This is a genomic window from Rhizobium sp. Leaf306 (assembly GCF_001423425.1).
In the GTDB taxonomy this organism is placed as follows: Bacteria; Pseudomonadota; Alphaproteobacteria; order Rhizobiales; family Rhizobiaceae; genus Neorhizobium; species Neorhizobium soli.
The window spans coordinates 1-230,686 of the sequence record NZ_LMNX01000005.1 but is presented as its reverse complement, the minus strand read 5'-3'; the positions used below and the strand labels follow the sequence as shown (position 1 = coordinate 230,686).

At 60.8% G+C, this 230,686-nt stretch carries 207 protein-coding genes, 1 tRNA gene, 1 pseudogene and 2 riboswitches (1 of these 211 cut by a window edge); of the genes and pseudogenes, 88 read left to right on the top strand and 121 right to left on the bottom strand.

Going from position 1 to position 230,686, the window contains the following annotated elements; translation table 11 throughout:
- From ASG19_RS21625 to ASG19_RS21610, 4 genes are all read left to right on the top strand, one after another.
- Positions 1-749, top strand: the 3' portion of a protein-coding gene (locus ASG19_RS21625) for an autotransporter assembly complex family protein (RefSeq protein WP_062462573.1). 1,147 nt of this gene lie to the left of the window's left edge; only the last 749 of its 1,896 coding nucleotides appear in the window; the start codon falls outside the window, past its left edge; it ends in the stop codon at positions 747-749.
- A gap of 17 nt (positions 750-766) precedes the next feature.
- On the top strand, positions 767-5,257 hold the full coding sequence (locus ASG19_RS21620; protein WP_062462570.1) for a translocation/assembly module TamB domain-containing protein: 4,491 nt from the start codon (positions 767-769) through the stop codon (positions 5,255-5,257).
- Positions 5,258-5,552: 295 nt separating this feature from the next.
- A complete protein-coding gene (locus ASG19_RS21615; RefSeq protein WP_062462566.1) occupies positions 5,553-6,032 on the top strand; it encodes a chemotaxis protein CheW in 480 nt (159 codons plus the stop codon).
- A 213-nt stretch (positions 6,033-6,245) separates the two neighbouring features.
- Complete coding sequence (locus ASG19_RS21610) at positions 6,246-8,003, top strand: PAS domain-containing methyl-accepting chemotaxis protein (RefSeq protein WP_062462559.1); 1,758 nt, start codon at positions 6,246-6,248, stop codon at positions 8,001-8,003.
- A gap of 29 nt (positions 8,004-8,032) precedes the next feature.
- On the opposite strand, the gene fdhD is transcribed toward ASG19_RS21610, so the two are convergent.
- From fdhD to ASG19_RS21585, 5 genes are all read right to left on the bottom strand, one after another.
- Positions 8,033-8,881 (bottom strand): formate dehydrogenase accessory sulfurtransferase FdhD, encoded by an 849-nt coding sequence (gene fdhD, locus ASG19_RS21605; protein ID WP_062462557.1) that lies wholly within the window; start codon positions 8,879-8,881, stop codon positions 8,033-8,035.
- Entirely contained in the window at positions 8,881-9,765 is an 885-nt protein-coding gene (locus tag ASG19_RS21600) for a LysR family transcriptional regulator (RefSeq protein ID WP_062462554.1), read from the bottom strand. Before ASG19_RS21600 ends, fdhD begins: the two co-directional genes overlap by 1 nt.
- Before the next feature lie 195 nt (positions 9,766-9,960).
- Positions 9,961-11,085, bottom strand: coding sequence for a mandelate racemase/muconate lactonizing enzyme family protein (locus ASG19_RS21595; protein ID WP_062462552.1), 1,125 nt, complete (start codon positions 11,083-11,085; stop codon positions 9,961-9,963).
- 170 nt (positions 11,086-11,255) lie between these two features.
- A complete protein-coding gene (locus tag ASG19_RS21590; protein ID WP_062462549.1) occupies positions 11,256-12,755 on the bottom strand; it encodes an aldehyde dehydrogenase family protein in 1,500 nt (499 codons plus the stop codon).
- 16 nt (positions 12,756-12,771) lie between these two features.
- On the bottom strand, positions 12,772-13,917 hold the full coding sequence (locus ASG19_RS21585) for an iron-containing alcohol dehydrogenase (RefSeq protein ID WP_062462657.1): 1,146 nt from the start codon (positions 13,915-13,917) through the stop codon (positions 12,772-12,774).
- A 111-nt stretch (positions 13,918-14,028) separates the two neighbouring features.
- Between ASG19_RS21585 and ASG19_RS21580 the strand changes: the two genes are divergently transcribed.
- The gene (locus ASG19_RS21580; protein ID WP_062462655.1) at positions 14,029-14,925 is read left to right on the top strand and encodes a LysR substrate-binding domain-containing protein; all 897 of its coding nucleotides are present in this window, start codon (positions 14,029-14,031) and stop codon (positions 14,923-14,925) included.
- Between the two features lie 73 nt (positions 14,926-14,998).
- Here the strand turns inward: ASG19_RS21580 and ASG19_RS21575 are convergent, their stop codons facing one another.
- The 7 genes from ASG19_RS21575 to ASG19_RS21545 all read right to left on the bottom strand — a co-directional run bounded on the left by ASG19_RS21575 (position 14,999) and on the right by ASG19_RS21545 (position 22,878).
- On the bottom strand, positions 14,999-15,406 hold the full coding sequence (locus ASG19_RS21575) for a F0F1 ATP synthase subunit epsilon (protein ID WP_062462547.1): 408 nt from the start codon (positions 15,404-15,406) through the stop codon (positions 14,999-15,001).
- 74 nt (positions 15,407-15,480) lie between these two features.
- Positions 15,481-16,911 (bottom strand): F0F1 ATP synthase subunit beta, encoded by a 1,431-nt coding sequence (gene atpD, locus ASG19_RS21570; RefSeq protein ID WP_062462544.1) that lies wholly within the window; start codon positions 16,909-16,911, stop codon positions 15,481-15,483.
- Positions 16,912-16,934: 23 nt separating this feature from the next.
- Positions 16,935-17,822, bottom strand: a complete 888-nt coding sequence (locus ASG19_RS21565) for a F0F1 ATP synthase subunit gamma (RefSeq protein ID WP_062462540.1) — start codon at positions 17,820-17,822, stop codon at positions 16,935-16,937.
- 29 nt (positions 17,823-17,851) lie between these two features.
- Positions 17,852-19,381, bottom strand: a complete 1,530-nt coding sequence (gene atpA, locus ASG19_RS21560; protein WP_062462534.1) for a F0F1 ATP synthase subunit alpha — start codon at positions 19,379-19,381, stop codon at positions 17,852-17,854.
- Positions 19,381-19,947 (bottom strand): F0F1 ATP synthase subunit delta, encoded by a 567-nt coding sequence (locus ASG19_RS21555; RefSeq protein ID WP_082476485.1) that lies wholly within the window; start codon positions 19,945-19,947, stop codon positions 19,381-19,383. Before ASG19_RS21555 ends, atpA begins: the two co-directional genes overlap by 1 nt.
- A gap of 261 nt (positions 19,948-20,208) precedes the next feature.
- On the bottom strand, positions 20,209-20,592 hold the full coding sequence (locus tag ASG19_RS21550) for a hypothetical protein (RefSeq protein WP_062462528.1): 384 nt from the start codon (positions 20,590-20,592) through the stop codon (positions 20,209-20,211).
- A 66-nt stretch (positions 20,593-20,658) separates the two neighbouring features.
- A complete protein-coding gene (locus ASG19_RS21545; RefSeq protein ID WP_062462525.1) occupies positions 20,659-22,878 on the bottom strand; it encodes a primosomal protein N' in 2,220 nt (739 codons plus the stop codon).
- Between the two features lie 148 nt (positions 22,879-23,026).
- Between ASG19_RS21545 and ASG19_RS21540 the strand changes: the two genes are divergently transcribed.
- Positions 23,027-24,025 (top strand): hypothetical protein, encoded by a 999-nt coding sequence (locus tag ASG19_RS21540; protein WP_062462522.1) that lies wholly within the window; start codon positions 23,027-23,029, stop codon positions 24,023-24,025.
- On the opposite strand, the gene ASG19_RS21535 is transcribed toward ASG19_RS21540, so the two are convergent.
- Positions 23,981-24,925: a 1-acyl-sn-glycerol-3-phosphate acyltransferase gene (locus ASG19_RS21535; RefSeq protein WP_062462519.1), complete on the bottom strand. Its 945-nt coding sequence runs from the start codon at positions 24,923-24,925 to the stop codon at positions 23,981-23,983. The genes ASG19_RS21540 and ASG19_RS21535 overlap by 45 nt on opposite strands.
- A gap of 138 nt (positions 24,926-25,063) precedes the next feature.
- Between ASG19_RS21535 and ASG19_RS21530 the strand changes: the two genes are divergently transcribed.
- Positions 25,064-25,999: a tyrosine recombinase XerC gene (locus ASG19_RS21530; RefSeq protein ID WP_062462516.1), complete on the top strand. Its 936-nt coding sequence runs from the start codon at positions 25,064-25,066 to the stop codon at positions 25,997-25,999.
- A 78-nt stretch (positions 26,000-26,077) separates the two neighbouring features.
- Positions 26,078-27,148 carry a TraB/GumN family protein gene (locus ASG19_RS21525; protein ID WP_062462513.1) on the top strand — a complete coding sequence of 357 codons (1,071 nt, stop codon included), beginning with the start codon at positions 26,078-26,080 and terminating at the stop codon, positions 27,146-27,148.
- Between the two features lie 91 nt (positions 27,149-27,239).
- Here the strand turns inward: ASG19_RS21525 and lpdA are convergent, their stop codons facing one another.
- From lpdA to sdhC, 13 genes are all read right to left on the bottom strand, one after another.
- Positions 27,240-28,646: a dihydrolipoyl dehydrogenase gene (gene lpdA / locus ASG19_RS21520; protein WP_062462509.1), complete on the bottom strand. Its 1,407-nt coding sequence runs from the start codon at positions 28,644-28,646 to the stop codon at positions 27,240-27,242.
- Between the two features lie 31 nt (positions 28,647-28,677).
- Positions 28,678-29,091: an MAPEG family protein gene (locus ASG19_RS21515; protein ID WP_062462506.1), complete on the bottom strand. Its 414-nt coding sequence runs from the start codon at positions 29,089-29,091 to the stop codon at positions 28,678-28,680.
- Positions 29,092-29,106: 15 nt separating this feature from the next.
- Positions 29,107-30,363 carry a 2-oxoglutarate dehydrogenase complex dihydrolipoyllysine-residue succinyltransferase gene (gene odhB / locus ASG19_RS21510; RefSeq protein ID WP_062462503.1) on the bottom strand — a complete coding sequence of 419 codons (1,257 nt, stop codon included), beginning with the start codon at positions 30,361-30,363 and terminating at the stop codon, positions 29,107-29,109.
- A gap of 61 nt (positions 30,364-30,424) precedes the next feature.
- Entirely contained in the window at positions 30,425-33,424 is a 3,000-nt protein-coding gene (locus ASG19_RS21505; protein ID WP_062462501.1) for a 2-oxoglutarate dehydrogenase E1 component, read from the bottom strand.
- Between the two features lie 243 nt (positions 33,425-33,667).
- Positions 33,668-34,570 (bottom strand): succinate--CoA ligase subunit alpha, encoded by a 903-nt coding sequence (sucD, locus tag ASG19_RS21500; protein WP_062462498.1) that lies wholly within the window; start codon positions 34,568-34,570, stop codon positions 33,668-33,670.
- A gap of 15 nt (positions 34,571-34,585) precedes the next feature.
- Positions 34,586-35,779 (bottom strand): ADP-forming succinate--CoA ligase subunit beta, encoded by a 1,194-nt coding sequence (gene sucC / locus ASG19_RS21495; RefSeq protein WP_062462495.1) that lies wholly within the window; start codon positions 35,777-35,779, stop codon positions 34,586-34,588.
- Between the two features lie 34 nt (positions 35,780-35,813).
- A complete protein-coding gene (mdh, locus tag ASG19_RS21490) occupies positions 35,814-36,776 on the bottom strand; it encodes a malate dehydrogenase (RefSeq protein ID WP_062462492.1) in 963 nt (320 codons plus the stop codon).
- Positions 36,777-36,949: 173 nt separating this feature from the next.
- Entirely contained in the window at positions 36,950-38,113 is a 1,164-nt protein-coding gene (gene zapE, locus ASG19_RS21485; RefSeq protein WP_062462489.1) for a cell division protein ZapE, read from the bottom strand.
- Between the two features lie 21 nt (positions 38,114-38,134).
- Entirely contained in the window at positions 38,135-38,674 is a 540-nt protein-coding gene (locus ASG19_RS21480) for a protease inhibitor Inh/omp19 family protein (protein WP_062462486.1), read from the bottom strand.
- 201 nt (positions 38,675-38,875) lie between these two features.
- The gene (locus ASG19_RS21475) at positions 38,876-39,655 is read right to left on the bottom strand and encodes a succinate dehydrogenase iron-sulfur subunit (protein WP_062462483.1); all 780 of its coding nucleotides are present in this window, start codon (positions 39,653-39,655) and stop codon (positions 38,876-38,878) included.
- Positions 39,656-39,672: 17 nt separating this feature from the next.
- Positions 39,673-41,526 (bottom strand): succinate dehydrogenase flavoprotein subunit, encoded by a 1,854-nt coding sequence (gene sdhA, locus ASG19_RS21470; protein ID WP_062462480.1) that lies wholly within the window; start codon positions 41,524-41,526, stop codon positions 39,673-39,675.
- Positions 41,527-41,532: 6 nt separating this feature from the next.
- The gene (gene sdhD, locus ASG19_RS21465; RefSeq protein WP_062462477.1) at positions 41,533-41,913 is read right to left on the bottom strand and encodes a succinate dehydrogenase, hydrophobic membrane anchor protein; all 381 of its coding nucleotides are present in this window, start codon (positions 41,911-41,913) and stop codon (positions 41,533-41,535) included.
- A gap of 12 nt (positions 41,914-41,925) precedes the next feature.
- Positions 41,926-42,318 (bottom strand): succinate dehydrogenase, cytochrome b556 subunit, encoded by a 393-nt coding sequence (gene sdhC / locus ASG19_RS21460; protein WP_062462475.1) that lies wholly within the window; start codon positions 42,316-42,318, stop codon positions 41,926-41,928.
- Between the two features lie 285 nt (positions 42,319-42,603).
- Here sdhC and ASG19_RS21455 point away from each other — a divergent pair, with 285 nt between their 5' ends.
- A complete protein-coding gene (locus ASG19_RS21455) occupies positions 42,604-43,098 on the top strand; it encodes a hypothetical protein (RefSeq protein WP_062462473.1) in 495 nt (164 codons plus the stop codon).
- A gap of 5 nt (positions 43,099-43,103) precedes the next feature.
- On the opposite strand, the gene ASG19_RS21450 is transcribed toward ASG19_RS21455, so the two are convergent.
- From ASG19_RS21450 to tsaD, 5 genes are read right to left on the bottom strand one after another with little or no spacing between them, the layout of a single operon-like run.
- Positions 43,104-43,748, bottom strand: a complete 645-nt coding sequence (locus tag ASG19_RS21450; protein ID WP_062462470.1) for a methyltransferase — start codon at positions 43,746-43,748, stop codon at positions 43,104-43,106.
- Between the two features lie 7 nt (positions 43,749-43,755).
- Positions 43,756-44,196 (bottom strand): EVE domain-containing protein, encoded by a 441-nt coding sequence (locus ASG19_RS21445; protein ID WP_062462467.1) that lies wholly within the window; start codon positions 44,194-44,196, stop codon positions 43,756-43,758.
- Between the two features lie 7 nt (positions 44,197-44,203).
- Positions 44,204-44,497, bottom strand: coding sequence for a YciI-like protein (locus ASG19_RS21440; RefSeq protein WP_062462464.1), 294 nt, complete (start codon positions 44,495-44,497; stop codon positions 44,204-44,206).
- 20 nt (positions 44,498-44,517) lie between these two features.
- Positions 44,518-45,519 carry an NAD(P)H-dependent glycerol-3-phosphate dehydrogenase gene (locus ASG19_RS21435; RefSeq protein WP_062462461.1) on the bottom strand — a complete coding sequence of 334 codons (1,002 nt, stop codon included), beginning with the start codon at positions 45,517-45,519 and terminating at the stop codon, positions 44,518-44,520.
- Entirely contained in the window at positions 45,516-46,613 is a 1,098-nt protein-coding gene (gene tsaD, locus ASG19_RS21430; RefSeq protein ID WP_062462459.1) for a tRNA (adenosine(37)-N6)-threonylcarbamoyltransferase complex transferase subunit TsaD, read from the bottom strand. Before tsaD ends, ASG19_RS21435 begins: the two co-directional genes overlap by 4 nt.
- 66 nt (positions 46,614-46,679) lie before the next feature.
- On the opposite strand from tsaD, the gene hemC reads away from it, so the two are divergent.
- From hemC to ASG19_RS21400, 6 genes are all read left to right on the top strand, one after another.
- Positions 46,680-47,609 (top strand): hydroxymethylbilane synthase, encoded by a 930-nt coding sequence (hemC, locus tag ASG19_RS21425; RefSeq protein ID WP_062462652.1) that lies wholly within the window; start codon positions 46,680-46,682, stop codon positions 47,607-47,609.
- A 4-nt stretch (positions 47,610-47,613) separates the two neighbouring features.
- Positions 47,614-48,327: a uroporphyrinogen-III synthase gene (locus ASG19_RS21420; protein ID WP_062462456.1), complete on the top strand. Its 714-nt coding sequence runs from the start codon at positions 47,614-47,616 to the stop codon at positions 48,325-48,327.
- Between the two features lie 83 nt (positions 48,328-48,410).
- On the top strand, positions 48,411-49,778 hold the full coding sequence (locus ASG19_RS21415; protein WP_244476250.1) for a mitofilin family membrane protein: 1,368 nt from the start codon (positions 48,411-48,413) through the stop codon (positions 49,776-49,778).
- A 21-nt stretch (positions 49,779-49,799) separates the two neighbouring features.
- Positions 49,800-51,425 (top strand): heme biosynthesis protein HemY, encoded by a 1,626-nt coding sequence (locus tag ASG19_RS21410; RefSeq protein ID WP_082476480.1) that lies wholly within the window; start codon positions 49,800-49,802, stop codon positions 51,423-51,425.
- Positions 51,426-51,452: 27 nt separating this feature from the next.
- Positions 51,453-51,947, top strand: a complete 495-nt coding sequence (locus ASG19_RS21405; protein ID WP_062462449.1) for a TerB family tellurite resistance protein — start codon at positions 51,453-51,455, stop codon at positions 51,945-51,947.
- A gap of 26 nt (positions 51,948-51,973) precedes the next feature.
- Positions 51,974-52,741, top strand: coding sequence for a glutamine amidotransferase (locus ASG19_RS21400; RefSeq protein ID WP_062462446.1), 768 nt, complete (start codon positions 51,974-51,976; stop codon positions 52,739-52,741).
- 1 nt (position 52,742) lies between these two features.
- Here ASG19_RS21400 and ASG19_RS21395 read toward each other — a convergent pair whose 3' ends face one another.
- Complete coding sequence (locus ASG19_RS21395; RefSeq protein ID WP_062462443.1) at positions 52,743-53,978, bottom strand: MFS transporter; 1,236 nt, start codon at positions 53,976-53,978, stop codon at positions 52,743-52,745.
- A 142-nt stretch (positions 53,979-54,120) separates the two neighbouring features.
- On the opposite strand from ASG19_RS21395, the gene ASG19_RS21390 reads away from it, so the two are divergent.
- Positions 54,121-54,414, top strand: coding sequence for a YggT family protein (locus tag ASG19_RS21390; RefSeq protein WP_062462428.1), 294 nt, complete (start codon positions 54,121-54,123; stop codon positions 54,412-54,414).
- A gap of 147 nt (positions 54,415-54,561) precedes the next feature.
- Here ASG19_RS21390 and ppa read toward each other — a convergent pair whose 3' ends face one another.
- The 4 genes from ppa to ASG19_RS21370 form a co-directional block, all read right to left on the bottom strand.
- Positions 54,562-55,095: an inorganic diphosphatase gene (gene ppa, locus ASG19_RS21385; protein WP_062462425.1), complete on the bottom strand. Its 534-nt coding sequence runs from the start codon at positions 55,093-55,095 to the stop codon at positions 54,562-54,564.
- 115 nt (positions 55,096-55,210) lie between these two features.
- Positions 55,211-55,717, bottom strand: coding sequence for a GNAT family N-acetyltransferase (locus ASG19_RS21380; protein WP_062462422.1), 507 nt, complete (start codon positions 55,715-55,717; stop codon positions 55,211-55,213).
- Between the two features lie 200 nt (positions 55,718-55,917).
- The gene (typA, locus tag ASG19_RS21375) at positions 55,918-57,741 is read right to left on the bottom strand and encodes a translational GTPase TypA (protein ID WP_062462419.1); all 1,824 of its coding nucleotides are present in this window, start codon (positions 57,739-57,741) and stop codon (positions 55,918-55,920) included.
- Between the two features lie 150 nt (positions 57,742-57,891).
- Positions 57,892-59,982, bottom strand: a complete 2,091-nt coding sequence (locus tag ASG19_RS21370; RefSeq protein WP_062462414.1) for a M3 family metallopeptidase — start codon at positions 59,980-59,982, stop codon at positions 57,892-57,894.
- A gap of 188 nt (positions 59,983-60,170) precedes the next feature.
- On the opposite strand from ASG19_RS21370, the gene ASG19_RS21365 reads away from it, so the two are divergent.
- Positions 60,171-60,674, top strand: coding sequence for a MarR family winged helix-turn-helix transcriptional regulator (locus tag ASG19_RS21365; RefSeq protein ID WP_062462411.1), 504 nt, complete (start codon positions 60,171-60,173; stop codon positions 60,672-60,674).
- A gap of 37 nt (positions 60,675-60,711) precedes the next feature.
- Positions 60,712-61,887, top strand: coding sequence for a multidrug effflux MFS transporter (locus tag ASG19_RS21360; RefSeq protein ID WP_062462408.1), 1,176 nt, complete (start codon positions 60,712-60,714; stop codon positions 61,885-61,887).
- A 56-nt stretch (positions 61,888-61,943) separates the two neighbouring features.
- Here ASG19_RS21360 and ASG19_RS21355 read toward each other — a convergent pair whose 3' ends face one another.
- The 3 genes from ASG19_RS21355 to ASG19_RS21345 form a co-directional block, all read right to left on the bottom strand.
- A complete protein-coding gene (locus ASG19_RS21355; protein ID WP_062462405.1) occupies positions 61,944-63,167 on the bottom strand; it encodes an argininosuccinate synthase in 1,224 nt (407 codons plus the stop codon).
- 111 nt (positions 63,168-63,278) lie between these two features.
- Complete coding sequence (locus tag ASG19_RS21350; RefSeq protein WP_062462402.1) at positions 63,279-63,569, bottom strand: type II toxin-antitoxin system RelE/ParE family toxin; 291 nt, start codon at positions 63,567-63,569, stop codon at positions 63,279-63,281.
- Positions 63,566-63,820: a type II toxin-antitoxin system ParD family antitoxin gene (locus tag ASG19_RS21345; protein WP_062462644.1), complete on the bottom strand. Its 255-nt coding sequence runs from the start codon at positions 63,818-63,820 to the stop codon at positions 63,566-63,568. The genes ASG19_RS21350 and ASG19_RS21345 overlap by 4 nt, the downstream gene beginning before the upstream one ends.
- A 132-nt stretch (positions 63,821-63,952) precedes the next feature.
- Between ASG19_RS21345 and ASG19_RS21340 the strand changes: the two genes are divergently transcribed.
- On the top strand, positions 63,953-64,810 hold the full coding sequence (locus ASG19_RS21340; RefSeq protein ID WP_062462399.1) for an SDR family NAD(P)-dependent oxidoreductase: 858 nt from the start codon (positions 63,953-63,955) through the stop codon (positions 64,808-64,810).
- A gap of 71 nt (positions 64,811-64,881) precedes the next feature.
- Entirely contained in the window at positions 64,882-65,523 is a 642-nt protein-coding gene (locus ASG19_RS21335; RefSeq protein ID WP_062462396.1) for a LysE family translocator, read from the top strand.
- A 55-nt stretch (positions 65,524-65,578) separates the two neighbouring features.
- Here ASG19_RS21335 and ASG19_RS21330 read toward each other — a convergent pair whose 3' ends face one another.
- The 3 genes from ASG19_RS21330 to ASG19_RS21320 all read right to left on the bottom strand — a co-directional run bounded on the left by ASG19_RS21330 (position 65,579) and on the right by ASG19_RS21320 (position 68,960).
- A complete protein-coding gene (locus tag ASG19_RS21330) occupies positions 65,579-66,649 on the bottom strand; it encodes a hypothetical protein (RefSeq protein ID WP_244476249.1) in 1,071 nt (356 codons plus the stop codon).
- Positions 66,650-66,956: 307 nt separating this feature from the next.
- Positions 66,957-68,195: a 23S rRNA (adenine(2503)-C(2))-methyltransferase RlmN gene (rlmN, locus tag ASG19_RS21325; protein WP_062462394.1), complete on the bottom strand. Its 1,239-nt coding sequence runs from the start codon at positions 68,193-68,195 to the stop codon at positions 66,957-66,959.
- Positions 68,196-68,432: 237 nt separating this feature from the next.
- On the bottom strand, positions 68,433-68,960 hold the full coding sequence (locus ASG19_RS21320) for an invasion associated locus B family protein (protein ID WP_062462391.1): 528 nt from the start codon (positions 68,958-68,960) through the stop codon (positions 68,433-68,435).
- 417 nt (positions 68,961-69,377) lie between these two features.
- On the opposite strand from ASG19_RS21320, the gene ASG19_RS21315 reads away from it, so the two are divergent.
- On the top strand, positions 69,378-69,941 hold the full coding sequence (locus ASG19_RS21315) for a sigma-70 family RNA polymerase sigma factor (protein WP_062462388.1): 564 nt from the start codon (positions 69,378-69,380) through the stop codon (positions 69,939-69,941).
- Between the two features lie 18 nt (positions 69,942-69,959).
- Here the strand turns inward: ASG19_RS21315 and ASG19_RS21310 are convergent, their stop codons facing one another.
- The 4 genes from ASG19_RS21310 to ASG19_RS21295 all read right to left on the bottom strand — a co-directional run bounded on the left by ASG19_RS21310 (position 69,960) and on the right by ASG19_RS21295 (position 72,068).
- Entirely contained in the window at positions 69,960-70,361 is a 402-nt protein-coding gene (locus ASG19_RS21310) for a YkvA family protein (RefSeq protein ID WP_062462639.1), read from the bottom strand.
- A 64-nt stretch (positions 70,362-70,425) separates the two neighbouring features.
- The gene (locus ASG19_RS21305; RefSeq protein WP_062462636.1) at positions 70,426-70,743 is read right to left on the bottom strand and encodes a 4a-hydroxytetrahydrobiopterin dehydratase; all 318 of its coding nucleotides are present in this window, start codon (positions 70,741-70,743) and stop codon (positions 70,426-70,428) included.
- A gap of 20 nt (positions 70,744-70,763) precedes the next feature.
- A complete protein-coding gene (gene thpR, locus ASG19_RS21300) occupies positions 70,764-71,351 on the bottom strand; it encodes an RNA 2',3'-cyclic phosphodiesterase (RefSeq protein ID WP_062462385.1) in 588 nt (195 codons plus the stop codon).
- 66 nt (positions 71,352-71,417) lie between these two features.
- The gene (locus ASG19_RS21295; RefSeq protein ID WP_062462382.1) at positions 71,418-72,068 is read right to left on the bottom strand and encodes an arylesterase; all 651 of its coding nucleotides are present in this window, start codon (positions 72,066-72,068) and stop codon (positions 71,418-71,420) included.
- 75 nt (positions 72,069-72,143) lie between these two features.
- Between ASG19_RS21295 and ASG19_RS21290 the strand changes: the two genes are divergently transcribed.
- From ASG19_RS21290 to ASG19_RS21275, 4 genes are all read left to right on the top strand, one after another.
- Complete coding sequence (locus ASG19_RS21290; protein WP_062462379.1) at positions 72,144-72,854, top strand: ABC transporter ATP-binding protein; 711 nt, start codon at positions 72,144-72,146, stop codon at positions 72,852-72,854.
- Positions 72,851-75,394 carry an ABC transporter permease gene (locus ASG19_RS21285; RefSeq protein ID WP_062462376.1) on the top strand — a complete coding sequence of 848 codons (2,544 nt, stop codon included), beginning with the start codon at positions 72,851-72,853 and terminating at the stop codon, positions 75,392-75,394. Before ASG19_RS21290 ends, ASG19_RS21285 begins: the two co-directional genes overlap by 4 nt.
- Before the next feature lie 156 nt (positions 75,395-75,550).
- Positions 75,551-76,297 (top strand): Bax inhibitor-1/YccA family protein, encoded by a 747-nt coding sequence (locus ASG19_RS21280; RefSeq protein WP_062462373.1) that lies wholly within the window; start codon positions 75,551-75,553, stop codon positions 76,295-76,297.
- Between the two features lie 123 nt (positions 76,298-76,420).
- Complete coding sequence (locus ASG19_RS21275; RefSeq protein ID WP_062462370.1) at positions 76,421-76,978, top strand: GNAT family N-acetyltransferase; 558 nt, start codon at positions 76,421-76,423, stop codon at positions 76,976-76,978.
- A 6-nt stretch (positions 76,979-76,984) separates the two neighbouring features.
- Here ASG19_RS21275 and ASG19_RS21270 read toward each other — a convergent pair whose 3' ends face one another.
- From ASG19_RS21270 to acnA, 4 genes are all read right to left on the bottom strand, one after another.
- The gene (locus ASG19_RS21270; RefSeq protein ID WP_062462366.1) at positions 76,985-77,374 is read right to left on the bottom strand and encodes a DUF2794 domain-containing protein; all 390 of its coding nucleotides are present in this window, start codon (positions 77,372-77,374) and stop codon (positions 76,985-76,987) included.
- A 326-nt stretch (positions 77,375-77,700) separates the two neighbouring features.
- Positions 77,701-78,468, bottom strand: a complete 768-nt coding sequence (locus tag ASG19_RS21265) for a thioredoxin family protein (RefSeq protein ID WP_062462362.1) — start codon at positions 78,466-78,468, stop codon at positions 77,701-77,703.
- Between the two features lie 177 nt (positions 78,469-78,645).
- Positions 78,646-79,383 (bottom strand): sulfite exporter TauE/SafE family protein, encoded by a 738-nt coding sequence (locus ASG19_RS21260; RefSeq protein WP_062462359.1) that lies wholly within the window; start codon positions 79,381-79,383, stop codon positions 78,646-78,648.
- 227 nt (positions 79,384-79,610) lie between these two features.
- On the bottom strand, positions 79,611-82,304 hold the full coding sequence (acnA, locus tag ASG19_RS21255; protein ID WP_062462356.1) for an aconitate hydratase AcnA: 2,694 nt from the start codon (positions 82,302-82,304) through the stop codon (positions 79,611-79,613).
- 281 nt (positions 82,305-82,585) lie between these two features.
- Here acnA and ccmA point away from each other — a divergent pair, with 281 nt between their 5' ends.
- From ccmA to ASG19_RS21230, 5 genes are read left to right on the top strand one after another with little or no spacing between them, the layout of a single operon-like run.
- Positions 82,586-83,230, top strand: a complete 645-nt coding sequence (gene ccmA / locus ASG19_RS21250) for a heme ABC exporter ATP-binding protein CcmA (protein ID WP_062462353.1) — start codon at positions 82,586-82,588, stop codon at positions 83,228-83,230.
- Positions 83,230-83,889, top strand: a complete 660-nt coding sequence (gene ccmB / locus ASG19_RS21245; protein WP_062462349.1) for a heme exporter protein CcmB — start codon at positions 83,230-83,232, stop codon at positions 83,887-83,889. Before ccmA ends, ccmB begins: the two co-directional genes overlap by 1 nt.
- A 41-nt stretch (positions 83,890-83,930) precedes the next feature.
- Entirely contained in the window at positions 83,931-84,713 is a 783-nt protein-coding gene (locus tag ASG19_RS21240; RefSeq protein ID WP_062462346.1) for a heme ABC transporter permease, read from the top strand.
- Position 84,714: 1 nt separating this feature from the next.
- A complete protein-coding gene (ccmD, locus tag ASG19_RS21235) occupies positions 84,715-84,894 on the top strand; it encodes a heme exporter protein CcmD (RefSeq protein ID WP_062462343.1) in 180 nt (59 codons plus the stop codon).
- On the top strand, positions 84,891-85,505 hold the full coding sequence (locus tag ASG19_RS21230) for a DsbE family thiol:disulfide interchange protein (RefSeq protein ID WP_062462340.1): 615 nt from the start codon (positions 84,891-84,893) through the stop codon (positions 85,503-85,505). Before ccmD ends, ASG19_RS21230 begins: the two co-directional genes overlap by 4 nt.
- A 36-nt stretch (positions 85,506-85,541) precedes the next feature.
- Here the strand turns inward: ASG19_RS21230 and ASG19_RS21225 are convergent, their stop codons facing one another.
- The 7 genes from ASG19_RS21225 to ASG19_RS21195 all read right to left on the bottom strand — a co-directional run bounded on the left by ASG19_RS21225 (position 85,542) and on the right by ASG19_RS21195 (position 92,265).
- Positions 85,542-86,129, bottom strand: coding sequence for a DUF2585 domain-containing protein (locus ASG19_RS21225; protein ID WP_062462337.1), 588 nt, complete (start codon positions 86,127-86,129; stop codon positions 85,542-85,544).
- Positions 86,126-86,776: a septation protein A gene (locus ASG19_RS21220; protein WP_062462334.1), complete on the bottom strand. Its 651-nt coding sequence runs from the start codon at positions 86,774-86,776 to the stop codon at positions 86,126-86,128. Before ASG19_RS21220 ends, ASG19_RS21225 begins: the two co-directional genes overlap by 4 nt.
- A gap of 55 nt (positions 86,777-86,831) precedes the next feature.
- Positions 86,832-88,208, bottom strand: a complete 1,377-nt coding sequence (ftsY, locus tag ASG19_RS21215) for a signal recognition particle-docking protein FtsY (protein WP_062462330.1) — start codon at positions 88,206-88,208, stop codon at positions 86,832-86,834.
- A 16-nt stretch (positions 88,209-88,224) separates the two neighbouring features.
- Positions 88,225-89,511 carry a tRNA (N(6)-L-threonylcarbamoyladenosine(37)-C(2))-methylthiotransferase MtaB gene (mtaB, locus tag ASG19_RS21210; protein WP_062462327.1) on the bottom strand — a complete coding sequence of 429 codons (1,287 nt, stop codon included), beginning with the start codon at positions 89,509-89,511 and terminating at the stop codon, positions 88,225-88,227.
- On the bottom strand, positions 89,508-90,428 hold the full coding sequence (dapF, locus tag ASG19_RS21205; RefSeq protein WP_062462324.1) for a diaminopimelate epimerase: 921 nt from the start codon (positions 90,426-90,428) through the stop codon (positions 89,508-89,510). Before dapF ends, mtaB begins: the two co-directional genes overlap by 4 nt.
- A gap of 112 nt (positions 90,429-90,540) precedes the next feature.
- Entirely contained in the window at positions 90,541-91,128 is a 588-nt protein-coding gene (locus tag ASG19_RS21200) for a biliverdin-producing heme oxygenase (RefSeq protein WP_062462321.1), read from the bottom strand.
- 63 nt (positions 91,129-91,191) lie between these two features.
- Positions 91,192-92,265, bottom strand: a complete 1,074-nt coding sequence (locus tag ASG19_RS21195) for an MBL fold metallo-hydrolase (RefSeq protein ID WP_062462318.1) — start codon at positions 92,263-92,265, stop codon at positions 91,192-91,194.
- Between the two features lie 406 nt (positions 92,266-92,671).
- Between ASG19_RS21195 and ffh the strand changes: the two genes are divergently transcribed.
- The 5 genes from ffh to trmD all read left to right on the top strand — a co-directional run bounded on the left by ffh (position 92,672) and on the right by trmD (position 96,383).
- Positions 92,672-94,249 (top strand): signal recognition particle protein, encoded by a 1,578-nt coding sequence (gene ffh / locus ASG19_RS21190; protein WP_062462314.1) that lies wholly within the window; start codon positions 92,672-92,674, stop codon positions 94,247-94,249.
- A 12-nt stretch (positions 94,250-94,261) separates the two neighbouring features.
- Complete coding sequence (locus ASG19_RS21185; RefSeq protein WP_062462309.1) at positions 94,262-94,576, top strand: chorismate mutase; 315 nt, start codon at positions 94,262-94,264, stop codon at positions 94,574-94,576.
- 57 nt (positions 94,577-94,633) lie between these two features.
- A complete protein-coding gene (gene rpsP / locus ASG19_RS21180; RefSeq protein WP_062462306.1) occupies positions 94,634-94,999 on the top strand; it encodes a 30S ribosomal protein S16 in 366 nt (121 codons plus the stop codon).
- A gap of 131 nt (positions 95,000-95,130) precedes the next feature.
- A complete protein-coding gene (rimM, locus tag ASG19_RS21175) occupies positions 95,131-95,697 on the top strand; it encodes a ribosome maturation factor RimM (protein WP_062462633.1) in 567 nt (188 codons plus the stop codon).
- Positions 95,698-95,702: 5 nt separating this feature from the next.
- On the top strand, positions 95,703-96,383 hold the full coding sequence (gene trmD / locus ASG19_RS21170; protein WP_062462630.1) for a tRNA (guanosine(37)-N1)-methyltransferase TrmD: 681 nt from the start codon (positions 95,703-95,705) through the stop codon (positions 96,381-96,383).
- Here trmD and ASG19_RS21165 read toward each other — a convergent pair.
- Positions 96,380-97,126, bottom strand: a complete 747-nt coding sequence (locus tag ASG19_RS21165) for a sulfite exporter TauE/SafE family protein (RefSeq protein WP_062462303.1) — start codon at positions 97,124-97,126, stop codon at positions 96,380-96,382. The two genes, trmD and ASG19_RS21165, sit on opposite strands and share 4 nt — an antisense overlap.
- A gap of 270 nt (positions 97,127-97,396) precedes the next feature.
- Between ASG19_RS21165 and rplS the strand changes: the two genes are divergently transcribed.
- The 3 genes from rplS to ASG19_RS21150 all read left to right on the top strand — a co-directional run bounded on the left by rplS (position 97,397) and on the right by ASG19_RS21150 (position 99,812).
- Entirely contained in the window at positions 97,397-97,933 is a 537-nt protein-coding gene (gene rplS, locus ASG19_RS21160) for a 50S ribosomal protein L19 (protein WP_062462300.1), read from the top strand.
- A gap of 204 nt (positions 97,934-98,137) precedes the next feature.
- Positions 98,138-98,935 carry a transporter substrate-binding domain-containing protein gene (locus ASG19_RS21155; RefSeq protein ID WP_062462297.1) on the top strand — a complete coding sequence of 266 codons (798 nt, stop codon included), beginning with the start codon at positions 98,138-98,140 and terminating at the stop codon, positions 98,933-98,935.
- A gap of 40 nt (positions 98,936-98,975) precedes the next feature.
- Positions 98,976-99,812, top strand: coding sequence for an amino acid ABC transporter permease (locus ASG19_RS21150; RefSeq protein ID WP_062462295.1), 837 nt, complete (start codon positions 98,976-98,978; stop codon positions 99,810-99,812).
- 25 nt (positions 99,813-99,837) lie between these two features.
- On the opposite strand, the gene ASG19_RS21145 is transcribed toward ASG19_RS21150, so the two are convergent.
- Entirely contained in the window at positions 99,838-100,866 is a 1,029-nt protein-coding gene (locus ASG19_RS21145) for a sensor domain-containing diguanylate cyclase (protein WP_062462292.1), read from the bottom strand.
- A 329-nt stretch (positions 100,867-101,195) separates the two neighbouring features.
- Between ASG19_RS21145 and leuC the strand changes: the two genes are divergently transcribed.
- Both leuC and ASG19_RS21135 read left to right on the top strand, forming a co-directional pair.
- The gene (gene leuC, locus ASG19_RS21140) at positions 101,196-102,605 is read left to right on the top strand and encodes a 3-isopropylmalate dehydratase large subunit (protein ID WP_062462289.1); all 1,410 of its coding nucleotides are present in this window, start codon (positions 101,196-101,198) and stop codon (positions 102,603-102,605) included.
- A gap of 211 nt (positions 102,606-102,816) precedes the next feature.
- Positions 102,817-103,647 (top strand): EamA family transporter, encoded by an 831-nt coding sequence (locus ASG19_RS21135; RefSeq protein ID WP_062462286.1) that lies wholly within the window; start codon positions 102,817-102,819, stop codon positions 103,645-103,647.
- Between the two features lie 15 nt (positions 103,648-103,662).
- Here ASG19_RS21135 and ASG19_RS21130 read toward each other — a convergent pair whose 3' ends face one another.
- The gene (locus ASG19_RS21130; RefSeq protein WP_062462284.1) at positions 103,663-104,184 is read right to left on the bottom strand and encodes a L,D-transpeptidase; all 522 of its coding nucleotides are present in this window, start codon (positions 104,182-104,184) and stop codon (positions 103,663-103,665) included.
- Positions 104,185-104,337: 153 nt separating this feature from the next.
- On the opposite strand from ASG19_RS21130, the gene ASG19_RS21125 reads away from it, so the two are divergent.
- Positions 104,338-105,018: a response regulator transcription factor gene (locus ASG19_RS21125; RefSeq protein ID WP_062462280.1), complete on the top strand. Its 681-nt coding sequence runs from the start codon at positions 104,338-104,340 to the stop codon at positions 105,016-105,018.
- A gap of 24 nt (positions 105,019-105,042) precedes the next feature.
- Positions 105,043-105,498, top strand: a complete 456-nt coding sequence (locus ASG19_RS21120; protein ID WP_062462277.1) for a cyclic nucleotide-binding domain-containing protein — start codon at positions 105,043-105,045, stop codon at positions 105,496-105,498.
- Between the two features lie 12 nt (positions 105,499-105,510).
- Here ASG19_RS21120 and ASG19_RS21115 read toward each other — a convergent pair whose 3' ends face one another.
- The 6 genes from ASG19_RS21115 to tesB all read right to left on the bottom strand — a co-directional run bounded on the left by ASG19_RS21115 (position 105,511) and on the right by tesB (position 112,923).
- On the bottom strand, positions 105,511-106,314 hold the full coding sequence (locus ASG19_RS21115) for an exodeoxyribonuclease III (RefSeq protein WP_062462274.1): 804 nt from the start codon (positions 106,312-106,314) through the stop codon (positions 105,511-105,513).
- A 111-nt stretch (positions 106,315-106,425) separates the two neighbouring features.
- The gene (locus ASG19_RS21110) at positions 106,426-107,085 is read right to left on the bottom strand and encodes an outer membrane lipoprotein carrier protein LolA (protein ID WP_062462271.1); all 660 of its coding nucleotides are present in this window, start codon (positions 107,083-107,085) and stop codon (positions 106,426-106,428) included.
- Between the two features lie 93 nt (positions 107,086-107,178).
- The gene (locus tag ASG19_RS21105; RefSeq protein WP_062462268.1) at positions 107,179-109,860 is read right to left on the bottom strand and encodes a DNA translocase FtsK; all 2,682 of its coding nucleotides are present in this window, start codon (positions 109,858-109,860) and stop codon (positions 107,179-107,181) included.
- A 224-nt stretch (positions 109,861-110,084) separates the two neighbouring features.
- On the bottom strand, positions 110,085-111,446 hold the full coding sequence (locus ASG19_RS21100; protein WP_062462266.1) for an ammonium transporter: 1,362 nt from the start codon (positions 111,444-111,446) through the stop codon (positions 110,085-110,087).
- Positions 111,447-111,474: 28 nt separating this feature from the next.
- The gene (locus ASG19_RS21095; protein WP_062462263.1) at positions 111,475-111,825 is read right to left on the bottom strand and encodes a P-II family nitrogen regulator; all 351 of its coding nucleotides are present in this window, start codon (positions 111,823-111,825) and stop codon (positions 111,475-111,477) included.
- A 210-nt stretch (positions 111,826-112,035) separates the two neighbouring features.
- Complete coding sequence (gene tesB, locus ASG19_RS21090; RefSeq protein WP_062462260.1) at positions 112,036-112,923, bottom strand: acyl-CoA thioesterase II; 888 nt, start codon at positions 112,921-112,923, stop codon at positions 112,036-112,038.
- Positions 112,924-113,037: 114 nt separating this feature from the next.
- On the opposite strand from tesB, the gene ASG19_RS21085 reads away from it, so the two are divergent.
- Positions 113,038-114,252, top strand: coding sequence for a ubiquinone biosynthesis hydroxylase (locus ASG19_RS21085; RefSeq protein ID WP_062462258.1), 1,215 nt, complete (start codon positions 113,038-113,040; stop codon positions 114,250-114,252).
- Positions 114,253-114,278: 26 nt separating this feature from the next.
- On the opposite strand, the gene ASG19_RS21080 is transcribed toward ASG19_RS21085, so the two are convergent.
- The 4 genes from ASG19_RS21080 to ASG19_RS21065 all read right to left on the bottom strand — a co-directional run bounded on the left by ASG19_RS21080 (position 114,279) and on the right by ASG19_RS21065 (position 116,911).
- Positions 114,279-114,467, bottom strand: a complete 189-nt coding sequence (locus tag ASG19_RS21080; protein ID WP_062462256.1) for a Trm112 family protein — start codon at positions 114,465-114,467, stop codon at positions 114,279-114,281.
- A gap of 14 nt (positions 114,468-114,481) precedes the next feature.
- On the bottom strand, positions 114,482-115,156 hold the full coding sequence (locus ASG19_RS21075) for an LON peptidase substrate-binding domain-containing protein (protein ID WP_062462253.1): 675 nt from the start codon (positions 115,154-115,156) through the stop codon (positions 114,482-114,484).
- A 162-nt stretch (positions 115,157-115,318) separates the two neighbouring features.
- The gene (gene trxA, locus ASG19_RS21070) at positions 115,319-116,332 is read right to left on the bottom strand and encodes a thioredoxin (RefSeq protein ID WP_062462250.1); all 1,014 of its coding nucleotides are present in this window, start codon (positions 116,330-116,332) and stop codon (positions 115,319-115,321) included.
- 81 nt (positions 116,333-116,413) lie between these two features.
- Positions 116,414-116,911: a prolyl-tRNA synthetase associated domain-containing protein gene (locus ASG19_RS21065; protein ID WP_062462247.1), complete on the bottom strand. Its 498-nt coding sequence runs from the start codon at positions 116,909-116,911 to the stop codon at positions 116,414-116,416.
- An 8-nt stretch (positions 116,912-116,919) separates the two neighbouring features.
- Here ASG19_RS21065 and ASG19_RS21060 point away from each other — a divergent pair, with 8 nt between their 5' ends.
- A complete protein-coding gene (locus tag ASG19_RS21060) occupies positions 116,920-117,174 on the top strand; it encodes a hypothetical protein (RefSeq protein WP_156466581.1) in 255 nt (84 codons plus the stop codon).
- A tRNA-Gly gene (locus ASG19_RS21055) sits at positions 117,175-117,249 on the top strand.
- 127 nt (positions 117,250-117,376) lie between these two features.
- Here ASG19_RS21055 and ASG19_RS21050 read toward each other — a convergent pair.
- Together ASG19_RS21050 and metA are read right to left on the bottom strand one after the other, a co-directional pair.
- Positions 117,377-118,399: an aldose epimerase family protein gene (locus ASG19_RS21050; protein ID WP_062462241.1), complete on the bottom strand. Its 1,023-nt coding sequence runs from the start codon at positions 118,397-118,399 to the stop codon at positions 117,377-117,379.
- Between the two features lie 121 nt (positions 118,400-118,520).
- The gene (metA, locus tag ASG19_RS21045; RefSeq protein WP_062462238.1) at positions 118,521-119,444 is read right to left on the bottom strand and encodes a homoserine O-succinyltransferase; all 924 of its coding nucleotides are present in this window, start codon (positions 119,442-119,444) and stop codon (positions 118,521-118,523) included.
- A gap of 62 nt (positions 119,445-119,506) precedes the next feature.
- Positions 119,507-119,584, bottom strand: a riboswitch (SAM riboswitch).
- A 118-nt stretch (positions 119,585-119,702) separates the two neighbouring features.
- Between metA and ASG19_RS21040 the strand changes: the two genes are divergently transcribed.
- From ASG19_RS21040 to ASG19_RS21010, 7 genes are all read left to right on the top strand, one after another.
- Positions 119,703-120,353 carry a thiamine diphosphokinase gene (locus tag ASG19_RS21040; RefSeq protein ID WP_062462235.1) on the top strand — a complete coding sequence of 217 codons (651 nt, stop codon included), beginning with the start codon at positions 119,703-119,705 and terminating at the stop codon, positions 120,351-120,353.
- 7 nt (positions 120,354-120,360) lie between these two features.
- A complete protein-coding gene (locus ASG19_RS21035; protein WP_062462232.1) occupies positions 120,361-122,175 on the top strand; it encodes an ABC-F family ATP-binding cassette domain-containing protein in 1,815 nt (604 codons plus the stop codon).
- Between the two features lie 168 nt (positions 122,176-122,343).
- Positions 122,344-122,817 (top strand): response regulator, encoded by a 474-nt coding sequence (locus ASG19_RS21030; protein ID WP_062462225.1) that lies wholly within the window; start codon positions 122,344-122,346, stop codon positions 122,815-122,817.
- Positions 122,818-122,984: 167 nt separating this feature from the next.
- A riboswitch (TPP riboswitch) is annotated at positions 122,985-123,092 on the top strand.
- A gap of 42 nt (positions 123,093-123,134) precedes the next feature.
- Positions 123,135-124,157, top strand: coding sequence for a thiamine ABC transporter substrate binding subunit (thiB, locus tag ASG19_RS21025; protein ID WP_062462222.1), 1,023 nt, complete (start codon positions 123,135-123,137; stop codon positions 124,155-124,157).
- A 15-nt stretch (positions 124,158-124,172) separates the two neighbouring features.
- On the top strand, positions 124,173-125,795 hold the full coding sequence (locus tag ASG19_RS21020; protein WP_062462219.1) for a thiamine/thiamine pyrophosphate ABC transporter permease ThiP: 1,623 nt from the start codon (positions 124,173-124,175) through the stop codon (positions 125,793-125,795).
- A complete protein-coding gene (locus ASG19_RS21015; RefSeq protein WP_062462216.1) occupies positions 125,788-126,462 on the top strand; it encodes an ATP-binding cassette domain-containing protein in 675 nt (224 codons plus the stop codon). Before ASG19_RS21020 ends, ASG19_RS21015 begins: the two co-directional genes overlap by 8 nt.
- Positions 126,463-126,753: 291 nt before the next feature.
- A complete protein-coding gene (locus ASG19_RS21010; protein WP_244476253.1) occupies positions 126,754-128,190 on the top strand; it encodes a M48 family metalloprotease in 1,437 nt (478 codons plus the stop codon).
- Between the two features lie 107 nt (positions 128,191-128,297).
- Here ASG19_RS21010 and ASG19_RS21005 read toward each other — a convergent pair whose 3' ends face one another.
- The 5 genes from ASG19_RS21005 to ASG19_RS20985 all read right to left on the bottom strand — a co-directional run bounded on the left by ASG19_RS21005 (position 128,298) and on the right by ASG19_RS20985 (position 134,552).
- Positions 128,298-129,161, bottom strand: coding sequence for an RNA polymerase factor sigma-32 (locus tag ASG19_RS21005; protein ID WP_062462213.1), 864 nt, complete (start codon positions 129,159-129,161; stop codon positions 128,298-128,300).
- A gap of 296 nt (positions 129,162-129,457) precedes the next feature.
- On the bottom strand, positions 129,458-130,033 hold the full coding sequence (locus tag ASG19_RS21000) for a CarD family transcriptional regulator (RefSeq protein ID WP_062462212.1): 576 nt from the start codon (positions 130,031-130,033) through the stop codon (positions 129,458-129,460).
- 385 nt (positions 130,034-130,418) lie between these two features.
- A complete protein-coding gene (gene fdxA, locus ASG19_RS20995; protein ID WP_062462209.1) occupies positions 130,419-130,757 on the bottom strand; it encodes a ferredoxin FdxA in 339 nt (112 codons plus the stop codon).
- 182 nt (positions 130,758-130,939) lie between these two features.
- Positions 130,940-131,347, bottom strand: coding sequence for an RNA-binding S4 domain-containing protein (locus tag ASG19_RS20990; protein WP_062462206.1), 408 nt, complete (start codon positions 131,345-131,347; stop codon positions 130,940-130,942).
- A gap of 4 nt (positions 131,348-131,351) precedes the next feature.
- Positions 131,352-134,552 (bottom strand): helicase-related protein, encoded by a 3,201-nt coding sequence (locus ASG19_RS20985; protein WP_062462202.1) that lies wholly within the window; start codon positions 134,550-134,552, stop codon positions 131,352-131,354.
- A 375-nt stretch (positions 134,553-134,927) separates the two neighbouring features.
- Here ASG19_RS20985 and ASG19_RS23675 point away from each other — a divergent pair, with 375 nt between their 5' ends.
- Positions 134,928-135,083, top strand: coding sequence for a DUF3309 family protein (locus ASG19_RS23675; protein WP_082471964.1), 156 nt, complete (start codon positions 134,928-134,930; stop codon positions 135,081-135,083).
- A 40-nt stretch (positions 135,084-135,123) separates the two neighbouring features.
- Positions 135,124-135,378, top strand: coding sequence for a YMGG-like glycine zipper-containing protein (locus tag ASG19_RS20980; RefSeq protein ID WP_062462199.1), 255 nt, complete (start codon positions 135,124-135,126; stop codon positions 135,376-135,378).
- Positions 135,379-135,441: 63 nt separating this feature from the next.
- On the opposite strand, the gene ASG19_RS20975 is transcribed toward ASG19_RS20980, so the two are convergent.
- Together ASG19_RS20975 and ASG19_RS20970 are read right to left on the bottom strand one after the other, a co-directional pair.
- Positions 135,442-136,170: a beta-ketoacyl-ACP reductase gene (locus ASG19_RS20975; protein ID WP_062462195.1), complete on the bottom strand. Its 729-nt coding sequence runs from the start codon at positions 136,168-136,170 to the stop codon at positions 135,442-135,444.
- Between the two features lie 81 nt (positions 136,171-136,251).
- Positions 136,252-137,433, bottom strand: a complete 1,182-nt coding sequence (locus ASG19_RS20970; RefSeq protein ID WP_062462192.1) for an acetyl-CoA C-acetyltransferase — start codon at positions 137,431-137,433, stop codon at positions 136,252-136,254.
- A gap of 230 nt (positions 137,434-137,663) precedes the next feature.
- On the opposite strand from ASG19_RS20970, the gene phaR reads away from it, so the two are divergent.
- A complete protein-coding gene (gene phaR / locus ASG19_RS20965) occupies positions 137,664-138,266 on the top strand; it encodes a polyhydroxyalkanoate synthesis repressor PhaR (protein ID WP_062462624.1) in 603 nt (200 codons plus the stop codon).
- A gap of 91 nt (positions 138,267-138,357) precedes the next feature.
- Here phaR and rpmF read toward each other — a convergent pair whose 3' ends face one another.
- The 4 genes and pseudogenes from rpmF to mtgA all read right to left on the bottom strand — a co-directional run.
- Positions 138,358-138,543 carry a 50S ribosomal protein L32 gene (gene rpmF / locus ASG19_RS20960; protein ID WP_062462189.1) on the bottom strand — a complete coding sequence of 62 codons (186 nt, stop codon included), beginning with the start codon at positions 138,541-138,543 and terminating at the stop codon, positions 138,358-138,360.
- 168 nt (positions 138,544-138,711) lie between these two features.
- A complete protein-coding gene (locus ASG19_RS20955) occupies positions 138,712-139,359 on the bottom strand; it encodes a glutathione S-transferase family protein (RefSeq protein ID WP_062462623.1) in 648 nt (215 codons plus the stop codon).
- A gap of 14 nt (positions 139,360-139,373) precedes the next feature.
- A complete protein-coding gene (locus ASG19_RS20950; RefSeq protein ID WP_062462186.1) occupies positions 139,374-140,096 on the bottom strand; it encodes a DUF1868 domain-containing protein in 723 nt (240 codons plus the stop codon).
- Positions 140,097-140,207: 111 nt separating this feature from the next.
- Positions 140,208-140,870, bottom strand: a pseudogene (gene mtgA, locus ASG19_RS20945) (monofunctional biosynthetic peptidoglycan transglycosylase); the annotation flags it as partial.
- A 215-nt stretch (positions 140,871-141,085) separates the two neighbouring features.
- Here mtgA and ASG19_RS20940 point away from each other — a divergent pair.
- Together ASG19_RS20940 and ASG19_RS20935 are read left to right on the top strand one after the other, a co-directional pair.
- A complete protein-coding gene (locus tag ASG19_RS20940) occupies positions 141,086-142,000 on the top strand; it encodes a polyprenyl synthetase family protein (RefSeq protein WP_062462182.1) in 915 nt (304 codons plus the stop codon).
- 49 nt (positions 142,001-142,049) lie between these two features.
- Positions 142,050-142,691 carry a LysE family translocator gene (locus tag ASG19_RS20935; protein ID WP_062462179.1) on the top strand — a complete coding sequence of 214 codons (642 nt, stop codon included), beginning with the start codon at positions 142,050-142,052 and terminating at the stop codon, positions 142,689-142,691.
- A 25-nt stretch (positions 142,692-142,716) separates the two neighbouring features.
- Here the strand turns inward: ASG19_RS20935 and ASG19_RS20930 are convergent, their stop codons facing one another.
- The 3 genes from ASG19_RS20930 to ASG19_RS20920 form a co-directional block, all read right to left on the bottom strand.
- Complete coding sequence (locus tag ASG19_RS20930; protein ID WP_062462176.1) at positions 142,717-143,376, bottom strand: OmpA family protein; 660 nt, start codon at positions 143,374-143,376, stop codon at positions 142,717-142,719.
- A 114-nt stretch (positions 143,377-143,490) separates the two neighbouring features.
- Positions 143,491-144,741, bottom strand: coding sequence for a flavodoxin-dependent (E)-4-hydroxy-3-methylbut-2-enyl-diphosphate synthase (gene ispG, locus ASG19_RS20925; RefSeq protein WP_062462173.1), 1,251 nt, complete (start codon positions 144,739-144,741; stop codon positions 143,491-143,493).
- Positions 144,742-144,846: 105 nt separating this feature from the next.
- Positions 144,847-146,040: an MFS transporter gene (locus ASG19_RS20920; RefSeq protein WP_062462170.1), complete on the bottom strand. Its 1,194-nt coding sequence runs from the start codon at positions 146,038-146,040 to the stop codon at positions 144,847-144,849.
- Between the two features lie 219 nt (positions 146,041-146,259).
- Here ASG19_RS20920 and ASG19_RS20915 point away from each other — a divergent pair, with 219 nt between their 5' ends.
- Positions 146,260-147,171, top strand: coding sequence for a DMT family transporter (locus tag ASG19_RS20915; protein ID WP_062462167.1), 912 nt, complete (start codon positions 146,260-146,262; stop codon positions 147,169-147,171).
- A gap of 20 nt (positions 147,172-147,191) precedes the next feature.
- Here the strand turns inward: ASG19_RS20915 and pyc are convergent, their stop codons facing one another.
- Both pyc and ASG19_RS20905 read right to left on the bottom strand, forming a co-directional pair.
- Entirely contained in the window at positions 147,192-150,653 is a 3,462-nt protein-coding gene (pyc, locus tag ASG19_RS20910) for a pyruvate carboxylase (protein WP_062462163.1), read from the bottom strand.
- A 100-nt stretch (positions 150,654-150,753) separates the two neighbouring features.
- Complete coding sequence (locus tag ASG19_RS20905) at positions 150,754-151,491, bottom strand: LuxR family transcriptional regulator (RefSeq protein ID WP_062462620.1); 738 nt, start codon at positions 151,489-151,491, stop codon at positions 150,754-150,756.
- Between the two features lie 315 nt (positions 151,492-151,806).
- On the opposite strand from ASG19_RS20905, the gene ASG19_RS20900 reads away from it, so the two are divergent.
- The gene (locus ASG19_RS20900) at positions 151,807-153,582 is read left to right on the top strand and encodes a glucan ABC transporter ATP-binding protein/ permease (protein WP_062462160.1); all 1,776 of its coding nucleotides are present in this window, start codon (positions 151,807-151,809) and stop codon (positions 153,580-153,582) included.
- A 367-nt stretch (positions 153,583-153,949) separates the two neighbouring features.
- On the opposite strand, the gene ASG19_RS20895 is transcribed toward ASG19_RS20900, so the two are convergent.
- Positions 153,950-162,445 carry a glucoamylase family protein gene (locus ASG19_RS20895; protein ID WP_062462157.1) on the bottom strand — a complete coding sequence of 2,832 codons (8,496 nt, stop codon included), beginning with the start codon at positions 162,443-162,445 and terminating at the stop codon, positions 153,950-153,952.
- A 261-nt stretch (positions 162,446-162,706) separates the two neighbouring features.
- On the opposite strand from ASG19_RS20895, the gene ASG19_RS20890 reads away from it, so the two are divergent.
- Complete coding sequence (locus tag ASG19_RS20890; RefSeq protein WP_244476248.1) at positions 162,707-163,876, top strand: M20 aminoacylase family protein; 1,170 nt, start codon at positions 162,707-162,709, stop codon at positions 163,874-163,876.
- A 74-nt stretch (positions 163,877-163,950) separates the two neighbouring features.
- On the opposite strand, the gene ASG19_RS24010 is transcribed toward ASG19_RS20890, so the two are convergent.
- From ASG19_RS24010 to ASG19_RS20865, 6 genes are all read right to left on the bottom strand, one after another.
- Positions 163,951-164,094, bottom strand: a complete 144-nt coding sequence (locus ASG19_RS24010) for a hypothetical protein (RefSeq protein ID WP_156466580.1) — start codon at positions 164,092-164,094, stop codon at positions 163,951-163,953.
- A 166-nt stretch (positions 164,095-164,260) separates the two neighbouring features.
- Positions 164,261-165,235 carry a threonine/serine dehydratase gene (locus ASG19_RS20885; protein WP_062462154.1) on the bottom strand — a complete coding sequence of 325 codons (975 nt, stop codon included), beginning with the start codon at positions 165,233-165,235 and terminating at the stop codon, positions 164,261-164,263.
- 88 nt (positions 165,236-165,323) lie between these two features.
- The gene (locus ASG19_RS20880) at positions 165,324-166,136 is read right to left on the bottom strand and encodes an endonuclease/exonuclease/phosphatase family protein (RefSeq protein ID WP_062462152.1); all 813 of its coding nucleotides are present in this window, start codon (positions 166,134-166,136) and stop codon (positions 165,324-165,326) included.
- Positions 166,137-166,161: 25 nt separating this feature from the next.
- Positions 166,162-167,622 (bottom strand): phosphatidylserine/phosphatidylglycerophosphate/cardiolipin synthase family protein, encoded by a 1,461-nt coding sequence (locus ASG19_RS20875; RefSeq protein WP_062462148.1) that lies wholly within the window; start codon positions 167,620-167,622, stop codon positions 166,162-166,164.
- Between the two features lie 72 nt (positions 167,623-167,694).
- Positions 167,695-169,050, bottom strand: a complete 1,356-nt coding sequence (locus ASG19_RS20870) for an aspartate aminotransferase family protein (protein ID WP_062462146.1) — start codon at positions 169,048-169,050, stop codon at positions 167,695-167,697.
- 126 nt (positions 169,051-169,176) lie between these two features.
- Entirely contained in the window at positions 169,177-170,610 is a 1,434-nt protein-coding gene (locus tag ASG19_RS20865; RefSeq protein WP_156466579.1) for a M20 family metallopeptidase, read from the bottom strand.
- Positions 170,611-171,107: 497 nt separating this feature from the next.
- Here ASG19_RS20865 and ASG19_RS20860 point away from each other — a divergent pair, with 497 nt between their 5' ends.
- The 6 genes from ASG19_RS20860 to ASG19_RS20835 all read left to right on the top strand — a co-directional run bounded on the left by ASG19_RS20860 (position 171,108) and on the right by ASG19_RS20835 (position 177,616).
- Complete coding sequence (locus ASG19_RS20860) at positions 171,108-172,703, top strand: ABC transporter substrate-binding protein (RefSeq protein WP_062462143.1); 1,596 nt, start codon at positions 171,108-171,110, stop codon at positions 172,701-172,703.
- Between the two features lie 156 nt (positions 172,704-172,859).
- Positions 172,860-173,864, top strand: a complete 1,005-nt coding sequence (locus ASG19_RS20855) for an ABC transporter permease subunit (RefSeq protein WP_062462141.1) — start codon at positions 172,860-172,862, stop codon at positions 173,862-173,864.
- Between the two features lie 29 nt (positions 173,865-173,893).
- On the top strand, positions 173,894-174,811 hold the full coding sequence (locus ASG19_RS20850) for an ABC transporter permease subunit (protein WP_062462138.1): 918 nt from the start codon (positions 173,894-173,896) through the stop codon (positions 174,809-174,811).
- A gap of 2 nt (positions 174,812-174,813) precedes the next feature.
- The gene (locus ASG19_RS20845; RefSeq protein WP_082476478.1) at positions 174,814-175,671 is read left to right on the top strand and encodes an ABC transporter ATP-binding protein; all 858 of its coding nucleotides are present in this window, start codon (positions 174,814-174,816) and stop codon (positions 175,669-175,671) included.
- 5 nt (positions 175,672-175,676) lie between these two features.
- Positions 175,677-176,522 (top strand): dipeptide ABC transporter ATP-binding protein, encoded by an 846-nt coding sequence (locus ASG19_RS20840; protein ID WP_062462611.1) that lies wholly within the window; start codon positions 175,677-175,679, stop codon positions 176,520-176,522.
- Between the two features lie 167 nt (positions 176,523-176,689).
- Positions 176,690-177,616: a hypothetical protein gene (locus ASG19_RS20835; RefSeq protein WP_062462134.1), complete on the top strand. Its 927-nt coding sequence runs from the start codon at positions 176,690-176,692 to the stop codon at positions 177,614-177,616.
- Here ASG19_RS20835 and ASG19_RS20830 read toward each other — a convergent pair.
- Entirely contained in the window at positions 177,583-178,395 is an 813-nt protein-coding gene (locus tag ASG19_RS20830) for an MBL fold metallo-hydrolase (protein ID WP_062462131.1), read from the bottom strand. The two genes, ASG19_RS20835 and ASG19_RS20830, sit on opposite strands and share 34 nt — an antisense overlap.
- Positions 178,396-178,567: 172 nt before the next feature.
- On the opposite strand from ASG19_RS20830, the gene ASG19_RS20825 reads away from it, so the two are divergent.
- On the top strand, positions 178,568-179,647 hold the full coding sequence (locus tag ASG19_RS20825; RefSeq protein WP_062462128.1) for an acyltransferase family protein: 1,080 nt from the start codon (positions 178,568-178,570) through the stop codon (positions 179,645-179,647).
- 41 nt (positions 179,648-179,688) lie between these two features.
- Here ASG19_RS20825 and ASG19_RS20820 read toward each other — a convergent pair whose 3' ends face one another.
- The 9 genes from ASG19_RS20820 to araD1 all read right to left on the bottom strand — a co-directional run bounded on the left by ASG19_RS20820 (position 179,689) and on the right by araD1 (position 192,534).
- Positions 179,689-180,342, bottom strand: a complete 654-nt coding sequence (locus ASG19_RS20820) for a TerC family protein (RefSeq protein WP_062462125.1) — start codon at positions 180,340-180,342, stop codon at positions 179,689-179,691.
- A 286-nt stretch (positions 180,343-180,628) separates the two neighbouring features.
- Complete coding sequence (locus tag ASG19_RS20815) at positions 180,629-182,017, bottom strand: AcvB/VirJ family lysyl-phosphatidylglycerol hydrolase (protein ID WP_280136961.1); 1,389 nt, start codon at positions 182,015-182,017, stop codon at positions 180,629-180,631.
- On the bottom strand, positions 182,014-184,590 hold the full coding sequence (mprF, locus tag ASG19_RS20810; RefSeq protein ID WP_062462607.1) for a bifunctional lysylphosphatidylglycerol flippase/synthetase MprF: 2,577 nt from the start codon (positions 184,588-184,590) through the stop codon (positions 182,014-182,016). Before mprF ends, ASG19_RS20815 begins: the two co-directional genes overlap by 4 nt.
- Positions 184,591-184,806: 216 nt before the next feature.
- Positions 184,807-185,997, bottom strand: coding sequence for a multiple monosaccharide ABC transporter permease (gene mmsB, locus ASG19_RS20805; protein WP_062462120.1), 1,191 nt, complete (start codon positions 185,995-185,997; stop codon positions 184,807-184,809).
- A gap of 2 nt (positions 185,998-185,999) precedes the next feature.
- Entirely contained in the window at positions 186,000-187,559 is a 1,560-nt protein-coding gene (gene mmsA / locus ASG19_RS20800; RefSeq protein WP_062462117.1) for a multiple monosaccharide ABC transporter ATP-binding protein, read from the bottom strand.
- 53 nt (positions 187,560-187,612) lie between these two features.
- Positions 187,613-188,656, bottom strand: a complete 1,044-nt coding sequence (gene chvE, locus ASG19_RS20795; RefSeq protein ID WP_244474109.1) for a multiple monosaccharide ABC transporter substrate-binding protein — start codon at positions 188,654-188,656, stop codon at positions 187,613-187,615.
- A 107-nt stretch (positions 188,657-188,763) separates the two neighbouring features.
- Complete coding sequence (locus tag ASG19_RS20790; RefSeq protein WP_062462110.1) at positions 188,764-190,608, bottom strand: IlvD/Edd family dehydratase; 1,845 nt, start codon at positions 190,606-190,608, stop codon at positions 188,764-188,766.
- 2 nt (positions 190,609-190,610) lie between these two features.
- Positions 190,611-191,543: a Gfo/Idh/MocA family oxidoreductase gene (locus tag ASG19_RS20785; protein WP_156466578.1), complete on the bottom strand. Its 933-nt coding sequence runs from the start codon at positions 191,541-191,543 to the stop codon at positions 190,611-190,613.
- A 1-nt stretch (position 191,544) separates the two neighbouring features.
- The gene (gene araD1, locus ASG19_RS20780; RefSeq protein WP_062462600.1) at positions 191,545-192,534 is read right to left on the bottom strand and encodes an AraD1 family protein; all 990 of its coding nucleotides are present in this window, start codon (positions 192,532-192,534) and stop codon (positions 191,545-191,547) included.
- 329 nt (positions 192,535-192,863) lie between these two features.
- Between araD1 and ytfQ the strand changes: the two genes are divergently transcribed.
- The 5 genes from ytfQ (at position 192,864) to ASG19_RS20755 (ending at position 198,320) form a co-directional block, all read left to right on the top strand.
- Positions 192,864-193,823 carry a galactofuranose ABC transporter, galactofuranose-binding protein YtfQ gene (ytfQ, locus tag ASG19_RS20775; protein WP_062462107.1) on the top strand — a complete coding sequence of 320 codons (960 nt, stop codon included), beginning with the start codon at positions 192,864-192,866 and terminating at the stop codon, positions 193,821-193,823.
- A gap of 172 nt (positions 193,824-193,995) precedes the next feature.
- The gene (locus ASG19_RS20770) at positions 193,996-195,501 is read left to right on the top strand and encodes a sugar ABC transporter ATP-binding protein (protein WP_244476252.1); all 1,506 of its coding nucleotides are present in this window, start codon (positions 193,996-193,998) and stop codon (positions 195,499-195,501) included.
- Entirely contained in the window at positions 195,501-196,535 is a 1,035-nt protein-coding gene (locus tag ASG19_RS20765; RefSeq protein WP_062462101.1) for an ABC transporter permease, read from the top strand. Before ASG19_RS20770 ends, ASG19_RS20765 begins: the two co-directional genes overlap by 1 nt.
- A complete protein-coding gene (gene yjfF, locus ASG19_RS20760) occupies positions 196,532-197,518 on the top strand; it encodes a galactofuranose ABC transporter, permease protein YjfF (RefSeq protein ID WP_082471961.1) in 987 nt (328 codons plus the stop codon). Before ASG19_RS20765 ends, yjfF begins: the two co-directional genes overlap by 4 nt.
- A gap of 1 nt (position 197,519) precedes the next feature.
- On the top strand, positions 197,520-198,320 hold the full coding sequence (locus ASG19_RS20755; RefSeq protein ID WP_082471960.1) for a FadR/GntR family transcriptional regulator: 801 nt from the start codon (positions 197,520-197,522) through the stop codon (positions 198,318-198,320).
- On the opposite strand, the gene ASG19_RS20750 is transcribed toward ASG19_RS20755, so the two are convergent.
- The 6 genes from ASG19_RS20750 to ASG19_RS20725 all read right to left on the bottom strand — a co-directional run bounded on the left by ASG19_RS20750 (position 198,298) and on the right by ASG19_RS20725 (position 204,202).
- The gene (locus tag ASG19_RS20750; RefSeq protein ID WP_062462098.1) at positions 198,298-199,134 is read right to left on the bottom strand and encodes a GNAT family N-acetyltransferase; all 837 of its coding nucleotides are present in this window, start codon (positions 199,132-199,134) and stop codon (positions 198,298-198,300) included. The genes ASG19_RS20755 and ASG19_RS20750 overlap by 23 nt on opposite strands.
- Positions 199,131-199,877, bottom strand: coding sequence for an aspartate/glutamate racemase family protein (locus ASG19_RS20745; protein WP_062462095.1), 747 nt, complete (start codon positions 199,875-199,877; stop codon positions 199,131-199,133). Before ASG19_RS20745 ends, ASG19_RS20750 begins: the two co-directional genes overlap by 4 nt.
- A gap of 9 nt (positions 199,878-199,886) precedes the next feature.
- Positions 199,887-200,705 carry an ABC transporter permease gene (locus ASG19_RS20740; RefSeq protein ID WP_062462092.1) on the bottom strand — a complete coding sequence of 273 codons (819 nt, stop codon included), beginning with the start codon at positions 200,703-200,705 and terminating at the stop codon, positions 199,887-199,889.
- An 18-nt stretch (positions 200,706-200,723) separates the two neighbouring features.
- On the bottom strand, positions 200,724-201,635 hold the full coding sequence (locus tag ASG19_RS20735) for an ABC transporter permease (RefSeq protein ID WP_062462089.1): 912 nt from the start codon (positions 201,633-201,635) through the stop codon (positions 200,724-200,726).
- Positions 201,636-201,786: 151 nt separating this feature from the next.
- Complete coding sequence (locus tag ASG19_RS20730; RefSeq protein ID WP_062462086.1) at positions 201,787-203,076, bottom strand: PotD/PotF family extracellular solute-binding protein; 1,290 nt, start codon at positions 203,074-203,076, stop codon at positions 201,787-201,789.
- A gap of 37 nt (positions 203,077-203,113) precedes the next feature.
- A complete protein-coding gene (locus ASG19_RS20725) occupies positions 203,114-204,202 on the bottom strand; it encodes an ABC transporter ATP-binding protein (RefSeq protein ID WP_062462084.1) in 1,089 nt (362 codons plus the stop codon).
- Positions 204,203-204,436: 234 nt separating this feature from the next.
- Here ASG19_RS20725 and ASG19_RS20720 point away from each other — a divergent pair, with 234 nt between their 5' ends.
- The 5 genes from ASG19_RS20720 to ASG19_RS20700 all read left to right on the top strand — a co-directional run bounded on the left by ASG19_RS20720 (position 204,437) and on the right by ASG19_RS20700 (position 208,346).
- Positions 204,437-205,150 (top strand): GntR family transcriptional regulator, encoded by a 714-nt coding sequence (locus tag ASG19_RS20720; protein ID WP_062462081.1) that lies wholly within the window; start codon positions 204,437-204,439, stop codon positions 205,148-205,150.
- 169 nt (positions 205,151-205,319) lie between these two features.
- Positions 205,320-206,150: a transporter substrate-binding domain-containing protein gene (locus tag ASG19_RS20715; RefSeq protein WP_062462078.1), complete on the top strand. Its 831-nt coding sequence runs from the start codon at positions 205,320-205,322 to the stop codon at positions 206,148-206,150.
- Between the two features lie 101 nt (positions 206,151-206,251).
- The gene (locus ASG19_RS20710; RefSeq protein WP_062462075.1) at positions 206,252-206,893 is read left to right on the top strand and encodes an amino acid ABC transporter permease; all 642 of its coding nucleotides are present in this window, start codon (positions 206,252-206,254) and stop codon (positions 206,891-206,893) included.
- Entirely contained in the window at positions 206,890-207,558 is a 669-nt protein-coding gene (locus ASG19_RS20705; protein ID WP_062462072.1) for an amino acid ABC transporter permease, read from the top strand. Before ASG19_RS20710 ends, ASG19_RS20705 begins: the two co-directional genes overlap by 4 nt.
- Positions 207,555-208,346: an amino acid ABC transporter ATP-binding protein gene (locus ASG19_RS20700; protein WP_062462069.1), complete on the top strand. Its 792-nt coding sequence runs from the start codon at positions 207,555-207,557 to the stop codon at positions 208,344-208,346. The genes ASG19_RS20705 and ASG19_RS20700 overlap by 4 nt, the downstream gene beginning before the upstream one ends.
- A 7-nt stretch (positions 208,347-208,353) precedes the next feature.
- On the opposite strand, the gene rocF is transcribed toward ASG19_RS20700, so the two are convergent.
- From rocF to ASG19_RS20685, 3 genes are all read right to left on the bottom strand, one after another.
- Positions 208,354-209,274 carry an arginase gene (rocF, locus tag ASG19_RS20695; RefSeq protein WP_062462066.1) on the bottom strand — a complete coding sequence of 307 codons (921 nt, stop codon included), beginning with the start codon at positions 209,272-209,274 and terminating at the stop codon, positions 208,354-208,356.
- A 138-nt stretch (positions 209,275-209,412) separates the two neighbouring features.
- Positions 209,413-210,339 carry a dihydrodipicolinate synthase family protein gene (locus ASG19_RS20690; protein ID WP_062462063.1) on the bottom strand — a complete coding sequence of 309 codons (927 nt, stop codon included), beginning with the start codon at positions 210,337-210,339 and terminating at the stop codon, positions 209,413-209,415.
- A gap of 187 nt (positions 210,340-210,526) precedes the next feature.
- The gene (locus tag ASG19_RS20685) at positions 210,527-211,723 is read right to left on the bottom strand and encodes an amidohydrolase family protein (protein WP_062462059.1); all 1,197 of its coding nucleotides are present in this window, start codon (positions 211,721-211,723) and stop codon (positions 210,527-210,529) included.
- A 301-nt stretch (positions 211,724-212,024) separates the two neighbouring features.
- On the opposite strand from ASG19_RS20685, the gene ASG19_RS20680 reads away from it, so the two are divergent.
- Positions 212,025-212,228, top strand: coding sequence for a cold-shock protein (locus ASG19_RS20680; RefSeq protein ID WP_012760580.1), 204 nt, complete (start codon positions 212,025-212,027; stop codon positions 212,226-212,228).
- Between the two features lie 104 nt (positions 212,229-212,332).
- On the opposite strand, the gene ASG19_RS20675 is transcribed toward ASG19_RS20680, so the two are convergent.
- The gene (locus ASG19_RS20675; RefSeq protein ID WP_062462056.1) at positions 212,333-212,818 is read right to left on the bottom strand and encodes an Lrp/AsnC family transcriptional regulator; all 486 of its coding nucleotides are present in this window, start codon (positions 212,816-212,818) and stop codon (positions 212,333-212,335) included.
- A gap of 96 nt (positions 212,819-212,914) precedes the next feature.
- Between ASG19_RS20675 and ASG19_RS20670 the strand changes: the two genes are divergently transcribed.
- From ASG19_RS20670 to ASG19_RS20645, 6 genes are all read left to right on the top strand, one after another.
- A complete protein-coding gene (locus ASG19_RS20670; RefSeq protein ID WP_156466577.1) occupies positions 212,915-214,408 on the top strand; it encodes an aminotransferase class V-fold PLP-dependent enzyme in 1,494 nt (497 codons plus the stop codon).
- 311 nt (positions 214,409-214,719) lie between these two features.
- Complete coding sequence (locus tag ASG19_RS20665; RefSeq protein ID WP_062462053.1) at positions 214,720-215,859, top strand: ROK family transcriptional regulator; 1,140 nt, start codon at positions 214,720-214,722, stop codon at positions 215,857-215,859.
- Entirely contained in the window at positions 215,856-216,626 is a 771-nt protein-coding gene (locus ASG19_RS20660) for an ATP-binding cassette domain-containing protein (RefSeq protein ID WP_062462050.1), read from the top strand. Before ASG19_RS20665 ends, ASG19_RS20660 begins: the two co-directional genes overlap by 4 nt.
- Before the next feature lie 34 nt (positions 216,627-216,660).
- Positions 216,661-217,701: a sugar ABC transporter substrate-binding protein gene (locus tag ASG19_RS20655; protein WP_062462047.1), complete on the top strand. Its 1,041-nt coding sequence runs from the start codon at positions 216,661-216,663 to the stop codon at positions 217,699-217,701.
- Positions 217,702-217,761: 60 nt separating this feature from the next.
- A complete protein-coding gene (locus tag ASG19_RS20650) occupies positions 217,762-218,757 on the top strand; it encodes an ABC transporter permease (protein WP_062462043.1) in 996 nt (331 codons plus the stop codon).
- A complete protein-coding gene (locus tag ASG19_RS20645; RefSeq protein WP_062462040.1) occupies positions 218,754-219,524 on the top strand; it encodes an SDR family oxidoreductase in 771 nt (256 codons plus the stop codon). The genes ASG19_RS20650 and ASG19_RS20645 overlap by 4 nt, the downstream gene beginning before the upstream one ends.
- A gap of 52 nt (positions 219,525-219,576) precedes the next feature.
- Here the strand turns inward: ASG19_RS20645 and ASG19_RS20640 are convergent, their stop codons facing one another.
- The 5 genes from ASG19_RS20640 to ASG19_RS20620 all read right to left on the bottom strand — a co-directional run bounded on the left by ASG19_RS20640 (position 219,577) and on the right by ASG19_RS20620 (position 225,257).
- Entirely contained in the window at positions 219,577-220,584 is a 1,008-nt protein-coding gene (locus ASG19_RS20640; protein WP_062462038.1) for an ABC transporter permease, read from the bottom strand.
- Between the two features lie 9 nt (positions 220,585-220,593).
- The gene (locus tag ASG19_RS20635; protein WP_062462036.1) at positions 220,594-222,093 is read right to left on the bottom strand and encodes a sugar ABC transporter ATP-binding protein; all 1,500 of its coding nucleotides are present in this window, start codon (positions 222,091-222,093) and stop codon (positions 220,594-220,596) included.
- Between the two features lie 75 nt (positions 222,094-222,168).
- Positions 222,169-223,116, bottom strand: coding sequence for a sugar-binding protein (locus ASG19_RS20630; protein ID WP_062462593.1), 948 nt, complete (start codon positions 223,114-223,116; stop codon positions 222,169-222,171).
- 126 nt (positions 223,117-223,242) lie between these two features.
- The gene (locus ASG19_RS20625; protein WP_092659140.1) at positions 223,243-224,235 is read right to left on the bottom strand and encodes a sugar-binding protein; all 993 of its coding nucleotides are present in this window, start codon (positions 224,233-224,235) and stop codon (positions 223,243-223,245) included.
- Between the two features lie 41 nt (positions 224,236-224,276).
- Positions 224,277-225,257: an NAD(P)-dependent oxidoreductase gene (locus ASG19_RS20620; protein WP_062462035.1), complete on the bottom strand. Its 981-nt coding sequence runs from the start codon at positions 225,255-225,257 to the stop codon at positions 224,277-224,279.
- Positions 225,258-225,509: 252 nt separating this feature from the next.
- Here ASG19_RS20620 and ASG19_RS20615 point away from each other — a divergent pair, with 252 nt between their 5' ends.
- From ASG19_RS20615 to ASG19_RS20605, 3 genes are read left to right on the top strand one after another with little or no spacing between them, the layout of a single operon-like run.
- Positions 225,510-226,148, top strand: a complete 639-nt coding sequence (locus ASG19_RS20615; RefSeq protein WP_244476247.1) for an ATP-binding cassette domain-containing protein — start codon at positions 225,510-225,512, stop codon at positions 226,146-226,148.
- Between the two features lie 12 nt (positions 226,149-226,160).
- A complete protein-coding gene (locus ASG19_RS20610; RefSeq protein WP_062462030.1) occupies positions 226,161-227,150 on the top strand; it encodes an ABC transporter permease in 990 nt (329 codons plus the stop codon).
- A 35-nt stretch (positions 227,151-227,185) separates the two neighbouring features.
- The gene (locus tag ASG19_RS20605; RefSeq protein ID WP_244476251.1) at positions 227,186-228,208 is read left to right on the top strand and encodes a LacI family DNA-binding transcriptional regulator; all 1,023 of its coding nucleotides are present in this window, start codon (positions 227,186-227,188) and stop codon (positions 228,206-228,208) included.
- A 70-nt stretch (positions 228,209-228,278) separates the two neighbouring features.
- Here ASG19_RS20605 and ASG19_RS20600 read toward each other — a convergent pair whose 3' ends face one another.
- Positions 228,279-229,190 (bottom strand): LysR substrate-binding domain-containing protein, encoded by a 912-nt coding sequence (locus ASG19_RS20600; protein ID WP_062462027.1) that lies wholly within the window; start codon positions 229,188-229,190, stop codon positions 228,279-228,281.
- A gap of 311 nt (positions 229,191-229,501) precedes the next feature.
- Here ASG19_RS20600 and ASG19_RS20595 point away from each other — a divergent pair, with 311 nt between their 5' ends.
- Positions 229,502-230,491, top strand: a complete 990-nt coding sequence (locus ASG19_RS20595) for a TerC family protein (RefSeq protein ID WP_062462025.1) — start codon at positions 229,502-229,504, stop codon at positions 230,489-230,491.
- The last annotated feature ends 195 nt before the right edge of the window (positions 230,492-230,686 follow it).

Genomic DNA, 230,686 nt, shown 5'->3' with positions numbered 1-230,686 from the left:
AGAGCGAAAATCCAGACGATATCTACGACGCGCAGTCGATCGCCTATTCGGCCGGCTTTTCCTACGAACTCAACGACACCGACAAGCTCACCGCCGGCGGTGAAGTCGCGTATATTCTCGCCGACGATGCCTTCGGGAAGAATGAGTACCTGACGTTCAGCGTGCCTGTCGGCTTCGAACGCGACGCGCGTGACAACAAACTGGACCCAACCGAAGGTTACCGCGCAACGCTTTCCGCCAAGCCTAGTTATGAGTTCTTCAATCAAAGCATTTTCTCGTCTTTCGAGGGCTCGATTTCCGGGTATCTCGGTTTGGGTGCAGAGGATCGGGTCGTGTTTGCAGGCAAGCTGAGTGCGGGGACGCTGGTCGGCGCCGACGAGCTGCAGGACATCCCAGCCACCAGGCGCTTTTATGCCGGCGGCGGCGGATCGGTGCGCGGCTATTCCTATCGCGAAATTTCGCCTTATAACGGCGATGACGAAGCGCTGGGCGGACGATCCTACACTGTGGCCTCTTTTGAAATGCGCGTAAAAGTGTCAGATAGCATCGGCATCGTACCGTTTCTCGACGTCGGTACGGTTTCGACCGAAATCGTGCCCGATTTTTCTGATATAAGAGCTGGAGCGGGGATCGGGTTGCGTTACGCCACTCCTTTCGGGCCGATCAGGCTGGACGTCGCGCTTCCGTTGCGACGCTATGACGACGGTAGCCAGTATGGAATTTATGCCGGCATTGGCCAGGCATTCTGAAAGGTAAAGTTGCCAGCATGACGCTTTTCGTTCGCCTGCTGAGATGGGTCTTCAAGGCCGCGATTGCCGCGGTCGGGGTCCTTTTCGTCATGGCGCTCGGCGTCGTCCTGTTCGTTGCATTGACGCCGTTCGGCGGAAACATTGCGGCAGAGCGGATCTCGGCGCTGGTGTCCACCCCGGACCGCAAGGTCAGTTTCTCTCGACCGGAAGGTCTGCTGTCGGGTGATCTGCGCATCGACAGCCTGACGCTGTCGGACAAGGACGGTGCCTATGCCGAAATCGGCGGCATCGAGGTCGACTGGTCGCCATCGGCACTGGTCTCCGGCGTCTTCCGCGCAGACCGGGTTTCCGCAACGACCGTGAACTTCATTCGTCCGCCGCAGCCGGATGCGACCATAACGACGCAGAGCACGACAAAGTCGTCCGGCTCGCCGCTGCCGGTCGGCATTCGGGTCGCGCAGATAGATCTGCCGGATATCAACCTGTCGCAGGCCCTCTCCGGACGCGATTTTGCGCTGTCGGTGAAGGGCTCGATCGATGCGACCGGCCCCAACATCTCGCTCAAGCTGGAAGCAACCCGCAAGGACGAGATGGATGCGAAGGCATCCGCAGATATCGTCTACGCACCGTCGGAAAACCGCCTGCAGCTGAAGGCCTCGGTCTCCGAACCGCAGGGCGGACTGCTCGCCCGCCTGTTGCGCCTTCCCGGCGCTCCTGCCGTCGCATTGGGGCTGGATGGCGAAGGACCTCTCTCGAACTGGGCCGGCCGTCTCGTCGGCAATGTCGATGGCGCACCTGTCATCTCCGTGGACGGCAAACATGTCCTGGTCGACAACGGCGCACACCGCGTGGAAATCATCGGTGGCGGCCAGCTTGCAACGCTGATGCCGCCAGCCTTCCGGTCGCTGGTCGAAGGTACAACGGACATCAATGTCGCCGCCATCTACGCGCCTTCGGGTCGCGTCGACATCCAGCGCGGCGACCTCACCTCCGGCGCCGTGAAGATTACCGCCAAGGGCGCATGGGACCCGAACGGCGACAACAGCCTGACGGCCGGCGTTTCCGGCACCAAGGGCCCGGTCTCGATCGCGTGGCCGATCAACGGCCAGGAGAGCCGCTTCTCCATTGATACGATCAATTTCACCCTGACCGGCGCCGCAGCCTCTGCTCGTTTCAATGCGACGGCAGCGCTGAATTCCGCAGAGCTTCCGCAAGGCCGGTTCGGCCAGGTGCGGCTACAGGCTGAAAGCGAGGATCTCGACCTCATCCAACGGGCCGGCAGCATCCGCAGCCGCCTCACGATTGGTCAGATGAGCTTCGTCAATCCCGACCTCAACCGTGTGATCCGCGGGCCGCTGACGCTCGACGCACCGCTTCGGCTGGCACCACCGGCGATCGGCCTGGATGCAGCGACGCTCGAAAGCGCCGGCATCAGCGGTACGGTCAGCGGCGCATTCGATACGTCGAAGCAGACAGTCACCGGCAATTTCCGCATTTCGACCAATGCCTCGGTCCTGCCGCCGTCGCTGGCACCGAAGTTTGAAGGCGCAATTGCCGCCGAAGGCTATGTCGACGCCTCCTCGGCAAACCGCATCAGCCTGGAAAACGTCACGCTGAAATCGAACGCACTCGAAGCCCGCGGCAACGTGCTCTATGAAAACGGCACGCTGGTCAGCCACCTTGCCGGACGCCTTCCGGACATCAAGCGCTGGCTGCCGGATGCCGAAGGCGCCGCAGGCTTTGACATCACCACCAGCGGCCCCACCACGGCACTGGCCGTCAAGGCCGTCGTCAACTCCGCCGAGGCAAGGCTCGTCGGCCGCAAGCTCGAAGATCTGAGCTTCACGATCAATGGCACCGCCAATCCACAGGCGCCGCAGGGCACGATCGTCGCCAAGGGCACTCTGGACAGCCAGCCGATCCGCATCAATGCCGATGTGCAGTCGGCGAACGGCCAGACGTCTGCCCCCAATATCGTCGCCGAAATCGGCCCGAACCGCCTGAACGGCGCACTGACCTTCTCGCCGGAATTCCTTCCCACCGGGGAAGTCACCTTCAACTTCCCCGATGTGGCACTTCTTGCCGCACTCGCAGCCCAGCAGGCGCAAGGCGACCTTCGCGGTTCGGCGACCTTTGCCAATGTCGACGGCAAGGCGAGCGCTGTCGTGAAGGCCGAAGGTTCCTTGCTGAAGCGAGGTGCTATCGAGATCGCCCAACCCAAGGTCGACCTGACGATACCGGACCTAAAGGCGATTGCGGCTGCCGGTTCGATCAGTGCGGCGCGCATCGGCAGCGGCACCAACGTCATCGATAACATGCAGTTGGGTATCACCCACGGTGGTACGACGACGGACTTCAAGCTGTCCGCGACCTACGACAATGCGCCACTCGAGGGTGCCGGCGCGATCCAGACCGCGGACGGGCTTGCTGTCGAGATCAACAGCTTCAATGCGACTCCGCGCAAGATCCCCGTACGCCTCGCTGCCCCAACCCGGATCGTTGTCGAGAACGGCAACGCGCGGTTTACCGACTTTACCATTGCCACAGGCAACGGCCGTCTGTCTCTGAACGGGACCGCCGGCACGGCGCTTGATCTTTCCGCCAAGATCACGTCCCTGCCGGCCAGCCTGATCAACACGTTCGTACCCTCGATCAATGCAGCCGGCGTCATTTCCGGCACGATCAATGCAACGGGCACGACCTCTGCCCCGGCGATCAAATATGATTTGGAATGGAGTGATGCACAGCTTCGCCAGATGCGCGACGCTGGCATCGCACCCTTTCGACTCCAGGCTGCCGGAAGCTTCGCCGACCGTACAGTCACACTAGACCGCACCCGTCTCACGGGATCCGATGGTCTGGAACTGACCGCCGACGGACGCGTGATCCTCAACGCCGACGGCGCGCCGGCGCTCGACATCAATGCCCGGGCCAGATCTGTCCCGGCCAGTCTCGCAAATGCCTTCGTACCGGGCCTCGGCGCAAAAGGCGCGATCTCCGGGACCGTGGTGGCAACCGGAAGTCCCCAGGCGCCGGCCGTTCGTTACGATCTGCGTTGGGCGAACGCCTCCGTCAGCCAGTCGACATCCGCAGGCGTTGCTTCGGTGGATGTGACTGCCAAGGGTACCTATGAGGGTACGCGCGTAACCGTCGACCTCGGTCTTACCGGCGGCGGCGGTATTTCGCTCACCGGTGGCGGCGCAGTCTCGCTCGAAGGCGACAAGGCGCTGAACCTCAAATTCGATGGGCGCTTTCCGTTTTCCATACTCGCGGGCCAACTTGCCGCCCAGGGCTTTCTCCTGACAGGCACCGGCAATGTCGATCTCGGCATTCGCGGAACGGCCAAGGCACCGCTTCTCTCAGGCAGCGTCACCTCCTCAGGGGCGAAGTTCGTCGATGCCAGGCGCAATCTCGCCATCAACAATCTCGCTCTCAACGTTCGGCTCGACGGCACCCGCGCCACGATCGAGCGGCTGGGCGGAACGCTTGCAAGCGGCGGCACCGTCGCCGTGACAGGCTCCGTAGAGACGACCGAGGGCTTTCCGGCCGATCTGCGCATCGTCCTCAACAAGGCGAGCTATGCGGACGGAAACCTGTTTGCGGTCACCGCTGACGGAGATCTCACGATCAACGGCACGCTGCTGTCGGGCCCGGCGCTGAAGGGCAAGGTGTCGCTGACCAAGGCTGCAATCACCGTGCCGGCCCGGCTTCCGTCATCACTGTCATCGATCGATATCCGCCACCGCAACGCCCCACGCGACGTTGTGCGCCAGATGGAGGAAATCCGGCCGAAAAGCGCAAAGGGTGCCAGCGAGCCGATTGCACTCGACCTGCAGATCCTGGCACCGAACGGTATCTTCGTGCGAGGCCGCGGTATCGACGCCGAGCTCGGCGGCGACCTGACGATCAGGGGCGACGCAGTCACCCCTGTCATTTCCGGTGGCTTCGACATGCGTAGAGGCCGTATTGTCATCCTGTCAAAGCGGCTGGACTTTACCGAAGGCAAGATCACCTTCGGCGGCGGTCTGGTACCGATCCTCGACATGGAAGCAAACACGAGCTCCGGCCAGACGACGATCACGGTGAACATTACCGGCGTTGCCAACGATCCGACGATTTCCTTCTCCTCCGCCCCTGCCCTGCCGCAGGACGAGGTTCTGGCACGACTGATCTTCAACCAGTCGATGTCGCGTCTGTCGCCGCTGCAGATTGCACAGCTGGCCGATGCCGTGACCCAGCTTGCCGGCGGGGGCTCGACGTCGCTGCTCGAAAAGCTGCGCAGCAACCTCGGCGTCGATGACCTCGACATCAGCACAGACGATACGGGCCAGACGACGGTATCGGTGGGGCGCTACATCAACAAGCGCACCTACTTCCAGGTCGAGCAGGGCGGCCAGAACGGCGCTCAGGCCACCATCAATCTGGATGTCGGGCGTGGCGTCAAGCTGAAGGCCGGCGCCGGCAGCGAAGGCGGCACCGCAGGCGTATTCTACGAAAAAGAATACTGACCAGGTGACGTAGAGCCACCCACAGCCCACCAGACGGGAAACATCCGACTGCCCTGAACGTGGCCGGCAACCGGGCGCAGCAAGAGCTGCCCTGCCTGCGGAGACATGCCAGAACATTAGCGAACTGGTGAGCAAGTTTAGAATTGCGAAATACTCTTCGCATACAGTTAGCGAATTGAAACTTGCCATACGGTTTGCAGCACCGTTGCGGAAAGGTCAGCAGCGCCAGCTGAAAGCCTTGAACCGGACCTGCCGCTGTCGCCGTAACGGCCTGCACGAACCGGGAAGAACTTTGATGTCCGCGACGATCAACTCGAAGACTTACAGTGGCGATACGCTTGAGATCATCGCCTTCCGCCTTCACGATCAGGAGTTCTGCGTGAAGACCACCACCATCCGCGAAATCCGCGGTTGGGCCCCGTCGACACCGCTCCCGCATGCACCGGCCGACGTCATCGGCGTCATGAACCTGCGCGGATCCGTCATCCCGATCATCGATCTGGCCTTCAAGCTGGGCATGAAGAGCACTGTCGCCAACGAGCGGAGCGCGATTGTGGTCGCCGAGGTGCATAACATGGTCATCGGCATGCTGGTCGATCGCGTGTCCGACATCCTGACCATTCCCGCAAACACGGTTCAGCCGGTTCCGGAAGTCTCCGCTTCGTTCGACAAGTCATTCTCGGAAGGCATCATCGCCAACGAAAACGGCATGATCTGCTTCCTCAACCTGTCAAAGATGTTCAAGGGCACCGAAGTCGAAGAACTCGCTGCCTAAACCATCCCCGCGATTTGAACAAAGGCCGCATGACTTAGTCATGCGGCCTTTGTCGTTTGCTTCGTAATACTTTCTCACAATCAGGTTTCATCCATCACTTTTTAATATTTATGCCTTCTAATATTACCCCGGGGCGACGACCATCCCGCTGTTGGGAAAAGGCGTCAAAAGTACGCAGCCAAGTGTCCGACGCGGCGCGGCAAGGGGATAATCATGCTGGGATTGGGTAAAGCCGGGGATGTGGCGCGGATCTTCGACGCCATATCGCGTTCGCAGGCCGTTATTGAATTTGATCTGACCGGCACCATCCTGGATGCCAACGAGAATTTCTGCCAGGCGCTGGGGTACACGCTCGCAGAAATAAAAGGCAAGCATCACCGCATGTTCTGCGAGCCCGCTTTCGTTGCGTCCGACGAATACCGCTCTTTCTGGAAAGACCTCGCTGCCGGCAAGTTCGAGGCGCGGGAGTACAAGCGTATCACCAAATCAGGCGGGGAAATCTGGATCCAGGCCTCCTACAACCCGGTCATGCGCAACGGCAAACCATACAAGGTCATCAAGTTCGCGACCGATATCACGGCCACGAAGCTGAAGGCAGCCGATGACGCGAGCAAGCTTTCGGCGATCAGCCGGTCGCAGGCCGTCATCGAATTCACACCACAGGGCGAAATCCTCGACGCCAACGAAAATCTCTGCAACGCTGTCGGCTACGATCTGGCCGAGATCAAGGGACGCCACCACCGGATGTTCTGCGAGCCTGGCTATGCGGCGTCACCTGCCTATGCGGAATTCTGGAAGAAGCTGTCGGAAGGCGAGTTCATTGCCGACGAGTTTGTCCGCTACGGAAGGGGTGGCCGCGAGATCTGGATCCAGGCCGCCTATAACCCGATCCGCGATCTCAACGGTAAGGTCACGAAGGTCGTCAAGTTTGCAACCGACGTGACGCCGCGCATGAACGCAATCGGCATGCTGAGCAAAGGCCTGCGCAATCTCGCGGACGGCAAGCTTGACCAGGCACTCGATACGCCCTTCGTGCCGAGCATGGAAACCACCCGAAGCGACTTCAACGAGGTCGCCGCCAAGCTGACCGATGCCATGCGTACCGTGGCGCAGAATGCGGCCGGTATTGCCGCGGCTTCAACCGAAGTCCGTGACGCATCTGGAGAGCTCGCAAAGCGCACCGAGCAGGCGGCAGCCGCGCTTGAGCAGGCCGCAGCAGCCCTTGAGGAAGTGACGCGCACCGTCACCGATTCCAGCAGCCGCGCCGACGAGGCCGGCAAGCAGGTCAGGGCCACCAAGGAAAATGCCGAACAATCCGGCCTTGTCGTCCGCAGTGCCATTTCGGCGATGGACGAAATCGCCGCCTCGTCGAACGAGATCAACAACATTATCGGTGTAATCGACGACATCGCCTTCCAGACCAACCTCCTGGCCCTGAACGCCGGTGTCGAGGCGGCGCGCGCGGGTGAAGCGGGCAAGGGATTTGCCGTGGTTGCTCAGGAAGTGCGCGAACTTGCTCAGCGTTCGGCCAAGGCCGCCAAGGAAATCAAGACTCTGATCAACACCTCGGCACATCAGGTCTCCAGCGGTGTCGAACTGGTCGGGCGCACCGGCAGATCATTGCAGGAAATCCTCGTGCAGGTGGCAAGCATCCATGAAAATGTCGGCGCGATCGTCGAGGCATCCCGCGAACAGGCAACCAGCCTGCGAGAGATCAGCAGCGCGGTCAATCACATGGACCAGGCGACCCAGAAGAACGCCGCGATGGTGGAGGAAACCACCGCTGCCAGCTATTCACTGGCCAACGAGGCCGATAGCCTGAAGGCTCTGCTCAGCCAATTCGATATCGGCTCCGTCACCTCACAGGTCCGCAGGCCGGAGTCGAACTATATGCCGGCAGCAGCCAACGTGGCGCCGCTGCGCATGGTTCAAGGCAATCTGAAAACCGCCGGTGGCTGGGAAGATTTCTGAGACACCCTCAAGAGCAGCCGGGGCGGCGTTCAGGCAACCTCGGCTGGCTCGAAACGGATCCGGTGCGGATGCGTGAAGATCTCGAAATCATCGCCGCGTGAGAGTGCGACAAGGGTCATGCCTGCGGCGTCCGCCGTGCGGATGGCCAGTGCGGTCGGCGCCGATATGGCGATCAAGACAGGGGCACCGAGAATGGCGGCCTTTTGCACCATTTCTACCGAGATGCGGCTGGTAACGACGACGACGCCTTCGGCGCCCGTGCGGCCTGCGCGCATCACGGCGCCCGCAAGCTTGTCGAGCGCATTGTGCCGACCGACATCCTCGCGCACCGCAACCAGTCCCTCGCCGAGGACGTAGAAACCGGCTCCGTGAACCGCGCGAGTCTGGGCATGCAACGGCTGGGCGGAATTGAGCGCGTTGCTGGCACGCGCAATGTCAGCGGCTGACAGAAGCATGTCGACACCGGAGACATCAGGCACCGGACGCATCGCCTGCTCGATCGATTCGATGCCGCAAAGGCCGCAGCCGACGGGTCCTGCCATATGGCGTCGTCTGGCGCGCAGAGCATCTTCCTTGTCTTCGGCAAGCGTGACCTGAACATCGAGACCGTCGCCCTCCTGGAGCACCTCGATCCCTTCAATCTCGGCGATGGAGGCAATGATGCCTTCCGTCAGTGTGAAACCGGCCGCGAAGTCCTCGAGATCGGCAGGCGTGCCCATCATCACCGCCTGGGTTGAGCCACCGTAGGAAAAGGCGATCGGCACCTCTTCGGGTACGAACCGGCTCGTTTCCTTGACGAGCCCATCGCGATAGGACGTTTCAGCCAGCGAAACGGTCGGCGCGATGCCGCCCTTGTGTTCATCATTCAACGTGGACATCAGGACTTTCCGAGCAGGCGCGCCTCGTGGAGCAGCGCTGAAACCAGTGGCGTATTGGGTTCGCGATGCGGAGCGACAAGACCAACCGTATGGCTGACATGCGGCTCCACGATCGGAATGGTGCGAATATTCTGCGAGAAACCGAAGGACTCGGCCACGTTCTGCGGCATGATGCTGGCCCAGCGACCGGTACCGACATGCGCCAGCAGCGTGACCATCGAATTGGATTCAAGCATCGGCCTCGCCGTCACGCCGGCTTCCGCGAGGTGCTGGCTTATAATCCGGCGGTTCTGCATATCCGGCGTCAAAAGGCAGAGCTGCAACCCGGCCATTTCGGTCCAGGTCACCTGTTTACGGTCGGAAAGAGGCGTGCCGTCGGCCGTGACAAGATTGTAGCTTTCTGAATAGAGCGGAATGCTGACGACACGACCGAGCGGCTCGTTGTCGAGATAGGTAATGCCCGCATCGATCTCGAAGTTGTCGAGCTGTGTCAGGATCTGCAGCGATGTGCGGGACACGACCGAAAACGTTACATCCGGATACCGGGTCTGGAAGGGTCCAGTCAGGCTGGGCACCATGGCAAGCGCCGTCGGGATGACGGCAAGACGGATGTGGCCCGCAAGACCCTTGCGGGCGGCGCGCATTTCCTCGCGCATCGTGCGGGCATCGCCCACAATGCGTTTTGCCCATTCCAGCACGCGCTGTCCCTCGGGCGTCAGGCCCTGATAGCGCGACCCGCGCACCACGAGCTGGACGCCGAGACTGTCTTCGAGGTGCCGGATCGCCGCCGACAGGGAAGGCTGGGCAATGCCGCATTCCTCGGCCGCGCGACCGAAATGGCCTTCCCGTGCCAGCGCAATGAAGAATTCCAGCTTGTCGATCAAAGCCCGCTCCCACACGATATGGCTCTGAATTGCCGGAACTTCCGGCGCCACATCCTATCAAATCACTCTGCCGGCAACTTATAGCGGCAAAAGAAATCGAATGCGCAGGAGATTTCGGCGTCGTCAATCACCTCTTCGTTGGTCGACGCTGGTAGACCGCAGGCTCTGCGAACTCAGGGTGTAGACGGCCTGCGATCAGGCAATCCGGGTTGACGCGAGACGATCCTCTTCCAGCACGATGCCGAGACCCGGCGCATCGCCCAGTTCCAGCCAGCCGTGACTGTGCTTCAGCGGCGAAGCCATTGGATAATCCCGCCGCGCCCCGCTCCATTCCGGATTGTCGTAAGGGTATTCGAGGAAAGGCGCGTCCCCCACGCCGGCAGTCAGATGCGCGTTGGCGAGCACGCCGATTCCGTTGGTCCAGCTGTGCGGCGTGAACGTCACGCCCGCCTCCCGCGCCTGATAGACGAGCCGCCGGCAACCGGTAATTCCACCCACCAGCGCCACATCCGGCTGGATCACGTCGAACGCACGTTCCTCGATGATATCGCGGAATTCCGAGAGCTCGCGGGTCATCTCGCCGCCCGCGATCCTCACCGACGTCGCCTCCTTCAACGCTCGCATGCCCTTGCGGTCGGACCGGAACAGCGGTTCTTCCATCCAGTAGATGTCGAGCCTTTCCAGTTCCTTCGCAACCGCAAGTGCATCCTTGAACGTCCATGGCAGTGTCGTATCCCAGGGCATGCGCCAGCCCTGATTGCAGTCGACCATCAGTTCCAAGCGATCGCCGACGCGGGCACGGATCGCTCCCAGCGCCTTGATGTCATCCCGCCAGCTCGACCGTCCGCCGGCAGAGGACGAGAAGCGCACCTTCATGGCCGGGAAGCCTTCCTCGACATAACGCTCCGCCTGATCCGCCATCGCCTGGGGATCGCGCAGCACGCCCGAGGATGCGTAGAGACGCACCTTGTCCGAGCGGCCTCCGAGCATGCGCCAGACGGGCTCTCCATTGATCTTGCCCGACAGATCCCAAAGCGCCAGATCCAGCGGCCAGCATCGGCCATAGTGAAAGTTGATATGTGAGAGCACCTCGTAGTGCCGCTCCAGATGACGTGGGTCCTGGCCGATGAACAGGTCCTCGTGACCCTCGAAACCCTTCATCAGGTCGCCCGACCCGATCCCCTCCCGGCCCTCGTCGTCCTTGACGCGCACGATGGTGGCGTCGAAATGCCGCCGCGGCCTGCCATCCCAGCTCGCCTTGAACGGCGGATCGAGCGGCAGCCGGTGGTGGGTGATCTCGATCGATACGATACGGCTCATGGCTTTCCTCCGCTTATGGTGCCGGACTGACGAAGACCCCTCCCCACCCTCCCCACGAGGGGGAGGGCTTTAACCCGCCGCAACGCCGGAGATCAATTCCAGACGAGCGACCGCCACGAGTCTTCTCCCCCCTTGTGGGGGAGATGGCCGGCAGGCCAGAGAGGGCCTTCCTACCCAAACTGCTGCCAGATGGTTTTGTAGTCGCAGTATTTGTCGATCGCATGCACCGAACGGTCGCGTCCGAAACCGGATTGCTTGAACCCGCCGAACGGTGTCGAGAAATTCGCCATGTCGTAGGTGTTGATCCACACGGTGCCCGCATGGATCGCTTCCGAAACGCGGTGAGCCCGATCCATGTCTTTGGTGAAGACCGCGCCGGCCAGACCGTAGATCGTATCGTTGGCAATCCGGAGAGCTTCTTCCTCCGTATCGAAGGGGATCACACCAAGGACGGGTCCGAATATCTCCTGCCGCGCCAGGCTCATGTCGTTGGTCATGTCGACAAAGACACCGGGCGAGATATAGAAGCCGCCCGTCTCGGAAAGCACGCGTTCGGCGCCGAAGACGCGTTTGGCACCCTCCGTCTCTCCGGCAGCGATCATGCCGAGTACTTTTTCCATATGCGCTTCATCGATCAGCGCGCCGATCTGGGACGAAGGCTCGAACGGATGGGCCAACGCGATGTCGCTTGCCGTCACCGCCTCGATCTTCGCGATCAGCCTCTCTTGAACCGAGCGCTGAACCAGAAGGCGGGTCGAGGCATGGCAGGTCTCGCCGGCATTGTAGAAGCATCCCCAGGCGGCGGCAGATGCTGCGGCATCAAGGTCTGCATCCTCGAACACGACGATGGGCGACTTGCCACCGAGCTCAAGCGCCACGCGCTTGACGTTGGATTGGGCTGCATACCCCATGATCAGCTTGCCGACTTCGGTCGAACCGGTGAACGCGATCATGTCCACATCCATATGCAGCGCCAGCGGCTTACCCGCCTCTTCGCCGTAGCCGGTGACGACATTGAACACGCCGGGGGGAAGACCGGCCTCCACCGCCAGTGCCGCAAGCCGGAGCGCCGAGAGAGACGACTGTTCGGCCGGTTTGAGGACGACGCTATTGCCGGCCGCGATCGCCGGGCCGAGTTTCCAGGCATCGATGATCATCGGGTAGTTCCAGGGCGTGATGACCCCGATCACGCCGAGCGGCACTTTTCGCACCAGGGCCCGGGCGTTCGGGCCGGTCGGTGCTATCTCGTCATACTGCTTGTCGATCATTTCGCCGTAATACTGGATGCCATCGGCGCAGAGGCGGACATCGACATTGAGCGAAGCCAGAACCGGCTTGCCGACATCGAGCGTTTCGAGCACCGCAAGCTCTTCCGCATGGGCGCGGATGAGTTCGGCCCATCGGAGCATGACCTTCTTTTTCTCGAGCGGCTCCTGTTTTCGCCAGACGCCGCTTTCGAAGGCGGCGCGGGCCGAACCGACCGCCGTATCGATATCGGCGCCGACGCCGCGCGCGAGCGGCGTCCCCGGCTTGCCGTCCATCGGGCGCGGACGGGTAAACGTCTCGCCTGATAGTGCCGGGCGACAGTCGCCCCCGATGAAGAGGCGGCCTTCAAGCTTGAGCGTGGAAAGCGCGCTTTCCCAGTAGTCGCGGGTATAGGTCGTGGTCATCGGAGTGTCCCTGTTCCTAAAGCGTCTTCGGCAGCGTCATGATCGTGTTCGCGAAGGCATGGATATCGGCGTCGGAAATTTCGCGGACCGTCGAGCGCCGCATCGGCTGGTTTTCCGCCGCCCGCATTTCGGCGGCGAGGTCTGACGCTGAAAAGGCGACGAATGCCTTCGGCAGCGCTCGCTCCACCCCGCAGCGATCCATGAGATCGGTAACGAACCCGGGCAGCGCCTGCGCATCGGCAAGACCCAGCACATGGGCCGCCTCGTTCAGGTCCGGTGTATCGGCATCGCACAGCCACGAGAGCGTCGCCTCGAAGCCGAGCGCCGTTGCAAGCCCGTGATGAACCGGCGCAAGCCCGGCCAGCGCATGGCTGATATTGTGGGCGACAGCCGTGCCGCAGTTGTCGATCGCGATACCGGCATAGCAGGAGCCGAGCAGCACCTTTCCGCGGGCATCGAGATTGCCTGGAGCCTTGACGGCTGTCTCGAGCGAACCTGCCACCAGTCGCATGGCCTCATGGGCATAGAGTTTCGCGCCGGCATGGGTGTTGCGGTTGGTCGCCGCCTCGAAGGCGTGAATAAAGGCATCCAGGCCGCACCACGCCGTCAGGTGCGGCGGAAGCGAAATGGTGAGCTCCGGGTCGAGGATGACGAGATCGGCCTTGGTCTCCGCCCCCCAGATCCACAGCTTCTTGCCTTCCGGCCCAGCGAAGATATTGGTCGCAGACGTTTCCGATCCGGTGCCCGCCGTCGTCGGCACCATGATCTTCTTCAGGGGGTTACGCGGAAGCGGATTGGCCGCCAGTGCATAATGCATCGGATCCTCGTCGGACGCGGCGCAGCAGGCAGCGATCTTGGCGATATCCAGCGCCGACCCGCCGCCAATACCGATGACGAGATCGGAACCGCGGGCGAGTTCACTTGCGGCGCGAAGATGCGCGAGTTTGGGTTCGCCCGAAAAATCCGAATAGAACCGCGCATCGATGCCCGCGGCGGCAAGCTCGGCCGCAAGCGCTGCGGCGAGACCGCTCGATGCCAGAAACCCATCCATGACCACGGTTGCGATCGCGACGTTCTCGAAGCCCTTGGCCGCGGATGCGAGATCGCCGAACAGGCCGGAGCCGAAGCGGATATCTGGAACTGATGACGTCTGGAACTGCATGACGGAAACACCCTGACAGGATCGCTTGCCGTGAGTGTGCATCACAATTTGAGATCTTCAAATCCATCGGTTTTTCAGGCTTACTGATGACTTGAGATCATGGAGCGTGAAATGCTGGACAGAATTCCGCTCGAAGCCTTCCGTGTCTTCGATGCCGCATGCCGGTTCATGAATTTCTCCCGCGCGGGCCGTGAGCTCCACATCACCCAGGCCGCCGTCAGCCGTCGTATCCAGGGGCTGGAAGAACAGCTCGGCGCTAAGCTTTTCACCCGCCGCGGCCGCAATCTCAGCCTGACGCCGGAGGGAGACCGTCTTGCCCAGAGGGTGCGCGCCACGCTGGAATATCTGGAGGAAAGTCTTGAGCCGTTCCGGGGTGGTGGCCGCGAAACCATCTCGATCGCCGCCAGCAGCTCGGTCTCGCATCTGTGGCTCGGCAAGCGCCTGAAGGATTTCGACAATGAAAGCCCTTCTGTTTCCGTGCGTTTGCTGACGACGGACGTGCCGTCGGAACTGGCATCGGAAGCCAACGACCTCGTTATCCTCTACGCCGCCGGCGAACACCCGCGGTGGAACCTCACTTTGCTGATCCGGGAAACCCTCGTCCCCGTCGCCTCCCCAGCCTATGTGGAAAGACGGGGGCTGGATGCAGCGTCGCTGACGGCAGACGCCATGACCCAGCTGGACCTGATCGATTACGAGCGGGCCAACGCGCACTGGATTTCGCTCAGGCAATGGTTCGCGCGGTTGCCGAAGCCACCGAAGGCTGCGATCAAGCCCCGCCTGTCCTTCTCGACCTATTCGCTGGCGATCGATGCCGCGCTGCGCGGCGAGGGCGTGACGCTTGGCAGCAGAGGATTGATTGCCGAGGAGCTCGCGTCCGGAACACTGGTGGAACTTGGAACCGCGCAGCTCGATACGGGCTACGGCTACTATCTCGGCATGCCGCGCTACCGCTCGCTCACACCGGGCGCCGCTCGCCTCCACCAGCACCTGCTCGGAAACCCATAGGCACCGAAAGCGCAAAAACACGAAAGGCGGCCCGATGGACCGCCCTTCGTAAATTTTATCGGACTCTGAAAATTCAGGCTGGAACGACGATGCCGTTCAGATGCGTCAGTTCGGACAAGAACTGTTCGAGCTTCGTCTTGTGCTCGTCGCTGTTGGCGTTGTCGATGGCAGCCTGGGTCGCATCGATGCGCTTCTGCAGCGTGTCCTGGTTCAGTTCGGTCACCGGCACAGCGGATTCCGCGAGCAGCGTGCAGCTGTCCTGAACGATATCGGCAAAACCACCGAAAACGACGTATTTGGTGACCTGACCCGAGGCAAGCTTCACGGACACGACGCCCGGCTTGATCGTCGTCATCGTCGGCGCATGGTTGGCAAGCACCGTCATTTCGCCAAGCGTTGCCGGAATCACCACTTCGGAGACATTCTCCGATACGAGCAGACGCTCGGGCGATACCAGTTCAAATTTGAAAGCGTCGGCCATCAAGGTCCACTTCCCTCGAGTGTTTCAAGCAGGAATGGCGCGCCGGATCATGTCCCGCGCGCCGTCTTATAGGATCAAGCAGCTTCGGAAAGCTTCTTGGCCTTTTCAATCGCTTCTTCGATCGAGCCGACCATGTAGAAGGCAGCTTCCGGCAGATGATCGTAATCGCCGGCAACGAGGCCCTTGAAGCCCTTGATCGTGTCTTCGAGAGCGACCAGCTTGCCCGGTGCACCGGTGAAGACTTCGGCGACGAAGAATGGCTGCGACAGGAAGCGCTCGATCTTGCGGGCGCGCTGAACGGTCATCTTGTCCTCTTCGGACAGTTCGTCCATGCCGAGGATGGCGATGATGTCCTGCAGAGCCTTGTAGCGCTGAAGTGTCGTCTGAACCTTACGAGCGATCTCGTAATGCTCTTCGCCGACAACCAGCGGGTCGAGCATGCGCGAAGTCGAGTCGAGCGGATCCACAGCCGGGTAGATACCCTTTTCAGCGATCGAGCGCGACAGAACCGTCGTTGCGTCCAAGTGGGCGAACGAGGTTGCAGGCGCCGGGTCGGTCAAGTCGTCGGCGGGAACGTAGATGGCCTGAACCGAGGTAATCGAACCCTTGGTCGTGGTGGTGATGCGTTCCTGCATCTGACCCATGTCGGTCGCGAGCGTCGGCTGATAACCAACGGCCGAAGGAATACGGCCGAGAAGAGCCGACACTTCGGAACCTGCCTGGGTAAAGCGGAAGATGTTATCCACAAAGAACAGAACGTCCTGGCCCTTGTCGCGGAAGTCTTCAGCGATGGTCAGACCCGTCAGAGCGACGCGAGCGCGGGCGCCCGGCGGTTCGTTCATCTGGCCGTAAACGAGGGCTGCCTTCGAGCCCTCGCCGCCGCCATGCTTGTTCACGCCGGATTCGATCATTTCGTGGTAAAGGTCGTTGCCTTCGCGGGTACGTTCACCCACGCCGGCAAATACCGAGTAACCACCGTGCGCCTTAGCGACGTTGTTGATCAGTTCCATGATGAGAACGGTCTTGCCAACGCCGGCGCCGCCGAACAGGCCAACCTTACCGCCCTTGGAATAGGGAGCCAACAGATCGACAACCTTGATGCCGGTTACCAGGATCTGGCCTTCAGTCGACTGTTCGACGTAGGACGGTGCTTCCTGGTGGATCGAGCGCTTGCCCGACGTGATCAGCGGACCAGCTTCGTCAACCGGCTCGCCGATGACGTTCATGATGCGGCCAAGCGTCTCAGGACCAACCGGAACGGTGATCGGAGCGCCGGTATCGGTAACGCGCTGACCGCGAACCAGACCTTCGGTCGAGTCCATGGCGATGGTGCGAACCTGGTTTTCACCAAGATGCTGCGCGACTTCGAGAACGAGGCGGTTGCCGTTGTTCTCTGTTTCAAGCGCGTTGAGGATCGCCGGCAGTTCGCCGTCGAACGCCACGTCGACGACAGCGCCGATAACCTGGGTCACTTTGCCGAGGGACGTGCCCGTTGCGGTAGCCATGATTATTACCCTCTTTCTTTACCTCAGAGCGCTTCCGCGCCCGAAATGATTTCGATGAGTTCCTTGGTGATCTGTGCCTGGCGCTGACGGTTGTAGGAGAGCGTCAGCTTGTTGATCATGTCACCGGCATTGCGCGTCGCGTTGTCCATTGCAGACATCTGCGCGCCATAGAAGGAAGCGTTGTTTTCAAGAAGTGCACGGAAGATCTGCACTGCGATGTTCTTCGGCAGCAGGTCTTCCAGGATTTCCTGTTCGCTCGGCTCGTATTCGTAAAGTGCGGCAGAACCGGCATCCGGCTGTGCTGCATCCCGAACGTCGAACTTTGCGGGGATGATCTGCTGGGCAGTTGCCACCTGTGCGATAACCGACTGGAAGCGCGCAAAGAACAGCGTCGCAATGTCGAATTCGCCGGCGTTGAACAGCTCGAGCACCTTGTGGGCCACTTCGTCGGCCTGGACGAAACCAAGCTGCTTGACTTCGCGGAAGGTCACGTAGTGGACGATGTTGTCCTTGAACGTACGGCGAAGCACGTCGTTGCCCTTGCGGCCGACGGTCAGGATCTTGACCGTCTTGCCCTGTGCAATCAGCTTCAGCGCATGCTCGCGTGCCAGACGGACGATCGAGGAGTTGAAGCCCCCCGCCAGACCACGCTCGCCGGTCGCAACGATCAGGAGATGAACCTGATCCTTGCCAGTCCCGGACAAGAGAAGCGGTGCTTCGGCATTGCCGGCATTGGCAGCCGTCAGGCTGGCCAATACCTTGGTCATACGCTCCGCATAAGGACGGGCAGCCTCGGCCGCCTCCTGTGCACGGCGCAGTTTCGCAGCGGCGACCATTTTCATCGCCCTGGTGATCTTCTGCGTCGCCTTGACGGAGGCGATCCGGTTTTTCAGATCCTTAAGTGAAGGCATCCGTTATCGGTCCTCGATCTAGATCCGTTTTAGGCGAAAGACTTGGCGAAGCTGTCGAGAGCTGCCTTGAGCTTTGCCTTCGTGTCGTCGGAAACCTGCTTCTCGCTGCGGATCGTTTCGAGAACCGCCTTGCCTTCGGAACGAAGGTAGGAAAGCAGACCCTGCTCGAACTTGCCGACATCGGAAACCGCGATCTTGTCGAGGTAGCCGTTGACGCCCGCAAAGATCACCGCAACCTGCTCTTCGGTCTTCAGCGGCGAGAACTGCGGCTGCTTGAGAAGTTCGGTCAGGCGTGCACCGCGGTTGAGAAGGCGCTGGGTCGAGGCGTCGAGGTCGGAACCGAACTGCGCGAACGCAGCCATTTCACGATACTGGGCAAGCTCGCCCTTGATCGAACCGGCAACCTGCTTCATCGCCTTGATCTGCGCGGCCGAGCCAACGCGGGACACCGACAGACCGACGTTAACGGCCGGACGGATACCCTGGTAGAACAGGTCGGTTTCAAGGAAGATCTGGCCATCGGTGATCGAGATCACGTTGGTCGGAATAAACGCCGAAACGTCGTTACCCTGGGTTTCGATGACAGGCAGAGCCGTCAGCGAACCGGAGCCACGCTCGTCGGAGAGCTTGGCAGCGCGCTCGAGAAGACGCGAATGCAGGTAGAAAACGTCGCCCGGGTAAGCTTCGCGGCCCGGAGGACGACGCAGCAGCAGGGACATCTGACGATAAGCGACGGCCTGCTTGGAAAGGTCGTCATAAGCGATCAGCGCGTGCTGACCGTTGTCGCGGAAGTACTCGCCCATCGCGCAACCGGCGAACGGAGCAAGATACTGCATCGGTGCAGCGTCGGATGCGGTCGCAGCGACGATGATCGAGTAAGGCAGAGCGCCGCGTTCTTCGAGAACCTTGACGAACTGGGCAACCGTCGAGCGCTTCTGGCCGATGGCCACGTACACGCAGAACAGCTTGTCATTTTCCGGGCCGGTCTCGTGGATCGCCTTCTGGTTCAGGAACGCGTCGAGAATGATCGCGGTCTTGCCGGTCTGACGGTCGCCGATGACGAGCTCGCGCTGGCCGCGGCCAACGGGGATCAGAGCATCGATGGCCTTGAGGCCGGTCGACATCGGTTCATGAACCGACTTGCGCGGGATGATGCCGGGAGCCTTGACGTCGACGCGCGAACGGCGGGTCGCGTTGATTGGGCCCTTGCCGTCGATCGGGTTGCCGAGCGCGTCAACGACGCGGCCAAGCAGTTCCGGACCAACAGGAACGTCAACGATGGCGCCGGTCCGCTTGACGGTGTCGCCTTCCTTGATGTTACGGTCGGAGCCGAAGATAACCACGCCGACATTGTCGGATTCGAGGTTCAGCGCCATACCGCGGACACCGCCCGGGAACTCGACCATTTCACCAGCCTGGACATTGTCGAGGCCGTAAACGCGAGCGATACCGTCACCGACGGAAAGAACCTGGCCGACTTCAGAGACTTCGGCTTCCTGGCCGAAGTTCTTGATCTGGTCCTTGAGAATTGCGGAAATTTCCGCTGCACGGATATCCATCAGCCGACCTCTTTCAATGCAAGCTTAAGGGTGGAAAGTTTGGTGCGAAGGGACGTATCGATCTGACGCGAACCGACCTTGACGATCAGTCCACCGAGGATCGACGGATCGATCGTAACGGCGATTGTCACATCCTTGCCGGTGACGCCCTTCAGCGCCGACTTAAGTTCAGTTTCCTGCGCTGCGGTGAGTTCGTGGGCAGACGTTACCTCTGCGGTAACCTCGCCACGATGCTCGGCAGCGATTTGGCGGAAGCTGCGGATCATGCCCGGAAGCGCAAACAGACGGCGATTTCCGGCAACGACCTTGATGAAGTTGAGAACGGCACCGGTGATGCCAGCCTTTTCGGCAACGGCTGTCACCGCGTTCTGCTGATCGTGGGCGGAAAACACCGGGCTTGCAACCAGACGCCGAAGGTCTTCGCTCTCATCCAGCAACGCCTGAAACCGATCGAGATCGGCGCTGACTTTATCGATGGAACCGGTTTCGAGCGCGAGCTCAAAAAGCGAAGAAGCGTAACGCTCTGCGACACCGGAAATAAGCGGGGACGTGTCAGCCACGGGCACAGTTTCCCTGAATTGCCATCCAAGCGCTGCGCCCTTTTTTAGAGGATCAGCAAGACCTTGAAAATATTTGATTTTTAATCAGAACCAGCGGGGCCTCCACCCCACCCTTTCCGACTTTCGCGGTCCGTCTAGCATAGGATGTAGGGACTCGCAACACGGGAGAGGCGGGAAAACGCCCCTGGGACTAGAGCTTGAGTCGTTTTTATGTCGGACACCGCTGGAATTGACCGCGTCTGAGATGAACGCTCTTGATTGGAAAGCTCAGAGATAGCCGAAGACATAGGCGAGCGGGCCGGCGGAAAGGACAACTTGTAGTAGGAAAATCAGCGTGTTTTTCACAGTTGCGCCACGATCGAAAGCAAACGAGACCAGCCTTCCGAATGCCCCCAGACCAAGCACGATGCCGAGCACCATATAGAACCAGTCCTGGGCAAAGATGATCGGCACGACGCCGAGGCCGACATACTGAGCGCCGGCGGCCCGCACGGAACCGTAACCCTCCGGCCGGACATCGCCGACACGGAACGCCGAAAGCCGCAGGCAGGGGCCGGGAAACAGGAGGATGAGGAGCCCGATGAGAGCCGTCGCGGCAGCGCAGACAAAAGCCAGCTGCTCGCCGGTCTCGGTGGGGAAATACAGTTCCATGGAATCCTCGAATCGTTCTTGTGCGGCGATTTTATCGGAAGCGGTAAACAACTCGCAAAGATAGGATCAGAGAAAACTCTGAGGATCGATATCGAGCTGGATCTGCACCGTACCACGGACCTTCGGGCCGGCAGACATCATCGCCTTCAGGAAAGCCTGCATGTCGGAATTGCGCCGTCCGTGCACCAAAAGCCGGAATCGATGGCGGCCGCGTACCAGCGCGAGCGGCGCTTCCGCCGGGCCGAGCACGGAAATCCCCGTCACCCTTGGTGCGGCCGCGCGCAATCCCCGTGCATGGGTTTCCGCATCGGCGCGCGTATCGGCCGAAACGATCAGCGACGCAAGCCGCCCGAACGGCGGCAGGATCGCCTTTTCGCGCTCTGCGATCTCACGCTCGTAGAAGGCGCCCGCGTCACCGGAGACGATCGCCTGCATGACGGGATGCTGCGGCTGGAAGGTCTGGATCAGGCCGTGGCTCTTCAACCCTGTTCGCCCGGCACGCCCCGTCACCTGGCTCAGCAGCTGGAACGTCCGCTCGGCGGCCCGCGGGTCTCCATTCGACAGACCGAGATCCGCGTCGACGATGCCGACCAGCGTCATCAGCGGAAAGTTATGGCCCTTCGCCACGAGCTGCGTGCCGATCACGATATCCACATCGCCCTTGGCGATCGCATCGAGCTCCATCCGCAGTCGCTTCACGCCGCCAAGCAGGTCCGACGACATCACGATCGTGCGCGCTTCCGGAAAATGCTTCTCCACCTCTTCCGCGATCCGCTCCACGCCCGGCCCGCAGGCGACGAGGTGGTCGAACGTCCCGCAGTCCGGGCAGGCTTCCGGCGTATGTTCGTGATAGCCGCACTGATGACACTGGATCTGATTCCGGAAGCGATGCTCTACCAGCCAGCTCGAACATTGCGGGCACTGGAAGCGATGGCCGCAGACACGGCAAAGCGTCAGCGGCGCATAGCCGCGACGGTTCAGAAACAGCAGCGACTGCTCGCCGCGCTCCAGCGCCTTCTTCATGCCGCGCAGGAGAATGGGCGAGAGGAACCCACCGCGTTCCGGCGGATGGCGGCGCATGTCGACGAGATGCAGGTCCGGCAGTGCTGCATCACCAAAGCGGGTCGGCAGGTGGACCGTCGTGTAGCGCCCGGAGAGCCCGTTGACCTGGCTTTCCACTGAAGGCGTCGCCGACACCAGCACGATCGGAAAATCGCCGATCCGGGCCCGCACCACCGCCATGTCGCGGGCATTGTAGAAGACGCGGTCCTCCTGCTTGTAGGCAGGGTCGTGTTCTTCGTCGATGACGATCAGCCCCAGATCCTCGAACGGCAGGAACAGAGCCGAACGGGCCCCGGCAACCACCCTCACCTCCCCCGTCACGACGCCGCGCCAGACTTTCTCACGGATACGGGGGGATAGATCCGAATGCCATTCGGCAGGCTTTGCCCCGAACCGCTGCTCGAACCGATCGAGAAAGCTCGACGTGAGTGCGATTTCCGGCAACAGGATCAGAACCTGCTTGTCTTGTCGGAGCGCCTGGGCAATCGCCTCGAAATAGACTTCCGTCTTGCCGGACCCGGTGACGCCATCGATCAGCGAGGCGGCAAACCCGCCGGCGCTAACCGAAGCGACGATCTCTTCGGCCGCTCCCTTTTGAGGTCCCTCGATGCGGGGCGCAGTATAATCCGGGTCAGGCCGTGCCACGACAGGCGGCGGCGGCAGGAAAATCGTGTCGAACACACCCTGCTTGATCAATCCGTCAACGACGCTCAGGGAAACGCCGGCCGCATGCGCAAGGCCGCTGCGGGTCCAGGGCGCTTCCTGCTCTTTCGCAAGGTCCAGCACCCGGGTTCTGGCCGGTGTCAATCGCGCCGGCTCGCCGCCCACAAAGCGCAGACCCTCCACCATTGGTTCCGGATCGAGCGCTGCCGGCGCCCGGATCGCCATGCGGGCCACGAAACCCGGCGGCGACAGCGTGTAGGCCGAGACCCAGTCGACGAAATCGCGCATCTCCTTGGAGAGCGGCGGGCAATCGAAAGCGAGCGTGATCGGTCGAAGCTTCTTCGGGTCGAGCGTGCTGTCGTCTGCGCCATCCCACACGACGCCGATCATCTGGCGTGGGCCGACCGGCACCTGCACGACCGAACCGGGCACAACAGTCAGTCCCTCGGGCACGGCATAGCTATACGGACCCGGCACCGGCAAAGGCACCAGGACCGGCACAACGGCCGCGACGGGCTTATCGAGGAGCGGACCGAACAGGTCGGACGAATCTGTGTCCATGGCGGGACCATGCCCAAAACCGGAACGAAAGGGAACCGCTGTTTGGCGCTCCCCGCCGTTGACGACACACATCGCGGCGTGAAATTTAGGTTGTATCGTAAATAAAAATTAACTATAGGTAGAGTCCTAACCGGAGTGGGGGCTACGGATGTTCTGCAAGTCGATGACGACGCTTGTCGTGCCTGCTATTCTGCTGGCCGGCTGCAATATTCATCCTCTGCCAGAGGATTTCTCCAAGCCGGATACGACCTACCAGATTGTCGCCAAGGTGCGCTGCGAGGCGCGCGATGCCATCCGCGAGATCGCCACGGGGCTACTGCGCGAATACGGATCCCCGGCGGAGAAGCAGCTCTCCGCAGAGCTTCTAGCCGGGACGGTAACCTATGCCGATGCTTTCACACGCCGCTACAGCCCGGACATCAGTCTCTATTTCGACCGCTATGCCAAGTCGTTCATCGCGTACGACTTTCAGCTCAACATGACGGAAATGGACAGCCACGGGTTTTCGTTGGGCCTGCTCAACCCGTTCTCGAACGGCACCCGCAGTCTCGGACTGGGCAGCAGCGTCGATCTGTCCCGCCAGAACAACCGCAGCTTTCGTGTCACCGATGAATTCGCGAAGCTGGCGACTGAGGTCAACGACCTATACTGTGCCCCGAAAGCGAGAAGCGGCAACCTCATCTACCCGATCGTCGGACGGATCGGCTTGAAGGAAACGCTCGAGACATTCGTATGGCTCAACGAGAAAGGCAATCTCAAAGCCCCGAGCGGCACCGACGTGATCACCATGGCCGATACGCTGGAATTCTCGACCACGCTGAAGGGAAATATCGATCCGAAGATCGAGCTCAACCCGGTGACCTCCGGTGTCACGATATCGAGCCTCGGCATGACGAATTCCGCGTCGCGCATCCACAAGCACCGGCTGCTGTTTGCACTCTCCATGCCGACGCTGACGGAAGAGAAAGAGAAACTGAGACAAAAACCGAAGCCGCAGAAGATGACGCCGACGGCGCCCGCGCGGCCGAGGCAACAGCCTGCGACATCGGCAGTGTCTGCGACCGAAGAGCGGGCGATCAAAGAGCTCGATCGCCAGCAGTATCTACGCCTGAACCGGGGCCTGGAGCGCTTCCTCGAGGACTACTGATTGTGGCACAAACTGCGCATCGCCGTCGGCTGCGAGACCGAAAACCGTATGCCGCTCCAGCGCCTTGGTGACCTCGACGACGTCACCCTCCAGCTGGTCCGGTTGGATCATGTGCCCGATGGTGAAATCGAACTGGTTGCCCTTCTTGTTGAGGAGCTCATGGAACACCGTCATGTCGCGCAGCTCGGTCGACCATTTGGCAAGCCAGTAGAACAGCCCGGAATTGCGCGCAGTCATATGGATCGGCAGGATCGGCAGATTGTATTTGCGGGCAAGTCCGACCGCAGACGTCTTCCACGGACGCTCGTTCAGCCGGCCATTCTCCCAATAGGCGATGCGGCCGGAGGGGAACAGGATCATCACCTTGCCCTCCCCGACCGCCTTGTTGGTGAGAACCAGCGTCTCGCGGGTCTTCAGTTTGCTCTTGTGATCGTCGCGCCATTCGACGGGAATGATCATTTCGGCAAAACGCGGATTGACCCGCACCGCATCGCGGTTGGCAAACACCATCAGGTCCGGACGGCGCGATTTCAACAGGTCGAACACGGCGACGCCGTCGGCAATGCCGGTCGGATGGTTGCTGACGAGGATGAAGCCGCCCTGGTCCGGGATCCGCTCCTCGTTTTTGACCGAAAGCTTCAGCTTCAGATGCTCGCTCAGATATTCGAAACACTGGTAGCCGGATTTCGGCGCGATATCGTCGGCGAACTCGATCGCCCGGCCGTAGCGCAGCAGCGTGTAGAGAAACGGACGCATGACCGGCCAGAAGGGACTGCCGACGATCCGCTTGCCCCGCTCGGCGATAAGGGTATCGACGATGTGGCCCGGACGCCCTTGAGATACGCGTGCGATGGCTTCGGCGAACTGGCCGAAGCTCGTCATGGAATCACGGCGGTCCATTAAAACTCCTTGAAGCGGGTCCCCACTGGAGCAGGCCCGCATGATATTACGATGGCAGGGTTACCGCGCCTTTAGGGATTCCGTAACGATGCTGGGAGCAATCTGGGGCGGCATGCCACGGAAATCAACGTCGCCCTCATGAACGAACTGCTCATTATCGCCGCCCCCGATCTCCTTGAGAGGCGCCGCGAATGGCTGGAAAGCCTGAGTGGAGAGCGCCGGCTGTCGCCCAACACGCTTGACGCCTATGAGCGCGACACCCGGCAATTCCTGACTTTTCTGACCACGCACCTCGCCGGACCGCCGACGATTTCGGATATTCATACCCTGCGTCCGGCAGACTTGAGAAGCTTTCTGGCAGCCCGGCGGCGCGAGGGCTCCGGTGCGCGTTCGCTCGGCCGTCATCTGGCAGGGCTGCGCTCGTTCCTGCGTTATCTGGAGCGCAAGGGACTGGTGAATGCCGCCGCAGCCGGTGCTATCCGTGCCCCGCGTCAGCCGAAATCACTGCCGAAGCCGCTGACCGACACCCAGGCGCTCAACATCGTCACCTCAGAGGCGCAACTGCACGAGGAGCCGTGGATCGCGGCGCGGGATGCCGCCATCCTGACGCTGCTTTATGGCTGCGGCCTGCGCATTTCGGAAGCGCTGGGCCTGACGCCCGCCGATGTCGATGCAGGCGCAACCTCGCTTCGCATTCTCGGCAAAGGTGGCAAGATGCGGATTGTGCCGCTTCTTCCGGTCATCCTCGAAGCTGTCGAAACCTATCGGAAACTCTGCCCCTACCATCTGGACGCCGATGCGCCGATGTTCCGCGGTGCGCGCGGCAAGACACTGCAGCCGGCGATCATCCAGCGCGAGATGCAGAAGCTCAGAAGCGCGTTCAATCTGCCCGACAGCGCGACGCCGCATGCACTGCGCCACTCGTTTGCGACCCATCTTCTCGCCGGTGGTGGCGATCTGCGCACGATCCAGGAACTGCTGGGACATGCCAGCCTTTCCACCACGCAGGTCTATACGGGCGTTGATACGTCGAGACTGCTCGAAGTCTACGACCGCGCCCACCCAAGGGCATGAACCCATCCTTAACCACATCGGTTAAGCCGCTGTTCGAGCAGTCCCGCTAGGGTGAGCCCAACAATTGGAACTGATGACATGATCCGCAGCATTTTCGCCGGCACAATCCTTCAACGCGCCCAGACGGCTGCGCTTTGGTTGCTTGCCGCCCTGCACGTTCTGCTGCTGGCCTCGGTCTGCCTCGTGATCACCTCGCTTGCCGCCCGCGCGGAGACGCCGGCCTGCACCGGGCGGGACCTGATCGCGGAGATGAAGGCCAACGATCCGGCCGCCTATCGGCAGGTTGTCGCAGAGGGCGAAAAAATCCCCAACGGCCGCGGCATCTTCTGGAAAATCGAGAAAGCCGGCCTCCCCCCGTCCTACCTTCTCGGCACCATGCATGTGACCGATCCACGCGTTCTGAAAATGCCTGAGGGCGCCGATGCCGCGCGCAAGGAAGCAAAGACCATCGTCGTCGAATCGGACGAAGTGCTCGACGAACAGAAGGCGATGGCGGGCATGCTGTCCAAGCCGGAGCTGACGATGTTTATCGATGGCAGCTCGATCGAGAGCCTGCTGACGAAGGATGACCTCGCACTTCTCAGCGATGCCCTGAAACAGCGCGGCGTGCCGCTGGCCGCCGTTTCGAGAATGAAGCCCTGGCTACTGATGGGCCTGGTCTCGATGCCCGCCTGCGAGATGGCCCGTAAGACCCAGAACACCCCTTTCCTCGACAAGCAGCTGGCGCTGGATGCAGCCAAGGCCGGCAAGTCTGTCAAGGGGCTCGAAACCTTTGCCGAGCAGCTTTCGACATTGGCTGCCATTCCGGTCGATATCCACATGAAGTCGCTGATCGAAGCGATCAAGCTCGGTCCCAAGCTGGACGACGTGTTCGAGACGATGACCGGGCTCTATCTCTCCGGCGACATGGGCATGACCATCCCCTTCCTGAAGACCGTCGTGCCTGAGGGCGAGGACGATGATAGCGGCTATGCCGAATTCGAGGAACTGGTGGTGCGCAAGCGCAACCTGCTGATGGCCGAACGCGCAGCACCCATCCTCAACGAAGGCAGCACCTTCATCGCCGTCGGCGCACTGCACCTGCCGGGCGATGACGGCCTGGTCGAGCTTTTGCGCAAACAGGGTTTCACAGTCACCGCTGTGAACTGAGCCCTCTGGCGAGGGACGTACACCCGTCAACCGGACACAAAAAAACCGGCCCTGTTACGGGGCCGGTTTTCCGATGCGATATTGTCGCCGATCACATATGGATCGGCTTGGCAAAGGTCGCGAGTGCGGCTTCCTTGACGGCTTCCGACAGGGTCGGGTGAGCGTGGCAGGTGCGGCCGAGATCTTCGGACGAACCGCTGAATTCCATCAGCACGGCAATCTCGTGGATCATGTCGCCGGCGCCGAAGCTGACGATATGGCCGCCGAGAACGCGATCGGTTTCCTTGTCGGCGAGGATCTTGACGAAGCCGTCGGTGGCGAGCATCGCGCGGGCGCGACCGTTCGCCGTGAACGGGAACTTGCCAACCTTGTAGGCGATGCCTGCAGCCTTCAGCTCTTCTTCCGTGCGGCCGACCGATGCCACTTCCGGCTGGGTGTAGACCACAGACGGAATGACGTCGTAGTTCACGTGTCCGTGCTGGCCGGAGAGGATCTCTGCGAGAGCGACGCCCTCGTCTTCGGCCTTGTGCGCCAGCATCGGGCCCTTCACCACGTCGCCGATCGCGTAGATGCCGGCAACATTGGTCTTGTAGCCGCCGTCGATTTCGACGCGGCCGCGATTGTCGAGCGCAACGCCTGCTTCTTCAAGGCCAAGGCCTGCGGTATACGGCTTGCGGCCCGTCGAGATCAGCACGACATCGGCTTCGAGGCTGACGGCTTCGCCACCCTTGACCGGCTCATAGGTAACCTTGGCGCCCGCTTCCGTCTTCTCGACGCCGGTAACCTTGGCTTCGGTGCGGATGTCCATGCCCTGCTTGGCCATCATGCGCTGGAACTGCTTGGAAGCATCCGCGTCCATCGAGCCGAGCAGCTTGTCGAGATATTCGATCACGGTGACCTTGGCGCCAAGACGCGACCAGACCGAACCGAGTTCCATGCCGATCACACCGCCGCCGACGACGATCATGTTGGCCGGGACCTTGTCGAGCGTGAGACCGCCCGTCGAGGAAACGATGACCTTCTCGTCGATCTCGACATTGACGCCCGGAATGCCGGCGATGTCGGAGCCGGTGGCGATGACGATGTTCTTCGTCTCGATTTCCTGGACCTTGCCGTCTTCGCCGGTGACCGAGACCTTGCCGGCCGAAACAATCTTGCCGGTGCCGATGAAACCGTCGATCTTGTTCTTCTTGAACAGGAAGGCGACGCCGTCGGTGTTCGACTTTACCGTCGCATCCTTATGGGCCATCATCTTCGAAAGGTTCAACGTCGGTGCCGGAACCTCGACGCCGAGTTCTTCGACGCCATGCGCCACATGCGCAAACATTTCCGAAGCATGCAGCAGCGCCTTGGACGGAATGCAGCCGATGTTGAGGCAGGTACCGCCATAGGTGGACCGCTTTTCGACGACAGCGACCTTGAGGCCGAGCTGGGCCGCCTTGATTGCGCAGACATAGCCGCCCGGGCCGGATCCGATTACGACAACATCATAAGCCATCAGACTATCCTTTTGATTGAGCAGGAGGCGGTCACACGAACAGTGCGATCATCATCAGCGCAAGGCCGACGAGGCTGACCAGCCATACAAGCGAGCGGACATAGGGAATGCCCTTGAGATAAAGTGGAATGTAGACGATACGCGCCACCAGCCAGACCGCGGCCCCGAACAGGCCAAAGCCCGACGAATCCCCTGTGAGGATCATCGCCAGCAGCAGGCCGATAAAGGCGGGATAGGTTTCCTGGTAGTTTCGCGAAGCGCGGGCCGCACGACCGGCCATCACGCTCTTGGGTTCGTTGTCGCCGTCCCGCGGACCGGCATTCCATGCCGTGCCGCGATCCTTGGTGGCGAAATTCCCCTGCAGTAGAATATGCACGAGAAGCAGGACGACACTCAGGCACAGAAGTACCAAGAGATAGGTCGCATTGGCTGAAGCGGCGTCCATTTTGCTCTCCGCAAATTACAGATCAAGAACCAGACGTTCCGGATCTTCCAGGCTTTCCTTGACGCGAACGAGGAAGGTGACCGCTTCCTTGCCATCGACGATGCGGTGATCGTAGGACAGTGCCAGATACATCATCGGACGGATCACGACCTGACCGCCGATCGCGACCGGACGCTCCTGGATCTTGTGCATGCCGAGGATACCCGACTGCGGCGCGTTGAGGATCGGCGACGACATCAGCGAACCGTAGACGCCACCATTGGTGATGGTGAACGTGCCGCCCTGCATGTCGGCCATCGACAGCGTACCGTCGCGGGCAGCCTTGGCGAGACGACCGAGTTCCTTTTCGACGCCGGCGATGGAGCGCTGGTCCGCATCGCGGATGACAGGAACGACGAGGCCCTTGTCGGTGCCGACAGCCATGCCGACGTGGCAGTAGTTCTTGTAGATGAGGTCCGTACCGTCGATCTCGGCGTTGACGGCCGGCAGTTCCTTGAGCGCATGCGTGACGGCCTTCGTGAAGAAGCCCATGAAGCCCAGCTTCACGCCGTGCTTCTTCTCGAACACGTCCTTGTAGCGGTTGCGAAGATCCATCACGGCCTTCATGTCCACCTCGTTATAGGTGGTGAGCATGGCGGCTGTGTTCTGGGCGTCCTTGAGGCGCTTGGCAATCGTCTGGCGCAAACGCGTCATCTTCACGCGCTCTTCGCGCGATGCATCGTCAGCCGACGAGACCGGGCGGGGAGCGGCCGGAACCGAAGCCGGTGCGGCAGGAGCCGCCGGGCCCTTGGAAATGGCGGCGATCACATCGCCCTTCAGAACCTGACCGCGCTTGCCGGAACCGTCGACATCCGAGGTGGAGATGTTGTTGTCGGCAGCAACCTTTGCGGCAGCAGGTGCTGGCGGCATGGACGAGCCACCGGCAGGCGCTGCGGCGGCGGCAGGTGCCGGAGCAGCAGCTGCGGGTTCGGCAGCCTTTGCCGAAGCAGCTTCGGCCGGCTGTGCAGCAGGAGCGGCAGTGCCGGCACCAGCGCCAGCGGCCGAGATCTGGCCGAGCAGCGCGTCGAGGCCGACAGTCTCGCCGTTCTGAGCGACGATCTCTGTCAGAACGCCGGATGCTGGGGCTGGAACTTCGACGGTAACCTTGTCGGTTTCCAGTTCGACCAGCGGCTCATCGGCCTTGACCGTGTCGCCGACCTTCTTGAACCAGGTGCCGACGGTTGCCTCGCTGACGGACTCGCCGAGGGTAGGGACGCGGATTTCGGTGGCCATGATCTATTTTCCGTGTTTGTCAGATATCGTTTCGGAGCAATTGGTGGAGACGGCTGAAAAATCAGCCGCCGAGAGCGTCTTCGAGGAAGGCTTCCAGCTGTGCCAGATGCTTGGACATCAGGCCGGTTGCAGGCGATGCTGCTGCCGGACGGCCCGTGTAACGGACGCGCTGATACTTGGCATCGATATGCGCCAGAACCCATTCCAGATACGGATCGATGAACGACCACGAACCCATGTTCTTCGGCTCTTCCTGGCACCAGACCATTTCCGCATTGCGGAAGCGGCTGAGCTCGTTGATGAGCGCCTTGGCAGGGAACGGATAGAGCTGTTCGATGCGCAGCAGGTAGATGTCGTCGATGCCGCGCTTTTCGCGCTCTTCCAGCAGATCATAATAGACCTTGCCCGAGCACATCACGACGCGACGGATCTTCGCATCCTTCTGCAGCTTGATCGGACCGTCCTTGATCATCTCCGCGTCGTCCCACAGCAGGCGGTGGAACGAGCTTTCGCCCGCCATTTCCGCCAGCGTCGAGGTCGCGCGCTTGTGGCGCAGCAGCGACTTCGGCGTCATCAGGATCAGCGGCTTGCGGAAGTCGCGCTTCACCTGACGGCGCAGGATGTGGAAGTAGTTGGATGGCGTCGTGACGTTTGCGACCTGCATGTTGTCTTCGGCGCACATCTGGAGCCAGCGTTCCAGGCGGGCGGAGGAGTGCTCCGGACCCTGCCCTTCGTAGCCGTGCGGCAGAAGGCAGACGAGACCGGACATGCGCAGCCACTTGCGTTCGCCCGACGAGATGAACTGGTCGAACACGACCTGCGCGCCGTTGGCGAAGTCGCCGAACTGGGCTTCCCAGAGCGTCAGCGCGTTTGGACGCGCCAGCGAGTAGCCGTATTCGAACCCGAGCACTGCCTCTTCCGACAGCATCGAGTTGATGACTTCGTACTTGCCCTGGCCAGCCTGAAGGTTGGACAGCGGGATGTAGCGCTCTTCGGTTTCCTGATCGTAGAGAACCGAGTGACGCTGCGAGAAGGTACCGCGTTCGCAATCCTGACCCGAAAGACGGATCTTGGTGCCTTCGACGGTGAGCGAACCGAACGCCAGCGCTTCCGCCATGGCCCAGTCGATCCCCTCACCGGTCTCGATCATCTGCGCACGGTTATCCATGAAACGCTTGATCGTGCGGTGGGCGTTAAAACCTTCCGGAATGGTCGAAAGCTTGCGACCGATCTCTCTCAGATCCTTGATCGGCATCGCGGTCTTGCCACGACGCTGCTCGTCGGCATTGTCGGCGGAACGCAGGCCGGACCACTGGCCGTCAAGCCAGTCGGCCTTGTTGGGCTTGTAGCTCTGGCCGGCCTCGAATTCGGTTTCGAGATTGGCTCGCCAGTCGGCCTTCATCTTCTCGAATTCGCCTTCGGTGATGACACCTTCGCCGATCAGACGTTCGGCATAGATCTCCGCCACGGCCTTGTGCGCGCGGATGACCTTGTACATCTTCGGCTGCGTGAACGCAGGCTCGTCGCCTTCGTTATGGCCGAAGCGGCGGTAGCAGAACATGTCGACCACGACCGGCTTGTGGAACTTCATCCGGTATTCGATGGCGATCTTGGCGGCGTAAACGACCGCTTCCGGATCGTCACCGTTGACGTGGAAGATCGGCGCCTCGATCATCTTGGCAACATCAGACGGATAAGGCGACGAACGCGAGAAGCCAGGATTGGTGGTGAAGCCGATCTGGTTGTTGATGATGACATGCATCGTGCCGGCCACGCGGTGGCCGCGCAGACCCGACAGGCCGAGAATTTCAGCCGTCACGCCCTGGCCGGCAAAGGCCGCATCGCCGTGCAGCAGCAGCGGCAGAACCTTGGCGCGCTCGGACAGCGGAATGATGTTGTCCTTGTCCCAGACCTTGGTCAACATGTCCTGCTTGGCGCGGGCCTTGCCCATGACGACAGGGTTGACGATTTCCAGGTGAGACGGGTTGGCGGTCAGCGACAGGTGAACCTTGTTGCCGTCAAATTCACGGTCCGACGAAGCACCCAGATGGTATTTCACGTCGCCCGAACCCTCGACTTCGTCGGGCTTGAACGAACCGCCCTTGAACTCGTGGAACACGGCGCGATGCGGCTTGCCGAGGACGTTGGTCAAGACGTTCAGACGACCGCGGTGGGCCATGCCGAGGATGACTTCCTCGAGGCCTTCCTGACCCCCGCGCTTGATGATCTGCTCCAGCGCCGGGATGAGCGATTCACCGCCATCCAGGCCGAAACGCTTGGTGCCCTTGAAGCGCACGTCGAGGAACTGCTCGTAGCCTTCGGCTTCGACCAGCTTCGAAAGGATTGCCTTCTTGCCTTCAGGCGTGAACGTGACGCCCTTGGCAGGACCTTCGATACGCTCCTGGATCCAGCCCTTTTCCTCGGGGTTGGACATGTGCATGAATTCGACGCCGATGGTCGAGCAATAGGTGCGCTCGAGGATCTCGATCATTTCGCGAACGGACGCGTATTCAAGGCCGAGAACGTTGTCGATAAAGATCTTGCGATCGTAATCGCTCTCTTCGAAGCCGTAGGACTTCGGCGACAGCTCGTTGTAATCGTCGACCGGGCTCGCGATCCCGAGCGGATCGAGCTTGGCGTGCAGATGGCCGCGCATGCGGTAGGCACGGATCATCATGATGGCGCGCACGCTGTCGCGGGTCGCCTGCAGAACGTCGGTCTGCTGCACCGGCTGGCCGGTCACTGCGGCGGATGCTTCCGCCTTCGCCTTGACCTTGGTCTCGATCGCCTTTTCGACGATCGGCCAGTTGCCGTCGAGTGCCGAGATCAGATCGCCATTGGCGGGGATCGGCCAGTTCGAACGTTTCCAGGAGGCGCCCTGCGCGGCCTTCTTTACATCTTCGGGGCTGTCTGCCAGCGCCTTGAAGAAGGCCTGCCATTCCTCGGAAAGCGACGTTGGATCACTTTCGTAGCGCCCATAGAGCTGCTCGATATAGGCAGCGTTCGCACCATCGAGGAAAGACGTGATGAGGAACTGTTCGTTGGCTTCTTGCCGTGCCATTGCTTCCCGCGGGCGCCGCGCCCGCCTCCTGACCTGATCGGCACCGGATGAATTGACCGGAAACCGCATTCTCTGACGTATGGCTCGATACCGCTGCGAGCGGCGCCGCTCTTTAGTAGACCTACCTCGGGTAGACCTAGCCTGGAGCGACTTACCCGCAGGTCGCATGCAGCAACCCGCGGGTCATTTGATGTCTGGTCCATCGCCGTCTATCTATCGGCGATGGGTGACCTTTATGTGGCGTTAGCCCTTGAGGACTTCAACCAGCGTCGTGCCGAGACGTGCCGGCGAAGGCGAAACCTTGATACCGGCTGCTTCCATGGCAGCGATCTTGGATTCCGCATCGCCCTTGCCGCCGGAAACGACAGCACCGGCATGGCCCATGGTGCGGCCCTTCGGAGCGGTCCGGCCAGCGATGAAGCCTGCCATCGGCTTCTTGCGGCCCTTCTTGGCTTCGTCGATGAGGAACTGTGCCGCTTCTTCTTCAGCTGAGCCGCCGATTTCGCCGATCATGATGATCGACTGGGTGGCTTCGTCTGCGAGGAACATTTCCAGGATGTCGATGAACTCGGTGCCCTTGACCGGGTCGCCGCCGATGCCGACAGCCGTCGTCTGGCCGAGGCCTTCGTTGGATGTCTGGAATACAGCTTCGTAAGTCAGCGTGCCGGAGCGCGACACGATACCGACCGAACCCTTGCGGAAGATCGAGCCCGGCATGATGCCGATCTTGCATTCTTCCGGCGTCAGCACGCCCGGGCAGTTCGGGCCGAGCAGGCGCGAGTTGGAACGGTCGAGGCGAGCCTTGACGCGAACCATGTCCATGACCGGAATGCCTTCGGTGATGCAGGTGATGAACGGGATCTCGGCTTCGATCGCCTCGATGATCGCATCAGCTGCGCCGGCCGGCGGAACGTAGATCACGGACGCATCGGCGCCGGTCTTTTCCTTGGCTTCGACAACGGTCGCATAGATCGGCAGGCTTTCGCCCTTCGAACCGGTCCAGGTTTCGCCACCCTTCTTCGGATGGATACCGCCGACCATCTGCGTGCCGTAGTAAGCAAGCGCCTGTTCGGTGTGGAATGTACCGGTCTTGCCGGTCAGGCCCTGAACCAGGACCTTGGTATTCTTGTTAACGAGAATAGACATTATCAGGTCCCCAAATTAGGCTTTGATCGCCGCGACGATCTTCTTGGCAGCATCGTCGAGATCGTCAGCAGCCGTGATCGCAAGACCCGATTCGTTGAGGATCTTCTTGCCCAGCTCGACATTGGTGCCTTCGAGGCGCACGACGAGCGGAACCTTGAGGCCGACTTCCTGAACCGCTGCGACAACGCCTTCGGCGATGACGTCGCACTTCATGATGCCGCCAAAGATGTTGACGAGGATGCCCTCGACCTTCGGGTCAGCCGTGATGATCTTGAAGGCAGCAGCGACCTTCTCCTTGCCGGCGCCACCGCCGACGTCGCAGAAGTTTGCAGGCTCTTTGCCGTACAGCTTGATGATGTCCATCGTCGCCATCGCGAGACCGGCGCCGTTGACCATGCAGCCGATGTTGCCGTCGAGCGCCACGTAAGCGAGGTCCCACTTGGAGGCTTCGATTTCCTTGGCGTCTTCTTCCGACTCGTCGCGCAGCGCCTTGACGTCGTCATGGCGGAAGATCGCGTTGCCGTCGAACGACATCTTGGCATCGAGAACGCGCAGGTGGTCGTCCTTCATGACGATCAGCGGGTTGATCTCGAGGAGCGCCATGTCCTTCTCGTTGAAGGCCTTGTAGAGCAGCGGGAACAGCGACTTCGCATCTTCCGCAGCAGCACCCGAAAGTTCGAGCGCCGAAGAGATCGCAGCGATGTCTGCTTCCGTCACGCCGGCTTCCGGATCGATCGCGATCGTGTGGATCTTCTCGGGCGTGTCGTGAGCGACAGCTTCGATATCCATGCCGCCTTCGGTCGAAACGACGAAGGCAACGCGACCAACCGAGCGGTCGACGAGCAGCGAGCAATAGAGTTCGCGGGCAATGTCTGCGCCATCTTCGATATAGAGGCGATTGACCTGCTTGCCGGCGTCGCCGGTCTGCGCGGTTACCAGCGTATTGCCGAACATTTCCTTGGCATGGCTCTTGGCTTCATCGATCGAGAAAGCCAGGCGAACGCCGCCCTTTGCTTCCGGTCCGAGTTCCTTGAACTTGCCCTTGCCGCGGCCACCAGCGTGGATCTGGCTCTTGACCACGTAAAGCGGACCCGGCAGCTGCTTTGCAGCAGCTTCGGCTTCTTCTGCGGAGAAGATTGCAACACCTTCCGCAACCGGTGCGCCGAAACCCTTCAGGAGGGCTTTGGCCTGATATTCATGAATGTTCATCGAGGTATCCTTAAATCCGTGCGCCCGAAGGCGATTACTTCAGCGCAGGCGCGATATTGATGCAGGCTTCGCAGAGAGCCGAAACAGCGCCGACCGACTTCTGGAAGGCAGCTTCTTCGTCCTTGTTGAATTCAACTTCGATGATCCGCTCGATACCACCGGCACCGATGATCGTGGGAACGCCGACATACATGTCCTTCACGCCGTACTGGCCGGACAGGTAAGCCGCGGCAGGCAGAACGCGCTTCTTGTCCTTGAGGAAGGATTCGGCCATCTCGATCGCCGAAGCAGCCGGAGCGTAGTAGGCAGAACCGGTCTTCAGCAGGCCGACGATTTCAGCGCCACCGTCACGGGTGCGCTGGATGATTTCTTCGAGACGCTCGGCAGTGACCCAGCCCATCTTGACGAGATCGGTCAGCGGAACGCCGCCAACGGTCGAGTAGCGGGCGAGCGGCACCATCGTGTCGCCGTGGCCGCCGAGAACGAAGGCCGTGACGTCCTGGACGGAAACGTTGAATTCTTCCGACAGGAACAGGCGGAAACGAGCCGAGTCGAGAACGCCGGCCATGCCGACGACCATGTTCTTCGGCAGGCCGGAGAACTTCTGCAGAGCCCAGACCATCGCATCGAGCGGGTTGGTGATGCAGATGACGAATGCGTTCGGGGCGTATTTCTTGATACCGGCGCCGACCTGTTCCATCACCTTCAGGTTGATGCCGAGCAGATCGTCGCGGCTCATGCCGGGCTTGCGGGCAACGCCGGCAGTGACGATGCAGACATCAGCGCCTTCGATGGCGGAATAGTCGCTGGCACCGGAAAGCTTGGCGTTGAAGCCTTCGACGGGACCGGACTGGGCAATATCGAGGCCCTTGCCCTGCGGGATGCCGTCAGCAATGTCGAAGAGGACGATGTCGCCCAGCTCCTTCAGGCTGGCAAGATGTGCCAGCGTGCCACCGATCATGCCCGAACCAATAAGTGCAATTTTCTTGCGCGCCATCGAAAAGCTTCCTCTCAAGACTTTACCTGCGTCAAGTCATAGCAGGTTCACGTGCGGCGCCACCGATAGCGCCATATCGGAAAAATCGCAATCGATTATTTCGGAGTGATATTTTTCAATCGGTTAGATATCAATTACCTTACGTAAACGTAAGAACTTCTGTCATGAAAGTGTCAGGCTTCTTGACGCTTTGCGTTGTGCAGAGCGAGGTAATCGGCGCTCCGCATCTCCCAGAGACGGGAGATTGTTCGATCGAACTCGAACCCCTCGGTGCCGCGCTTCTCCAACAAAAGCTGATCCGGTTCGCTCGCGGCGGAGACGTAGAGTCTGACCGAATGGTCGTAGAACGCATCGACGAGATTGATGAAGCGCTTGGTTGCGTTGCGCTTTTCGGGTCCGAGCTGCGGGACGTGCTCAATGAAGACAGCGTCAAAGCGATCGGCGATCGCCAGATAGTCCGACGCGCCTAGCGGTTTTTCACACAAGTCCGAGAAGCTGAACCGTGCAGCCCGGCCGGACGCCAGCGGCACCTTGATGGTGCGACCTTTCATCGGCAACTCGACAGGGCTCGCCTTCTCGCCGTCGATCACCTGATGCCAGGTGTTTTCGATCGCCAGATCGGCTTGGGGGCTTAGAGGCGTCACATAGACGGGCAGGCTCGCCAGCTTCTGCATCCGGTAATCGGTTGGCGAGTCCAGCGTGACGACATCCACGTAGCGGCCGAGCAGCGCGATGAACGGCGTGAACAGACCGCGGTTGAGGCCATCCCTGTAGAGATCGTCGGGGGCTACGTTCGATGTCGCGACGAGAACGCATCCAAGGCCGAACAATTCCGTGAACAGACGTGCAAGGATCATCGCATCGGTGATATCGGTCACCGAGAATTCGTCGAAGCAGAGAAGTTCCGCTTCTGCGAACAGGGCCGCAGCGATCGGCGGCACCGGATCTGCCTGTTTCGTCTCGCCGCGTTTCAGCTTTTGACGGTGCTCGTGGATACGTCCATGCACGTCGGCCATGAATTCGTGAAAGTGCAGACGCCGCTTTTTTGCGATGGATGCCTTCTTGAAGAACATGTCCATCAGCATGGTCTTGCCGCGACCGACGCTGCCATGCACATAAAGCCCGCGGATTTCCCGCGGCTTGCCGCCACCGCGGGCAAACAGCCAGCCGAGAGCACTCGTCTTCTTGGCTGGCTTCGTGTCTCTGAAGCATTTGAGAATGTGGTCGAGCTTGGCGGCCACCTGCATCTGCGCAGTGTCCGGCGTCAGCACCCCGGACGCCGCCAGTGCCTTCAGCTCTTCACCGACGCTCGATGTGTAGTCCGGGATCGGCTCCACCCTGCCGCCTCCGCAGACCGTTTACCGGCTGAGACCGAGAGGCTGGCCCGAATTGGTGGTGCCGTCGAAACGGGTATCGCCGCTCTTGTAGACGCGGCCGATGACGTCGCCGGCGCGGTTCTTGAACTGAACCATCTTGCCCGACACTTCCCACGAACCCATCGTCGTCAGTTCGCCGGAGCAGCCACGGGTGCCGCCGCGCGATCCGCTGCCGAGATTGGTGAGCGTCAGGAACATGTCGCAGGACGAGCCGCCATTGGCAACGCGCCAGTTGCCGACCATCTGCTGCTTGGTAATATCGAGAGCATTGGCAGGCGCCGCAGCATTCGGATCGACGGATGCCATCTGCTGGCCTCCCTGAGGCGCCGTCGGATATTGGGCTGCACCACCCGGAGGTGGAAGCTGGCCGCCCTGCACACCCTGAACAGGCTGTGCCTGAAGCGGCGCGGGCCGGGAGGGCTGTGCTGGCAGATCAGCATAAGGGGAGGTATTGGACGTCCTCTGGCAACCGGCAAGAGCCAGCGCAAGAACAACGCCTGTCGCCACATATCTGAACTGCATCACAAAACTCCTGCTTTCAGCCGCATCTCTGCATGGAACTGATCCATTCAATTGAGACGGAATTACCGTAAAAGGACTTAGTTAATCAAGTCATACCGGCGCTATTTGGCGAAGGCACGACAACTGTCACGATTACGCGAGCTGTTTTAATCGAAAAATCCCGACCGTGCGTCTGCAGGGTCGGGATACTGTAAGGTTTTACTAGACGCGGCGCTCGACCATCATCTTCTTGATTTCGGCAATCGCCTTGGCAGGGTTCAGACCCTTCGGGCAGGTCTGCGCGCAGTTCATGATCGTGTGGCAGCGATAGAGCCGGAACGGATCCTCGAGGTTGTCGAGGCGCTCGCCCTTGGCTTCGTCTCTGGAGTCGATCAGCCAGCGATAGGCCTGAAGCAGAACAGCCGGACCGAGATAGCGGTCGCCGTTCCACCAGTAGCTGGGACAGGATGCCGAGCAGCAGGCGCAGAGGATGCACTCGTAGAGACCGTCGAGTTTCTGGCGGTCGTCGTGGCTCTGCTTCCATTCCTTGGCAGGTGTCGGCGAGACGGTCTTCAGCCAGGGCTCGATCGAGCGGTGCTGGGCGTAGAAGTTCGTGAGATCCGGAACCAGGTCCTTGACCACAGGCATATGCGGCAGCGGATAGACTTTGACCGTTCCCTTCACGTCGTCCATGCCCTTGGTGCAGGCAAGCGTGTTGGTGCCGTCGATGTTCATGGCGCAGGAGCCGCAAATGCCTTCGCGGCACGAACGGCGCAGTGTCAGCGTCGGGTCGATATTGTTCTTGATGTAGAGAAGACCATCGAGAACCATCGGGCCGCAATCGTCGATATCGATGTAGAACGTATCGATCCGCGGGTTCTGGCCGTCGTCCGGGCTCCAGCGGTAGACGCGGTATTCCCGGACGTTCGTGGCACCATCCGGCTTCGGCCAGACCTTGCCTTCGGTCATCTGGGAATTCTTGGGCAGAGCGAGTTCAACCATGTTCCAGTTTCCTCAGATCAATACACGCGGGCTTTCGGCTCGATCTTGTAAGGGTCGATGCCGTCAGCGATCAGGTCCGTGTGGACCGGGCGATAGTCGAGCTTCACGTCGCCCGCGTCGTTGACCCAGGCAAGCGTGTGCTTGCGCCAGGTCACATCGTCGCGGCCGGAAAACGCGCCGTCCGTATAGTCCTCGCGTGCATGAGAGCCGCGGCTCTCCTTGCGCGCTTCGGCACCGTAGACCGTGGTGATCGCGTTCGCCATCAGGTTATGCAGTTCGAGCGTTTCGACGAGATCCGAGTTCCAGATCATCGAATGGTCGGTCACCTTCACGTCGCGCATTTCGCCCCAGATTGCCGACATGCGCTTGCAACCGGATTCCAGCGACTCCTGTGTGCGGAACACGGCGGCATCATCCTGCATGGTGCGCTGCATCTTGTCGCGCAGGATCGCCGTCGGCGTCGAGCCGCTGGCGTGGCGAAGGCTGTCGAAGCGGTCCATGATCTTGTCGCAGGCGGCCGTGTTCAGTGCCGGGATCGGTCCTTCGCGGTCGATCACCTGGCCGGCGCGGATGGCGGCGGCACGGCCAAACACGACGAGATCGATCAGCGAGTTGGAGCCGAGACGGTTGGCACCGTGCACCGAGGCGCAACCCGCTTCACCGACGGCCATAAGGCCAGGCAGGATGCGTTCCGGGTTGTTGGCGTCCGCATTCAGCACCTCGCCCCAGTAATTGGTGGGGATGCCGCCCATGTTGTAATGCACGGTCGGCAGAACCGGGATCGGTTCGCGCGTCACGTCGACGCCCGCAAAGATCTTGGCGCTTTCGGAAATGCCGGGAAGGCGTTCGTGCAGGACGGCCGGATCGAGATGGTCGAGATGCAGGAAGATGTGGTCCTTGTTCTTGCCGACGCCGCGGCCTTCGCGGATTTCCAGCGTCATGCAACGCGAGACCACGTCACGGGAGGCCAGATCCTTCGCGGATGGCGCATAGCGCTCCATGAAGCGCTCGCCCTCGGAATTCACGAGGTAGCCGCCTTCGCCGCGTGCACCCTCGGTGATGAGACAGCCCGAGCCATAGATGCCGGTCGGGTGGAACTGGACGAATTCCATGTCCTGAAGAGGCATGCCGGCACGTGCGACCATGCCGCCACCGTCGCCGGTGCAGGTATGGGCAGAGGTTGCCGAGAAATAGGCGCGGCCGTAACCGCCGGTCGCCAGAACCACCATCTTGGCGGTAAAGCGATGGATCGTGCCGTCGTCGAGGTTCCAGGCAACGACGCCGGTGCAACGACCGTCAACCGACATGATGAGGTCGAGCGCGAAATACTCGATGAAGAATTCCGCATTGTGCTTCAGCGACTGGCCGTAGAGCGTGTGGAGGATGGCGTGGCCGGTGCGGTCAGCGGCAGCGCAGGTGCGCTGCACCGGCGGGCCGGCACCGAAGTTCTGCATGTGGCCGCCGAACGGGCGCTGGTAGATCTTGCCTTCTTCGTTGCGCGAGAAAGGCACGCCGTAGTGCTCGAGTTCATAGACGGCCTTGGGCGCTTCCATGACCATGTACTGCATGGCGTCGACGTCGCCGAGCCAGTCGGAACCCTTGACGGTATCATAGAGATGCCACTGCCACGAATCGGGTGTCATGTTCTGCAGCGAGGCGGCAATGCCGCCCTGTGCGGCGACGGTGTGCGAACGGGTCGGGAAGACCTTGGTGATGCAGGCCGTCTTGAAGCCCTGTTCGGCCATGCCGAGCGTGGCGCGCAATCCTGCACCGCCGGCACCCACGACGATCACGTCGTAGGAATGGTCGACATAGGTATAGGCCTTGCCGGTCTGAGAGGCGCCTGAAGCGATGGGGGTGACGGATGCCATGACGGATTATCCTACGAAAGCGATCTTCAGAACGGCGAACAGACAGAGCCCGGCGATCAGGATCGAGAAGAATGTGTTGAGCATGACGAACAGGACCTTCGCGAACTCGCTGTGCACGTAGTCCTCGATGATGACCTGCATGCCGAGCTTCATGTGGATGATGCCCGAGATCACGACAAGGCCCATGACAACAGCGACGAACGGGTTCGACAGCGCCTCGACCACTTCGGCAAACGGCTTGCCGGCATAAATGATCATGAAGATCACGAAAAAGGTCATCAACGGCACGTTGGCGACGGCGGTCATCCGCTGGCGCCAGAAATGTTCGGTACCGTCTTTGGCGGAGCCCAGTCCGCGGACCTTACCGAGCGGGGTGCGCATATCCATGGAAGCTGTTCCTTAGCGAACGATGAAGCCGACCACCCAGACCAGCACGGTCAGACAGAGCGATGCGATGATGTTGGCGATGGCGAGCTTGGTCGAAAATTCCTTCTCGAAGCCACGGCCCAAGTCCCACATGAAGTGGCGGAAGCCGCCGAGCATGTGGTGGATCAGCGCCCATGTATAGCCGAGAAGAACCAGCTTGCCGGGAATGCTGCCGAGCGCCCAGTTGGCCCAGTCGTAGTAAGCCGGGCCGCTTGCTGCAGCGATCAGCCACCACGCGACAAGGATCGTGCCGAAATACAGAGCGCCACCGGTGATACGGTGAACGATCGACATGACCATTGTGGGGATTGGCTTGTAGATTGAGAGATGCGGCGACAGAGGCCGGTTGTTAGTCACATTCGCCATCAGAACCTCGCGGCGTCGTAATGCGTCAAAGAGCGGGAGCCCTTGGCAATGCACGCTGCCGAGAAAATGTGCATTGCATCATTCGCGTGGTTTAATCTTGGAATTCCCCAACGACAAGAACAATTCTAAACGATCGAGAATTTAATCGATTGTGTTTTTCTCAAGGTCTCGGGTTTGCCAGATCGCGGCACGATATCTGGCAAACCCGAACAATTGGTTTCTTGCCAGAAACCCGCTTTCGCTCCATGTTAATGTTTCGTTAACCTGTGTGTCGCGGAGTTCGTCATGATCAGTCACCGGATCAAGCCCCTTGTCATCGCCGCAGCAGTGCTTGCAGCCTTCGCATCAGTCGCTTCCGCGGCAGATCGCAGGCATCACCATCAGGGCTATGCCGACCGTGGATACGACAGAGGCCATCGCCACCAGTTCGTCGAAAACAATCGCTGGGATCGCCAGGGTGACGGACGACGCAACCGTCCTGCCGAGATCAACCGGATGACCCGTACTTATGCATCGGGTCGCTTTGATCGGGGCTCGTCATCCTTCACGCGCGGGATTGATACCTATGCAGGTTCGATCCAGGCCTACTCGGTCCCTGGCAATGGGACCTATTTTGTGCGCGACGATATCTACTGGCCGCAGCAGGAACGCCGCAGTCTGGCACTCGCCCCGAAAGCCAAGGTGATCGATGTAGCGCAGGAGATGGGCGGCAACGCGGTGGCCTCGAACAAATCCTGCTCGTTTGAAGCCGGCGTCTGCGTCATTCGAGGCGGCCGATAGTCGTCTCAGGCGAACCGCCACACGGTCGTCTTTTTGACCTCGCTGTCTTCAAGTGCCCGGGTGACGGGTACCTGGTAGACGGCCACCTCGGTAAGCCGATCCTTGGGGCAGTAGCTCCTGCCGGGATCGCCGACCAGAACGACCTTTCCCTCTCCCGATAACCGGGTAAACCACGGTATCAACAGATCGGCCATGCCGCGATCGTAGAACACGTCGCCGGCGAGCAGCACATCCGCCTCGATCTCTCGCCCGATCAGATCTTGCGACGTGAAGGATATCTCAACGTGGTTTTCTGCGGCGTTGAGCCTCACCGCAGCTTCCGTCCAGGGATCGATATCGGCGGCGAGCACGTGGGCTGCAGCAGCCTGTTTTGCCGCAATCGCCACCAGCCCGGATCCCGATGCGAAATCCAGCACCCGCTTGCTGGCAACTGTATCGGGATGGTCGAGAATATAGCGGGCGAGCCCCTGCCCGCCGGCCCAGGCAAAGGCCCAGAACGGCGGCGGCAGACCGACTGCCTGCAACTCTTCCTCGGTCTTCAGCCAGAGGTCATGCGCCTCGGTCGCCAGATGAAGCCGGATCTCCGGAACATGCGGCGGCGCGGTGACATCCGTGTTGGCGAGGATGAAGGTCGCAGGGTCGGTTTTCAAGGACGCGTCAGTCCGGCGAGCGGGGCGGGTTCTTGACACCACCCAAGCGGCAGATCTCGAGATATTCCTCTTCCGTCACCGGCTGTACGGAAAGCCGCATCGAGGTGACAAGTGCCATCTTCTCGAACTGCGGATTTGCCTTGATGTCCTTCAGCGTGATCGGCTTCGGCACATCCTCGACGGCGCGAATATCGACGCAGTCCCACTTCGGATCGCCCTTGGCCGAGGAATCCGGATGCGACAGCGCGCAGACCTCGACGATGCCGACGATCTCCAGCCCCTCGTTGGAGTGGTAGAAGAACCCCTTGTCGCCAATCTTCATGGCCCGCATGTTGTTGCGGGCCTGATAGTTGCGCACGCCGGTCCATTCCTCGCCAGCTTTTCCCTTGGCCTTCTGCTGCTCCCAAGACCAGACATCCGGTTCGGATTTATAGAGCCAATAGGCCATGGTTATCTCACTCCGCAGGCTTGTTGATCGTCCAGTTCCACGGCTTCACATCGACCGTCTCGAACAGGCCGGCGAGGTAATAGGGATCGGCCTCGGCAAGCGTGCGGGCAGCCGCCATATCGGCGGCTTCAACCACGACCAGGCTGCCATTCGGCTTGCCTTCATCGTCCAGGAAAGGACCGGCAAACTTCAGCGTGCCGTCGGCATTCAGCTTGTTGAGATGTTCGAGATGGACCGGACGGGTTTCCATCCGGACGTTGAGATGGCCGGGCTTGTCGGTGCAGAGGAAGGCAAACAGCATCGTTCTCTCCTTGGGTTGATCTATTCCGTCGTGATCGGGCGGGTCATCAGGCGTTCCATCGCGTCAGCCACGCCAAGCCGTCCGTCGATGATCGCGGCAACGGCCTCCGTCACCGGCAGATCGACGGAGTGGGTCTGCGCGAGCTGGGCAGCGACCGACGCGGCAAAGGCGCCTTCGACCAGCGGTCCGCCGGAGGCCGATGCCGGCTCCCCTCGCCCGAGCGAAATGCCGAAGCGCAGATTGCGGGACTGGTGGCTGGTTCCGGTCAGAACCAGATCGCCGAGACCGGACAGGCCCCGAACCGTATCCGCCTTGCCGCCCATCGCCTCGACCAGACGCGACATTTCCGCAAGTCCGCGCGAAATCAGTGCGGCACGGGCCGAATCACCAAGGCCTGCGCCCTCGACGATGCCGCAGGCAATCGCCAGCACGTTCTTCATCGCACCGCCGAGCTGCACGCCGATCCGGTCGGACGAGGCGTAAAGCCGGAAGGTCCGGCTGGACAGCACGGTCGCCAGACGCTCAGCGAGCAGTTGGTCCTCCGCCGCAAGCGCCATCGCCGTCGGAAGCCCGCGCGCAATGTCGAATGCAAAACCGGGGCCGGAGAGAACCGCGATCGCGTGGCTCGGAAGCGATGCCTCCAGAACGTCCGTCAGCAAACGCCCTGACACACGGTCTATGCCTTTGGCACAGGTAACGACCGCCGCATCCTTTGCGAGATATGGACCGTAATACCGCGCCGCATCGCTCTGCGCCTGCGAAGGCATGGCAAACAGCACGATGCTCGCATCCGAGATGGCGTCGGGTTCAGCGGAGAATTCGAGCGCATCCGGCAATGTCACGCCGGGAAGTGCTGCGTCATGGACGCGGTCGTTTCTGAGATCGGCCATCAGGCCGGTATTGCGACCGATCAGCGTAACCGGGTGACGACCTTCGAGCGCGATGACGGCAGCGAGTGCCGTGCCGAAGGCGCCGGCCCCGATCACGACGATCCGTTCCTGCGCCGTCCCTGCCCCGTTCATGCCTTGGCACCCCGTTTGCCGGAGCCAAGCAGCGTCTGCGCATTGGCATCCAGCGGCCAGCGCGAGCGCGGCGCGACATCCATCCCGTCGAACGGCATGTCTTCGGCGAGACGTTCAAGCCCTGCCCAGGCGATCATGGCCGCGTTGTCGGTGCAAAGCTTCATCGGCGGAGCGATAAAGCGAAATCCGTGTTCGATGCAGAGCGCCTGCAGCGTTCGGCGTATCTCCTGGTTGGCGGCAACGCCGCCGGCAACCACCAGCGCAGGACCGACATCCAGATGGCCGAATTCCTTGGCAAACCGCGCAAGTCCACGCCCGATCCGGTCGCGCAGCGTGCGCGAAATCGCCTTCTGGAACGAGGCGCAGATATCGGCGATATCCTGCTCGGACAGCGGCGCGATCTCGGTCGCGGCCTGACGCACGGCGGTCTTGAGACCGGAGAAGGAAAAGTCCAGCCGGGCTTCGCCGACCAGCGGCCGGGGCAATTGAAAACGATCGGGATTGCCCGTCAGCGCCGCCTTCTCGACGGCCGGACCCCCCGGGTATGGCAGGCCAAGCAGCTTTGCCGTCTTGTCGAAGGCTTCGCCCAGCGCATCGTCGATCGTGGTGCCCCAGCGCTCATAATCGCCGACGCCACGCACCAGAACCAGCTGCGTATGCCCGCCGGAAACCAGCAGCATCAGGTAAGGGAACGACAATCCATCCGTCAGCCGCGCCGTCAGCGCATGTCCCTCGAGATGATTGATCGCCATCAGCGGCTTGCCGGTGGCGCGCGCAATCGCCTTCGCCGTCATCAGCCCGACGATCAATCCGCCGATCAGGCCGGGACCGGAAGTCGCCGCCACCGCATCGATCTCATCAAGCGAGACGCCGGCGCGCGACAGTGCTTCCTCGATCAGGCCGTCCAGCGCCTCCACATGGGCGCGGGCCGCAATCTCGGGCACGACGCCGCCATAGGCGCTGTGCTCGTCGAGCTGCGAGAAGACGACATCGGACAGGATTTCGCCGCGACCGTCCTCGTGGCGCACGACGATTGCGGCCGCGGTTTCGTCGCAGCTTGTTTCAATGCCGAGGATGCGAAGAAATGCCGCCATGACCTATCGTTGATTGAAGAGGAAAACAGGTTTACGAGGGCTTCCGGTAACAATGGAATGACGCGGATGCAAACAAAACCTTTCCGGATAGGAACGCGGGGCAGCCCGCTGGCGCTCGCCCAGGCGGCCGAAACCCGTGCACGGTTGATGGCAGCCCATGACCTTCCGGAGGAAATGTTCGAAATTGTCGTCCTGTCCACGACCGGCGACCGCATCACCGACCGCGCCCTGAGCGAGATCGGCGGCAAGGGCATGTTTACGCTGGAGCTCGAAGAAAAGCTCTCCTCGGGAGATCTCGACTTCGCGGTGCATTCCTCCAAGGACATGCCGACCAAGCTTCCGGAAGACCTTTACATCTCCGCCTACTTGCCCCGCGAGGATATCCGCGATGCCGTCATCGGCCGCACGGCGCCGAGCCTCAAAGCTCTGCCCGACGGCGCGACGGTCGGAACCGCATCTCTGAGGCGTCAGGCGCTGGTGCGCCGTCTTCGTCCCGATATCCAGGTCGCGATTTTTCGCGGATCGGTCGGCACGCGCCTTCGCAAGCTCAATGAAGGCCATGTGGACGCGACGCTTTTGGCGTATGCCGGGCTGAAGCGGCTGGCCCGCGAGGAAGTTGCGACCGAACTGCTCGACCCCGTCGATTTTCCGCCAGCGCCTGCACAGGGCGCGATCTGCCTCGAGAGCCGCATCGGCGACACGGCCATCGATGACCTGCTGAAAGCCGTCAACGACTGTCCCACCTTTGACGCGGTCAGTTGCGAGCGCGCGTTTCTGGCAGCCCTCGATGGCTCATGCCGGACGCCGATTGGCGGCTACGCGATCTGCGACGGTGATCATCTGAAATTTTCAGGCCTGATCCTGACGCCGGACGGATCGACCGAACATGCGGTCGACATCAGCGGCCGACGGGCGGATGCGGAAACGCTTGGTCGCCAGGCCGGAGAAACCGTCCGCGCCGCTGCCGGACCGGGCTTCTTCGAAGGCTGGGTCTGACGCCATGCGGGTCATCGTTACCCGCCCTGACCATTCCGCCCGGCGAACCGCAGCACGGCTCGAAACCCTCGGCCATCAGCCGGTCTTCCTGCCGCTCACCCGCGCCGAGCATCACCTGGAGATCGCCCGAGAAGCGCTGTCCGAACCCCATTCCGCACTTGTCGTGACCAGCGCCGAAGCCGTTCGCGTGCTTGGCGAACTTGGACACGAACTCCGGCATCGCCTGTCCACGCAGATATACGCCGTCGGCGAAGCGACCGGCGAGGCAGCACGCACCCTCGGCTTTACCGATATCCGCTGCGGCGATGGCACCGGGCATGATCTGGTGGAGAGGATCGCCCAGGATGTCGGCGAAACATCCAGTCTCCTCTATCTTGCCGGCAATCCGCGTTCGCCGGATTTGGAGGACGGGTTACACGCCCGCGACATCGCCTGCAAAACGATCGAGATCTACCGGATGGTCAAGGTCGGCTACCGGACCGAGATCATCGAACCGCTTCTGACCCGCCCGGCGGCCGACGCAGTCCTTCTCTATTCGCGCCACAACGCCGCGCTGTTCTTCGAACTCGTGCAGCCGTTTGCAGCCTCGATCGAACATTTGCAGGTCATCTGCCTCAGCAAAAACGTCGCTACCGCGGTGCCTGAAAAATTTCATCCTGCTATCTTCGTCGCTGAAACACCCGACGAAGACGCACTTTTCGCGTTTCTTTCACCATAGTGCCAAGCCAAATTCTCTCGCTCCCCTTTCCTTACCCTGCCCCACCAACTACTTTCCCTGAGCAGATGCGAAAAGAGGTCGAGATGGTAACGGAAAAACCACCCCGCCGATCGATGGCGGAGAAAGAACCGGTCACGATCGACCTGACGGCCGATGGCGCTGGCGTGGTGGCCGAGCCCGTGCGCAGCAATGACAGCGACATCCCGGAAACCGCTTCGGAAAAAGTCGAAGCTTCTGAGACGACGGATGCCATCCCGCTGGCCGGCGAGCCGGTGACATCGACCGTGCCTGAAGAGACCGACACGTCCCACGTGATCGGCCAGCCGGATAGCTCCCATGGGCGAGACGAGCCAGGTGTGACGGGAACAGCCGATCCGGTTGTGACCGAGCCGGACGCGCCGATTGCGACAGACGCTGCTCGTGACGCTGCCCCCTCGCCGACCGAGGAATTCACCCCGTCGCCCACGCCCGGTTTTGACGAACCTGCCGCTAAGCATGAAACCTTTGACAAGGCATCGGACGCCCAGCCAGCCACCCGCTCCGGTGGGACCTCGGCGTCCACGCTGATTGCTGCCGGCATTTTCGGCGGCATCGTCGCGCTTCTGCTGGCGGGCAGCATGCAGTATGCCGGTTATCTTCCATCATCGACCCCCGCAGCATCCGGCTCGACCGAACTGTCGGACGAAATCGAAGCTCTTCGCCAGGATATCCAGACGCTGCGCAGCCAGCCGGCGTCTCCCGATACGGAACTCGCAAGCCGCGTTCAGGCGCTGGAAAGTTCTGTCGCGCAGAATTCCGGCGGTCCGACCGAAGAAAGCTTGAATGCCCTCCAGCAGCAGCTGGCAGATACCAAGGCTGCGGCAGCCACGCAGACGGCCGAGCTTTCCCGTCGGCTGGAAGCGGCCGAGGCCCAGATCAACGATCGCGGCCCGGAACAGCAGGTTGCCCGCGCCGTCGCTGCTGCCGGATTGAAGGCCGCCATCGATCGTGGCGGCTCGTTCGAGGCAGAGCTTCAGGCCTATACGAACATTGCCGGCGACGATCCCGCGATCGCCGAGCTCAAGACATTCGCCGCAGACGGCGCGCCGTCGCGTGAACAGCTGCAGAGCGAGTTTCCCGCCGTCGCGGATGCGATCATCCAGGCGTCTGTGCCTGCAGATCCCGACCAGGGCATTGCCGGCCGGCTTCTGTCCTCCGCCATGTCGGTGGTCAAGGTTCGCCGCGTCGGCGATGTCGAGGGTGACACGGTCGACGCGATCGTATCGCGCATCGAGGACCGGTTGCGCAACGGCGACCTGCAGGCTGCCGCCCAGCAGTGGGATACGCTGCCGGAAGCCGCGAAATCTGCGTCTACCGATTTCAAGCGCAAGCTGGATGCGCGGGTACAGGTTGAAAATCTCGTGAGCGGAACTCTTTCGCGCGCGCTTGCTGGCACGAAATCAGGCTCTTAAGGCTGAAGAAGAAAGAAACGGATGATCATCAGGCTCTTCATTTTTCTTCTCGTGGTTCTGGGCCTCGGCTGGGGCTTTTCCTGGATTGCGGATCGCCCCGGGCTGATTTCCATCACCTGGCAGGACCATCTGATCGAGACCAGCATCATGGTGGCCGCCACGATGGTCGTTGCGCTGATTGCGGCTGTCATGATCGTCTGGTGGGTCATCGGCGTCATCTGGACATCGCCGCTCTCGGTACGTCGCTATTTCCGTACCCGCAAGCGTGACCGCGGCTATCAGGCGCTCTCGACCGGCCTGATCGCAGCCGGTGCCGGCAATGCCGTTCTTGCCCGCAAGATGAGCATCCGCACCCGCGGCCTGCTCAGCGCCGATCAGGAACCGCTCATTCACCTTTTGGAAGCGCAGGCGGCCCTGATCGAAGGCCGCCATGCGGACGCACGGGCCAAGTTCGAACAGATGGCCGAAGACCCGGAAACCCGTGAACTCGGTCTTCGCGGCCTTTACATGGAAGCACGCCGTCTCGGCGCCAACGAAGCTGCTCGCCAGTATGCCGAAAAAGCCGTCGAACATGCGCCCTACCTGCCCTGGGCAGCCCAGGCGACGCTCGAATCGCGCAGCCAGTCCGGCCGTTGGGACGAGGCCATCCAGCTACTCGATCAACAGCGGGCGGCAAGTGTGCTCGAACGCGGCGAAGCCGAGCGCTTGAAAGCCGTTCTTCTGACCGCCAAGGCGAGCGAACGCCTGGAAGGCGACCCGAACGGTGCCCGCGAAGATGCAAAGGCCGCTCTGAAGCTCGCCAAGGGCCTCGTGCCGGCCGCGATCATTGCAGCCAAGGCCTATCTGCGCGAAGACAATATCCGCAAGGCAGCAAGCATCCTCGAAAGCGCCTGGAAGATCGAGCCGCATCCGGATCTCGGCCGCACCTATGTCCGCGCCCGCAGCGGCGATAGCACGCTTGACCGTCTGAAGCGTGCCGAAAAGCTCGAAGCACTGCGTCCCAACAACATCGAATCGCTGCTGGTCGTCGCGCAGGCAGCTCTCGATGCCCAGCAGTTCCCCAAGGCGCGCGCCAAGGCAGAAGCTGCAGCCCGCATGCAGTCGCGTGAGGCCGCCTATCTCCTGCTGGCCGATATCGAGGAAGCGGATACCGGCGATCAGGGCCGTGTCCGTCACTGGATGGCGCAAGCGCTGCGCGCCGGCCGTGATCCTGCCTGGGTTGCCGACGGTATCGTTTCGGACAAATGGTTGCCGCTCTCGCCGGTCACCGGACGTCTTGATGCCTTCGAATGGAAAGTCCCGTTCGGCCAGATCGAAGGACCCGTCGAAGACGGCACCCTGGCCGCAGACGAGGCGATCGCAACGCTTCCGGCAATCACGCTTCGCGAAGACGTCACGCCGACTGTCGAAACACCGGAAAACGAGAGCACCAATCAGGTTGCTGCCGACATGCAGCCCGTTGTAGTGCCTCAGGAAGACTTAGCTGTTGCAGCAAAAACACCTACGGCCACGAATGTGACACCGGAGCAGCCTCCGGAGGCAGAAAAGCAGGACGAGCCCGTTCCCTTTTTCGGTCGTCCGCCCGATGATCCCGGTGTCAAGGACGCAAGTGCCGAGAAGTCTCCCACGAGGCTGAGGCTTTATTAGAAAAACCGGAGAAGGCCTAGATTACATATGCTCGATCGCATCCAGGCCTTCCTCCACACGCTGACAGCCCCGCACCATACGGATGAATTTGCGCCCGACGACCCGCGCGTTGCTTTTGTGGCGCTCTGTTTTCAGGTCATGGAAGCCGATGGCAACATGTCCGAGGAAGAGCAGCAGAAGTTCCGCGACCTCATGCGCGATCGTTACGATCTGAGCCCGGAAGGGTTGCAGTCGCTGATAGAAGCGGGCCGGCAGGCTGGAAGCGAAGCTGTCGACTATTACCGGTTCACCTCGGATCTCAGAAAGCATCTGGTTGACGAAGAGGACCGGATCGAGCTTCTCGGTATCCTCTGGGATATCGTCTACGCGGATGGGCAGCGCAGCGAGATCGAGGACCACGTGATCTGGCGTATCGCCGATCTCCTGGGCGTTTCCGCCCGAGACCGGGTTCTACAGCGGCAGGAAGCGGCCGCGCGCACCTCGGCTCATCCGGTCGCAGGGGAAGAGGAAGAAAAGGTCTAGCCAGGAACGCTTCAGGACGTGACGTCATGAGAACCCCTTCCCGCCCATCCTCCAAACTCCCCATCCTCGCGATCCTGCATCAGGAAACCTCGTCCACCGGTCGCGTCGGCCAGATGCTGGTCGACAAGGGCTTTGCGCTGGATATCCGCAGGCCCGCTCTCGGCGATCCCCTCCCCGACTCGATGTCCGGCCACGCAGGCGCCGTCGTCTTCGGTGGTCCGATGAGCGCCAACGACCCGGACCCGTTCATCAAGACGGAAATCGACTGGATCGACGTGCCGTTGAAGGAGAACAAGCCCTATCTCGGGATTTGCCTCGGCGCCCAGATGCTGGTGCGCAATCTCGGCGGCCGCGTTGGGCCGCAGAAGGGCGAAGTGACCGAGATCGGCTGGTATCCGCTGCGCGCCACCGAACACGGCCGGCTTCTCATGCACTGGCCGAAAATGGTCTACCACTTCCACCGCGAAGGCTTCGACGTGCCGCGGGGCGCAAAGCTGCTCGCGGAAGGCGACGCCTATCCGCATCAGGCGATCCGTTACGGCGAGAATGCCTGGGGCGTCCAGTTCCATGCGGAACTGACCCGCGCCATGATGCATCGCTGGGTGGTGCACGGTGCCGAACGCTTTGGCATGCCGAATGCCCAGCAGGGAAACCAGCATCTGGAAGGACGGATGATCTTCGACCACGCATTGAAGGACTGGCTGTGGACCTTCCTCGACATCGTCTTCGATCGACCCGCCGCCGAGGCAAGCCGCCCGGCCCTGCCCACCTATCCCGCCCAGGGCAACGGATAACTCAGCGCTGCGGCGCTTCCAGATTATCGATCTTGCGAAGTTTTGGAAAGCCGATCGACCAGATCACGGCGACCGCGAGTGTGCCGATGCCGCCGATGACGACGGCAGGGACCGCGCCGATCGCGTGCGCCATGGTTCCGGCCCGGAACTCGCCCAGCTCGTTCGATGCGCCGACAAACACCATGTTGACGGCATTCACCCGGCCGCGCACCTCATCAGGCGTCCAGAGCGCGATCAGCGTCTCACGCACATAGACGGAGATCATGTCGGCCGCACCCATCAGCATCAAGGCCGCAATCGAGATCCACGGAGTGGCCGACAGGCCGAAGATCAGCGTGCCCAACCCGAACAGCGCTACGCCGATGAACATCGCCGTGCCCGCATGGTGGCGGATCGGATGGATGGCAAGCCAGACCGCAACGCCGATCGCGCCGATGCCGGGCGCTGCGCGCAACAGGCCGAGACCCCAGGGGCCAAGCTCCAGCACGTCGCGGGCAAAGATCGGCATCAGCGCCACGGCGCCACCGAGCAGCACAGCAAACAGATCGAGCGAGATCGCACCGAGCACGATCTTCTCGCCGGCGATGAAGCGGAAACCGGCCAGCATCTCATCCCAGCTGACTTTCGAGGCAGGCGTGCGCTGCGCCGGCTTGGGGATCATAAACACGAGGATGGCGGCAACCGTCATCAGAAAACAGGCGACCGAATAGGCCGCAATCGAGCTGGCGCCGTAGAGTAGCCCGCCGAACACCGGCCCGAGGATCGATGCCGTCTGCCAGGAGGACGAATTCCAGGCGATCGCATTGGGAAGGTCTTCTTCCGGCACGAGGTTCGGTCCGAGCGACTGCACCGCCGGCCCCATGAAGGCGCGCTCGATGCCGAACACGACGAGGATCGAAAATACGAGCCACGGCGTGAACGAGTCGGTGATGGTGAGCGCCAAAAGCGCCGCCGAACAAAGCCCGCCCACGACCATGCAGATCGCCATGATCATGCGTCGGTTGTAGCGATCGGCGACCGATCCCGTCACCAGGATCAAAAGCAGCGACGGCAGAAACTGGAAGAGCCCGATCAGACCGAGATAGAGAGGATTGCGCGTCTCGTCATACATCTGCCAGCCGACGGAGACGCTGACAATCTGGATCGCGAAGGCTGCGAAGAACCGGCTGAGAAAGAAACGCGTATAAGCTGCGTGACGAAAGGCGGCGAAGCGATCACCCGATGTGGGTATGGACATGGAACCTGTACTTTCAGCGAAGCCGGAAACCCACGATATGCACACGCCGCCGTTAAACATCCTGCGACGCGGGCCATAGACGGCACTTGCCCGTTAGTTCGCCAATGTCTACATGTCTGTCAACAAAGAAATGGAGACGTGAATGCTCGCCCTGTTTCAGACCATTGACTTGGCCTTGAACCTTTACACCTGGATCTTGATCGCCAGCGCCATCTTTTCATGGCTCTTCGCCTTCAACGTGATCAATTCGAGCAACCAGTTTGTCGATGCAATCGGCCGGTTTCTCTTCAATGTCACCGAGCCTGTCCTTGCGCCGATCCGCCGGGTCATGCCGAACCTCGGTGGTATCGACATTTCGCCCATCATCGTGCTTCTGATCATCTTCTTCATTCGCTCGCTGATGTGGACCTCGATCTATCCTGCTCTCGCAGGCTGAAGCCAAAGACTTTCAGCACGGACACGGTCGGCCCGCGGTGGGAAATTTCCCGCGCGGGCCGTTTTTGTTTTGGGCTTACGAGCGGAAACAAAAAATCCCCCGGCTCGAGACGAACCGGAGGATTTTGGAAGCGGTCAGCGGTAAAGATTACTTCTGAGCGTTGAAGCGTTCGATCGCCGCGACGATCATTTTCTTGGCGACGTCAACGTCCTTCCAGCCTTCGATCTTCACCCACTTGCCGGGCTCCAGATCCTTGTAATGCGTGAAGAAGTGCTCGATCTGCTTCAGCGTGATCTCTGGCATATCGGTGTAGTTCTTGATCTTGTCGTAGCGCTGGGTCAGCTTCGGAACCGGCACGGCAATGATCTTCTCGTCCTTGCCGCCGTCGTCTTCCATCACCATCACGCCGATCGGGCGGACATTGATGACGCAACCGGGAACCAGCGGGCGGGTGTTGCAGATCAGAACGTCGATCGGATCACCATCCTCGGACAGCGTATGCGGCACGAAGCCGTAATTGCCCGGATAGGTCATCGGTGTGTACAGGAAACGGTCGACGATCAGGGCGCCGGCTTCCTTGTCCATCTCGTACTTGATGGGCTGGCCGCCGACAGGTACTTCAACGATTACGTTGACGTCTTCAGGCGGATTCTTGCCAACAGAAATTGCATCGATGCGCATAGTCTTCCCCGATGAGGTTTACGAACTTGTGAACCGTCGATAGCGGGAATTGGCTGGCAAGGCAACACAGGTTTGCCGCCAAGGTTAAGTCGTGGCGCACCTTTCGGCCCCGAAGTCAGTGCCAGACGAAACCAATCTTCTTTAGGGACTTTCCGTCGAAGTCCTCCATGCCCTCTGCCAAATCCGCCCCGCCATGGGATCGCAAAAAGCGGACAGCATGCTCGCTGTCTTCCAGGCACCAGACGACCAAGCCCTTGCAGCCAAGCGATTTCAGCAGCCTGCGGCTTTCGCCGAACAGGCGGCGGCCAAGGCCGACGCCCTGATATTCCGGGCGCAGGTAGATCTCGTAGATCTCGCCGTCATAGGGAAGCGCACGGGCGCGGTTGAGGCCGATCGTCGCATAACCCGCGATAACGCCACCGATATCCAGAACCAGAAGCGTCGCCGGCCCGCGGACGGCCTTGCGCCACCACCCCTCGCCGCGGCGCTCCAGCATCTGGATCAGCGGCTTGTGCGGAATGAGGCCGGCATAGGCTTGCGACCATGCCTGGCGGTGCACCTCGGAGATAGCCGGGGCGTCTTGCGGCTCCGCACGCCTGACATCGATCGATAACGTTTTCATAACGCGATTCTAGGTCCTGCCATGGCCTTTCCGCCATTCCCGTGACCCGGGTAATGTGGATTGCCCACAAGCTTCTCATGTGGACGATGGCAAGGAGGTTAACGCATTTTTTACCTTCGCCACAAGCATGGCCCAGACCAAGCCACAAAAAAACCCCGGCATTTCTGCCGGGGTCTTGGATGGTCTCAAAAGCGCGCCTGTTAGAGAGCGGCCTTCGACTTGTCGAAGCGCTTGCGGTCGTTTGCGTCAAGATGGATCTTGCGCAGGCGGATCGACTTCGGCGTGACTTCCATCAGTTCGTCGTCCTGGATCCAGGACAGCGCGCGGTCGAGCGTCATGCGGATCGGCGGCGTCAGGCGAACAGCTTCGTCCTTGCCGGCCGAGCGGATGTTGGTCAGCTGCTTGCCCTTGAGAACGTTGACTTCGAGGTCGTTGTCGCGGGTATGGATGCCGATGATCATACCGGCATAAACCTTTTCGCCTGGCTCGATGATCATCGGGCCACGGTCTTCCAGGTTGAACATCGCGTAGGCGACGGCTTCACCGGACTGGTTCGACAGGAGAACGCCGTTGACGCGACCGACGATCGCACCCTTGTAAGGCTGATAGTCGTGGAACAGACGGTTCATGATCGCCGTGCCGCGCGTGTCGGTCAGAAGTTCCGACTGGTAGCCGATCAGGCCGCGGGTTGGCGCGTAGAATACCAGGCGAACGCGGCTGCCGCCGGACGGACGAAGCTCGACCATCTCGGCCTTGCGCTCGGACATCTTCTGCACGACGATACCGGAATGCTCTTCGTCAACGTCGATCACGACTTCTTCGATCGGCTCCAGCGTCTGGCCGGTTGCTTCATCCTTGTGCATGACGACGCGCGGACGCGAAACGGCAAGCTCGAAGCCTTCGCGACGCATGGTCTCGATCAGAACGGCAAGCTGCAATTCGCCGCGGCCGGACACGAAGAACGAATCCTTGCCGTCAGACTCTTCGATCTTCAGCGCAACGTTGCCTTCGGCTTCCTTGAACAGACGGTCACGAATGACGCGGCTGGTAACCTTGTCGCCTTCGGTGCCGGCAAGCGGGCTGTCGTTGACGAGGAAGGACATGGTAACGGTCGGCGGATCGATCGGCTGCGCCGTCATCGCTTCGGTAACCGAAGGATCGCAGAACGTGTCGGCAACCGTACCCTTGGAAAGGCCGGCGATGGCGACGATGTCACCTGCATGGGCTTCTTCGATGGCGGTGCGCTCGATACCGCGGAATGCGAGAATCTTTGAGATACGGCCGGTTTCAACCGTCTTGCCGTCCTGCGCCAGAACCTTGACGGCCTGGTTCGGCTTGATCGAGCCGGATGCGATGCGGCCCGTGATGAGACGACCGAGGAAGGGGTTGGCTTCGAGAAGCGTACCGATCATGCGGAACGGGCCTTCGCCGACATTCGGCTCCGGAACGTGCTTCAGGACCAGATCGAGCAGTGGTGCAAGACCTTCATCCTTCGGACCTTCTGGGTTGACGTTCATCCAGCCATCGCGACCCGAACCGTAGAGGATCGGGAAGTCGAGCTGCTCGTCGGTGGCGTCGAGGTTCGCGAACAGGTCGAAGACTTCGTTGATGACTTCTTCGTGGCGACCGTCCGGACGGTCGATCTTGTTGATCGCGACGATCGGGCGAAGACCGACCTTCAGCGCCTTACCGACCACGAACTTGGTCTGCGGCATCGGGCCTTCCGAGCTATCGACCAGAACGATGGCGCCATCCACCATCGACAGGATGCGCTCGACTTCGCCACCGAAGTCGGCGTGGCCGGGAGTGTCGACGATGTTGATGCGAACACCCTTCCACTCGACCGAAGTTGCCTTCGCGAGAATGGTGATGCCGCGTTCTTTTTCGAGGTCGTTCGAGTCCATCATGCGCTCAACGGTGCGCTGATTGTCGCGGAACGAGCCGGACTGCTTCAGAAGTTCATCGACAAGGGTCGTTTTGCCGTGGTCAACGTGCGCGATAATCGCGATATTCCGCATAGCCATTTTTAGATCTCGGATGTTTCGGGGCGCAGATCGACGGACCGCACCTATTTCGTTGGCGCGCTCATACCCTGTTTTTCGCAAATGCGAAAGGGGGCGAGCGCGATCTGCGATCAACGCCCGCTCTTCATCTTTCCGCGTGGATGGCTTTTGTCAGCCGTCTCCGCCCGAAAGCTCGGCCATGATGGAGAGCCCACGCTTCTTCAGCATCGCAGTCGGATCCGGCAGCTTGCCGCGGAAGGCTGCATAGGCTTCCTCCGGATCGATCGAGCCGCCGACCGAGTAGATATTGTTCTTGAGCTTGCGCGCCGTCACCGGATCGAACGGGTTGCCGACCTCCTCGAACGCGGCAAAGGCATCCGCATCAAGGACTTCCGACCACATGTAGGAATAGTAGCCGGCCGAATATCCGTCACCGGCAAACACGTGCTGGAAATGCGGCGTGGCATGGCGCATGACGATCGAAGCCGGCATGTCGAGCTCGGCCAGCACCTTGGCCTGCACCGCCATCGGGTCTTCGACCGTGCTTTCCTGTGTGTGGAAAGCCATATCCACCAGCGCCGACGAGGTGAATTCCACCGTCGAGAAACCGGCGTTGAAGGTCTGCGCGGCAAGAACCTTGTCGAGCAACTCCTTCGGCATCGGCTCGCCCGTCTTGTAATGGACCGCATATTTCTCGAAGATTTCCGGCACCGTCAGCCAGTGCTCGTAAAGCTGTGACGGCAACTCGACAAAATCGCGCGAGACCCCGGTTCCCGAAACCGAGGGATAGGTCACGTTCGACAGCATGCCGTGCAGCGCATGGCCGAATTCATGAAACAGCGTGCGCGCATCGTCGAGCGACAGAAGCGCCGGCTTGCCTTCGGCAGGCTTTGCGAAATTGCAGACATTGTAGATGATCGGCAGCTCACCCTCAGTGCCGTTCTTCAGCGTCAACTTGTGCTGCGACTGGAACGAACTCATCCAGGCGCCGGAGCGCTTCGAGGAGCGGGCAAAATAATCGCCGAGGAAAAGCGCTTTCAGATTGCCGTCCTCGTCATGGATCTCGAATACGCGGACATCCGGGTGATAGACGGGCAAACCCTTCACCTCGACAGCCTTGATGCCGAACAGGCGCTCGGCCACATCGAAGGACGCCTCGATAATCTTCTCGATCTGGAGATAGGGCTTCAGCTCACTCTCTGAGAAGGAGAACGTCCGCTCGCGCAGCTTTTCGGCGTAGTGGCGCCAGTCCCAGGGCATGACCGGATGATTGCCGCCCGCTTCCGAGATCAGACCTGAAAGGCTTGCCTCTTCCTCCAGCGCCTTGGTGCGGGCTTTTTGCCAGACTTGGCCGAGCAGACCGTTTACCGCCTTCGGTGTCTTCGCCATCGTGTTGTCGAGCTTTAGAGCCGCGTAATTCTCATAGCCGAGCAGCTTGGCCTTTTCGGCCCTCAGCGCCAGCGTTTCGCGAACGATCGCGACATTGTCCCGCTCGCCGCCATTTTCGCCGCGTGCCACCCAGGCCTTGAACGCCTGCTCGCGCAGATCCCGGCGGGTCGAGAAGGTCAGGAACGGTTCGATGATCGAGCGCGACAGCGTCACGAGATAGCCTGAGCCCTCGCCGCGCTCCTTGGCAGCCTCCGCCATCGCCTCTTTCACAAAAACCGGCAGGCCCTCAAGATCGGCTTCTTCGGTCAGCTTCAGCGACCAGCCCTTCTCGTCGCCGAGAACATTCTGGCCGAAGCTTGCCCCAAGACCGGCAAGCGTCTCGTTGATCGATGACAGCCGCTTCTGCTGGTCCTCAGGCAGATTGGCACCGGATTTGACGAACCCCTTCCAGTGACGCTCGAGAACGCGCTGCTGCTCGACGGTCAGATCGAGGTCGTCCCGCTTCTGCCAGAGTGCATCAATGCGTGCGAACAGTTCGGCATTGGTGCCGATCTTCGAATAGTGGCGCGACATTTTTGGCGCGATTTCGCGTTCCAGCGCCTGGATCGTATCGTTGGTATGCGCACCCGCCTTGCCCCAGAAAATCGACGAAACGCGCGACAGCTCGTCACCGGCGATTTCCAGTGCAACGATCGTGTTTTCGAATGTGGGCTCAGCGGAATTTCCCGCGATCTCAGCGATTTCCGCCTCGTGCAAGGCGATGGCGGCATCGAAGGCCGGCGCGAAATCCTCGTCCTTCACCTGATCGAAGCGCGGCAGGCCATGATGCCCGTTCCAGTCGACAAGCGCGGAATTCGCTGAGAAAGTTGCCATTGGGTCGTCCTTCACTGTGCTGCTTCGATACCGTCTAATTGCGTAGAGCGACCATATATAGGCAGGCACGGCAAGAGCTTCATCCGCTGATGCAGATTTTTGGAACGCACATCGTTGCGAAATCGCCCGGCACACGGTTTCCAGGCATTTCGATTTGCCTCGTCGGGGAAAGATAGTAAGGCAGCCTTATGAAGCTCGCGATTGAACAGTGCCCGACAACACCCGGCCAGGACGTGCATGGTGAAACGCTTGGCTTTCTGATCGCCGATGCCGCGAGGCTTTTGCGCACGGCTTTCGAACGTCGCATCGCCCAGGCGGGCCTTGGCCTCACCGCCGGCGAGGCAAGAGCGTTGATCCATATCGCGCAAGTCGACGGAAGCCGCCAGCTCGACATCGCGTCGCGCATGGGCGTCGAACCGATGACGCTTTGCGCTTATCTCGACGGGCTGCAGGCGCTTGGTCTCATCGAACGGCAACAATGCTGCGCCGACCGACGGGCAAAGCGCATCATGCTGACACCGACCTCCGCCGACATGCTGGCGTCAATCCAGCAGGAACTGCGCGCCATCATCACCTGCGCCACCGAAGGGTTGGATGCCGAAACCGCGAACCTCCTCGGACACGCCATGAAACTTTTCAACGGCAACCTGCAGAGCTTCAATTCGTCTCAGGCCGCAATTGATGACAGCTGATACGCAGGCCGCCTCCGCAACGACACCTCCCAATCGAATGACCGCGCTGCGAACCACGCTGCTCGGCGCCCTCCTGACGGCAATCGGCCCGGTCTCGATGGCGATCTACACGCCTGCGATGCCGGAACTCGTGAAGGCCTTCGGCACGTCGGAAGCGGCAATCAAGCTCAGTCTGACACTTTACTTCGGCGGCTTTGCCGTCGCACAGCTTCTGGCAGGACCGGCCTCAGACGCATTCGGTCGCCGGTCCGCGAGCATCGCATTCCTGCTGATCTATCTCGTCGGCTCGCTGATGGCGGTCTTTGCACCCTCGGTCGACTGGATCCTGGCTGGGCGGCTGGTGCAGGGGGTCGGCGCTTCCGTCGGCATGACGGTTGCCCGTGCCGCGGTTCGCGACCAGTTCGTCGGTTTCGAAGCCACCCGCATCATGAACATGATCGGCATCATGCTGGCGGTGGGTCCAGCAATCGGCCCCACCATCGGCGGCCTGTCGCTGTCGGTATTCGGCTGGAAATCCGTCTTCGTACTGATGGTCATCTTCGGCGTTATCGTGCTGGCAAGCTGCCTGCTGTTCCTCAAGGAAACAACGGTTCCCGACCGCAGCCGGCTCAGACCCTCGATCCTGGTTTCGACCTACTTCTCCCTTCTCACCGACCTGCGCTTCCTTCTTCCATCTCTTGTCCTCGGCGGCGCGATCGGCGCGCTCTACGCCCAGGGAACGATGCTTCCCTTCGTGCTGATCGGTGAAGTGGGGCTGACCCCGACGCAGTTCGGCCTCGGCATGCTCATCCAGACCGGCGCTTTTCTCAGCGGGTCGATTGCACTGCGGCTTGTGTCCGGGCGCATCAGCGGGCCGACGACGGTGGTGATCGGGCTCATGTTCAGCGGTATCGGGGGCACGATGATGGCCCTCTCCGTTCATCTGCTGCCACCGTCCTTCCTATCGATCATGCTACCGGTCGGCGTCTCCACCTTCGGCATCGCGTTCATCTCGCCCTACACAGTGACGGTCGGCCTCGCCCCATTCCCGAAGACGGCAGGCTCCGCTTCCGCACTGATGGGTTTCATCCAGATGGGCGGCGGCTTTGTCGGCGGCCTACTCGCCGCTGTCTTCGGCGACCCTTTAACGGCTATCGGCACTATCATTCCCGCCATGGAATATGTCGCCGTCGGCAGTTACATCGCCTACCGGATCATCAGCCGTCGCCAATAAAAAAGCCCGCCTCCGTTTCCGGAAACAGGCCTTGATATCGTTTGGCGCGAAGGCGCTTAGCCGAGTTGGTTGCGCTTGGCGAGCGTGCGCAGGCGCAGTGCATTGAGCTTGATAAAGCCGGCTGCATCCTTCTGGTCGTAGGCGCCCTGGTCGTCCTCGAACGTGACCAGCTGGTCGGAATAGAGCGACTTCGCGCTCTCGCGGCCGATGACCATGACATTGCCCTTGTAGAGCTTCAGCGTCACTTCACCTTCGACATGCTCCTGGCTCTTGTCGATCATGGCCTGCAGCATCTCGCGCTCTGGCGAATACCAGAAGCCGTAATAGATGAGCTCGGCATATTTCGGCATCAGCTCATCCTTTAGGTGAGCTGCACCCCGGTCGAGCGTGATGGATTCGATGGCGCGGTGAGCGGTGAGCAGGATCGTGCCGCCGGGGGTCTCGTAGATGCCACGCGACTTCATGCCGACGAACCGGTTCTCGACCAGATCGAGACGGCCGATACCGTTGTCGCGACCGTAGGTGTTGAGCGCAGCGAGCAGGGTTGCCGGAGACATCTCGACGCCATTGATCGAGCAGGCATCGCCCTTGCGGAAGCCGACCTTGATGGTTGTCGCCTGATCCGGTGCAGCTTCCGGCGAAATCGTGCGCATATGCACGTATTCGGGAGCCTCGACCGCCGGGTCCTCCAGAACCTTGCCTTCGGAGGACGAGTGCAGCAGGTTGGCATCGACCGAGAACGGCGCTTCGCCCTTCTTGTCCTTGGCAACCGGGATCTGGTTCTGTTCGGCGAAGTTCAAAAGGTCCGTACGGCTCTTGAAAGCCCAGTCGCGCCAGGGCGCGATGACCTTGATATCGGGATTGAGCGCGTAGGCCGACAGCTCGAAGCGGACCTGGTCGTTGCCCTTGCCGGTCGCGCCGTGCGCGATCGCATCGGCACCGGTCTTGCGGGCGATCTCGATCAGATGCTTGGAGATCAGCGGCCGGGCAATCGATGTGCCGAGCAGGTAGACGCCTTCATAGACGGCATTGGCGCGGAACATCGGGAAGACGAAGTCGCGGACGAATTCCTCGCGGACGTCCTCGATATAGATCTCCTTGATCCCGAGCATCTCGGCCTTCTTGCGCGCCGGTTCCAGCTCTTCGCCCTGACCGAGATCGGCGGTGAAGGTCACCACTTCCGCGTTGAGTTCGGTCTGCAGCCATTTCAGGATGATCGAGGTGTCGAGACCGCCGGAATAGGCGAGAACGACCTTTTTTACGTCTTTCGGAAGTGCCATGTCGAATTGTCCGTCTGCGGGTGGCGGCGGTTGGATCAACCGTCGTGTCTGGGATGGCGCACTTTTAGCGAGTTTCAAAAGCCGCGCAAGAAAAACCCGGAAGCGACCGCGTCAGAGATGGCGCGACAGGTTCATGCGTTGATGCAGGATGCGGATGATCACGACCTGGGTTTTTGTCTCACGATAGATGATGAAGTGAGACCGATAGGTCAGCGCCAGATACCCGGTCTTGATCCCGCGCACATGCCGGCCGCGTCGTTCGCCCGCAGCGAGGATCCGGCACGCCTGCCTCAGGCTGAACGTATAGTCCTCAGCCTGTTCGAAGCCCCAGAATTCTTCCGTATGATCGTAAATCCCATCAATATCGGCGACGGCGTTCGGCGCAAAAACCAGCGCCTTCATGGCTGCAGGCGCCGCGCCCGCTTCTGCTCTATGAATTCATCGAAATCGAACGGCTGCGGCTCACCAGAGTCTTCGCCTTCTTGGATCGCCGCGCGGATGGCCTCCAGCGAGGCGGCGTCGCTTTCCTGCAGCAGGCGCAGCGCGTCCTCGATCACTTCGCTGGCGGAGCCATAACGTCCGTCCTCGACCTGCTTTTCAACAAAGGCGGCCAGTTTTTCGTCAACTCTGATAGATCTAAGTTCGCCCATCATGCCGGCTCCGATTCGATCTCGCGTCATGTTGACGGATCCCGTGGAGGATACCATATCGCGCCGAGCCTTTGAACACCCGAGCGTTTGATCACTTCAAGCCTTTCAGCAGAAGCGTCCAAGAGGAGACTTCCCATGTCCATCACTCACCCTGCTCTGAAGAAAGACAATGTCGCCGTCGTCACCGGCGCCGCCTCCGGTATCGGCCTTGCCGCTGCCAAGGAATTTGCGAAACTCGGCATGTGCGTCGTCCTGGCGGATCTTGAGGGCGACCGGCTTTCAGAGGCGTGCCGCGAGGTTGCTGCCCTTTCCAGCGATGGCGAGGCCGATGTCGTGGCAATCGGCACCGACGTCTCGAAGCCGGCTGAAATCGAAGCTCTGGAACGCGCCGTTCTGCAGCGCTTCGGCCGGGTGCACGTGCTGATGAACAATGCCGGCATCCAGCCCGGCAGCAGCCTGTTCGGCCCGCAGGTCAACTGGGACAACGTTCTCGCCGTCAACCTGATGGGCGTCGTCAATGGCAGCAGAACCTTCGGCCCCGGCATGATCGCCCATGGCGAACCGGCGCTTATCATCAACACCGGGTCGAAACAGGGCATCACCACGCCTCCCGGCGATCCCGCCTACAATGTCTCCAAGGCGGGCGTGAAAGCCTTCACCGAAGCCTTGCAGCACGAATTGCGCAACATGCCCGAGTGCAAGGTCAGCGCTCACCTTCTCATTCCGGGCTTCGTCTATACCGGCCTGACCAAGGGAGACCGCACCGAAAAGCCCGATGCCGCCTGGACCTCCGAACAGACGGTGCAGTTCATGCTGGAAAGCCTCGAACGCGGGGATTTCTACATCCTTTGCCCGGACAACGACGTCGACCGCAAGACGGACGAGCGGCGCATGGCATGGGCAATCGGCGACATCATCGAAAACCGTCCGCCTCTGTCGCGCTGGCATCCGGACTTCACGGATGCATCAAAAAAATTCATCAGCGGCAGTTGATCAACAGGTTTGGCAGGACTTCGAAAGCCGGATAAAAAGCGACAACCGTCATCCGGCTTTCGAGGACATCAATGGAATTCCTGCCAAGCCTTGCATCGCTTCTGGCCTTCACCGCAGCCGGCTTGCTTCTGGCTCTGACGCCTGGGCCTGATATGACGCTGTCGATCAGCCGGGCGCTTGCGCAGGGGCGCAGATCGGCACTGTTCGTGGTGCTCGGCACCAGTCTCGGCGTCGTCTGCCACACGCTTCTGGTCGCCTTCGGCATCTCGGCGCTGATTACCGCGTCGCCCACCGCCTTCTTCATCCTGAAAACAGGCGGCGCCGCCTACCTGCTGTGGCTGGCGATCCAGGCGATCCGCTTCGGCTCCAGCTTCTCCGTCGAAACCGTGGAGCGCGCAACGGCAAGCCCGCTCGCAAATATCTCGATCGGCTTCTGGGTGAATATCCTCAATCCGAAGGTGATCATCTTCTTCATGACCTTCCTGCCGCAGTTCGTGACGGCGACAGATCCGCATGTGACGGGCAAGCTGGTCTTCTTCGGGATCTTCTTCATCGCCATCGGCATGCCGGTGAACCTGATCGTCGTGCTTGCCGCCGATCGGCTTGCAAACTGGCTGCAGAGAAATCCGAAAGTCCTGCGCGGCCTCGACTACACCTTCGCCGGCGTGTTCTCTGTCTTCGCCGTGAAGATCTTCATGACGCAGTCGAGATAAGGTCGCCCCTTCGTTTCAAACTACCTTCGCTTCGCGTCGAAGGACGACTCTTCTGTTACTCCCCCTGGCCGCGGGTGGGCGGGGCACCAATTCCGATGTCGGACTGCGGGCCATGCGGGTATTCGACGCTGTGGGAATGGGTGGTCTTTTCGGCCGCCACCGGCCCGGAAAAGCCTCCGGCACCATAGAAGGCGAGATGCAGGCCCCAATAGCCACTCATGAAAACCACGATGGCGAAAGCCAGCCCGGCAGGGATGGCCGAAAGCTTTTGTTTCAGTCCGGGCAGCAGCCCGTCTGCCCGGTTCTGGTCGCAGGCAACCGCCACCAGGATGGCGGTGATCAACCCGTGGCCGATCAGATCTATACGCCCGAACGGCAAGACGGCCGAGGTGAAGATGACGATCATTGCGATGGCCGAAAGGCGGCGGATAAGCGCGGTCCAGAGAAGACCGAAGCCCATGGTGAATTCGGCGATACCGGCCATGGGAATAAAGACATCGCGGGGCATGCCCATCGTGAGAAAGGGCTTTTCCACCACCAGCGGATAGAACCATTCGGGATAGGCAAATTTTTCGAGGCTCGACCACATCAGCGCGATAGCTAGCCCCCAGCGCAGCACTTCAAAACGGTGGACACGCCAGTCGTCTTTCATCGGCTCGATGATCAGGTAGGCGGCAACGCCGAGCCCGAGCGCCAAATAGTCGAACAAGTGGAAGAGATCGTAGTCCCGCGCCGCGAGCAGCCATAGGGCAACAATTCCAAGGCCGGCGAAAGGCATGGTCCGCCGCGAGAAGATCAGGGCAGCGATCAGCAACTGCAGCCAGGACACCCATTCGGCAGGCGTCTTCAGGTCCGGTGTCAGGTAAACGCCACCCGTGGCAAAGATCGCGACGAAGAACGAGCCAATGACGACGCGGACATAATCGTCGATCCTCGCCCAGAGCGGCGAGGTAAAGCGATCAAGCGCTTCGAAGATCAACGGTCCAAAACGGCTGGTTTCTATGACCCGGGCTGCGGCGAAACAAACGAGAACGAGTGCGATCGCCACCCAAAACCAGATATCACGCAGAACAGTTTCGACCGGCTGGAGAGGCGCACCCACGATGTAGGGTGCGAACCATTTCACATGCGCTTCTGCGGTTGTGGAAATTAAGGCAGCAACTATCGTTCCGCCTGTTAGTGATACATAAAATGCAGACTTCCTAATGGGATGCTGAAACATGGCGGCATCTTCCGGTTGCACCTGGATGAGCCACATCGATATCAGATTATTGCAGCCTGCATATGACCCCTACAACGGAATCAAGCGCATTTGCGCCGCGCCAGGCGGCATTTTTGCCGCCCCTCGAGCGCTCGGTGTCAGAAACGAAAGGACTGATGAGAGGTTTCCAGGCTTCGAGCCGGTTCAGCCAGCAATCGAAGCCCTCCCGGCGTCAGTCGTCTTCGCCATGGCCGGCGATCATCATCGCTTCGAAGGCGAGGCGATCGGTCTTGCGCATGCGCTCCGATTCCGACTTCAGCTGGCCACAGGCGGCGAGAATGTCGCGGCCGCGTGGCGTGCGGATCGGCGAGGCATAGCCTGCCTGGTTGATGAAGTCGGCAAACTTGGTGATCGTCTCCCAATCCGAGCACTGGTAATTGGTACCGGGCCACGGGTTGAACGGGATGAGATTGATCTTCGCCGGAATGCCCTTCAGCATCTGGGTCAGCAGCTTGGCATCCTCGAGGCTGTCGTTGACGTCCTTCAGCATCACATATTCGAATGTGATGCGACGGGCGTTGGACAGGCTCGGATACTGGCGGCAGGCTTCCAGCAGTTCCTTCAGCGGATACTTCTTGTTGATCGGCACCAGCATGTCGCGCAGCTCGTCGCGGACCGCATGCAGCGAGATCGCCAGCATCACGCCGATCTCCGTGCCTGTGCGATAGATTTCCGGCACGACGCCCGACGTCGACAGCGTGACACGACGCTTCGACAGCGAAAGCCCGTCGCCGTCTGTCGCGATCAGCAGCGCCGTCTTGACGCTTTCGAAATTGTAGAGCGGCTCGCCCATGCCCATCATGACGACATTCGTGACCTTGCGGTCGCCAGTCGGCACGAAAGCGCCGGGCGGCGTGTCGGCACCGGGGAAATCCCCCAGCCGGTCGCGCGCCAGAAGCAGCTGGCCAAGGATTTCCTCGGCCGTCAGGTTGCGCACGAGGCGCTGGGTGCCGGTATGGCAGAAGGAACAGGTGAGCGAACAGCCGACCTGGCTGGATATGCAGAGCGTGCCGCGGCCCTCTTCGGGAATGTAGACCGTTTCGACCTCGACCGGACGGCCGGCACCGCGCGGCGGGAAGCGCAGCAGCCACTTGCGGGTGCCGTCATTGGAGATCTGCTCTTCCACCACTTCGGGACGCGCAATGGTGAAATGCATCTTCAGCATTTCGCGCATGTCCTTGGCGACATTCGTCATCGCGTCGAAATCCGACACGCCGCGAATGTAGAGCCAGTGCCAGAGCTGGCTGACGCGCATCCGCGCCTGCTTTTCCGGTATGCCCTTTTCTCGCAGCGCCGCGCCCATATCCTCGCGCGACAGGCCGATCAGCGACGGCTTTTCGCTATAGAGGTCCGGATTGGCGACGAGCGGCTTCTTGATGGCGACAGGCGCAAAGGCCTCGGAGACCGACATTTCTTCATATCCCGTTCGAATAACATGCCTTCGCCCAGCGCAGGTTTCGCGCATCGCCGTGGCATGTCTTTCTGTGAAATCATGGCGTCCCGGGTAAGCGACTTTCCGAGGAACGGTCGCGCAGGACTAAACTTGACGGGCGCTTTATCATCAAAACGACGCCACGTCACTATTCTTCGTCAAACGCAAAAGGCCGGTCGATGACCGGCCTTCCAATGCGGTGGTGGCAATCTCTGCTTACTTGCAGGATTCGACCTGCTTCAGAGCCGCTGAAATGCCCTGCAGCGAATAGGCGTAGGACGTCTTGGTACCGCGACCGGATACGGCGCTGACGCTCATCTTCTGACCGGTCCGCATCGCAGCAACGAGAGCCGGTTCTTCGGCGGCGTTCTCGACCCAGGCGGCCTTGTCCTTGGTGAACATCGTGAAGTTCTTGTTGTCGATCGTCACGGTGACCTTGGAATTGGTCTGCATCGTGTAGCCCATCATCGCCTGCGGTTCGTAGGAGATGTTCTGGCCCGGGCGCTGCGACACGATGAAGAAGATATCGCCGTGATCGACGCTTGCAGGCTCCTTGGTCGTCGGGACGGACAAGACGTAGCAGACCGTAGCCGCGCCCTGCTTGTAGGAATACGCACCCCACGCCTTGAACTGCTGGATGCGGTTCGGCGTCTGGGCGGAAGCGGTACCCGTGCCGGCGCCAAGTCCTGCGCCAATTCCGGCGAGAGTAAGCGCCAATGCGATTGCGACGGTTCTAGCGGCCATGATCTCCTGCCAATTTTCGTAATTTCAAGGGCCCGAGCCGGGCCAGTACGGACATGCCTTCTCGGCGTCATGTCTGGGCGTCATATGCGGCGTCCCAACGGTCGGGTCCCATTTTGACTTCATTCCGGTTACCAAAGAGTCAACACTATCGATTGGATGCTGAATATGTAGTGAACCGGGATGTGGTCGAATGCGGCGCAGGGTTGCGTTTGATGATGCCCGTTCCAGACGTCGAGTTTTCTGGGCGCATCACTCAACAACGATTTGGGCAAGAGTTTGTCCGTCCGATGACGCAGGCCGCAGCACTTTGAAACTACGTATAAATCCTGCTTAAAACCGCTACCCGTTTTTCTACCGATACGGTAGGATAGTCGCAAAGCTGACGCCTACTCACAAAGAAAGCCTACTGCCGGTTAGATGCTAGGGGACGAGAGAGACCGCTTCGCCCGCCTGGTCAGGGCAGTGGCTGCAACGCGTGATCAAGACGCGTTCACTGCGCTTTTTGATCATTTCGCGCCACGCCTGAAATCCTGGCTGATGAAGCGCGGCATGAATTCGGACGAGGCAGAAGAACTCGTCCAGGATGTCATGACCATCCTTTGGCATCGTGCCAGCCTCTATGATCCCGCAAGATCAAGCCTGTCGACCTGGCTGTTCCGGGTCGCACGAAACCGCCACATCGATGCCAAGCGCCGCGCCCGAAACCGCAAGTTTGACGGCCAGGAGACATTTCTTGCCTTGGCGGAGGTACCGGGCGTCGACACCTTGTTTGAAAGCAAGGAGCGCGACGAGAGGGTCCGTGATGCACTTTCTCAGATTCCGGACGAGCAGATGAAGCTGGTGCGGGCGGCCTTTTTCCTGGGTCAGTCCCATTCCGAAATCGCCGCTTCGACCGGGCTTCCGCTGGGCACCGTAAAGTCGCGCATCAGGCTGGCGTTCGAGCGCCTGCGGCGAGCACTGGAAGAGACTTCACCGAACTGAAGCGGCGGGGCGGCCGGATCAGCCGCTCGTCTTCATTCCGGCTGCAATATCGGGGTGATCGGCAAGCGCGCTGTCTGCTGCGTCGTAATGTCCGTCGTTGATATGGCCCTGGATCATGCGCAGAGCCGCAGCAAGAACCGCGATATCATCGCTGAACCCGACGACCGCAAAGAAATCCGGGACGATGTCGATGGGGAGGATGAAATAGGCAAGCGCTGCCAGCAAGGTCCCGCGAACGCGCAAGGGTGTTTTTCGGTCCACGGCGCAGTAATAGGCGGCGACCAGATCGCGGCTGAATGGAATTTGCCGCGCGGCTCGCCGCATCGTCGGCCAGAACCTGGCACGCACCTGCTTCTCCCGGCGATCCTGCGTTTTTTCGTCGCCGGGCAGAAGGATCTCGCCGATCTTGACGTCATCCACGCTCATTCCGTCACTCCAGATGCTCGCTTCAATGCATCAGCATATGGGAATGCCGGTGTGAAGTTCAATTCCGGGGCGTGACGATCCGTGCGCGAAATGCCTCGTCCATGGCTCGCGCCAGCTTGAAATCACGATCTGTCAGTCCCTTCTTCGCATGGGTGGTGAGCTGCACCTCGACACGCGAATAGCTGTTGGACCAGTCCGGATGATGGTCGAGTTTTTCAGCCGCCAACGCGCATTCCGCCATGAACCCGAAGGCTTGGCGAAACGACGCAAAGACAAAGCTCCTCGTGATCGCGTCGCCATCAGGGCCGATCGTCCAGCCATCGAGAGTGGAAATCTCGCGCTCGATGGCTTCTCTGTCCAGCACCTCATAAGCCATCAGCATACCTTCGCCATAGACTAGAAACGGTGCTCGGCCGTTTCCATCTCGTCCTGGGCATAGCCGTAGCTGAGCTCGCGCAGCGGGAAGATTTCCTCCGTCAGGTAGGGCCCGCCACCGCAGGATTCCTTGGAAGACATCAGCACGAAACGCGGAACGAGAAAGGGCGCGGTGTGAAAATTCCCGCGCCCTGAAAGGTAATGTACGACTTCATCGAGTCGGCAGTGTTTGAGACGTGCCAGAGTGACATGCGGCGTGAATTTCCGCGGATCCGGCGCCAGTCCGAGACGCTGGCAGATCCGCTCGGTTTCCCCCTGCAGCGCGTGAAGTTCGGGCGACGGGGAGACACCGGCAAAGATCGAATGCGGCTTCTTGGACCCGAACGAACCGATACCTGTCAGCTTTAGCTGGAATTCCGGACGGTCGATCCGGTCCAGCCGGTCGACGATCTCGTCTGCGGTCCGTCCGTCGATGTCGCCGATGAAGCGAAGGGTGATGTGATAGTTCTCCACATCGATCCAGCGTGCGCCGGGGATGCCGCCACGGAGCAGCGACAGGCTCATGGCGACATTGCGTGGAACTTCGAGGGCGATGAAAAGTCTCGGCATAGGGACCTCCTCGAATCTTTTGCAGATGCTAACAGCGGAACATGCAACTCGCTTCCGCGCAAGATATTATTTTTGCTGACTACCGATGTCCCCAAGGAAGGCTTCGACGGAAGGAAGGCTCTTTTCGACCATGGCCGCGACACCCTTTGCGTTCGGATGCATGCCGTCTTCAAGCTGCATTCCGGCAACCGTGGTCACGCCATCAAGGAAGAACGGGTAGAGCGGCAGCGCGTGTTTCTTGGCGAGCCTTTCGTAGATCGGGTTGAACTTCTGCGCATAGTCGCTGCCCATGTTCGGCGGCGCCATGATGCCAACCAGATAGATCGCAATGTTGCGCGCCTTCAGACGCGTGATCATCGCATCAAGGTTCTTTTCCGTCTGCTCGGGTGCGATGCCGCGCAGCGCATCGTTGGCGCCAAGCTCCAGGATCACGCCATCAGTGCCATCTGGAACCGACCAGTCGATGCGTCCAAGCCCGCCGGAACTGGTATCGCCGGACACGCCGGCATTGTTGATCGCCACATTGAGGCCCTTCGCCTTCAGCGCCGCCTCGAGCTGGGCGGTGTAGGATTCTGCCGGCGCCAGCTGATAGCCGGCCATCAGACTGTCTCCAAAGCCGACGATCTGGAGGGTCTTGTTCTGAGCGAAAACCGGGGCTGCGGTCAGTGCTGCCAGTATCATGACGAGGAATTGAAGCGGTCTTGCTTTAAAACGCACGATCGGTCTCCTAGATTTGGGCTTAACCGCAGCGCGGCATGAATTGCTCTTGAAGCCTATATAGGACGGTCTGCATTGACTAAAACCATCATCACGCTGCGAAAAGCCGATCTCACCCTCGGCAGCGCGGCGGCATCCGTTCACGTTTTGAAGAGCATGTATCTTGACGTCGACGCAGGAGAAGCGGTCGGCATCGTCGGTCCCTCGGGTTCGGGCAAATCGACACTGCTGATGGTGCTGGCCGGCCTCGAGCGTCTCGACAGCGGCGAGATCGTCATTAACGGCCAGGCGCTTCACAACCTTTCCGAAGATGCTCTGGCGGATTTCCGCGGCCGCAATATCGGTATCGTCTTCCAGTCGTTTCACCTCATCGCCAACATGACCGCGCTCGAAAACGTCGCGGTCCCGCTGGAGCTTGCAAATGCGAAGGATCCGTTCGAGATCGCCCGCCGCGAGCTGACAGCCGTTGGCCTGGGTGAACGCCTGCACCATTATCCCGGCCAGCTCTCCGGCGGCGAGCAGCAGCGCGTGGCGATCGCCCGCGCGCTTGCTCCCTCGCCCGCCGTGCTGATCGCGGACGAACCGACCGGCAATCTCGATACCGAGACCGGGCGCCAGATCGCCGACCTTCTGTTTTCCAAGCAGGCCGAGCGCGGCATGACGATGATCCTCGTCACCCATGACATTTCGCTCGCTGCCCGCTGCTCGCGCCAGATCCGCGTCCGCTCCGGCGAAATCATCGACGACGGAGCAGGCGCTCCAGCCGTTCAGGTCGCATCCGTATGATGGTCGCGGTCCCTCGGCTGAAAATTGCACTGCGCCTGGCATTGCGGGAAATGCGCGGTGGCCTTAGCGGCTTCTACATCTTCCTCGCCTGCATCGCGCTTGGCACCGGCTCGATTGCCGCCGTCAATTCCGTTTCGCGCGCCATTACCGAAGCCATTGCCGGCCAGGGCCAGCAACTGCTTGCCGGCGATATTCGTTTTGAGCTGAACAACCGCGAAGCGACCGAACAGGAACGCGCCTTCTTGAGCGGGCTCGGCGAAATGTCTGTCTCAACCGGCCTGCGCTCCATGGCCCGCAAGCCGGATGGATCCGAACAGGCGCTGGTCGAGGTCAAGGCCGTCGACGGCGCCTATCCACTCTACGGAGAGTTTAAGGCCGAGCCGGCCGCGCCCCTGCAGGAACTCGTCGCCAAACAGGGCGAGATCTTCGGCGCACTGGCCGCTCCGCTTCTGCTCGAGCGCCTCGGCATCAAGACCGGCGACGAACTGTTGCTCGGCAATATCAAGCTCGTGCTGCGCGGCACGATCGCGTCGGAACCGGACTCGGTGTCCGATGGCTTCGGCTTTGCGCCCCGCCTGATGGTGAGCCGGGAAGCCCTGCAAGCATCCGGCCTGATGGCGAACGGCAGCCTTGTCGAACACGCCTACAAGATCAAGCTGCGCGATCCCGCCAGCCGGGTCGGGCTGGCCGATCGCGCCAACCGCGAATTCCCGGCCGCCGGCTGGTCGATCCGCAGCAGCGACCGCGCAGCCCCCTCGCTCACCGAAAACGTCGAGCGCTTTTCACAGTTTCTAACGCTGGTCGGCCTCACCGCACTGATCGTCGGTGGTGTCGGCGTGGCAAACGCCGTGCGGGCCTTCCTCGATGCCAAACGCACCACGATCGCCACGTTCAAATGCCTCGGCGCACCCGCAACTGTTGTCACGCTGATCTACCTGTTCCAGATCATGGTTCTGGCAGTGATCGGCATTCTGGCCGGCCTCGTCATCGGCGCCGTTTCGCCCATCGTGGCACTGCGCTTTCTCGAAGGCGTGCTTCCGGTACCGGATGGCATCAACATCTATCCGTCGGCGCTTGGGCTTGCCGCCCTGTTCGGTCTGCTGATCACCTTTGCCTTCGCCATTCTGCCGCTTGGACATGCGCGCGAGGTCCCTGCCACAGCTTTGTTCAGAGAACAGAGTTTCGACACGGGCCGGCTTCCATCCTGGCCGTATCTGGCAGCCGCAGGCGCAGCACTCGCCGCTCTCGCAATCCTTGCGATCTTCTCGTCCGAAAATCACTTCGTCGCCTCGGTCTTCCTCGGCGCGGTCGCCTGCGCGTTCGTGCTGCTGCGGCTTGTGGCGGCGCTCATTGCGTGGCTTGCCCGTCGTGCCCCGCGCGTCAGTTCGCCGGCCTTGAGGCTGGCACTCGGCAATATCCACCGTCCCGGCGCCCTGACGCCCTCGGTCGTGCTCTCGCTCGGCCTCGGTCTGGCACTCCTGGTGACGCTGGCGCTGATCGACGGCAACATGCGCAACCAGCTGACCGGCAACATCGCCCGCAACGCGCCGAACTTCTTCTTCGTCGATGTCCAGAGCGCCGAAGTCGATGGTTTCCGCAAGCTGCTGCAGGAGCAGGCACCCGCCGCCAAGCTGTTCGAGGTGCCGATGCTGCGGGGTCGCATCCTCGCCTTCAACGGTCAGGATGTCAGTCAGATGAATGTTCCGGCAAAGGGCCGTTGGGTTCTGCGCGGCGATCGCGGCATCACTTACGCCAAGAACAAGCCGGAAAGCTCGACCCTGACGCAGGGTGAATGGTGGCCGGCCGACTATGACGGCGAGCCTCTCGTTTCATTTTCGGCGGAAGAGGCAGGCGAACTCGGACTGAAACTCGGTGATACGGTCACCGTCAACGTGCTCGGCCGCAACATCACCGCCAAGATCTCCAGTTTCCGCAACGTCGAATGGGAATCGCTGTCCATCAACTTCGTCATGGTCTTCTCGCCCAACACGTTCCGCGGCGCGCCGCATGCCTGGCTTGCGACCCTCACCGATCCATCGGCAACGGCGCAGCAGGAAGCGACAATCCTGCGCTCCGTCAGCAATGCCTATCCGACCATCACGAGTGTTAGGGTCAAGGATGCGATCGATATCGTCGATCAGTTGATCGGCCAGCTGGCAACCGCGATCCGGGCAGCGGCCGCCGTGGCGCTGATCGCTTCGGTGCTGGTGCTTGCCGGGGCGCTTGCGGCCGGAAACCGCGCCCGTACCCACGATGCCGTGATCCTGAAGACGTTGGGGGGAACGAGATCCATGCTCATTCGTGCCTTTAGCTACGAATACATGATCCTCGGCTTCGCCACCGCCGTGTTTGCGCTTCTGGCCGGCGGCGTATCCGCCTGGTTCATCGTGTCGCGCATCATGCGCCTTCCCTCGACCTTCCTGCCAGATGTGGCGATCATCACGGTTGTGGCCTCGCTGGTGCTGACCGTCGGCATCGGGCTTATCGGCACGTGGCGGGTGCTGGGCCAGAAGGCGGCGCCGGTCCTCCGGGAATTGTGATCGGGAGCTTTGGGATCCATTGCGTTCCTTCCCCCTTGTATAGGCGTGGTTATCGCCTCATATTTGATGGTAGGCTTGCTGGGCTCCGCAGCGGCGCCTGGGTCTGACCGTTAGGGCCCGACACCGTGACAAATTCCGGAGCTTGAAGAGGATACTATGGCTGACTTCAACAACTATCAAAACCGAGCCGCCCAGACGGGTGCGCAGTCCGGTGCGATGATCGATGAAGGCCTGCGCGCCTATATGCTCAAGGTCTACAACCTGATGGCACTCGGCCTGGCGATCACCGGCATCGCGGCGTTTGCGACCTGGCAGATGGCCGTCGCCGATGGCCAGCTGACCCCCTTCGGCCAGCTGCTGTTTGCAAGCCCGCTGCGCTGGGTCGTGATGCTGTCGCCGCTCGCTGTCGTGTTCTTCCTGAGCTTCAGGATCAACAAGATGAGCGTAAGCGCCGCGCAGGCAACATTCTGGGGCTACGCGGCCCTGATGGGTCTTTCGCTGTCGTCGATATTCCTGGTCTTTACCGGCCAGAGCATCGTGCAGACGTTCTTCGTGACCGCAGCTTCGTTCGGCGCTCTGTCGCTCTACGGCTACACGACGAAGAGAAGCCTGTCGGCAATGGGCTCGTTCCTGATCATGGGCCTGTTCGGCCTGATCATCGCCTCGATCGTGAACATCTTCCTGGCGTCTTCGGCACTCGGCTTCGCGATCTCCGCGATTGGCGTGCTGATCTTCGCAGGCCTTACCGCCTACGACACGCAGAAGATCAAGGAAATGTACTACGACGCGGATGATGCGATGGTCATGGGCCGCAAGGCGATCATGGGCGCCCTGACGCTCTACCTCGACTTCATCAACCTGTTCACCTTCCTGCTTCAGTTCATGGGCAACCGTAACAACTGATCCACGAAGTGGAAGACAGACCAGACGACAAACAAGAAGGCGGCCGCAAGGTCGCCTTTTTTGTTGCCCGCCGGGAGGCTGCGTCATAGGCTTGCTGCCTCACCTCAAGCCCCAAGTCCTGCCATGCCCCAGCACCTTCGCGACGTCACAACCGACGACCTGCCCGCCATCACGGCCATCTACCGGGACAGTGTGCTGAACGGCACCGCAAGCTACGAGATCACCCCGCCTGATCTGAAAGAGATGACCGCGCGCTTCCACGCCATCCGCGAGAAGGGCTATCCTTACATCGCCGCCATCGACGACGCCGGCGTCCTCATCGGCTATGCCTATGCATCCGCCTTCCGCACGCGGCCGGCCTATCGCTGGCTGGTAGAGGATTCGATCTATCTCTCTCCGGGGGCGCGTGGAAAGGGTGCCGGGAAGGCACTGCTGCAGGAACTGCTCAGCCGCTGCACAGCGCTCGGCTTTCGCCAGATGGTGGCCGTGATCGGTGGCGCAAGCCCCGCATCCGTCGCGGTCCACAAGAGCCTAGGCTTCGAAATGACCGGTACGCTGAAAGGCACCGGCTTCAAGCACGGTCAGTGGCTGGACACGGTCCTGATGCAGATTGCACTCGGCGAGGCTAGGGATACACCGCCTGACCCGACGGTCTATCCCGGTTCGCTGTTCACCGAGTGAACCAGTTCAGTCGATGAGCTTCAGCGCCTTGTCGAACACTTTCAACACCTGTGGCAGCTCGTGACCACGCTTCAGGATCACGCCGTTCGTGTTGATGACGGAATAGGCACCCTGCTTGTTGGCAAGCTTGGGGTTCTTCTCGATCCTGAACAGCGGCAGCTCGCCCGATCGCTTGAAGATCGAAAAGACGGCCTTGTCCTTCAGGTGGTCGATCGCGTAATCCTTCCACTCGCCCTCGCCCACCATCCGACCATAGATCCACAGGATGGAGTCGAGCTCTCGACGGTGAAATGTCACGGGCGCAGGATCGAGGCTCTGTCGGTATTCGCTGAGATTGACGACGACGGCAGCATCGTGAGGCCGGTGGCCCCTCGGAAATTCAGGCTGATCGGTCATCAAGACTCCCAATCATAGATGTCAAAGCAGTGACAGTGTGCCCCGACATTTTAGAAATTGCAACGCTGCCATACCAGGTTACCGGCTGCCGCGATGTTTTCTGAGAAAGCCGTATTTCGGTCAAAACAGCGCCCGAATTGCAAGCGAGATTGTAGATGTTGGTTTGGCGCGTTCTTTAGCGCCATTTGGCCCGGTTCGGTTCGCTGACCCTTACCCCCAGCCCCCCAGTGGATTTGGACCGGGCCGCCAACAAACTTCCCGTCGAAAAGAATGAGCGCGCGGCGCTCCGCGACCAGCTTGCTGGTGAGCGGTGTTGGTATGCCCTGTCAGTCGTCCAGCTTCTTGCGCCCGGCCATCAGGATTGTTGCGCCGATGATTTCGGCCGGCTCGCCGTTCGGGCCCGATGCCTGAAGCAGGATTGCGCAACCGTCCTTCTTGGACTTGCCCATCAGCTTGCCTGGCAGTTTCAGCGACATGGTCTGGCCGTTCCACATGCCAACGGACTGCACGTCGTAGACGCTATGCCAGTAATCCATGTTCTTGCCGCTGTTTTCGCCCTTCGTCACCTCGACCTGCTGCTTCTTCGTGAAGTAGGCGACGACGACTTCGGCCTCGGCCGGTATCTGTGCATTGCCGGCGCCGATCTCGATTTCGATCTCGTCTCCGTGCATGGCAGCCGAGACGGGAACAACCAGCCCCTCTCCCTTGCTGCGCATACCATCGACCTTGGAGTTGATGCCGACCAGATCCGTACCTTTGACATGATCGCGACCGTTGATGATGGCCTGCGGCGTGTAGACGCCGCTGCGGCCCATCGTCTTGGCATAGCCGTACTGACGCTCGGTATTTTCCTTGGAGGCAAGCGTGTCGGTCCAGCCGAGATAGTTCCAGTAGTCGACGTGATAGGACAGCGCCACGACGTCGCCCTGGGCCACAAGCTGGCTGAACGTGGTGTCCGCAGGCGGACAGGAGGCACAGCCCTGCGAGGTGAACAGTTCCACGACGCCCTTCGGGGCCTTCGATTCCCCTGCCGAAGCCGAGCCTGCTATCAGCAGACCGGCAACGAGGACCATGGAGCGAAAACGAAGCAGCATGAATGGCAAACCCTTTGATAGGTTGTTTGTTATCCACGATTGCGAGGGGCAATCAAGGCCATAACGGTGGGACGCCGGATAAGTAACCGCGGCACCGGTTCAAGAGGAAGTCACGAACGGGTGAGGATCCGACATGTGATCGCTCTCTGCGATCGCGTGTCCGGCCCGTTCCGCCTGTTAGAAAAAGCTCAGCAATCCCTGGGTCAGGTAGACCGCGCCGACGCCGGTCACCACCCATCGGGTCCAGCTCCGAAAATTGGCGTCCGTCATCTTTTGCAGGATACCATTGCCCGCCCGAGCGCCCAGGATGGCGATCGGCGCGGCGATCAGCACCGCCACCATGTCGACGGTCGGAAGGTTCGAAGCGGCATCCCAGTAGAAGGCGATCTTTGCCAGATGCGAGATCGTCTGGATCGACGCCTTGGTGGCGATGACCTTGCGCCGGTCCATCTCTGTGCGAATGAAGAAGATATCGACCGTCGGACCTGCCACGCCGACGCTGATCGTCATGCCGCCGGACAGCAGTCCAGCCAGAAACGCATGCGAGGGACGGGACGCATCGAGCTGCAGCCTGTTGACCGGCAACCAGACGAGAACAGGCATCAGGCCGACACCGATCAGAACCACGATCAGGCTTGGCATATAGCTCGTCAGAAACAGGATGAGGGCGGAAACCGCCACACCAGAGCACAGGATCGAGAGGATCTTCCAGTCGATATAGGCACGGGAGAACCAGGCGCGGGATCCGTTGGAGACCATCTGGATGACGCCCTGGATCGCGATGGCGGTGCCGACCGGATAGAGAAACAGCAGGACCCACAAGAGGATCAGCCCGCCCGCCATGCCGAAAATCCCAGACAGAAGCGACGTCAGGAAAACCGTAACGGCCATGCCGATAAAAATGATGAGGGACAAGGAATGAAGACCTTAACGTCGGTGGCCAAGGCAAAATGCTCACCACCGCATCCCCGTGCTGGTCAGGGGAATTGAGCGACCCGGCACATGCAGGGTCGGAAAACCGGTTCTCCAGCCCAGGAATTTGGGCTGACGAAGTCTTGCGAAAAGCACATCCAGGCGGGTGAGCCGATCGCCGTCAAAGAATTTCCACCCGCCGGTCTGACCGGCGGGTGGAGGATTTTTTATTAAGCGACCAGATCGCGAAGAACGGTCTGCAGAATGCCGCCGTTGTTCATGTAGATCACCTCGTCCAGCGTATCGATGCGGCAGAGGATGTTGATTTCCTTCACCGAACCGTCGCCATAGGTGATCTTTGCGATCTTCCACTCGCGCGGCTTGATATCGCCTTCGAGACCGACGATCTCGACCGTCTCGTCACCCTTGAGGTCGAGCGAGGCCCAGGTCACGCCCTCTTCGAAGACGAAGGGAACGACGCCCATGCCGACCAGGTTGGAGCGGTGGATACGCTCGAACGACTGGGCGATGACTGCCTTGACGCCGAGCAGGTTGGTGCCCTTTGCAGCCCAGTCACGCGAGGAACCGTTGCCGTATTCGACGCCGGCGAAGATGACCAGCGGCGTGCCCTCGTCCTTGTACTTCATGGCCGCATCGTAAATCGACATCTCTTCCTTGGACGGATAGTGGATGGTGTAGCCACCTTCCTTGCCGTTCGGGCCGAGCATGTGGTTGCGGATGCGGATGTTGGCGAACGTGCCGCGCATCATGACTTCGTGATTGCCGCGACGCGTGCCGTACTGGTTGAAGTCGGCAACGGCGACGCCGTTCTCCGAAAGGTAAGCACCAGCTGGCGAAGCAGCCTTGATCGAACCGGCCGGCGAGATGTGGTCGGTGGTGATCTTGTCGCCGAACAGGCCAAGCACGCGTGCGCCGTGGATGTTCTTGAGACCGGTTCCCGTCTTGCCCATGCCGACGAAATACGGCGGGTTCTGCACATAGGTCGACTTGTCGTCCCATGCATAGGTGTCGCCGTCAGGGATCTGGACTGCCTGCCAGTTCTCGTCGCCCTTGAACACGTCCGCATACTTGCTCTCGAACAGTTCGCGGGTGACGTATTTCTGGATGAACTCCTGGACTTCCTTGGAGGTCGGCCAGACGTCCTTGAGGAATACCGGCTGGCCATCGCTGCCGATGCCGAGCGGTTCCGTGGTCAGGTCCTTGCGTACCGAGCCGGCCAGCGCGTAAGCGACGACGAGCGGCGGCGAAGCCAGGTAGTTGGCCTGGACGTCAGGCGAGATACGGCCTTCGAAATTGCGGTTGCCGGAGAGAACGCCGGCGGCAATCAGGCCCTTGTCGTTGATCGTCTTGGAGATCGGCGCCGGCAGAGGACCGGAATTGCCGATGCAGGTCGTGCAGCCGAAGCCAACGAGGTTGAAGCCGATCGCATCGAGCGAATCCTGCAGGCCCGACTTGGCGAGATATTCGCCAACAACCTGAGATCCCGGTGCAAGCGACGTCTTCACCCAAGGCTTGGACGTCAGACCCTTGGCGACTGCGTTGCGGGCGAGAAGGCCTGCAGCGATCAGCACCGATGGGTTGGACGTGTTGGTGCAGGACGTGATGGCGGCAATCGCCACATCGCCATGGCCGAGATCGTAATCCGTGCCTTCAACCGGGTAGCGGTTTTCAAGCTGGCCCGGCTTCTTGTAGTCGGTGTCCATCGAACCGGCAAAACCGGAGGCGATGTTCTCGAGCGAGATGCGACCTTCCGGACGCTTCGGGCCCGCCATCGACGGTACGACGTCGTTGAGGTCGAGTTCCAGCGTGTCGGTGAAGACCAGCTCGGCACCATCGGTGTCGCGCCACATCCCCTGAGCCTTCGAATAGGCTTCGACGAGCGCGATGCGCTCCTTGGTGCGGCCGGACATGTGGAGGTAGCTGACGGTTTCGGCATCGACCGGGAAGAAGCCGCAAGTCGCGCCGTATTCCGGACCCATGTTGCCGATCGTCGCGCGGTCTGCGACCGGCATGTTGTCCATGCCTGGGCCGAAGAATTCGACGAACTTGGAAACCACGCCCTTCTTGCGCAGCATCTGCACGACTGTCAGCACGAGGTCGGTCGCAGTAACGCCTTCCTTGAGCTTGCCGGTCAGCTTGAAGCCGATGACTTCAGGCAGAAGCATGGAGACAGGCTGGCCGAGCATCGAGGCTTCCGCTTCGATACCACCGACGCCCCAACCGAGAACGCCAAGACCGTTGATCATGGTCGTGTGCGAATCGGTGCCGACGCAGGTATCCGGATAAGCGACGGTTTCGCCGTCCTCTTCACTGGTCCAGACCGTCTGGCCGAGATATTCGAAGTTCACCTGGTGGCAGATGCCGGTGCCGGGCGGAACGACGCGGAAATTCTTGAACGCCTGCTGGCCCCACTTGAGGAAGCGGTAGCGCTCGCCGTTGCGCTCGTATTCGAGCTCGACGTTGCGGGCAAAAGCGGTCGGCGTGCCGAATTCGTCGACGATGACCGAGTGGTCGATGACGAGATCGACCGGAACCAGCGGGTTGATCTTTTCAGGATCGCCGCCGAGTGCCTTGATGCCGTCGCGCATGGCTGCGAGATCGACGACTGCCGGAACGCCGGTGAAGTCCTGCATCAGCACGCGGGCTGGACGATAAGCGATCTCAGCCTCGGCCAGACCCTTGTTGTTGAGCCATTCGGCAACCGACAGGATCTGGTCCTTGGTAACGGACTTTCCGTCTTCGAAGCGCAACAGGTTTTCAAGCAGAACCTTCATCGAGAAGGGCAGCTTGGAAACGTCCGGCAGACCATTCTGCTCGGCTTTCGGAAGGCTGTAATAGACATAGTCCTTACCGCCTACGGTAAGGACGGAGCGACAATTGAAACTGTCGACAGATTTAGCCACGGATAAACCCCGCTGATGTAAGAGCCAACACGCGCGTGCGGACGCCTATGCACTTCATGCACATCAGGATGCGGGTACGACCATTTCCGCTGTCCGCACGAAAGGACTTTTGAAGATCCTCAAGTTCGGCGCTAGATGAAAATCACGCCGGCCGCTGGCGTGTTGCGATGCTTATAGATAATTTCTAAGAAGCGTTCCAGACACTTTGACGCAGGTCGCCAAACATTTTTTGGCAGCGATGTGATCGAAGGCTTAATCCGGCCCGAAAAGGCATAGACCATATGCGGCTGATTGCCGAAAATCTGAGCGCCCGGCGCGGCGAAGATCTGATCTTCCAGGGCGTGTCCTTCGCATTGTCTGGCGGCGAAAGCCTTGTTCTGACGGGGAAAAACGGATCGGGAAAATCCACGCTCCTGCGCGTCGTGGCAGGTCTCCTGCGCCCCGAAAGCGGCACCGTCACCTGGCAGGCGGACACGGGTGACAAGGGCATGCGGGCCGCCGAAGCCTGTCATTACCTCGGCCATCGCAACGCCATGAAGGCCGAACTTTCCGTGCATGAGAACCTGACATTCTGGCAGCAGTTTTTCGGCCACTCGCCGCAGGGCAAATCTCTTTCGGTCGATGAAGCAGCCGATGCGGTCGGGCTTGGCGACATCACCCATCTGCCGTTCGGATATCTTTCCGCCGGCCAGCAGCGACGCATGGCATTTGCCAAGCTTCTCGTCTCCTTCCGGCCGGTCTGGATCCTCGACGAGCCAACCGCGGCACTCGACGTGAGTGCGGAACGCGTGTTCACCGGGCTGATCGAATCACATCTCCGAAACGGCGGCATCCTGATCGCCGCCACCCACCAGCCGCTCGGACTGAAGAATGCGCAGGAACTGAAGATGGCCGGCTTTGCCGGTATCGCCGAGGAGGTCTGGTGATGGCCGCACTCCTCCTGCGCGACCTGAAGCTTTCCGTCCGTGCCGGCGGTGGTGCGCTGATCGGCGTCTTGTTCTTCATCACGGTTGTCGCCGTCATTCCCTTCGGCGTCGGTCCCGATCTCAACCTCCTGTCGCGAATCGGTCCGGCGATCGTCTGGATCGGAGCGCTCCTCTCCGCCCTGCTCGGCCTCGACCGGATGTTCCAGACCGAGCGCGAGGATGGATCGCTGGACCTGATGCTGATGCAGGAACATCCGCTGGTTCTGACCGTGCTCGTCAAATGCCTCGCCCACTGGATCGGCAACGGCCTGCCGCTGGTCATCGCCTCGCCGCTGCTTGGCCTGTTCATGAACATGGACGAAGTGGCGATCGGCGCCACCATGCTGACACTGCTGGTCGGCACGCCGGCGCTCACCTTTATCGGTGCCGTCGGCGCAGCTGTTGCGGTGACCCTGCCGCGCGGCGGGCTGCTTGTCTCGATCCTCGTCCTTCCGCTTGCCGTGCCGGTGCTGATCTTCGGGGTCAGCGCCTCCTATGCGGCGGTGGAGGATCCCGCTCCATTCCTGCCACCTTTTCTGATACTGGTGGCAATCACGATGTTTTTTGCAGTGCTTGGGCCCCTTGGCGCAGCGCTCGCTTTGCGAAACGCCGACGATTGATTAGATGGAACCTCTTCTCGTCCTGAAGTAGAAAAGCTCTGATGTCCGAAAGCCTTGCCATCACCAAACTCAGCGATCTCGCCAATCCGACCCGGTTTTTAGGCCTGGCGTCGCGCGTCCTGCCCTGGCTGTCGGCGGTGACCGCGATCCTGTTTGCAGCAGGCCTCTATCTGAGCTTTGCCGGCGAAGGCGATTACCAGCAAGGTCTGACGGTTCGCATCATGTATGTGCATGTGCCCGCGGCATGGCTGTCGATGATGTGCTACACGGTGATGGCGCTTTCTGCGATCGGCACGCTGGTCTGGCGCCATCCGCTGGCAGACGTTGCCCACAAGACCGCCGCCCCGCTCGGCGCCGCCTTTACCCTGATCGCACTCGCCACAGGCTCGCTCTGGGGCAAGCCGATGTGGGGAACCTGGTGGGTCTGGGATGCGCGCCTCACCTCCGTCTTCGTGCTGTTCCTGATGTATCTCGGCCTGATCGCGCTCAACCGCGCCATGGATGATCCCGGCAAGGCCGCACGCCTTTGCGCCATCCTCATCCTGGTCGGCTTCGTCAACATTCCGATCATCAAGTTCTCGGTGGATTGGTGGAACACGCTGCATCAGCCGGCAAGCGTCATTCGCATGGGCGGATCGAGCATCGACGGGTCTTTCCTGCGGCCGCTGCTTGTGATGGCACTGGCCTTCACGATGTTGTTCTTCACCCTGCACATCGCCGCCATGCGCAACGAGATCTGGCGCCGCCGCGTGTCGGCGCAGCGCCGGATGGCAGCAAGAATGGCCGGCGACAAACCCGGCCTGACGACTGAGATGAGCACGTGACATGAGCCACACATTCTATATCGCCATGTCCTATGGAATTGCCGGCCTCGTCTCGCTCTGTCTGATCGGCTGGGTCTGGCTCGATGGCCGCGCCCGCCGAAGGGAGCTTGCGCAGCTCGAAGCCGCCGGCATCCGCCGCCGCTCGGCAACGTCGCCGGCGCCGGAAGGCGGCAAGGCATGAGCGCCGAACCCTCGTCCTCGCAGGACATCCAGCCGAAACGTCGCGGTCTTGCCCGTTACGCATTCGCGCTGATCCCGCTTCTTGCTTTCGCAGGCTTTGCCGCAATCGCCGGCAAGATGCTCTACGACCAGGATGTCAACGGACGCGACATTTCCGCCATTCCGTCAGCCCTGATCGGCAAAAAAGCGCCGTCCCTGGCGCTGCCGCCTCTCGAAGGGTCCCGGACGCAAGCGCTGACCTCCTCTGCCATTTCAGGCAAGCTGACGCTGGTCAATGTTTTCGCGTCCTGGTGTGTCCCCTGCCGGCAGGAACATCCGATCCTGAAGCAACTGGCAGAAGACAACAGGCTCACCATCGTCGGCATCAACTACAAGGACCGCAACGACAACGCGCTGCGCTTCCTCGGCGAACTCGGCAACCCCTACAAGGCGATCGGCATCGATCCGAACGGCAAGTCCGCGATCGACTGGGGCGTCTACGGCATTCCGGAAAGCTATCTGGTCGGCCCCGATGGCACGATCCTCTACAAGAAGGTCGGCCCCTTCGACACCCGCAGCGTCACCCAGGATCTGCTACCGGCAATCGCGAAAGCGGCAGCGGGAAAAGGCTGAGCCGCCGCTTGCTGATTCCAGACCTTGCTCAACGCCTCACAGCGCGTTTTGCCAAACCTTGATGGCATCCACCGGCCAGACCAGCATCAGCACATTCAGTGTCAGGTTGTCGCGGATCAGCCAGCCGGTGAAGAGTTCGAAGAACAGGGCGATGCACACCGTGAGCCAGACGGGCGCACGCGCGGCAAAAAGGAAGCCGAGCGCCATGAACACCGTGTCCATCGCCGAGTTGATGATGCTGTCGCCCGAATAGCCAAGCGCCATCGTCGCGGTCCGGTAGCGATCGATGATGACAGGGGAATTTTCGGCGATCTCCCACGCGGCCTCGAGGAGGACGGCGAGCGAGAACCGGGCCGGCACCGACGCGCGGCGCAGGATCAGCCAGCCGAGCCCGTAGAACAGAAAGCCGTGGATGATGTGGGACGGCACATACCAGTCCCCCAGATGCTGGGAATTGCCCGGCGAGTTCACCTCGGGCTCGAACAGTTTTATGTAGCCGCATTCGCAGATCGGAATGCGGCCCATCGCGTAGAGAATGGCGATCTGCGCCACAAACAGAACCAGCGCTGCGACAAGCCAGCGTCGTCCGGATGAACCGCTTGAGGGCAGGAGCCCGGCAGTCACACCTCGGAACCTGATTTCGGCTCTTCGACGGAATGACGCATGATCAGCGGCATCTGCGAAAGGGTGAACAGGATGGTGATCGGCATCGTGCCCCAGACCTTGAAGTTGACCCAGGCCTCGTCGGAGAAATTGCGCCAGACCACTTCGTTGAGCACGGCGAGAAACAGGAAGAAGATCCCCCAGCGCAGGGTGAGCTTTCTCCAGCCCTCTTCATTCAGGCTGAAGGCGGCATTGAAGACATAGCCGAGCAGCGACTTGCCGAAGAAAAGCCCGCCGAGCAGCACCACGCCGAACAGCGTGTTGACGATGGTCGGCTTCATCTTGATGAAGGTTTCGTCCTGCAGCCAGATCGACAGCGACCCGAACACCATGACGACCACGCCCGACACGAAGGGCATGACCGGCAGATGCTTGAAGACGATCTTGGAGATCACCAGCGAGATCACCGTGGCGACCATGAACAGCGCGGTTGCCACCAGAAGCGGGCCGCCGACGGCCGAAAGCGCCGGGAATTTCTGCACCAGCCATTCGCCGCGCAGGTTGCCGAAGAAGAACACCAGGAGCGGCCCGAGCTCCAGCGCCATTTTCAGGCCCGGATGCTGCTTTTCTTCCTTGGTCGGCTTGGTGTCGCTTTCAATCGTCTGCATGGGGTCCAACTTTAAAGCCAGTAATTGCCTGGAGCAAATTCGTTTCTGTGTGTCATCAATGCGGCGCGGGCGCCAGCCCGGCGATTGCTTCGGCAAAATCCTTCGCCTCGAAAGGCTCGAGATCGTCGACCCCTTCGCCCACACCGACGAAATAGACCGGCAGCTTGTGCTTGGCAGCAATCGCGACGAGGATACCGCCGCGCGCGGTGCCGTCGAGCTTGGTCATGATCAGACCGCTGACGCCGGCGATATTGCGGAAGATCTCGACCTGGTTCATCGCGTTCTGGCCGGTGGTCGCATCGAGCGTCTGCAGCACCGTATGCGGCGCGTCCGGATCGAGCTTGTTCAGCACGCGAACGATCTTTTCGAGTTCCGCCATCAGCTCTGTCTTGTTCTGCAACCGGCCGGCCGTGTCGATGATCAGCACGTCCGACTTGTTGGCACGCGCCTGCTCGAACGCGTCATAGGCAAGACCCGCCGCATCGGCGCCGAGCTTGGTGCCGATGAACTGCGATCCCGTCCGGTCGGCCCAGATTTTCAGCTGCTCGATGGCAGCGGCACGGAACGTATCGCCGGCGGCCAGCATCACCTTCAGCCCCGAGCCTGAGAGTTTTGCCGCAAGCTTGCCGATCGTCGTCGTCTTGCCGGTGCCGTTGACGCCGACGACGAGAATGACATGCGGCTTGTGACTGAGATCGAGCTGCAGCGGCTTGGCAACCGGCGTCAGCACCTTGGTGATCTCGGCCGACATGATGCGCGACACATCCTCGCCGGTCACGTCCTTACCATAGCGTTCGGAAGACAGCGTGCCGGTGATCCGCATTGCGGTCTCCACGCCGAGATCGGCCTGGATCAACAGATCCTCGAGATCCTCAAGCGTCTGGTCGTCCAGCTTGCGCTTGGTAAACAGCGCCGCGATCTGGCCGGTGAGCTGCGACGAGGTCCGCGACAGGCCTTCGCGCAGACGCTGGAACCAGGTGAGTTTGGCCGGCGGCACGATGGTGACCGTCTCCGGTGCCGCACTGGCGGTGGAAAAGCCCCTGGGCAGAACCGGCGCCTCGATCGGAGCAGAATCGACATCTGCCGCCGCTTCGGCTTCCAGCAGCGACAGCGGCACGATCCCGAGTTCGGAGGTTTCCTCGACACCCGGGAGAATGGCAGCCTCGTTCTCGATTTCGGCATTGGAAACCGGCTCGTCGACGTCAGCCATATCGGCCGGTGCATCCGACACCGGTCCGCCGGCAGTCTCCATCTCGATCGCGGCAACCGGATCGACAGCTGCAACGGGCAGATCTTCCGCGCGCGTCTTTGGTTCAAGCTCCCCCTGAACGGCATCCGCTTCGGTGATCGGTGCCGGAGCCCGATCTTCGACCTGCTGTTCGGGGGGGACGTCGCCGAAGGTGAAGACGCGTTTGATGAAACTCAGTGCCATAAGAAATCCGTTCCGGTCAGGCCGCCCGCTCTGTGGCGGGAGCGGCCATGACCCGCATGTCGAGATGTTTGCCGTTATGGCCAGTTATCATAATGCGCTGGATGTCCCGGGGAACCAGCCCCGGCACGGCGACCAGCGAAAAGTTTTCGGTATGCGCCAAACCGTTGTTTTCAACGATGACGATCTGTTCGGTCCCCACCATGCGGTCGAGATGGGCTTTATGCAACGCTTCGCCCGTTGCACGAAGCCGTGCTGCACGCTCCTTGACCACTGCCCGGTCGAGCTGCGGCATCCGCGCGGCCGGCGTTCCGGGACGCGGGCTATAGGGGAAAACATGCAGAAAGGAAATGCCGGCGTCCTGCGCAAGCGTCGCCGAATTCTCAAACATCTCTTCCGTCTCGGTGGGAAACCCGGCGATCATGTCGGCGCCGAATGCGATTTCGGGCCGCAGGCGCCGCGCCTGTTCGACGAAGGCGAAAGCCTCGCGGCGACTGTGGCGGCGTTTCATCCGCTTCAGGATCATGTCGTCGCCATGCTGCAACGAGAGGTGCAGATGCGGCATGAAGCGCGGCTCGTCGGCGATCAGATCCCAGAGGTGATTGTCCGCCTCGATACTGTCGATAGACGACAGCCGCAGCCGCAGGATTTCAGGCACCTGCTTCAGAAGCGTCTTCGCGAGAAGCCCGAGCGTCGGCTGGCCAGGAAGGTCGCCGCCGTAGCTGGTGGCATCGACGCCGGTCAGCACGATCTCGCGATACCCGCCTTCGACAAGCCTGCGCGCCTGTTCGACGACCGCGCCCATCGGCACCGAACGGGAATTGCCGCGACCGTAGGGAATGATGCAGAACGTGCAGCGATGGTCGCAGCCGTTCTGGACCTGGATGAAGGCCCTCACGTGACCGTCGATATGACGGATCATCTGCGGCGCCGTCGCCTTGATGCTCATGATGTCGTTGACGCGAAGTTTCTCTTCCGACGACACGCCGAAATCCGGAAGCGCGCGGTAGGATTGGCTCTTCAGCTTTTCCTCGTTGCCGAGCACCATGTCCACTTCGGGCATGTCGGCAAACGTCTGCTTTTCGGTCTGAGCGGCGCAACCCGTGACGACGATCCGGGCATGCGGATTGTCACGGCGCACGCGGCGGATGGTCTGGCGGGCCTGGCGCACCGCTTCCGAGGTCACAGCACAGGTATTCACCAGCACGGCATTGTTGAGCCCGGCCTTTTCGGCCTCCGCCCGCATCACTTCCGATTCGTAGGTGTTCAGCCGACAGCCAAAGGTGATGACCTCGACGCCACTCAATGGACCTGCGCCCCTTGGTAAGCGCCCTGCCCCAATTCCCCGTCACGCGAAAATTCACCGGTGACCGGATCGACCTTGCCGGACCATTCCCATTCCGCAGGGCCGGTCATGACAACGTGATCGTCTTCACGCCACTCGATGACAAGCGGCTGCCGGGTGGGCGCTGAGGCAACATCGATGGTCACGGTGCGACCCGTGCGGCCGGTGCGCGCAGCGGACACGCCGGCGGCACAGGCGGCGGAACCGCAGGCAAGCGTCAGACCCGCGCCGCGTTCCCACGTGCGGGTGCGCAGCGACGTTTCCGATGTCACCTGCGCCAGCGTGATATTTGCCTTTTCCGGAAAGATCGGATGGTTTTCGAGAAGCGGTCCGAACCGTTCCAGATCGAAATCCATCGGGTCGCGGTCGACCCAGAAGATCGCATGCGGATTGCCGATCGCCATTGCGGACGGCGAATGCAGGATCGGCGCATCGATCGGGCCGATCTGCAGCTCGATCCGGCTGGTATCGTAGAATTCTTCAGACAACGGGATCTTGTCCCAGGCAAAGGCCGGCTTGCCCATATCGACCGAGATCGTGCCATCCTCGTGCTCACGCGCATTGAGAATGCCGGCAACCGTCTGGAAGGTGAAAACCTTGCGGCCAGTCTCGGAGCTCAAGGCCTGCACGACGCAGCGCGTGCCGTTGCCGCAGGCCTGGGCCTTGCTGCCGTCGCAGTTCAGGATGTCGATAAACGCGTCGGTACCCGCTATCTTCGGATCGTGGATCGCCATGATCTGGTCGAACTGGGTCGCAGCATCCGCGTTGAGCGCAACGGCTGCTTCCGGCGTGACCTTGTCGGCGCGACCGCGCATGTCGATGACCAGGATCTTGTTGCCAAGCCCGTTCATGCGCGCAAATTCGACCTGTTCTGCCATGATTGCCAACCCGTGCGGTAATTTACCGGTCATCGGCCGTATATGGCGGAAAACGCCATGAATTGCCAGTAGCGCGCGCAACTTGTGCGGCGAGCGCCATTCTCCGATCCTGTCATCCGAAGATCTGGTCGACCAGCGCATGCACCCGGCGGAACGCCGCCCTGGCGCCTTCTGCTGCCTCGAGTTCCTCTGCCTCGGTCAGCAGAAGCTCGTTATAGGCCGAAACGAAGTTGCGCCAGTGCAGGCCGCGGCCGTCCGTGTGGCCGGCCAGATGCCGCGCGCCGAAATCGTCCGACAACCCGAGCTTGGCCGCTTCCTTGCGCAGGAAGGCTGCGCCGAGATTGGAGCCTTCGGCGACATAGAGCCAGCCGAGCGCGGTCGCAGGGTTCAGGGGGCCGGTCGTTGATCCCAGCTGTTCCGGCACGCCGCCGAGATCCGCGATGTCGTGGCGAAGCGCTTCCAGCCGGCAACGCCCGGCAAGGCCGGGCAGCAGCCGGTTGAGTTCGGCGGCCGCGTAGAGCGGCGCGACATCGGCGTGGAACCGATGCTGCACGTCGAGAAACAAGGCATAGCGCTCGCGATTGGCGAATGGCTCCGCCCGCATGATCCGCTTGTCGAGCGTATCATGCGTGCCCGCTGTCTGCGCCTTGAGGCGCTGGATGCGAGTAGCGTCCGTCAGGCGGTCCAGTTCGATCTGCATATCTTGCCCCAAATACTCATGTTTCCGCATCAAGCAAACTGTGGAGCGGCTCGTCAAGCTCCGTCACGCCGGAACGTCGAAAACCTCACCTGCCCGCATCGGCCGGAATCGTTCACGCGCAATACCACGACTGTCGAGCGCCGCAAACAGCGCCTCCACCGGCTGGTCGATGCCCTCGTCGGTCAGCTTGACCGTGCCCCAGTGATGCCCGGCAACGAAGGAGGCTCCGCAAAGCTGCATCCCTTCGACGGCTTCCTGCGGATCCTGGTGCTGCGCCTTCATGAACCAGCGCGGCTCATAGGCGCCGAACGGCAGGTTCGCGAGGCGGAAAGGACCATGCTTACTGCCCGCGGCGCGATAGTTGACGCCCTCGTGAAATCCGGTATCGCCCACATGATAGACCTTGCCGGCCGGCGTTTCAAACACGAAGGCCGCCCACAATGCCTTGCGCCGGTCGCCGAGACCCCGCGCCGACCAGTGATGGCAGGGCTCGCAGTGAAACACGACGCCGGGCGCTACAGTCTCGCTGCCGCCCCAGTCCATGACCGTGATCTTCGCATCCGGCACCTTGGAGCGGATGATCGCATCATTGCCGAGCGGTGTGATGAAATGCGGCTTGTCGCGGCCCTCAAGCACCCACAGCGTCTCGAGATCCATGTGGTCGTAGTGATTGTGGGTAACGAGCACGATATCAATCGGCGGCAGATCACCGATGCGGATACCCGGCGGATTGACCCGCTTGGGCCCGGCGAAGGAGACCGGACTGGCACGCTCCGACCAGACCGGATCGGTCAGAATATTGACGCCGGCAACCTGGATCAGCAGCGACGCATGGCCGACCATGGTGACGACAAGACGATTGCCGGTCACGCGCGTCTCCGGCACGGCCTGCGGAAACGGGCTGGCAAACGTGTCCGGCCAGGGAATATTGCCGTTGCCGAACTTCCAGCGCAGGAGATCGAGAGTTCCGCGCGGCTCCTCTCCGCCGGGATTGAAGAAATGCGTTCCGTCGAAGTGATCGGATACCGGCCCGGAATAATAGCTGTTGGCTGCCATGGCACCTCTTGCGGTCAACCCGCCGGCAAGGGCTACCACTGCGCCGATCCCGGACCATTTGAGAAAATTGCGACGTTTCATGAGGTCTGTTCGATCACCAGGGTTTGCAAGAGCTGCGCCATCAAGGCCACCTCTATCTAGGTTCGCATATATCCCCTATAGAATACGGCAATTCGCGCACGGGCGGAAGCTTGCGGCAACATCAGATCTCCGGCATCTCGTCAGCGGACGCCCTCGCCCGCGGCAAAACCCCGGCGCGCCTTGACTTCCACCCCCATTTCCTGTTTAAGCCCGGCAATCTGCTGACAAGTCCGAGAACTTGGAGCCGCCGACCGGGAGCCGAACTATTCGGAAACCCGGAGGTCAACACCCGACAGCGCGTGGCGCCCTCGGGTGCTATTTGGCTTTGCGTACTCCTTGGTGCCTTGTATTTGCCGGCGAAAGAACCGACGTTTTTGGGCACCCGGAAACGAAGAAGGAATACACGATGTTCGAAAACCTCCAGGACCGTCTTGGCTCCATTCTGAATGGACTGACCGGCCGTGGCGCATTGAGCGAAGCGGATGTATCCGCCGCCCTGCGCGAGGTTCGCCGTGCGCTTCTGGAAGCCGACGTGGCGCTGGAAGTGGTGCGCGCCTTTACCGACAAGGTTCGCGAAAAGGCCGTCGGCGCCGAGGTTCTGAAATCGATCAAGCCCGGCCAGATGGTCGTCAAGATCGTCCATGACGAACTGGTCGAAATGCTCGGGACCGAAGGCGTCGGCATCAGCCTGCATGCCGCGGCCCCTGTTGTCATCATGATGGTCGGTCTGCAGGGTTCGGGTAAGACCACGACCACAGGCAAGATCGCCAAGCGGTTGACCGACCGCGAAAAGAAAAAGGTGCTGATGGCGTCGCTCGATACGCGACGTCCGGCAGCTCAGGAACAGTTGCGCCAGCTTGGCGTCCAGACCGGCGTCGATACGCTGCCTGTTATCGCCGGCCAGTCGCCGACCGATATCGCCGCGCGCGCCGTGCAGGCTGCAAAGCTCGGCGGCCACGACGTCGTCATCCTCGACACCGCCGGCCGCACGCATATCGACGAACCGCTGATGGCCGAAATGGCGGAAATCAAGCGGAAGTCCAATCCGCATGAAATCCTGCTGGTCGCCGACTCACTAACTGGCCAGGACGCCGTCAATCTGGCCCGCAATTTCGACGAACGCGTCGGCATTACCGGCCTCGTGCTGACCCGCATGGATGGCGATGGCCGCGGCGGTGCAGCACTTTCGATGCGCGCCGTCACCGGCAAGCCGATCAAGCTGATCGGTGTCGGCGAACGGATGAACGAACTCGAGGAGTTCCATCCCCGCCGCATCGCCGACCGTATTCTCGGCATGGGCGACATCGTCAGCCTCGTCGAAAAGGCAGCTGAAAACATCGACGCGGAAAAAGCCGCGGCGATGGCCAAGAAGATGCAGTCGGGCAAGTTCGACCTGAACGACCTCGCCGACCAGCTGCGCCAGATGAAGTCGCTCGGCGGCATGGGCGGCATCATGGGAATGATGCCCGGCATGGCCGGTATGAAGGACAAGCTTGCCGCATCCGGCATGAGCGACAAGATGTTCGACCGCCAGATCGCCATCATCGGCTCGATGACGAAGGCCGAACGCGCCAACCCGGATATGCTGAAGCACTCCCGCAAGAAACGCATCGCAGCCGGCTCCGGCACGGACGCGTCCGAAATCAACAAGCTGCTGAAAATGCACCGCCAGATGGCCGACATGATGAAAATGATGGGCGGCAAGGGCAAGGGCGGCATGATGAAGCAGATGATGGGCGGCCTTGCCGGCAAGATGGGTCTTGGTGGCATGGGCGGCGGAATGGGTGGAATGGGCGGCATGCCCGATCTTTCCAAGCTCGATCCGAAGCAGCTGGAAGCCCTGCAGAAGCAGGCCGAAGCTGCCGGCCTGAAGCCTGGCTCGATGCCGGGCATGGGCGGCGGAATGCCGGGTCTTGGCGGCGGAAAGCTCCCCGGCCTTGGCGGCTTCCCGGGTCTTCCCGGCCTGCCTGGCAAGAAGAAGTGAGGGGAGGACGCGATGGTTGACCCTGAGATCAAGGCAAAGCTTTCGAGCTACCGCCAGTCGATCGACAATATCGATGCGGCACTGGTGCATATGCTGGCGGAACGCTTTCGCTGCACCAAGGAAGTGGGCGTCCTCAAAGCCCAATACGATTTGCCGCCGGCAGACCCGGCGCGCGAGGAATACCAGATCGAACGCCTTCGCCGCCTGGCGGACGACGCTCATCTGGACCCGGATTTCGCCGAGAAGTTCCTGAACTTCGTCATCAAGGAAGTCATCCGGCATCATGAAGCCATCGCCGCCGAACACGGCGGTAAGGAAACTGCTTAAACAATAACGACACGGCCCGCCGGGACGGCGGCCCAGACAAACCTAGGAGTGAATACAATGCCCTTGAAGATCCGTCTTGCCCGTGGTGGCTCGAAGAAGCGTCCTTACTACACGATCGTCGTTGCTGACGCCCGTTCGCCGCGTGACGGCCGCTTCCTGGAAAAGGTCGGTTCGTGGAACCCGATGCTTGCCAAGGACGACGCAAAGCGCGTTGAAGTCAACGTAGAGCGCGTTCAGCATTGGCTCGACAACGGCGCACAGCCGACCGACCGCGTTCTGCGCTTCCTCGCAGAAGCCGGCGTTGGCCAGCGCGATGCCAAGAGCAACCCGGAAAAGGCAAAGCCGGGCAAGAAGGCTCAGGAACGCACTGCCGAGCGCGCAAAGAAGATCGAAGACGCCAAGGCAGCTGCTGCCGCGGAATAAGATCCGCTTCTTTTGATTCGACGGGTGGTGCGGCAACGCACCGCCCGTTTTGCTGTTTTCATTCCGCCGAGACTGTTTTCATTTCACTGTGTTGCGCTTAAATGGGCGCGAAGAAACCGGAGCCTTCCCGCATGACCAAGCTCGAAAACCCAGTTCTGATGGCAACGATCGGCGCTGCCCAGGGCCTGCGGGGCGAGGTGCGGGTGAAATCCTTTACAGAGGATCCGACGGCGCTCGGCGACTACGGCAACCTTTACACCGCGGACGGCCGGGTCTTCGAGATCCTCGATATCCGCGAGGCGAAAACCGTCGTCATCGTCCGCTTCCGCGGCATCAACAGCCGCGAGGATGCAGAAGCGCTGAACGGCATCGAGCTGTTCGTCGACCGTGACAACCTGCCGGACGAGGGACTGGACGACGACGAATTCTACTACGCCGACCTAGAGGGCCTGGAAGCCGTCGACAAGGACGGCAAGAGCTTTGGCACGGTCAGCGCCGTTTTCGATTTCGGCGCCGGCGACCTCCTGGAGCTGAAAGGCCCCGGCCGTCGTCCGTCGCTCATTCCGTTTACCGAGGCAGCCGTTCTGGAGATCGATCTCGAAGGCGGCAAGATCCTGATCGATCCCGAAGCTGCGGGCCTGATCGAAAACCCGGACGAAGACGACGCGAACTCGAACTTTCCGCGCAAGGACAAGTGACCGCGATGCCGTTTCGCGCGACGGTGCTCACCCTCTATCCGGAAATGTTTCCCGGCCATCTCGGCTTTTCCCTCTCCGGCAAGGCAATGGAACGCGGGCAGTGGTCGCTTGAAGCGATGCAGATCCGTGATTTCGCGGAGGACAAGCACCGTACTGTCGACGACACGCCGGCCGGCGGCGGCGCCGGCATGGTGTTAAGGGCGGATATTCTCGGCAAGGCGATCGATTCCCTCGTAGATGACAGCCGTCCCCGCCTGCTGATGAGCCCGCGCGGAAAGCCGCTCAGCCAGAAGCGGGTCCGCGAGCTTGGCGATGGCGAGGGCGTGGTGATCGTCTGCGGTCGTTTCGAAGGCGTCGACCAGCGGGTGATCGATGCACGCCAGCTCGAGGAAGTGTCGATCGGCGACTATATCCTTTCGGGCGGCGAGCCGGCAGCCCTGACCCTGCTCGATAGCGTCGTGCGCATTCTGCCGGGCGTGATGGGCAATGCCCTGTCCGGCACCCACGAAAGCTTCGAGCACGGCCTGCTCGAACATCCGCATTATACCCGCCCACAGGTCTTCGAAGACCGGGAAATCCCCGCTATTCTGACCTCCGGCAACCATGCCGCGATCGAGAAATGGCGGCTCGAACAGTCGCTGCGGCTTACTCGGGAACGCCGCCCGGACCTGCTGAACGAGAGCTAGCCGGTCACGAAATAGTAGACGGTGAGGCCTGCGCCGACCGCCACCACGCACCAGCGCAGCACTGCCTGCGGAACGCGCCGTGCGAGCCACACGCCGCAATAGCCGCCAAGCGCGCCGGCCGGCATCATGATGATCGTTTCCGGCCAGGCAATCACGCCGCCGCCGACAAAGACGACGATCGCGACGCCGGCAATCAGCGCCGCCAGCATGTTCTTCAGCGCGTTGAGATGGTGATAGCTGCCGCCGGTCGTCATACCCAGCACCGCCAGCATCATGATCCCCATTCCGGCCCCGAAGAACCCACCATAGATCGATGTCAGGAACTGACCGATGACCGAAAGCGGCGAGTTGGCAGGGCGCTCGGACGAGGCTTTCGGCTTAAGCCATGGGCCTGCCGCAAACACGGCGGTCGCGGCGCCCAGGAGCCACGGCACGACCTGGCGAAACGCGTCATTGTCGAGCGCCAGCAGGATCAGCGCTCCCAAAATCGAGCCGATGACGGAGACGATTGCGAGCGCCAAAGCACTTCGCCAGTGGCTGGCAATCTCGCGGCGATAGGCAAGCGTCGAGGTGACATAGCCCGGAAACTGCACGATCGACGATGTTGCATTGGCCGAGATCGGCGGCACGCCGGCAAGCGTCAAGGCGCCGAAGACGAGAAACGTCCCGCCGCCGGCAATCGCGTTGGCGGCGCCCGAGAAAAAGCCGGCAGCGGCCAACAGCACCACCATGGTGATCGACATGAATCCTCCCGAATTCTTTTCGGTCAGCCTTTAGACCTGCTATAGAGAGGCAGCAAGCGGCGAAAACGCCACCGATCGCCACAAAATTGCGGCATGCCCGATGACAAGCGCATGCCTTTCGTGTAATGGCGCGAACGGAAATGGGAAAACTGTCCCGTCTGCCAGCAACAAAGAATGGCGAAACGCTCTGCCGCAAGGCAGATCCAGAGGCTTTGACCAACGGATCCTAAGAGCGCTCTGGCTGTTTCAGAAAAACCTGAGGTTTGACACATGAACATCATCCAGCAGCTTGAGGCCGAACAGGTCGCCAAGATCGAAGCCAAGCGCTCGCTTCCAGAATTTTCCCCGGGCGACACCGTCCGCGTCAACGTCCGCGTGACGGAAGGCACCCGTACCCGCGTACAGGCCTATGAAGGCGTTTGCATCGCCCGTTCCGGCGGTGGCATCAACGAAAGCTTCACCGTTCGCAAGATCTCCTACGGCGAAGGCGTCGAGCGCGTATTCCCGGTCTACTCGCCGCTCGTCGAAGGCGTCGAAATCGTTCGCCGCGGTCGCGTCCGTCGCGCCAAGCTGTACTACCTGCGCGATCGTCGCGGCAAGTCGGCTCGTATCGTCGAGAACACCGGCACGCGTGCACGCAAGCTGAACGAAGCCGAGCGCGCTGCAGTTGTCGAAGAAAAGGCACGCATCGAAGCTGAAAAGATCGCAGCAGCACAGGCTCTCGCCGCCGACAAGGCAGCAGCAGAAGCCGCTGAAGCGAAGGCTGCGGAAGAAGCAAAGGCTGCAGAAGCAGCATCTGCTGAATAAGATTTCCCTTCATGGGATGAGAAAAGGCGGCCGGTTGGCCGCCTTTTTTATTGCCTGCGATTGCCCTCGGGCATTGATATCGATCCCATGCAGTTGCGTCTGCAAAGCCAAACCCAGCGATCTTCGTCTGAAGGAATGGTTGTGCTTGTCTTCCCGCAGAAATTGGTGAGATTTGGCTGAGATATTTCTCTTGAGGATCGCCCCATGCTGAAAAGACGTTTTGTCATTGCCGCCCTCGCAGTTGCAAGCCTGGCACCGGTCACTGCTTTTGCGCAAAACCTGCCGGACCTGAAGGGCCGATCCGTTGTCGTCGTCACCGAAAACGCCTACCCGCCCCTGCAGTTCGTCGATCCGAAGACGGGCAAGGCGATCGGCTGGGAGTATGATGCGATGAACGAGATCGCCAAGCGGTTGAATTTCAAGGTCGAGTACCAGAACGTCAGCTGGGACGCGATGATCCAGGCCGTGTCCGATGGCCAGTACGACATCGGCATGACCGGCATCACCATCAAGGATGAACGCAAGGCACAGGTCGATTTCTCCGATCCCTACCTGCGCTCCGAACAGTTCATGCTGGTACGTGGCGACGAAACCCGCTTTGCCGACGAAAAGGCCTTCGCTGCCGTGGACGGCGCGCTGATCGGCGCCCAGCCGGGCACCTCGCCCTTCTATACAGCCGTCTACAGCATCCTCGACGGCAACGAGCAGAACCCGCGCATCAAGCTGTTCGAAACCTTCGGCGCAACCGTGCAGGCGTTGAAAGGCGGCGATGTCGATCTCGTCCTGACCGACAGCGTTGCGGCGAAAGGCTATGTCGACGCGTCGAACGGCGGGCTGAAGGTGATCGGCGGCCCGCTCGGCGCCGAAGATTTCGGCTTCATCTTCAAGAAGGGATCGGATCTCGCAGCGCCCGTCAACGCCGCGATCGCCGCGCTGAAAGCCGACGGCACGCTGGATGCCCTGAACAAAAAGTGGTTCCTCGACTACAAGATGGGCCAGTGACCATCAGGATGGCAGGCACCGCGGACAGGGTCGAAACCTGATGACCTTTCAGACCCTGCCGACATCGGGCGGCGATGGTGATCGTCCGTGGTGGCTCGCAGCCGTCGTCGTCATAGGCCTCGCGATCGCAGCCGTGATCGTCGTCAACGATCTCTATGCCCAAGTGTTTGCCACAGTCTCGCGCGGCATCTGGGTGACGGTGTTCGTGACGGTCACGGCCTTCGTGCTTGCCACCGCGCTAGGCCTGGCGATCGCGCTTGCCGGTCTTTCCGATCGCCTCGCGCTGAGGCAGGCGGCGCGCTTCTATGTGGAAGTCGTGCGCGGCATCCCGATCCTGGTGCTTTTATTCTACATTGCCTTTGCCGGCGCACCGGCGATCGTCGGTTTTTACAATGTCCTGATCACGCCATTGGTCGACGGCGGCTGGCTGGAGCCGATGCAGGTCCGCGATCTGTCGCTGATGTGGCGAGCGATCATTGCGCTGACGATCGGCTATTCCGCCTTTATCGCCGAGATCTTTCGCGCCGGTTTCCAGTCCATCGATCGCGGCCAGGTCGAAGCGGCCATGGCGCTCGGGCTGACGCGGGGTCAGCGCTTTCGCCTTGTCGTGTTTCCGCAAGCGATACGAGTGATCTTCCCACCCCTCTCGAACGACTTCGTTGCCATGGTGAAGGACAGTTCTCTCGTTTCGGTTCTCGGCGTGGCCGATATCAGCCAGGCCGGCAAGATCTATGCGTCCGGCTCGTTCCGGTTTTTCGAAACCTATTCGATCGTCGCCTATATCTACCTGATCCTGACGATCGGCTTGTCGATTGCCTTGCGGCAAGTCGAAAAGAGGATGCGGGAACAGGGGATCAGAAAGGCAAGCCGTCGATAGAAGGCATCGCCCGCATTCGCCGCCGTCAGGAGGACCTGAGGACGAACCTGTCGCGGCCGGAGGCCTTCGCCTCGTACAGCGCTTCATCCACGGCCTGCAACAGGCTGAGGCGATCCGACCCTGCATGCGGTGCGAGGGCAGCACCCACGCTCAGACGTGCATTGACGATATGCCTGCCCACGGCAAACGGGCTGCGGAACCGTTTCACGAGGCGTTCCGAAAGACCGGCCAGCGCATTGGCATTGGCAAGGTTCGGTACGAAGACGGCGAACTCGTCGCCACCCATCCGGACGGCAATTTCCTGGACACCGAGGCATTCGGTAATGCGTTGCGCCGCCTGCTTCAGCACTTCATCGCCAGCGGGATGGCCGAGCGTGTCGTTGATCGTCTTGAACCCGTCCATATCCATGTAGAGAACGCCGACCGTCTGCTGCGCCGAAAACGCATCGGCCAGCATGCCGTCGACGATCGAGACCAGCGCCGCGCGATTGTAGAACCCGGTCATCGGATCGGTGATTGCGGCCAGCCGCAGCTTTTCCTCGGCAAAACCCATCACATGATTTGCCTTCTGCAACCGCAAAAGACCGCTCGCCACCTCGGCGAAATGCATGAGATTGGCGATCTCCCGGTCGCTGAATTCGCGCGGCTCGGTATCGAGAAGGCAGAAGGCACCAACGGGAAGACCCGGCTCCAGCGCGACCGGCGCACCGGCATAGGACCTGAAACCCGGCTCGCCCAGCACATAAGGAAGATCGCGCAGTTCCGGATGGCGGGCAAGATCGGGAACCACCACGACCTCGTTGTCGAACACGACACGGGAGCAGATCGAGATGTCGCGCGGGCATTCGCTCGTTCGAATGCCAACTTGGCAGGCCACCCGATGCCAATCGGCGTCGACGATGTTGACGGCCGCATAAGGCGTCGTGAACACATCCTTGGCAAGCTTCACAAGCGCCTCGAGCTCCGGCGTGGAGGGTCCGTCGGCGGAAATCAGGGCCCGCACAGAGAGCAGGCGTTCAGCCTCGTTGTCGGGAAGCTGCGCTGGCAAAGCCATTCTCGTCTCCTCTTTCAGGCCCGGGAGGCGCTGCCGACCGGCCCCCCATGAGGGGGTTCCTTTAGTAGCGTTCTCGCATGTACGTTTTCTGGAGGCAATTGCCGAGAATTCAAAAAACTGCTACACCCTTTGCCATGGGATCGAAATTCGGATGTCTCGCGAACCGCATGATCGTGCTGCAGGACCACAAGCGTCTGCCGTCACGCTTTTTTGCGCGCGTATCCGGCGCTCTATGCAGCCGACTTAGCTGACCGGGCAGACATGTCCGGCGCGGCCTAAGATGCCGCCTCTATTTCCCCACCCATTCTCAATCTTATTGGACCGCAGCCATGAGCGCACCTCGTACTTTGTATGACAAGATCTGGGACGACCACGTCGTCTCCCGCGATGAAAACGATACCTGTCTTCTCTATATCGACCGTCACCTGGTGCATGAGGTGACGAGCCCGCAGGCCTTCGAGGGCCTGCGCCTTGCCGGACGCAAGGTGCGCTCGCCGCAGCGCACGCTCGCCGTCGTCGATCACAACGTGCCGACCTCGCCTGACCGTCACCTCGGCATCAAGAACGAGGAAAGCCGCATCCAGGTCGAGGCGCTGGCCGAAAACGCCAGGGATTTCGGCGTCGAATACTTTTCCGAAAGCGATGTCCGCCAGGGTATCGTCCATATCGTCGGGCCGGAACAGGGTTTTACCCTGCCAGGCATGACGATCGTCTGCGGTGACAGCCATACCTCGACGCACGGCGCCTTCGGTTCGCTGGCGCACGGCATCGGCACGTCGGAAGTGGAGCATGTTCTCGCCACCCAGACGCTGCTGCAGACCAAGGCGAAGAACATGCTGGTCCGCGTCGACGGCAAACTGCCGGCGGGCGTCACGGCAAAGGACGTCATCCTGTCGATCATCGGCGAAATCGGCACCGCCGGCGGCACCGGACACGTCATCGAGTTTGCCGGCGAGGCGATCCGGTCGCTCTCCATGGAAGGCCGCATGACCGTCTGCAACATGACGATCGAAGGTGGCGCTCGTGCCGGCCTGATCGCTCCTGACGAGACGACGTTCGAGTATATCAAGGGCAAGCCGCGCGCGCCGAAGGGCACCGCCTGGGATATGGCCGTCGACTACTGGAAGACGCTGCACACGGACGAAGGCGCTCATTACGACAAGGTCGTGGTGCTGGACGCAGCCGCCCTGCCCCCGATCGTTTCCTGGGGCTCCTCGCCCGAGGACGTGACCACGATCGAAGGCACGGTTCCCGATCCCGACCAGATCAAGGACGAAAACAAGCGCACCTCCAAATGGCGCGCGCTCGAGTATATGGGCCTGACGCCGGGCACGAAGATGACCGACATCACCATCGATCGCGTCTTTATCGGCTCCTGCACCAACGGCCGCATCGAGGATCTGCGCGCTGCGGCAAAGATGGTCGAAGGCAAGACCGTTGCGTCGACGGTGTCGGCCATGGTCGTTCCGGGCTCCGGCCTCGTCAAGGAACAGGCGGAAGCCGAAGGTCTCGACCGGATCTTCAAGGCTGCCGGTTTCGATTGGCGCGAGCCTGGCTGCTCCATGTGCCTTGCCATGAACGACGACCGCCTCAACCCCTATGAACGTTGCGCTTCGACCTCGAACCGCAATTTCGAGGGCCGTCAGGGCTCCAAGGGCCGCACCCACCTCGTCTCCCCCGCCATGGCCGCCGCCGCCGCCGTCGCCGGCCGCTTCGTGGATATCCGCGACTGGAAATAGGCTGAAGGCTCTTCATGCCAGACAAGCGAAGCCGCTGGATGTGAAAGCATCCGGCGGCTTTTTGCTGCGATGAACAGCGCTCACAGCCGGTTCAGGAAAACACGTTTGATCTTTCGGGACGCGTCAATACGGTAGATTTTTAAGGAGATCGGCCGGCAATGCCTGTCGGCCCGCTCCGTCTTTTGCCGCGCGACTGAAGGATCGCCAAGCAATGAGCCCGACCGTCATCGCGCTGGCGCTCACCGCCGCCGTCATGCATGCCAGCTGGAATGCATTCCTGCGCTCGGGCGCCGACAGGCTGTGGTCGATCACCGTGATGGGCATCACGGGCATTCTCGCCGCTCTCCCGGTCATGCTGTGGTTTCCATGGCCGACGGCCGCAGGCCTCGGGTTTATCCTCGCCTCATCGATGCTGCAGGTGGCCTACAGCATCTTCCTCGTCTTCGCCTACCGGCTGGGCGACCTCGGACAGGTCTACCCGATCGTGCGCGGCTCCGTGCCGCTTCTGGTGTCACTCGGCGGCTTCCTGATGATGGGACAAACGCTCACCTCTTCCCAGATTCTCGGCGTCATCCTGGTAGCGGCTGGCATCATGAGCCTCTCGACCGGCAGCCAGCGCGCGCCGACCACGTCCATTTTGTGGGCGCTGCTGACCGGCCTAATCATCGCCACCTACGCGACGGTTGATTCCATCGGCGTACGCTATCTGCCCGATCCGGGTGCCTATGCAGCCTGGGTGCTGTTCACCTATGGCGTGCTGCTGATTGTCGCGTATACGCTGATGCGGGGGCGCTTGCGCCTGGACATCCGCGAGCGGGAAACCCGCAAGGCCCTGCTGGCCGGCATCTTCGTGCTGATCGCCTATGGCGTCGTCATCATCGCCTACTCCATGGGACCTGCCGGCCCTATCACCGCAATCCGCGAAACGAGCGTGGCCTTCGCGATGATCATCGGCAGGCTGTTCCTCGGCGAGACACTCACACCGAAGCGCATCGTGGCAGGGCTCATCGTGGCGGCCGGTGCGATTGCCATCGGCCGGTAGCCCATCCGAAAAGCCTCACCCCAAAACCCGCACCACCGTCCCCTTGCGCAGAAACGGCAGCAGCCGCTTCATGTCGCGCGGGTGAACCGCGACACAGCCGGCTGTCGGCTGGTAGCCTGGGCGGATCAGGTGGAAGAAGATGGCCGAGCCGCCGTGGCGCTTGCGCGAGGTGATGTTCCAGTCGAGCACGAGGCAGATATCGTAGAGCTCGTCGGCCCGCTTCATCTCCTCATGACTGGGCTTGAACGGAGCCTTCACCAGGCGGTTGTAGGCCGGGTGCTTCGGCTCGTCGCACCAGAGCATGTCTTTGCCGATGCGGCGAAGCGGAAGCCGCGTGGCCGGCACCGAAAGACGGTCGCCGCGGATGAAGCCGCTGATGATCCGCATCGAGGCAATCGGCGTGCCTCCGTCGCCTTCCCGCTTGAACGCCGTCGTCCCGGATCGCCCGAGCGCTGCCTGAACGGTGATCCCGCCGCACGTCACGATGGCACGCCGGCGGTCACGCGGAGCGGTACGAACCGTGATGACAGGCGCCATTTTGTGATCTCCCTCGCGAAAAAGATGCATTTCACTCACAAGGTTTTGCTTTGAATATGATTTCGTTTGAATTCATAGCGGGTTGGGTTTTACATCGAAGAACCCTAGATACGTCTTACAAACGCAATAGGCGCTACGGAAGGCAAGAACTGCATGGCGAGAACGATACTGCTGGTCGATGACGACGATGATCTGCGCGAGACCCTTGTGGAGCAGCTCGGCTTCTACGACGAATTCTCGATTTTGCAGGAAGCCAATGCAACCAAGGCGGTCAATACCGCCAAGGCGACCCAGGTCGACCTTCTGATCATGGATGTCGGCTTGCCGGATATGGACGGCCGCGAGGCGGTCAAGGTCCTGCGCAAGAACGGCTTCAAGGCCCCGATCATCATGCTGACGGGCCACGACACCGATTCCGACACGATCCTCGGCCTCGAAGCAGGCGCCAACGATTACGTGACGAAGCCGTTCCGCTTTGCCGTGCTGCTTGCGCGTATCCGCGCGCAGCTTCGCCAGTACGAACAGAGCGAGGACGCCACGTTCACCGTCGGCCCCTATCTGTTCAAGCCAAGCCAGAAGCTTCTGACCACGGATGACGGCAAGAAGATCCGTCTGACGGAAAAGGAAGCGGCAATCATCCGCTATCTCTATCGCGCCGGCCTGAAAGTTGTCACCCGCGATATTCTTCTGGAAGAAGTATGGGGCTATAATTCCGGCGTTACAACGCATACACTGGAAACCCATGTCTATCGTCTGAGACAGAAGATCGAGCGCGACCCCTCGAATGCTGAGATTCTGGTGACGGAAAACGGTGGATACAAGATCGTTCCTTAACCCCGAAGACCGCAAACCCGTAAAATGGCACTGACCGACGATATAAGGCTTCTGTCGCAGGTGCCGCTTTTCAGGGAACTGGATAGCGACCAGCTGCGGCTGATCGCGTTCGGTGCCGAACGGCGTTCGACATCGACAGGCCAGGAGCTTTTCCGGGAACGCTCGCCCGCCGAATCCGCCTTCATCGTCTGCAAAGGCAGTTTCGACCTTTACTCGACCACCCGCGACGGCACCGTTCGTCTCGACAAGACGGTTGGGGCCGGCACGCTTCTATCCGAGCTCGCGCTGGTGACCATGGTCGAGCGCAAGTTCACGGCGATCGCCGCCGAGGATTCCGAAACGCTCAGGATCGGCCGCTCGCTGTTCGAACGCCTGCTGGAGGAATACCCTCAGGTGGGGCGATTGATCGAAAACCGGATCCGCGACAACATCGTCAGCCTCGCCAAGGCAGCACTCGCCATGCAGCACCGGTTCCGCTGAGACGACTGCTCCTTAGAACTTGAACACTGCCGTCACCGGAACGTGGTCCGATGGCTGGGTCCAGCCTCGGGCTTCCTTCAGCACCTCGATCCGGTCGAGAAACGGGCCAAGGTTCGGCGATGACCAGATATGATCGAGACGGCGACCCTTGTTGGCGGCTTCCCAGTCCTTGGCGCGGTAGCTCCACCAGGTGTAAATCTTTTCCGGCTCAGGCGTGTACTGGCGCATCAGATCGAGCCAGCCGCCCTTGGAGATGATCTCCTTCATGCCCTCAGTTTCGACCGGCGTGTGACTGACGATCTTCAGAAGCTGCTTGTGCGACCACACATCGTGCTCCAGCGGTGCGATATTCAGATCGCCGACGAGGATCGACGAAATGCCGGGCGTCGCATCGGCCTTCAAAACCTTCATCTCTTCGACAAAATCCAGCTTGTGGCCGAATTTCGGATTGATCGTCCGGTCCGGCTCGTCGCCTCCCGCAGGCACGTAGAAATTATGCACCCGGATGCGCCGGGTACCCGTCCCGAAAAGCGCCGAGATGTGCCGGGCATCGCCGACATTGCAGTAATTCTGGCGGTGATCTTCGGAGAGCGGGATCCGCGAGGCGATGGCGACGCCGTGATAGCCCTTCTGGCCGTGCACGATGATATGCTCGTAACCGAGGTCTCTCAGCGGCTGGTAGGGGAACTCAGGCTCCTGGCACTTGATCTCCTGCAGGCAGAGAATGTCCGGCTGGTTGCGGGTAATGAACTGCTGCACGATCGGCATGCGAAGCCGGACCGAGTTGATGTTCCAGGTGGTGATGGAGAATGTCATGCCTGCCCTCGCTGATGGGCATCACCTCTAGGCAATTTCGCATAGCAGGAAAAGCAAAAAGGGCCGCGTTTCCGCAGCCCTCCAAAAGCGATCCGTCCTAGTCGATATGTCTTACTTCACCTGATCATAGGGGATGGTGAACACTCTCTCGTCCATCGCCACGCCGTTGCGGACGTTATAGACCATCACGGACGTATCCTTGTTCTGGGCGTCGGTGATCGTCCACTGGCGAAGGTCGAAGGTCTTGGTGTCGAACATCATGGTGATAGTCGAGTCGCCGAAGATCGACTTGTTGCCGAGCACGATCGTCGTCAGGTCGGTTTCCTCACGCACGCTGCGCACGGTCGCGGATGTCAAATCGATGCGCTCGGACAAGAGCAGGCTGAGCGGCGTCTTCGACAGCGGGTAGATATCCCAGGTCTTGAGCTTGACGTTGCCCACGACCACGTTGCGACCATCGGCAATCACGCGCAGCGGCGACGGATCCTCGAAGTTGAAGCGCAGCTTGCCGGGGCGTTCGATAAAGAACTTGCCGCCGGTCTGTTCACCGCGCGGCCCGAATTGAACGAACTCGCCCATCATCGTCTTCACCGACGAGAAATGGTCGGCGATCCGCTGAGCCGAGGCACCGGCTGCGGCCTGCGCCATAACGGGCTTGGCCGCTCCCGCAACCAGCAGTCCGGCAACACCGCCGGCAAGGCCGAGCGAGAACTGGCGACGGCCGAGAAGTCCGGTCATGCTTTTGGAAAGAGTGGTCTTTTGTTCTGTCATTCTGGTCTCCTTCCGTGTTTCTGTTGTGGAAACACGGCGTCTTGATGGCCGCTTGCGCCGGATCACGAACCCCTGAAGACCGCTTTACCGGCCTTACCGATCCAGCACATCCGCTTCGGTCGGCACGAGGATCTCGCGCTTTCCGGCATGGTTGGCCGGGCCGATCAGGCCCTCCTGCTCCATCCGCTCGATCAGCGATGCCGCACGGTTGTAGCCGATGCCGAGACGGCGCTGGATGTAGGATGTGGAGGCCTTGCCGTCTTTGAGCACAACCGCCACCGCCTGGTCGTAAGGATCGTCCGAGTCGGAGAGGTTGGAAGTGCCGGCAGGTCCTGCGCCCTCGCCATCCTCGTCGTCATCAGCCGTGATAGCTTCGAGATATTGGGGCGACCCTTGAGTTTTCAAGTAGGCGACGATCTCTTCGACCTCGGTATCGGAGACGAAAGGCCCGTGGACACGCTGAATCCGACCGCCGCCCGCCATATAGAGCATATCGCCCTGACCCAGCAGCTGTTCGGCACCCTGTTCGCCGAGAATGGTACGGCTGTCAATCTTCGACGTGACCTGGAAAGAGATACGGGTCGGGAAGTTGGCCTTGATCGTGCCGGTAATGACATCGACCGAGGGGCGCTGCGTCGCCATGATCACATGGATGCCGGCCGCACGCGCCATCTGCGCCAGACGCTGGACAGCGCCTTCGATATCCTTGCCCGCTACCATCATCAGGTCGGCCATTTCGTCGATGATGACGACGATATAGGGGATCGGCTGCAGGTCGAACTCTTCCGTCTCGTAAACCGCCTCGCCGGTCTGGCGATCGAAACCGGTCTGGACGGTACGGGTCAGAACCTCGCCGCGCTCCATCGCCTGCTCGACGCGCGAATTGAACCCGTCGATATTGCGCACGCCGATCTTCGACATTTTCTTGTAGCGCTCTTCCATCTCGCGGACGGTCCATTTGAGCGCAACGACAGCCTTCTTCGGATCGGTGACAACCGGAGACAGGAGATGCGGGATGCCGTCATAGACGGAAAGCTCGAGCATCTTGGGGTCGATCATGATCAGGCGGCACTTCTCCGGCGTGTAACGATAGAGAAGCGAAAGGATCATCGTGTTGATCGCGACGGATTTACCAGAACCGGTGGTACCGGCCACGAGAAGATGCGGCATCTTGGCGAGATCGGCGACAACAGGCTCGCCCCCGATCGTCTTGCCGAGTGCCATGGCAAGCTTTGCCTTGCTGGTTTCGAAATCCTTCGAGCCGATCATTTCGCGCAGATAGACGGTTTCACGAATTCGGTTCGGCAGCTCGATCCCGATCGCGTTGCGGCCGGGAACGACCGCGACACGGGCAGCAATGGCGCTCATGGAGCGGGCTATATCGTCGGCAAGTCCGATCACGCGGGACGACTTGATGCCCGGCGCAGGTTCCAGTTCGTAGAGTGTCACGACAGGGCCCGGGCGGACGTGGATGATCTCGCCCTTGACGCCGAAATCCTCCAGCACGCCTTCCAGCATGCGGGCGTTCTGCTCCAGCGCGTCAGCCGACAGCGAAGCATCGCGGGCAATCGCCTTTGGTTCGGCAAGCAGGTGCACGGAGGGCAGCTGGAACCCTTCCGGCGAAATGAACGAGCCCTGCGCATCGCGACCGACGCGGGCGCTGGGCTTGGGAGGCGGTGCCGCCGGGACGACGCGCGGAGAGCCGTTGCCAGCAGATTTCGACCCGCGCGCGGCCGCGAAATCCTCATCGTGGTCGGCAAGGATCCCGGCCGGGCGCCGTGGATTGTCTGCCGTATCGAGCGACGAATCATCGTCGTCATCCGCGTCATTGGAGGACATCGGCGGTGCCGATACGATCCGGCGTGGCGACAGGACCCGCTCCGGTGCGCCATCGAGCGACGGCTCCATCCGGCTTCTGCCACCGGCAGAGGCCTGCTTGGCACGAACCGGCTCATTCAGGGTGCCGAATTCGTCGTCGTTGAAATCATAGGGCTGGTCGAAACCGACACGGGCGCGGGGCTTTGCCCCAGTCAGCCGCCGCAGGCGCGCCTGAGCGATATACCAGTAGTGTGCCAGTGCGCCGAACGCCAGGAAGCCTCCGAAGAGGCCGTTGTCGTCGCCGTCATCGTCCTCATCCTGACGGTTGCGCGCGGAAACGGCAGCCACGGGCGCATCGTCGTCATCGCTTTCCGTCTCGACGGCCTCGCCGACAAAGCCTGACGCAAACAGCATCAGCCAGATGCAGGGAATGGTGAAGATGCAGCCAAGCACGGTTGCAACCATGCCGGTGGGATAGGCGCCGACGAAGAGAGCCGGGAAGCGCAGGATCATGTCGCCAATGACGCCGCCGATGCCGTTCGGGATCGGCCAGGTCGCCGGCGCCGGAAAGCAGCCGAGCGTCGCCGAGGCGAGAAGCGTACCGCCGCCCCATGCTGCAAGCCGCGCCGGAATGCGATCGTAACGACGCCCGGAAATCAGAGCGAGCGCCAGGGCAAGGATTGGAAGCAGCGCAAAGATGCTCGCAAGTCCGAGGAACTGCATCATCAGGTCGGCGAAGGCTGCGCCCGAAAAGCCGAGGATATTGGCAGGCGGGTTGTCGGTGGCGTAGGAGAAACTCGGATCTGCGACATTCCACGTGGCAAGGGCTGCCACCGCCAGCGCCAGCAGCGTGAAAATGCCAAAGCCTGTCAGCGCGAGCGCCTGTCGCCAGACAAAGGCCGTGAGTACCAGGCGGGTGGATCGATTTGCCATAGCCGCCGAACTGCTTCTGCCCATCTTGTCTGCCCGCCGTCCTGAAAAACCGCCTGTTTCATGAACCGGCAGGTTTCGGCCGGTCACGCAATTCCAGGCAGAATACCCCCGCGATGGTTAACGCGACTTTAACCAAGATTGATCGGCTGGAATTCGCTTGGCAAAACGCAAAAGCCCGGACCAGAGGCCCGGGCTTGTGTGATGGTCATCAGAGATTGACGCTGCCTTCGAGAGGAAGTTGCAGCCTCTTACGAGTGGTAGGCAGCTTCGCCGTGCGAGGCGAGATCGAGACCTTCGCGTTCTGCTTCCACGGTGACGCGCAGGCCGACGACGAGATCGACGATCTTGTAGATGACCAGCGAGCCGATACCGCACCATGCGATGGTGACGAGAACGGCATAGACCTGGGTCATGAACTGACCGCCCATCGTGACGCCTTCGGCATAGCCGATACCGCCGAGCGAGGCGGATGCGAAGATGCCCGTGGCAAGAGCGCCGAACAGGCCGCCGATGCCGTGGACGCCGAACACGTCTGCCGTGTCGTCATAGCCGAACTTGTTCTTGATGACGGCAACGAAGAAGTAGCACAGCGGCGAGACGATCAGGCCCATGACGATGGCGCCCATCGGACCGGCAATGCCGGCAGCCGGCGTGATGGCGACGAGACCGGCGATCATGCCCGAGACAGCACCGAGCAGCGAAGCCTTGCCGCGGGTGAAGGTTTCGACGACGCACCAGGAGAGGACGGCTGCAGCGGTTGCAACAAAGGTGTTGACCGTTGCGAGCATTGCGCCGCCCGAAGCTTCGAGGTTGGAGCCTGCGTTGAAGCCGAACCAGCCGACCCAGAGCATTGCAGCGCCGACGAGCGTCAGCGTCATCGAATGCGGAGCCATCATGTCCTTGCCGTAGCCGGTACGCTTGCCGACCATGATCGCACCAATCAGACCTGCAAGACCTGCATTGATGTGAACGACGGTGCCGCCGGCAAAGTCAAGCGCGCCCCAACCGAAGATCAGGCCATTTGCGTCCCAGACCATGTGGGCGATCGGGAAGTAGACGAAGGTAACCCACAGGATGCAGAACAGGATCGAAGCCGAGAACTTGATGCGCTCGGCGAACGCGCCAATGATCAGTGCAGGCGTCAGAGCCGCAAAGGTCATTTGGAACATCACGAAGATGAATTCCGGAATGACCACGCCGTCGGAAAAGGTTGCAGCCGTCGAGTCCATGTTGACACCCGACAGGAACATTTTCGCCGTACCACCCCAGAAGGCGGAGGTGCTGCCGCCGAAGGCAAAGGAATAGCCGTAGGTGACCCAGATGATCATGATGGCGGCACCGGCAACGGTGCACTGCATCAGGACCGACAGCATGTTCTTGGTGCGGACGAGGCCGCCGTAAAACAGGGCGATGCCCGGCATCAGCATGAACAGCACGAGAAGCGTGCAGATGAACATGAACGCGGTGTCGCCCTTGTCGGCAACCGGGGCGGCAGCCGCGGCAGCGACTGCCGGTGCGGCAGCGTCCTGCGCAAAGGCGACGGCGGGCGCGGCGAAGGCCGCAGCCGCGGCACCGAGGCGCCCGAGAGTTGAAAATTTGGTAAATTGCATAGCTTGAAGACTCCCCTGTCAGCCGTTCTTACAGCGCTTCAGTATTGGTTTCGCCGGTGCGAATGCGCACGGCCTGCTCGATCGAATAGACAAAGATCTTGCCGTCGCCGATCTGGCCGGTCTTGGCGGAAGAGGCGATTGCTTCAACGGCTTTTTCGACGAGGTCGGTCGGAACCGCGATCTCGATTTTCAGCTTCGGCAGGAAGCTGACCGCATATTCCGTCCCACGGTAGATTTCCGTGTGTCCCTTCTGGCGTCCGTAGCCCTTTACTTCGGTCACGGTAAGGCCCTGGATACCGACAGCGGTGAGGGCTTCGCGCACCTCATCCAGCTTGAATGGCTTGATAATGGCCATTACAATTTTCATCTGGCTTCCCATCCTTTGTTGCTCGGCTCGGGGCCGATTCTCCTGGATCACTGCCTGATCAAGAGCAGCGACTGACATGACACATTCAAGGGTCATGCCAGTTTGAGAAGCCAGATTAAGCTATTGATAAGAATGACCCTTTCAGAACGTCGCCAAATAACGGGCAACGCGCCGGCCAAATTGCGGCGAAAACTTGTGCAGTTTTCTCAAAATGCCCAAATATTATTCATTTGCTCTTTTACGAATCAAACCTTCTTGCGCGACGGATGCGACGAGCTCGCCGGATCGACTGTAGATTGCGCCGCGGGTCATGCCGCGCGCGCCGAATGCGCTGGGACTGTCCTGCGAATAGAGCAGCCAGTCGTTGAAACGGATCGGACGGTGGAACCACATCGCATGGTCGATACTCGCGGCCTGGATGGTTGGATCGAAGATCGAGGTGCCGTGCGGATAGAGAGAGGCATCGAGAAGCGTCATGTCGGAGAGATAGGCAAGCAACGCCGCCTGGATCGTCCGGTCGTCCGGCACCGGGCCGGTGGTCCTCACCCAGATATCCTGGCGCGGCTCCAGCTTCTCCTTGGACAGATAATGCGCAAGCGATGTCGGCCGCATCTCGATCGGACGCTCGCGAGACCAGTAGCGGCGCACGGCTTCGGAGCCGTGCTTCAGGAACATCTTCTTGAATTCGCTTTCCGGCATCAGCTCTTCCGGCATGGCGACGGGCGGCATCGACATCTGATGGTCGTAACCGCCTTCGTCGATCTGGAACGAAGCGGACATCGAAAAGATGGCATGCCCATGCTGGATGGCGACAATCCGTCGCGTGGTGAAGCTCGACCCGTCCCTGATTCGCTCCACTTGGTATATGATCGGCACCAGCGGATCTCCAGGCCGCAGGAAATAGGCATGCAGCGAGTGCACGAAGCGATCGCTGGCGACCGTCCGCTGTGCCGCAACCAGCGCCTGGCCGATCACCTGTCCGCCGAACACTCTCTGCCATCCCGTGTCGGGGCCGGTCCTGCCGCGAAACAGGTTCTCCTCCAGCTTTTCGAGGTCGAGTACGGTCAGCAGTGCGCTGATGGGATCGATTGGGGTAGAAGAACTCGACATTAAGACGGACTCCGGCGGTAGGAAGCGGGCACTTGATGATCTATATCTAAGGCTAAGCGTTTCGAGCTCAAATGGAAACGCCACGAAGTGTTTGACGTGCTCGGGAGTTTTGCAATGCTGGACATGCTGGTTGTGGGTGGTGGTTATGTGGGCCTTGCGGCGGCGGTCGCGGTCAAGCAGGCGGCGCCGCATCTGGAGGTCCAGGTCGTCGAGGCCGCACCGGCCGGTGTCTGGGAAAAGGACGAGCGCGCCTCCGCGATCATCGCGGCCGCGAGCCAGATGCTCGACATTCTCGGCACCTGGGACGAGATCTTGCCGCATGCCCAACCCATCAACCGGATGATCGTCACCGACAGCCGGACATCCGATCCGGTCCGCCCGGTCTTTCTCACCTTCGACGGCACGATCCAGGCAGGCAAGCCCTTCGCCCATATGGTGCCGAACGTTGCGATGGTGCGCGCCCTGCGCGGCGCCGCCGAACGGCTCGGCGTATCGATCCGTCACGGCCTTTCCGCCACCGGCTTCGAGACGACCGCAACGCATACGACCGTGAAGTTTTCCGATGGCTCGACCGAGGAAACCCGCCTCCTCGTTGCCTGCGACGGCGTGCGCTCGAAGCTGCGCGACATGGCCGGCATCCGCACTGTCAACTGGACATACGACCAGTCCGGCATCGTCGCGACGGTTGCCCATGAACGCGACCACGAAGGCGTGGCGGAAGAGCATTTCCTGCCGTCCGGCCCGTTCGCCATCCTGCCGCTCACCAACAATCGCTCGTCGCTGGTCTGGACGGAGCGCACCGATGCCGCCGAGCGCCTGATGGCATCGGACGACTTGATCTTCGAGGAAGAGCTGCAGCGGCGCTTCGGCCACAAGCTGGGCGAGATCCGGCTGGTCGGCGGTCGCAAGGCCTATCCGCTCAGCCTCACCCTGTCGCGTGCCTTTGTCGCACCGCGCTTCGCGCTTGCCGGCGATGCCGCCCACGGCATTCATCCGATCTCCGGCCAGGGTCTCAACCTCGGCTTCAAGGATGTCGCAGCGCTTGCCGAGACGATCGTCGAGGCGGATCGCCTCGGCCTCGACATCGGCTCGCTCAATGTGCTCGAGCGCTACCAGTCGTGGCGGCGTTTCGATACGTTCCGGATGGGCGTGACGACGGATGTGCTGAACCGGCTGTTTTCCAACGACGTCACGCCAATCCGTATCGCCCGCGATTTCGGCTTGGGCGTCGTGGAGCGGCTTCCGAAGATCAAGGATTTCTTCATCGGCCAAGCCGCCGGAACGACGGTCAAGGATAACCCGAAACTGCTGAGCGGCCGATCAATCTGAAGGCGGCTCACGGCTCGATCTGAAGGCTAGTCCTCGAGCTTGCGGGCTTCCGACATGAGCATGATCGGGATCCCGTCGCGGATCGGATAGGCAAGCCGCGCGCCTTGCGACACGAGCTCGTTGTTTTCGCGATCGAGCGACAGCCTGCCCTTGGTCATCGGGCAGACGAGAAGATCGAGCAGTTTCGGGTCCACCTTGCTGAGTTTTTCGTCCATGACCGGTCTTTGCCTTACTGCAGCACGTTCGCAGTCCCGGATCCCTGCGCAAGCAGGATCTCGGTGATTGCGATCAACGTATCAGCCCGGCTCTTCAGATCCGGTGCCTCCAGAAGCGCCTGCTTCTCGGCAGGGCCAAAGGGCGACATCATCGACAGCGAATTCACCAGCGTCCGGTTTCCGGCCCGCTCGATGCTTTCCCAGTCCGCCTCCAGCTTGTTGGCGTCGAGATAGGCCTTGAAGACCCGCAGCAGTTCCGGCCGATTGACGGCTTTTTCATCATCCTCGTCGGTCAGATCGGACAGGAAAGGCGCGTGTCTGAATTTGCGGAACGGATGGCCGCCACCGATCTCATCGAGCAGCCTGAAGCGGCAGATCCCGCTGAGCGAAATGATGTAGCGGCCATCGCCGGTTTCGGCAAAGGACGTGATCCGACCGGCGCAACCGATCGACGACAGCGCCGAGCGCCCGCCGCCGAGCGGCTCATCCGGTTCCATCAATGATGGCTGCACGATGCCGATCAACCTGTCGCCCGCAAGCGCTGCATCGAACAGGGACAGATAACGCGGCTCGAAGATATTGAGAGGAAGCTGGCCTCCCGGCAGGAGCAAAGCCCCAGTCAGCGGAAAGACCGGGATCGTTTCCGGAAGATCCTCCCGCTTCAGATAGCGCGCGTTTCCCACATGCATTGGTCCGATACCTCCCAGACCACATTCACCGGACAAAAATGTCTGTCCGAATCTGGCCGTTGTCCAAACCTGGCCGTTCAGCCAAACCTATAAAACTAATGTGGGGCATCGTCGCCGGAACGCAAGGCTGCGATCCGGCTTAGCGATCAATCGGCAACACAATCAGGAGAACAGGATCGACGAAAGACGACGGCGCCCGGAAATCGTAGCCGGATCTTTCGGCCCCCAGACCTCGAAGAATTGCAGCAGCTGGCGGCGCGCGCCATCGTCGTCGAAGGTACGATCCTTGCGCATGATGGTCAGCAGGTGATCGGCCGCCTTTTCGCGTTCGCCCTGGACGTTGAGGATCTTGGCGAGGCTCACGCGGGCCTCGTGATCGTCGGGGTTGGCGGCAAGCTGCTGCTCGAGTGCGACAGGGTCACCCAGTTTGCGGGCTTCCTCGATTTGCTCCAGCTTTTTGGCGACCGCCTGTATTGCGGGATCGGCAGCCATCTCTTCGGGCAGGGAGGCGAGCATCTCGCCGGCGCGGGCCGTTTCGCCCATGCCAATCAGGCACTGCATCATGCCGGCCGCAGCCTTCGGGTTTTCCGGGTCGGCCTGCAGCACGGCGCCGTAGAGCTGTGCGGCACCCTGGATATCGTCCTGTCCGAGCAGGGTTTCCGCATCGCCGAGCACCGCCTCGATCTCGGCCGCCTGGTCCATGCCCTCTGGACCTGCGACCTTTTCGATGAACTCGCGGATCTGGCTTTCCGGAATGGCCCCCATGAACCCGTCGACCGGACGGCCATCGGCAAAGGCGATCACGGCCGGGATCGACTGGATCCCGAGCTGTCCCGCGATCGAGGGATGGTCGTCAATGTTCATCTTGACGAGCCTGACGCGACCCTGGGCTTCGTTGACGACCTTTTCGATGACGGGCGTGAGTTGCTTGCACGGACCGCACCAGGGCGCCCAGAAATCGACGAGAACCGGCTGGCTGCGCGATGCCTCGATCACGTCCTTGCCGAAGCCTGCGGTTGTCGTGTCCGAGATATAGCTACCGGCAGCAGCAGGGGCAGAGGAAGCCGCGGGCGCTGGGGCCGCTGCAGGCGTCGAACCGAAGTTCACCGTCGCGTTTTGGCCGCCGTAGTTACCGGCGCCATAGGAGCCACCATAAGGATTGTTCGTGCCGCTCATGAAAGTGTTCTCCCGGAAAAAGTCCAATCGGCACACGGCCGATGCGCATTATGTCTTACTCTGAATTGCAAAGATCGTATGTCAGCCCGTCACTTTCAAGACAAGCGGCGTATGGCCCGTCGCCTCCAGAAAGCGGATAAGATCGTCGCGACCGATCGACGTCGTCGCATCGTTTGAGAGTGGATGGCCATTGATCACCTCTTCGCGCATGAGGTCTTCGTCGAGCACGAACGTGACGTTGTTATCCGTGTCGTTCAGCGCGCCGAACACGGTGACGGAGCCTGGCACGACGCCGAGAAATTCCAGCATCTTTTCAGGATTGCCGAACGACACGCGACTGGAGGCCCCGATCACCTTGTGGACGGTCTTTAGATCGACGCTGGCGTTTTCTTCGACCGTGATGACGAAGAACTGGTCCTTCTTGTCTTTGACGAACAGGTTCTTGGTATGCCCGCCCGGGATCTCGTCACGCAGACTGGCTGATTCCGATACCGTAAACACCGGTGCATGCGCTTTCGTCTTGTGGGCAATATCGAGGCTATCGAGAAAGGCGAACAGGTCTTCTGCAGTTTTTGGCATGATCGATCTTGGCTGCTCTTGAGGTGTTGGCCCCGGCCGGCGGGGTAAGGATGGCGGACTATAGACAGATTGTTCCGACCGGCCAAGATGCACGCTTTGACGCAAACCCTTGTTTTGCAGGGGCTTTCGAAGCTCCTGAAAAATTCTTCATCGAGATCGTCATTTCCCTGTTGCATTTGAAAAAAGTCTGGGCCATATACCGCCCGTCGCCGGCAACGAGCGGCACCGACGATCCAGACTACCACCGGGTCGACGGTTTATGAGCGGGTGTAGCTCAGTGGTAGAGCACAACCTTGCCAAGGTTGGGGTCGAGGGTTCGAATCCCTTCGCCCGCTCCAAATTCTCCCAAAAAACAAAAAGTAATGACGACGGCGCGGCTGGGCCAAGGCTCAGCATTGTCGGTCCTATGTCCGCCACCAGTAGCGGGACAGAGGCCACCTTGTGGCAGCCTCCGCTCTCACGGCCTCAGCTCTTCGAAAAAACGTAGTCGGTTTCCTGTCGCAGGGTTTCGCCGGGGCGAAGCACTGCATTGGGGAAAGTCTCGTGGTTGATTGCATCGGGCCAGACCTGGGTTTCCAGGCAGAAGCCGGCGTAAGGCGCGTAGGGACGGCCTTCCATGCCGGGCACCGGCAAGGCGAGCTTGAAGCCCGCGTAGAACTGGATCCCCGGCTCCGTGGTGCGCACTTCGAGCTGCACGCCGGAATACAGGCTGCGGGCAAGCGCGACCGAGCGCTTGGCAGTCCTCTCCTCCGAGAGGCAGTAGTTATGATCGAACTTCACCTGTTCGCCATCGGCGCCGGTGCGCTGGATCGGACCCATCTCGCTCAGGTCGAACGTGGTGCCAGCAAGCGGCATCAGGACGCCGGTCGGCACCATCCTTTCATCCACCGCCGTCAACTCAGCCGCGGCGATCATCATGTCGTGGCCGAAAATGTCGGGACGACCGTCGAGATTGAAATAGGAGTGCTGGCAGACGTTGGCGGGCGTCGGCTGGTCGGTCACCGTGTCGTAGATCACCGAAAGCACCCCGTCTTCCATCAGCTGGTAGGTCGCAGTGACGGTGCAGTTGCCGGGATATCCGGCGCGTCCGTCCGGGTCGGTGATCTGCAGCACGACTCGGTCTTCCGCGTGATCGACGATCGACCAGATGCGCCGGGCGATACCGTCGGATCCGCCGTGCAGATGGGTTACGCCGTCTTCGTTGAGTTCCAGCTGGTATTCTGTGCCGTCGATCGAGAAGCGGCCATCGCCGATGCGATTGGCACAGCGACCAGGCGTGGCGCCGAAATAGGGCGAGTAGGCCTCATAGTCTGCGAAATTGTCGAACCCCAGCACCAGAGGCGGCTCGTGGCCGGCAAGCCGCAGATCCTGGATAACCGAACCCCAGGTGAGAACCTGGGCTGTCAGCCCGCCGCCCGACAGCGTGATCCGGTGCACCGCCTCGCCGCTCTTCGTCGTGCCGAAAATCTCGAATTCATGACCCGTCATAACCCATCTCCCGAATGTTTGCGGCAAACTGCGTGATTTCGGTCAAAGCTGCAACGAGGCCAGCCGAAAAATCCGTCAGGCTCTCATCCAGCAAGGATGACGGGGCAGAAACCGGTCTCGATCACTCGGTGCCGATTTTTTCGAGGTCGTAAGGCGTCGTCTGGTAGATCTCGTTAATCCAGTTTCCAAACAGCAGATGCGCATGACCGCGCCAGCGGTTGAGCGGAGCCAGCGTATCGTCGTTGTGCGGAAAATAGTCGTGCGGCATCTTGATGGGGATGCCGGCATCGACATCGCGGAAATACTCGTCGGCAAGCGAGGTGGAATCGTATTCGACGTGGTTAAACATGAACAGCCGCCGTCCGGCCCGCTCATGCACGAGGCAGAGGCCCATTTCGTCTGATTCCATCAGGATCTCGAGGTCACTGCCGGCCTTTTCAACATCCTCCCGACGAACTTCCGTCCAGCGCGACACCGGCACCTGGAAATCGTCGGAGAAGCCGTTGAGGTAGACGGAGGCCGGCGACAGGTTGCGGTGGCGATAGACCCCAAACGCCTTTTCCTTCAGCCCGTGCTTCGGAACGCCGTGGAAATGATAGATCGCGGCCATCGCCCCCCAGCAGACATTCATGGTGGAATGCACGTTGGTGGTGGTCCAGTCGAAAATTTCCTTCATCTCCTGCCAGTAGGTGACGTCTTCGTAGGGCAGGGTTTCTACCGGCGCGCCGGTGATGATGAAACCGTCGAATTTGCGGTGCTTCACCTCTTCCCACGTCTCGTAGAACGACAGGAGATGATCTTCCGATGTGTTCTTGGCTTTGTGGCCGCCGATGCGGACCAGCGAAAACTCGACCTGCAGCGGCGAAGCGCCGACAAGGCGCGCCATCTGCACTTCGGTCTTGATCTTGTTGGGCATGAGGTTGAGTAGCCCGATCTGCAGTGGCCGGATGTCCTGCCTGACCGCCATCGTTTCGGTCATCACGCGCACGCCCTCGGAAACGAGCGTGTTGAAGGCAGGCAGCGTATCGGGGATCTTGATCGGCATCTCTTCAACCCAAAAACAAAAAGCCGGCACGAAGAATCGCAGCCGGCCCGTGGGAAGTTTTTGAAACTCTTCTCGCGGCCCTTTAGCGACTTTTTTTACGTGGCTGCAAGCCGGCCGGCCAAATCACCACGGAATTTCGACTTTTCAAATAATCCCTGCCACGCCCGCCGTCAATGGCAGCAAAAATACCCGCTTTCGCCGCATCAATGCGACACGCGCCTTTCCCTTGTCAGCCGGTTTAGGATAAGGGCATGGGCAATGGCCAACTCGACCTTCACGATCCTGCTCGGCGGTGACCTCACCGTAACCGACCGACTGCAAAAGGCAGTTGCCGCAAGCCGCTTCATCGCGGCCGACAGCGGCATGCGCCATGCAGAGGCGCTGGGTGTGATGCCGGAGCTCTGGGTGGGCGACTTCGATTCCTCCGACGCAGACCTGATCGCGCGCTTTCCGGATGTCGAGCGCCGGACCTATCCGCCGGAAAAGAACGAGACGGATGGCGAGATTGCGACGGCTGAAGCGATCGAACGCGGCGCGACGCGGCTGATCCTGATCGGCGCGCTGGGCGGCGAACGGTCCGACCATGCGCTCCAGCATTTTCTGCATGCGATGAGCCTTGCCGAGCGCGGCCATGACGTTCTCCTGACATCCGGTGAGGAAGAGGCCGTGCCGTTTCTCGCCGGCACGATGACGCTCGACCTGCCCAAGGGCACGTTGTTTTCCGTCATCGGTTTCACAGGCCTTGCAGGCCTCGACATTCTTGGCGCGCGCTATCCACTCAAGGATTACACGCTGCCCTTCGGTTCCTCCCGCACCGTGTCCAACGTTGCAGAAGGGCCCGTCCAATTCCATTTACGTGACGGGAGGGCGATGATCCTTGCCCGTCCAAACGATTTTTCCGGAGCATAGACGCCGCATGGCACCGCCAATTCTGAAACTCGACGATATCGTTCTAACCTTCGGCGGCACGCCGCTTCTCAACGGAGCTGCCCTGCAGGTGGAGCCCGGCGACCGCATCTCTCTCGTCGGCCGCAACGGCTCGGGCAAATCGACGCTGATGAAGATCGCCGCTGGCATGGTGGAAGCGCAGTCGGGTGAGGTTTTCCGGCACCCCAATGCGACGATCCGCTATCTCGAACAGGCGCCGGATTTTGCTGGTTACAAAACCGTGCAGGCCTATGCGGAAGCGGGGCTTGGACCTGGCGACGATCCCTACCGCGTCACCTATCTGCTGGAGCATCTCGGCCTGACAGGAGAGGAAGACCCGGTCAGGCTTTCCGGTGGCGAGGCGCGACGCGCAGCACTTGTCCGCGTCATGGCGCCGGAACCGGATATCCTGATGCTGGACGAGCCGACCAACCATCTGGATCTGCCGACCATCGAATGGCTGGAAGACGAGCTGCGCAAGACCCGCAGCGCGCTCGTCGTCATCAGCCATGACCGTCGCTTTCTCGAAAAGGTGTCCAACGCCACAGTCTGGCTGGACCGCGGCACGTCCCGCCGCCTGTCGCGCGGTTTCGGCCATTTCGAAGCCTGGCGGGATCAGGTTCTCGAGGAGGAAGAGATCGAGCAGCACAAGCTCGGCAAGGCGATCGAGCGCGAAGAACACTGGATGCGCTACGGCGTGACCGCAAGGCGAAAGCGCAACATGCGCCGCGTCGGCGAGCTGCAGTCCATGCGGGCCGACTACCGCGGCCACAAGGGACCGCAGGGCTCCGTTCAGGCCTCCGTCGCCGAAGGGCGCGAGTCCGGCAAGCTGGTGGTGGAAGCGGAAAACATCACCAAGACCTATGACAAGCCGATCGTTGCGCCATTCTCGACCCGCATTCATCGCGGCGACCGGATCGGCCTGGTTGGTCCGAATGGCGCTGGTAAGACGACGCTTCTCAAGATGCTGACGGGTCAGCTTGCTCCCGACAGCGGCTGGATCAAGCTCGGCACCAATCTCGAAATTGCCACGCTTGACCAGAAGCGCGAGGACCTCGACCCCGCAGATACGCTGTCTCACTATCTGACAGACGGCCGCGGCGAGACGCTGCTGGTCAACGGCGAACAGCGGCATGTGGCGGGCTACATGAAGGATTTCCTGTTCCAGCCGGAACAGATCCGCACGCCGATCAAGAACCTCTCCGGTGGCGAGCGCGCGCGCCTGATGCTGGCCCGCATGCTGGCAAAGCCGTCGAACCTTCTGATCCTCGACGAACCGACCAACGACCTCGACATCGAGACGCTGGACCTCTTGCAGGAAATCGTCGCGGGCTATGCCGGCACCGTCATTCTCGTTAGCCATGACCGCGACTTTCTCGACCGCACCGTGACCTCGACGATCGCCCCGACAGACCCGGATGCACCTGATGGCCGCTGGATCGAATATGCAGGCGGCTATACCGACATGCTGCAGCAGCGCAAAGGCATGGCCGACGAAAAGCGCCGCGCCGATAAGGCGGAAAAGGCGAAAACGGACAGCACTGCTCCGGCTGCCACCAAGACAAAGGGCAAGCTCTCCTTCAAGCAGAAGTTCGCGCTGGAAAACCTCCCCAAGGACATGGCCAAGGCGCAGGACGAGATCGCTACATCCGAACGGAAGATGGCCGATCCCAAACTCTTCGCCAAAGACCCGTCGGCGTTTTCAAAGCTTGCCGCAGAGACGGCAAAACTACGCGATCGTGTCGCCAAAATGGAAGAAGAATGGCTGGAGCTTGAGATGCTCCGAGAACAGATTGAAGGATAGTTAAAGAATTCCTATACTTAACAAATAAATATCCACCGTTTTATTTATCGCGAGCCGGAACAAACATTCCCCGGTGACGTTCGGCATCCATCAAGTGGTCGAAATGCGTAGTGCGGTATGAATGCCGACATGCCGACCAGATGGAAACAAAACGGTTAGGAATGTCCAATGCTGACTAATGTGATGCGTCGTCGGCTGGCGAGTGATGCAATGGAACAGCGCGTTCTGATCGTTGAGGACGAATTCCTGATCGCGCTTGATGTTGCCGAGACTGTCGAGAGCATGGGTCTCAAGGTTGCAGGCTTTGCCAGCGCCCGCAAGCACGCCCTGTCGCTCGGCGCATACGCCGATATCGCGCTGGTCGACGTCAATCTCTCCGACGGCCGGACCGGTCCGGAAATCGGGCGTGAACTCGCTGCTGAATACGGCCTGACGGTCATCTTCATGACGGCCAATCCGGAAGACGTGAAAGACGGCGTCGAAGGATCGCTTGGCGTTCTGACCAAGCCCGTCATGCCGCATGTGGTAGAGCAGACGATCGACTATGCCATCGCCAACCGTCTCGGCGGCATGGCGATCGTGCCGCGTGACCTCAAGATATTCCGCAACGACTCCCAGTCAGGCTACGCGCTCAACGCGTGAACCTTGTTGCCAAAGAACTACTAGCAAGAAAGCCGTCCGGCACCCCGGGCGGCTTTCTTGCTATCGCGACTGCTATCGCACGATGCCCCTCGGTCCTTGGCCATGAACGCAAGACGGCAGCGGTTCGACACCACTTGCCAGACAATTCCTTCACCGGTACATCTAGTCCCGCTCTAACGGGGTGCTGCGCGGTAACGTGCGGCTGAGAGGCTTTCAGCCAACCCGCGGAACCTGATCCGGCTAACACCGGCGGAGGGATTAGACGCCTCACGCTCAGCGCCTATTCCCCTTGTAGATTGATTTTGAAGGAGGCGTTGATGCGCAAACTCTTGCTATCGCTCACCGTGGCTGCGGCCACCATCATCCTGACGCCGGCCGCAAGGGCCGAGGACAAGGTGCTGACCATCTACACCTATGAAAGCTTCACCGCCGACTGGGGCCCCGGCCCCAAGGTGAAGGCGGCTTTCGAAAAGACCTGCGCCTGCAAGGTCGAATTCGTGGCTGTCGCCGATGGCGTCGCCCTTCTGACCCGGCTGAAGCTGGAGGGTGAGACGACCAAGGCCGATATCGCGCTCGGGCTCGACACCAACCTGATTTCGGAGGCGAAGGCCACCGGCCTGTTCGAACCGCATGGACTGCAGGCATCGTCCGGCGACGGCGGCATCAGCGTTCCCGGCAATTACGCGGACGATACGTTCCTGCCCTATGACTACGGCCATTTCGCCATCGTCTACGACACGAAGACCATCAAGAACCCGCCGAGGAGCCTGAAGGAACTGGTGGAAGGCGATCCTTCGCAGAAGATCGCGATCGAAGATCCGCGCACCTCGACACCCGGCCTCGGCCTGCTTTTGTGGATGAAATCAGTCTATGGCGACAAGGCGCCGGAAGCCTGGGCAAAGCTGAAGGGCCGCATCCTGACCGTCACGCCCGGTTGGTCGGAAGCCTACGGCCTGTTTACCAAGGGCGAAGTGCCGATGGTGCTGTCCTATACGACCTCGCCTGCCTATCACATGGTGGAGGAGAACGAGAACCGTTACCAGGCGGCCGCGTTTTCCGAGGGCCATTACGTGCAGATCGAAGTGGCCGGCATGCTGAAGGGCGCCCGTGACAAGGATCTCGCCCGTGACTTCCTCAAATTCATGGTGTCGCAGGGTTTTCAGGACGTGATCCCCACTACCAACTGGATGATGCCGGTGACGAAGACGTCGCAGCCGCTGCCCGACGCTTTCGGCAAGCTGGTCATGCCGGAAAAGACATTCCTGATGGGATCCGACGAAGTCGCGAAGAACCGCCAGGCATGGATCGACGAATGGCTGAACGCCATGAGCATGAACTGATCGGCTGAACCGGGCATGCTGCTGACCGCTGCCGAGCGAAGACGGGGGATTTCCGGAGGGGTGCTGAGCCTCGTCGCGATCGCGCTTTTCGTCGGCATCGCGGTCTCGGCCCTGCTGCTCTGGGATGCCCCTGAAACGCAGGGGCAATTGTTCACGGCCTATACCGGCCGCATCCTGCAGTTCACGCTGTGGCAGGCGGTGCTCTCGACCCTGTTCTCTGTGTGTCTGGCGCTTCCCGTAGCGCTGTCACTGGCAAGACGGCCGCATTTCATCGGCCGTATCTGGATCGTGCGGCTGATGGCGTTGCCGATGGGTCTGCCGGTTCTGATCGGTGCGCTGGGTCTGATCGGCATCTGGGGGCGCCAGGGCGCGGTCAATAGTTTCCTCTCGACATTGGGGCTTGAGCAGCCGATCAGCATTTACGGCCTGACCGGTATTCTCCTCGCCCATGTCTTCTTCAACCTGCCGCTGGCCGCCCGCCTGTTTCTCGTGGCGCTCGAGCGGCAGCCTGCGGAATACTGGCTGCTCTCCACCAGCCTCGGCATGAAGCCGTTGTCGATCTTCCGTTTCATCGAGGGGCCCGCTCTCATCCGGGTCGTGCCGGGCATTGCCGGGCTGATCTTCATGCTCTGCGCCACCAGTTTCACGCTGGTCCTGATTCTGGGCGGCGGGCCGGCGGCGACGACGCTGGAAGTGGCGATCTACCAGTCGCTGCGCTTCGATTTCGATCCGCCGCGTGCCATCGGACTGGCGGTGCTACAGATCGCCGTGACGGGCCTGATCCTCGCCGCTCTCGCGTTTCTCCCCGCCCCCGACGGCACACATGTAACTGCCGGCCGCGCCACCCGCCGCTTCGATGGACGGACATGGGGCGCAAGGCTGTGGGACGGCTCAACCATCCTCGCTGCGACCCTGTTCCTCATCCTGCCGCTCGCCTCGATCTTCCTAGCCGGCATCAAGGCCGATCTCTGGCGGCTGGCGTCCAGCCCCGCATTCCTCAACGCCGCCTATACAAGCCTGTCGATCGCGCTCTTGTCCGGGCTGCTGGCCGTCAGCGTCGCATTGGCGATCATCCATGCGCGCATTGCCATAAGGGATCTCCGTCATCCCGGCATCCCGGCGCGCGGGCTGGCGGCGATGCTGGGTGCGACGTCGTCGCTGGTGCTGCTGGTGCCGCCGGTCGTGATCGGGACAGGCTTGTTCCTGCTGCTTCGCCCGTTCGGAGATGTCTCGCGTTTTGCCCCCGCACTGGTCGCGGCCATCAACATGCTGATGGCCCTGCCCTTCGTGATGCGGGTGCTGGAACCGGCGATCGAGGATCATCGGCGGCAGACGGCACGCCTGGCCGCGAGCCTCGGCGTAACAGGCTTCTCGAGGCTGCGGCGGATCGACCTGCCCTTCCTGATCGGCCCAATCCTTACGGCACTGTCGTTTGCCATGGCGCTCTCGCTCGGCGATCTCGGTGCTGTGGCCCTGTTCGGATCCTCGGAACTGACGACCCTGCCCTGGCTCGTCTACAGCAGACTATCCAGCTACCGAACCAACGACGCCGACGGGCTTGCCCTGCTTTTAGGCATGATATGTCTGGCGCTGACGATCCTCGGAAGTCTGAGCCGCCGAAAGGGATACGATGGCTGACAGCATCCGCCTGGAAAAGATCGCGCTGCAACTCGGCACCAAACGGTTCAGCTTCGATATTGCCATGACCGACGGCGCGATTACCGCCGTGACCGGGCCGTCTGGTTCGGGGAAATCGACCCTCTTGAACCTGATCACGGGCTTCGAGATACCGGAGTCCGGCCGCATCCTGATCGCGGGCGAGGACGTGACCCACGCGCACCCCTCAAAGCGGCCGATTTCGCTGGTGTTCCAGGACAACAATCTGTTCGCCCATCTCGACCTCGTCACCAATATCGGCCTCGGCGTCGATCCGTCCCTCAAGCTTTCCCGTGAGGACAGGGTGAGAATTTCGCAGTCACTCGAGCGTGTCGGGCTTGCAGGATTCGAGACGCGCAAACCGGGAACGCTGTCCGGCGGCGAGAGGCAGCGCGCGGCATTTGCGCGGGTGCTGGTGCGAAAAAGACCCGTCCTTTTGATGGACGAGCCGTTTGCGGCGCTTGATCCTGAACTCAGGTCTTCGATGGCGTCGCTGCTTCTGGACCTGCACCGCGAAACCGGCAATACGGTGGTGATCGTCAGCCACGACCGCGCCGAGGTTCAAAAGCTTGCTGACGTGGTGGTCGCTGTCGACGATGGCACCATCGTCAACTCCGCCGCAAACACGGCTATTCCTTACGCCCGCTAGAGGCCAGTCGACGGAGCGTCGTCACGAATAGAGACAGGCGAAAACCAACGTTATCGCAGTGCCACAATTTGGTCTTGCGGCGATGTCATCGCCTTGGTTTATCAGAAGTCAATTGCAAACGCGCCGGCTGAACCTATCTCTTTTATCTGTGCATGCGATGCGAAAATCGGTACGAAGCGAAGGTGAACAGGACTGACGGTGCAGAAGACACGGATCAACACACGCGAGGACGCGACACCCGGCAGGACCGGGCAGACCAGCGCACCGCGCCGTTGGAGACGCTTTGCCGTCGTGTTGCTCGCAGGTGCAGCACTCGCAGGCTGTCAGTCCGTGTTCGACCAGGCCTATACGCCGAACGTCTCGCCATCGGACTCGCCGCAGATCGTCGACGAAGTTCAAAAGAACGATCCGCGGGCGCAGATGGGTGCGCGCGAGCATCCCCGCATCGTGGCAAGCTACGGCGGCGAATATCGTGACGCCAAGACCGAACGGCTGGTCGCCCGGATTGCCGGCGCGCTGACCGCTGTTTCGGAAAACCCGACGCAGTCTTTCCGCATCACCATCCTCAATTCCCCGGCGATCAACGCCTTCGCCCTGCCCGGTGGCTATCTCTACGTCACGCGCGGACTTCTGGCGCTCGCCAACGACGCGTCCGAAGTGGCGGCCGTGCTGTCGCACGAGATGGGCCACGTCACCGCCAACCACGGCATCGAACGCCAGCGGCGCGAAGAAGCCGAAGTCATCGCCAGCCGGGTGGTTGCCGAAGTTCTATCGAGCGACATCGCCGGCAAGCAGGCGCTTGCCCGCGGCAAGCTGAGGCTCGCTGCTTTCTCCCGCCAACAGGAACTGCAGGCGGACGTGATCGGTGTGCGGATGCTGGGCGAAGCTGGCTACGACCCTTACGCCGCTGCGCGCTTCCTCGATTCGATGGCGGCCTATGCGCGCTACTCGGCTGTCGATCCCGACAGCGACCAGAGCCTGGACTTCCTGTCCAGCCACCCGAATTCCGCCCAGCGCGTCGATCTGGCCCGCAGGCATGCCCGCAACTTCGGCCAGGAAGGCGTCGGCGACAAGGGTCGCGACTATTTCCTCGCCGGCATCGACGGGCTTCTCTATGGCGACAGCCCCCAGGAGGGTTATGTCCGCGGCCAGACCTTCCTGCACGGGGGCCTTGGAATACGCTTCGACGTTCCGCCGGACTTCCGCATCGACAACAAGGTCGAAGCCGTGCTGGCGACGGGACCGGGCGAAACCGCGATCCGTTTCGACGGCGTCGCCGCTGGCGACACCAGCAGCTTGCCCAACTATCTGACCAGCGGCTGGGTGGCAGGGCTTCAGCCGGAAACCGTGCGCGAGACAACCGTCAACGGCCTGCCGGCCGCGACCGCACGCGCCTCCGCCGAACGCTGGGATTTCGATGTGACCGTGATCAAGGTCAACGACCAGATCTTCCGGTTCCTGACGGCAGTTCCGAAGGGCAGTCCCGCACTCGACACGACCGCACAGATCCTGCGCAACAGCTTCCGCCGCATGACACAGCCTGAAATCGCGTCGCTGAAGCCGCTCCGCGTCCGCGTCGTAAGCGTTGGGCCGCAGGATACGATGGCATCGCTGTCAAGCCGGATGATGGGCACAGACCGCAAGCTGGACCTGTTCAAGCTGATCAACGCCATTCCGGTCGGCGCGACATTGTCGCCGGGCCAAAAAGTCAAAATCATTTCCGAATGAGGCTTGTATAAAAGCTTCAAAGCGCGAAGGCCGTTTCAAGGGCCTGCGCGCTTTGAAGCATCGTGTCGAGATGTCGCGACCGCCAGAGCGGCGCGGGCACAGTGTGTTTAGGACACAAGCGCCATCTGCGGATTTGCGGTGACGAGTGCCGACTTCAGCTTCTCGATCGCGCGGCTTTCGATCTGGCGCACACGCTCCTTGGAAATGCCGAGCTTGGCGCCAAGCGCTTCCAGCGTCGCACCGTCATCCGTCAGCCTGCGGGCGCGGATGATCATCTTTTCGCGGTCGTTGAGCTTTGTGAGGGCACCCTGCAGCCATTTCAGCCGACGCTCGCCATCGATCATGCCGGAGACCTGTTCGTCCGGCAGTGGTTCGCCGCTGGCCAGCATGTCGAGGCGTTCGCCACTGTCGGCATCACCGGAAATCGTTGGAGCCTGAAGCGACGAGTCATTGCCGGAGAGGCGGGCATCCATGGTCTGCACGTCGGAAACGCTGACGCCGAGTGCGACGGCAATTTCCTCATGGATGGCCTGGGCCGTGAGGTTGGAGTCGCCGCGGGCAAGTTTTGCGCGCAGGCGGCGCAGATTGAAGAACAGCGCTTTCTGGGCTGAACTCGTACCACCGCGTACGATCGACCAGTTGCGCAGGATATAGTCCTGCATGGAGGCACGGATCCACCAGCTGGCGTATGTGGAAAAGCGGACATCGCGGGCCGGTTCGAACCTTGCCGCAGCCTCGAGCAATCCCACATAACCTTCCTGAACGAGATCGCTCATGGGTAGACCGAACCCACGGAATTTCGATGCCATCGCGATGACGAGACGCATGTGGGCGAGTGCAATCTGGTTTCGAGCGCCCTGATCCTGGCGGTCTTTCCAACGGATTGCCAGATCACGCTCTTCCTCGCGGGCGAGATACGGAGCCGACATCGCTATCTTGATCATTGTGCGGTCTGCGGACATGGCTGTCATAGTGTTCTCCGTGGTGCCGTGATCGACAAAGGGCAGAACCAAAAAAAACGCTGAATTGCGGGATTACCGATATTCCAGCCTTGATTTTTGCGAATTTCTGCCGATGTCCCTCAAGTGTCTCGCGGAGGTCTTGGACCGGTTAGGCAATCGCCCCGCTATTGGTTAGGACGGAGAACACGCAGCACGATGCAGCATTAAATTCGCCGTTCCGGCGGGTTAACGCGCTTGTGTTGTAAAGGTTCCAACAAAAAACCCGGCACTAGGCCGGGTTTTTGGTGTTGTCTTTCAGAGACAAATCAGGCTGCTTCTTCTTCCTGAGCTTCATCTTCCTCGACTGTCTTGCCGCGCTTGGGACCCTTGGCAAGGTTGACCTCGATCAGGCGAACGGCTTCCGTATCGGACATCTTGTTGACGGCGGCAATTTCGCGCGCCATGCGATCCAGCGCCGCTTCATACAGCTGACGCTCGGAATAAGACTGCTCGGGCTGGTTTTCGGCGCGGAAGAGATCGCGCACCACTTCTGCAATGGAGATCAGATCACCGGAATTGATCTTGGCATCATATTCCTGTGCGCGACGCGACCACATCGTGCGCTTCACGCGGGCCTTGCCCTGGACCACCTTCAATGCACGTTCGACGAAATCCGTCTCGGAGAGCTTGCGCATGCCGATGCTCAAGGCCTTGGCGACCGGAACCTTCAGGCGCATTTTGTCCTTTTCAAAATCGATCACGAAAAGCTCGAGCTTCATGCCCGCGACTTCCTGTTCTTCGATAGAGGTGATCGTGCCGACGCCATGCGCAGGATAAACAATCGATTCACCAGTTCTAAAGCCCTGGCGTGCGGGAGAATTCTTTTTCAGTTGGGTCGTCATTCGATTCACAAACTCCCTTTGACTCACCCGTTTTATCGGGTCTGGGGAAACCGGGTCTGTCAGGCCCGGATGAGACGGGGGAAACCGTCGGGTCACTCCATACTGATCCGACAACGCGCGCAAAAACAGACCAACTCGCGAAACGGCGACGACAACATCAAAGTGTTGCAATGTCACTGGGAACGCGGGGAGCGATCTGTTTCTTTCGTGATGTTTTTCGGGCACGCGAGTGCCACCTTGTGGAACAGTGAGTAAGCTCTACCACAAAAAAGTGCGGAAATCAATAATTTGCTTTTATTCTTGCAAGCCGCGTGACAGTCGGACAGTGCCCAACCAAAAGACAGCTGATTCGAGCGGGTGACGGGCGCACCGTCACCATTCAGGTTTAATCGCCGGAACCTGGCTCTGCCGAGAAGTACTTTTCATACTTGCCTTCTTCGCCGTCCATTTCCTTGGCCTCCGGAAGAGGATCCCTCTTCACGGTAATGTTCGGCCAGATCTGCGCGAAATCGGAGTTCACCTTCAGCCACTTGTCGAGACCTGGTTCCGTGTCAGGCTTGATGGCCTCAGCCGGACATTCAGGCTCGCAGACGCCGCAATCGATGCATTCGTCCGGGTGAATGACCAGAAAGTTCTCACCTTCGTAGAAGCAATCGACCGGGCACACTTCGACACAGTCTGTGTATTTGCAGCGGATGCAATTGTCTGTCACGACGAATGTCATGCGAAACTCCGAATATCGCAGATTGCGGCACGCTGCCGACGAAAGGTGCGGCAGGCGAAAAGCCGGCAGACTTCAGCACTCAAGGAAGTCATGCTTTTCGAGTGTCACCTAATGCCTTTGCTGCAACTGCGCAAGAATAAACCGTGCGTAAAAACCGGGTCTTGAGGGCGGATTTTCTAAACCTAGTTTTCGCCCGCTTCGGGAAACAGGCGTTCGGTCTCCCGCCTTTCCTTCTTCGTCGGACGCCCCGAGCCCGGCAGGCGTTGCGCCTGCTCGAACGCCGTCAACTTCTGGCGTTCCTCCGGAGGCGGCGTCAGATCTTCGTAGAGAAGCCGCGCCTCTTCGAATGGACCCCGCCGATCACCACCGGACTTGACGACCAGAACCACATCGCGCCGTTCCAGCTTGATGTCGAGGCGGTCCCCGGTCTTGACCTGATAGCTTGGCTGAGACACCAGCGCGCCGTTGATCCGGATGCAGTTGGACTGGATCAGCGACTGCGCGATGGAGCGTGACTTTGCCATGCGCGCGAAAAAGAGCCACTTGTCGATGCGCTGTCGCGAACCTGCATGCAGCTCTTTTTCAACCATGCGCCTACTTCTTCATCTGCTCCTTGAGAGCAGCAAGCTTGGCAAAGGGCGAATCCGGATCGATCGGCTTTTCCTTGCGCGGTGGCTTGGCCTCAAAGCGAGCGGGCTGCGGTCCCTTGTTACGGTCCGGACGATCGTTACGATCTCCGCGCTCGGGACGATCGCCCCGGTTTTCAGGCCGACGGTTGTTGTTGTCGCGGTTTGGACGACCACCGTCACGGCGCTCGCCATCCCGACGACCATCGCGACGGCCTTCCTTGGGAGCGGCTTCGCCCTGGGGGCGGGCTTCCTGGGTGCGGCCTGCTGAGGCAGCACCGGCATTGCGCTGACCCTGGCCGTTACCACGGCGATCACCCTGCTGTGGCCGACCACCCTGGCGCTGGCTGTTCTCGCGACCGCCACCCGGGCGCCACAGGAGAACAGGCTTTGCTTCTTCGGGTTCGACGGCAGCGGCAGATTGAGTCGAGGCGGCTGTCTCGGCCTGAGCGTCCGGCTCGGCCGTTGCAGGTGCCTCAACGGTTTCAGCTTCCATGGAAGCGGCGACGTCAGGCGCTGCAGCTTCTTCACTCGCAGCGTCTTCTGCAGGAGCAGCAGCCTCAGCAGGCGCCACAACCTCAGCGGAAGCTTCGGTTGCTTCAGTTTCTTCGCCCTGATCGCCTTCGGCAGTCGGTGCGGCCTCGTCTGCTGCAGCCGTTGGCGTGGCAGGGGCAGCCGCAGCTGGCTCCTGGCCAGCCAGGAATGCCTGCGCCTCTTCAGGCTTCACGGCATCGGCGCGATAGCCGAGGCCTTTCAGAATTTCTTCCATATCGTCAGGCGTTGCGCCGAGGATCGACAGCATGGCTGTCGTCGTCACGAAGCGGCGACCGTCATAGGCGCCTTCTGGACGCGGGCTGGAGCCCGGCTTCCACTGCAGCAGCGGACGGATGAGATCGGCCAGACGCTCGAGAATGTCGATACGAACGGCACGCTTGCCGAGGAAGCGGAAACCGGCGAGCTTGTAGAAGGTACGCTCGAAAGCAGGATCCGCGACGACCGATGTGCGGCCGGCAGCAAGCGCCGGAATGAGATCGCCGTAACCCGGCTTGTCGATGCCGTCGTTCTTCAGCGCCCAGAGAAGCGTGATAAGCTCGGCCGGAGCAGGCTTCAGCAGCGCCGGCATGAACACATGGTAGGCGCCGAAGCGGATGCCGTATCGGCGCATCGAAGCGCGCGCATCCTGATCGAGCGTCTTCACGTCTTCGGCAACATCGCGCCGGAACATGACGCCGAGGTTTTCGACCAGCTGGAAGGCCAGGCCCTTGGCGAGACCCTGCAGGTCTTCAGCGCGCGACAGATCGTCCAGCGGCTTCAGCACGGTCGCAATGTGATGGTTCACGAAACGCTCGATGCGCGCAACGACGTGTTCGCGGGCATTGCCGGTCAACTGCTCGTCGGCAAGCAGGATCAGGCGCGGGCGCATGATATGGTCGCTTGACGCAAGCCGGCCGACAGGTTCGCCTAGCCAGCGCACGGAACCGTCCGAGCCGACAGCAAGGTCGTTGTTGCCGGATGCATAAAGCCGCGCGGCGCGTGCCTCGAACTCCAGCGCAAGCGCCTTTTGCGCGGCACCCTGGACGGCCTTCGCATCTGGACCCTCCGTGCCGGCTATAGGCGTGAATCGGAATCCAGCCAATTGCCCCACATGATGGCCTTCGACGAAGACATCCCCATTCACACTGATTTCAGCTTCCAGCATCGCATTCTCTCTTAGGCGCTTCATGAGCACAGATGTCCTGCGATCAACAAAGCGTTTCGTCAACCGTTCATGTAACGCGTCCGACAACCTATCCTCGATTTCCCGTGTCTTTTCTTGCCAGTGTGTCGGATCGGCAAGCCAGCCAGGGCGGTTCGAAACATAGGTCCAGGTACGAATCTGCGCGATTCGGGCCGACAGGGTGTCGATTTCTCCGTCGGTCCGGTCGGCGCGGCGAACCTGTTCTGCCATGAATTGCTCGTTCACCGTGCCGAAGCGCACAAGATCCGAGAAAAGAGTCGAAATGAGGTCTGCGTGTTGCGCAGGGGCAATCCGCCGATAGTCCGGCAGAGCGCAGGCCTCCCACAATTTTTCCACCCGCTCCGGCGTTGTCGCCGTATCGCGGATTTCTGCGTAGCGCGACAGATAGTCGAGCGCCTGGATATCGATTGCCGGCAGCGCGCGGGCAAGCCCCGCCACGGTCGGCGGCCGGTCGAGACTGGCACGCAGAGCGGCAAGCGAGGAATAGTCGACGCTTTTCGTGCGCCACTGCAGCACTTTCACCGGCTCGAAATGATGACCCTCGATCCGCTCGACCAGTTCGTCGTCGAACGGCTGGACCTGCCCGGTGACACCAAAGGTTCCGTCACGCAGGTGGCGGCCCGCACGCCCGGCAATCTGCGCCATTTCGGACGGATTGAGATTGCGGAACTGATAGCCGTCGAACTTGCGATCCTGAGCGAAGGCAACGTGATCCACATCGAGATTGAGGCCCATGCCGATCGCATCGGTTGCGACGAGATATTCCACATCGCCTTCCTGATAGAGAGCGACCTGTGCATTGCGGGTGCGCGGGCTCAAGGCGCCAAGCACGACAGCCGCACCACCGCGCTGGCGGCGGATCAGTTCGGCGATCGCATAGACCTCTTCCGCAGAGAAGGCGACGATCGCGGAACGCTGCGGCAGGCGGGTGATCTTTTTCTGACCGGCATAAAACAACTGCGAGAGGCGCGGCCGTTCGACCACGGTGATCCCGGGAAGCAGCCGTTCGAGGATCGGCCGCATGGTGCCGGCACCGAGCAGCAACGTCTCCTCGCGTCCGCGAAGATGCAGGATGCGGTCGGTGAAGATGTGCCCGCGCTCGAGATCGCCGGCCAGCTGTACCTCGTCGATAGCGACGAAGGCGGCCTTTGTCTCGCGCGGCATCGCCTCGACGGTGCAGACGGAAAAGCGCGCCATATGCGGCGTGATCTTTTCCTCGCCCGTGATCAGCGCGACATTGTGATAGCCCACCTTCTCCACGACACGCGTATAGACCTCGCGTGCAAGCAGGCGAAGGGGCAGACCGATGACGCCGGAACCGTGCGCAACCATGCGCTCGATGGCATAATGGGTCTTGCCGGTATTGGTGGGGCCTAGCACGGCCGTGACGCCGCGGCCGCTGAGAATCATGGGCTGAGAATGCAAAGCCAGTTCCTGCTTATCCGCCGATGCGATCCTCCACGGAAACGCAATCGCAGTATCAGATGGCCATGCTCGACGATAAACGCAAGCCGATATGTTGTCCTCGACAAGGCGAGACCACGATTTCCAGGATCAACATGCGTACGATACGCAAGCCAGTTTCGTTCGAACAAACGTGAACGAATCGGCGACGATTGCGGATTCCGGAGCGTTCCCGATCTGTTTCGAACATTACCCGGCTTTCCGACGCATGGCGAAAGTGTAACCCGTTAACCACACCCCACGGACAAGCAAGTGGTGAGTGGAACAAAAGTTCCCATGCTACGTTTTCTCGGCAATCCCAACCGGACATGTCGAGCCGGTAGGTCAGCGGAGTACAAGCCTATGCTCGGAACCATCCTACTTATCGTACTGATTTTGCTTTTGATCGGCGCGCTGCCGAATTGGGGGCACAGCCGGAACTGGGGTTATGGTCCGTCCGGCGGTCTCGGCCTCGTTGTGCTGATTATCATCATCCTCCTGCTGATGGGCAGGATCTAAAAGCGGCGAAGCCGCACGTTACCAAGGGAAGGAAAGTGACATGAAAAAAGTTTTGCTCGTCGGCGCTCTCGTCGGAATGCTGGCATCCTGCACATCCACTGAAAAGGGCACTGCAATCGGTGCTGCTTCGGGCGCCGTTATCGGTGGCGCTGTGACCAACAGCTGGGGTGGCGCTGCAGTCGGCGCTGTCGGCGGCGGTCTGGTTGGCGCTGCTATCGGCGAATCGCAGAAGCGCAATGGTTACTGCGTCTATCGCGACCGTTATGGCCGTACATACGAAGCGCGTTGCCGCTAAGTCCTGCGTTTAGTCGCAGAATAGAAACCGGCGTCCCATGGGCGCCGGTTTTTTTGTATCCGCTTACCCGGCGAAATACTGACCGCCATTTGCGCTGAGCGTCGAGCCGGTAATGAATCCGGCTTCTTCAGAGGCTAGAAACAGCACGCAGCGGGCGATTTCTTCCGGTTCGCCCAACCGTCCGACAGGTATCTGCGGGATGATCTTCTCATCCATCACCTTTTGCGGGATGGCACGCACCATGTCGGTTCCGATATAGCCGGGGCAGATCGCATTGACGGTGATGTTCTTCGAGGCCCCTTCCTGCGCAAGAGCCTTGGTGAAGCCGAGATCGCCAGCCTTGGCGGCGGAATAGTTCACCTGCCCCATCTGGCCCCTCTGGCCATTGATCGAGGAGATGTTGATGATGCGGCCGAAGCCGCGCTCGCGCATGCCGGGCCACACCGGATGGGTCATGTTGAACAGGCCGGAAAGGTTGGTATCAATGACCTCCTTCCACTGCTGTGGCGTGATCTTGTGAAACATGCCGTCGCGGGTGATTCCGGCATTGTTGACGAGGACGTCGACAGGCCCGAGCTGCGCTTCGACTTCAAAGATGCCCTTCACGCAGGCATCGTAATCCGACACGTCCCACTGGAACACCGGAATGCCCGTCGCCGCGTGAAACTCAGCGGCCTTTTCGGTATTGCCCGCAAAATTTGCGGCGACCGAATAGCCTGCCGCTTTCATGGCAGTGCTGATCGCAGCCCCGATGCCGCGCGTGCCTCCTGAAATCAACGCGATACGCGCCATGTAAACTTCCTTTCATACCGTCGCCGCCGTCAGCGTAACGGAGCTGCTCACGCCGATAACGTGGGCAGCTGCCACCCAGTGCTAGAGCGCTTCCAGACACATGGCGACGCCCATACCGCCCCCGATGCAGAGCGTCGCAAGCCCCTTTTTCGCGCCACGGCGCTTCATTTCGAACAGCAGCGTATTGAGAATTCGCGCACCCGACGCACCGATCGGGTGACCGATGGCGATCGCTCCGCCGTTGACGTTGACGAGCGACGGATCGAGGCCCAGATCCCGCGTGACCGCGCAGGACTGTGCGGCAAACGCCTCATTCGCTTCGATCAGATCCACATCGCCGATTTTCCAACCGGCTTTTTCCAGCGCGCGACGCGAAGCCGGGATGGGGCCGGTTCCCATGATCTGCGGATCGACGCCGGCGGTGGCCCAGGAGACGATGCGCGCGAGCGGCGCAATGCCACGACGACCGGCTTCTTCCTCCGTCATCAGCAACGCTGCGGCGGCGCCATCGTTAAGGCCGGATGCGTTGGCGGCAGTCACTGTGCCTTCCTTGTCGAAGGCCGGCCGAAGCTTCGCCATCCCCTCCAAAGTCGCACCGGCACGGATGTATTCGTCGTTCTCGACGCGAACATCGCCCTTTCGGGTCTGGATCAGGAACGGAACGATCTCGTCCCTGAAGCGGCCAGCAACCTGCGCTGCCTCCGCTTTGTTTTGCGAGGACACCGCGAACTGATCCTGTTCCTCGCGCGACAACTGCCACTGTCGGGCGATGTTTTCAGCGGTGATGCCCATGTGATAGCCGTAGAACGCGTCGGTCAGGCCATCCTTGATCATCGTATCGATCATCTTGAAATCGCCCATCTTCACGCCGCCGCGCAGATGTGCGCAATGCGGGGCCATCGACATGGATTCCTGGCCTCCCGCGACGATGATTTTGGCGTCGCCGAGCGCGATCTGCTGCATGCCCAGTGCGACCGCACGAAGACCGGAACCGCAGAGCTGGTTGACGCCCCAGGCCGTCGCCTCCTGCGGGATACCGGCCTTCATCGCCGCCTGACGGGCGGGGTTCTGTCCCTCGCCGGCAGGCAGGACCTGCCCCATGATGACCTCGTCCACTTCCCCCGCCTCCACGCCACAGCGCGCCAGCACCTCCTTGATTACCGCGCCGCCAAGTTCGTGTGCGGGCACGTTTGCAAATGCGCCATTGAAGGAGCCGACGGCCGTTCGTGCTGCGGCTGCGATAACGATGGATGGATTGGACATGATGTCTCCTCTTTCCGTTTCTTGGCACCGAGACTGGCAAAGCCTGAGCGCCCTGTCAAAAGCCCGGTTTTCGCCCGAAACACCCGGTTTTTCATCGATTTGCTGCGCAGCATGGTGATCCATCGCGGCGCACAAATCGATTGTCAGTTGCGCCAATTTAAGCTTACATTCGAGGCGGGAGAAGATGCCAAGCACTAATAATCGCGCGAATGGCGAAGTGGAGGGAAATCATGGCAAAGACCGAAGGTGACGTGACGATCAAGAAATACGCGAACCGGCGCCTCTACAACACCGGAACAAGCACATACGTGACGCTCGAAGACTTGGCTAAAATGGTCAAGAAGGGCGAGGTATTTACGGTTCAGGATGCCAAGACGGGCGAGGACATCACGCACTCGGTTCTGACCCAGATCATTTTCGAGCAGGAGTCCAAGACGGGAAACACGCTTCTGCCGGTGTCCTTCTTGCGACAGCTGATTTCCTATTACGGTGATCAGATGCAGATGGTGGTGCCGACCTTCCTCGAACACTCGATGAAGACGTTTACGGACCAGCAGGTGCAGATGCGCGAGCAGATGACGAGTGCGTTCGGTGACACGCCGATCGCCAAGAACCTGCATCTTCCGATGCAGATGATGGAAGAACAGGTGCGGCGCAATACGGACATGTTCCGTCAGGCCATGCAGATGTTCGCGCCCTTTGCCGGTGCCGCGACGCCGCCTCAGCACCAGTCCGCCCCACCATCGGGCAAGAAGGCGGAAGCCAAGGACATCGACGAACTGAAGGAGCAGCTCCGCGCGCTTCAGGGTCGTCTCGACAGCATGAGCACCTGAACGGCACCTGCTGCGGGAAGAAACGCGCCTTACCGAGCGCACAACAAAAAAGGCCGGCAAAGCCGGCCTTTCAAGCAATCATCAGAAAAGCTTATGCGCTTTCCTTCGGCGTCAGAACCTGACGGCCGCGGTACATACCGGTCTTGAGATCGATATGGTGCGGACGGCGCAGTTCGCCGGAGTTCTTGTCCTCGACAAATGTCGGGGTCTTGAGAGCGTCAGCAGAGCGGCGCATACCGCGCTTCGACGGGCTCGTTTTTCTTTTAGGTACAGCCATTTTCGTTACTCCACTTCGTGCAAAACAGGGATTTCCGGCCGGAACTGAGGCCGAACATTCCATGTCTCGATCTCGGAAATTTGGCGCGCTTATACATGCCAACCGGGTACTTGACCAGTCCCTGCAGGGATATTGGCGGGATTTTTTCGCAAACCACGCCGAAACACCTCAGGCCTCGTCTTCTTCTACGATTGCTGTCTCCTGAAGGGCCGCTTCCTGCCATGAAACCCAGGCCGGATGCGACGTCATTGCCTCCATATACGCAAGCGTATCGGCGTCGTCTACCAGATCATAGACCGCAAAGCGATTGACGACCGGCGCAAACATCGCGTCCGCTGCGGTAAAGTCGCCAAACAGGAAGGGACCGCCGGATTTCGCGCGCAGTTCCCGCCAGATCGTGGAGATGCGCGCGACGTCTTCCATCAGGCCGTCGGGGAGAGCGATGCGGCGCTTCTGCCGGCGGAAGTTCATCGGGCAGGCATTGCGCAGCGCCCGAAAGCCCGAGAGCATTTCCATCGAGATGGAGCGGGCGACGGCACGATCCGCTGGAGCCTTCGGCCAGATCCCGTTCTCGGGAAACAGCTCGGCCGCGTATTCGATGATCGACAGCGACTGCCAGACACGCACGTCGCCATGATACAGAACCGGTACCTGGCCATTGGGCGAGATCGTCTTGTAGCGTGGATTGCCGGCCGGATAATCGAACGGGATCAGCACTTCCTCGAAAGGAACGCCGGCCGCGGTCAGCGCAATCCACGGCCGGAAGGACCAGGACGAATAGTTCTTATTGGCGATATAGAGGACGAGTTTTTCCATCAGCGCGGTTTCCATCAGGTCTCGGAATCGAAAATCATCAGTTCGTGGAAATGGTTCATGTCCTCGAACGAGCAGAATGCCGGCGGCCGCAATTCCAGCACCGGGGCCGCGCGCTGGATCTCAGCGGTCACCTCGTCGAGCATCGTCTGCCAGGCCGGCAGCGCTGCATCCGACAGGCGCTCGATCACATAGGCAAAGGTAATGTGGAAGGCATAGTCGTCGTGATCCGGATGGCGATAGCCGAGGAGCTTCGCCAGCGCATCGCGCCAGGCCTTCATCGCCCTGCGGTCATTCTCGGACTTCCCCTCCACCACCAGACCCGACGGTTTGGCGCTTTTCACGGTCACCTGGAACGGATCAAGCGTCGAGAACCCTTCGAGCCGGGCCGCCATGATTTCCGTCATGTCCTCGATCGGCGTCTCAAGCGGCATATCGTCCGGCCAGAAGCGAGGCTTGCGGCGGTATTCGATGACACCCTGGAACAGCGTCATGTGCAGGCTGGTGATCGGCGTGAAGATGAAACGGTCGGCTTCCGGCATGTCGAGATAGCGCGCGCGTGCCGCGACAAGCAGCGCCTGCGTTGCCGATCCTTTGTCCAGATGGCAGACGATCGTATTTCCGGGCTCGGGCAGAAAGCCACCTCGCCGTCCGTAACGCGTTCCCAGCCGCGGCGGCGGTTTTGGATTGTGCGTCGCCGAGTATTTGAGGAGATCGGGCGAAATCAGTCTGGCATCCATCGGCGGTCCACTTTCTGCGTAAACGCACTCACAAAGCGTGCTCGATGCGCTCTTAAGCCAGCGTCGATACTGACAGATGACATGAGCGACGTTTAACGCTTAGTTTTGACGTCACCCATAAATGCATTTGATGTAATCGCTGGATGCGCGCGCGCGCCGTTCCACGACACCCGCCAACCGCTGCATTCCGCGGCCGGGCTTGCTGGCGACCCGGGTGTGCGGATTGGGGAGCGCTACCGCAAGCAGCGCGGCCTGCCGGGCACTCAGCTTGGCAGCGGGCACCTTGAAATGATACTGCGCCGCCGCTTCCGCACCGTAGATGCCAGGCCCCCATTCCGCGACGTTGAGATAGATCTCCATCAACCGCCATTTCGGCCAGAGGAAGTCCTGCGTCAGCGCCAATGGAAGCTCCAGCCCCTTGCGGATGAAGGAGCGGCCGTTCCAGAGGAACAGGTTCTTCGCCGTCTGCATCGGAATGGTGCTCGCACCGCGCGTCGACTCGCCATCCAGCGCATCCTGCACGACGCCGCGCATCTGGCGCCAGTCGACACCGCCATGGAAACAGTACTGGCCGTCCTCCGACATCATCACGGCCCGCACGAGATTGGGCGAGATATCCTCGATATCGACCCAACGTCGGTCATAGCCGCGCAACAGAAACAGTTCCGACAGCATGAGGGTGGACACTGGCCGGGTGAACGGCAGGGCATAGACCGGGATCAGGAGATAGGGCAGCACGACCAGCGCAATCACGAACAGGATGGCGCGGCGAAGCCACGTGGTGGCAGGCAGGCGAAAACGGCGCGCCGGCCTCACGGGTTCGTCTTCTTCGGCATGCTGTTCAGGTACGATATCCAAGGTGCTTCTACCCGCCCGTTTAAAGTTTCATAGCCGGTGGCGCTTTCGAAGGCCAGTCCACCGGCTGAAACTTCGGCAATGCTGGTAAATCGACATTGCCTGTATCGTCGCCCCATGCCAAACAGCCCGGCATGAACACGACCGATCCTGCATTCGAAAGCCGGTTGAAAGACAGCGCAGTCGCCACCGAGGCGCTGCTTGTGTCGCTTCTTTCGGACGAAACGCTGCCCGACGAGGTCACGCGCCCGGCCCATCTGATGGCCGCGATGCGCCACGGCTCGCTCAATGGCGGAAAGCGGCTGCGGCCGTTCCTGCTGCGCGAAAGCGCCCTTTTGCTGGATGGAAACGAACAGGCCGCCATGCGCATCGGCGCGGCGCTCGAATGTCTCCACTGTTATTCGCTCATCCACGACGACCTTCCCGCCATGGACGACGACGACCTTCGCCGTGGCCAGCCAACGGTGCACAGGGCATTCGACGAGGCGACCGCGATCTTGGCCGGCGACAGCCTGCTGACCTACGCCTTCGACATTATCGCAGCGCCTGAGACCGCGCTGCCGGACCGGGCAAAGACGGAACTTGTTCTGGCCCTTGCCCGCGCAGCCGGTTCCGGCGGCATGGTGGGTGGCCAGGCGCTCGATCTGGCTGCGGAGAAATCGGCACCGGACGAGGCCGGCATCACCACGCTGCAGGCGATGAAGACCGGCGCGCTGATCCGTTTCGCCTGCGAGGCAGGTGCCATCATCGCCGGTGCAGATCAGGAACATCGTCAGCGCCTCAGAAAATTCGGCCAGGTCATCGGGCTTGCTTTCCAGCTCGCCGATGATCTTCTCGACATCACCTCCGATGCCGAGACCATGGGCAAGGCGACCGGCAAGGATGCCGCCCGCGGCAAGGGCACGCTGGTTGCCATGCATGGCACAGGCTGGGCGGAAGAGAAGCTCGATGCGCTGACGGCAGAGGCCGTCGACCTGCTTGCGCCCTACGGCGAAAAGGCATTTATTCTGCAGCAGACGGCGCGCTTTATCGCCAGCCGTCAGAACTGACGAGACGGGACAACGGCAAGCCTCCCGGATCAGACCCGAGGAGTAAAGTATGCCGGATGTATTCGCCTACCTGCCCTATATCTGGCCAGCCTATCTCGCCTATCTCATCGCTGTCCTCAGCCCCGGACCTGCCAATTTCGCCATTATCGGGATGGCGATTTCGCATGGCCGTCGCAACGGCGTGATCCTGGCACTGGGCGTCTTCTGCGGCTCGCTGACCTGGGCCTGCGCTGCCGCACTAGGGCTCGCCGCAGTCCTGCGCAGCTACGCGATCGCGCTCGAAATCATGAAGGTTCTCGGCGGGCTCTATCTGATCTATCTCGCCTGGAAGGCATACCGCTCGGCGCGGACCCCGGATATCGAGACCGCATCGAGCGAGAGCAGGACGTCCTATACGGCAAGGCAACTCTGGCTGCGCGGCTATGCCATCCACGTCACCAATCCGAAGGCAATCTTCGGCTGGCTGGCGATCATTTCGCTCGGCCTGCCCGCGGATGCACCACCTTCGGCGATCATGCTGATCGTCGGCATCTGCTCGAGCTCGAGCCTGGTCATCTTCACCGGATATGCGGTTCTGTTTTCGACCCGCCACGCGCTTCGCGGCTACAAGGCCGCGCGGCGCTGGATCGAAGGCACCATGGCCGTCTTCTACAGCATTGCCGGCGTGAAACTGCTGACGAGCCGGATCTGACCGGCTCGTCTACTTTCAAGCGAACTCAGCCCTGCTCGATCGGCGCGATCGCGACTTCGACGCGGCGGTTCTGGGCGCGACCATCCGGCGAGGCGTTGGAAGCGACTGGCTGCGACGGGCCGTAGCCCATGGTCGAGACACGGCGTTGATCGACGCCGCGACCACCGAGATAGTTGGCGACCGAGACGGCACGGCGTTCCGAAAGCGCCTGGTTGTGCTGCAGGCTGCCGGTCGAATCCGTGTGACCGTTGACGTCGATATAGGTCTTGCCGAACTTGTTGAGTACGATCGCAACCGAATCGAGCGTGGCATAGAACGGCGGGATCACCTGATCCTGATCGGTGGCAAAGGTGATGTTCGACGGCATGTTTAGAATGATGCGGTCGCCGTTGCGGGTCACCGATACGCCGGTTCCCTGCAGCTGCTGGCGCAGTTCGGCTTCCTGGCGGTCCATGTAATTGCCGATGGCGCCACCGGCGAGGCCACCGATCGCAGCGCCGATCAGCGCATTGCGGCCCTTGTTGCCGCCGCCGATCAACAGACCGCCGACCGCGCCGAGACCGGCACCGATGGCAGCGCCACCAGCCGTGTTCGACATTTTCTGCTGACCCGTATAGGGATCGGTCGTCGTGCAGGCAGAGAGATACGTCGCGCAAGCTGCGACGATAGCAATTTTTTTCAACATATGAATCAGTTTCCCCGTCGTCCGTAGTACCCCTCATTTACCATGAAATACGGCAATAGCGAGGAGAGGCCGCGGCAGCCGGGATAAGGAATTATCCCTATCCGGGAATGACGCTTACTCGGCGGCGGTTTTCTGGCCGAAGCGGTTCTCGATGTAATCGATCACCAGCTTTTCGAAATCCTGAGCGATATTGGGGCCGCGCAGCGTCATCGCCTTCTGACCGTCGATAAAGATCGGGGCGGCAGGCGTCTCGCCAGTGCCGGGCAGCGAGATGCCGATATCGGCATGCTTGCTTTCGCCGGGGCCGTTGACGATGCAGCCCATGACGGCGACGTTCAGAGCCTCGACGCCCGGATACTTTTCGCGCCAGATCGGCATGTTCTTGCGGATATCGTTCTGGATGTTCTGAGCCAGCTCCTGGAACACCGTCGACGTGGTGCGCCCGCAACCGGGACAAGCGGCAACCACCGGAATGAACTGGCGGAACCCCATGACCTGCAGGATTTCCTGCGCAACCTGCACTTCGCGGGTGCGGTCACCGTTCGGTTCCGGCGTCAGCGAGACACGGATCGTATCGCCGATCCCGTGCTGCAGGACATAACCCATGGCAGCCGACGAGGCGACGATGCCCTTGGTGCCCATGCCCGCCTCGGTGAGGCCAAGATGCAGCGCATGGTTGGAGCGCTCGGCCAGCATCGAATAGCAGGCGATGAGATCCTGCACCTGGCTGACCTTTGCGGAGAGAATGATCCGGTTGCGCGGCAGGCCGATGTTTTCTGCAAGCTCGGCCGAAATCAGCGCCGACTGGACGATCGCCTCATGCATCACCTGGCGGGCCGATAGCGGCGAACCGGCTTCGGAATTGCGGTCCATCAGCGTCGTCAAAAGATCCTGGTCGAGCGAACCCCAGTTGACGCCGATGCGGACAGGCTTGTCGTAACGGATCGCCATCTCGATGATGTCGCCGAACTGCTTGTCCTTCTTGTCCTTGAACCCGACATTGCCCGGGTTGATGCGGTATTTTGCCAGCGCTTCGGCGCAGGCCGGATGATCGGCCAGAAGCTTGTGGCCGATATAATGAAAATCGCCGATCAGCGGCACGTCGAGGCCGAGGCGCAGCAGACGCTCGCGCACCTTCGGCACGGCGGCAGCGCTCTCGTCGCGATCGACGGTGATGCGGACAATCTCGGAGCCTGCCTTGTAGAGCGCGGCGACCTGGGCGACGGTCGCATCCACATCAGCCGTATCCGTATTGGTCATCGACTGGACGACGACAGGCGCACCACCACCGACGATCACACCGCCGACATCGACGGCAACCGTGGCGCGGCGGGGCTTCGGATTATAGTCAATCGGTGCGTTCATGGGATCGTCTCGTTGCCTTTGCCCTGGGGCTAACTGGGGGCATAAACCGTCTTTCAGGTGGCGTATGACCGCCGGCTTGTCAACCAGCGGCCATGAATAGTTGGGTTAGTGATGCGCGCCGTCCGCGTGCCGGGCAAGGCTTGAGAGAAGCAGCGTCACCAGGATCAGCACCGACAATCCCGCGAAAATGCTGCCAAGTCCCGTATGCTCAGCGATAAAGCCGATTGCCGAAGGTGCAACGAGAATTCCGGAATAGCCCATGGTGGTGACCACGGACAAACTGACGCCCGCCGCCATGCCCGGCAGATTGCCGGCCGCGGAAAACAGGATCGGCACGATGTTGGAAATGCCGATGCCGGCGAGAGCAAAGCCTGCAATGGCCATCGTCGAACTGGTCGCAAAACCGATCGTCAGCATGCCCAGCATGGCGATGACGCCGCAGACCCGAAGCGTATTGACGGCACCGAACCGGTCGCGGATGAGATCGCCTGCAAAACGCATTGCCGCCATCGTGAACGAGAAAGCCGCAAACGCAAAGCCGGACAGTGTCAGCGACGCCGAAAGCTCGTTGCGCATGTAGAGAGCGCCCCAATCAAGAATGGATCCCTCGGGGATCATGCAGAACAGCGCCATGATTCCGAGCAGCCAGGGAAGCGGTGACGACGGCAGGCGGCGTCCGGCACCGGCCTCCCTCTCCTCCGGATGCGGCGCATCCTGAAGCACCATTTTCCAGGCGACGGCGATCATGACGGCGGCGACGACGGTTACGAAAAGCGCATGCGGAAGAACGCCGATCCGTTCAAGAAGAAAGCCACCGGTCGAGGCGCCGAGCAGGCCGCCGAGGCTCCAGAACGCGTGGCAGGATGACATGATCGCGCGGCGCATGCCTTTCTCAGTCGCAACGGCATTGGCATTCATTGCCACATCCATCGCGCCGATCAGGCCGCCGAACAGAAACAACGCAACCGCTCCGCTCCAGACGCTGCCGATCAGCGACAGGAGAAGAAGCGTCGGCGTCAAAAGGACTGCGGTGACCTTTGAGACGATGCTGGAGCCGAACCTCGCGATCTGGCTGCCGGCGATCGGCATCATCACGATGGAGCCTAGCCCGAAGATCAGGATCATCACGCCGAGCGACTTTTCGCTCAGCTCCAGACGTGCCGCAAATTCCGGGATCTTTGGCGCCCAGGCACCGATCATGAAGCCGTTCATCAGAAATAGCAGCGATACGCCGATACGCTCCGGTGTGATGAAAGCACGTCGGGTCTTGGCTTCCGCCGGCGAAGACAAATCGTTCATCAGGTTGCTTCCTCCAGGCGCTGAGATTTAATTAAATCGATTTAGATTGCAATCTTCCGCGCTCAGCATGAGTTTCACGATTTATGTCTCCGGTTCACGCTTGTCACCCCTTCGCAACGACGGAGGGAGCACGACGAAGCTGATTGCAATCGCTGCAGAACGCCTTAAGCATTCGGATATGCAATGATATGAGGCGTCGGTATCCGGCGTGTGACTTTCTTGAAATCCAGCATCGGCAGCGGCATTCTTCTCGTCAGTACCTCCTACTTCGTGTTCACGCTTCATGATGCGGTGATCAAGCTGCTGGTGGTCGATGTCGGCGTCTGGCAGATCATTTTCTTCCGAAGCCTGACGGTTCTGATCGCCTGCCTCGTCATCGGGGGACGCGGTTTCATCCCGCGCGTTGTCCGCTCGCCGATCGTGCGGCCGATGATGGTGCGCAGCGTTATCCTTCTCGCCGCATGGGTTTCTTTCTACACCGCAGCCAAGTCCCTGCAATTGGCCGAACTGACGACGATCTATTACGCCAATCCGATCGTCGCCACCCTGCTTGCTATTCCGGTTCTGCGCGAAAAGGTGCCCGCGGTCCGCTGGGTGGCGATCATCCTCGGCTTCGTCGGCGTGGTGATTGCCGCAAATCCGGCCGGGTTGACACTTTCGCTCCCGGTCGGTCTCGCGCTCCTCGCGGCAATCCTCTGGGCCATCGGCAGCGTTCTCTTGCGCAAGACGGCGATGAACGAGAAGACCCTTGTCCAGATGACGCTCACCAACTTCTTCTTCGTGGTGATGACCTTCGTCATGGCCGTGCTGACATGGCAGCCGGTCGATCTGAAAAGCGGTGCGCTTCTGGCGCTCGTCGGCATTCTCGGCGGCACCGCCCAGGCGACGCTGTTCGAGGCGATGCGACGGGCGCCGGTCTCGGTGCTTGCCCCGTTCGAATATTCCTCGCTGATATGGGCGTTCGTGCTGGGCTACGCCATCTGGCAGGACATTCCCGCAAGCAATGTCGCCGCCGGTGCCGCACTGATCTTCTGCGCCGGACTGCTGATCGTCGCCAGCGAGCGGCTGGCGGCGAGGCGCTATCGCCTCGCTCAACCTGCGGACGGATCGGACGGACCGGCGGGCGCCTGAGCCGTCAACAGTTTGACCCGTCAGGCCCCGTAGACGACGAGCAGATCCTTGGCGTCGATCTGGTCGCCGGCCTTGACCAGCACTTCGGCAAGCGTGCCGTCTTTTTCGGCATGCAGCGCGGTTTCCATCTTCATCGCTTCGATGGAGACCAGTACGTCGCCGGCCTTGACTGCTTGACCCGACGCCACGAAGACGCGGGAAATGACGCCCGGCATCGGCGCACCCAGATGCAGGGGATTGCCGATATCGGCCTTCGCCCGCACCGCCGAACCGCTTCCGCCATGGGCCCGATCCGGCACCTTGATGCGGCGCGGCTGGCCGTTCAGTTCGAAAAAGGCAGTGACCATGCCCTGCGCATCCGGCGCGCTTGTCGCCTGGTTGACGATAACCAGCGTCTTACCGCGCTCGATATCGGCAAACAGCTCTTCGCCATCGGCGATCCCGTAGAAATAGGCATGGGTCGGCAGAACCGAGACCGGACCATAGGTGTCGGATGCCAGGGCGAAGTCCGTGAACACTTTCGGGTACATGAGATAGGAGGCAAACTCGAAGTCATCGACCTTGCGCTCCAGCTTGTCCTCGATCGTCTTGCGCTCGGCATCGAGATCAGCCGGGGCAAGCAGCGAACCGGGAACGTCCGTATAGGGCTGATCGCCCTTCAGCGCCTTTTTCTGCAGCGCCTGCGGCCATCCGCCCGGAGGCTGGCCGAGATCGCCCTTCAGCATCGACACGACCGAATCCGGGAAGGCGATGTCCTTGGCCGGGTTTTCGACGTCGGCCACGTTCAGATCCTGGCTGACCATCATCAGCGCCATGTCACCGACCACCTTGGACGATGGCGTGACCTTGACGATGTCGCCGAACATCCGGTTCACGTCCGCATAGGTCTGGGCGACCTTGTGCCACTTGCTCTCGAGACCGAGCGAGCGGGCCTGTTCCTTGAGGTTGGTAAACTGGCCACCCGGCATTTCATGCAGGTAGACTTCCGACGCCGGACCCTTGAGATCGCTCTCGAAGGCCGCATACTGGCCGCGCACCGCTTCCCAGTAGAACGAGATCTTGCGGATCCATTCCGGATCGAGCCCGGTATCGCGGTCGGTTCGCGACAGCGCCTCGACGATCGAACCGAGGCAGGGCTGCGACGTGTTGCCCGACAGCGCATCCATCGCCGCATCGACGACATCGACGCCGGCATCGACAGCCGCAAGCACGGTCGCAGCCGAGATGCCCGACGTATCGTGCGTGTGGAAATGGATCGGCAGCGAAGTCGCTTCGCGCAATGCCTTGAACAGGACGCGGGCGGCAGCAGGCTTCAGCAGGCCCGCCATATCCTTCAGCGCGATGATATGGGCGCCGGCCTTTTCGAGTTCTTCCGCCAGTGCGACGTAATATTTGAGATCGTATTTCGGGCGCGCCGAATTCAAGAGATCGCCGGTATAGCAGATCGCGGCTTCGCAGAGCCGGTTCTCCTCGTTCACCGCATCCATCGAGACGCGCATGTTGTCCACCCAGTTGAGGCAGTCAAACACACGGAAGACATCGATGCCGCCCTTCGCGGCCTGTTGGACGAAGTATTTGACGACATTGTCGGGATAGTTCTTGTAGCCGACGCCGTTTGCACCGCGCAGCAGCATCTGCAGGAGGATGTTGGGCGCAGCCTCACGGATCAGGGCAAGCCGCTCCCACGGATCTTCGGTCAGGAACCGCATCGACACGTCGAAGGTCGCACCGCCCCAGCATTCGAGCGAGAACAGGTTCGGCAGCGCCCGTGCATAGACCCCGGCAACGCGGGCGATATCATAGGTCCGCATGCGGGTGGCGAGCAGCGACTGGTGGCCATCACGCATCGTCGTATCGGTGATGAGAGCGCGGCTTTCGCTGCGCATCCACTCGGCGAATTTCTTCGGGCCGAGCTCATCCAGTTTCTGCTTGGTACCAGCGGGAATATCGCCGTTGATGTACGGCAGAACGGGCTTCGCAGCCTTTTCCGACGGGGTCGGACGACCCTTGGTTTCCGGATGGCCGTTGACGGTGACATCGGCCAGATAGGTCAGAAGCTTGGTGGCGCGGTCGGCGCGCTTGACCTGTTCGAACAGTTCGGGCGTCGTATCAATAAACCGCGTCGTATAGGAATTGTCGCGGAATTTCGGGTGGGTGATGATCGCTTCGAGGAAGGTGAGGTTCGTGGCGACGCCGCGGATGCGGAACTCGCGCAGCGCCCGGTCCATGCGAGCGATCGCTTCCAGCGGCTGCGGCGCCCAGGCCGTGACCTTGACCAGCAGCGGATCGTAGAAGCGGGTGATGATCGCGCCCGAATAGGACGTGCCGCCGTCAAGACGGATGCCGAAACCCGACGCCGAGCGATAGGCGGTGATGCGGCCGTAATCGGGAATGAAATTGTGCTCGGGATCCTCGGTGGTGATGCGGCACTGCAGCGCATGGCCGTTCAGCCGGATGTTCTCCTGGGCCGGTACGCCCGATTCCGGCGTGCCGATGGCAAAGCCGTCGAGGATGTGGATCTGCGCCTTGACGATATCGATACCGGTGACGACTTCGGTCACCGTGTGTTCCACCTGGATGCGCGGATTGACCTCGATGAAGTAGAATTTGCCGGTGTCGCTATCCATCAGATATTCGACCGTGCCGGCGCCGACATAATTGGTGGCGCCCGCGATCTTTAGCGAATAGGCGGCAAGTTCGGCCCGCTGGTCCTCGGAAAGATAAGGCGCCGGGGCGCGTTCCACGACCTTCTGGTTGCGCCGCTGGATCGAGCAGTCGCGCTCGAACAGGTGCACCACATTGCCGTGGGTATCGCCAAGGATCTGGCTTTCCACATGGCGGGCCCGCTCGACCAGCTTTTCGAGATAGACCTCGTCCTTGCCGAAGGCCGCTTTTGCTTCGCGCTTGGCCTCGACGACTTCCCTGGCGAGGTCCTTCGGATCGCGGATGGCACGCATGCCGCGACCGCCGCCACCCCAGGATGCCTTGAGCATGACCGGATAGCCGATCTCCTCGGCCATCTTCGCCACGACCGCCATATCATCAGGCAGCGGTTCGGTTGCCGGCACGACCGGCACGCCGACCGAAATCGCAAGATTGCGGGCCGCCACCTTGTTGCCGAGCTGGCGCATCGTATCGGGCCGCGGGCCGATGAAGATGATGCCGGCCTCGTCGCAGGCATCGACGAATTCAGGGCTTTCCGACAGAAGGCCGTAGCCTGGATGGATCGCATCGGCGCCCGAGAGCTTGGCAACCCGGATCACTTCCGGGATCGACAGGTAGCTCTCGATCGGGCCGAGGTCTTTTTCGAGATGCGGACCGCGACCGACCTGATAGCTTTCGTCCGCCTTGAACCGGTGCAGCGAGAGCTTGTCTTCTTCCGCCCAGATCGCCACCGTCTTGATGCCGAGCTCATTGGCGGCACGAAAGACGCGGATGGCGATTTCGGAGCGATTGGCGACGAGAATTTTCGATATCGGCAAGACAAGCCTCCCCAGGTGCCTCGAATGGTGCACCGCAAGAGATCAACATCTCCCGCATTAGGCAAGGGCTATTTGGTCGATAGCCGGCGTCAAGGACGCTTCAGGTCACCAGCCCATGGCGAAATGCCATGGCCACCACATGCTGTCGGTTCTTCGCTTTCAGCTTTTCCTGGAGGCCGTTGATATACCAATCGACCGTGTGGTTGGAGATGTCGAGCGACCGTGCGATCTCATGCGATGTCATGCCGTCGGCAAGGAGCGCCATGACTTCCATCTCGCGACGGGTGAGCTGGGTATCCAGTCTGGCCGAGGCCTCGAGTGCCGTGGCGTCGCCCGCGATCTCCAGCAGTCTCCAGAAAATGCGCTTGGCGGCCGTGTCGAACAGTGAGATCTCGGTCGGCGATAGATCGATCGGTTTGCCGCCGATGATCATGTTGCCGAGAAATCCGTTGCGTCCATGGATCGGAAACACGTAGCCGTCGTCGAGACCATGGCGGCCCGCTTCCTGCATCATCCGGTCCATCCGCGAACGATGCGGATCGGACTTCAGGGCAAGGATCGAATCGCGCCAGCGGAACGGGCGATGGGCCGCATTCAGCATCCGCATGACAGGGTCGATGACCGTATATTTGCGCGCGCGATAGACCTCGACCCAGCTGTCCGGCCAGCGGGAGATCAAGGTCATTCCCTCGGGATCCGTTTGCCCTTTTCTCAGTACGATTGCATAGAATTCGAAACCGTAGGTTTTGAGGAGTGACGCAAGATTGTTCGCCACTTCCTTCGTCGTTCGTGCCTCTTCAACCAATACAAGCAACTGCACAACAAATTGGATGCTCAAATTCGCCCCCAGACCGTCTCCCCGACGATCGGCTTTATTCTTATAAAACACCGACGCCGGCATAGAACCCGACCGCCCGCTTAACATAGTTATCATTTATACCACGTACATGCCGAAATCTTGTGATTGACGCAGCGATCAGGATCGGCATCAGCATACCGCATCGGTAACCTAACTACGGGCGAACCCTTGCTCTCACTGGATTATTTTCGGAAAAGAAGTTCACCGGCTAGGTTCGTCTCGGATTCGCCCTGTCCTTGCCATAACTATGCTGCCAATCGTTTCATGCCTGCACTTCAATAGGAGTTGCGCCCGTTGACGCTCTTCCAAGTTTACGCCCGAGCTTTGCAATATCTGACGAAGAACCGCTGGCGGGTCGCCGCGGTCGTCGTCGCCAACATTATTCTGGCCATCATCACGATTGCCGAACCGATCCTGTTCGGTCGAATCATCGACGCGATCTCCTCCAAGAGTGACGTCACCAACGTTCTGCTTCTGTGGGCGGGCTTCGGGGTCTTCAATACCGTCGCATTCGTGCTCGTTGCACGCGAGGCCGACCGTCTGGCCCACGGGCGCCGCGCTTCGCTGCTGACGGAGGCCTTCGGACGCATCATTTCGATGCCGCTGTCCTGGCACCACCAGCGCGGCACGTCGAACGCCCTGCACACGCTGCTGCGTGCCTCCGAAAGCCTGTTCGGTCTGTGGCTGGAATTCATGCGAACGCATCTCGCGACCGCCGTTGCAATCCTGCTGCTGATCCCGACCGCCATCTCGATGGATTGGCGCCTCAGCATCGTGCTTCTGATCCTCAGCATCTTCTACTGGATCATCGGCGTTGCCGTGATGAAGCGCACGAAGGAAGGCCAGGCCGCGGTCGAAACCCATTACCACCAGGTTTTCAGCCATGTCAGCGATTCGATCAGCAACGTCTCTGTGATTCACAGCTACAACCGCATCGAAGCCGAAACTTTGGCCCTCAAGAACTACACCAAGGATCTGCTGAAGGCGCAGTATCCGGTGCTGGACTGGTGGGCTTTGGCCGGTGGCCTCAACCGCACGGCATCGACGGTCTCGATGGGCGTGATCCTTGTGATCGGCACTATGCTGGTGCAACAGGGCAAGATCCGCGTTGGTGACGTCGTCGCCTTTATCGGCTTCGCCAACCTTTTGATCGGCCGCCTCGATCTTCTGCGCCAGTTCGCAACCCAGATTTTCGAAGCCCGCGCCAAGCTCGAGGATTTCTTCGTTCTGGAAGATTCCGTCGAGGAGCGCGCCGAACCGACGGATGCACGCGATCTGGGAGATACGGTCCGGGGCGAAGTGGAGTTCCGCGACGTCTCCTTCGGCTTCTCCAACACGAGCCAGGGCGTTCACGACGTATCGTTCATCGCGCAAGCGGGGGAAACGATTGCGATCGTCGGCCCGACCGGTGCCGGCAAGACGACGCTGATCAATCTCCTGCAGCGGGTCTATGATCCGCAGCAGGGCAAGATTTTGATCGACGGCGTCGATATCGGCACCATCACCCGCAAGTCACTGCGCCATTCCATCGCGACCGTGTTCCAGGACGCGGGCCTGCTTAACCGCTCGATCAGCGACAACATCCAGCTGGGACGAGAAGGTGCAACGCGGGAAGACATCGTCCGGGCGGCAGAAGCGGCCGCTGCGGCCGAGTTCATCGAAACGCGTCTCAACGGCTACGACACGACGGTCGGCGAGCGTGGCAACCGCCTGTCGGGCGGCGAGCGCCAGCGTATTGCCATCGCCCGGGCGATCCTCAAAAACGCACCGATCCTCGTTCTCGACGAAGCAACCTCGGCGCTTGATGTGGAGACGGAACAGCGCGTGAAGGCGGCGATCGACAAGCTGCGTCAGAACCGCACCACGTTCATCATCGCGCACCGGCTCTCCACCATCCGCGACGCCAACAAGGTCATCTTCCTCGAGGGTGGGCGGATTGCCGAAATGGGCACCTACGACCAGCTGAGCCGCAGCGGTGGCCGCTTTACGTCGCTCCTCACCGCCAGCGGCATCGTCATCGACGAGGACGAGGAAGGCCACAAGCTCCCGGTACCCGCCGAGCACGCCTAAGCTCTCGACCACTTATACCGATCGAACATCAGACTCCTCGCCTCCAGAAATGGAGGCGGGGGTTTTTTTGTGAGGTAATGCGGGAGCACCGCTTTTTCGCGTGATCTTCTGCGTACGCGGCTTTGCAGGTGCTTGCCATACCAAGCGCGTGAGCGGCGGTTGCGTCCCGACCTGTTCATGCCGCGCATTGTGAGCGGCATCCCGATCGGCTGGCACGATACGTGGACATCAGAGCAGGACATCGCCCCTCCCCCGGATCGGCCGACACTTCTCCTCACCGGGCACAAACCAACAAAAACCCCGCTGCCATTGCTGGAAGCGGGGTTTCTGTTTGGGATACCATCAGGACGTTCGACGCCCGGCGGGATCAGCTTTCTGCGGGCGGAGCCGGCAATGCGCTGGTCGTCGGCGCCGCAAGGTTCAAGCCGTTGACCGGATCGACAGCGACGCCACCGATCGACGCCTTGCCGTCCTTGACCACAATCTCGTGGGTGACGCCATCGAGGGTAAGTTCGGCGGTAAAGCCGTCCCAGCCGCTCGGCAGAACCGGATCGACATACAGCGTGTCGCCGGCACGGCGAATGCCGAGAATGCCTTCGACCGCGGCCCGGTAGAGCCAGCCGGCGGAACCCGTGTACCAGGTCCAGCCGCCGCGGCTCTGATAGTCGCCGGCACCGTAGACGTCGGCTGCAACCACGTAAGGTTCGACGCGGTAGGTTTCGGCGGCATCCCGGTCAAGCGCATGGTTGATCGGGTTGAGCATCTGGAAGCACTTCCAGGCATCGTCGCCGCGCTTCAGCCGGGCGAGCGCGAGCACGACCCAGATTGCACCATGGGTATACTGGCCACCGTTTTCACGCACGCCGGGTGGATAGGCCTTGATGTAGCCCGGATCCCTGCGCGTGTCCTGGAAAGGCGGGGTGAAGAGACGGATGATACCCGCATCCTCGTCCACGAGCTTGTCCATGACCGCGTTCATAGCCTGCTCGGAACGATCCGGCCTGCCTTCGCCAGACAGCACACTCCAGGACTGGCCGAGCGAATCGATGCGGCATTCGTCGCTCTTGGCCGAGCCGAGCGGAGAACCGTCGTCGAAATAACCGCGGCGGTAATAGGCACCGTCCCAGCCATCCGATTCCAGCGCAGCCTTCAGCGTATCGATATGCTTGCTCCAGCGATCGGCACGCGGACGATCCTTGCGGGCTTCCGCATAGGGCAGGAAGTTTCGAAGCGCAGCCGCCAGGAACCAACCGAGCCAGACGCTCTGACCACGACCGGCCATGCCGACACGGTTCATCCCGTCGTTCCAGTCGCCACCGAGAATGAGCGGAAGATCCAGGTCTCCGGTCCGCTCAACAGCGAGATCGAGCGCGCGTGCTGCGTGTTCGTAGAGATCGGCGACCTCGTTGGAGATCTCCGGCTGGATAAAGGCGTCGTGCTTGTTCTTTTCCAGCATCGGTCCGGTGAGGAACGGCAGCTTCTCATCGAGCATAGAGAGATCGCCGGTCACCGAGACATACTGGTGGATCGCGTAGGCAAGCCACACCACGTCGTCGGAGATCGTCGTTCGAACGCCGGCGCCGGTGTTTGGCAGCCACCAGTGCATGACATCGCCTTCGCGGAACTGCCGCGACGCCGCATTGAGGATCTGCTTGCGGGCAAGCGACGGCTCATGCAGCAGGAACGCGAGCGTATCCTGCAACTGGTCGCGGAAGCCGAAGGCACCCGATGCCTGGTAGAAGGCGGTACGGGCCATGATGCGGCAACCGAGTGCCTGATAGGGCAGCCAGTGATTGACCATGTTGTCGAGCGACTTGTCCGGCGTCGAGATCTTCAGGCGGCCGGTGAAACCGCTCCAGAAGCTGCGGTTCTCCGCAAGGATATCCTCGAACCGGTCGCCGCGAAGCGCCAGTGCAAGGCTTGCCGCCTCCTGCTTCGTGGCAGCATCGCCAAGGAAGAAGGTGACTTCGGTTTCTTCACCCGGCGCCAGTTCGACGTCGTAGGCAAGTGCTCCACACGGGTCGCCGTCGAGATCGAGCGAGCCGCTGAGGCTTGAACCGGAAACAACCGCTGCCGGCAACTGCACCGAACCGAATTTGCCGACAAACTCCCGACGGCTTGCCGTGAAGCCCGACGGTGTCTCGTGCATGCCGAGGAAGGCAAAGCGCGAGAAGTTGATGCTGAACGGGTTGGTCGCAAACAGCGTGCCCGTCGCCTCGTCACGGCTGGACAGGATGAATGGCGAGGTCTTGGCAGGATTGGTGCCCAGCAGCCATTCGACATAGCCGTAGATGCGCAGCTTCTTCGTTTCCGAACCGGTGTTGCGAAGCTTCATATGCGAAAGCTTTGCGGACCGGTTGCGGTCCACCGTCTGGGTCAGCGACAGCTTGACGCCATCTTCCTCGGTCGAGAACACCGAATAGCCGAGGCCGTGACGGGTTTCGAACACGGTTTCTGGACGACGCGACAGAGCCGCGAACGGCGTGACCACGGTGCCCTTGTCGATATCGGCCACGTAGAAGCCTTCGCCGGGACGGTTGATGACGAGATCGTTGGTCCACGGCGTCATCTGGTAGTCGCGCGAGTTCTGCGCCCAGGTAAAGCCTGCGCCTTCCGCGGAAACGTGGAAGCCGAAATTGTCGTTAGAGATGACGTTGATCCACGGATGCGGCGTCGACTGACCACCGTTGAGGCGCACGACATATTCGCTGCCATCTGCGGAGAAGCCGCCAAAACCGTTCCAGAACTCAACTCCGGCCGGACCTTCGCTGGTCTCGACGGGAGCGGAATAGATCTCGCCATTTAGCAGCGGACGGCGATCAACCTCGATCTCCTGATCCTTCGGCGGGGCGAAGATCGTGCTGGTCCGGTTCAACTGATCGCTGATGCGGCCGTTGCGCGCATGAAGCACGACGCGGGACGCGGCAATCAGACCATCGGCGCCGGCACCTTCGATCAGGTCGCGGCGCAGCGTGAAGACGTGCTGGCGTCCACCTTCCTGACCCATGCGGGCAGACATGTGTTCGATCGACGTCTGTACTTCCTGGGCACCCTCGGTTGCCCGCTCGTTGAAGATGACGAGATCAGACACAACGCCGCGCGAGCGCAGGTACTGCTGCGCAAGGATAGCTTCCTTGGCAACCGGCATGTCGTTTTCGTCATTGATGCGCAGCGTGAAGATCGGCAGGTCGCCGGACACCGCCGACGGCCACAGCCCCGACTGTGCCTGCATGCCGGCCTTCAGCGTCGGCTGATCGGCCCGAAGCTGCATGTCCGGATAGACCAGATAGCGGGCGAGATGCTGGAAGGCCGCGGCATCCTGCGAAGTGACGCCGAGATGGCGCATCTGCACCTGCGTCCGGGTCCAGGCTTGGGTCAGTTCGTTCTGGAAGGTTTCGGCATGACGATAATGTTCGATCGCCTTGTCGAGATCCTCGCGCCGGGGCGCAGCGATCGTCCAGAAGATAACGCTGACCTTCTTGCCCGCCGGCACACGAACCGTGCGGCGCAGCGACAGGATCGGATCGAGCGTAAAGCCGTCGGTATTCGACAGCGACGCACCCGGATCGAAAGCGGCTGCTTCCGACAGCGTGCGACCCCGGCCGAGGAACTTGCGACGGTCGGTCTCGTATTCGGTCGGTCGCGAAGACCCGGCATTGTCGGCGGCAAGATGTGCCACGATCATGTCGGGATCGCTGAGATCGCGCTTGTTGCGCCACGCACGGATGACGTCACCCCGCTTGCCGATCTCGGTGCGGATAAACATGCGCGAGAACACGGGATGGCCACTGTCGCCATCGTCGCCGGCAATCACCGGCTCCATGTAGGAGGTCACCTCGATGAAGCGATCCTCATCGCCCATGTTGAGCAATGTGACGCGGCGTCCCTCGGCATCGTGTTCGGTGCCGACGATAACTTCGACCGTGCTGGTCAGCTCGCCGACCGTCTTGTGGAATTCGGCCTTTTCGTCACCGAACACCGTCTTGGTCTGCTCGCCTTCGGCGCGGCGCGGCTCGGCCGTGGTGGACCACCACTCGCCGGATGTCGTGTCGCGCAGGAAAATGAACTGGCCCCAGCGGTCTTCGGTCGGATCCGCCTTCCAGCGGGAAACCGACAGGTTGTTCCAGCGCGAATAGCCGGAACCGGTCGCCGTCAGCATCAGCGAGTAATGGCCGTTGGAGAGCAGAACCAGTTCGCGGTCCTTGGTGGCCGGGTTGGTGACGGTGCGGATTTCCGGACGCAGCAGCTCGCCGCCGCCGGTACCTGGCTTTTCCTCGTGCTTGGCGCTCATCACAGGAATGTCGCGCGGTGCCTTTTCCTGCAGCAGCAGTTCCGCCGCTTCGATTACAGGATCGGCGTGGAAGAGTTCGCGCAGCAGACCGTTCATGACGACGTTGGCGACGGCTGCAATCGACATGCCATGGTGGTGGGCATAGTAGTTGTAGACGACCGCACAGCGCTTGCCTTCCGGCACGCGGGTCGGCGTGAAGTCGACCGCATCATGGAAGCCGTAGATGCCGAGCGCGCCAAGCTTGCGCAACTCGTTGAGGTTTTCGACGGCCGCGATCGGATCGTACTGGCTGGCGAGGATCGAGGCATAGGGTGCGATAACGGCATTCTGGCCGAGACCGCGCTTCAGACCCAGCGTCGGCACACCGAAGTTGGTGTACTGATAATGCATCTGATGATCGAGCGCGTTGAACGCGGCTTCCGAAATGCCCCATGGCGTGCCGAGACGGCGGCCGTGGTTCATCTGTTCCTTGACGATCAGGTTGTTGGTCTGGTTGAGGATACCACCCTGACGCTCCTGCATGACGAGCGGCGGCATCAGGTATTCGAACATCGAACCCGACCAAGAGACGAGCGCACCGCGCGCGCCGATCGGCACGACGTGACGGCCAAGCTTGTACCAGTGTTCCGTGGGCAGATCACCCTTTGCGATCCCGAACAGGCTGGTGAGACGCGCTTCGGACGCGAGAAGGTCGTAGCAGGCCTCGTCGACCTCGTTGCTTTCGACCCGGTAGCCGATCGACAGAAGGCGGCGGTCCTTGCGGAACAGGAACTTGAAATCCATCCCGAAGGCGATCTTGCGGGCACGGTCACGCAACACGGCGAGACGGTCGCGCAGTTCCTCGATATTGCCGTTGTCGAACGTGCTGTCGCCGATATGCGCTTCGCAGACGGCAACCAGCGACGCTGCCCACTTGGTCACTTCCTCGCTCTGCGCGGAACGCACCTCATGATCGAGATTGTGCGACAGCTTCTGGATGTCGCGGGCAAGCACCGACAGGTTGATGATGCGGATCGAGGCGAACTCGTGCTCGCGCTTGACGGCGGCAAGCGCGTTGGAGAAGCCGATGATACGCTCCTCGAGACGGCGCCGCAGCGGACGGACGGTCTTGCGATCGTCCGGCAGCGACTTCAGCGTTTCTTCGAGAATGCCGACGACATCGCCGAGACCATCGAGATTGCCCTGCAGATGCGCAGAAGGCGCTTCCGCCCAGACACGGCAGGCAGATGAGATGGCAATCAGATGGCCAGCGAAGTTGCCGCTATCGACCGACGACACATAGCGCGGCATCAGCGGCTTCAGGGTATCGGTGTGATACCAGTTGTACATATGGCCGCGGAATTTGTCCGCGCGCTCGACGGTCGCAAGCGTCTGCTCGATCCGTTCGATCGTTTCGGTAAACGAGATCCAGCCGAAATGCCGCGCCGAGACGATCGACAGGAGGTAGACGCCGATATTGGTCGGCGACGTCCGCTTGGCGATCGAGGGATTGGGCTTTTCCTGGTAGTTGTCAGGCGGCAGGTAGTTCTGCTCGGCCGTGACGAAGGTTTCGAAGTAGCGCCAGGTCCGCCGCGCGATCTTGCGCAGCTCGACCGAGACGTTCTCAGGCACGAACAGCTTGTCTTCCGTCTCGGCAGACTGGCTGACATACCAGGCAACCAGCGGCGAGAAGATCCACAGGATGGCGAACGGAATGCCGACCAGGAACGCGTTGTCGCCCGGCAGTGCCGCAAGGATTACCGACAGAACGGCAATCGCCGGCGCATGCCACATGGCACGGTAGTAATCGGTAGGGCTGCCTTGGGCGCCGGACTGGATCGAGGCCGCGGTCTTCCATTCCAGCATCAGCTTGCGGCTGACGAGCAGGCGATAGAGCGAACGGGCGATCGCATCGGTCATGATGCAGGCGGAATCCGCGATGAACACGATGCGCAGTGCGACTTGCGCATTGGTGGAACGCACATCCGACCAGACCGAATAGAAATGGGCGCTCGTGACATTGTCGCTGGAGCGCGGCAGAAGGTTGGTGAGAAGCGAGATGGTGGGCGCCACGAACAGCGAGAAGATCAGCAGGATCTGCCAGATCAGCGCACCGAGCGGATCCATGAAGTACCAGCCGAGAATGGAGGCGAAGAACCATGCGATCGGGGTGAGCGACCGGCGCAGGTTATCGAGCATCTTCCAGCGGCCAAGGGCGCTGACGCCCCGCTTGGCTTCAAGAATGTAAGGCAGGAGCTGCCAGTCGCCACGCGCCCAGCGATGCTGGCGCGAGACCTCGACCTCGTAGCGAACCGGGAAATCCTCGACCAGCTCGACATCGGTGATGAGCGCGCAGCGCGAGAACGAGCCTTCGAGAAGGTCGTGCGAGAGAACGGCGTTTTCTTCGATACGGCCCTTGAGGGACGTCTCGAACGCGTCGACGTGATAGAGGCCCTTGCCCGTGAACGAGCCTTCGGCCGTCAGGTCCTGATAGACATCGGAGACCGCAAAGACATAGGGATCGAGACCGCGGCCGACCGAAAACACGCGCTGGAAGACCGAGGCTTCCTTGCCGGTCGTCAATGACGGCGTCACGCGCGGCTGCATCAGACCGTAGCCGCGCACGACCTGGTGCGTATCAGGATCGATGACGGGACGGTTGATCGGGTGATGCATTTTGCCGACCAGCTTGGTCACCGCATCGCGGATCAGGCGGGTGTCGGCATCGAGCGTCATGACATACTGGACATTCTCCGGCACCATGTTGGCGCCCTGGAGATAGGTCGTGTCGCGGTCGCCGCGCAGAAGCAGGTTGAGTTCGTGCAGCTTGCCGCGCTTGCGCTCCCAACCCATCCAGGCGCCTTCGTTCGGGTTGAACAGGCGGCGGCGGTGCAGGAGGTAAAAGCGCGTCCCCGCCTCTTCCATGTAGCGGGTATTCAGCGCTGCAATTTCACGCTTGGCATATTCGAGAATTTCGAGATCGGCTTCCTGTTCCTCGAACTTGGCGTCGCGCCAGTCGCTGAGGAGGGCAAAATAGATCTCGCCCTTGGGGTTGGCCAGATAATGGACTTCGAGATTGCGCACGAGTTCATCGACCGTATCCCGGTCGGCGATCAGGCAGGGCACCACGACCAGCGTGCGCGCCTCCTCGGGAATGCCTTCCTTATATTCGTATCCGACGAGACGGGCGGGTTTGACGAAATAGGTCACGACCGTGTTGAACAGACCGGTCGCGCCTTCCGACGCGGGCAGCGCGAACATCAGAAGCAGGAAGAAGACGACCACCAGCGGAATGGCAGCCGCCACGAGGAAATAGCCGGTAACGGCGAGCGCCAGAAAGGTTAAAAGCATAACCGGGCCGCCGATGGCGAACCAGCCGAGCTTGCGGTAGGCGCGCACAGCCCGCTGCAGCAGCGGCGGCTGGTAGCCAACGGCCGTCTCCAGCTCCTTGCGGCGGCGCCCGACGATGAAGGCGCCGACATTGGTTTCCCGCTCGTCCGGATCGTGCGCCCGTGCTGCGATCGCAAGATCGACGGCAGCCTGGGTCACCTCGGCTTCGCTGCGCTTGGCCACGCGGGCGATCTTTTCGATGCGGCTGCGGAAGGCATTGCGCGAGCCGAAATCGAGCGCTTCGTAATCCGTGTGCTCGCGGAAGATCTTGTCGATCTGCGAGACCTCTTCGAACCAGACGCTCCATTCCGTATCGTCGATGAGGCGCAGGCTCTTGATGATGTTGCCCATCGTCACGTTGCCGGACGACAAGCGGCTCTGTTCCGCCTGCATCACGGTTTCGACAGCCTTGCCGGACGCGACCAGCCGCTTTTCGAGCCACTCGATGGCAAAGCCGGAATTTTGCGAGGCATTGCGCAGGCGATAGAGGAACTGGCTGGTAAACGTGTTGTCGTCGGTGAGGCCTTCGAGGCTCTTCAGAAGCTCGCCACCGGCAGTCTCGTCGTTGAGACGAATGATCTCGTCGGCGGCGTCGTTGGCGCGGCGGCGCATGTTGCGCGAGCGATCGACGCGGCTGGCGATGCGGCGCAGGTTCTCGATGAGGACGAAGCGGATGAACGATGGCAGCGCCCAGAGTTCACCGATCTCCAGCGGCTCGTCGGTCTGGTAACCCTCGACCATCTCGGCCAGCGTTTCGCGCGAAATGCTGCTGTGGGTGTGCGCCACATAAAGCCATGCCAGCGAGAGAACGCGCGGGATTTCCTGGCTTCCGATCTTGGTCGTCGGCAACTGCTTGAAGAATTTCTTCGGGAAGTCGCGGCGGACTTCCTGGATCGCTTCCTCGACGATGTAATAGTTGTCGAGCAGCCATTCCGCGGCAGGCGTGATCGAGGCACCCGCATCGACATCCTGCGCGGCGGCGCGATAGACCCTGAGAATTTCCTTCTCGTTTTCCGCGTGGCGCGTGAAAAACTCGAATTTCATGAAGCCCGGCAGATCGGCTGCACCTTGCCGACCCAGCGTTTCTCCACATTGCCGAAGATCATCAGCCGTAAAATACGTCGCGCGGATCGAATCGTTATGATCGATCTGCTTGCTTTCCGTTTCGCGGGTAGAAGCCGAAGGCTGAATATCAGGGGACATGGATGAACTTCTGAATGAATTTCGTTTCACGAACTAAGATGCGAAGCATGAGATAGAGAGCGATCCTTATATTGCAAATCGTGGATCAATCGCTATCGCATCTGCTCACGCAGTAAGACATTGTCGGCTCTAGGGCCAACAGCCTGAATAAATGCTGAATGCGAGGCTGTTCATTTGCCTGAACGATGATGGCACTGCTAAACGTGAACGATACGAGTGAGCAGCTTGGACGCGTTTGCAGGCAGATAGGGTGATGGAACGATGACGATCAAGTTTACCAACGACATGAGCGAAGTTGTGGCAACCCGCCACTTTCTGCATCAGCATCCCGAACTTGGCCTCTCAGAATTCACCACTTCGGACTATATCGCGGCAAAGCTTGAGGAATTCGGTTACGCCGTCACCCGCGGCCTCGGCAAGACCGGCATCGTTGCGACCCTGAAGAACGGATCGAGCGATCGGTCGGTCGGCATTCGCGCCGATATCGACGCGCTTCCGATCGAGGAAGAAACCGGCGCGGACTATGCCAGCCTCAACAAGGGAGTCATGCATGCCTGCGGTCACGATGGCCATACCGCCATGCTTCTGGGTGCCGCAAAGATACTCGCACAGCGCAAAAACTTCGACGGCACACTCAATCTGATCTTCCAGCCGGCCGAAGAAAATTTCGGCGGCGCCAGGCTGATGATGGAGGACGGACTGTTCGATCGCTTTCCCTGCGACGCCGTCTTCGGCCTGCACAATGACCCAGGCCTGCCCTTCGGCAAGATCTTCGTCAAGGAAGGGCCGATCATGGCGGCGGTCGACGAATGCCGTATCGTCGTCAACGGCCGCGGCGGCCATGGCGCCGAACCTCAGGATGCCGCAGACCCGATCGTCGCCGGCGCCAGCATCATCATGGCGCTGCAGACTGTCGTTTCCCGCAACATCCATCCACTCGATCCGGCCGTCGTCACGGTCGGCGCATTCAACGCCGGCATCGCCAGCAATGTCATTCCGGAGCGGGCAGAAATGGTTATCACCATCCGGTCCTTCGACCCTGCCGTGCGAGACAAGCTGGAGGAACGGATCCGCGGTGTAGCAGTTGGCCAGGCGGCAAGCTACGGCATGACAGCGACGATCGAATATACCCGCGGCTACGATGCGACCGTCAACCACAAAGCGGAGACGGACTTTGTCAGGGACCTGGCGAAGAAGGTAGTCGGCCCGGAAAACCTTGCAGAAATCGAACGGCCGATGATGGGCGCCGAGGACTTCGGTTATTTCCTTGCAGAGAAGCCAGGCACCTATTTCTTCTTAGGCACCGCAAGAACCAAGAACGATCCCCCGCTCCATCATCCGAAATTCGACTTTAACGACGACGCCTTGCCGATCGGGACGAATTTCTGGGTGGAACTGGCCGAAGCCTATCTGCCGACGACACAGGGCTGAAACAATAAGCCTTCCGATCCGGGCGCGGATCGGAAGGCCTCGTTGCTATTGAAACCTTGAATTTCGGATACGTGTCAGGCGAGAATACCGAGCGTGACTGCCCCGATGAACACGAAGGCGGCAGTCACAAGGCCTGCATATGCTACCCACTGCCACCTGCTGACGACGCCCGGGGCGCGGTGAGGGAATGCCCGAGTATGATGCTGGATCGGCTGCATGCGAACCTCCCGGTTTTGTGTCTCTTCCCATGTAGTTTAGCTTAACTCTACCAAGCTGGTAGAGATAACTTTCTCCTGAGCACCACGTTCCTTGGAAAATACTTTTTTCTTAACGCCCCAACGTGCCGGTTAACGGTTTATTATGCCTGCGGCCTAAAACGAGACCTCAGGCGGCAAACCTGTCGAGCGCCAGGCGGAAAACGTCCGGGTCGATATTGCCGCCCGAGCAGACCGCAATCACCGTCTCGCCAAGGCTCTCGCCATGGAAAAGCGCCGCCGCCAGCGCAACCGCGCCGCCCGGTTCAACGACGATCTTCAGACGGTTGAAGGCAAGCGCCACCGCATGCAGCGCTTCATCTTCCGTCACCACTATGCCCGGGCCGCAGAGACGCGACATGATCGGAAAGGTAATCGTGCCTGGCTGCGGCGTGACGATCGCGTCGCAGAGCGAACCCGATTGCGTGGCGTTCTTCTGGATCGTTCCGCTCGCAAGCGAACGGGTCACATCGTCGAAGCCTTCAGGTTCGCAGGGATGCACGGTAAAGCCCGGTGCACGTGCTTCGAGCGCCAGCGAAATCCCGGAGATGAAACCGCCGCCGCCTGTTGGCACCAGAACACTGGCCTGCGTGATCCCCTCTTCCGCAGCCTGTTCGGCGATTTCCAGACCTGCCGTCCCCTGCCCGGCGATGACAAGCGGCTCGTCGAATGGCTTGATGAGGGTCAGGCCTCTTTCGCTCGAAAGCTGCCGGCCGATCTCGTCACGATCCTCCCTGGCGCGATCGTAGAGCACCACTTCGGCGCCGTAGGCCCGCGTGTTTTCAATTTTGATGCGCGGCGCATCGGCGGGCATGATGATGACGGCCGGAATGCCATGCATCCTGGCCGCCAGCGCCACGCCCTGCGCATGGTTCCCGGACGAAAAGGCGATAACGCCCTTCGCGCGAACGTCCGCCGGAAGATACGAAATTGCCGACCACGCGCCACGGAACTTGAACGAGCCGGTCTGCTGCAGGCATTCGGGTTTCACGAAGATGCGCCGCCCGGCGATGTCATCCAGAAATGACGAGAACAGAAGCGGCGTACGGCGGGCATGGCCGGAAAGACGGCCGCGCGCGGCTTCGATCATAGCAATATCGGTCATCGGGAAATCCTTGGGGACGAACAGGCGAGACCCCGAACCTATTCGCCGATGCTGCAGGCGTAAAGATGCCGACGGCCGACAAATGCCGCTATCCTTCAGCCGTTGAACCGAGTTTCACCACTGTCTTGATTGGAAGATGGTCGGACGCGAGCCGCGCAAGCGGCGTGTCATGGGTCACGACCCTCTCAATCAGGCCCGGCCGGTTCGCCATGATCCGATCGAGTGCCAGCACCGGCAGGCGCGACGGAAAGCTTGGAACCGCCGGCGGCAGGCCGAATACGGTAGCGAGTGTGTTGAGCGCCGAGCGGTCACCCAGCCGCCACTCGTTGAGATCGCCCATCAGCACTGTCGGATGCTCGTCGCGGGAGCCGATGATCTCGAGCAGCATGCGCGCCTGCTGCTGACGCGACCGGTTGAGAAGACCAAGATGCGCCGCAATCACGCGAAGTGTGCTGCCATCCTTCATCTCCAGTTCGGTGATCAGCGCCCCGCGCGGCTCCAGCCCCGGCAGTTTGACCTGATGCACGTCGCGGACGAGACCTTCGCGGAAAAAGATCACATTGCCGTGCCAGCCATGCGCCTTGGCGACGCCAGAGATCGGCACCGGAAGCAGCCCCGTTTCACGCTCCATCCAGCCAAGATCAAGCAGTCCGCGACGTTCGCCAAACCGGCTGTCCGCCTCCTGGAGAGCAATCACGTCCGCGCCGATTTCGCGGATCACGTGAGCGATACGGGCCGGATCGAACTTGCGGTCGATGCCGACGCATTTGTGCACGTTGTAGGAGGCGATCAGCATGCCGCTGTCTCTGTCATGCACGGAATGAACGCCTTCGCCCCGGTTCTTGCGGGCCTTGATCGATGCCAGGATGCTGGCCGGAAGGTTGGGACGTTTCTGATGCATGATATCGCGCTTCGGTCTTGCCGGTTTAAAGATAGGGCGATCCCAACCAAAGAACTTTCTCGATCAGGCGAACGGGAAACGGCCGTGATCTCAGGCTGTGAAGCGTCACCTCGGTCGAAGAGGAAATCATCAAGTCTATCCTTCGTTCCAAAGTTCGCGCAAAAGCCTCGTCCAGCACTTCCAGATCCACCTCGAAATTCAGCCGCAGCGAACGCGGATCGAGATTGGAAGACCCCACGTAGGACCAGCGGCTGTCGACGGTCAGAAGCTTGGAATGATTGAAGGCGCCGCTTGCCCGCCAGATACGGCAGTAGTTCTTCAGCATCTGGTCGAACTGCGCCGTCATCGCCCGATCGACAAGCGTCAGGTTGTTCGCGCCGGGCACGACGATATCAACCCGCACACCGCGCCTTGCCGCCGTAACCAGCGCGGTAATAAGCTCCCGGTCCGGCAGAAAATAGGGCGACACGATGCGGATCGATGACCGGGCGACGGAAAATGCGCCCATCAGCATCTTGTGGTTGGTCTCGACGCTACGGTCCGGTCCGGTCGAAACGACCCGGGCGATGACCGCCTTGCCGGGTTCCGCCGCGGGCGCGACAAGCTCCCACGCATCATCTTCCAATGTCTCGCCCGTGGTGAACTGCCAGTCGGCGGCGGCAACGGCAAAAAGGTCGGCCACCAATGGCCCGGTAACCTTGAAATGCGTATCGAGCGAAAACCCATCGCCATTGAATTCGCTCGAGAAACTTTCGCGAATGTTGATGCCGCCGGTAAACGCGACGCGGCCATCCACGACCAGGATCTTGCGGTGGGTTCGAAGGTTTGCGTAAGGCAGCCGCAAGCCGACAATGACGTTGCCGTTGAAGACGCTGACCCCGACGCCGCCATCGCGCAGCATGCCGAGTACGCTTGGAACCGAGTAGCGGGCGCCGACCGCATCGATCAGCACACGCACTTCCACACCCCGCTTTACCGCAGCAATCAGGGCCTCGACAAACTGGCGTCCGATCCTGTCCCGATCGAAGATGTAGGTTTCCAGAATGACGCTCTTCTTCGCCTTGCGGATCGCACCCAGCATGGCGGCATAGGCGGCGTCGCCGGTATCCAGCGAAAGAATGGAATTTCCGGATGTGAGGTGATGGGAAGTAACCCGGTCTCCCAGCGTCTTCATCGCGCGGAACCGGTGACCAAAATCCTTGATGATCAGGGCATCTGTCGCGTCGTAGGAGGCAAAATGCGCCCACTCGCGGCCCTGCAGCAGGGCACGGCGATCACTGATGACCGTTCGGCGGATGCGATTGACGCCGGCAAGCATATAGAGCGACGCGCCGATGATGGGCGACAGGACGATGATGCCGACCCAGCCAATCGCCGAGCGCACCTCTTCCTTCGTCATGGCCGCATGGATCGCGGCCGCCGTGCCGGCAACGAGCGAAAAGACGAACAGGATGTGCGGCCAGTAGGTATGGAAGAGGTCAAGCATGAGGCGAATATATGCGCCCCATCGCTTTGGGCAATCGGAGCCGGACAAAGGTTAGCCCGGCTCCTGATGACATCAGGCGTCGAGCTGCTTTTTCAGCACGTCGAGCGACGCTTCGAATGTGTCGAACAGCACATCCAGCTGAGACTCGTTGATGATGAGAGGTGGGCAAAGCGCCAGCGAGTCGCCGATCGCACGGCTGATCAGCCCCTTCTCGACCATGATCGAAAACAGTTTCGAGCCGAGCTGACCGGTGGCAAACCCTTCGCGCGGAGCAAGTTCGAGTGCACCGATGAGACCGATGCCCCGCGCTTCGATCGCCAGCGGATGACCTTCGAGTTCCTTCAGGCGCGACTGGAATTTTGGCGCAAGCGCCCGGACGTTTCCGACCAGATCGCGCTCTTCGATGATCGCGATATTTTCCAGCGCAACGGCCGCCGCGACCGGGTGGCCGGCGGCGGTGACGCCGTGTCCGAACGTGCCGATCTTCGCGGATTCGTCCGCGATCGGGGCGTAGACGTTCTCGTTGATGAGAAGCGCCGAGATCGGCTGGTAGGACGAGGAGATCTGCTTCGATAGCGTCATGAAATCCGGCTGCAGATCGAAGGTCTGCGTTCCGAACATATTGCCGGTGCGGCCAAAGCCGCAAATCACTTCGTCGGCGATGAACAGGATGTCGTATTTCTTGAGGATGGCTTGGATGGCCGGCCAGTAACCCGCAGGCGGCACGATCACGCCGCCAGCACCCATCACCGGCTCGCCGATAAAGGCTGCGACGGTTTCGGGGCCTTCGCGCAGGATCAGGTCCTCGAGTTCCTTGGCACACCGTTCGACGAAGGCAGCCTCGCTCTCGCCCTCAAGCTTGAAGGCGCGGTAATGCGGGCAGGATGTGTGGAAGATGCCGGGCAGCGGCAGATCGAACGACCGATGGTTGTTCGGCAGACCGGTCAGGCTCGCGGAAACGGCGGTCACGCCGTGATAGCCCTTGATCCGGGAGATGATCTTTTTCTTCTCCGGCTTGCCCATCGCGTTCGACCGGTACCAGATCATCTTGATGGCCGTATCGTTGGCTTCCGAACCCGAGTTCGTGAAAAACGCCTTCGACATCGGCACCGGCGCCATCTGTACCAGCTTTTCGGCAAGCTCGATTGACGGGCCGTTCGCCCGCGATGTGAACGTATGGTAATAGGGCAGCTTGCTCATCTGCCGCGTGGCGGCCTCGACCAGCCGGTTTTCACCAAAGCCGACAGCGACGCTCCAGAGGCCGGACATGCCTTCGATGTATTTCTTGCCGTTGTTGTCGTAGACGTAGATGCCTTCGCCGCGTTCCATCACCAGCGCACCGTCGCGCTCCAGAGCGCGGGCGTTCGTGTAGGAGTGCATGTGATAAGCCTTGTCGCGGGCTTCCATGGAATTGGGCTGTACCGTCACGAAGGGCCTCCTCTGCACCTGACTGATTTTGGCGTCATTCTTACGGCGAAACGCCGATCTTGGACAGCGCAAAACACTGCCCAAGAACTTCTCCGTTCGAAATAGTTGACACGACGGCTTACGTGTTCACTTCACCGTCATTGCGGCGACCGGCGGCTCGGTACCGGCAGGCATCGGGCTGATATAGGCCTGGCCCTTCAGCCGCTTCCTCAGGTCCGCCCAGGCAGCCTCGCGCAGCTGCTCGCTTTCCAGCGCCGCAAGACCCGTGGCGGCCATTGCCTTGGCAACAGACACCATACCCTTGTGAGCAAGCTCGCTCTTGCCTTGCGCGACGACCTGCCATGTATGAAGCTGGGTTCCGATGGCAAGCGTTGCGCCATAGGCCTGCACGGTCGGCACCACCCAGCTGACATCGCCGACATCGGTCGAGCCGCCCATCTGACGAAGCTCGCCATGCGCCGGGAGCACGAAATCCGCCAGGGGAACATCGCGTTCGTCAAGCCGCTCCTGGCGCCAGCTCGCCGCGATATCCTCCCGCGTCAGCGTTGCACGGATCTTGGCCGCAAATTCCTGGTCGGCGGCATCAAAAGGCGGCGGGCCGAGGCTTTCCCAGACATCCTGCATCGCGTCCATAAGCGGTGTGTTGACGACGAGGTTGGAAACGCCGGCAAGGATCGTGCTTTCCACCTTCGTTTCGGTCATCAGCGCCGCACCTTCCGCGACCTTCTTGACCCGCTCGATCAGAGGCAGCAGGCCCGGCAATTCGGGTGCGCGAATGACGTAGCGAACCTTGGCATGCGCCTGGACGACGTTTGGCGAAATGCCGCCGCTGTCGAGAACCGCGTAGTGGATCCGGCAATCGGATGGCATGTGCTCGCGCATATAGTTGACGCCGACACTCATCAACTCGACGGCATCGAGCGCACTGCGGCCAAGTTCCGGAACCGCCGCGGCATGCGCCGCACGCCCGGTAAAGGTAAAATCGACACGGCAGTTGGCAAGCGATGTCTCGCGCTGGACGCCTGCGAAATTGCTGGGGTGCCAGCTGATGGCGATATCGACATCTTCAAATGCGCCGGACTGCACCATGAACGCTTTGGCAGCCCCGCCCTCTTCCGCCGGGCAGCCGTAATAGCGCACGCGTCCCGGCGTTCCGTTGGCTTCGAGCCAATCCTTGAGAGCCGTTGCGGCAAGAAGCGAGGCGGAACCGAGAAGATTATGGCCGCAGCCATGGCCGTTTGCGCCGGCAGTGATCGGATCGTAAGCGGTTTCGCCCGCCTTCTGGCTCAACCCTGCAAGAGCGTCGAACTCCCCGAGAAAGGCAATCACCGGTCCACCTTCCCCAGCCTCGCCGATCAGCGCGGTCGGAATGCCGGCCACGTTATCGGTGATCCGGAACCCTTGCGTTTCCAGCATTTCCCGATGCGCTGCCGCGGACAGGGTTTCCATGTAGCAGGTTTCCGGCGTCTCCCAGACGCGGTCGGACAGCTCCCGGAAAACCTCGGTCTTGCGGTCGATAAGAGTTAAGATGTGGGGAAGATTGGAATTTACGGTCGTCATAATATGCGCCTCGATCAAGCATTCGGTCCTGAAGGCGCCAAACCCTAACCGTTTCCCGCCCAATGACAATGGACCGGCAGCTTAAAAAATAAGCGCGGCTGAAAAAATCAACATGCCGCGCTCGGCAACGCAACGCGTGAAACTTGGTATCTCGACAAGTGCATCATAATCGCTATGCTCGCGCCCGACGTCACAGGAAGACCAAGGATACCGCAGAAGACGATAACAATTTTGCGTAAATAAGGCCGACGCCGTGAGCTCATGCTCATGAAAGCCGAATACTTGGAAATCCGTCGTCAATTCGAGAAAACATGGGTTGAGTGCCGAAAAGGTATCGGAGATCCGTCGAAGACTGAAGAATACGGTCAGCAAACAAAAGATTTGCGACCAGGAGGTGAGACACACAAGCAGGATTGACGCGCACGTAAGCGTATCATCAAATTCAAAACACGGCCTAGCCTGGCAGTTAGCCGGCTCAAGGTCATTGGGAGACCGATATGAAATACAAGCTCGCCCTTGCCACAGCCCTGCTGTCGGCAACAATTTTCGCAGGCGCTGCGAACGCCAAGACCTTCGTGTATTGCTCCGAAGGTTCGCCAGAAGGCTTCGACCCCGGCATGTACACCGCCGGCACGACGTTCGACGCTTCGGCCCACCCGATCTACAACCGCCTGCTCGAGTTCAAGCCTGGCACAACGCAGCCGGAAGCCGGTCTTGCCGAGAGCTGGGACATTTCGTCCGACGGCACCGTCTACACATTCAAGCTGCGCCCGAACGTGAAGTTCCAGACCACGGAATTCTTCACCCCGACGCGCGCGCTGAATGCCGATGACGTGATCTTCTCCATCGGTCGTCAGATCGACGAGAAGAACGCCTGGAACAAGTACATCAACGGCGCTTCCTGGGAATATGCCGACGGCATGGGCTTCCCGAAGCTGATCAAGTCGATCGAAAAGGTCGATGACCTGACCGTGAAGATGACGCTGAACCGTCCGGAAGCACCTTTCCTCGCCAACCTGGCCATGCCTTTCGCTTCGATCCTGTCGAAGGAATACGCAGACAGCCTCGACAAGGACGGCAAGAAGGAACAGCTGAACCAGAACCCGGTTGGCACCGGCCCGTTCACCTTCGTCGCCTACCAGCAGGATGCCATCATCCGCTTCAAGAAGAACGCCGACTACTGGGGCACCGCTCCGAAGATCGACGACCTCGTCTTCGCGATCACCAGCGACGCTGCCGTTCGTTACCAGAAGCTCAAGGCCGGCGAATGCCACCTGATGCCTTTCCCGAACGCCGCTGACGTCCAGTCGATGAAGTCTGACCCGAACCTCCAGGTTCTGGAGCAGGAAGGCCTCAACATCGCCTACCTCGCCTACAACACGACCCAGGCTCCGTTCGACAAGCCGGAAGTGCGCATCGCGCTCAACAAGGCGATCAACAAGAACGCGATCGTCGACGCCGTCTTCCAGGGCATGGCAACGCCTGCGACCAACCCGATCCCGCCGACTATGTGGTCCTACAACAACTCCGTCAAGGACGACACATACGACCTCGAAGCCGCCAAGAAGATGCTGGCCGATGCTGGCGTCAAGGACCTCTCCATGAAGGTCTGGGCGATGCCGGTTTCGCGTCCCTACATGCTGAACGCGCGCCGCGCCGCTGAAATCATCCAGGACGATTTCGCCAAGATCGGCGTCAAGGTCGAGATCATTTCCTACGAATGGGCAGAATACCTGCAGCGTTCGAAGGCAAAGGACCGCGACGGTGCTGCCATGCTCGGCTGGACCGGCGACAACGGTGACCCGGACAACTTCCTCGACACCCTGCTGGGTTGTGACGCCGTCGGCGGCAACAACCGCGCTCAGTGGTGCAACAAGGAGTTCGACGAACTGGTGAAGAAGGCCAAGGTCACGTCCGACATGGCCGAGCGCACCAAGCTCTATGAGCAGGCGCAGGTCGTCTTCAAGAAGGAAGCACCTTGGGCAACCCTCGATCACTCGCTTGCTATCGTCCCGATGGCAAAGGGTGTGACCGGCTTTACCCAGAGCCCGCTTGGCGACTTTACGTTCGAGACCGTCGATATCGCTGAGTAATCCAGCCTAATCACAACTTTTTGCCGCGGGGAGCGTTGCGTTTCCCGCGGCATTTTCTTATGAGACGCCCAAAAATGCGGCGCGACGCCGAAATGGCTCGGTTCGTGGCTTGACACGGTTTGAAATCGACCGGAGCCCCTTCCACAAAGGCTTACAATGTTTGGTTTGCTACTGCGGCGCCTCGCCGTGCTGATCCCGACCTTCCTCGGGGTCTCGATCATCGCCTTTTCCTTCATCCGGCTCCTGCCGGGCGATCCGGTCATGCTGTTGTCCGGCGAGCGCGTCATGTCGCCCGAGCGGCATGCGCAGATCAGCGCCCAGCTTGGCATGGACCGCCCGATGGTCATCCAGTATTTCGATTATCTCGGCGGCGTGCTGACGGGTGACTTCGGCTCCTCGATCGTCTCCAAGAAGCCGATCCTCGACCAGTTCTGGGCGCTGTTTCCAGCGACCGTCGAGCTGTCCATCTGCGCAATGATCATCGCCGTTGCGCTCGGCATTCCCGCCGGCGTCATCGCCGCCATGAAGCGGGGTTCGATCTTTGACCAGGGTCTGATGGGCATCGCGCTGGTCGGCTATTCGATGCCGATCTTCTGGTGGGGCCTGCTTCTGATCATTCTTTTTTCCGGCACGTTGCAGTGGTTCCCGGTTTCGGGTCGCATCTCGCTTATGTTCTACTTCCCGCAGGTCACCGGCTTCATGCTGATCGACTCGCTGCTGTCCGGGCAAAAGGGTGCCTTCTCCTCGGCCATCAGCCATCTGGCGCTGCCGTCGATCGTGCTTGCCACCATCCCGCTTGCCGTCATCGCCCGCCAGACCCGCTCGGCCATGCTGGAAGTGCTGTCCGAAGACTACGTGCGTACCGCCCGCGCCAAGGGCCTGTCGCCGTTCCGCGTCGTCGGCGTGCATGCGCTGCGCAACGCGATGATCCCGGTCATCACCACCATCGGCCTGCAGATCGGCGTCATGCTTGCGGGCGCGATCCTGACCGAGACGATCTTCTCCTGGCCGGGCATCGGCAAGTGGATGGTCGATAGCGTCTTCCGTCGCGACTACCCGGTCATCCAGGGTGGCCTGCTTCTGATCGCGGCGATCATCATGACGGTCAACCTCATCGTCGACCTCATGTACGGCCTCATCAATCCCCGTATCCGCCACTGATCCGCCGAGATAAGAAGGAGAAAAATCCCATGGCAGATGCAATAACCGCCAAGACGCCAGAGATCGTCACGACCGGGCAGATGCGCCGCCAGATGCTCAAGGAGTTCTGGTTCTACTTTTCCGAAAACCGCGGTGCCGTCATCGGCCTGTTCGTTTTCATCGCTCTCGTCGTCGTAGCCGTCCTCGCTCCGGTGATTGCCCCGCATTCACCGTTCGAACAGTATCGTGACGCCGTGCTGCGGCCGCCGGTATGGGCCGAAGGCGGCAGCTGGAGCTTTCTTCTCGGAACAGACCCTGTCGGTCGCGACATTCTTTCGCGCCTGATCTACGGCGCACAGTATTCGCTGTTCATCGGCTTGTTCGTGACGACGCTGTCGCTGCTCGGCGGCATTCTCGTCGGCCTGATCGCGGGCTACTATCGCGGCTGGATCGATACGGTGATCATGCGCCTGATGGACATCATCCTGGCGTTTCCGTCGCTGCTTCTGGCGCTGGTTCTGGTCGCAATCCTGGGGCCCAGCCTCACCAACGGCATGATCGCGATCGCGCTCACCCTGCAGCCGCATTTCGTGCGACTGACCCGCGCGGCCGTGATGGAAGAGAAGACGAAGGATTACGTCACCGCTGCCCGCATCGCCGGCGCCGGTCCGATCCGTCTGATGTTCCGCACCATCCTGCCGAACTGCACCGGACCGCTCATCGTCCAGGCGACCTTGTCCTTCTCGAACGCGATCCTCGATGCAGCAGCGCTGGGCTTCCTCGGCATGGGCGCACAGCCGCCGGCGCCCGAATGGGGCACGATGCTGGCCGAAGCACGCGAGTTCATCCTGCGCGCCTGGTGGGTCGTCACCTTCCCCGGCCTTGCAATTCTCATCACCGTTCTTGCCATCAACCTGATGGGCGACGGCCTGCGCGATGCGCTTGACCCGAAACTGAAGAGGTCCTGATCATGGCGCTTCTGCAAATCGACAATCTCACCGTTGAGTTCGAAACCGCGACCGGCTGGTTCCGGGCCGTCGACGGCGTCTCGATCACGGTCGAAAAGGGCGAAGTGCTCGCCATCGTCGGCGAAAGCGGCTCCGGCAAGTCCGTTTCGATGCTGGCCGTCATGGGGCTTCTGCCGTGGACGGCGAAGATCACCGCCGACCGCATGCTGTTTGAAGGCAAGGACTTCCAGAAACTGAGCCCTGCCGATCGTCGCAAGCTGATCGGCAAGGATATCGCGATGATCTTCCAGGAGCCGGTGGCAAGCCTCAACCCTTGCTTCACGGTCGGCTTCCAGATCGAGGAAGTGCTGCGCATCCACCTCGGCCTCGACAGACAAGCCCGCCGCGCCCGCGCCATCGAACTGTTCAAGCTGGTCGGCTTGCCGGACCCCGCGGAACGGCTGAACAGCTTTCCGCACCAGATGTCTGGCGGCCAGTGTCAGCGCGTGATGATCGCCATCGCGATTGCCTGCGACCCGAAGCTGTTGATCGCCGACGAACCGACGACAGCACTCGACGTCACCATCCAGAAGCAGATCCTCGACTTGATCATGGACCTGCAGACCCGCACCGGCATGGGACTGATCATGATCACCCACGACATGGGCGTGGTTGCCGAAACCGCCGACCGGGTCGTGGTGCAGTACAAGGGCCGCAAGATGGAGGAAGCCGACGTGCTTTCGCTGTTTGAAAACCCGAAGAGCAACTATACCAAGGCGCTTCTCGCAGCCCTGCCGGAAAACGCGACGGGGGACCGACTTACCACCGTCTCCGCCTTCTTCGACGGCAATCCGGACCAGGTTTCGGGAGTGAATGCATGACCGATATGACCAACACCGACATCATGCTGGAAGTGCGCGACATCAAGCGCGACTACGAACTGCCGGCAGGCTTCATGAAGCCGAAAAAGACCGTCCATGCGGTCAAGGGCGTCTCCTTCAAGCTGGAACGCGGCAAGACGCTGGCAATCGTCGGCGAAAGCGGCTGCGGCAAGTCCACGCTTGCCCGCATGATCACCTTCATCGACGAACCGACGGCCGGCGAACTGATCATCGACGGCCAGAAGATGGATACGCGTCCGGGCCACCTGACATCAGAAATGCGCCAGAAGGTGCAGATCGTGTTCCAGAACCCCTATGGTTCGCTCAACCCGCGCCAGAAAATCGGCGACGTTCTGGGCGAACCGCTGGCGATCAACACGTCGATGCCGGCATCCGAGCGGCGTGACCGCGCAACCGAGATGCTGATCAAGGTCGGCCTCGGTCCGGAACATTACAACCGCTATCCGCACATGTTCTCCGGCGGCCAGCGCCAGCGCATCGCGATCGCCCGTGCGCTGATGATGAACCCGAAGCTTCTCGTGCTCGACGAACCCGTCTCGGCGCTCGATCTTTCGGTTCAGGCACAGGTTCTGAACCTGCTTGCCGACCTGCAGGACGAGTTCAACCTCACCTACGTCTTCATCAGCCACGACCTTTCCGTCGTGCGCTACATCGCCGACGAGGTGATGGTGATGTATTTCGGCGAGGCGGTCGAATACGGAACGCGCGAAGAGGTGTTCTCCGCGCCGAAGCACGAATACACCCAGACCCTGTTCAAGGCGACGCCGCGCGCCGATGTCGAATCGATCCGCGCTCGTATTGCTAAGAAGAAGGCTGCCTCGGCCGCTTGAACGCCTAAGATGCACTGATAATGCCGGCAGCTGTCGGCATTATCACGGAATTGAGCTTGAAGTTGACGCAGAGAGAAATCTCTCGCATCAGAAGTCATGCAAGAAGAAACCTCTGTCAGCTCGCCGGAAAGCGGCGAGCGTCATTGTGGCAGGGTGGGAGTAGCGGCATGGCATTGTTGAACTTGTTCAGAGGCAGGCAGCAGGACAAAGCGCCGGAGCCCGCCTCGCTCAAGTCCCTGGTCGAGGGATACTCGATCGAGGTGATGCCGCGAACCGCGGCCAAGATCGACGACTTCACGACGCTGCTGCCCGCAAACACTCGGGTCTATATCGCCCATATCGACGGCACACCAATCGACGATATGGTGAAGACGGCCAAACGGCTGCGTGAAGATGGCTTCGAGGTCATGCCGCACATTCCGGCCCGCAGCATCGAGAGCCGCGCCATGCTCGACGACTGGGTAAGCCGATATCACAACGAGGCAGGTGTGGACCAGGCGCTCGTCCTCGGCGGCGGTCTATCGCGTCCTGCTGGCGCTCTCAACAGTTCGCTGCAGCTGATCGAGACCGGCATCTTCGACCGTCACCGCTTCAAGCGTCTGCATGTCGCCGGCCATCCCGAAGGCAACAGGGATATCGACCTCGACGGCACGACCAAGCTTGTCGACGAAGCCTTGAAGTTCAAGCAGATCTATTCCGAAAGCACCGATGCGAAGCTCGCGATCGTCACCCAGTTCGCCTTCGATTCGCGGCCGGTGATCCTGTGGGCGGAGCGCATCGCCGCAACCGGCGTCCGCATGCCGATCCATCTTGGCATAGCTGGACCGACCAAGCTTCAGACGCTGATCAAATTCGCCCTCACCTGCGGTGTCGGCCCGTCGATCAGCGTCATCCAGAAGCGGGCCATGGACATCTCCAAACTCCTGGTACCCTACGAGCCGACCGAATTCCTGACCGAGATCGCCGACTACAAGGCCCGCAACCCGCAAAGCTTGATCGAGCAGATCCACGTCTTCCCGCTGGGTGGTATCAGAGCCAGCGCGGAATGGATGAACGAGCGTCAACCTGCGCTGGCTGAAATCCGCGCGATATAGTCTTTTGCCGAGCGCGCGACGATCGCCTGGCCGTTGCCGCGGATATCCTGTTTGGCGAAGGCTCCGTAGATCCGCTCGAACGGCCAGGCCGCCAGCCGTTCCGCGACATCCGCCACCTCAGCTGCGCTGAGCGGCATCATGTTGGGATAGCTCCACATGAACGAAACCCGGTCGGCCCCCGGCGTCACCTGCACGATATCGCCGGCGAGCAGCACACCTGTCCCATCCCGCGCTGTCCAATGCATCACGGTTCCGCCAGCGAAATGACCGCCGGCATGTACAAGCGTCGCGGAAGAAGACAGGACGAGCGCATCCTCGTCCCACAGGCGGACGTGATCGGACGGACGCTGGATCCACTGGCTGTCCAGAGCGTGGATATAGATCGGGCAATCGAAGGCCTCGGCCCAATCTTGCATGGTTGAGTAATAGTGCGGATGGGAGATCGCGATGGCGCTCAACCCGCCCAGCGATTTGACCAGCGTCTTCGTCGCGTCGTCGAGGAGCGCGATACAATCCCAGAGAATGTTTCCGGACGGTGTCTGCACCAGAAGCGCCCGCTGGCCGATAGCAAACGCGGGAACGGTACGGATGGAAAGGAGGCCAGGCTCGAGTTCGAGCCAGCTATTGGCATGCCCCTGCGCAAGCTTTTCAGCGGAAACCCACGCCTGGCCGGAAGCCGGGACATATTGCCGGTCGTCGAGGCAGATCGGGCAAGATGCGGGTGGTTCGGCACGATCAGGATAGGATGTGCTACAGGCATTGCAAAGAAAAACCGTCATGAGCCTCCCGCTCCGGATAACCGCGATCAATCGGTTATAGACGAGAACGGACTTCCCGATAGAGGCTGGGACCCACATTCCGGTAAAGCGGCAAGAGCAGCCCGCCTCATTCACGCTTTCCCAACGCGACCGCGATACGCTGTAGCGATGTTGCGGTTGCCGGGAGGCTGTGATGACGGAAGCAAAGCCTGTGCGGCTCTTGAACCTCGATCTGCTCCGGCTGGTCTCGGCTCTGCTCGTCCTGTTCTTCCACTACGGTTTTCGCATGCGGATCACCGGCGAAGGCGCCGGGATCGGCTTTCCGGAGCTCGCGCCGCTAGCCAAGTGGTTCGATATCGGCCTGCTGATCTTCTTTGCCATCTCCGGCTACGTCATCATGATGTCGGCAGAAGGTCGATCGGCCTTTGATTTTGCCGCTGGACGGTTTGCAAGGCTCTGGCCGACATTCGTCGTCTGCGCCACCATCACCGCCGTCGTCCTGTCGATCTGGCCGGTCCCGGCGCTCAGTGCCCCGACGGTGCGGCAATGGCTGGCCCATCTCGTGATCCTGTCGCGCGTATTCGGCCAACCCTTCCTCGACGGAGCATACTGGACGATCGCCTACGAGATCATCTTCTACGGCTGGATCTTCGTCGCTCTCGCAATAGGCCTGTTGAAGTCGCATTGGCGTCTCATCATCACGGTCTGGCTTGCCATTTCGGTGCTGAACGAGACAGCGCTGCAAAGCGTCGTGCTGCAGAAACTGCTGATCACCCAGTATTCAGGCTATTTTGCCTTCGGATTGGCGCTGTTTCGGACGCGACTGAAAAATTCCCGGGCAAGCTTTGCAGTGCTCAGCCTCGCAGCCGGCTGGGCCATTGCTGCACCGTTCATAACGGAGCCGGAATTCATTTCCCTGTACGGTTTCGGGAGAAATACCGCGGGCCTGGCCGCGATGGGGCCGCTGGCGCTTGCGGCTGTGACGATCGCGATCTACGCGCCGACACTGCCAATCAGGAGAGGGCTCGCGATCTCGCTCGGCGGGTTGACCTATCCGCTTTACCTTCTGCATCAGAATATCGGCTATGCGGCATTTGCCAATTTCGGCACGCCGGACAATCGCTTCGCCATTCTGGCTTTGTTGGTTGGGGGATTGTTGGCTGTCGCGATGATCATCGCAAGAACAGTTGAGCCTGCGGCGAGACGGGCGATCATTGGGCTTTCAAAGCCCGTTCAGGCCAGCCTGACGCGACTGCGCGCCCGCTTTGCCTGAGGGACCCCGCGGCGGAAAAACCGCCGCAGGGTCTTGTGCACTCAGCCGTTGATGTAAGGCATGACTTCCAGAACGCCGCGGTAGATCATCTCCAGCGAAACGTAGAGGATGACCACCAGACCGACATAGGCAATCCAGCGATGCTTGTTGAGCAGGCGGGCGATGAAGCTTGCCGCGATACCCATCAAGGCGATCGAAAGAATGAGGCCGAAGATCAGCACTTCGGGATGTTCGTGTGCGGCACCGGCAACGGCCAGAACGTTGTCGAGCGACATGGAAACGTCGGCGATGACGATCTGCCAGGCAGCCTGGGCGAAGGTCTTGCGTGGCGCACCGCTGACGGACGCGTTCTCGCCTTCCTCGACGGCCTTCGAGACGACATTTTCGGCATCGTCCTCATGGCTGTGCGGGGTGCGCAGCTCGCGCCACATCTTCCAGCAGACCCACAGAAGCAGGACACCACCGGCAAGAAGCAGGCCGACGATCTGCAGAAGCTGGGTCGTGGCAAGCGCAAAACCGATACGCAGCACGGTGGCGGCAATGATACCGATCAGGATCGCCTTGGCGCGCTGATCCTTGGGCAGTCCGGCGGCGGCGAGGCCGATGACGATTGCGTTGTCACCCGCCAGAACAAGGTCGATCATGATTACTTGCGCGAGGGCGGACAGTGCCTCCGGCGTAAAGAATTCCATCATTTGGTACCCGATCTTTCAATACGGAGCACCCATGTCGTGGAGAGGGGCGACGAATTACGGGCGGAAATTCACCGCTATCCATTCGATTGCCGTCAAGGTCGAGTGACGACCCCCACAAACACCAGGCACCTGAAGTTGAACAATCCAGTCCGACATCACAGTTCCTGCGAACTGCCAGAGGGGCCCGGTCCTGGTGCGCTGAGATTTATCTTGGGAGCCGCAGAAATCAAGCCCCAACTCACGAACCAGCTCACGGGAGTGTGATTTCTTCGCGGGAAAACGGCTTCTACTTGGTCAGCCGCTTGTGGAGGCTCTCAAGAATGAGCTTTCCAAGCCCCTCGTAATCTTCATCGAAATGGTGTCCGCCTTCGATGCCGACCGTCTCGATACCCTGCGGTTTCAGCGTCGGGCAAGGATCGTCGTCTTCGTCGGTACCATAAAGGCACTGCACGACATGCGGATCGATCTTGGCGATATCGGAAATGCTGTCGCCGTTCTTGCCCTCACCGGCAACACCAAGCCAACCGGTAACGGAAATCTCGAAATCGACCTCTTTCGACAGCGCCAGCAGCGAAATCTGTTTCACCCTCGCTTTGGTCGCAGCCGGCAGGACGTTGAAGGTCGCCGGCAGGATGTCGGCTCCGAATGAATAGCCGATCAGCACCACGTTTTTCACGTTCCACTGGCGCCGGTACGTGTCGATGATCTTGACGAGATCATCCGCCGTTTCCTGCGGCGTGCGTTCCTTCCAGAAATACCGCAGCGAATCCACCCCGACCACAGGCACACCCTGGGCCTGCAGATAACCGCCGAGCTCGCTGTCGATATCACGCCATCCGCCATCGCCGGAATAGACAACCGCCATCGTGTCGAGTGTCGGTTTCGTGTCCAGGACCGTTACTAGCAGATCGAGTTGATCGCTATTGCCGTCACCTTCAATCGCCGTGTCGAGGAGATCTGCGAGCGCTTCAGTTGCAGGCCCGGATACGTCCTTGAGCTCAAGATCCGGCCATCCAGCCTTGAGGCTGTTGGCGTGGTCCTTGCCGGCGGCATCGGCCGCATCGGTCAAGCCGATCGTCACGTCGGCCGGCAGCTTTCCATCGGTAAAGCCGTAGATCGTCCGGTCTCCGGCCTTTTCCTTGGTCGCGGGGGTGCAGAGAACCTTTTCGAGCGGAATGCCGGCCGTCGGATCGACTGCGATGGCTTTCGAGATTGTCGCAAACGGGCTCTGCGCGATCATGCCGAGCGCAAGCGCCGCGCCATCCCCGATTCCGGCAATGATCGGATGCCGGTAACTGGCATTGCCGATCCGGCGCTGCACCTGCTGCGACAGGTCTTCGATATCGGAGACCATGTAGATACAATCGCCGTCATCCTTGGCGAGCGACGCGATGTAGGAGGGATAATCGATACCGACCACCGCCGCCCCCTGATCGACAAGCGCCTTGGCTTGGCTTTCTTCCTCGGCACCCCAGCCTGCGCCCTTCGAGATCAGGAAGACCATCGCCTTCAGATTCTTGTCGGCGGGCAGAGTGATATGCGGCGAGACGATCATGCCGGTCTTGTAGTCATCCGTCTGCGAACCGGTTTGCTCGGAAGCAGGCTGCTGGGCGGAGGCGAAACCGGCGCCGGCCAGCAGAATGCCGACGGCGAGAATTCGGGACAGCATCATCATTTTCCGACCACTCCTCTCAAGCCCCCACCAATCAGCAGCGTCGCATCGACCATCGCAATGGCAGGACTGACGCTTGCCACCGCCAGATAGCGGGGTTCCCAGTGCGGGTGAAACTTGGTTTTGAATGCCTTCAGGCCTTTGAAATTGTAGAAGCGCTCGCCGTGTTCGAAGATCACGCTGCCGATCCGGTCCCAGACAGGGGCGGCCTCCCTCTGCGCCATGCCGGAAAGCGGCGCCATGCCGAGGTTGAAGGTCCTGTAGCCGGCAGCCTGTAGATATTCCATGCAGCGGACGAACAGGAAATCCATCGAGCCTCTGGGCGCATCCGGCGCAAACCGCATCAGGTCGACGGTTGCCTCCTGCTTCGTTTCGGTCAGCGACAGCGTCGCAAAGGCAACGATCTTTCCCTGCGTGCGCAGCACCGCCACCGGCTGGGATGCCACATAGGCATCCTGGAAGGCACCAAGCGAAAACGTCTTTTCGCGTGTTTCATGGACTGCGAGCCAGGTATCGGACACGCGGCGCAGATCCTCGATCGAACTCATCACATCCGGCTGCTCGATGACGTCGAATTCGAGCCCCTCGCGAAGCCCCTTGTTGACGGCCTGACGCAGACCCGCGAGACGGCTTCCCTTGAGATCGAAACGCTCCAGATCGACGATCGCCAGTTCTCCAAGCTTGACGGCCCGCATGCCAGCATCGGCGCAGTAAGGCAGAAGTGCCGGCGAAATCTGGTAGAACACGGCCCGTCCGCCCTGGGCCCTCGCCTCTTCCACGAAGCTCCAGACCAGTTCGGGGATTTCCTCTGCCGGGCCGACCGGATCGAACAAGGCGATCCAGGAACGACCCTGAATGCCGTACATGATGAAAGCCTTGCCGTTTGTGGAAAACATCAGCCGCTTATCGGCCATGCGCACAACATTCGCGTCGGCGACGTCCTGCTGCCGAACGATCGAGACCGCCCGCTCCAGCTCCTCCGGCGTGGAGTGTGCCGTGCGGGTCGCAGCCGGGCGCAACAGGCTGGCAATCGCGATCGTGCCCGCAACGATCGCCACACCCAGGATCGCGCGAAGCCCACGCGGCGCTTCTGCCGAAAACTCGAACTGCCACCAGAGCTCGCGGCTGTAATCCACCTCGCGATAGACGAACAGAAGAACTGTTATCGCTGCCGCCACCAGCACCAGCATCGCCACGACCCAGGCAGGCGTCAGCACCTGCCGGAGGAGTGACGCCGGACGGGTGAACTGCCGGGCGCTGAGCAACAGGCCGGCGAGCAGAATGACGAGAAAGATCGCTTCAAACACCGCGACCGCACGCATGAAGGCGAGCAGCAAAGCCAGCGCGGAACAAGCCGTTGCCGTCCACCACGCACCGTCCAGCCTCTGGCTGACACCGCGGGCGGACGCGAAAAGCACGATGCCGAGAATGCTGGACAGAAAATGCGCGCCTTCAACGACCGGCAGCGGCAGATAGTTGTAGAGGAAATCCAGATCCGAATCCGGCGTCGGTGTAACGCCCGAAAACACCAGCATTGCACCAGCGATCATCGCGAATGCGGCAAGCAGCAGGGGCGCCAGACGGAATTCCAGTTTGCGCAGCGTCGAGGCGACCGGATGGTTGGAAAGCTGCTGCACCTCCATGCCGATCACGAAGAGCGTCGCGACCAGAAGCGGCAGCACGTGATAGATAACCCGGTAGAGAACAAGGCTGCCGAGAACCTGATCGATATCGACAGTGCTTCCGAGCGCCGCTACGATGATCGTCTCGAACACGCCCAGCCCCGCCGGAACGTGGCTGAGAACGCCGGCACCGACAGCCGTGGCATAGATCGCCAGGAACGACGGCCAGCCGATATCCGTCTGCGGCAGAAGCACGTAAAGAACCGACGCCGAGGCAGCGATATCGAGCGCCGTGATCAGGAACTGCTGCGACGAGGTTTTCGTATCGGGAAGCCGCAGCTTCAGCCTGCCCAATGCCACTTCGCGGCCATTCCAGCCGGCAACGACAAGCACTGAGAGCACCACGATGATCGCAACCGCAATGCCGCGCACCCAGCCCTCGCCGATGCCGAGCAGGCTGCCGATCCGAGGCGCCGTGACAAGCGATGCGATCGCAGTCACCCCAAGCAGGCCGATCCCGAAGGCGAGCGTGACGAAGGCGATCACGCGGCCGATGTCGTCGGGGCTGAGGCCCAGCCGCGAGTAACCGCGGAATCGGATCGCGCCGCCGCTCAAGGCACCGAAACCGGCTGTGTTGCCAACCGCATAGGCGCTGAACGCGGTCATCGCGACCGGCACCGGTGGCAGCTTCTTGCCGATATAGGAGAGTGCGTTGAGGTCGTAACCGGTTAGGGCAACGAAACTCAGCGCGGTGAAGAAGATCGCGAGAAGGATGGACGATGCCTTCGTGGCCGCAAGCGCTGCAAGCACGTCGTCATAACTGACTTCGGTCGTCAGATCGTAGATCGCAAACGTCGTGAAGCCGAAGACCACGAGGATGATGAAGGGAACAAGATAGCCGCGATAGTTTTCAAACGTCTCGCGGAGGCCGGTCTTCTGCTGATCTGTGGACATCAATGGTCATGCCGGTTGTTGAAGCATTGCCGGGGATTTCTCCCCGAACGAGCCGGGCAGCTAAGGCGACCCGATCGCGGCAATAATATGTCTGTGTTGCCGCCCTCATTACGTAGGCGCTCGCCTACTTTCAATAAGGGTTTAGCGCATCGGCGTCGCAATAAAAAAGGCGGAAGCTGAAGCTCCCGCCTTTCGCTGTCTCTCTGTGATGAGGGTTCAACGGCGCTGGTTGTAGACGTCGACGCAGACGGCGCCGAGCAGAACCAGACCCTTGATGACCTGCTGATAGTCGATGCCGATGCCGAGGATCGACATGCCGTTGTTCATCACGCCCATCAGGAAGGCGCCGATGACGGCACCCGTGACCTTGCCAACGCCGCCGTAAGCCGAGGCGCCGCCGATGAAGCAGGCCGCGATGACGTCGAGCTCGAAGCCCGTGCCGGCCTTCGGGGTCGCGCTGTTGAGGCGAGCGGCAACGACGAGGCCGCCAAGCGCTGCCAGCACACCCATGTTGACGAAGGTCCAGAACACCAGACGCACGGTCTTGATGCCGGACAGCTCGGCTGCGCGGGCATTGCCACCGACCGCATAGATCTGCCGTCCGATGATCGTGCGGTTGGTGAAGAAGCCGTAGGCGACGATCAGCACGGCCATGATGATCAGCACGTTGGGCAGGCCGCGGTGCGACGAGATCAGGTAGGCGACATAGCCGATGGCAGCCATGACAAGGATGTTCTTGCCGATGAAGAAAGCCATCGGTTCGGATTCGACGCCATGCTCGACACGCCGTGCGCGGCTTCTGAAGTTCTGCCAGACCATCAGGGCGGCCAGTACCAGGCCGATGATGAAGGACGTCAGATAAAGGCCGCCCGTCGAGGAGATCAGTTCCGGGATGAAGCCGGAAGACAACTTCTGGAAGGTCGGATCGAAGGGACCGATCGACCGGCCGCTAAGGACCGCGATCATGAACCCGCGGAAGACCAGCATGCCGGCAAGCGTCACGATGAAGGACGGAATCCTGAAATAGGCGACGAAATAGCCCTGCATTGCGCCGATCACGCCACCGAGCACGAGGCAGATGATGCTCGCCGTGACAAAGTCGAAGCTGTACTGCACCATCAGCATCGCCGCGACCGCGCCGACGAAACCGGCGACCGAACCGACCGAAAGGTCGATGTGGCCGGTTACGATCACCATCAGCATGCCGAGCGCCATGATGACGATATAGCTGTTCTGGAGAACGATGTTGGTGATGTTGAGCGGCTTCAGCAGAACGCCCCCCGTTGCGACCTGGAAGAAGATGACAATCACGACCAGCGAGATCAGCATCCCGTAGTCACGAAGATTTTCCTTCCAGAAACCTGTCGCCGCCTTGGGAGCGGTAATTGCTTCCTGCGGAGTGCTCATAATTATCTCCCCTTGCGGCGCATGATAGCGCGCATGATATTTTCCTGCGTTGCCTCTTCGCCGGCGACTTCGCCGACAAATTCGCCCTCGTGCATGACCATAATCCTGTCGCAGATGCCGATGAGCTCGGGCATTTCGGACGAGATCACGATGACTGCCTTACCGGCATCCGCAAGTTCGTTGATGATGGAATAGATTTCGTACTTGGCGCCGACATCGATGCCGCGTGTGGGTTCGTCCAGGATCAGGATGTCCGGGTTGGTGAACAGCCATTTCGACAGCACGACCTTTTGCTGGTTGCCGCCGGAAAGCTTGCCGGTTTCCTGGTAGACGTTATGGCTGCGGATCCGCATACGGTCGCGGAATTCCTGGGCAACCTTCATTTCACGGATGTCGTCGATCACGCCGCGTGACGAAACGCCGCCCAGATGCGCGAGCGAGACATTCTTGCGGATGTCCTCAGACAGGATCAGCCCGAGATGTTTGCGGTCTTCCGTGACATAGGCAAGGCCCGCCTTGATCGCCCGGTGCACGTCCGATGTATCCGCTGGCTTGCCATGGATCTTCACGGTGCCGGAAATATCGCGGCCATAGGCGCGACCGAACACGCTCATCGCGAACTCGGTGCGGCCGGACCCCATCAGGCCGGAGATGCCGACGACTTCGCCGGCCCGGACCTTCATGGACACGTTCTTGACCACCTTGCGGTGCGAATGCTGCGGATGGTGGACGGACCAGTCGTCGACCTCGAAGATCACCTCGCCGATCTTCGGCTCGCGCTTCGGGTAACGGCTTTCGAGATCGCGATCGACCATGCGACGGACGATCTCGTCCTCGTCGACCGGACCTTCGTGACAGTCGAGCGTGCCGACCGTACGGCCGTCGCGCAGCACGGTGATGCGGTCCGCAACTTCCGAGATCTCGTTCAGCTTGTGGCTGATCATGATCGAGGTAATGCCGTTGCGGCGGAATTCCTTGAGGAGTTCGAGCAGGGCTGCGCTGTCGGTTTCGTTGAGCGAAGCGGTCGGCTCGTCGAGGATCAGCAGGCGCACGTCCTTGGACAGTGCCTTGGCGATCTCGACCAGCTGCTGCTTGCCGACACCGAGGTTGGTGATGAGGGTTTCGGGCACCTCGGCAACGAGACCGACCTTGGCGAGCAGGGCCTTGGTGCGGATGTAGCGAGCATCGCGGTCGATCACTCCGTACTTGGATGGCGCGTTCGCGAGAAAGATGTTCTCGGCAATCGACATCAGCGGGATGAGCGCGAGCTCCTGGTGAATGATGATGATACCGAGCTTTTCGGAATCGTTGATGTCGCGGAAGTGGCGTTCCTCGCCGTCGAACAGGATCGAGCCTTCGTAGGAACCATGCGGGTACACGCCCGAAAGCACCTTCATCAGCGTCGACTTGCCGGCACCGTTCTCGCCGACAAGGGCGTGAATCTCGCCTTCCTTGACGGTAAAGCTGACGTCCGAAAGCGCCTTAACGGCGCCAAAACTTTTTGAAATGCCGCGCATTTCCAAAATAGGCGGTTTGTCCGCCGACAATACAGGATCAAGCATGAGAACTCCTGGAATAGGAAGCCGCGCGACGCTTGCGCCGCGCGGCCAGAGACTTACTTGAGCTGCGATTCCTGGTAGTAGCCGGTATCGACGAGGACCTTCCAGTTCGTCTTGTCGACGACAACTGGCTTCAGCAGGTAGGACGGAACGACCTTCTTGCCGTTGTCATAGGTCTTGGTGTCGGTGACAACCGGTTCCTTGCCGTTCATGGCAGCGTCGACCATATCAACAGTGACCTTCGCGAGTTCGCGCGTGTCCTTGTAGATCGTCGAATACTGTTCGCCGGCGATGATCGACTTGACCGAAGGCACTTCCGCGTCCTGACCGGAGACGATCGGCATCGGCATGTCGCCGGAACCGTAGCCTACGCCCTTCAGCGACGAGATGATGCCGAGCGAGATACCGTCATAGGGAGACAGAACGCCGTTCAGCTTCTTGTCGGAATAGGTCGAGGACAGGATGGCGTCCATGCGAGACTGGGCAGTTGCCGGATCCCAACGAAGGGTCGCGACCTTGTCCATGCCGGTCTGGCCGGAGCCGACCTTGAGCGTGCCCTTGTCGATCAGCGGCTGAAGGACGCTCATCGCACCGTTATAGAAGAAGAAGGCGTTGTTGTCGTCCGGCGAACCGCCGAACAGTTCGATGTTGAACGGGCCCTTTTCGGTATCGGCCTTGAGGCCCTTTACCAGCGAGGTTGCCTGCTGAACGCCGACCTGGAAGTTGTCGAAGGTCGCGTAATAGTCGACATTCGGTGTTTCGCGGATCAGACGGTCATAGGCAATGACCTTGATCTTCTGATCGGCAGCCTGCTGCAGAACGTCGGACAGTGTCGTGCCGTCGATCGATGCGATCACGAGAACCTTGGCACCCTTGGTGACCATGTTCTCGATCTGCGACAGCTGGTTCGGGATATCGTCTTCAGCGTACTGAAGGTCCACGTCATAGCCGCGTTCTTTCAGAACCTTGACCATGTTGTCGCCATCGGCGATCCAGCGGGCAGAAGACTTGGTCGGCATTGCGACGCCGACGAGACCCTTGTCTGCAGCAAACACAGGCGACGCGAGCGCGACACCTGCGAAAATTGCGACCGTGGTCATGAGTTTCAAAATTTTCATAAGTAACTCCTCCGTTTCAAGCAGCTCACAATTAAGCTGCCGTATTATCCGGGAGAGGCTCCCCGCCTCTCCTCACGACCTCTGAAAGGTCAGTGATTGTCGCGCGGCAGACCTTCGGTCTGCGCAATACGCTGGTATTTGATAGCCGGCTCGAGAACCGCGCCGGTCTCCATCTGCCCGACGATGCCGCGCTGGATTTCCTGCCACGGCGTCTGGTGCTTCGGATAGCGATAGCCGCCCTCGGCGTCCAGAGTGCTTCGACGTTGTGCAAGCTCATCATCCGAAATCAGGATGTTGGCTTCGCCGCGACCGAGATCGATGCGCACACGGTCGCCGGTCTTCAAAAGTGCAAGACCACCACCTGCTGCCGCTTCCGGAGACGCGTTGAGGATCGACGGGCTGCCCGACGTGCCGGACTGGCGTCCATCACCGATGCAGGCGAGCGAGCTGATACCCCGTTTCAGAAGGTAATCGGGAGCGCGCATGTTGACGACTTCGGCAGCGCCCGGATAACCGATCGGACCGGCACCGCGCATGAAGAGAACCGAATGCTCGTCGATCTCGAGCGATGGATCGTCGATGCGGTGGTGATAATCTTCCGGACCGTCGAACACGATCGCACGGCCTTCGAAGGCTTCCGGATCGTTCGGATTGGAGAGGTAACGCTCGCGGAACTCAGGCGAGATAACGCTGGTCTTCATGATGGCCGAGGAGAACAGGTTGCCGCGCAGAACGCGGAAGCCGGCCCGTGCCTTCAGCGGTTCGTCGTAGCGCTTGATGACCTTGTCGTCCTCGATGATCGCACCGCGACAGTTGTCGCCGATCGTCTTACCGTTCACCGTCATCGCATCTTCGTTGATGAGGCCCTGCGTCATCAGCTGGTTGACAACAGCCGGAACACCGCCGGCATGGTAATAGTCTTCACCGAGATATTCGCCGGCTGGCTGCAGGTTGACCAGGAGAGGCACTTCCTCGCCATAGGTCTGCCAGTCGTCGACCGTCAGTTCCACGCCGGTATGGCGGGCGAGCGCGTTCAGATGGATCGGCGCATTGGTCGAGCCGCCGATCGCGGAATTGACGCGGATGGCGTTGATGAAAGCGTCCTTGGTCAGAATATCCGAAGGCTTCAGGTCTTCCCTGACCATTTCGACGATGCGAAGGCCAGTGAGATACGAGACTTCCTGGCGGTCACGGTAAGGAGCCGGGATGGCGGCCGAACCCGGCAGCTGCATGCCCAGCGCTTCGGCCAGCGAATTCATCGTCGTTGCCGTGCCCATTGTGTTGCAATAGCCGGTGGATGGTGCCGAAGACGCGACAAGCTTCACAAAGCCCGCGTAATCGATCTCGCCCTTGGCCAGAAGTTCGCGTGCCTTCCAGACGATCGTCCCGGAACCGGTGCGTTCACCGCGGAACCAGCCGTTCAGCATCGGGCCGACCGACAGGGCGATGGCTGGAATGTTGACGGTGGCAGCAGCCATAAGACAGGCTGGCGTGGTCTTGTCGCAGCCGATCGTCAGCACGACGCCATCGAGCGGGTAACCGTAGAGAACTTCGACAAGGCCGAGATAGGCTAGGTTGCGGTCAAGGCCCGCGGTCGGGCGCTTGCCGGTTTCCTGGATCGGATGCACCGGAAATTCGATGGCGATGCCGCCCGCTTCGCGAATACCTTCGCGCAGACGGTTGGCAAGCTCGAGGTGGTGGCGGTTGCACGGCGACAGGTCCGAACCGGTCTGGGCGATGCCGATGATCGGCCGGTCCGACTGAAGTTCGGCCTGGCTGAGACCGAAGTTCATGTAGCGCTCGAGATAGAGCGCGGTCATGTCGACATTGTCAGGATTATCGAACCAGGCGCGCGACCGCAGCTTACGCGCGTCCTGGCGGCGCTCTCCGGTTTCGGCGATTTCACTTGAGGGCGCGTTTTCCGAATTGCTCATCTTCAGTCCTCGAATGCTTCAGTTTCAATGCGCCGGCCAAGCATGAAGGCATCCGCCACATGCACCAGCGGTGAGAAATCCGTATCGCTGTCACCCTTGGTGACGAGCGCCACGAAATCCCGATACAGATTGCGATATTCGCGATCTTCCTCGACGATCTGCGCCTCGCCGTCGACGATCAGGCGGCTGCCGCCGTGAGTGAGGACGATCGTGCCCTCTTCGGTCTCGACCCGGATGTCCCAGGTCTGCGGCCCCGTCTGACGCCAGTCGAATTCGGCCGCCACAGGCAAGCCGCTTTTCGTTTCGAAGGCAAGGCCTGCAGCGATCGGCGCTGCACGATTGGCCGGGAAGGTCAGTTCGGAGCGCACGAGATGAAACGTTTCGGGCATGATCCGCGTGACGATCGACAGAGCATTGATGCCGGGATCGAAAACGCCGAGACCGCCCGGCTCCCAGATCCACGCCTGACCCGGATGCCAGTGGCGAACATCTTCCTTCCACTCGACCGAAACGCTTTTCAACGTCCGCTCGGCGATCAACGCCCTTGCAGGCTCGACAGCCGCGGCAGCGCGGGAATGCCATGTTGCAAACAGGCTGAGGCCTTTTTCTCTCGCCAGCGTTTCCAGCGCAAAGACCTCCGAAAGCGTCGCGCCCGGCGGCTTTTCGAGCATTACATGCTTGCCGGCTTCAAGCGCTGCCTTTGCCTGCTCGAACCGGCCCTGGGGCGGCGTACAGAGAGAGACAGCGTCGATTTCGACGCCGGAAGCCAAAAGCTCGTGAATATCAGCAAAGCACGCGACATTTTCGAGCGAGGCGTTGCGGCTGGCGACTGCGACGAGATCGATCCCGTCGGTCGCTTCGATTGCGCCGAGATGCTGGTCCCTGGCAATCTTGCCAAGTCCGACGATAGCGAGACGAATGGGGGTCATGGCCACCTCAGAGCGCCTTGATCGCGACAGGCGTTTCCGCTGCCACAGCCAGACGGTTCACGAGCGGAAGCTTGAACGGCGCCGCATCGATCTCGAACACATCGCCGGCTTCGGTCTTGATGCCATGCGAGACCGACAGCGTCGCCGTGCCGAAAAAATGGACATGTAGATCGCCCGGCTGGCGGAACAGGTCGTATTTGAAATTGTGGTATTCGAGGTTGGCGATCGAGTGCGACATGTTCGCTTCGCCCGACAGGAACGGCTTTTCGAAGATCACCTTGTCACCGCGATGGATGCGCGACGTGCCTTCGACATGATCAGGCAGTTCGCCGACCAGAAGTTCCGGTCCGAGCGCTGCCTGGCGCAGCTTGGAATGGGCAAGCCAGAGATAGTTGCCCTTCTCCGTCACGTGATCGGAAAATTCGTTGGAGAGACAGAAGCCGAGGCGGAACGGCGTGCCGTCGGGGCCGATCAGATAGATCGCCGCCAGTTCCGGCTCCTCGCCGCCATCGAGCGCGAACGAGGGAGAAACGAGATCTTCGCCGGTTGCGCGCAGCTGCGTTCCATTGCCCTTGTAGAACCATTCCGGCTGCGCACCGACTTCGCCGTCCTTCGGCTTGCCGCCCTCGACGCCCATAAGGAACATGCGCATGGAATCGGTCGGCTTTTCTTCCGACTGCGCTGCCTTGTGCATCTTGTCGCGACCATCGGCGGAACCGAGATGCGTGAGGCCGGTGCCGGCGACGATGAAGTGGGCTGGATCGGGATGCGAGACCGGCAGACCAAGACGTCCGCTCTGCGCGGCAACGTCGAGGTCGACTTCATCACCAAGCCCGAGTGCTTCGATCTGCTGCGCCAGACTCAGGCCTGCTGCAATGGCCTTCTGGGCAAGCTCGTAGGTTGAGGAAACGCCATTGACGACGCGCGGATTATCTCCGCTCCAGGCGACAACCTGAACATCGCCAGACAAGCTCGCAACCTGAAGAATTCGCAACATATGCCCTGCCATCCGATAAGTCTGATAATATTGAAGCGCAATGTCTCCCGAAACCGCGCCAACCCCTCCCATCAGATCACGATCCGATGCGTCATTAATACGACTATTGGATAACGGGACGTACTGTCAAGAACGAGATGGCTTCAGAGTGCCATCATCGTAAACAAGGGAGAATTCTAAATAGCGAGTTGAATCATATAGATAAATGAGGATCTCGCAAAATCGCGTTTCGAAAGCGTGATTTTTCGCAATTTTGCGTCTTGCAAAAGTATGATTATATGCCAAACCTTCGACCGTCAGTTTTCTTATCATCTCTGGGAGGATTTAAGATGAAGAAAGCACTATGGGCGGCTACCGCCATTGTTACCGCATGCCTGGCTTCGAGCGTTTCCGCAAAATCCCTGACAATCGGCTTCTCGCAGATCGGATCTGAATCCGGCTGGCGCGCTGCCGAAACGACAGTAACGAAGCAGCAGGCCGAAAAGCGCGGCATCACCCTGAAGTTTGCCGATGCGCAGCAGAAGCAGGAAAACCAGATCAAGGCAATCCGGGGCTTTATCGCCCAGGGCGTCGATGCGATCCTGATCGCACCTGTCGTTGCCACCGGCTGGGACGCAGTCCTGAAGGAAGCCAAGGAAGAAAAGATCCCTGTCATCCTTCTCGACCGCGAAATCGATGCACCGAAAGATCTCTACCTGACGGCCGTCACCTCTGACCAGACCTTTGAAGGCAAGGTTGCAGGCGACTGGCTGGTGAAGGATGTCGGCTCCAAGGACTGCAAGGTCGTGGAACTGCAGGGAACCACCGGTTCCTCACCTGCCATCAACCGCAAGAAGGGTTTCGAACAGGCTATTGCCTCGCATTCGAACATCAAGATCGCGCGTTCGCAGACCGGTGACTTTACCCGCACCAAGGGTAAGGAAGTCATGGAAAGCTTCATCAAGGCAGAAGGCGGCGGCAAGGGCATCTGCGCCGTTTACGCTCATAATGATGACATGGCCGTCGGCGCGATCCAGGCCATCAAGGAAGCCGGCCTGAAGCCGGGCACCGACATCAAGGTCGTCTCGATCGACGCCGTTCCGGATATTTTCCAGGCTATGTCGAAGGGTGAAGCAAACGCGACTGTGGAGCTCACGCCGAACATGGCAGGCCCCGCGCTCGACGCACTCGAAGCCTACCTGAAGGACAAGAAGGAACCACCAAAGTGGATCCAGACAGAATCGAAGCTGTACACGGCTTCTGATGACCCGATGAAGGTGTACGAAGCCAAGAAGGGCCTCGGCTACTGATCTCCCGCCGCCCGATCTAGCTCTCGACCGAGCCGGGCAGTTTTCAACCGGGGCAGCTTTTTCAAGAGCTGTCCCGGCCTCCACTTATGCGGGCTGGAGCATGACAGACATACAGACTTCCTCAGAAAATTCGTTCTCCGCCACAAACCGGGAACGTCTCGATGACCCGCTCATGGAAGCAAGGGGCATCGGCAAATCCTTTCTCGGCGTCACCGCGCTTGAGGGCGTGGACTTCACGCTGCAGCGGGGTGAAATCCACGCGCTGCTTGGTGAAAATGGCGCCGGCAAATCCACGTTGATCAAGATCCTGACAGGTGTCTACACGCGTGACCGCGGCGAGATGCGGCTCGATGGCCAAGACGTGACGCCGGCCAACGTCGCGGAAGCGCAGGCGCTCGGCATCGGCACCGTCTATCAGGAAGTCAATCTTCTCGAAAACCTCACGGTGGCCGAAAACCTGTTCCTCGGTCGCCAGCCAAGCCGCTTCGGGTTCATCGATCGACGCGAGATGCGTCGCCGCGCGAAAGCGCTTCTCGCGAGATACGGCCTCGATATCGACGTCGATGCCCTTCTCTCCTCCTATTCCGTCGCGATCCGCCAGATCGTCGCGATCGCCCGTGCCGTCGATCTTTCCGGCAAGGTGCTTGTTCTCGACGAACCGACCGCGAGTCTCGACAGCCAGGAAGTCGAAATGCTGTTCGTCGTGCTGCGCCGGCTGCGCGAACAGGGTCTCGGCATCATCATCATCACCCACTTTCTAAACCAGGTCTATGCGGTGGCCGACCGGGTCACCGTGCTGCGCAATGGCAGACTGGTGGGCATCCGGGCGCTGGCCGAACTGCCGCGTCTCGAACTCATCTCCATGATGCTGGGCCGCGAGCTGCAGGACATTACCCGCGAGCATCAGGCCCAGGAAGAAGCCGTCGCCCCGACCGGCGAGGCGCCTATTCGCTTTGCCGGCTACGGAAAACGCGGCAGCGTCGCCCCGTTCGATCTCGACATCCGCCCAGGCGAAGTAGTCGGCGTCGCCGGACTTCTCGGGTCCGGCCGCAGCGAAACGGCCTTCCTCCTTTTCGGCATCGACCGCGCAGACAGCGGCACAGCCAGCATCGACGGCAAGGAGATCGCCCTCTCCTCGCCGGTCGCGGCAATCTCCAACGGTTTTGGCTTCTGTCCGGAAGAACGCAAGACGGATGGAATCATCGGCGATCTTTCCGTGGCCGACAATATCGCTTTGGCACTGCAGGCCCGTCAGGGCTGGGCAAAACCGATTTCGTCGCGTGAGCGCCAGGCTCTGGCTGAAGGGTTTATCAAATCCTTGGACATTCGCCCCGCGGATGCCCAGCGGCCGATCAAATTCCTCTCCGGCGGCAACCAGCAGAAGGCGATCCTCGCGCGTTGGCTGGCGACGGAACCACGGCTTCTGATCCTCGACGAACCGACCCGCGGCATCGATATCGGCGCTCACGCGGAAATCCTGAAAATGATCGAGCGGCTGTGTGCCGAAGGCATGTCGCTTGTTGTGATTTCCTCCGAACTGGAGGAACTGACGGCGATCGCCCACCGGGTCATTGTACTCTCCGACCGCCGCCACGTGGCGGAACTCACCGGCAGCGACGTCAATGCCGACAATATCATGCAGGCGATTGCCGCACCGAACCGGACGGAGGCCGCCTGATGAACCCGATAACCCGTCGCCTCAAGCGACTTGCGCCGCAGCTGATCGCGCTTGCGATCATCCTCGGCATGATCACGGCGATCGCGCCCGGCTTCCTGACGATCTCGGTCCAGAACGGCCGCGTCTACGGCAGCCTGATCGACATTCTGGTGCGCGCCGCACCGGTGGCCCTTTTGACTATCGGCATGACGCTGGTCATCGCGACGCGCGGTATCGATCTTTCGATCGGCGCCGTCATCGCCATTTGCGGTGCCGTTGCCGCAACGCTGATCGCCGATGGATATCCGATCCCCGTCGTCATCGTCGTATCGCTCGGCATCGGCCTCGTCTGCGGTCTCTGGAATGGCATTCTTGTTGCCCTCCTCGATATCCAGCCGATCATCGCAACGCTGATCCTGATGGTGGCGGGACGCGGGATTGCCCAGCTGATCACAGAGGGCGTCATCCTCACCTTCAATGACGACACGTTTTCAGCGCTCGGATCCGGTTCCTTCGCCGGCATTCCGATCCCGATCTTTCTCTGGCTCGGCACCGGCCTTCTCGTCGGCCTGCTGGTCCGCCGCTCGGCGCTCGGCTTCCTGATCGAGGCAACCGGCATCAACCGGCGTGCCGCAACGCTTGCCGGTGTGAAGGCCCGCTTCCTGCTGTTCTTCGTCTATGCGATCTCGGGCCTGTGTGCCGCAGTCGCCGGCCTGATCGTCACCGCCGATATCCGTGGCGCCGATGCCAACAATGCCGGTCTCTGGCTCGAACTCGACGCAATCCTCGCGGTTGTGATCGGCGGGACGTCGCTGAACGGCGGGCGCTTCTCGATCACCGCCTCGCTGATCGGCGCGCTGATCATCCAGTCGATCAACACCGGCATTCTCGTTTCCGGCTTCCCGCCGGAATTCAACCTCATCATCAAGGCCGGCATCATCATCATCGTGCTGACACTGCAATCACCCGCCGTGATCACCATGCTCGGCTTCTTGAGGTCGCAGCCGAAAGCCAGCAAGAACCCGGTTTCCAAGGTTGAAGGAGCGGCAAGATGATCCACACCCGCAACCTTCCCTTCGTCACGACGCTTGCCATCTTCGTCATAGCCTACGGTCTCTGCATCCTGCAGTTTCCGAACATGCTGTCGACGAGGGTGATCGGCAATCTGCTGACGGACAACGCGTTTCTCGGCATCGCCGCTGTCGGCATGACCTTCGTCATTCTGTCGGGAGGCATCGATCTCTCGATCGGCTCGGTGATCGCCTTCACGAGCGTGTTCGTGGCCGTGGCCGTCGGCTCGCTCGGCCTGCACCCCCTCACCGCGTTCTTGGCCGTTCTCGTCATCTCCACGCTGTTTGGCAGCCTGATGGGTGCGATGATCCGTTATCTTGGCATTCCGCCTTTCGTCGTCACACTGGCCGGCATGTTTCTCGCGCGCGGTGCCGCCTACCTGATTTCCACCGCGTCGGTACCGATCAGCCACGAGATGATCGACGCGATCCAGGGTTTCTACTTTCGCTTTCCCGGCGGCGGGCGGCTGACGGCGCTTGCGATCTTGATGCTGCTCGTCTTCATCATCGGCGGGTTCATTGCCGGAAGGACGCGGTTCGGCGCAAATGTCTACGCGATCGGCGGCAATATCCAGTCGGCGGAACTGATGGGCGTACCCGTCGGCTCCACGACGATCGGCATCTATGCCCTGTCAGGCTTCCTATCGGGCCTCGCCGGAATCGCATACACGCTTTATACCTCGTCGGGTTATTCGCTTGCGACCGTCGGCGTCGAACTCGATGCGATTGCGGCAGTTGTCATCGGCGGAACGCTTTTGACCGGCGGCGTCGGGCTTGTGGCCGGCACGTTCGTCGGCATTCTTATCCAAGGCCTGATCCAGACCTACATCGTCTTCGACGGAACACTGTCTTCCTGGTGGACGAAGATCGTCATCGGCATCCTCCTTTTCGTGTTCATTGTGTTGCAGCGCGGTATCATCTGGTATTCAAACCGGCGATTGGCCGAGAGTCGGCTTAAGGAGATCTAGTTTGAGTTTGCTGGAAACGACGATTAACGGGCGAAAGCGCCGTAGCAACCACGCAACGGTGGTCGCTGGGCTTGGCCGCGGGATCGTTTCCGGCACGTTCCCGGAAGGCTCTCTCCTGCCCGGCGACACCGAGCTTTCGGCACGGTTCGGCGTATCGCGCACGGTGTTACGCGAGGCGATGAAGACGCTGTCTGCCAAGCGGCTGGTCGAAGCCAAGGCGAAGGTCGGTACCCGCGTCCTCGACAGTTCGAGCTGGAATTTCTTCGACGCGGATGTCTTGAGTTGGCGTTTCGAGACGAGTCTCGACTACGAGTTCATCGAGCATCTGGCCGAAATGCGCACCGCGCTTGAGCCGGCAGCGGCGGCGGCGGCGGCTTTGAGGGCAACGAGCGACGACATCGTTTCGCTTTACGCGATCGCTGCCAAATTCGACAATCTCAACCACACGCCGGAATCAATCGCCAACGTGGATCTCGAATTCCACCTGGCCATTGCCCGCATGTCCGGCAATCCGTTCATGCGTTCGGCAAGCGCTTTGATCGAGGCGGCACTGGCGATTTCCTTCCAGCTGTCGTCACCGGCCGCGTCGCCGGAAATGATCGACGAAGTCGCCTCCAACCATCTGCGCATCGCCCATGCCATCGCGTCCCGCGATCCGCAAAAGGCGATGTCGGCGATGCGTCATGTGATCGACGTCGGCAAAATCCGCATCCGCACGTCGCTGGATGCTGCGGAGAACGTGCCAGGCAACAAAACCGCCGAGCTGCGCTTCCCGGATTCTACCCGAGTTCCAACGTCGTGACCCCGAAGACATCGGATGTCTGCGCTGACGGCGGCAAGCCGCGATACATTCGGGCTGTCGTAAAACCTTTTTTGAATCCGGCTTCTGCCAGATAGTCGGCAAATGCCTGCTGCGGCGCCGGCACATCAATGTGAATGGTCTCGCCTCCGGTTTCCACGGCAAGGCCTCGCAGCAACGATACGGCTTCGCTCAAACCTTCGGCAAAAAGCGGACCGATCTTGAACCCGTCGCGACATTTTCGGCAGACGCCGTAGCCTCTGATCTCTTCATCCTCGATCAGGACCTTCGTCGACCTCGGCGGCTTCAGCCACGCGTGAAGAAACGCCTCGCGGACTTGCGGGAAGACGCTGCCATCGTAGTGGATGATAGCCGGCAAATTACCAACGTTGACATCGGTCACGCCGGCAACGGCGGTACCTTTGAGGCGGCCACTCCAGCGTATACTCTCGTAGAACGGCTCGAACCCCATGCTGCGATAATTCTGCTGTTGCTCCGCAACGCCATCGAGACCGATCGTGCGTCCCTCCAGATGGGCCATGCCAGCATCCCATACACGCCGGCCCATACCCTGCCCGCGAAAATCGGGATTTGCGATATAGAGGCCGATAAACCCGAAGTCATGGCCGTATCGCACAGCGGAGATGCCCGCTGCTAGTACGCCATTGACGAAACAGCCGATGAACCCCTCGGGATCCGCCGCATGAAAGGCCGCCGCATCGGCAAGCCCGGGGTTCCAGCCTTCCGCTCTCGCCCAGTCGAGAAGGCATTCAAGCTCCGAAAGTGCCAGCGTCCGGATGACGGCTGAGCCTGTCATCGCGTCGCAAGCCTGCTAGGCGCAAAACCCTCGAGAAGCCCCGCATACAGCTTGTTGACCGGCGTCGCATAGGCGCCGTTTTTAGCTGTCGACAGGCCGAGTGCCACCAGCATTTCCGCCTGTTTGACGGCAGCCGCGACACCATCCACGACTGGCACCCCGAATTCGGCCCGCAGCTCTGCGGTGAGGTCTGCCATGCCGGCGCAACCGAGCACGATCGCCTCGGCCTTGTCTTCCTTCAAGGCTAGCGCGATTTCTAAGCGAAGGCGCTCGCGCGCGTTGGATGTCGGATCTTCCAGCGACAGAACCGGGATATCGGCGGCCCGCACCTTGCAGCGGCCAGACATGCCATAGCGATGGACGAGATGTTCGAGCGGCAGGCGTGAGCGCTCCATGGTCGTCACGATGGTAAAGCGTTGCGCGATAAAGGCGGTGGCAGAAAGCGCCGCTTCGCAGATGCCGATAACCGGAATGTTTGCGAGAGCCCGCGCCGCATCGAGCCCCGTATCATCGAAACAGGCGATGATCGCCGCGTCGGCACCGGCCTTTTCACCCTTGGCAAGCTCGACCAAAAGGCCGGGGACCGCAAACACCTCATCATAATAGCCCTCGATCGACACCGGCCCCATGGACGATGTGACGGCCTCGATCTGCGTGCCGGAATTGGCAACGCGGGCGGCGCTGTCGGCAACGGTCGCCGTCATGCTGGCCGTTGTATTGGGGTTGACGATCAGAATGCGCATCGTGTGGGTTCAGCTCCGCAGGCGGCGACGGTTGATATAGACGATCAAGCCGAGCGTTCCGGCAATGACCAGGAACGAGAACACCGTCGTCACCGTCCCCAGCGCATAAAGTACCGGCGTCGTGACATTGGTGGTCATGCCGTAGATTTCGAGTGGCAGCGTATTGTACGTGCCAGCCGTCATCAGCGTGCGGGCAAACTCGTCATAGGAAAGCGTGAAGCCGAACAGTCCGACGCCGATCAGGCTGGGTGCGATCATCGGCAGCACGACATTGGAAAACGTCTGCCAGGACGAGGCGCCGAGATCGCGCGCGGCCTCTTCATAGGCGGGCGAAAAGCGGTTGAACACGGCAAACATGATCAGCACGCCGAACGGCAGGGTCCAGGTCAGATGCGCGCCGAAGGCAGACGTGTACCAGGTAGGCTCCAGCCCGAACTGCTGGAAAACGACGCCGATGCCGAGCGAGACGATGATCGACGGCACGACGAGACTGGCCACTGCCAGATAAAAGAGAGCCGTCGCACCCGCAAACTTGCGGCGAAAGGCAAGGCCCGCCAGAAGTGCCACGACGACGGTGACGATCATCACCATCACCCCGAGTGCCGTGGAGCGGCGGAACGAACCACCGAAGTCGCCGACCGCCTGGGTCTCGAACAGATTGACGAACCAGCGGGTGGAGACGCCGTTCAACGGAAATGTCAGGCCGCCATTCGGTCCCTGGAACGACAGGATCAGCACCGCCGACAGGGGCCCGTATAGAAACAGCACGAAGATGGCGAAGAATAGGGCGAGGAAATAGAATTCGCGGCCGCGCTTGTCGCTGTGCATCTCAAAGCTCCCCCATCTTCACAGTTCTTTGCGGATATCGACGATGCGCAGGATGCCCGCGACCATCAAGAGAACGAGGACCAGGAGAACCACCGCGTTGGCGGCGGCAGCCGGATATTGCAGCAACGACATCTGGTTCTTCATCATCAGCGCCACCGAAGCGCTCTGGCCGCCGGACATGACCTGCACGGTGGAAAAGTCGGCCATCACAAGCGTCACCACGAAGATCGTGCCGATCGCCATGCCGGGCTTGGCAAGCGGAATGATGACATTGGTGAGGATCTGAAAGGACGTGGCGCCGGCATCACGCGCCGCTTCGACGAGCGATTTGTCGATGCGCATCAGCGTGTTGAAGATCGGCGTCACCATGAACAGCGTGTAGAGATGCACCATGGCAAGCACCACGGCGAAATCCGAGTAGAGCAGCCACTGGATCGGCTCCGGCACGATGCCGGCACTGACGAGCGCGCTGTTGATCAACCCGTTTCGCCCGAGAACCGGGATCCACGAAATCATCCTGATGATGTTGGATGTCAGAAACGGCACGGTGCAGACCAGAAACAGCACCATCTGCATCGCCGAGGTGCGAATGTGGAAGGCGAGAAAATAGGCGACCCAGAATCCGACGAACAGCGTGATCGCCCAGACGATCGCCGCAAATTTCAGCGTGTTGAGATAGGTCTTCCAGGTGACCCAGGATCCGAGCGTTTCCACATAGTTCATGGTCAAAAAGTCGGGATACATCTGGGCGAAATCGTAATCCCAGAAACTCACGATCACGATCATCAGGATGGGAAGCGCCAGGAAGAACCCAAGGATCAGCGTCAGCGGCGTCGCCTGCAGATAGGAGACGAGGCCGAGCGGGATGCGAAAGCTGCGGGCTTTGGGCATTTCCGGTTTCACCGCGTCCGCGGATGTGATCGTCGCCATCGGTGTTTCCTGCCTTCGTCGAAAGATGGAGCGGTGCCGCAAGTCCCCCTCCCCCTTGTGGGGAGGGTGGCCGGCAGGCCGGGAGGGGTTTTGAAGAAAGGCCCCTCCCTAACCCTCCCCACAAGGGGGAGGGGACATGTCGTACCTGCCGTTACGCCGCGATGAACTCGTTCCAGCGGCGAACCATGTAACGGTCCTCATCCATCACCGAATTCCAGCAGGCCACATGGCCCATGCGTTCCTCGAAGGAGCCGCCATCGCGAACCGCACCGGCCTTTTCCATGACCTTGCCATCGGGCGCGACGATATCGCCCTGGGCTGCCTTGCCTTCGATCCAGTAGCCCCATTCGTCGGCCGACATGTGTTCCTTGGCGGTGTCCATGGCGGCGGAATAGTAACCCTGGCGGTTGAGGTAGGCACCGACCCAACCGGATGTGTACCAGTTGATATATTCATAGACCGCATCGAGCTTGGCGCCGGACAGATGCGCGGCAAGACCGAGACCGCCGCCCCACGAGCGATAGCCTTCCTTGAGCGGCTGATACTTGCAGGCGATGCCCTTGGAGCGGACAGCGGCAACGGCTGGCGACCACATCGACTGGATGATGACTTCGCCCGACGACATCAGGTTGACGCTTTCGTCGAACGACTTCCAGAAGGCGCGGAACTGGCCTGCCTGCTTGGCCTTGATCAGGAAATCGATGGTCGCATCGATCTCCGCCTTGGTCATGTTGCCCTTGTCGGCATATTTGATGTTGCCCATGGCTTCCATGATCATCGCGGCATCCATGATGCCGATCGACGGAATGTTCAGGATGGACGTCTTGCCCTTGAACTTCGGGTCCATGATATCGGCCCAGGTGGAGATCTCACGACCGACCAGATCCGGACGAATGCCGAGCGTATCGGCATTGTAGATCGTCGGCATCATGGTGAACCACTGGGTCTCTTCCTTGGCGAACTTCTTATCGCCCGCCTTTTCAACGAAGCCGACCGTATGCGGCGCCGTGCCCTGGGCGATCACGCTGTCGGGCTTCAGCTTGCCGTTCTTGAACAGCGGCACGACCTTGTCGTAATATTTCAGCTTCTTCACATCCATCGGCTGGATGACGCCTGCCGGATAGACCTTCTTGAGGATCCAGTATTCGATATCGGCGATGTCGTAGGAGTTCGGCTGCGTGACGGCGCGCTGGGCAGCAGCATCGGAGTCCGTTGCGGTCATCTCGAGCGTGATGCCGAGATCGGCCTTGCACTTTTCGGCAATCGCATTGAGGTTCGAAACGCCTGTACCAAACTGGCGGATCGTGATCGGGTTCTGCGCCCAGATAGTCGGGAAGCCGGTAATGGCGCCCGAGCCGGCGGCAAGGCCGGCAGCGGCGGATGCGGTCTTCAGCAGCGAGCGGCGCGAAAGTCCCTTTGCGCCCTTTTGGATTTCAGTCATTCCCATGTTCTCCTCTAGTTGATTATTGTGAGTGGGATCAGTGCTTGAGGCGCCCGAGGACAATGGCGTCCTCCCGGCCCCAGCAGAGGGGGATCGCCTCTCCGACCTTGACCGGATTGGCGAAGAAATCGGTGTCGGAGAGGATCGCGGTAAAATCCTCGATGCCGGCGCCGTTGACTGACAGCTTCACCGAGGAACCGCGATATTCGATATTGGTGATAGAGCCGGTGAAGCCGAGGCCCGTCTCGGACGGCTGGCCGATCCGCACATGATCGGTGCGGATGGCGATATCGGCCTGATCGGTCAATTCGCCATTGTCGCCGACGGCAAGGAAGTCGGCACCGGCCGGCACGGACAGCATCAGTTCCTGGCCCGCGCTTTTGGTGACGCGACCGGAAATGACGTTGTGGTTGCCCATGAACTTCGCAACGAAGGCCGTCGCCGGCTTTTCGAACACGACACGCGGATGGGCAGCCTGCTCGATGCGGCCGTCATTCATGATGACGATGATATCGGCAAGCGCCATCGCCTCTTCCTGGCTGTGGGTCACATGCACGAAGGTGATGCCGAGCGAGGTCTGCAGCTTCTTCAGCTCCGCGCGCATGCGGATCTTCAAGAACGGATCGAGCGCCGAAAGCGGCTCGTCGAGCAGCAGCGCTTCCGGATCGGTGATGAGCGCACGCGCCAGCGCCACGCGCTGCTGCTGACCGCCGGAAAGCTGGGCCGGACGGCGCGTCGCATAGCCTTCCATCTGCATCAGCCGCAGCAGGTCCATCGCCTTGGCACGGCGGACATCCTTGTCGACGCCCTTCATCTTCAGGGAGAAAGCGACGTTGTCGACGAGATCGAGATGCGGAAACAGCGCGTAGGACTGGAACATCATCGCCGTGCCGCGTTTGGCGGGCGGAAGATCCGTGACCACCGTGTTGCCGAGCCGCACGTCGCCCGACGTGATGCTCTCGTGGCCCGCGATCATTCTCAGCGTCGAGGTCTTGCCGCAGCCGGACGGGCCGAGCAGGCAGCAATAGGTGCCGGCCGGGATCTTGAGACTGATCGCATGGACCGCCGTCGTCGTCCCATAGGTCTTGGTGACGGAGGCGATATCAATTTCGGCGGCCTTGCTCATGCGGTGCTCCCTGCTTCCACAACGAGATGCATCCGCCGTGCCAGTTTCCTTAAGCCATTGGCACTGCTGGAACTTCAATCCGGTGAGAAATGCGTTTTGCGTGCACTGCGCAAAAATCGTGCGATCGATACCGATCCCATGCGCAAATCGTATGCAATCCTTGCCGTGGATCGAAGACATCCGTTCTGGCAATCTCCATTTGTCTGGAGTAATGGAGATTAAGGGGATGTGGTGATGAGTATCAGCGAGCAGATCATTCTCAGTGAGACGACGCCGGAAGACCGGTCTATGGCGATACGCGAAGCGCTGCGCAACGCGATCATCGACCGTCGGCTGGCGCCGGGAACCAAGCTTTCGGAAGCCGAAGTCGGCTCGCTGTTCGACGTCAGCCGCACCGTCGCCCGCGCCGCACTGCAGATGCTGACCTTCGAAGGCCTGGTGAAGACCGAGCGAAACCGCGGCGCCTTCGTTTCCAATCCGTCGCCGGACGAAGCGCGTCAGATCTTCGCGTCGCGCCGGCTGATCGAGCCCGGCATTGTCGCGGCGGCGCTCGAGCGGATCACGCTTGAGGACATCGAGCAGTTCCGCCGACAGCTTCAGGAAGAAGAGCGCTACATGACCGAGCGCGGGCCGGCCGCACGCCGCGCCGAGATCAAGGCTTCGGGAGATTTCCACCTGATGCTGGCTTCCGTTGCCGGAAATGCCATTCTCCAGCGCTTCATGGACGAATTGATAGCCCGCTCTTCACTGGTGATCGCGCTTTACGGCCGCTCAGGTGTATCGAGCTGCGGCCATAGCGAGCACTTCGCCATCCTCGACGCGCTTCAAGCCGGCGATGGCGAGCGGGCGGCCGCCCTGATGCTGCACCATATCGATCATATCGAGGCCGATCTCGACCTGCAGGAGAAGCAGGGCCTCGGCTTGAAAGACGCGCTCGCGATCGGCTGATCGATCGCTATCTGCGCACTTACCTCGCCTATATTGCAGTGCGAAAGCGCGTTGACTCTGTTTGGGAAGCTCTGTCTATTTGTTCCATGCTTGGCCGGTTCACTCCGCCGAGCCAATAAACGGGAACAGCCATCGGCACGCGTATGCCGATAACGTGGAGACATCACCAATGCTGAAGAGACACCTGCTGAAGGCCGCCGTCGGCGCCGCGCTTCTCGTAACCACGGCGTTTTCCGCCCATGCCGCAGATGACGCGCTTGCCCGCATCAAGGCGGCCGGCGTCATGAAGGTCGGCACGGAAACCGCCTTTGCTCCTTTCGACTTTATCGATGCCGGCACGCATTCAGGCCTGAACGTCGATTTCTTCGCAGAACTGGGCAAGGATCTCGGCGTCAAGATCGAATGGGTCGAGCTCCCCTGGGATGGCGTCTTCCCGGCGCTCGAAGCCGGCAAGTTCGATTTCGTCGCAGGCCCGGCCACCATCACCAAGGCTCGCCTGGAACGCTTCAAGATGACTGCGCCGATCGCCGAGGCCACCGTCGCCATCCTGAAGAAAGCCGGCGATACATTGATCACCAAGCCTGAAGACATCGCCGGCAAGGCCGTCGGCGCCGGCAAGGCGACCGCGCAGCTTGCTCAGTTGCAGGAATATTCCGCCACGCTGCCGACCAAGGTGACCGCCCGCGAATATGTTTCCTTCAACGACGCCTATGCGGATCTGGCGGCCGGCCGTATCGTGGCCGTCGCAAATTCGCTGCCGAACATCGCCTTCGTCGCAAAGCAGCGCGCCGGCGTCTTCGAAGTGGTGACACCCGCCTTCGGCAAGAAGTCATATTTCGGCTTCATCGGCAAGAAGGACGCCGACAGCGCGAGCCTCGTCGAATACGTCAATTCCGAAGTCATCAAGATGAAGAAGGACGGGCGCCTGGCCAAGCTGCAGGAAAAGTGGTTCGGCACGACGTTCGATACGCCGGACGAAGTGAAAGAACCTGCGTTCTAAGACACCTTGCGAACGGGCAGGATAGGACAGCTCCTGTCCTGCCCGCTTCAATCCACTGCTCCATCCGCCCGCCGCATTCCCCGGGCGAGACGTGACGACAGATGACGTTCAAACTATTCACGCTTCTCCTGCAGGCGGCGGTGTCGACCATCGGCATCAGCCTGGTCTCGATTGCGATCGGATTCGTCATCGCGATCCTGCTTTCGGCCGCGACCCTGTCCGGCAAGACGATCTACTCGGCTCCTGCAAGACTGTTCGTCAGCTTCTTCCGCGGCGTGCCGCTGCTTGTCCAACTGCTGTTGATCTACACGCTGCTGCCGGCGATCGGCCTCAACGTGCCAAGCATCGTCGCGGCGATTATCGGCTTGTCGCTCTGCACCGCGGCCTATCAGGCGGAAAACCTGCGCGGCGGCTTCTCCAGCGTGCCGAAAGGGTTGATCGAGGCAGCTGAGGTGACGGGCTTCAATCCGCTTCAGATCTTTGCACGCATCCAGGTCCCGATCGCCCTGCGGTTGACGCTCCCGACGCTGGTCAACGAATCGATCATGATCCTCAAAGCATCGTCGCTCGTGTCGGTCGTGGGGATCATCGAGTTGACAAAGATGGCGCAGGATCTGGCCTCCAGCACCTACCAGCCGATCCCGATCTTCCTCAGTGCCGGACTGGTCTATTTCGTGATCTGCTCGACGATCGCTCTGCTCGGTCGATACGCGGAAAGATCCATGGCGAGGACTTCCGCATGATGTTCAATCCTCAGGTCATCATCGAAAAGCTGCCGGAACTCGGCAGCGGGCTGTTCGTCACGCTCCTGCTTTGGATCGCCGGCATTGCCGGTGGCGTCGTCATCGGCTTTCTCGTCGCAACCGCCCGCCGCTTCGGTGGATTTGCGACCAACGCAGTCCTGGGCTCCGTTGTCGAAGTGCTGCGCGGCACGCCCTTCCTGATCCAGATCTTTCTTCTCTACTACGGCGGTCCGTTCGTCGGCCTGATGCTGGATCCGATCCCCTGCGGCCTCATCGGTCTGACGGTCTATAGTGCCGCCTATTACAGCGAGATCTTCCGCGCCGGCTTTGCCGCCGTTCCTGTTGGCCATGTGGAAGCCGCCGGCTGCCTTGGCATGACGCGCCTGCAGACGATCCGCCGCATCCAGATCCCGGAAATGGCGCTGATCGTGTTGCCGCCGGCGGTCAACCTTTCGGTCATTCTGCTGAAGGAATCCGCCGTTCTGTCGATCATCACCGTGCCGGAACTGACGGCCACCGTCAGCGCCATCGGCTCGCAGCAATATGCCTATCTCGAGGCAATCTTCATCCTCGCTGTCGTCTACTGGGCACTTGTCGAGCTGACAGACCGGCTTGGCCGCGCCGCCGAATACCGGCTTTCCCGTTTGAGGTTTTCGAAAGCATGACCCTACCCGCCATCATCATCCGCAATCTGGTCAAGCGTTTCGGAGAGACGACCGTTCTGCAGGATATCAACCTCGAAATACCAGAGGGGAAGGTCTCCTGCCTGATCGGCCCTTCCGGCTCGGGCAAGAGCACGCTTTTGCGATGCCTGGCCTTTCTGGAGGAATCAACCAGCGGCATGATCACCATCAACGGCGAGGCGCTGGGCTTTTTCGAAAAGCCCGATGGCAAGCGCGAACGCCTGCCCCCGGCGCAGATCCGCGCTGTCCGCGCGCAAACCGGCATGGTCTTCCAGCAGTTCAATCTCTGGCCGCACATGACGGCGCTCGGCAATGTCAGCGAAGCCCTGAAGATCGTCAGGAAGCTGTCGAAGGCAGACGCCGAGGAAAAGGCCATGGCACAGCTGCGCAAGGTTGGCCTGGAAAACCGCGCCGGCCATTACCCGTCGCAATTGTCCGGCGGTCAGCAGCAGCGCGTCGCCATCGCCCGCGCCCTGGCACTCGAGCCGAAGATCATGCTGTTTGACGAAGCGACATCAGCGCTTGACCCGGAACTGACGGGCGAAGTGCTGAAAGTGATGCGGGATCTGGCCGATGAAGGCATGACCATGGTCGTCGTGACCCACGAAATTGGCTTTGCCGCAACCGTCGGCCAGCAGATCTCGTTTCTCGACCATGGCAAGCTGCTGTTTTCCGGCCCGCCCTCGGAGGTTTTTGCCAAACCCCGCCATCCGCGGCTCGACCAGTTCCTCGATACCTATCTCGACCGCGGCGCGAGCATGCTGATCTGACGAGCGGTCAGAACCGCCGGGTCGGGCGGTCAAGCACGGTGCGGCCCATCAGGCTGGCGGTGAGGTCCACCAGAAGCGTGGCGGTACGGCCCCGTTCATCGAGGAACGGGTTGAGCTCGACCAGATCGAGGCTGGTGACGAGACCGCTGTCATGCAGCATTTCCATCACCAGATGCGCTTCGCGGAACGTAGCGCCGCCCGGCACCGTGGTGCCGACGGCGGGAGCGACCGAAGGATCGAGAAAATCCACGTCGAGGCTGACATGCAGCAGACCGCCCGCGGCCTCGACCTTTTCGATAAAGGAGCGCAGCACGGCGCCCACGCCGTGTTCGTCGATCGCGCGCATGTCATGCACGGTGATGTCACTCTTGTTGATCGCGGAGCGCTCCTGCGGATCGACGCTGCGGATGCCGATCATGCAGACATTGGCCGGATCGACCGGATGCGACAGCGGCGGGAAATACCCTTCAAAGCCCGGTTGGCCCGTGAAATAGGCAACGGGAACGCCGTGCAGATTGCCGCTGCCGGTCGTTTCCAGCGTGTGGAAATCCGTGTGCGCATCGACCCAGAGAACGAACAGCGGTCGCTGCTTTTCGGACGCGGTGCGTGCCAGGCCCGCAACAATTCCGGCCGACATCGCATGATCGCCGCCGAGAAAGATCGGCATGCCCTCGGCACTTTCGCGGTGGGCGATCTTGGTCAGCAGTTCGACCCAGGCGACGATCTGAGGCAGGCGGCGAACCGCCGGGTTGGGATGGGTGATATCAGAGACCGGCGGCAGCGCCAGATTGCCGAGATCGCTCACCTGATGCCCGAGGTCGGCGAGCGCGCCGGCAAGGCCTGCGGTGCGCAACGCACTCGGCCCCATCTCGCAACCGAGCTGGGATGCTCCATCCTGAAGGGGAACGCCGATGAGTTTGCAATGCATGCTGTTTTTCCGTCGCTGACCGAATCTTGGGGCTCAAGACCTACCACGGAACGCGGCCGATAGGCAGCAGCCAGCCTCACCCTTAAGAAAATCGGGCGGAGGAAGGAGCGGGTACATGATATCCCGCTCCGTCCGATGTCAGAGTGCTGCGCGCTTGTCGTGTTTGGCGAGGCGTGCGAGCAGATAATCGACTTCTGCCTTGGCGGCCGATGTCAACATCTGGGCCGGCTTGCGCTGCGCATCGGAGGCAATCACGCCGCGGCGCTTGAGCACGTGCTTTCGCACGGCAAGACCGATGCCAAGCTGCTGCTCATAGCGGATCAGCGGCAGATGCGCGTCGAACAGATCATGCGCCTCGTCGCGCTTGCCGGCAGCAAACAGCTCGACCAGCTCGGTCAGCATATCCGGGAAGCCATAACCCGTCATTGCGCCGTCAGCGCCGCGCTCCGGCTCGAAATCGAGGAACATGCCGCCATTGCCGCAGAGAATGGAGAACGGCCGCAACTCTCCGGCCTTCTGCATCGCGCGCAGCCTGGAAATCTTTTCAAGACCCGGCCAGTCCTCATGCTTCAGCATCAGGCAGGAGGGATGGTTGGTGATGATCTTGGCGACCACGCTGGTTGCGATCACCGTGTTGAGCGTCAGCGGATAGTCCTGCAGCACCCATGGCACGTCTTCACCAACCGCTTCCACGGCGCCTGCAAAATAATTGATGGTCTGGTCGTCGGTCTTGGCGCCCTGCCCCGGCGCGATCATCACGCCTGCGGCACCCATGTCCATGGAGGAGCGAGCGAGCGACCGCATGGCGGCGAAACCGGGCGCCGACACGCCGACGATGATCGGCACCTTGGCACGGGAAACCACCCGCTTGATGATCGCCCGGCTTTCATCCGCCTCCAGCTTCGGCGCCTCTCCCATGATGCCGAGAATGGTAATGCCGGTGCAGCCGCTCTCCTCATAGAAATCGGTCAGCCGATCGACGGAATCGAAATCGATCGAACCATCCTCATGAAACGGTGTCGCGGCAATGGCGTAAACGCCCTTGGTTTCGGCATTGAATGTCATGAAATCTCCTCTCAGTATCGAACGAGCTGCAGGGTAATTCGCGTCAGGACCTCCGGTAATAGCAAAGGCCTGTCCGACTCCGGCTGTTCGACCGGTATCATGATGTGGACGAAGAACACCATGCCCGCCATTCCGATCGGCGGAGTTACGGTTTCAAGCCGTCCTCCGTCACCGATCTCAAAGCGAATCAGACCCGTTTGCCACCCTGGGCAACGAGACGTCCACCCTTGAACACACGCCTGTTGCCGGGGAAAGCAACGACCGCTTCCGGAATATTGGCAGCCGAAAGCGTCACGAAATCGGCTTTCGCGCCAATCTCGATACCATAGGACTCGATCCGCAGCGCCTTGGCGCTTTCAGACGTGACGATATCGAACACTGCCTTCAGGTCCTCGTCGGTATAGAAGCCCGAGCGATAGCCGATGATTTCCGCCCGGTGCAGCATGTCGCCATCGCCATAGGGCCACCAGCTGTCGCGAATATTGTCGCTGCCGCTGAACACGGTGACGCCTTCTCGCCGCAACAGAGCGACCGGCGGGAAATTGTGGTTGCCCGGCGCATTGGTCATGATCGAAACGCCGCTTTTCGCAATCGTTGCGGCAATTTTGCGCGCCGCATCAGCGCCGAGATCCCCAAGCCCATAGGCATGGCTGATCGCGACATGGCCCTGCATGCCGAGCGCCACCGTGCGGGCGCAGATTTCCTCGATGGTAAACGCGCCCATGCTGCCGGCATCGTGGAGGTGAATGTCGATATCGACGCCGTGCTTTTCGGCAACGCCGAAGACCACATCGAGATGGCCGGTGACGTCACGGTCGAAACTGGCCGGATCGAGACCGCCGACCAGATCGGCACCAAGCCCGATGGCCTCGTCCAGCAGCGCCGGTGTGCCGGGGCTCCTGAGGATGCCGCTCTGCGGAAAAGCCACCAGCTGGAGATCGATGAGATCCCTATAGTCCTCGCGAACCGCCAGGACCGTCTCCAGCGATTTCAGCCCGACCGAACCATCGACCATCACGTGGCTGCGCATGGAAAGCGTGCCATTGGCGATGCAGAGATCGAGCTGATCGCGGGCCCGCTTGTCCATCGGCGCCGCGGCGGCCATGTTCTCCGCCTGGAAGGTGACCCGCTCCTGCACGTCGAAACCGTTGGTGCAGGGCCGATGCGGCATCCATTTATCGCCGTAGAAGCTCGTATCCAAATGGATGTGCCCTTCGACAAAACCCGGAACCAGCAACTCGCCGCCGATGTCGATGACCTCGGCAGAAGGAGTAACCGAGCCTGCTGCTTCAATCGCAGATATCCGCCCCGACTCGACGTGAATATCGCGCAGAACGCCCTCCGCCAGCCTGGCATTGGTGAAAACCGTCGTGCTTTTGGTCATGGGCTTCCTCAAATTCTAGCATCGTTTACAGCGTCAGGTCGGCGGCAACCCCCTGGTTTATACGGCTTATTGCCCGCTATGCGACCAATATCCGATCAAGATAACGGAGTTAGGTGTCGCGGCAGGCTTGCTCGCCAGAGATATCAATGCTTAAGATACTTTGCGTAGTCGGTGGCAAGAAAATTTGGCGTTGATACGGGCCGGGCATCACGGTGTTCATGGTGCTGGGGTTGATAGTGAAGCGGTGGCGCTATAGTTTGCCCATCGCAATTTCGCGGATTACATAGGAAACAGGTTTCTCATGGCGACAGGTACGGTTAAATTCTTCAACGACGACAAGGGCTTCGGCTTCATCACGCCTGAGAATGGCGGCCAGGACGTGTTCGTTCACGTTTCTGCTCTGCAGCGCGGCGGCTCGCTTCGCGAAGGTGACAAGGTCAGCTTCGAAGTCGGACAGGATCGCAAGACCGGTAAATCGAAGGCTGAAAACGTCTCGGTTCTCTAAGCGACGATAAAAAGCGCCTAGCCTGCTTTAGGGTGGGCTAGGCACATTCTGCGGGTTAATCCATCGGTTGTGCCGCCAAATATGGCTGGAAACCGAACCAAGTCTCACCGGTTCATTCGGCTGAGATCCAGTGCACGGTTGCGAATGATCGCCTCCATCGCGAAAAAGCCCGTCACCGTCGCGAGATCGAAATTCGTGATGAGCTTCTGATAAAATGCGTCATACCCTGATATTCCGCGGGTCACGACCTTGATCAGATAATCCCAATCTCCCCCGATCCTGTAAAAGTCGATCACCTCCGGCAGGCGATCGACATGCCTGCGAAAATCGTCAGCCCATTCCTTGGAATGGTGGCGTGTGCGAATCATCACAATGACCGTCAGATCGAAGCCCAGCAGGTCGAGATCGATCTCGGATCGGGCATTGCCGATGATCCCGCTTGCCTGCAGACGCTGCAGCCTGCGCCAGCATGCATTTTGCGAAAGTCCGACATGCTCTGCCAAATCACGCTGCGACAAGGCCGAGTTGCGTTGCAGGCTCGTGAGGATTCGTAGATCGATTTCATCGAAATTCAGGTCTTTCTCGATCATGTGACACAGTTCCTGGCATAATCAGCGCAAATACGGTGAAGAATTCAGACCCTGCTTCAGTTTATAATCGCAGTCAACTCGTCAAGGAGATCGACAATGCGCCAGCTGGCTGACTGCATGCCACGAACCGAACCCGAAACTGCTCTTCAGGGATTTCGTCGCAGTCTGGCTGTCGCAGATCCGATTGCAGCACTGACCTCGGGAATGATTGGCGCATCCGCCAAGGTGGACGGGCCATACGGCCTGAAGGATGTCATCTACGCCGATTATGTGGCGTCAGGACGGGCGCTCCGGCAGGTGGAAACCTTCGTTCTTGAAGAGGTCCTGCCTTATTATGCCAACAGCCATACGGAAGCGTCCTTTTGCGGAGCGATGATGACCCGCATGCGCCGTGAAGCGCGTGCCACTATCGCCGAATGCTGTGGCGCCGACAGCCGCCACGCGGTGATCTTTGCCGGATCCGGTGCAACGGCCGGCATTAACCGCCTGGTCAAGTTGCTCGGCGTCGAGGATGCGGTCACTACCGGCAAACCCGCCCGCGTCATCATCGGCCCCTACGAGCATCATTCGAACATCCTCCCCTGGCGGGAAAGCGGCGCTGAGATCATCGAAATTCAGGAAGGTTGCGATGGAGGCCCTGACCTCATCCTCCTGGAAAAGGCTCTTAAGGACAGCAGGGACGTTCTGACGATCTGCTCGTTTTCGGCCGCATCGAACATCACCGGTATCCTGACGGATATCGAAGCGGTCACCCGGCTCGCAAAATCGGCAGGCGCAAAGATCCTCTGGGATTTCGCCGGCGCAGCTCCCTATATCCCAATCACGATGACACCGGCTGAAGGCGCCGAGATCGACGCCATCGTCGTATCGCCCCATAAATTCCTCGGTGGCCCCGGTGCCTCCGGTATCCTCGTGGTCAGACGCGATGCAGTCGTCACTACAAAACCCTCTTGGCCAGGCGGCGGCACCGTCAAATTCGTCTCCCCGACGGGCCACGATTACAGCGACAATATCGAAGCGCGCGAAGAAGCCGGAACCCCCAACGTCATCGGCGATATCCGCGCTGCACTCGCCTTCTTGGTCAAGCACGCAATCGGCCTCGAGAGAATTGCGAGCCTGAACGAGAATTTCACCGCGCGCGCATTCGAGGCTTGGCAGGGCATTCCCCAGATCGAGCTGTTGGGCTCGATGAGCATGTCGAGACTGCCGATCTTTTCGTTTCGCATCAGGGATGGAAAGGGTGGCTATGTGCATCAGCAGCTGATCACCCGCATGCTTTCCGATCGCTTCGGCATACAGGCACGCGGCGGCTGCGCCTGCGCCGGCCCCTATGTCCACCGGCTTCTGTCGATCGATGACGAGCATTCGGAGCGGATCAGGCAATCGATCCGGAACGGCAACGAAATCGAGAAACCGGGTTTCACCCGGCTCAATCTGAGCGTTCTCCATTCCGAGGAAAAAATCAGGTTCATCCTTGAAGCGGTGATCCAACTCGCCCGGGATGCCCCTTCCCATACAGCGTCATACATGGTCGATCGCAGCCGGGCGATATTCTCGCCCCTCGCTCAACCGTTGGAGGCGACGGCATAGGCTTTTGCCAAACGCCTCGCGTTTGGCGTGCCCACCCGGCCGCCTTGCGGGTACGACCCCCGTGACATAGCGCAACCTACCAGCGGAGGATGACGCTTTCGTGCTCAAGTTGATCAGGCGCTGGTCATGATTCCTGGCTCCGAGGGTGAGGCGAACTCATTAAGAGTTTCGCGGAAAGCGCGCGTACCGTCAGATCAGCCTTTGCAACGTCAGCGCGATCGGGCCCTTCGCGCGCGCGTTTTTCTTTTTTGAAAACCATTTGACTAAATACGTGAGCGCTGACACACTTTCGTCATTCGGAGACATTCGAAATGGCGCTGCGCGGTACCAACCAGGAATCGGGAAGGCCCTACAACAGACGGATCGTCTTGGAAGCGATCCGCCTGACTGGTCCGACGACGCGTGGCGAAATTGCGGAACGGGTTCACCTCACCGTACAGACTGTCTCCACCATTGTCCGGGAACTCGAAGAACAAGAGCTCATCGTCTCGGTGCGCGAAAAGCCTCGGGGCCGCGGTATTCCGCCCTCGAAGCTGACCGTCAATCCGGAGGGTGGGCATGCGGTCGGCATTCACCTGACGCCGCTTGGCATCGACGTTGCCTTGGTCAATCTGCGCGGTGATGTCGTCGAGAGCCGCCACCGCAGCGCGTCCAACCCGAAACCGGACGAAGCCTTCGCTCTGATTGGCGAGATGGTGGACGAACTCAAGGCAAGCCCATGCCGCGGCCGCCTGCTGGGCGTCGGACTGGCTTTGCCCGGGCCGTTCGACGTGGAATCCATCAGCTTCGTTGGCCCGACAACGATGACCGGCTGGAAAGACGTCGACATCAATTCCCGCCTCACAGAGGCGACAGGTCTGCCGGCCTTTATGGAAAACGACATGGCGGCAGCGGCGCTCGGCGAGCAGCTCTACGGTCTCGGCCAACAGATTTCGGATTACTATTACCTGTTCTTCGGCGTCGGCCTTGGCGGCGCGATGATGCATGACGGGACAGTGATGCGCGGCGCCTGGGGCAATGCCGGCGAAATCGGCCATATCCCCGCCGTTCCGGATGGCGAGCCCTGCCCCTGCGGCAACAATGGCTGCCTTGAGCGCTATCTTTCGCTCGAGGCCTTCACGCGGCGCGGCCTGCCCGAGGCCGAATGGGTCCGCGAGATCGCGCCGATCTTTCGCAATGCCATCCGCACGATCGAAAACCTTTTCGATCCAGAGACTGTCGTGCTCGGTGGCCTGGCGCCGCAGTCTTTGATCGAGCAGCTTGCCGCACTGGCCGACGGCCTGAGCAATTCGGTTTCCGCCCGCACCAACCGCCCGCATCCACGTGTCATCGTCGCCAGTGACTGCCAGCATTCGGCACTCCGAGGCGCAGCCGCGCTAGCCGTTTTCGGCGTCCTGTCGCCGCGCTTCGGCCAGATGTTCGAGACTTCAGAGAAGGGGACTGTCGAATGACCGAAAAACTGCTTGTCCTGAATGATATCCGCAAGAATTTCGGCGCGATCGAAGCGCTCAAGGGCATCAGTTTCTCGATCGGAAAGGGAGAAGTGGTCGCCCTTCTTGGCGACAACGGCGCAGGCAAGTCCACGCTTGTGAAGATCATCTCGGGTGGTCTGCAACCCACGTCAGGTCAGATGCTCTTCGAAGGCGAAGAGTTCGAGGCAAAGACGCCTGCCGAGGCCAAGGCAGCCGGCATCGAGACGGTCTACCAGGACCTGTCTCTCTGCACCAATGTGGACGTCGTCGCCAATTTCTTCATGGGCCGCGAGATCACCCGCAAGATCGCGGGCATCCCCTTCCTCGATGAGCGTGCGATGGAGGAAATCACGACCAAGGCACTGACCAGTGCCGGCACCCGCATTCCCTCCATGCGCACCAAGGTCGAGCATCTGTCCGGCGGCCAGCGGCAGGCGATCGAGCTCAACCGTTTTGCCCATTGGGGTGGCAAGCTCCTCTTGCTGGACGAGCCGTTCGCCGCACTTGGGGTCGAACAGACGCGGCGGGGATTGGACATGATCCGCCATGTCGCCAGCCAGGGCATCGGTGTCGTCATCATCACCCACATCATGCAGCAGGCCTTTCAGGTCGCAGACCGCATCGTCGTCATCCGCCACGGCGTCGTCGCCGGCGATGTCGACAGAACCAAGACAAGCCCGGATGCAGTGATCGAAATGATCACAGGGCAAACCCTCACCGGCGCCGGACCGGTGGGCAAACAATGACAAGGGGTCCGGCGTAAAACTGGAGAGAACGATCATGAGACGAATAATGCTAAGCTTGCTGAGCGTTTTGGTGCTCGGCCTTTCAATGCTCACAACGGCGGCCGCACAGTCCAAGGGTACGGTCTATTATCTTGTGCCGACACTGCTCGACGAATTCCAGACAGGCTCGGTCAGCGCCTTGGAAATGTTTCTGAAGCAGACCGGCTACGAGATGAAAACCCTTAACGCCGACAACAAGACAGACGCACAGCAGTCGCAGATGAACGACGTCATCGCCTTGAAGCCGGCGGCGATCATCCTCGCCGCTGTCGACTTCAACGCATTGAAACCATCCATCGAGGCAGCCCGTGCGGCCGGTATTCCGGTCGTCGAGTTCGACCGTCAGGTCACCTCGACCGTGTCAGACTTCACCTCGGTCGCCGGGACGATCGAGATCGGCCATGTTGCCGCGCAACAGGCTGAAGCGATGCTCAAGGCCAAGAATGGCGACGTGAAGGGCAAGATCCTGCAGGTTCTGGGCGACCCTGGCGATCCCTACACGCTCGATATCCAGAAGGGCTTCGAAGAGAAGATGAAGGCCTTCCCGAAGGTGACCATCATCTCTGTGCCCGCCATGCAGTGGGAAGCCAGCAATGCAGGGACGATCGTCTCCGATCAGATGCTGGCCAATCCCGATATCAACCTGATCTTCCTGCATGCAGCCCATCTTTCGGTTGCAGCCGTCGCCTCTTTGGAATCAGCCGGCAAGAAGCCAAGTGACGTGATGATGATGAGCTCGAACGGCGCTCCCGTCGGCCTTGATCTGATCCGCAAGGGCTGGCTCAATACCGAAGTCGAGCAACCGCTTTATGCCCAGGCGGCAGCCATTGCCATGTTCATGGACAAGATCGTCGGCAAGCAGGAAATCAAGGCCGGCGACTATGACGTGCTTGGCCTGAAAGGGGTCGTGACGAAGGAAGCCTGGGGGCCGAACATCAAGATCCCGGGTGCGGCGATCACCAAGGAGAATGTCGACAACCCGGCCTTCTGGGGCAACATGAAAGCGCCGACAGCCTCGATCAAATCCGTCGAATAACAACCCTTCATCCGGGGTTGAAAGACCCCGGACTCCTTCCCTCAAGTCCGGATTTGCCGCATGACGCCCCGTACGCGCAAAAGTCTAGAATCTGTACTCGATAACCTCGTCTGGTTCATGCTCATCGTCGTGCTTGCCCTGTTTTCGGCCCTGATCCCGAACTATTTCCAGATCGGCATTTTCACAAACATCATCGAAGCGTCGAGCGTGCTTGGCGTGATGTCGATCGGCCTGGCTCTGGTGATCATCGCCGGCCATATGGACCTTTCGGTAGAATCCGTTGCCGCTTTGGCGGCCATGGCGGTCGGCATCCTTTTCTGCTCGGCAGGGATCGGCATGGGGATCAAGCTCTCACCGCAATGGCTGATGATCCCAGCGTCACTGCTCGTTGCCTGCGGGATCGGCGCATTGATCGGTCTCTTCAACGGCTTCCTTGTCGTGAAACTGAAGATGAGCGCCTTCATCATCACGCTTGCCTCCTTCATTTGGGTGCGCGGCATCGTGCTGGCGGTTTCCGGCGGACGCTCCGCCCAGGATCTGGATCCGGCCATCCGCTGGTTCGCTATTGAGCGTGTGGCTGGCATTCCGCTGTCAGCCTGGATTGCGATCGCCTGTTTCGTGGTCTTTTCGGTGCTGATGGCCAAGACGCCATTCGGCCGGCACCTGGTAATGATCGGCGGGAACGAGACCGCCGCTTACCGCGCCGGCATTCGCGTCACCCGCAACCTGATCATCGCCTTTGTACTGGCAGGCGCCATCGCCGGCCTGGCTGGGTGGCTGCTTGCCATACGCACATCAGGCGCCACGGCAAACCTCGGCGTTGGGCTGCTGTTCAACGCCTTTGCGGCAGTCGTCATCGGTGGTGTCAGCCTCAAGGGCGGTGTCGGTGCGCTGCCCGGCGTCTACGCCGGAGTGCTGCTCCTCTCGTCCATCAACACCGCCATTAACCTGATGGGCCTGCCGGCAAACTATACCCAGGTCATCCACGGCTTCCTGGTGCTTGCAGCGGTTCTACTCGATACGTTCAAACAAAGGCTCCGCCAGAGGCTCGCATGACAGACAGATTGAAAGACAAAGTGGCGCTGGTCATCGGTGCATCACGCGGCATCGGCAAGGCAATCGCCGTCCGCTTCCAGGAGGAAGGCGCAAAGCTGGTGCTGGCTGATTCCGAGGCCGACGACGGCAAGGCGGCAGCCGATGATCTCGGCATCGACTTCGTCCACACCGACATCTCGAAGATGGAAGACGCCGTTGCCGCGGTCGAATTCACACTCGAACGTCACGGGCGGCTCGACATCATCGTCCAGAACGCCGGCATCTATCCGTGGCAGCTCATCGAGAATACGTCTCCGGAAGACTGGGACAGCGTGATGGGGGTCAATCTGCGTGGATGCTTCAACGCCGCACGCGCCGCGCTGACGCCGATGAAAAAGCAGGGCTCGGGGCGTATCCTGTTTACGTCATCCATCACCGGCCCGCATGTTACAAGCCCGGGCCACGGCCACTACGCGGCGAGCAAGGCTGGCATCAACGGCTTCATTCGCTCAGCGGCGCTGGAGTTCTCGTCCTATGGCATCAATGTCAATGGCGTCGAGCCCGGCAACATATTGACGGAAGCGATCCAGCTGCACCGTAGCGCCGCCTTCATCAAGAACATGGAGGACGCAATTCCGCTCGCCCGCCTCGGCTCGCCGCGCGACGTTGCCAATGCCTTCCTGTTTCTCGCCTCCGACGATGCGAGCTATGTGACCGGCACCACCATCGTCGTCGATGGCGGGCAGCTCCTGCCGGAAGGCGCGGACTTCAGGCTCCTGCCATCCTGATCATTTCCAGCATCCGGGACCAGCTCTGTGTCGATCGTCGACGACCTAACTGTCATCCGTTTGCCGACGGGATGCGGGAAACCTCGGCCAAGGCAGAGCGGGTCGCCTGATGATGTCGCCTTTGCCGATAGGCATGGAACTGCGTATCGGCAATAACACCCACCAGAATGACCGCACCCATGACCGCGAAATTGAGCGAAGAGGGAATGCCGAGCAGGTTGACGAGGTTCTGGAGGACCTGAAGCAACACGACCCCGAGCACTACCCCGACGATCGAGCCTTCCCCACCCCGCAGGGAAAATCCGCCGAGGACCGCAGCCGCGATGGCATAGAGCTCGTAGAAATTCCCATGCGCCGAGGGCTGGACGGACTTGGTGTACATGGCGAAGAAAATGGCCGAGACGCCTGTCAGAAAGGCACAGAGAACATAGGCCGTGACGATCACGCGCTTTGTATTGATCCCGCAATAACGAGCCGCCTCCTCGTTCTTTCCGACGGCCAGAAGATGCCGTCCGAAAACGGTTCGGTGCAGGAGAAACCATGCAAGCACCGCAAACACGGCAAAAGCCATGACGGAATGGGGAACGCCCGCTGTTCGTCCGACGAACAGATATTCGAGCATGGGAAGATCCGTCCCGAAGGTAAAGCCGGCCGTCCCGTCCCTCGTATAGAAGCGCGCTATGCCTCGGTAGATCAGCAGACCGCACAGTGTGACGACGAAGGGCTGCAGCTTGAGCCGTGTAATGAGCCAGCCATGCAACAATCCGATCACAACCGACAGGACAAGCACGATCGCAAAGGCGACAGGCCAGGGAACGCCATGCGAGGCGATCAGGTCGATGAAGATGACGCCGAGAAGGGCGATGACGGAGCCGATCGAAAGCTCGATCCCTGCGGTGACGATGACGAAGGCCTCGGCAATCGAAAACAGCCCGAACAGTCCAATCAGATTGGCTGTGTTGGCAAGATTGACCGGTGAAATGAAACGCGGATTGACCAGTGTCACGATGGCGCCCACGGTCAGAACGAGGACGGCAAGGCCGATGTCTTTCTTGTGCATGCCAATCTCCTATCCGACCGCCAGACTGAGGATCGCTTCTTCGGACAGATCCGCCCGCGACAGGATGCCGGCAATGGCCCCGCGCCGCATCACCGCCACGCGCGTCGAGACACCGATGACTTCCTCCATATCGGACGAGATCATCAGCACCGCGGCTCCGCCCTCCGCGAGATCGCGCATGAGGCGGTAAACCTCAGCCTTCGCTCCGACATCGATGCCTCTCGTCGGCTCGTCGAGAATGATGAGCCTGGGATCGAGACCGAGCCACTTTGCCAGAACGACCTTCTGCTGGTTGCCGCCCGACAACTCGCTGACCGCACGGTCGAGCCGCGGCGCACGGATCGATAGCCGGCTGCGGGACCGATCAGCGATCTCCATTTCGGCCCCGCGATCGACGAAGCCAGCGGTCGCGATCGCCGAAAGGTTCGGCATCACCACGTTTTCAGAAAGAGAGAAGTCGAGGAACAGTCCCTCACCCTTGCGGTCTTCCGGCACCAAACAGATGCCGGCGGCGATTGCTGCAGGTACCGATCCGGATGCGACCGGCTTGTCGTTCATCTCGACACGGCCGCCCTGGACGGGATCGATGCCAAAGATCGCACGCGCAAGTTCCGTCCGGCCTGCGCCGACCAAACCGGCAAGCCCGAGAATTTCACCGCCTCGAACCTCGATATCGACCGGGGCCTGCGGATAGGCTTCGGTTCTGAGATTTCGTGTCCGAAGCACGACCGGCCCCTGCCTTACATGCGGGGGCGTGTAGAATTGCGTCACATCGCGGCCGATCATCAATCGCACCATGGCATCTCGATTGATGTTGCCGCTTTGGAGCTCCCCGGCATTTCGACCGTCCCTGAGCCCAACCACCCGGTCTCCGACGGCTTCGACTTCGGCAAGGCGATGGGTAATAAACAGGATGGCCACTCCATCTGCCCGCAACCGGCGCACCACATCGAGCAACCGTTGGGTTTCCGCAAGCGTAAGGCTCGATGTCGGTTCGTCGAGGATCAGAAGGCGGACATTGGTCGAGAGCGCCTTGGCGATTTCCATCAGCTGCTGGTCCGCCAGCGAAAGTTCCGAAGCCTGGGTGGATGGCTGAAAGCGAGCGCCCAGCATGTCGAGCAGTGGTTTCACCCGCCTAGCCATGGCCGCATGGTCGATAAAACCGAAGCGGCGGCTGCGCGGCTCACGGCCCAGGAGAACGTTGCCCGCCACATCGAGATTGAAAAATGGGTTCAGCTCCTGGTGCACGAATGCGATGCCACGGGCCAGGGCCTCGGCGGGTGTCAGATGGGACGCCGTTTCCCCATCGATGACGATCTCACCTTCATCGGGCGCGATCGTGCCCCCAAGCACCTTCATGAGCGTGGATTTTCCGGCACCGTTTTCGCCGATCAACCCGACAACTTCACCGCCCCGGATGCCGAGCGACACCTGATTGAGCGCCACAGCGCTTGGATAGAACTTGGTGATGCCGATGAGATCAAGAGATATGCGGGCGGCAGCTGTCATCTGGCGTGAACCTCGAATGCGTTGAGGGCCAGCGCGCAGCCCGAAAGATCCGCGCTGGCCGCGTCAAGGTGCGTATCACCCGCCCATCCGCGCCTTGAGTTGCTTCTCGAACGCATCGACATTCGCCTTGTCGATGACTTTGGTCGGCACGATGATCAATCCATCTGCCGGCACTTTCGACTTGTCGCCCTCCAGGTACGCCGCCATCAGCTTCATCCCCTGGTAGCCCCATTGATAGGGGTCCTGAACGACCGTGCCTGCAAACTGGCCTTGCCGCACGGCTCCGAGCGTGATCGGATCTTCATCGAAAGCGATGACCGTGATGTTCCCGAGCTTTCCGGCCGCTTTCAACGCTTCATAGATCTTCGGTGGATTGTAGGAATAAAAGCCCACCATGCAGGTGATGTCCGGATTTGCCGCGAGGACATCATCGACATTGGACCGCGCGCGGGCGAAATCGACGTCATCGCCCCGCACATCGACGAGTTCGATCGACTTGCCCTTCACGGCCTGGCGAAAACCGTCGATCCGCTCCCTGGCGTTATCAGCGCCAAGGAAGCCGACAAAACCCATACATTTACCACCCTTGGGCAACGCCTTGACCGCGATTTCCCCCGCCTGGATGCCGGCTTGGGTATTGGACGAACCCAGATAGGCGATGCGCTTCGACTGCGGCGCATCGCTGTCCGTCGTGAAGAGCGGAACCTGCGATGCGATGCGGTTGAAGGCATCGACGGAATTCTTCGGGTCAGCCGACGAGATCATGATTGCGTCGGTCCCCGCAGCCACGAGGTCATCCATCAGGGCGTTCTGCAGTGCAGCCGTGCCCTGCGTGGGATAACGGAACTGCAACTCGAAATCCGGAAGCTCGGTCTGCGCCGCCTTGACCCCTGCCTCAGCCAGCTTCCAGAAATCGGAAGCGGCATTGACAACGAAGGCGAGAGCCTTTTTCTCTGCAGCGACCGCTGGCATAGCCACCATGGTCGCCATGGCCACGAGGGCCGTGATCGTAGTCCTTTTCATCTTGTCCTCCCGCAACCCACTCCTCCAGGGCTGCTCTAGGTTGAAGGGCGACAACCGAGCGATGCAAAGCCTCAGCCCGGTTATCGGGTCCGTTTCAGCGTCTGCGCCATGGGCGCCACGGCGCCGTCAGTTGGTCTTGCAGAAGCCGGGATCTTCGGCGTTGCAGATGTCGAGGCCGGTAAACAGCGGATCATCCACCTTCTCGCCTTTGATCAGCTTGATCATCACGTCGGGTGCCTTGTAGCCCATCTCGAAGGGCCGCTGACCGACCTGCGCATGGCTGCGGCCCTCACGAAAGGCTTGGGTCTGCGGTGGCAGCGTATCCCCCGCCACGATCACCAGTTCCTTCGACTTCAGCTTGCTCATGACCTGGTCGGTGACCTGGGTATAGGCCTGTGGCGCGAACTGTGCCCACCCGCCGATCAGGATGAAGGCATCAAGCTTGGGATGGGCTGTAAAGACATCCGACATCTGCTGATTGGCGAGGTCCGCCTGGTCGTTGGTATAGACGGGGCATCCCTCGATTTCAGTCCAGCCGTTCTGTCCGCTCAGCCGCTTCACGTCCTTGGCTCCCGCAATCGTGTCACGGAAACCCTGGGCACGCGCATTGATGTTGGCGGCACCAACATTGCCGAGTTGCAGACACACCGTGCCACCCTTCGCCTTCAGCTTCTTCGTCTGCTCGGCCATCTTCACACCCATCAGATAATTGTCGGTGCCGAGATAGGTCTTGCGCAGATCATGGTCTTTCTCGAGGAAATCCGCATCGACGGTCATGACGGGAATTTGCGGCGCGATTTGGCGCACGCGGTTCGCCATGGCCGGCGCGTTCGACGGCGAGATTGCAATCGCTGCAACACCGCGCGTCAGCAGATCGTCGACAATCTGGACCTCACCCGCTTCGTCGGCCGAAGAGGCCGGTCCCGTATAGAGGCACTCGTATTCGCTCTTCGGATTTTCCGACAGCCACTTCTTGCAGCCCAGATTGATCTGTTCGAAGAACGGATTGTCGAGCCCTTTGACGACGATGGCGAGTGTCTTTTTGCTCTCCGCAGCGCTCTCGCCGGCCAGCAACATGAGAATAGGTATTGCAGTGAATGCCAAATATCTTGTTTTCATTGCCTTTCTCCTCCTCTAAATCGCCGGCGAAACCCTCCTGCTCAGCCGGGATACCAAATGATGCGCGGATCATTTTCTGAACGCCTGTAGCTCCAGGCATGCTCGACAAGTCCTTCAACATCGATTTCCGGTTGCCAGCCGAGAACCATCCGGGCCTTTGAATTGTCGAGCCAGTTGCTGTGAAACGGTGTCGGGATGTCGCGGCGCTGCCGATCGCCGGAAGCCTCCAGGATATCGGCCAGCGCGCCGTAGTCGACCGGCTGGTCCATGGCGACGTTGAACAGCTCTCCATACGCGGCCGGATTGTCCAGCGCGGCGATCATCGCGTTGACGAGATCATCGACATGAAGAAAGCTGCGCTTGAGATAGGCGCCGCGACCATCCCGCATGGCAGGTACGGCCCGGTTCTTCCTGAGCGCGTCGAGATCATCCGCTCCCATCATAGCCGACCACGGCGGCCCGCCGAACTGATCAGGACCGACCTCCATTGCGTAGCGGAAGTCGTCCTTTTCCATGATCCACGGAGCGCGAAGCGTGGTCCAGTTGAGACCCTCTTGGATCCCGAACTGTTCCACCATGGTCTCTTCCAGCACCTTGGTCAGGGCATAGACACCGCGATAGGCTCGCCTCGGCGACTGCTCCGTGATCGGTGCGCTGTAACCATGAAAAATGTGCCCAACGACACAATCACCGCTCAGCAGCATGAACTGCTGTTTCGCAGCCGAACGGCTGAAACCCTCCAGCAGGAGGTAGAGCCCCTTGAGAGCAACATCGATGGCCTGATCGGGCGTCTCTTTCACGGCAGCCAGGTGCAGCACATGCGTCACACCTTCGAGCGCCTTCCCGACAATCTGCGGATCTGCCATGGACCCCTTCACGACGGAGACACGGGGACCGGGTTCCAGGGCCCGGTTGTTGCAGAGCGCGACGACATTCCATTTCGCAAAGCGCGGATTGGAAAGGAAGGCGGGAAGGAAGGCTTGGCCCACCTTTCCGGCGGCGCCCGTCACGAGCAACCGCATCACCGCCCCCTTTTCGCTTTCAGGTTGAATAATTAATATTTGGTTATAATATTAAGTCAAGCATTATTGATACCTGTTTACGGGCGGGCAACGTGCAGGCTATGGTGCCGACAGAATGCCATCGTGGGATCAGCCGAGGGAGGGCGGAGCGTGTCACGGCTTTCATTGCATTCAATTTCAAAGAGTTACGGCGCAATACACGCGCTGTCGCATGTCAGTGTCACCGTCGAACCAGGGGAGGTTCTGGGACTGATGGGGGACAACGGCGCCGGCAAGACGACGCTTGTCAAAATTATCGCCGGCAACTTCCCACCATCGACAGGAGAGATCCGCGTCGATGACCAACCGGTGACCTTTCACAACCCACGCGACGCACAGCGACACGGCATCGAGGTCGTCTATCAGGACCTTGCGCTGTGCGACAATCTCTCGGCTGCCTCCAATGTCTTCCTGGGGCGAGAGACCATGCGCAGCCTCGGGCCGCTGCGCTACATCGACTATGCCAAGATGAACCGCGTCGCAGCGGAGCTGTTCCGGCAACTCAAATCGGAAACGAGACCACGCGATTTGGTGCGCCGCATGTCCGGTGGCCAGCGCCAGGCGGTTGCGATCGCCCGCACGCTGCTGTCCGAGCCCAAGATCGTCATCATGGACGAGCCGACCGCTGCAATCTCCGTCCGCCAGGTGGCCGAGGTTCTCGATGTCATTCGCAGGCTGCGTGATCACGGCATCAGTGTCATTCTCATCAGCCACCGCATGCCCGACGTCTTCGGTGTTTCGGACAAGATTGCGGTTTTGCGGCGCGGCGAACTCGTCGCCAGCAAACGCGCCGATCAGTCGTCGCCCGAAGAAGTGACAGGATTGATCACCGGCGCCATCGAAGCCGCTTGAAAGGAGATCGCCATGACCACATTGGATGACGTGATTGCCCGCAGCGAGCATCGAAGCTGGATCTCACGCGTATCGAGCCGGCAGCTGTTCTGGGTCTTTATCGCTGCGGTCCTTGCCTGCCTCGCGCTCAGCATTCTAACGGACAGCTTTGCAACGGAGCGCAATCTCTTCAATGTTGCGCGCAACTTCGCCTTCGTCGGCATCATCGCGATCGGAATGACGACCGTAATCGCCTCGGGCGGCATCGATCTGTCGGTGGGCTCAACCGTCGTGTTGAGTGCCATGGTGATCAGCGTCACCATGGAAGGTGGCATGCCCTTCCTCCTCGCCTTTCCTCTTGCGCTGCTTGCAGCCCTCCTTGTGGGCGTACTGAACGGCGTGCTTGTCGCCTATGCCGGAATGCCACCCTTCGTCGTCACCTTGGGCACTCTTTCGGCCGCTCGGTCCCTGGCCATGGTCCTGTCGGACAACAAGATGATCTGGAATTTCGGCCCCGACCACGACCTGTTGATCTGGGTCGGCGGCGGCTCGACGCTGGGCATACCCCACCCTCTTTACGTCCTCGCTGCACTAGCCCTTGTAATGTCGCTGGTCTTCAGGTGGACCCGATGGGGGCAGCATCTGCTTGCGATCGGCAGCAATGAGAACGCCGCCATCCTGACCGGCATCCCCGTGCGGCGCATGAAGGTGAGTATCTATGGCGTGTCGGCTCTCACCGCCGGGCTCGCCGGCGTTCTGATGGCTGGATGGCTCGGCAGCGTGACCACCAATCTCGGCCAAGGCATGGAGCTGACGGTGATTGCCGCGGCCGTCATCGGTGGTGCCAATCTGGCCGGTGGCGAAGGCAGTGCGCTCGGTGCCGTCGTTGGAGCACTGTTGATAGAAGTTATTCGCAACTCTCTGATCCTGCTCGGCATCTCGACATTCTGGCAAGGAATGTTCATAGGTACCTTCATTGTGGTTGCCGTAGCCTTCGACCGTGTCCGGCACTTTCGATCCTGACACGGCACCATACCCCGGAAACCACGGTGTCCGACATGGAGAATGCCTTGAAACCGACGATGATGGACGTGGCCGCGCTGGCAGGCGTATCTCAGGCGACCGTTTCCCTCATTCTCAATGGCAGTTCCGGCGCCCGGTTCACCGAAGCCACCCGCAAGCGGGTCTTCGGCGCGGCGGATCAGTTGGGCTATCGTCTCGCGAACAAGTCATCAGCCAGTTCCGGACCCGGCAGTGCGCCCGCCAACAAGGTAATCGTTTTTGCCGTCGACGAACTGACCACCGATCCATGGATGGCCCTTGCCTACGAAGGTGCCCGCGAAAAGGCACTCGAACTCGGGATTATCGTCACACTTGGCGTCTTCCGCAAAGGCGAGGACCCGGATGGCGGCATCTTTTCGATCTGTGACGGACAGGCACTTATCGGCTACATTTTCGGCACTATTTTGACCCGCAAGATCGATCCGCCAGAACCGCTTCTGAAGGTCCCCTCGGTGCTGGTCAACTGCTACGATCAAGAGCGTCGGCTTCCCTCTATCCTGCCGGGAGACGTCGCCGGCGGCCGGGCGGCGACGGAACGGCTGATCAGCGCCGGGCGCAAGCGGATAGCCCTGATCAACGGCCAGGAAGGTCTCGACAATCCGCGCGACCGCTTGCGCGGGTACAAGCAGGCTCTTGCCAGCAACGATCTCTCCTACGACCCCGACCTCGTGCACTATGGCAACTGGGAACCGCCGTCCGGATACGAAAAGACGCATGCGCTGATGAAGCTGAAGGATCCCCCGGACGGGATATTCTGCGCGAACGACCTCATGGCGCTCGGCTGTATCGAAGCGCTGAACGAACTCGGCAAGTCTGTCCCGGAGGATGTCTCCGTCGTCGGCTTCGACAACAGAGACATTGCCCAGTTCACGATGCCGCCGCTGACAACCTTCCATCTCCCGATGTTCGAGATGGGCGTGATGGCCGTCGAGCTGCTTTCCGATATGGCTGGCGGGCTGACCAGCAATCACGACCAGCTGAAGGTGGAGTGCCGACTGGTCGCGCGCAGTTCCGCCTGAGCTTAAACTGGCTGCTGAAAGGTTCGCGGCCAATAGAATGACTTGCTGAGCAGAAAGGACCGCCGGCGGGTCAGCCGATCCCGAGCTCCAATGCAGCATCTGTCGCCCTTCTGGCAAGTTCCTGAAAATGCGCCACCCGGCCGCTGGTTGACCTGAAACAGACGCCGACCTGACGGGTCTCACTCCAGCCCTCGAGTTCCAGAAGATGAACGTCCTCTGCGTTGCGGAACTCCGCCTGCGCGTAGAGTTCGGGAAACAGCGAGCAGCCCATGCCGATCGACACCATTTGTCGGATCGCGTCCAGGCTGGTACCGGCATAGTCGTCAATGACAGTCGCGCCGGACGCCTTCGCCAGTCGCTGAACGCTCTCGAGCAACTGGTGTCCGCTTCCAAGCGCCAGCAGGCGCTCGCCTTTCAGCTCTTGAACGGAGACAGCCCGACGTTTTGCAAGCCGATGATTAGCGGGAACGCCCAGCAGCAGCCGCTCCCTGCCGATCGGCACGAACATCAGGGACCGCTCGCCGAACAAGGGGCCGAGGCCACAGTCGAGCGTTCCTTCCGCAACAGCGGTTTCGATCGCCGCAGGACGATCTTCGACGATGTAGATCTTCAGATCGGGGTATTGTTTATGCAGGGACGGTAGGAACCTGGGCAGGAAATACGGCCCGAAAGTCGGCGGCGTGCCCAGCCTGATGACGCCGCCAAGCGCTGCGCTGTGCTTTGCGACGGTCTCGAGCAGATCGCCCACTGCGGCAAGCGCCACGCGGGCACCATGCACAAAACGTTCCCCGACCGGCGTGAGGAGAACCGTCGTCGACGTCCGCTCGAACAGCTGGACGCCCAGATTTTCTTCCACGATCCCCACTTGGACGGAGAGTGTTGGTTGCGAGACATGGCATTGCTTCGCGGCCTTTCCGAAATGACCGCATTCAGCAAGCGCGACGACGTATTCGAGTTGGCGAAGACTGGGGCGAAACGGCATGCTCAATAGTCGATCACTATCGAGACGATTTCAACAATCAATTGGCGCAATGACGATGGGATCGCCAGATCAGTCTTTGATCAAAGAGGAGGTCGAAGATGGAACTGGCTTCGACCTCGAAAGGCCATCGCGGCGCTCCGACTGAAACGCGCAAGCCCTCTTGATCACGATCCAGTTCCATCTGCTACCGCGGGTCCTGCGCCCGCGGTTTACTCCTTGTGCCCCTGTCCGGGCCCCTCTGGCGAGAGCTGCCGGTCCTCTCGCGATGTCGGACGCCGCATCCACCGTGAACGACCGGCTGGAGTGTTCACATGGACTTTGCATTCTTCTTTGCAGACTGGCTCGGCAAGCCCGTCTGGATGTGGCTCGGTTTCCTTTCGATCGTGACGACCCTGCTTGCCCTGGACCTCGGCGTTCTTCACCGCGACAACCGCGAGATTGGTGTCCGCGAGAGCCTGATCCTGTCTTCGATGTATATCGCGCTCGGTCTTGCGTTCGGCGGCTGGATCTGGTGGCAGCTCGGCGGTGAGCAGGGGATGAACTACCTAACGGGCTTCGTAGTCGAGAAAACGCTGGCGCTGGACAACGTCTTCGTGATCGCGCTCATCTTCTCTTTCTTCGCAGTGCCGCGCAAATACCAGCACCGCGTCCTCTTTTGGGGCGTGCTGGGTGTGATCGTTCTGCGCGCCATCATGATCGGACTTGGCGCGACGCTGGTTTCGAACTTTTCATGGGTCCTCTATCTCTTTGCCGCCTTCCTCGTCATCACCGGCATCAAGATGCTGTTGATCGGCGACAAGGAACCCGAGATCGGCAACAATCCCATTGTCGGCTTCATGCGGCGCAGGTTTAACGTCACGGAAGAGCATCACGGTCAGGATTTCTTCGTCAAGAAGCCCCATCCCACGACCGGCAAACTGGTCTGGTTCATGACGCCGCTGTTCATGGCGCTCGTCATGGTCGAAATCGCCGACGTGATCTTCGCGGTCGACTCTGTCCCTGCGATCTTTGCGATCACGACCGATCCGTTCATCGTCTACACGTCGAATGTGTTCGCGATCCTTGGTCTGCGCGCACTGTATTTCGCACTCGCCGCGATGATCCATCGCTTTCGATATCTGAAGCCGGCGCTCGCAATCGTGCTGATCTTCATCGGCTCGAAAATCTTCGTCGCTGACCTCCTGGGTCTCGAAAAGTTTCCCGCTTCACTCTCGCTCGGTATCACCTTCGCGATCATCGCCTCGGGCGTTATATGGAGCTTGGTGAAGACACGCGATACACGTGCCGGCAATACGGTCTAAGGGGCGGGACTGTTAGCCACAACACGCCCCAGCCTTGCAAGGCATCAATCGAGACAGCCGGAACGCTGGTAACAAACCGATCCCATCCTGCGTCACCCGTCTTTGGCAGACCCGTATCGGTCGTTAGTGCGCTTCGGTTAGGCCACAAACGCAAAACACCCGCAGCTTTCGCTACGGGTGTTTTTCAATAATGAT

Coding starts and splice junctions, on each gene's coding strand:
- ASG19_RS21620 (WP_062462570.1), top strand. CDS start 767: ATGACGCTTTTCGTTCGCCTGCTGAGATGGGTCTTCAAGGCCGCGATT.
- ASG19_RS21615 (WP_062462566.1), top strand. CDS start 5,553: ATGTCCGCGACGATCAACTCGAAGACTTACAGTGGCGATACGCTTGAG.
- ASG19_RS21610 (WP_062462559.1), top strand. CDS start 6,246: ATGCTGGGATTGGGTAAAGCCGGGGATGTGGCGCGGATCTTCGACGCC.
- fdhD (WP_062462557.1), bottom strand. CDS start 8,881: ATGTCCACGTTGAATGATGAACACAAGGGCGGCATCGCGCCGACCGTT.
- ASG19_RS21595 (WP_062462552.1), bottom strand. CDS start 11,085: ATGAGCCGTATCGTATCGATCGAGATCACCCACCACCGGCTGCCGCTC.
- ASG19_RS21590 (WP_062462549.1), bottom strand. CDS start 12,755: ATGACCACGACCTATACCCGCGACTACTGGGAAAGCGCGCTTTCCACG.
- ASG19_RS21585 (WP_062462657.1), bottom strand. CDS start 13,917: ATGCAGTTCCAGACGTCATCAGTTCCAGATATCCGCTTCGGCTCCGGC.
- ASG19_RS21580 (WP_062462655.1), top strand. CDS start 14,029: ATGCTGGACAGAATTCCGCTCGAAGCCTTCCGTGTCTTCGATGCCGCA.
- ASG19_RS21575 (WP_062462547.1), bottom strand. CDS start 15,406: ATGGCCGACGCTTTCAAATTTGAACTGGTATCGCCCGAGCGTCTGCTC.
- atpD (WP_062462544.1), bottom strand. CDS start 16,911: ATGGCTACCGCAACGGGCACGTCCCTCGGCAAAGTGACCCAGGTTATC.
- ASG19_RS21565 (WP_062462540.1), bottom strand. CDS start 17,822: ATGCCTTCACTTAAGGATCTGAAAAACCGGATCGCCTCCGTCAAGGCG.
- atpA (WP_062462534.1), bottom strand. CDS start 19,381: ATGGATATCCGTGCAGCGGAAATTTCCGCAATTCTCAAGGACCAGATC.
- ASG19_RS21550 (WP_062462528.1), bottom strand. CDS start 20,592: ATGGAACTGTATTTCCCCACCGAGACCGGCGAGCAGCTGGCTTTTGTC.
- ASG19_RS21545 (WP_062462525.1), bottom strand. CDS start 22,878: ATGGACACAGATTCGTCCGACCTGTTCGGTCCGCTCCTCGATAAGCCC.
- ASG19_RS21540 (WP_062462522.1), top strand. CDS start 23,027: ATGTTCTGCAAGTCGATGACGACGCTTGTCGTGCCTGCTATTCTGCTG.
- ASG19_RS21535 (WP_062462519.1), bottom strand. CDS start 24,925: ATGGACCGCCGTGATTCCATGACGAGCTTCGGCCAGTTCGCCGAAGCC.
- ASG19_RS21530 (WP_062462516.1), top strand. CDS start 25,064: ATGAACGAACTGCTCATTATCGCCGCCCCCGATCTCCTTGAGAGGCGC.
- ASG19_RS21525 (WP_062462513.1), top strand. CDS start 26,078: ATGATCCGCAGCATTTTCGCCGGCACAATCCTTCAACGCGCCCAGACG.
- lpdA (WP_062462509.1), bottom strand. CDS start 28,646: ATGGCTTATGATGTTGTCGTAATCGGATCCGGCCCGGGCGGCTATGTC.
- ASG19_RS21515 (WP_062462506.1), bottom strand. CDS start 29,091: ATGGACGCCGCTTCAGCCAATGCGACCTATCTCTTGGTACTTCTGTGC.
- odhB (WP_062462503.1), bottom strand. CDS start 30,363: ATGGCCACCGAAATCCGCGTCCCTACCCTCGGCGAGTCCGTCAGCGAG.
- ASG19_RS21505 (WP_062462501.1), bottom strand. CDS start 33,424: ATGGCACGGCAAGAAGCCAACGAACAGTTCCTCATCACGTCTTTCCTC.
- sucD (WP_062462498.1), bottom strand. CDS start 34,570: ATGTCTATTCTCGTTAACAAGAATACCAAGGTCCTGGTTCAGGGCCTG.
- sucC (WP_062462495.1), bottom strand. CDS start 35,779: ATGAACATTCATGAATATCAGGCCAAAGCCCTCCTGAAGGGTTTCGGC.
- mdh (WP_062462492.1), bottom strand. CDS start 36,776: ATGGCGCGCAAGAAAATTGCACTTATTGGTTCGGGCATGATCGGTGGC.
- ASG19_RS21480 (WP_062462486.1), bottom strand. CDS start 38,674: ATGCAGTTCAGATATGTGGCGACAGGCGTTGTTCTTGCGCTGGCTCTT.
- ASG19_RS21475 (WP_062462483.1), bottom strand. CDS start 39,655: ATGGTTGAACTCGCTCTGCCCAAGAATTCCCAGATGACCGAAGGCAAG.
- sdhA (WP_062462480.1), bottom strand. CDS start 41,526: ATGGCATCCGTCACCCCCATCGCTTCAGGCGCCTCTCAGACCGGCAAG.
- sdhD (WP_062462477.1), bottom strand. CDS start 41,913: ATGGATATGCGCACCCCGCTCGGTAAGGTCCGCGGACTGGGCTCCGCC.
- sdhC (WP_062462475.1), bottom strand. CDS start 42,318: ATGGCGAATGTGACTAACAACCGGCCTCTGTCGCCGCATCTCTCAATC.
- ASG19_RS21455 (WP_062462473.1), top strand. CDS start 42,604: ATGATCAGTCACCGGATCAAGCCCCTTGTCATCGCCGCAGCAGTGCTT.
- ASG19_RS21445 (WP_062462467.1), bottom strand. CDS start 44,196: ATGGCCTATTGGCTCTATAAATCCGAACCGGATGTCTGGTCTTGGGAG.
- ASG19_RS21440 (WP_062462464.1), bottom strand. CDS start 44,497: ATGCTGTTTGCCTTCCTCTGCACCGACAAGCCCGGCCATCTCAACGTC.
- ASG19_RS21435 (WP_062462461.1), bottom strand. CDS start 45,519: ATGAACGGGGCAGGGACGGCGCAGGAACGGATCGTCGTGATCGGGGCC.
- tsaD (WP_062462459.1), bottom strand. CDS start 46,613: ATGGCGGCATTTCTTCGCATCCTCGGCATTGAAACAAGCTGCGACGAA.
- hemC (WP_062462652.1), top strand. CDS start 46,680: ATGCAAACAAAACCTTTCCGGATAGGAACGCGGGGCAGCCCGCTGGCG.
- ASG19_RS21420 (WP_062462456.1), top strand. CDS start 47,614: ATGCGGGTCATCGTTACCCGCCCTGACCATTCCGCCCGGCGAACCGCA.
- ASG19_RS21415 (WP_244476250.1), top strand. CDS start 48,411: ATGGTAACGGAAAAACCACCCCGCCGATCGATGGCGGAGAAAGAACCG.
- ASG19_RS21410 (WP_082476480.1), top strand. CDS start 49,800: ATGATCATCAGGCTCTTCATTTTTCTTCTCGTGGTTCTGGGCCTCGGC.
- ASG19_RS21405 (WP_062462449.1), top strand. CDS start 51,453: ATGCTCGATCGCATCCAGGCCTTCCTCCACACGCTGACAGCCCCGCAC.
- ASG19_RS21400 (WP_062462446.1), top strand. CDS start 51,974: ATGAGAACCCCTTCCCGCCCATCCTCCAAACTCCCCATCCTCGCGATC.
- ASG19_RS21395 (WP_062462443.1), bottom strand. CDS start 53,978: ATGTCCATACCCACATCGGGTGATCGCTTCGCCGCCTTTCGTCACGCA.
- ASG19_RS21390 (WP_062462428.1), top strand. CDS start 54,121: ATGCTCGCCCTGTTTCAGACCATTGACTTGGCCTTGAACCTTTACACC.
- ppa (WP_062462425.1), bottom strand. CDS start 55,095: ATGCGCATCGATGCAATTTCTGTTGGCAAGAATCCGCCTGAAGACGTC.
- ASG19_RS21380 (WP_062462422.1), bottom strand. CDS start 55,717: ATGAAAACGTTATCGATCGATGTCAGGCGTGCGGAGCCGCAAGACGCC.
- typA (WP_062462419.1), bottom strand. CDS start 57,741: ATGGCTATGCGGAATATCGCGATTATCGCGCACGTTGACCACGGCAAA.
- ASG19_RS21370 (WP_062462414.1), bottom strand. CDS start 59,982: ATGGCAACTTTCTCAGCGAATTCCGCGCTTGTCGACTGGAACGGGCAT.
- ASG19_RS21365 (WP_062462411.1), top strand. CDS start 60,171: ATGAAGCTCGCGATTGAACAGTGCCCGACAACACCCGGCCAGGACGTG.
- ASG19_RS21360 (WP_062462408.1), top strand. CDS start 60,712: ATGACCGCGCTGCGAACCACGCTGCTCGGCGCCCTCCTGACGGCAATC.
- ASG19_RS21355 (WP_062462405.1), bottom strand. CDS start 63,167: ATGGCACTTCCGAAAGACGTAAAAAAGGTCGTTCTCGCCTATTCCGGC.
- ASG19_RS21350 (WP_062462402.1), bottom strand. CDS start 63,569: ATGAAGGCGCTGGTTTTTGCGCCGAACGCCGTCGCCGATATTGATGGG.
- ASG19_RS21345 (WP_062462644.1), bottom strand. CDS start 63,820: ATGATGGGCGAACTTAGATCTATCAGAGTTGACGAAAAACTGGCCGCC.
- ASG19_RS21340 (WP_062462399.1), top strand. CDS start 63,953: ATGTCCATCACTCACCCTGCTCTGAAGAAAGACAATGTCGCCGTCGTC.
- ASG19_RS21335 (WP_062462396.1), top strand. CDS start 64,882: ATGGAATTCCTGCCAAGCCTTGCATCGCTTCTGGCCTTCACCGCAGCC.
- rlmN (WP_062462394.1), bottom strand. CDS start 68,195: ATGTCGGTCTCCGAGGCCTTTGCGCCTGTCGCCATCAAGAAGCCGCTC.
- ASG19_RS21320 (WP_062462391.1), bottom strand. CDS start 68,960: ATGGCCGCTAGAACCGTCGCAATCGCATTGGCGCTTACTCTCGCCGGA.
- ASG19_RS21315 (WP_062462388.1), top strand. CDS start 69,378: ATGCTAGGGGACGAGAGAGACCGCTTCGCCCGCCTGGTCAGGGCAGTG.
- ASG19_RS21305 (WP_062462636.1), bottom strand. CDS start 70,743: ATGGCTTATGAGGTGCTGGACAGAGAAGCCATCGAGCGCGAGATTTCC.
- thpR (WP_062462385.1), bottom strand. CDS start 71,351: ATGCCGAGACTTTTCATCGCCCTCGAAGTTCCACGCAATGTCGCCATG.
- ASG19_RS21285 (WP_062462376.1), top strand. CDS start 72,851: ATGATGGTCGCGGTCCCTCGGCTGAAAATTGCACTGCGCCTGGCATTG.
- ASG19_RS21280 (WP_062462373.1), top strand. CDS start 75,551: ATGGCTGACTTCAACAACTATCAAAACCGAGCCGCCCAGACGGGTGCG.
- ASG19_RS21275 (WP_062462370.1), top strand. CDS start 76,421: ATGCCCCAGCACCTTCGCGACGTCACAACCGACGACCTGCCCGCCATC.
- ASG19_RS21270 (WP_062462366.1), bottom strand. CDS start 77,374: ATGACCGATCAGCCTGAATTTCCGAGGGGCCACCGGCCTCACGATGCT.
- ASG19_RS21265 (WP_062462362.1), bottom strand. CDS start 78,468: ATGCTGCTTCGTTTTCGCTCCATGGTCCTCGTTGCCGGTCTGCTGATA.
- ccmA (WP_062462353.1), top strand. CDS start 82,586: ATGCGGCTGATTGCCGAAAATCTGAGCGCCCGGCGCGGCGAAGATCTG.
- ccmB (WP_062462349.1), top strand. CDS start 83,230: ATGGCCGCACTCCTCCTGCGCGACCTGAAGCTTTCCGTCCGTGCCGGC.
- ASG19_RS21240 (WP_062462346.1), top strand. CDS start 83,931: ATGTCCGAAAGCCTTGCCATCACCAAACTCAGCGATCTCGCCAATCCG.
- ccmD (WP_062462343.1), top strand. CDS start 84,715: ATGAGCCACACATTCTATATCGCCATGTCCTATGGAATTGCCGGCCTC.
- ASG19_RS21230 (WP_062462340.1), top strand. CDS start 84,891: ATGAGCGCCGAACCCTCGTCCTCGCAGGACATCCAGCCGAAACGTCGC.
- ASG19_RS21220 (WP_062462334.1), bottom strand. CDS start 86,776: ATGCAGACGATTGAAAGCGACACCAAGCCGACCAAGGAAGAAAAGCAG.
- ftsY (WP_062462330.1), bottom strand. CDS start 88,208: ATGGCACTGAGTTTCATCAAACGCGTCTTCACCTTCGGCGACGTCCCC.
- dapF (WP_062462324.1), bottom strand. CDS start 90,428: ATGGCAGAACAGGTCGAATTTGCGCGCATGAACGGGCTTGGCAACAAG.
- ASG19_RS21200 (WP_062462321.1), bottom strand. CDS start 91,128: ATGCAGATCGAACTGGACCGCCTGACGGACGCTACTCGCATCCAGCGC.
- ASG19_RS21195 (WP_062462318.1), bottom strand. CDS start 92,265: ATGAAACGTCGCAATTTTCTCAAATGGTCCGGGATCGGCGCAGTGGTA.
- ffh (WP_062462314.1), top strand. CDS start 92,672: ATGTTCGAAAACCTCCAGGACCGTCTTGGCTCCATTCTGAATGGACTG.
- ASG19_RS21185 (WP_062462309.1), top strand. CDS start 94,262: ATGGTTGACCCTGAGATCAAGGCAAAGCTTTCGAGCTACCGCCAGTCG.
- rpsP (WP_062462306.1), top strand. CDS start 94,634: ATGCCCTTGAAGATCCGTCTTGCCCGTGGTGGCTCGAAGAAGCGTCCT.
- rimM (WP_062462633.1), top strand. CDS start 95,131: ATGACCAAGCTCGAAAACCCAGTTCTGATGGCAACGATCGGCGCTGCC.
- trmD (WP_062462630.1), top strand. CDS start 95,703: ATGCCGTTTCGCGCGACGGTGCTCACCCTCTATCCGGAAATGTTTCCC.
- ASG19_RS21165 (WP_062462303.1), bottom strand. CDS start 97,126: ATGTCGATCACCATGGTGGTGCTGTTGGCCGCTGCCGGCTTTTTCTCG.
- rplS (WP_062462300.1), top strand. CDS start 97,397: ATGAACATCATCCAGCAGCTTGAGGCCGAACAGGTCGCCAAGATCGAA.
- ASG19_RS21155 (WP_062462297.1), top strand. CDS start 98,138: ATGCTGAAAAGACGTTTTGTCATTGCCGCCCTCGCAGTTGCAAGCCTG.
- ASG19_RS21150 (WP_062462295.1), top strand. CDS start 98,976: ATGACCTTTCAGACCCTGCCGACATCGGGCGGCGATGGTGATCGTCCG.
- ASG19_RS21145 (WP_062462292.1), bottom strand. CDS start 100,866: ATGGCTTTGCCAGCGCAGCTTCCCGACAACGAGGCTGAACGCCTGCTC.
- leuC (WP_062462289.1), top strand. CDS start 101,196: ATGAGCGCACCTCGTACTTTGTATGACAAGATCTGGGACGACCACGTC.
- ASG19_RS21135 (WP_062462286.1), top strand. CDS start 102,817: ATGAGCCCGACCGTCATCGCGCTGGCGCTCACCGCCGCCGTCATGCAT.
- ASG19_RS21130 (WP_062462284.1), bottom strand. CDS start 104,184: ATGGCGCCTGTCATCACGGTTCGTACCGCTCCGCGTGACCGCCGGCGT.
- ASG19_RS21125 (WP_062462280.1), top strand. CDS start 104,338: ATGGCGAGAACGATACTGCTGGTCGATGACGACGATGATCTGCGCGAG.
- ASG19_RS21120 (WP_062462277.1), top strand. CDS start 105,043: ATGGCACTGACCGACGATATAAGGCTTCTGTCGCAGGTGCCGCTTTTC.
- ASG19_RS21115 (WP_062462274.1), bottom strand. CDS start 106,314: ATGACATTCTCCATCACCACCTGGAACATCAACTCGGTCCGGCTTCGC.
- ASG19_RS21110 (WP_062462271.1), bottom strand. CDS start 107,085: ATGACAGAACAAAAGACCACTCTTTCCAAAAGCATGACCGGACTTCTC.
- ASG19_RS21105 (WP_062462268.1), bottom strand. CDS start 109,860: ATGGGCAGAAGCAGTTCGGCGGCTATGGCAAATCGATCCACCCGCCTG.
- ASG19_RS21100 (WP_062462266.1), bottom strand. CDS start 111,446: ATGCAATTTACCAAATTTTCAACTCTCGGGCGCCTCGGTGCCGCGGCT.
- ASG19_RS21095 (WP_062462263.1), bottom strand. CDS start 111,825: ATGGGAAGCCAGATGAAAATTGTAATGGCCATTATCAAGCCATTCAAG.
- tesB (WP_062462260.1), bottom strand. CDS start 112,923: ATGTCGAGTTCTTCTACCCCAATCGATCCCATCAGCGCACTGCTGACC.
- ASG19_RS21085 (WP_062462258.1), top strand. CDS start 113,038: ATGCTGGACATGCTGGTTGTGGGTGGTGGTTATGTGGGCCTTGCGGCG.
- ASG19_RS21080 (WP_062462256.1), bottom strand. CDS start 114,467: ATGGACGAAAAACTCAGCAAGGTGGACCCGAAACTGCTCGATCTTCTC.
- ASG19_RS21075 (WP_062462253.1), bottom strand. CDS start 115,156: ATGCATGTGGGAAACGCGCGCTATCTGAAGCGGGAGGATCTTCCGGAA.
- trxA (WP_062462250.1), bottom strand. CDS start 116,332: ATGAGCGGCACGAACAATCCTTATGGTGGCTCCTATGGCGCCGGTAAC.
- ASG19_RS21065 (WP_062462247.1), bottom strand. CDS start 116,911: ATGCCAAAAACTGCAGAAGACCTGTTCGCCTTTCTCGATAGCCTCGAT.
- ASG19_RS21050 (WP_062462241.1), bottom strand. CDS start 118,399: ATGACGGGTCATGAATTCGAGATTTTCGGCACGACGAAGAGCGGCGAG.
- metA (WP_062462238.1), bottom strand. CDS start 119,444: ATGCCGATCAAGATCCCCGATACGCTGCCTGCCTTCAACACGCTCGTT.
- ASG19_RS21040 (WP_062462235.1), top strand. CDS start 119,703: ATGGCCAACTCGACCTTCACGATCCTGCTCGGCGGTGACCTCACCGTA.
- ASG19_RS21035 (WP_062462232.1), top strand. CDS start 120,361: ATGGCACCGCCAATTCTGAAACTCGACGATATCGTTCTAACCTTCGGC.
- ASG19_RS21030 (WP_062462225.1), top strand. CDS start 122,344: ATGCTGACTAATGTGATGCGTCGTCGGCTGGCGAGTGATGCAATGGAA.
- thiB (WP_062462222.1), top strand. CDS start 123,135: ATGCGCAAACTCTTGCTATCGCTCACCGTGGCTGCGGCCACCATCATC.
- ASG19_RS21020 (WP_062462219.1), top strand. CDS start 124,173: ATGCTGCTGACCGCTGCCGAGCGAAGACGGGGGATTTCCGGAGGGGTG.
- ASG19_RS21015 (WP_062462216.1), top strand. CDS start 125,788: ATGGCTGACAGCATCCGCCTGGAAAAGATCGCGCTGCAACTCGGCACC.
- ASG19_RS21005 (WP_062462213.1), bottom strand. CDS start 129,161: ATGACAGCCATGTCCGCAGACCGCACAATGATCAAGATAGCGATGTCG.
- ASG19_RS21000 (WP_062462212.1), bottom strand. CDS start 130,033: ATGACGACCCAACTGAAAAAGAATTCTCCCGCACGCCAGGGCTTTAGA.
- fdxA (WP_062462209.1), bottom strand. CDS start 130,757: ATGACATTCGTCGTGACAGACAATTGCATCCGCTGCAAATACACAGAC.
- ASG19_RS20990 (WP_062462206.1), bottom strand. CDS start 131,347: ATGGTTGAAAAAGAGCTGCATGCAGGTTCGCGACAGCGCATCGACAAG.
- ASG19_RS23675 (WP_082471964.1), top strand. CDS start 134,928: ATGCTCGGAACCATCCTACTTATCGTACTGATTTTGCTTTTGATCGGC.
- ASG19_RS20980 (WP_062462199.1), top strand. CDS start 135,124: ATGAAAAAAGTTTTGCTCGTCGGCGCTCTCGTCGGAATGCTGGCATCC.
- ASG19_RS20975 (WP_062462195.1), bottom strand. CDS start 136,170: ATGGCGCGTATCGCGTTGATTTCAGGAGGCACGCGCGGCATCGGGGCT.
- ASG19_RS20970 (WP_062462192.1), bottom strand. CDS start 137,433: ATGTCCAATCCATCCATCGTTATCGCAGCCGCAGCACGAACGGCCGTC.
- phaR (WP_062462624.1), top strand. CDS start 137,664: ATGGCAAAGACCGAAGGTGACGTGACGATCAAGAAATACGCGAACCGG.
- rpmF (WP_062462189.1), bottom strand. CDS start 138,543: ATGGCTGTACCTAAAAGAAAAACGAGCCCGTCGAAGCGCGGTATGCGC.
- ASG19_RS20955 (WP_062462623.1), bottom strand. CDS start 139,359: ATGGAAAAACTCGTCCTCTATATCGCCAATAAGAACTATTCGTCCTGG.
- ASG19_RS20950 (WP_062462186.1), bottom strand. CDS start 140,096: ATGGATGCCAGACTGATTTCGCCCGATCTCCTCAAATACTCGGCGACG.
- ASG19_RS20940 (WP_062462182.1), top strand. CDS start 141,086: ATGAACACGACCGATCCTGCATTCGAAAGCCGGTTGAAAGACAGCGCA.
- ASG19_RS20935 (WP_062462179.1), top strand. CDS start 142,050: ATGCCGGATGTATTCGCCTACCTGCCCTATATCTGGCCAGCCTATCTC.
- ASG19_RS20930 (WP_062462176.1), bottom strand. CDS start 143,376: ATGTTGAAAAAAATTGCTATCGTCGCAGCTTGCGCGACGTATCTCTCT.
- ispG (WP_062462173.1), bottom strand. CDS start 144,741: ATGAACGCACCGATTGACTATAATCCGAAGCCCCGCCGCGCCACGGTT.
- ASG19_RS20920 (WP_062462170.1), bottom strand. CDS start 146,040: ATGAACGATTTGTCTTCGCCGGCGGAAGCCAAGACCCGACGTGCTTTC.
- ASG19_RS20895 (WP_062462157.1), bottom strand. CDS start 162,445: ATGTCCCCTGATATTCAGCCTTCGGCTTCTACCCGCGAAACGGAAAGC.
- ASG19_RS20890 (WP_244476248.1), top strand. CDS start 162,707: ATGACGATCAAGTTTACCAACGACATGAGCGAAGTTGTGGCAACCCGC.
- ASG19_RS24010 (WP_156466580.1), bottom strand. CDS start 164,094: ATGCAGCCGATCCAGCATCATACTCGGGCATTCCCTCACCGCGCCCCG.
- ASG19_RS20885 (WP_062462154.1), bottom strand. CDS start 165,235: ATGACCGATATTGCTATGATCGAAGCCGCGCGCGGCCGTCTTTCCGGC.
- ASG19_RS20880 (WP_062462152.1), bottom strand. CDS start 166,136: ATGCATCAGAAACGTCCCAACCTTCCGGCCAGCATCCTGGCATCGATC.
- ASG19_RS20875 (WP_062462148.1), bottom strand. CDS start 167,622: ATGCTTGACCTCTTCCATACCTACTGGCCGCACATCCTGTTCGTCTTT.
- ASG19_RS20865 (WP_156466579.1), bottom strand. CDS start 170,610: ATGACGACCGTAAATTCCAATCTTCCCCACATCTTAACTCTTATCGAC.
- ASG19_RS20860 (WP_062462143.1), top strand. CDS start 171,108: ATGAAATACAAGCTCGCCCTTGCCACAGCCCTGCTGTCGGCAACAATT.
- ASG19_RS20855 (WP_062462141.1), top strand. CDS start 172,860: ATGTTTGGTTTGCTACTGCGGCGCCTCGCCGTGCTGATCCCGACCTTC.
- ASG19_RS20850 (WP_062462138.1), top strand. CDS start 173,894: ATGGCAGATGCAATAACCGCCAAGACGCCAGAGATCGTCACGACCGGG.
- ASG19_RS20845 (WP_082476478.1), top strand. CDS start 174,814: ATGGCGCTTCTGCAAATCGACAATCTCACCGTTGAGTTCGAAACCGCG.
- ASG19_RS20840 (WP_062462611.1), top strand. CDS start 175,677: ATGACCAACACCGACATCATGCTGGAAGTGCGCGACATCAAGCGCGAC.
- ASG19_RS20835 (WP_062462134.1), top strand. CDS start 176,690: ATGGCATTGTTGAACTTGTTCAGAGGCAGGCAGCAGGACAAAGCGCCG.
- ASG19_RS20830 (WP_062462131.1), bottom strand. CDS start 178,395: ATGACGGTTTTTCTTTGCAATGCCTGTAGCACATCCTATCCTGATCGT.
- ASG19_RS20825 (WP_062462128.1), top strand. CDS start 178,568: ATGACGGAAGCAAAGCCTGTGCGGCTCTTGAACCTCGATCTGCTCCGG.
- ASG19_RS20820 (WP_062462125.1), bottom strand. CDS start 180,342: ATGATGGAATTCTTTACGCCGGAGGCACTGTCCGCCCTCGCGCAAGTA.
- ASG19_RS20815 (WP_280136961.1), bottom strand. CDS start 182,017: ATGATGATGCTGTCCCGAATTCTCGCCGTCGGCATTCTGCTGGCCGGC.
- mprF (WP_062462607.1), bottom strand. CDS start 184,590: ATGTCCACAGATCAGCAGAAGACCGGCCTCCGCGAGACGTTTGAAAAC.
- mmsB (WP_062462120.1), bottom strand. CDS start 185,997: ATGAGCACTCCGCAGGAAGCAATTACCGCTCCCAAGGCGGCGACAGGT.
- mmsA (WP_062462117.1), bottom strand. CDS start 187,559: ATGCTTGATCCTGTATTGTCGGCGGACAAACCGCCTATTTTGGAAATG.
- chvE (WP_244474109.1), bottom strand. CDS start 188,656: ATGACCACGGTCGCAATTTTCGCAGGTGTCGCGCTCGCGTCGCCTGTG.
- ASG19_RS20790 (WP_062462110.1), bottom strand. CDS start 190,608: ATGAGCAATTCGGAAAACGCGCCCTCAAGTGAAATCGCCGAAACCGGA.
- araD1 (WP_062462600.1), bottom strand. CDS start 192,534: ATGTTGCGAATTCTTCAGGTTGCGAGCTTGTCTGGCGATGTTCAGGTT.
- ytfQ (WP_062462107.1), top strand. CDS start 192,864: ATGAAGAAAGCACTATGGGCGGCTACCGCCATTGTTACCGCATGCCTG.
- ASG19_RS20770 (WP_244476252.1), top strand. CDS start 193,996: ATGGAAGCAAGGGGCATCGGCAAATCCTTTCTCGGCGTCACCGCGCTT.
- ASG19_RS20765 (WP_062462101.1), top strand. CDS start 195,501: ATGAACCCGATAACCCGTCGCCTCAAGCGACTTGCGCCGCAGCTGATC.
- yjfF (WP_082471961.1), top strand. CDS start 196,532: ATGATCCACACCCGCAACCTTCCCTTCGTCACGACGCTTGCCATCTTC.
- ASG19_RS20750 (WP_062462098.1), bottom strand. CDS start 199,134: ATGACAGGCTCAGCCGTCATCCGGACGCTGGCACTTTCGGAGCTTGAA.
- ASG19_RS20745 (WP_062462095.1), bottom strand. CDS start 199,877: ATGCGCATTCTGATCGTCAACCCCAATACAACGGCCAGCATGACGGCG.
- ASG19_RS20740 (WP_062462092.1), bottom strand. CDS start 200,705: ATGCACAGCGACAAGCGCGGCCGCGAATTCTATTTCCTCGCCCTATTC.
- ASG19_RS20735 (WP_062462089.1), bottom strand. CDS start 201,635: ATGGCGACGATCACATCCGCGGACGCGGTGAAACCGGAAATGCCCAAA.
- ASG19_RS20730 (WP_062462086.1), bottom strand. CDS start 203,076: ATGACTGAAATCCAAAAGGGCGCAAAGGGACTTTCGCGCCGCTCGCTG.
- ASG19_RS20725 (WP_062462084.1), bottom strand. CDS start 204,202: ATGAGCAAGGCCGCCGAAATTGATATCGCCTCCGTCACCAAGACCTAT.
- ASG19_RS20720 (WP_062462081.1), top strand. CDS start 204,437: ATGAGTATCAGCGAGCAGATCATTCTCAGTGAGACGACGCCGGAAGAC.
- ASG19_RS20715 (WP_062462078.1), top strand. CDS start 205,320: ATGCTGAAGAGACACCTGCTGAAGGCCGCCGTCGGCGCCGCGCTTCTC.
- ASG19_RS20710 (WP_062462075.1), top strand. CDS start 206,252: ATGACGTTCAAACTATTCACGCTTCTCCTGCAGGCGGCGGTGTCGACC.
- ASG19_RS20705 (WP_062462072.1), top strand. CDS start 206,890: ATGATGTTCAATCCTCAGGTCATCATCGAAAAGCTGCCGGAACTCGGC.
- ASG19_RS20700 (WP_062462069.1), top strand. CDS start 207,555: ATGACCCTACCCGCCATCATCATCCGCAATCTGGTCAAGCGTTTCGGA.
- rocF (WP_062462066.1), bottom strand. CDS start 209,274: ATGCATTGCAAACTCATCGGCGTTCCCCTTCAGGATGGAGCATCCCAG.
- ASG19_RS20690 (WP_062462063.1), bottom strand. CDS start 210,339: ATGACATTCAATGCCGAAACCAAGGGCGTTTACGCCATTGCCGCGACA.
- ASG19_RS20685 (WP_062462059.1), bottom strand. CDS start 211,723: ATGACCAAAAGCACGACGGTTTTCACCAATGCCAGGCTGGCGGAGGGC.
- ASG19_RS20680 (WP_012760580.1), top strand. CDS start 212,025: ATGGCGACAGGTACGGTTAAATTCTTCAACGACGACAAGGGCTTCGGC.
- ASG19_RS20675 (WP_062462056.1), bottom strand. CDS start 212,818: ATGATCGAGAAAGACCTGAATTTCGATGAAATCGATCTACGAATCCTC.
- ASG19_RS20670 (WP_156466577.1), top strand. CDS start 212,915: ATGCGCCAGCTGGCTGACTGCATGCCACGAACCGAACCCGAAACTGCT.
- ASG19_RS20665 (WP_062462053.1), top strand. CDS start 214,720: ATGGCGCTGCGCGGTACCAACCAGGAATCGGGAAGGCCCTACAACAGA.
- ASG19_RS20660 (WP_062462050.1), top strand. CDS start 215,856: ATGACCGAAAAACTGCTTGTCCTGAATGATATCCGCAAGAATTTCGGC.
- ASG19_RS20655 (WP_062462047.1), top strand. CDS start 216,661: ATGAGACGAATAATGCTAAGCTTGCTGAGCGTTTTGGTGCTCGGCCTT.
- ASG19_RS20650 (WP_062462043.1), top strand. CDS start 217,762: ATGACGCCCCGTACGCGCAAAAGTCTAGAATCTGTACTCGATAACCTC.
- ASG19_RS20645 (WP_062462040.1), top strand. CDS start 218,754: ATGACAGACAGATTGAAAGACAAAGTGGCGCTGGTCATCGGTGCATCA.
- ASG19_RS20640 (WP_062462038.1), bottom strand. CDS start 220,584: ATGCACAAGAAAGACATCGGCCTTGCCGTCCTCGTTCTGACCGTGGGC.
- ASG19_RS20635 (WP_062462036.1), bottom strand. CDS start 222,093: ATGACAGCTGCCGCCCGCATATCTCTTGATCTCATCGGCATCACCAAG.
- ASG19_RS20630 (WP_062462593.1), bottom strand. CDS start 223,116: ATGAAAAGGACTACGATCACGGCCCTCGTGGCCATGGCGACCATGGTG.
- ASG19_RS20625 (WP_092659140.1), bottom strand. CDS start 224,235: ATGAAAACAAGATATTTGGCATTCACTGCAATACCTATTCTCATGTTG.
- ASG19_RS20620 (WP_062462035.1), bottom strand. CDS start 225,257: ATGCGGTTGCTCGTGACGGGCGCCGCCGGAAAGGTGGGCCAAGCCTTC.
- ASG19_RS20615 (WP_244476247.1), top strand. CDS start 225,510: ATGGGGGACAACGGCGCCGGCAAGACGACGCTTGTCAAAATTATCGCC.
- ASG19_RS20610 (WP_062462030.1), top strand. CDS start 226,161: ATGACCACATTGGATGACGTGATTGCCCGCAGCGAGCATCGAAGCTGG.
- ASG19_RS20605 (WP_244476251.1), top strand. CDS start 227,186: ATGGAGAATGCCTTGAAACCGACGATGATGGACGTGGCCGCGCTGGCA.
- ASG19_RS20600 (WP_062462027.1), bottom strand. CDS start 229,190: ATGCCGTTTCGCCCCAGTCTTCGCCAACTCGAATACGTCGTCGCGCTT.
- ASG19_RS20595 (WP_062462025.1), top strand. CDS start 229,502: ATGGACTTTGCATTCTTCTTTGCAGACTGGCTCGGCAAGCCCGTCTGG.